At 65.2% G+C, this 230,686-nt stretch carries 196 protein-coding genes and 4 tRNA genes (1 of these 200 only partly in view); 98 read left to right on the forward strand and 102 right to left on the reverse strand.

What is annotated here, in order from left to right; genetic code table 11:
- Window positions 1-34, reverse strand: the start of a protein-coding gene (gene ccmB, locus AAGT95_RS00505; protein WP_342595173.1) for a heme exporter protein CcmB. It extends 689 nt beyond the left edge of the window; only the first 34 of its 723 coding nucleotides appear in the window; its start codon is at window positions 32-34; its stop codon lies off the left edge, out of view.
- On the reverse strand, window positions 31-666 hold the full coding sequence (gene ccmA, locus AAGT95_RS00510) for a cytochrome c biogenesis heme-transporting ATPase CcmA (RefSeq protein WP_425356040.1): 636 nt from the start codon (window positions 664-666) through the stop codon (window positions 31-33). The genes ccmB and ccmA overlap by 4 nt, the downstream gene beginning before the upstream one ends.
- A gap of 187 nt (window positions 667-853) precedes the next feature.
- Here ccmA and AAGT95_RS00515 point away from each other — a divergent pair, with 187 nt between their 5' ends.
- Together AAGT95_RS00515 and AAGT95_RS00520 are read left to right on the forward strand one after the other, a co-directional pair.
- A complete protein-coding gene (locus AAGT95_RS00515; protein WP_110598881.1) occupies window positions 854-1,327 on the forward strand; it encodes a LexA family protein in 474 nt (157 codons plus the stop codon).
- On the forward strand, window positions 1,327-1,938 hold the full coding sequence (locus tag AAGT95_RS00520; protein WP_110598883.1) for an IMPACT family protein: 612 nt from the start codon (window positions 1,327-1,329) through the stop codon (window positions 1,936-1,938). Before AAGT95_RS00515 ends, AAGT95_RS00520 begins: the two co-directional genes overlap by 1 nt.
- A gap of 39 nt (window positions 1,939-1,977) precedes the next feature.
- On the opposite strand, the gene AAGT95_RS00525 is transcribed toward AAGT95_RS00520, so the two are convergent.
- A complete protein-coding gene (locus AAGT95_RS00525; RefSeq protein WP_342595174.1) occupies window positions 1,978-2,664 on the reverse strand; it encodes a GntR family transcriptional regulator in 687 nt (228 codons plus the stop codon).
- Window positions 2,665-2,863: 199 nt separating this feature from the next.
- On the opposite strand from AAGT95_RS00525, the gene AAGT95_RS00530 reads away from it, so the two are divergent.
- The 7 genes from AAGT95_RS00530 (at window position 2,864) to AAGT95_RS00560 (ending at window position 10,038) form a co-directional block, all read left to right on the forward strand.
- Window positions 2,864-4,495 (forward strand): gamma-glutamyltransferase family protein, encoded by a 1,632-nt coding sequence (locus tag AAGT95_RS00530; RefSeq protein ID WP_342595175.1) that lies wholly within the window; start codon window positions 2,864-2,866, stop codon window positions 4,493-4,495.
- 3 nt (window positions 4,496-4,498) lie between these two features.
- Window positions 4,499-5,080, forward strand: a complete 582-nt coding sequence (locus tag AAGT95_RS00535; RefSeq protein WP_110708103.1) for a chromate transporter — start codon at window positions 4,499-4,501, stop codon at window positions 5,078-5,080.
- Window positions 5,077-5,607 carry a chromate transporter gene (locus AAGT95_RS00540; protein WP_110598891.1) on the forward strand — a complete coding sequence of 177 codons (531 nt, stop codon included), beginning with the start codon at window positions 5,077-5,079 and terminating at the stop codon, window positions 5,605-5,607. The genes AAGT95_RS00535 and AAGT95_RS00540 overlap by 4 nt, the downstream gene beginning before the upstream one ends.
- A 120-nt stretch (window positions 5,608-5,727) precedes the next feature.
- The gene (locus tag AAGT95_RS00545) at window positions 5,728-6,741 is read left to right on the forward strand and encodes a Bug family tripartite tricarboxylate transporter substrate binding protein (protein ID WP_110708102.1); all 1,014 of its coding nucleotides are present in this window, start codon (window positions 5,728-5,730) and stop codon (window positions 6,739-6,741) included.
- Window positions 6,738-7,271: a tripartite tricarboxylate transporter TctB family protein gene (locus AAGT95_RS00550; protein WP_342595176.1), complete on the forward strand. Its 534-nt coding sequence runs from the start codon at window positions 6,738-6,740 to the stop codon at window positions 7,269-7,271. The genes AAGT95_RS00545 and AAGT95_RS00550 overlap by 4 nt, the downstream gene beginning before the upstream one ends.
- Before the next feature lie 82 nt (window positions 7,272-7,353).
- Window positions 7,354-8,859, forward strand: a complete 1,506-nt coding sequence (locus AAGT95_RS00555; RefSeq protein WP_232822211.1) for a tripartite tricarboxylate transporter permease — start codon at window positions 7,354-7,356, stop codon at window positions 8,857-8,859.
- 168 nt (window positions 8,860-9,027) lie between these two features.
- Window positions 9,028-10,038, forward strand: a complete 1,011-nt coding sequence (locus tag AAGT95_RS00560; protein WP_342596568.1) for a tRNA-dihydrouridine synthase family protein — start codon at window positions 9,028-9,030, stop codon at window positions 10,036-10,038.
- Window positions 10,039-10,111: 73 nt separating this feature from the next.
- On the opposite strand, the gene AAGT95_RS00565 is transcribed toward AAGT95_RS00560, so the two are convergent.
- From AAGT95_RS00565 to AAGT95_RS00610, 10 genes are all read right to left on the reverse strand, one after another.
- Window positions 10,112-10,188, reverse strand: a tRNA-Arg gene (locus AAGT95_RS00565).
- A gap of 45 nt (window positions 10,189-10,233) precedes the next feature.
- A tRNA-Arg gene (locus AAGT95_RS00570) sits at window positions 10,234-10,310 on the reverse strand.
- 54 nt (window positions 10,311-10,364) lie between these two features.
- Window positions 10,365-10,457 (reverse strand) — tRNA-Ser (locus tag AAGT95_RS00575).
- A 217-nt stretch (window positions 10,458-10,674) separates the two neighbouring features.
- Entirely contained in the window at window positions 10,675-10,872 is a 198-nt protein-coding gene (gene csrA / locus AAGT95_RS00580) for a carbon storage regulator CsrA (RefSeq protein ID WP_075570877.1), read from the reverse strand.
- 229 nt (window positions 10,873-11,101) lie between these two features.
- Window positions 11,102-12,346: an aspartate kinase gene (locus AAGT95_RS00585; protein WP_110598897.1), complete on the reverse strand. Its 1,245-nt coding sequence runs from the start codon at window positions 12,344-12,346 to the stop codon at window positions 11,102-11,104.
- Window positions 12,347-12,405: 59 nt separating this feature from the next.
- Window positions 12,406-15,009 carry an alanine--tRNA ligase gene (alaS, locus tag AAGT95_RS00590; RefSeq protein ID WP_342595177.1) on the reverse strand — a complete coding sequence of 868 codons (2,604 nt, stop codon included), beginning with the start codon at window positions 15,007-15,009 and terminating at the stop codon, window positions 12,406-12,408.
- 376 nt (window positions 15,010-15,385) lie between these two features.
- Window positions 15,386-15,811 (reverse strand): regulatory protein RecX, encoded by a 426-nt coding sequence (locus AAGT95_RS00595; RefSeq protein WP_425356063.1) that lies wholly within the window; start codon window positions 15,809-15,811, stop codon window positions 15,386-15,388.
- A 127-nt stretch (window positions 15,812-15,938) separates the two neighbouring features.
- A complete protein-coding gene (gene recA / locus AAGT95_RS00600) occupies window positions 15,939-17,003 on the reverse strand; it encodes a recombinase RecA (RefSeq protein ID WP_110708098.1) in 1,065 nt (354 codons plus the stop codon).
- A gap of 169 nt (window positions 17,004-17,172) precedes the next feature.
- The gene (locus AAGT95_RS00605; protein WP_342595179.1) at window positions 17,173-17,712 is read right to left on the reverse strand and encodes a CinA family protein; all 540 of its coding nucleotides are present in this window, start codon (window positions 17,710-17,712) and stop codon (window positions 17,173-17,175) included.
- Between the two features lie 204 nt (window positions 17,713-17,916).
- Entirely contained in the window at window positions 17,917-18,102 is a 186-nt protein-coding gene (locus AAGT95_RS00610; RefSeq protein ID WP_110598906.1) for a hypothetical protein, read from the reverse strand.
- Between the two features lie 322 nt (window positions 18,103-18,424).
- Between AAGT95_RS00610 and mutS the strand changes: the two genes are divergently transcribed.
- Both mutS and fdxA read left to right on the forward strand, forming a co-directional pair.
- Window positions 18,425-21,007: a DNA mismatch repair protein MutS gene (mutS, locus tag AAGT95_RS00615; protein WP_342595180.1), complete on the forward strand. Its 2,583-nt coding sequence runs from the start codon at window positions 18,425-18,427 to the stop codon at window positions 21,005-21,007.
- A gap of 240 nt (window positions 21,008-21,247) precedes the next feature.
- Complete coding sequence (gene fdxA / locus AAGT95_RS00620; RefSeq protein WP_110598910.1) at window positions 21,248-21,571, forward strand: ferredoxin FdxA; 324 nt, start codon at window positions 21,248-21,250, stop codon at window positions 21,569-21,571.
- Window positions 21,572-21,665: 94 nt separating this feature from the next.
- On the opposite strand, the gene eno is transcribed toward fdxA, so the two are convergent.
- The 4 genes from eno to AAGT95_RS00640 form a co-directional block, all read right to left on the reverse strand.
- Window positions 21,666-22,958, reverse strand: a complete 1,293-nt coding sequence (gene eno / locus AAGT95_RS00625) for a phosphopyruvate hydratase (RefSeq protein ID WP_342595181.1) — start codon at window positions 22,956-22,958, stop codon at window positions 21,666-21,668.
- A 206-nt stretch (window positions 22,959-23,164) separates the two neighbouring features.
- The gene (locus AAGT95_RS00630; RefSeq protein WP_110598914.1) at window positions 23,165-24,823 is read right to left on the reverse strand and encodes a CTP synthase; all 1,659 of its coding nucleotides are present in this window, start codon (window positions 24,821-24,823) and stop codon (window positions 23,165-23,167) included.
- A 141-nt stretch (window positions 24,824-24,964) separates the two neighbouring features.
- Window positions 24,965-25,687, reverse strand: a complete 723-nt coding sequence (locus AAGT95_RS00635; RefSeq protein WP_342595182.1) for a gamma-glutamylcyclotransferase — start codon at window positions 25,685-25,687, stop codon at window positions 24,965-24,967.
- Between the two features lie 123 nt (window positions 25,688-25,810).
- A complete protein-coding gene (locus AAGT95_RS00640; RefSeq protein ID WP_342595183.1) occupies window positions 25,811-27,121 on the reverse strand; it encodes a solute carrier family 23 protein in 1,311 nt (436 codons plus the stop codon).
- Between the two features lie 265 nt (window positions 27,122-27,386).
- On the opposite strand from AAGT95_RS00640, the gene AAGT95_RS00645 reads away from it, so the two are divergent.
- On the forward strand, window positions 27,387-28,580 hold the full coding sequence (locus AAGT95_RS00645) for an NAD(P)/FAD-dependent oxidoreductase (RefSeq protein WP_342595184.1): 1,194 nt from the start codon (window positions 27,387-27,389) through the stop codon (window positions 28,578-28,580).
- Window positions 28,581-28,614: 34 nt separating this feature from the next.
- Here the strand turns inward: AAGT95_RS00645 and AAGT95_RS00650 are convergent, their stop codons facing one another.
- The 10 genes from AAGT95_RS00650 to pilM all read right to left on the reverse strand — a co-directional run bounded on the left by AAGT95_RS00650 (window position 28,615) and on the right by pilM (window position 42,311).
- Window positions 28,615-28,854 (reverse strand): hypothetical protein, encoded by a 240-nt coding sequence (locus AAGT95_RS00650; RefSeq protein ID WP_110598922.1) that lies wholly within the window; start codon window positions 28,852-28,854, stop codon window positions 28,615-28,617.
- A 234-nt stretch (window positions 28,855-29,088) separates the two neighbouring features.
- Entirely contained in the window at window positions 29,089-30,519 is a 1,431-nt protein-coding gene (locus AAGT95_RS00655) for an FAD-dependent oxidoreductase (protein ID WP_110598924.1), read from the reverse strand.
- 96 nt (window positions 30,520-30,615) lie between these two features.
- Window positions 30,616-35,067 (reverse strand): glutamate synthase large subunit, encoded by a 4,452-nt coding sequence (gene gltB, locus AAGT95_RS00660; protein WP_342595185.1) that lies wholly within the window; start codon window positions 35,065-35,067, stop codon window positions 30,616-30,618.
- Between the two features lie 641 nt (window positions 35,068-35,708).
- Window positions 35,709-36,821, reverse strand: a complete 1,113-nt coding sequence (aroB, locus tag AAGT95_RS00665) for a 3-dehydroquinate synthase (RefSeq protein ID WP_342595186.1) — start codon at window positions 36,819-36,821, stop codon at window positions 35,709-35,711.
- Between the two features lie 5 nt (window positions 36,822-36,826).
- Complete coding sequence (gene aroK, locus AAGT95_RS00670; protein WP_110598929.1) at window positions 36,827-37,387, reverse strand: shikimate kinase AroK; 561 nt, start codon at window positions 37,385-37,387, stop codon at window positions 36,827-36,829.
- Window positions 37,387-39,453, reverse strand: coding sequence for a type IV pilus secretin PilQ (gene pilQ, locus AAGT95_RS00675; protein WP_342595187.1), 2,067 nt, complete (start codon window positions 39,451-39,453; stop codon window positions 37,387-37,389). Before pilQ ends, aroK begins: the two co-directional genes overlap by 1 nt.
- An 11-nt stretch (window positions 39,454-39,464) precedes the next feature.
- Entirely contained in the window at window positions 39,465-40,010 is a 546-nt protein-coding gene (locus AAGT95_RS00680) for a pilus assembly protein PilP (RefSeq protein WP_342595188.1), read from the reverse strand.
- 2 nt (window positions 40,011-40,012) lie between these two features.
- The gene (locus AAGT95_RS00685) at window positions 40,013-40,684 is read right to left on the reverse strand and encodes a type 4a pilus biogenesis protein PilO (RefSeq protein WP_342595189.1); all 672 of its coding nucleotides are present in this window, start codon (window positions 40,682-40,684) and stop codon (window positions 40,013-40,015) included.
- A gap of 11 nt (window positions 40,685-40,695) precedes the next feature.
- Window positions 40,696-41,265, reverse strand: coding sequence for a PilN domain-containing protein (locus tag AAGT95_RS00690; protein ID WP_110598935.1), 570 nt, complete (start codon window positions 41,263-41,265; stop codon window positions 40,696-40,698).
- Window positions 41,262-42,311, reverse strand: a complete 1,050-nt coding sequence (gene pilM, locus AAGT95_RS00695; protein ID WP_110598937.1) for a type IV pilus assembly protein PilM — start codon at window positions 42,309-42,311, stop codon at window positions 41,262-41,264. The genes AAGT95_RS00690 and pilM overlap by 4 nt, the downstream gene beginning before the upstream one ends.
- Window positions 42,312-42,547: 236 nt before the next feature.
- Here pilM and AAGT95_RS00700 point away from each other — a divergent pair, with 236 nt between their 5' ends.
- Window positions 42,548-45,070 carry a penicillin-binding protein 1A gene (locus AAGT95_RS00700; RefSeq protein WP_110598939.1) on the forward strand — a complete coding sequence of 841 codons (2,523 nt, stop codon included), beginning with the start codon at window positions 42,548-42,550 and terminating at the stop codon, window positions 45,068-45,070.
- A gap of 91 nt (window positions 45,071-45,161) precedes the next feature.
- Window positions 45,162-45,944 (forward strand): DUF481 domain-containing protein, encoded by a 783-nt coding sequence (locus AAGT95_RS00705; protein WP_342595190.1) that lies wholly within the window; start codon window positions 45,162-45,164, stop codon window positions 45,942-45,944.
- 200 nt (window positions 45,945-46,144) lie between these two features.
- Here the strand turns inward: AAGT95_RS00705 and AAGT95_RS00710 are convergent, their stop codons facing one another.
- Together AAGT95_RS00710 and rpmE are read right to left on the reverse strand one after the other, a co-directional pair.
- Window positions 46,145-47,413 (reverse strand): malic enzyme-like NAD(P)-binding protein, encoded by a 1,269-nt coding sequence (locus tag AAGT95_RS00710; RefSeq protein ID WP_342595191.1) that lies wholly within the window; start codon window positions 47,411-47,413, stop codon window positions 46,145-46,147.
- Window positions 47,414-47,747: 334 nt separating this feature from the next.
- Window positions 47,748-47,963, reverse strand: coding sequence for a 50S ribosomal protein L31 (gene rpmE, locus AAGT95_RS00715; protein ID WP_110603446.1), 216 nt, complete (start codon window positions 47,961-47,963; stop codon window positions 47,748-47,750).
- A gap of 246 nt (window positions 47,964-48,209) precedes the next feature.
- Here rpmE and AAGT95_RS00720 point away from each other — a divergent pair, with 246 nt between their 5' ends.
- The 15 genes from AAGT95_RS00720 to ppk1 all read left to right on the forward strand — a co-directional run bounded on the left by AAGT95_RS00720 (window position 48,210) and on the right by ppk1 (window position 64,549).
- The gene (locus AAGT95_RS00720; protein WP_425356041.1) at window positions 48,210-50,420 is read left to right on the forward strand and encodes a primosomal protein N'; all 2,211 of its coding nucleotides are present in this window, start codon (window positions 48,210-48,212) and stop codon (window positions 50,418-50,420) included.
- A 370-nt stretch (window positions 50,421-50,790) separates the two neighbouring features.
- Window positions 50,791-52,476: an arginine--tRNA ligase gene (gene argS / locus AAGT95_RS00725; RefSeq protein WP_342595193.1), complete on the forward strand. Its 1,686-nt coding sequence runs from the start codon at window positions 50,791-50,793 to the stop codon at window positions 52,474-52,476.
- Window positions 52,477-52,479: 3 nt separating this feature from the next.
- Window positions 52,480-53,178: an SPOR domain-containing protein gene (locus AAGT95_RS00730; protein ID WP_342595194.1), complete on the forward strand. Its 699-nt coding sequence runs from the start codon at window positions 52,480-52,482 to the stop codon at window positions 53,176-53,178.
- A gap of 310 nt (window positions 53,179-53,488) precedes the next feature.
- Window positions 53,489-54,007, forward strand: coding sequence for an ATP-dependent protease subunit HslV (gene hslV, locus AAGT95_RS00735; protein ID WP_110602302.1), 519 nt, complete (start codon window positions 53,489-53,491; stop codon window positions 54,005-54,007).
- A gap of 14 nt (window positions 54,008-54,021) precedes the next feature.
- A complete protein-coding gene (hslU, locus tag AAGT95_RS00740; RefSeq protein ID WP_342595195.1) occupies window positions 54,022-55,398 on the forward strand; it encodes an ATP-dependent protease ATPase subunit HslU in 1,377 nt (458 codons plus the stop codon).
- A gap of 143 nt (window positions 55,399-55,541) precedes the next feature.
- On the forward strand, window positions 55,542-55,925 hold the full coding sequence (locus AAGT95_RS00745; protein WP_342595196.1) for a DUF971 domain-containing protein: 384 nt from the start codon (window positions 55,542-55,544) through the stop codon (window positions 55,923-55,925).
- 245 nt (window positions 55,926-56,170) lie between these two features.
- Window positions 56,171-56,917 (forward strand): bifunctional demethylmenaquinone methyltransferase/2-methoxy-6-polyprenyl-1,4-benzoquinol methylase UbiE, encoded by a 747-nt coding sequence (gene ubiE / locus AAGT95_RS00750; RefSeq protein ID WP_342595197.1) that lies wholly within the window; start codon window positions 56,171-56,173, stop codon window positions 56,915-56,917.
- Between the two features lie 11 nt (window positions 56,918-56,928).
- Window positions 56,929-57,552 carry a ubiquinone biosynthesis accessory factor UbiJ gene (locus AAGT95_RS00755; protein WP_110602298.1) on the forward strand — a complete coding sequence of 208 codons (624 nt, stop codon included), beginning with the start codon at window positions 56,929-56,931 and terminating at the stop codon, window positions 57,550-57,552.
- On the forward strand, window positions 57,549-59,171 hold the full coding sequence (ubiB, locus tag AAGT95_RS00760; protein WP_342595198.1) for a ubiquinone biosynthesis regulatory protein kinase UbiB: 1,623 nt from the start codon (window positions 57,549-57,551) through the stop codon (window positions 59,169-59,171). Before AAGT95_RS00755 ends, ubiB begins: the two co-directional genes overlap by 4 nt.
- A gap of 110 nt (window positions 59,172-59,281) precedes the next feature.
- On the forward strand, window positions 59,282-59,614 hold the full coding sequence (locus AAGT95_RS00765) for a phosphoribosyl-ATP diphosphatase (RefSeq protein ID WP_342595199.1): 333 nt from the start codon (window positions 59,282-59,284) through the stop codon (window positions 59,612-59,614).
- 48 nt (window positions 59,615-59,662) lie between these two features.
- Window positions 59,663-59,944: a Sec-independent protein translocase subunit TatA gene (tatA, locus tag AAGT95_RS00770; protein ID WP_110602294.1), complete on the forward strand. Its 282-nt coding sequence runs from the start codon at window positions 59,663-59,665 to the stop codon at window positions 59,942-59,944.
- 5 nt (window positions 59,945-59,949) lie between these two features.
- The gene (tatB, locus tag AAGT95_RS00775) at window positions 59,950-60,357 is read left to right on the forward strand and encodes a Sec-independent protein translocase protein TatB (protein WP_342595200.1); all 408 of its coding nucleotides are present in this window, start codon (window positions 59,950-59,952) and stop codon (window positions 60,355-60,357) included.
- Window positions 60,354-61,121, forward strand: a complete 768-nt coding sequence (gene tatC / locus AAGT95_RS00780; protein ID WP_110602290.1) for a twin-arginine translocase subunit TatC — start codon at window positions 60,354-60,356, stop codon at window positions 61,119-61,121. Before tatB ends, tatC begins: the two co-directional genes overlap by 4 nt.
- Before the next feature lie 173 nt (window positions 61,122-61,294).
- Entirely contained in the window at window positions 61,295-62,302 is a 1,008-nt protein-coding gene (hemB, locus tag AAGT95_RS00785; protein ID WP_110602289.1) for a porphobilinogen synthase, read from the forward strand.
- A 39-nt stretch (window positions 62,303-62,341) separates the two neighbouring features.
- Window positions 62,342-64,549 carry a polyphosphate kinase 1 gene (gene ppk1, locus AAGT95_RS00790; protein WP_342595201.1) on the forward strand — a complete coding sequence of 736 codons (2,208 nt, stop codon included), beginning with the start codon at window positions 62,342-62,344 and terminating at the stop codon, window positions 64,547-64,549.
- Between the two features lie 184 nt (window positions 64,550-64,733).
- On the opposite strand, the gene AAGT95_RS00795 is transcribed toward ppk1, so the two are convergent.
- The gene (locus AAGT95_RS00795; RefSeq protein ID WP_342595202.1) at window positions 64,734-66,920 is read right to left on the reverse strand and encodes a PhoX family protein; all 2,187 of its coding nucleotides are present in this window, start codon (window positions 66,918-66,920) and stop codon (window positions 64,734-64,736) included.
- Between the two features lie 285 nt (window positions 66,921-67,205).
- On the opposite strand from AAGT95_RS00795, the gene AAGT95_RS00800 reads away from it, so the two are divergent.
- The 13 genes from AAGT95_RS00800 (at window position 67,206) to AAGT95_RS00860 (ending at window position 80,306) form a co-directional block, all read left to right on the forward strand.
- Window positions 67,206-68,912: a hypothetical protein gene (locus tag AAGT95_RS00800; protein ID WP_342595203.1), complete on the forward strand. Its 1,707-nt coding sequence runs from the start codon at window positions 67,206-67,208 to the stop codon at window positions 68,910-68,912.
- The gene (locus tag AAGT95_RS00805; RefSeq protein WP_342595204.1) at window positions 68,909-69,421 is read left to right on the forward strand and encodes a hypothetical protein; all 513 of its coding nucleotides are present in this window, start codon (window positions 68,909-68,911) and stop codon (window positions 69,419-69,421) included. Before AAGT95_RS00800 ends, AAGT95_RS00805 begins: the two co-directional genes overlap by 4 nt.
- The gene (gspD, locus tag AAGT95_RS00810) at window positions 69,418-71,673 is read left to right on the forward strand and encodes a type II secretion system secretin GspD (protein ID WP_342595205.1); all 2,256 of its coding nucleotides are present in this window, start codon (window positions 69,418-69,420) and stop codon (window positions 71,671-71,673) included. Before AAGT95_RS00805 ends, gspD begins: the two co-directional genes overlap by 4 nt.
- Window positions 71,670-73,181, forward strand: coding sequence for a GspE/PulE family protein (locus tag AAGT95_RS00815; RefSeq protein WP_342595206.1), 1,512 nt, complete (start codon window positions 71,670-71,672; stop codon window positions 73,179-73,181). The genes gspD and AAGT95_RS00815 overlap by 4 nt, the downstream gene beginning before the upstream one ends.
- A gap of 234 nt (window positions 73,182-73,415) precedes the next feature.
- Entirely contained in the window at window positions 73,416-74,621 is a 1,206-nt protein-coding gene (gspF, locus tag AAGT95_RS00820) for a type II secretion system inner membrane protein GspF (protein WP_342595207.1), read from the forward strand.
- Window positions 74,622-74,739: 118 nt separating this feature from the next.
- A complete protein-coding gene (gene gspG / locus AAGT95_RS00825; protein ID WP_342595208.1) occupies window positions 74,740-75,180 on the forward strand; it encodes a type II secretion system major pseudopilin GspG in 441 nt (146 codons plus the stop codon).
- Window positions 75,177-75,653 carry a GspH/FimT family pseudopilin gene (locus tag AAGT95_RS00830; protein ID WP_342595209.1) on the forward strand — a complete coding sequence of 159 codons (477 nt, stop codon included), beginning with the start codon at window positions 75,177-75,179 and terminating at the stop codon, window positions 75,651-75,653. Before gspG ends, AAGT95_RS00830 begins: the two co-directional genes overlap by 4 nt.
- The gene (locus AAGT95_RS00835; RefSeq protein WP_342595210.1) at window positions 75,650-76,024 is read left to right on the forward strand and encodes a type II secretion system protein; all 375 of its coding nucleotides are present in this window, start codon (window positions 75,650-75,652) and stop codon (window positions 76,022-76,024) included. Before AAGT95_RS00830 ends, AAGT95_RS00835 begins: the two co-directional genes overlap by 4 nt.
- A complete protein-coding gene (locus tag AAGT95_RS00840) occupies window positions 76,021-76,629 on the forward strand; it encodes a prepilin-type N-terminal cleavage/methylation domain-containing protein (protein WP_342595211.1) in 609 nt (202 codons plus the stop codon). Before AAGT95_RS00835 ends, AAGT95_RS00840 begins: the two co-directional genes overlap by 4 nt.
- Window positions 76,626-77,717, forward strand: a complete 1,092-nt coding sequence (gene gspK, locus AAGT95_RS00845) for a type II secretion system minor pseudopilin GspK (protein ID WP_342595212.1) — start codon at window positions 76,626-76,628, stop codon at window positions 77,715-77,717. The genes AAGT95_RS00840 and gspK overlap by 4 nt, the downstream gene beginning before the upstream one ends.
- Window positions 77,717-79,039, forward strand: a complete 1,323-nt coding sequence (locus tag AAGT95_RS00850) for a type II secretion system protein GspL (RefSeq protein WP_342595213.1) — start codon at window positions 77,717-77,719, stop codon at window positions 79,037-79,039. Before gspK ends, AAGT95_RS00850 begins: the two co-directional genes overlap by 1 nt.
- Entirely contained in the window at window positions 79,036-79,578 is a 543-nt protein-coding gene (locus AAGT95_RS00855; protein ID WP_342595214.1) for a hypothetical protein, read from the forward strand. Before AAGT95_RS00850 ends, AAGT95_RS00855 begins: the two co-directional genes overlap by 4 nt.
- Window positions 79,578-80,306 (forward strand): hypothetical protein, encoded by a 729-nt coding sequence (locus AAGT95_RS00860; protein WP_342595215.1) that lies wholly within the window; start codon window positions 79,578-79,580, stop codon window positions 80,304-80,306. The genes AAGT95_RS00855 and AAGT95_RS00860 overlap by 1 nt, the downstream gene beginning before the upstream one ends.
- 37 nt (window positions 80,307-80,343) lie before the next feature.
- On the opposite strand, the gene AAGT95_RS00865 is transcribed toward AAGT95_RS00860, so the two are convergent.
- Window positions 80,344-81,408, reverse strand: a complete 1,065-nt coding sequence (locus AAGT95_RS00865) for a 3-deoxy-7-phosphoheptulonate synthase (protein WP_425356042.1) — start codon at window positions 81,406-81,408, stop codon at window positions 80,344-80,346.
- Between the two features lie 398 nt (window positions 81,409-81,806).
- Between AAGT95_RS00865 and AAGT95_RS00870 the strand changes: the two genes are divergently transcribed.
- Together AAGT95_RS00870 and AAGT95_RS00875 are read left to right on the forward strand one after the other, a co-directional pair.
- Window positions 81,807-82,361 (forward strand): sigma-70 family RNA polymerase sigma factor, encoded by a 555-nt coding sequence (locus tag AAGT95_RS00870; protein WP_342595217.1) that lies wholly within the window; start codon window positions 81,807-81,809, stop codon window positions 82,359-82,361.
- Entirely contained in the window at window positions 82,340-83,047 is a 708-nt protein-coding gene (locus AAGT95_RS00875; protein ID WP_342595218.1) for an anti-sigma factor, read from the forward strand. Before AAGT95_RS00870 ends, AAGT95_RS00875 begins: the two co-directional genes overlap by 22 nt.
- A 47-nt stretch (window positions 83,048-83,094) precedes the next feature.
- On the opposite strand, the gene folM is transcribed toward AAGT95_RS00875, so the two are convergent.
- From folM to AAGT95_RS00900, 5 genes are all read right to left on the reverse strand, one after another.
- Entirely contained in the window at window positions 83,095-83,787 is a 693-nt protein-coding gene (gene folM / locus AAGT95_RS00880; protein WP_342595219.1) for a dihydromonapterin reductase, read from the reverse strand.
- The gene (locus tag AAGT95_RS00885; RefSeq protein ID WP_342595220.1) at window positions 83,784-84,590 is read right to left on the reverse strand and encodes an FAD-binding oxidoreductase; all 807 of its coding nucleotides are present in this window, start codon (window positions 84,588-84,590) and stop codon (window positions 83,784-83,786) included. Before AAGT95_RS00885 ends, folM begins: the two co-directional genes overlap by 4 nt.
- A 20-nt stretch (window positions 84,591-84,610) precedes the next feature.
- The gene (ubiD, locus tag AAGT95_RS00890) at window positions 84,611-86,128 is read right to left on the reverse strand and encodes a 4-hydroxy-3-polyprenylbenzoate decarboxylase (protein WP_342595221.1); all 1,518 of its coding nucleotides are present in this window, start codon (window positions 86,126-86,128) and stop codon (window positions 84,611-84,613) included.
- Window positions 86,129-86,350: 222 nt separating this feature from the next.
- Entirely contained in the window at window positions 86,351-87,610 is a 1,260-nt protein-coding gene (gene rho / locus AAGT95_RS00895) for a transcription termination factor Rho (RefSeq protein WP_110602257.1), read from the reverse strand.
- Window positions 87,611-88,191: 581 nt separating this feature from the next.
- Window positions 88,192-88,524, reverse strand: coding sequence for a thioredoxin domain-containing protein (locus tag AAGT95_RS00900; protein ID WP_110602256.1), 333 nt, complete (start codon window positions 88,522-88,524; stop codon window positions 88,192-88,194).
- Window positions 88,525-88,715: 191 nt separating this feature from the next.
- Here AAGT95_RS00900 and AAGT95_RS00905 point away from each other — a divergent pair, with 191 nt between their 5' ends.
- Window positions 88,716-90,224 carry a Ppx/GppA phosphatase family protein gene (locus tag AAGT95_RS00905; RefSeq protein WP_110602254.1) on the forward strand — a complete coding sequence of 503 codons (1,509 nt, stop codon included), beginning with the start codon at window positions 88,716-88,718 and terminating at the stop codon, window positions 90,222-90,224.
- A 13-nt stretch (window positions 90,225-90,237) separates the two neighbouring features.
- Here the strand turns inward: AAGT95_RS00905 and tilS are convergent, their stop codons facing one another.
- From tilS to rpsB, 18 genes are all read right to left on the reverse strand, one after another.
- Window positions 90,238-91,551: a tRNA lysidine(34) synthetase TilS gene (gene tilS / locus AAGT95_RS00910; RefSeq protein WP_342595222.1), complete on the reverse strand. Its 1,314-nt coding sequence runs from the start codon at window positions 91,549-91,551 to the stop codon at window positions 90,238-90,240.
- Between the two features lie 245 nt (window positions 91,552-91,796).
- Complete coding sequence (accA, locus tag AAGT95_RS00915) at window positions 91,797-92,753, reverse strand: acetyl-CoA carboxylase carboxyl transferase subunit alpha (protein WP_342595223.1); 957 nt, start codon at window positions 92,751-92,753, stop codon at window positions 91,797-91,799.
- Between the two features lie 123 nt (window positions 92,754-92,876).
- Window positions 92,877-96,386: a DNA polymerase III subunit alpha gene (gene dnaE / locus AAGT95_RS00920; RefSeq protein WP_342595224.1), complete on the reverse strand. Its 3,510-nt coding sequence runs from the start codon at window positions 96,384-96,386 to the stop codon at window positions 92,877-92,879.
- A gap of 162 nt (window positions 96,387-96,548) precedes the next feature.
- The gene (gene rnhB / locus AAGT95_RS00925; RefSeq protein ID WP_425356043.1) at window positions 96,549-97,172 is read right to left on the reverse strand and encodes a ribonuclease HII; all 624 of its coding nucleotides are present in this window, start codon (window positions 97,170-97,172) and stop codon (window positions 96,549-96,551) included.
- 8 nt (window positions 97,173-97,180) lie between these two features.
- A complete protein-coding gene (gene lpxB / locus AAGT95_RS00930; protein WP_342595226.1) occupies window positions 97,181-98,350 on the reverse strand; it encodes a lipid-A-disaccharide synthase in 1,170 nt (389 codons plus the stop codon).
- 10 nt (window positions 98,351-98,360) lie between these two features.
- A complete protein-coding gene (lpxA, locus tag AAGT95_RS00935) occupies window positions 98,361-99,128 on the reverse strand; it encodes an acyl-ACP--UDP-N-acetylglucosamine O-acyltransferase (RefSeq protein ID WP_110710400.1) in 768 nt (255 codons plus the stop codon).
- On the reverse strand, window positions 99,125-99,568 hold the full coding sequence (gene fabZ / locus AAGT95_RS00940) for a 3-hydroxyacyl-ACP dehydratase FabZ (protein ID WP_110602242.1): 444 nt from the start codon (window positions 99,566-99,568) through the stop codon (window positions 99,125-99,127). The genes lpxA and fabZ overlap by 4 nt, the downstream gene beginning before the upstream one ends.
- Before the next feature lie 149 nt (window positions 99,569-99,717).
- Window positions 99,718-100,758: a UDP-3-O-(3-hydroxymyristoyl)glucosamine N-acyltransferase gene (gene lpxD, locus AAGT95_RS00945; RefSeq protein WP_342595227.1), complete on the reverse strand. Its 1,041-nt coding sequence runs from the start codon at window positions 100,756-100,758 to the stop codon at window positions 99,718-99,720.
- Between the two features lie 22 nt (window positions 100,759-100,780).
- Complete coding sequence (locus AAGT95_RS00950) at window positions 100,781-101,284, reverse strand: OmpH family outer membrane protein (RefSeq protein WP_110602239.1); 504 nt, start codon at window positions 101,282-101,284, stop codon at window positions 100,781-100,783.
- 97 nt (window positions 101,285-101,381) lie between these two features.
- Complete coding sequence (bamA, locus tag AAGT95_RS00955) at window positions 101,382-103,721, reverse strand: outer membrane protein assembly factor BamA (RefSeq protein WP_240612434.1); 2,340 nt, start codon at window positions 103,719-103,721, stop codon at window positions 101,382-101,384.
- 157 nt (window positions 103,722-103,878) lie between these two features.
- Window positions 103,879-105,234, reverse strand: coding sequence for a sigma E protease regulator RseP (rseP, locus tag AAGT95_RS00960; protein ID WP_342596569.1), 1,356 nt, complete (start codon window positions 105,232-105,234; stop codon window positions 103,879-103,881).
- Entirely contained in the window at window positions 105,234-106,454 is a 1,221-nt protein-coding gene (gene ispC / locus AAGT95_RS00965; RefSeq protein ID WP_342595228.1) for a 1-deoxy-D-xylulose-5-phosphate reductoisomerase, read from the reverse strand. The genes rseP and ispC overlap by 1 nt, the downstream gene beginning before the upstream one ends.
- Window positions 106,455-106,461: 7 nt before the next feature.
- The gene (locus AAGT95_RS00970) at window positions 106,462-107,262 is read right to left on the reverse strand and encodes a phosphatidate cytidylyltransferase (RefSeq protein WP_342595229.1); all 801 of its coding nucleotides are present in this window, start codon (window positions 107,260-107,262) and stop codon (window positions 106,462-106,464) included.
- On the reverse strand, window positions 107,255-108,016 hold the full coding sequence (gene uppS / locus AAGT95_RS00975; RefSeq protein ID WP_110602232.1) for a polyprenyl diphosphate synthase: 762 nt from the start codon (window positions 108,014-108,016) through the stop codon (window positions 107,255-107,257). The genes AAGT95_RS00970 and uppS overlap by 8 nt, the downstream gene beginning before the upstream one ends.
- Before the next feature lie 63 nt (window positions 108,017-108,079).
- The gene (gene frr / locus AAGT95_RS00980; RefSeq protein ID WP_110602229.1) at window positions 108,080-108,637 is read right to left on the reverse strand and encodes a ribosome recycling factor; all 558 of its coding nucleotides are present in this window, start codon (window positions 108,635-108,637) and stop codon (window positions 108,080-108,082) included.
- A gap of 10 nt (window positions 108,638-108,647) precedes the next feature.
- Window positions 108,648-109,403: a UMP kinase gene (gene pyrH, locus AAGT95_RS00985; RefSeq protein WP_110602227.1), complete on the reverse strand. Its 756-nt coding sequence runs from the start codon at window positions 109,401-109,403 to the stop codon at window positions 108,648-108,650.
- Window positions 109,404-109,557: 154 nt separating this feature from the next.
- Window positions 109,558-110,427 (reverse strand): translation elongation factor Ts, encoded by an 870-nt coding sequence (gene tsf, locus AAGT95_RS00990; protein WP_110602226.1) that lies wholly within the window; start codon window positions 110,425-110,427, stop codon window positions 109,558-109,560.
- Window positions 110,428-110,595: 168 nt separating this feature from the next.
- Window positions 110,596-111,327, reverse strand: a complete 732-nt coding sequence (rpsB, locus tag AAGT95_RS00995; RefSeq protein WP_110602225.1) for a 30S ribosomal protein S2 — start codon at window positions 111,325-111,327, stop codon at window positions 110,596-110,598.
- 521 nt (window positions 111,328-111,848) lie between these two features.
- Between rpsB and map the strand changes: the two genes are divergently transcribed.
- Both map and AAGT95_RS01005 read left to right on the forward strand, forming a co-directional pair.
- Window positions 111,849-112,640, forward strand: a complete 792-nt coding sequence (map, locus tag AAGT95_RS01000) for a type I methionyl aminopeptidase (RefSeq protein WP_110602224.1) — start codon at window positions 111,849-111,851, stop codon at window positions 112,638-112,640.
- A 42-nt stretch (window positions 112,641-112,682) separates the two neighbouring features.
- Window positions 112,683-115,358 (forward strand): [protein-PII] uridylyltransferase, encoded by a 2,676-nt coding sequence (locus AAGT95_RS01005; protein ID WP_342595230.1) that lies wholly within the window; start codon window positions 112,683-112,685, stop codon window positions 115,356-115,358.
- 27 nt (window positions 115,359-115,385) lie between these two features.
- Here AAGT95_RS01005 and copM read toward each other — a convergent pair whose 3' ends face one another.
- Window positions 115,386-115,784, reverse strand: a complete 399-nt coding sequence (copM, locus tag AAGT95_RS01010) for a CopM family metallochaperone (RefSeq protein ID WP_342595231.1) — start codon at window positions 115,782-115,784, stop codon at window positions 115,386-115,388.
- 214 nt (window positions 115,785-115,998) lie between these two features.
- Between copM and AAGT95_RS01015 the strand changes: the two genes are divergently transcribed.
- The 5 genes from AAGT95_RS01015 (at window position 115,999) to AAGT95_RS01035 (ending at window position 120,025) form a co-directional block, all read left to right on the forward strand.
- Window positions 115,999-116,358, forward strand: coding sequence for an ArsC family reductase (locus AAGT95_RS01015; protein ID WP_110602219.1), 360 nt, complete (start codon window positions 115,999-116,001; stop codon window positions 116,356-116,358).
- A gap of 67 nt (window positions 116,359-116,425) precedes the next feature.
- Window positions 116,426-117,451: a 2,3,4,5-tetrahydropyridine-2,6-dicarboxylate N-succinyltransferase gene (dapD, locus tag AAGT95_RS01020; protein ID WP_342595232.1), complete on the forward strand. Its 1,026-nt coding sequence runs from the start codon at window positions 116,426-116,428 to the stop codon at window positions 117,449-117,451.
- A 31-nt stretch (window positions 117,452-117,482) separates the two neighbouring features.
- Window positions 117,483-118,664, forward strand: a complete 1,182-nt coding sequence (dapE, locus tag AAGT95_RS01025) for a succinyl-diaminopimelate desuccinylase (RefSeq protein WP_342595233.1) — start codon at window positions 117,483-117,485, stop codon at window positions 118,662-118,664.
- Entirely contained in the window at window positions 118,648-119,040 is a 393-nt protein-coding gene (locus AAGT95_RS01030; RefSeq protein WP_110602215.1) for a hypothetical protein, read from the forward strand. The genes dapE and AAGT95_RS01030 overlap by 17 nt, the downstream gene beginning before the upstream one ends.
- Window positions 119,041-119,089: 49 nt before the next feature.
- Complete coding sequence (locus AAGT95_RS01035) at window positions 119,090-120,025, forward strand: cation diffusion facilitator family transporter (RefSeq protein WP_110602214.1); 936 nt, start codon at window positions 119,090-119,092, stop codon at window positions 120,023-120,025.
- A gap of 63 nt (window positions 120,026-120,088) precedes the next feature.
- Here the strand turns inward: AAGT95_RS01035 and AAGT95_RS01040 are convergent, their stop codons facing one another.
- The gene (locus tag AAGT95_RS01040) at window positions 120,089-120,571 is read right to left on the reverse strand and encodes a cold-shock protein (protein ID WP_110602212.1); all 483 of its coding nucleotides are present in this window, start codon (window positions 120,569-120,571) and stop codon (window positions 120,089-120,091) included.
- A 119-nt stretch (window positions 120,572-120,690) separates the two neighbouring features.
- Between AAGT95_RS01040 and AAGT95_RS01045 the strand changes: the two genes are divergently transcribed.
- Window positions 120,691-120,969 carry a SlyX family protein gene (locus AAGT95_RS01045; protein WP_342595234.1) on the forward strand — a complete coding sequence of 93 codons (279 nt, stop codon included), beginning with the start codon at window positions 120,691-120,693 and terminating at the stop codon, window positions 120,967-120,969.
- A 196-nt stretch (window positions 120,970-121,165) separates the two neighbouring features.
- On the opposite strand, the gene trxB is transcribed toward AAGT95_RS01045, so the two are convergent.
- From trxB to AAGT95_RS01060, 3 genes are all read right to left on the reverse strand, one after another.
- The gene (gene trxB / locus AAGT95_RS01050) at window positions 121,166-122,116 is read right to left on the reverse strand and encodes a thioredoxin-disulfide reductase (RefSeq protein ID WP_110602209.1); all 951 of its coding nucleotides are present in this window, start codon (window positions 122,114-122,116) and stop codon (window positions 121,166-121,168) included.
- A gap of 162 nt (window positions 122,117-122,278) precedes the next feature.
- Entirely contained in the window at window positions 122,279-122,881 is a 603-nt protein-coding gene (locus tag AAGT95_RS01055) for a peroxiredoxin (RefSeq protein ID WP_110602207.1), read from the reverse strand.
- Between the two features lie 149 nt (window positions 122,882-123,030).
- On the reverse strand, window positions 123,031-123,237 hold the full coding sequence (locus AAGT95_RS01060; protein ID WP_110602206.1) for a CPXCG motif-containing cysteine-rich protein: 207 nt from the start codon (window positions 123,235-123,237) through the stop codon (window positions 123,031-123,033).
- A 392-nt stretch (window positions 123,238-123,629) separates the two neighbouring features.
- On the opposite strand from AAGT95_RS01060, the gene acnA reads away from it, so the two are divergent.
- Window positions 123,630-126,392: an aconitate hydratase AcnA gene (gene acnA, locus AAGT95_RS01065; protein ID WP_342595235.1), complete on the forward strand. Its 2,763-nt coding sequence runs from the start codon at window positions 123,630-123,632 to the stop codon at window positions 126,390-126,392.
- Between the two features lie 497 nt (window positions 126,393-126,889).
- Here acnA and AAGT95_RS01070 read toward each other — a convergent pair whose 3' ends face one another.
- The 4 genes from AAGT95_RS01070 to ald form a co-directional block, all read right to left on the reverse strand.
- Complete coding sequence (locus AAGT95_RS01070) at window positions 126,890-128,572, reverse strand: NAD-dependent malic enzyme (protein WP_342595236.1); 1,683 nt, start codon at window positions 128,570-128,572, stop codon at window positions 126,890-126,892.
- Window positions 128,573-128,850: 278 nt separating this feature from the next.
- Entirely contained in the window at window positions 128,851-130,065 is a 1,215-nt protein-coding gene (locus AAGT95_RS01075) for a YeeE/YedE family protein (protein WP_342595237.1), read from the reverse strand.
- A 392-nt stretch (window positions 130,066-130,457) separates the two neighbouring features.
- The gene (locus AAGT95_RS01080) at window positions 130,458-131,471 is read right to left on the reverse strand and encodes a tryptophan--tRNA ligase (protein WP_342595238.1); all 1,014 of its coding nucleotides are present in this window, start codon (window positions 131,469-131,471) and stop codon (window positions 130,458-130,460) included.
- Window positions 131,472-131,810: 339 nt separating this feature from the next.
- Window positions 131,811-132,929, reverse strand: a complete 1,119-nt coding sequence (gene ald, locus AAGT95_RS01085; protein WP_342595239.1) for an alanine dehydrogenase — start codon at window positions 132,927-132,929, stop codon at window positions 131,811-131,813.
- A gap of 404 nt (window positions 132,930-133,333) precedes the next feature.
- On the opposite strand from ald, the gene AAGT95_RS01090 reads away from it, so the two are divergent.
- The 3 genes from AAGT95_RS01090 to AAGT95_RS01100 are packed head-to-tail and all read left to right on the forward strand — an operon-like array spanning window position 133,334 to window position 136,570.
- Window positions 133,334-134,725: an amidase gene (locus AAGT95_RS01090; protein ID WP_342595240.1), complete on the forward strand. Its 1,392-nt coding sequence runs from the start codon at window positions 133,334-133,336 to the stop codon at window positions 134,723-134,725.
- A 53-nt stretch (window positions 134,726-134,778) separates the two neighbouring features.
- The gene (locus AAGT95_RS01095) at window positions 134,779-135,060 is read left to right on the forward strand and encodes a hypothetical protein (RefSeq protein WP_342595241.1); all 282 of its coding nucleotides are present in this window, start codon (window positions 134,779-134,781) and stop codon (window positions 135,058-135,060) included.
- Window positions 135,053-136,570 carry a sodium:solute symporter family protein gene (locus tag AAGT95_RS01100; RefSeq protein ID WP_342595242.1) on the forward strand — a complete coding sequence of 506 codons (1,518 nt, stop codon included), beginning with the start codon at window positions 135,053-135,055 and terminating at the stop codon, window positions 136,568-136,570. Before AAGT95_RS01095 ends, AAGT95_RS01100 begins: the two co-directional genes overlap by 8 nt.
- Window positions 136,571-136,642: 72 nt before the next feature.
- Here AAGT95_RS01100 and AAGT95_RS01105 read toward each other — a convergent pair whose 3' ends face one another.
- The 7 genes from AAGT95_RS01105 to radC all read right to left on the reverse strand — a co-directional run bounded on the left by AAGT95_RS01105 (window position 136,643) and on the right by radC (window position 141,238).
- Complete coding sequence (locus AAGT95_RS01105) at window positions 136,643-137,083, reverse strand: thioesterase family protein (protein WP_342595243.1); 441 nt, start codon at window positions 137,081-137,083, stop codon at window positions 136,643-136,645.
- 50 nt (window positions 137,084-137,133) lie between these two features.
- Window positions 137,134-137,463 (reverse strand): putative signal transducing protein, encoded by a 330-nt coding sequence (locus AAGT95_RS01110; protein ID WP_110602192.1) that lies wholly within the window; start codon window positions 137,461-137,463, stop codon window positions 137,134-137,136.
- A 27-nt stretch (window positions 137,464-137,490) separates the two neighbouring features.
- Window positions 137,491-138,681, reverse strand: coding sequence for a class I SAM-dependent rRNA methyltransferase (locus AAGT95_RS01115; protein ID WP_110708042.1), 1,191 nt, complete (start codon window positions 138,679-138,681; stop codon window positions 137,491-137,493).
- A gap of 230 nt (window positions 138,682-138,911) precedes the next feature.
- Entirely contained in the window at window positions 138,912-139,727 is an 816-nt protein-coding gene (gene mutM, locus AAGT95_RS01120) for a bifunctional DNA-formamidopyrimidine glycosylase/DNA-(apurinic or apyrimidinic site) lyase (RefSeq protein ID WP_342595244.1), read from the reverse strand.
- A 124-nt stretch (window positions 139,728-139,851) separates the two neighbouring features.
- Complete coding sequence (gene rpmG / locus AAGT95_RS01125; protein ID WP_035472447.1) at window positions 139,852-140,007, reverse strand: 50S ribosomal protein L33; 156 nt, start codon at window positions 140,005-140,007, stop codon at window positions 139,852-139,854.
- An 11-nt stretch (window positions 140,008-140,018) separates the two neighbouring features.
- Window positions 140,019-140,255 carry a 50S ribosomal protein L28 gene (gene rpmB, locus AAGT95_RS01130; RefSeq protein ID WP_110602189.1) on the reverse strand — a complete coding sequence of 79 codons (237 nt, stop codon included), beginning with the start codon at window positions 140,253-140,255 and terminating at the stop codon, window positions 140,019-140,021.
- A 308-nt stretch (window positions 140,256-140,563) separates the two neighbouring features.
- Window positions 140,564-141,238, reverse strand: coding sequence for a RadC family protein (radC, locus tag AAGT95_RS01135; protein ID WP_110602187.1), 675 nt, complete (start codon window positions 141,236-141,238; stop codon window positions 140,564-140,566).
- A 279-nt stretch (window positions 141,239-141,517) separates the two neighbouring features.
- Between radC and AAGT95_RS01140 the strand changes: the two genes are divergently transcribed.
- From AAGT95_RS01140 to slmA, 15 genes are all read left to right on the forward strand, one after another.
- Entirely contained in the window at window positions 141,518-142,222 is a 705-nt protein-coding gene (locus AAGT95_RS01140; protein WP_110602185.1) for a GntR family transcriptional regulator, read from the forward strand.
- Window positions 142,223-142,251: 29 nt separating this feature from the next.
- Window positions 142,252-143,463, forward strand: a complete 1,212-nt coding sequence (gene manD, locus AAGT95_RS01145) for a D-mannonate dehydratase ManD (protein ID WP_342595245.1) — start codon at window positions 142,252-142,254, stop codon at window positions 143,461-143,463.
- Window positions 143,464-143,520: 57 nt separating this feature from the next.
- Window positions 143,521-144,543, forward strand: a complete 1,023-nt coding sequence (locus tag AAGT95_RS01150) for a Zn-dependent oxidoreductase (protein ID WP_342595246.1) — start codon at window positions 143,521-143,523, stop codon at window positions 144,541-144,543.
- Between the two features lie 100 nt (window positions 144,544-144,643).
- Window positions 144,644-145,627, forward strand: a complete 984-nt coding sequence (locus tag AAGT95_RS01155; RefSeq protein WP_342595247.1) for a TRAP transporter substrate-binding protein — start codon at window positions 144,644-144,646, stop codon at window positions 145,625-145,627.
- 79 nt (window positions 145,628-145,706) lie between these two features.
- Complete coding sequence (locus AAGT95_RS01160) at window positions 145,707-146,282, forward strand: TRAP transporter small permease (protein ID WP_342595248.1); 576 nt, start codon at window positions 145,707-145,709, stop codon at window positions 146,280-146,282.
- Window positions 146,282-147,562, forward strand: a complete 1,281-nt coding sequence (locus tag AAGT95_RS01165) for a TRAP transporter large permease (protein ID WP_342595249.1) — start codon at window positions 146,282-146,284, stop codon at window positions 147,560-147,562. The genes AAGT95_RS01160 and AAGT95_RS01165 overlap by 1 nt, the downstream gene beginning before the upstream one ends.
- Before the next feature lie 4 nt (window positions 147,563-147,566).
- The gene (locus AAGT95_RS01170; protein WP_342595250.1) at window positions 147,567-149,054 is read left to right on the forward strand and encodes a mannitol dehydrogenase family protein; all 1,488 of its coding nucleotides are present in this window, start codon (window positions 147,567-147,569) and stop codon (window positions 149,052-149,054) included.
- Between the two features lie 2 nt (window positions 149,055-149,056).
- Window positions 149,057-150,229, forward strand: coding sequence for a mannonate dehydratase (gene uxuA / locus AAGT95_RS01175; RefSeq protein WP_342595251.1), 1,173 nt, complete (start codon window positions 149,057-149,059; stop codon window positions 150,227-150,229).
- Between the two features lie 97 nt (window positions 150,230-150,326).
- Entirely contained in the window at window positions 150,327-150,722 is a 396-nt protein-coding gene (locus AAGT95_RS01180) for a hypothetical protein (protein ID WP_342595252.1), read from the forward strand.
- A gap of 105 nt (window positions 150,723-150,827) precedes the next feature.
- A complete protein-coding gene (coaBC, locus tag AAGT95_RS01185; protein WP_342595253.1) occupies window positions 150,828-152,087 on the forward strand; it encodes a bifunctional phosphopantothenoylcysteine decarboxylase/phosphopantothenate--cysteine ligase CoaBC in 1,260 nt (419 codons plus the stop codon).
- A gap of 83 nt (window positions 152,088-152,170) precedes the next feature.
- Window positions 152,171-152,647, forward strand: coding sequence for a dUTP diphosphatase (gene dut, locus AAGT95_RS01190; protein ID WP_342595254.1), 477 nt, complete (start codon window positions 152,171-152,173; stop codon window positions 152,645-152,647).
- A 45-nt stretch (window positions 152,648-152,692) separates the two neighbouring features.
- The gene (locus AAGT95_RS01195; RefSeq protein ID WP_342595255.1) at window positions 152,693-153,244 is read left to right on the forward strand and encodes a YaeQ family protein; all 552 of its coding nucleotides are present in this window, start codon (window positions 152,693-152,695) and stop codon (window positions 153,242-153,244) included.
- A 43-nt stretch (window positions 153,245-153,287) separates the two neighbouring features.
- Complete coding sequence (locus AAGT95_RS01200) at window positions 153,288-154,706, forward strand: phosphomannomutase/phosphoglucomutase (RefSeq protein WP_342595256.1); 1,419 nt, start codon at window positions 153,288-153,290, stop codon at window positions 154,704-154,706.
- 92 nt (window positions 154,707-154,798) lie between these two features.
- Window positions 154,799-155,701, forward strand: coding sequence for an acetylglutamate kinase (gene argB, locus AAGT95_RS01205; RefSeq protein ID WP_110602158.1), 903 nt, complete (start codon window positions 154,799-154,801; stop codon window positions 155,699-155,701).
- Between the two features lie 123 nt (window positions 155,702-155,824).
- Window positions 155,825-156,445: a nucleoid occlusion factor SlmA gene (gene slmA / locus AAGT95_RS01210; protein ID WP_110602156.1), complete on the forward strand. Its 621-nt coding sequence runs from the start codon at window positions 155,825-155,827 to the stop codon at window positions 156,443-156,445.
- 129 nt (window positions 156,446-156,574) lie between these two features.
- On the opposite strand, the gene rpoH is transcribed toward slmA, so the two are convergent.
- The 4 genes from rpoH to ftsY form a co-directional block, all read right to left on the reverse strand.
- Entirely contained in the window at window positions 156,575-157,441 is an 867-nt protein-coding gene (gene rpoH / locus AAGT95_RS01215) for an RNA polymerase sigma factor RpoH (protein ID WP_110602154.1), read from the reverse strand.
- Between the two features lie 259 nt (window positions 157,442-157,700).
- Window positions 157,701-158,681, reverse strand: a complete 981-nt coding sequence (gene ftsX / locus AAGT95_RS01220) for a permease-like cell division protein FtsX (RefSeq protein WP_342595257.1) — start codon at window positions 158,679-158,681, stop codon at window positions 157,701-157,703.
- Window positions 158,678-159,346, reverse strand: coding sequence for a cell division ATP-binding protein FtsE (ftsE, locus tag AAGT95_RS01225; protein WP_110602150.1), 669 nt, complete (start codon window positions 159,344-159,346; stop codon window positions 158,678-158,680). The genes ftsX and ftsE overlap by 4 nt, the downstream gene beginning before the upstream one ends.
- The gene (gene ftsY, locus AAGT95_RS01230) at window positions 159,343-160,821 is read right to left on the reverse strand and encodes a signal recognition particle-docking protein FtsY (RefSeq protein WP_342595258.1); all 1,479 of its coding nucleotides are present in this window, start codon (window positions 160,819-160,821) and stop codon (window positions 159,343-159,345) included. The genes ftsE and ftsY overlap by 4 nt, the downstream gene beginning before the upstream one ends.
- A gap of 128 nt (window positions 160,822-160,949) precedes the next feature.
- Here ftsY and rsmD point away from each other — a divergent pair, with 128 nt between their 5' ends.
- Window positions 160,950-161,582, forward strand: coding sequence for a 16S rRNA (guanine(966)-N(2))-methyltransferase RsmD (rsmD, locus tag AAGT95_RS01235; RefSeq protein WP_342595259.1), 633 nt, complete (start codon window positions 160,950-160,952; stop codon window positions 161,580-161,582).
- A 110-nt stretch (window positions 161,583-161,692) separates the two neighbouring features.
- Window positions 161,693-161,896 (forward strand): cell division protein ZapB, encoded by a 204-nt coding sequence (locus AAGT95_RS01240; RefSeq protein WP_110602144.1) that lies wholly within the window; start codon window positions 161,693-161,695, stop codon window positions 161,894-161,896.
- Window positions 161,897-162,026: 130 nt separating this feature from the next.
- Here the strand turns inward: AAGT95_RS01240 and AAGT95_RS01245 are convergent, their stop codons facing one another.
- The 7 genes from AAGT95_RS01245 to prfB form a co-directional block, all read right to left on the reverse strand.
- On the reverse strand, window positions 162,027-162,521 hold the full coding sequence (locus tag AAGT95_RS01245) for a GNAT family N-acetyltransferase (protein ID WP_110602142.1): 495 nt from the start codon (window positions 162,519-162,521) through the stop codon (window positions 162,027-162,029).
- Window positions 162,522-162,576: 55 nt separating this feature from the next.
- On the reverse strand, window positions 162,577-163,443 hold the full coding sequence (locus AAGT95_RS01250; protein WP_342595260.1) for a hypothetical protein: 867 nt from the start codon (window positions 163,441-163,443) through the stop codon (window positions 162,577-162,579).
- Entirely contained in the window at window positions 163,440-163,751 is a 312-nt protein-coding gene (locus AAGT95_RS01255; protein ID WP_110602138.1) for a BolA family protein, read from the reverse strand. The genes AAGT95_RS01250 and AAGT95_RS01255 overlap by 4 nt, the downstream gene beginning before the upstream one ends.
- A 71-nt stretch (window positions 163,752-163,822) precedes the next feature.
- The gene (locus AAGT95_RS01260) at window positions 163,823-165,211 is read right to left on the reverse strand and encodes an MFS transporter (protein ID WP_110602136.1); all 1,389 of its coding nucleotides are present in this window, start codon (window positions 165,209-165,211) and stop codon (window positions 163,823-163,825) included.
- 46 nt (window positions 165,212-165,257) lie between these two features.
- Window positions 165,258-165,644: a hypothetical protein gene (locus AAGT95_RS01265; RefSeq protein ID WP_110707785.1), complete on the reverse strand. Its 387-nt coding sequence runs from the start codon at window positions 165,642-165,644 to the stop codon at window positions 165,258-165,260.
- Between the two features lie 208 nt (window positions 165,645-165,852).
- Complete coding sequence (lysS, locus tag AAGT95_RS01270) at window positions 165,853-167,382, reverse strand: lysine--tRNA ligase (RefSeq protein ID WP_342595261.1); 1,530 nt, start codon at window positions 167,380-167,382, stop codon at window positions 165,853-165,855.
- 159 nt (window positions 167,383-167,541) lie between these two features.
- Window positions 167,542-168,640, reverse strand: a protein-coding gene (gene prfB / locus AAGT95_RS01275) for a peptide chain release factor 2 (RefSeq protein WP_110707787.1) whose coding sequence is annotated in 2 segments (ribosomal slippage) — window positions 167,542-168,564 and window positions 168,566-168,640 — 1,098 coding nt in all. Because the reading frame shifts where the segments join, the coding sequence is not laid out codon by codon here.
- 209 nt (window positions 168,641-168,849) lie between these two features.
- Here prfB and AAGT95_RS01280 point away from each other — a divergent pair.
- From AAGT95_RS01280 to AAGT95_RS01350, 15 genes are all read left to right on the forward strand, one after another.
- Window positions 168,850-170,430 (forward strand): peptide ABC transporter substrate-binding protein, encoded by a 1,581-nt coding sequence (locus tag AAGT95_RS01280; protein ID WP_342595262.1) that lies wholly within the window; start codon window positions 168,850-168,852, stop codon window positions 170,428-170,430.
- 253 nt (window positions 170,431-170,683) lie between these two features.
- A complete protein-coding gene (locus tag AAGT95_RS01285; protein WP_342595263.1) occupies window positions 170,684-172,282 on the forward strand; it encodes a peptide ABC transporter substrate-binding protein in 1,599 nt (532 codons plus the stop codon).
- 53 nt (window positions 172,283-172,335) lie between these two features.
- Window positions 172,336-173,319, forward strand: coding sequence for a C40 family peptidase (locus AAGT95_RS01290; protein ID WP_342595264.1), 984 nt, complete (start codon window positions 172,336-172,338; stop codon window positions 173,317-173,319).
- Between the two features lie 90 nt (window positions 173,320-173,409).
- Complete coding sequence (locus AAGT95_RS01295) at window positions 173,410-175,035, forward strand: peptide ABC transporter substrate-binding protein (RefSeq protein WP_342595265.1); 1,626 nt, start codon at window positions 173,410-173,412, stop codon at window positions 175,033-175,035.
- Between the two features lie 80 nt (window positions 175,036-175,115).
- Window positions 175,116-176,726 (forward strand): peptide ABC transporter substrate-binding protein, encoded by a 1,611-nt coding sequence (locus tag AAGT95_RS01300; protein WP_342595266.1) that lies wholly within the window; start codon window positions 175,116-175,118, stop codon window positions 176,724-176,726.
- A 71-nt stretch (window positions 176,727-176,797) separates the two neighbouring features.
- Entirely contained in the window at window positions 176,798-177,724 is a 927-nt protein-coding gene (oppB, locus tag AAGT95_RS01305; protein ID WP_110597840.1) for an oligopeptide ABC transporter permease OppB, read from the forward strand.
- Between the two features lie 76 nt (window positions 177,725-177,800).
- On the forward strand, window positions 177,801-178,760 hold the full coding sequence (locus tag AAGT95_RS01310; protein ID WP_110597841.1) for an ABC transporter permease: 960 nt from the start codon (window positions 177,801-177,803) through the stop codon (window positions 178,758-178,760).
- Window positions 178,761-178,770: 10 nt separating this feature from the next.
- Complete coding sequence (locus AAGT95_RS01315; RefSeq protein WP_342595267.1) at window positions 178,771-180,375, forward strand: ABC transporter ATP-binding protein; 1,605 nt, start codon at window positions 178,771-178,773, stop codon at window positions 180,373-180,375.
- 61 nt (window positions 180,376-180,436) lie between these two features.
- Window positions 180,437-182,332: an oligoendopeptidase F gene (pepF, locus tag AAGT95_RS01320; protein ID WP_342595268.1), complete on the forward strand. Its 1,896-nt coding sequence runs from the start codon at window positions 180,437-180,439 to the stop codon at window positions 182,330-182,332.
- Between the two features lie 749 nt (window positions 182,333-183,081).
- A complete protein-coding gene (locus AAGT95_RS01325; RefSeq protein WP_342595269.1) occupies window positions 183,082-183,849 on the forward strand; it encodes an energy transducer TonB in 768 nt (255 codons plus the stop codon).
- Between the two features lie 41 nt (window positions 183,850-183,890).
- On the forward strand, window positions 183,891-184,607 hold the full coding sequence (locus AAGT95_RS01330; RefSeq protein ID WP_342595270.1) for a MotA/TolQ/ExbB proton channel family protein: 717 nt from the start codon (window positions 183,891-183,893) through the stop codon (window positions 184,605-184,607).
- A 51-nt stretch (window positions 184,608-184,658) separates the two neighbouring features.
- On the forward strand, window positions 184,659-185,060 hold the full coding sequence (locus AAGT95_RS01335; RefSeq protein WP_110597845.1) for an ExbD/TolR family protein: 402 nt from the start codon (window positions 184,659-184,661) through the stop codon (window positions 185,058-185,060).
- A gap of 130 nt (window positions 185,061-185,190) precedes the next feature.
- The gene (locus tag AAGT95_RS01340) at window positions 185,191-185,409 is read left to right on the forward strand and encodes a hypothetical protein (RefSeq protein WP_342595271.1); all 219 of its coding nucleotides are present in this window, start codon (window positions 185,191-185,193) and stop codon (window positions 185,407-185,409) included.
- Window positions 185,393-188,053, forward strand: coding sequence for a TonB-dependent receptor (locus AAGT95_RS01345; RefSeq protein ID WP_342595272.1), 2,661 nt, complete (start codon window positions 185,393-185,395; stop codon window positions 188,051-188,053). Before AAGT95_RS01340 ends, AAGT95_RS01345 begins: the two co-directional genes overlap by 17 nt.
- Window positions 188,054-188,130: 77 nt before the next feature.
- Window positions 188,131-190,266: a M13 family metallopeptidase gene (locus AAGT95_RS01350; RefSeq protein ID WP_110597846.1), complete on the forward strand. Its 2,136-nt coding sequence runs from the start codon at window positions 188,131-188,133 to the stop codon at window positions 190,264-190,266.
- 95 nt (window positions 190,267-190,361) lie between these two features.
- On the opposite strand, the gene AAGT95_RS01355 is transcribed toward AAGT95_RS01350, so the two are convergent.
- The gene (locus AAGT95_RS01355; RefSeq protein WP_342595273.1) at window positions 190,362-193,826 is read right to left on the reverse strand and encodes a hypothetical protein; all 3,465 of its coding nucleotides are present in this window, start codon (window positions 193,824-193,826) and stop codon (window positions 190,362-190,364) included.
- Window positions 193,827-194,119: 293 nt separating this feature from the next.
- Window positions 194,120-195,427, reverse strand: a complete 1,308-nt coding sequence (locus tag AAGT95_RS01360) for an OmpP1/FadL family transporter (protein WP_342595274.1) — start codon at window positions 195,425-195,427, stop codon at window positions 194,120-194,122.
- A gap of 315 nt (window positions 195,428-195,742) precedes the next feature.
- Between AAGT95_RS01360 and AAGT95_RS01365 the strand changes: the two genes are divergently transcribed.
- The 3 genes from AAGT95_RS01365 (at window position 195,743) to AAGT95_RS01375 (ending at window position 199,253) form a co-directional block, all read left to right on the forward strand.
- A complete protein-coding gene (locus tag AAGT95_RS01365; RefSeq protein ID WP_110597849.1) occupies window positions 195,743-196,186 on the forward strand; it encodes a MerR family transcriptional regulator in 444 nt (147 codons plus the stop codon).
- Window positions 196,183-198,708, forward strand: coding sequence for a heavy metal translocating P-type ATPase (locus AAGT95_RS01370; protein WP_342595275.1), 2,526 nt, complete (start codon window positions 196,183-196,185; stop codon window positions 198,706-198,708). The genes AAGT95_RS01365 and AAGT95_RS01370 overlap by 4 nt, the downstream gene beginning before the upstream one ends.
- 110 nt (window positions 198,709-198,818) lie before the next feature.
- The gene (locus tag AAGT95_RS01375; protein ID WP_342595276.1) at window positions 198,819-199,253 is read left to right on the forward strand and encodes a VOC family protein; all 435 of its coding nucleotides are present in this window, start codon (window positions 198,819-198,821) and stop codon (window positions 199,251-199,253) included.
- Between the two features lie 39 nt (window positions 199,254-199,292).
- Here the strand turns inward: AAGT95_RS01375 and AAGT95_RS01380 are convergent, their stop codons facing one another.
- The 12 genes from AAGT95_RS01380 to ffh all read right to left on the reverse strand — a co-directional run bounded on the left by AAGT95_RS01380 (window position 199,293) and on the right by ffh (window position 211,287).
- Entirely contained in the window at window positions 199,293-199,904 is a 612-nt protein-coding gene (locus AAGT95_RS01380; protein ID WP_110597851.1) for a YitT family protein, read from the reverse strand.
- 383 nt (window positions 199,905-200,287) lie between these two features.
- A complete protein-coding gene (locus AAGT95_RS01385) occupies window positions 200,288-202,108 on the reverse strand; it encodes a single-stranded-DNA-specific exonuclease RecJ (RefSeq protein WP_342595277.1) in 1,821 nt (606 codons plus the stop codon).
- 7 nt (window positions 202,109-202,115) lie between these two features.
- Window positions 202,116-202,736, reverse strand: coding sequence for a glutathione S-transferase (locus tag AAGT95_RS01390; RefSeq protein WP_342595278.1), 621 nt, complete (start codon window positions 202,734-202,736; stop codon window positions 202,116-202,118).
- Between the two features lie 51 nt (window positions 202,737-202,787).
- A complete protein-coding gene (gene thrC, locus AAGT95_RS01395) occupies window positions 202,788-204,176 on the reverse strand; it encodes a threonine synthase (RefSeq protein WP_342595279.1) in 1,389 nt (462 codons plus the stop codon).
- Between the two features lie 86 nt (window positions 204,177-204,262).
- Complete coding sequence (locus tag AAGT95_RS01400; RefSeq protein ID WP_110597855.1) at window positions 204,263-205,579, reverse strand: homoserine dehydrogenase; 1,317 nt, start codon at window positions 205,577-205,579, stop codon at window positions 204,263-204,265.
- Between the two features lie 177 nt (window positions 205,580-205,756).
- Window positions 205,757-206,503 carry a DsbC family protein gene (locus AAGT95_RS01405; RefSeq protein WP_342595280.1) on the reverse strand — a complete coding sequence of 249 codons (747 nt, stop codon included), beginning with the start codon at window positions 206,501-206,503 and terminating at the stop codon, window positions 205,757-205,759.
- Window positions 206,504-206,505: 2 nt separating this feature from the next.
- Window positions 206,506-207,393: a site-specific tyrosine recombinase XerD gene (gene xerD / locus AAGT95_RS01410; protein WP_342595281.1), complete on the reverse strand. Its 888-nt coding sequence runs from the start codon at window positions 207,391-207,393 to the stop codon at window positions 206,506-206,508.
- A 130-nt stretch (window positions 207,394-207,523) separates the two neighbouring features.
- Entirely contained in the window at window positions 207,524-207,880 is a 357-nt protein-coding gene (gene rplS, locus AAGT95_RS01415) for a 50S ribosomal protein L19 (RefSeq protein WP_110597858.1), read from the reverse strand.
- 132 nt (window positions 207,881-208,012) lie between these two features.
- Window positions 208,013-208,792, reverse strand: a complete 780-nt coding sequence (trmD, locus tag AAGT95_RS01420; RefSeq protein WP_342595282.1) for a tRNA (guanosine(37)-N1)-methyltransferase TrmD — start codon at window positions 208,790-208,792, stop codon at window positions 208,013-208,015.
- A gap of 80 nt (window positions 208,793-208,872) precedes the next feature.
- The gene (gene rimM, locus AAGT95_RS01425; RefSeq protein WP_342595283.1) at window positions 208,873-209,403 is read right to left on the reverse strand and encodes a ribosome maturation factor RimM; all 531 of its coding nucleotides are present in this window, start codon (window positions 209,401-209,403) and stop codon (window positions 208,873-208,875) included.
- An 81-nt stretch (window positions 209,404-209,484) separates the two neighbouring features.
- Window positions 209,485-209,736, reverse strand: a complete 252-nt coding sequence (gene rpsP / locus AAGT95_RS01430) for a 30S ribosomal protein S16 (RefSeq protein ID WP_110597861.1) — start codon at window positions 209,734-209,736, stop codon at window positions 209,485-209,487.
- A gap of 135 nt (window positions 209,737-209,871) precedes the next feature.
- Window positions 209,872-211,287, reverse strand: coding sequence for a signal recognition particle protein (ffh, locus tag AAGT95_RS01435; RefSeq protein ID WP_110597862.1), 1,416 nt, complete (start codon window positions 211,285-211,287; stop codon window positions 209,872-209,874).
- Window positions 211,288-211,604: 317 nt separating this feature from the next.
- Here ffh and AAGT95_RS01440 point away from each other — a divergent pair, with 317 nt between their 5' ends.
- Entirely contained in the window at window positions 211,605-212,408 is an 804-nt protein-coding gene (locus tag AAGT95_RS01440) for a cytochrome C assembly family protein (RefSeq protein ID WP_342595284.1), read from the forward strand.
- A 104-nt stretch (window positions 212,409-212,512) separates the two neighbouring features.
- Window positions 212,513-213,796 (forward strand): HlyC/CorC family transporter, encoded by a 1,284-nt coding sequence (locus AAGT95_RS01445; RefSeq protein WP_110597864.1) that lies wholly within the window; start codon window positions 212,513-212,515, stop codon window positions 213,794-213,796.
- Between the two features lie 186 nt (window positions 213,797-213,982).
- Here AAGT95_RS01445 and AAGT95_RS01450 read toward each other — a convergent pair whose 3' ends face one another.
- Together AAGT95_RS01450 and AAGT95_RS01455 are read right to left on the reverse strand one after the other, a co-directional pair.
- Entirely contained in the window at window positions 213,983-215,884 is a 1,902-nt protein-coding gene (locus AAGT95_RS01450; RefSeq protein ID WP_232822182.1) for an MFS transporter, read from the reverse strand.
- Entirely contained in the window at window positions 215,881-216,495 is a 615-nt protein-coding gene (locus AAGT95_RS01455) for a TetR/AcrR family transcriptional regulator (RefSeq protein WP_110597865.1), read from the reverse strand. Before AAGT95_RS01455 ends, AAGT95_RS01450 begins: the two co-directional genes overlap by 4 nt.
- Window positions 216,496-216,781: 286 nt before the next feature.
- Here AAGT95_RS01455 and AAGT95_RS01460 point away from each other — a divergent pair, with 286 nt between their 5' ends.
- Together AAGT95_RS01460 and AAGT95_RS01465 are read left to right on the forward strand one after the other, a co-directional pair.
- Window positions 216,782-217,456 carry an SOS response-associated peptidase gene (locus tag AAGT95_RS01460; protein WP_110597866.1) on the forward strand — a complete coding sequence of 225 codons (675 nt, stop codon included), beginning with the start codon at window positions 216,782-216,784 and terminating at the stop codon, window positions 217,454-217,456.
- A gap of 83 nt (window positions 217,457-217,539) precedes the next feature.
- Window positions 217,540-220,449, forward strand: a complete 2,910-nt coding sequence (locus AAGT95_RS01465; RefSeq protein WP_342595285.1) for an insulinase family protein — start codon at window positions 217,540-217,542, stop codon at window positions 220,447-220,449.
- 147 nt (window positions 220,450-220,596) lie between these two features.
- Here the strand turns inward: AAGT95_RS01465 and AAGT95_RS01470 are convergent, their stop codons facing one another.
- The 5 genes from AAGT95_RS01470 to minC form a co-directional block, all read right to left on the reverse strand.
- Window positions 220,597-223,908, reverse strand: a complete 3,312-nt coding sequence (locus AAGT95_RS01470) for an autotransporter outer membrane beta-barrel domain-containing protein (protein WP_342595286.1) — start codon at window positions 223,906-223,908, stop codon at window positions 220,597-220,599.
- A 116-nt stretch (window positions 223,909-224,024) separates the two neighbouring features.
- Window positions 224,025-225,518, reverse strand: a complete 1,494-nt coding sequence (gene sbcB, locus AAGT95_RS01475) for an exodeoxyribonuclease I (protein WP_342595287.1) — start codon at window positions 225,516-225,518, stop codon at window positions 224,025-224,027.
- Between the two features lie 90 nt (window positions 225,519-225,608).
- Window positions 225,609-225,878, reverse strand: coding sequence for a cell division topological specificity factor MinE (minE, locus tag AAGT95_RS01480; protein ID WP_110597869.1), 270 nt, complete (start codon window positions 225,876-225,878; stop codon window positions 225,609-225,611).
- On the reverse strand, window positions 225,875-226,696 hold the full coding sequence (gene minD, locus AAGT95_RS01485) for a septum site-determining protein MinD (RefSeq protein ID WP_110597870.1): 822 nt from the start codon (window positions 226,694-226,696) through the stop codon (window positions 225,875-225,877). Before minD ends, minE begins: the two co-directional genes overlap by 4 nt.
- A gap of 46 nt (window positions 226,697-226,742) precedes the next feature.
- Window positions 226,743-227,483 carry a septum site-determining protein MinC gene (gene minC, locus AAGT95_RS01490; protein ID WP_110597871.1) on the reverse strand — a complete coding sequence of 247 codons (741 nt, stop codon included), beginning with the start codon at window positions 227,481-227,483 and terminating at the stop codon, window positions 226,743-226,745.
- 245 nt (window positions 227,484-227,728) lie between these two features.
- On the opposite strand from minC, the gene AAGT95_RS01495 reads away from it, so the two are divergent.
- Both AAGT95_RS01495 and AAGT95_RS01500 read left to right on the forward strand, forming a co-directional pair.
- Window positions 227,729-230,488, forward strand: coding sequence for a DUF349 domain-containing protein (locus AAGT95_RS01495; protein WP_342595288.1), 2,760 nt, complete (start codon window positions 227,729-227,731; stop codon window positions 230,486-230,488).
- A gap of 28 nt (window positions 230,489-230,516) precedes the next feature.
- A tRNA-Met gene (locus tag AAGT95_RS01500) sits at window positions 230,517-230,593 on the forward strand.
- The last annotated feature ends 93 nt before the right edge of the window (window positions 230,594-230,686 follow it).

Consider the following 230,686-nt stretch of genomic DNA (forward strand, 5'->3'; position numbering starts at 1 on the left):
GCCCGGTCGTCGAACCGCCCGAATTCGCGCTCATGCGGGCTCTCCCAACAGCAGCGAGTCTACACGACCGTTAGCGTGAAAAGTATGGTGTGTGGTCATGACGACCGCGCCTCCCGCGTCACCGTGCGCGACCAGCCGCTGCTCCAGCCAGGCGACGCCCTCGCGATCGATGGCAGTGAAGGGTTCGTCGAGGATCCACAGCGGGCGAGGAACCAGCTCGAGCCGCGCCAGGGCGATGCGCCGCTGCTGACCGGCGGAGAGCTGTCGTGCCGGGATATCCTCGAAGCCCGCCAGCCCCACGGCCTCGAGAGCCCGTTCGAGATCGGAAACCGGCGCCCTGACGCCGGCCATGGCAGCGGCCCAGGCGAGGCTCTCCTGGGCGGTGAGCGCCGCCGAGACGCCCGGGGCGTGGCCGACATAGAGAAGCTGCGAAAGAAAGGCCTCGCGGGATCTGGCCAGCGGCTCGCCATGCCACTCGATGCGCCCTTCGGTCGGCGGCAACTGCCCGGTCAGCAGCTTGAGCAGCGTCGTCTTGCCGCTGCCATTGGCCCCCTCGATACGCAGGATATCGCCGTCCTCGACCCGCAGGTCGAGCGCTCGAAACAGCCAGCGGTCATCCCGCTCGCAGGCGAGCCGACTGGCCCGCAGTGACACCTTCACCGCCATGCGACCTCGCGATCCGGACAGGTTTCGCCGCTGGCGCCGGCCACGGCAGGCGCCACTCTACACCGAAGGCCCAAGAGCTCGCCACACTCGGCCAGGAACGTCGTTGCCCGGTGACATCCCGGGCGGTTATCGGCTTGCCGCCGTCGCTTGCCTTGCTATGATGGCGATACCACCTCGGGAGAAGACGATGACAAACGCCGCACCGAGCTATCTCCAGCGCCAGCCGAACCTGCCGCTGATCGACGGCAACTGGGAACCCATCGACGCGACCGATCTGGTCGAGATACCGCTGCTGGGCCAGGTCGCGGCCGGGCTGCCGATGGAAGCCTGCCTCGACAACGCCACCGTCCACGTTCCGGCCAAGCTGGTCCGTCGCAACACCTATGCGCTGCGCGTACGTGGCGACTCGATGATCGACAGCAACATCTTCGATGGCGATGTCATCATCATCGAGCGTTACGAGTCGGCGGAAAACGGCGAGACCGCCGTGGTGCTGATCAACAATCAGGAAGTGACCCTGAAGAAGCTGTTCATCGAGAAGTCCGGGGTCCGTCTGCAGCCGGCCAACGACAACATGCCGCCGATCTACCTCAAGAACGAGGACGTGCAGGTGCTGGGGCTGGTCATGGGCGTGATGCGCAATCCCCCTCAGGCGGCCTGATGCGCTACCCCATTCCCGACCTTTCCCCCGGGGCTTGGCACGTCGAAGCCCTCGAGATCGAAAAGAGCCGGTTCATCTGCCGGCTCTGCCACACCCCGGACAACGCCACCTTCGAGGCCCTGCTGGCCGAGACCCGCCTCGCCTATCCGGATGCCAGCCACCACTGCTCCGCCTTCATCGCCGGCGCCCCCGGCGAACAGGTCGCGATCGGCTTCTCCGACGACGGCGAGCCGGGCGGCACCGCCGGACGCCCCATGTTCCAGGCGCTGGAGGGGAGCGGGCTGGGCCAGGTCGGCGCAGTGGTGACGCGCTACTTCGGCGGCACCAAGCTGGGCACAGGCGGCCTGGTCCGCGCCTATACCCAGGCCGTGCTCAAGGCACTCGACACGCTGCCCAGGCGCGCCTTCACCGAACGCCGCGCGGTGGCGATCCAGGTCGATTTCAGCAACGAGGCGGAAGCCCGCCGCTGGCTGGCCGAGCACGACATCCCCGTCACCGACGCGGACTACGATAGCCAGGGAGCGCGCCTCAGCCTGGCATGGCCGGCCGACGACAGCCTCTCGCTGACGCGACTGGAGCAGCGCCTCAAGGGCGCGCTCGTGCGCCTCTGATCCCGGCGCGAAAGGCCCTGGCCCGATGATCCCCGACCGCTAGTCACCCTCTTCCGGGCTGTTTCGATCCTCCCGGCAGGCCCCCCGTGCCACCTCGTGGGAAAGCCGGATATGTTCCTCGAGCAGTGCCCGAGCCGCGGGAATATCGCGAGCCATGGCCAGCTCCACCAGTTGGCCGTGCTGGAGGTTGAGCGTATCCCGGATCGTATCGTTGGCCGGCGCCATCCGGCGATAGCGGTCGAACTGGTCGTGCAACTGCTCGATGAAGCGCAGCAGCCACGCCGAACCGCAGGGTTCGAGCAGGTGGCGATGGAACTGGAGATGCATCTGCTCCCAGTGTTCCAGCTGTCCCGGCGTCTCGTCGGCTCGCTTGAGGCGGTGGAACGCCGCCAGCAGGCCGGCTTCCCATTCGTCGCCGCCCGCCTGGAGCGCCTGAGCCAGCGCAAGCCCCTCCAGACGTCGCCGCAGATCGGCGATGTCGTCGAGTTCGGCACGCTTGAGCGCGGGAACCCGAAAGCCACGCTGATTCTCCTGCTCCAGCAGTCCGTAGGCGGCCAGACGATTCAACGTCTCACGCAGCGGGCTCAGACCGACGCCGTAGCGCTGCCTGAGCACGGTGATCGCCAGCTTCTGGCCCGCGGTAAAACGACCGTCGATCAGATCGCGCTTCAGCGCTGCATACAGTTGGCTCGCCGTCATGTTGGTGGTGGCGGCTTCAGCTCCCATAAAGACGACCCTTCCGATTCATTGGCAAAGATTCACTATCGCATCGACCGCGTGCCTCTCGCCAATCAGGGGCTTGACCTGCGCAACGATACGACGCCATAGTAAAAAATCGATTTTTCACATCATAACCGATTCACGTCCGTTAACCGAAAGACCTTCGGCAACCAACGAACCGCCTTACAATAATTCGAGTATCGCCATGTCTCTTGCCTTCGACCATAACAATCCCTTCCCCTCTCGCCGCAGCGCCACCTATGCCAAGGGCGGCATGGTGGCCGCCTCTCAGCCGCAGGCGAGTCAGGCTGGGCGGGACATCCTCGCCCAGGGCGGCAATGCGATAGACGCCGCCATCGCGACGGCAGCCATGTTGACCGTGGTCGAGCCCAGCGGCAACGGCATCGGCGGCGACGCCTTTGCCCTGGTGTGGCTGGCCGAGGGCCGCAACGGTGGCGGCAAGCTCCATGGCCTCAATGCCAGTGGCCACGCGCCGAAGGGATTGACGCCCGACGCGGTCAAGGCAGCGGGTCATGACGAGATGCCCCTGCACGGCTGGACCCCGGTCACCGTCCCCGGCACCCCCGCCGCCTGGGCCGAACTCTCGCGCCGATACGGCAAACTGGATTTCGCCACCCTGCTGGCGCCGGCCATCCGCATCGCCCGGGAGGGCTTTCCCGTCTCCCCGGTCATCAGCCAACTCTGGCAGCGTGCCGAGATCGAGTTTCGCGCCAAGGCGGACGATCCCGCCATCGCCTCCTGGCTGGAGGCGTTCACACCCAATGGGCACGCCCCCCGTCCGGGCGAACTCCATCGTAACGAGGCCCAGGCGAGAACCCTGGAAGCGCTGGCGGAGAGTCGCTGCGAGAGCTTCTACCGCGGCGAGCTGGCGCAGCAGATCGATGCCTTCTCCCGGGCTACCGGTGGCTATCTACGCGCCGACGATCTGGCCGACTATGCGCCGGAGTGGGTCGACCCGATCTCGGTCAACTACCGTGGCATCGACGTCTGGGAGATTCCCCCCAACGGCCAGGGCATGGTCGCGCTGATGGCGCTGCGGATGATGGAAGGGTTCGACGTCACGGTGCGCGACGATCCACGGCTGCTGCACCGCCAGCTGGAAGCGATGAAGCTGGCCTATACCGACGGCCATCACCACATCACCCAGGCCGAGCACATGCGCACCAGCGTCGAGGCGCTGTTGAGTGACGAGTATGCCGCCACCCGCCGCGCCCTGATTGGCGAGCGCGCGATCGATCCGCAGCCCGGGCAGCCACAAGCTGGCGGCACCGTTTACCTGGCCACTGCCGACAGTGACGGCAACATGGTCTCCTATATCCAGAGCAACTATCACGGTTTCGGTTCCGGCGTGGTGGTGCCGGATACCGGCATCTCGCTCCAGAATCGCGGCCACGGCTTCAGCCTGGACGCCGATCACGTCAACGTGCTGGCTCCCGGCAAACGCACCTTCCACACCATCATTCCCGGCTTCTTGACTCAAGGGGAGACCGCACTCGGCCCGTTTGGCGTCATGGGCGGCTTCATGCAGCCCCAGGGCCACATGCAGGTCGTGATGAACCTGGTCGACTTCGGTCTCAACCCGCAGGCGGCGCTGGATGCACCGCGCTGGCAGTGGATGGGCGGGCGCAGGATCGGTATCGAGCCCGGCTACCCGATGCATCTGGTCCGCGAGATGTCCCTGCGCGGCCACCAGATGACGGTGGCCGTGGACAGCACCGCCTACGGTCGTGGCCAGATCATCCTGCGCGACCCGAACAGCGGCGTGTACTGCGGCGGCACCGAGCCCCGCACCGACTCCAGCATCGCGGTGCTCTGATCGATGGCCAAGCGTTCCTTCACCACCCAGCGCCACCTGTTCATGGCCTTCTTGCGTATCGGGCTGCTCGGCTTCGGCGGCGGCCCGTCGATGATTCCCCTCGTCCGCGCCGAAGCGGTGACCCGCTATCGATGGATGAACGACGAGGAGTTCGGTGACGTGCTGGCCATCGGCAATACCCTGCCCGGCCCGATCGCGACCAAGATGGCCGGCACCATCGGCTATCGGGTCGGCGGTGTGCTGGGCTGCATCAACGCTGTCGTCGCCGTCATCGTGCCGTGCATCGTGGCGATGGTGGTGCTCCTGGGGCTGTTCACCCGCTATCGCGACCAGCGCTGGATCCAGGGCATGAGCGAGGGCGTCGTCCCGGTGGTGATGGTGATGATGGCCCAACTGACCTGGGACTTCTTCCAGAAATCCCGCGTCGTGCTCGGCTGGATCGCGACCCTGATCATGGGCGTGGTCGCCGGCGGCCTGATCTATGGACTCGGCATCCACCCGGGACTGGTGATCGGCGCGATCCTCATCGCCGCCCTGCTACGACCGGAGCGGCGGCACAAACGCAGCGGGGAGGCCAAGCCATGATCTACTGGGACCTGTTCGTGGCGTTTTTCATCCCTAATATCGTCGGCTACGGCGGCGGCCCGGCGATCATCCCCCTGGTGGAGAACGAAGTGGTCGGCCGCTACGGCTGGATGAGTTCCCAGCAGTTCGCCGAGACGCTGGCGCTGGGCAACACCCTGCCCAGCCCGATCGCGACCAAGATGGCCGGCTACATCGGCTATGACGTGGCCGGGATCGGCGGCGGCCTGGTGGCGACCTTCGCCACCGTCGCCCCTTCGCTGATCCTGATGCTGGTCGCGCTGGGGACGCTGTATCGCTACCGGGATTCGATCAAGGTCAAGTCGATGAGCCAGTGGGTGAGACCGGTGATCATGGTACTGATGGGCTATCTCACCTGGTCGTTCCTCGACGAAGGTGTCCATGATGCCGGCTGGATCCACACGGGCATCATCGCCGCGATCGCCGTCGTCATGCTGTGGCGACTCAAGCTCCATCCGGTATGGGCCGTGGTCGTCGGACTGGTTTACGGCGGCCTGTTGCTCGGATAGACGAGCGCTGAACCGAAGCGCATCCACAAGGCAAGATCCTGAAGAAAGGCAGCGAAAGAGACAACGACTCAGCAAGAATCGATACGACGTCAAACCAACAGACCAAAACAAGGACAACCCATGTTCCACGACGTACTCCTCCCGGCCCCCCGCAAGCGTCTGGGGCGGCTGCTCGCCTCCGGGGCAGCCATCGCCTCCCTGGCCGTCGGGCTCGGCGCCGGCGGCCTGACCGTCAGCCAATCGGCCCAGGCTGACGACTACCCCGACCATGCCATCGAATTCATCGTCCCCTGGTCGCCGGGCGGCGGCAGCGATGCCCTGATGCGCATCATCTCCAACGCGGCGCCGGAGTTCGTCGGCCAGCCGATGCCGGTGATCAACATGCCCGGCGTCAGTGGCACGATCGGACTCAAGGAGCTCGCCCAGAAAGACCCCGACGGTTACACCGTGGGCCAGATTCACGAGGGCTTGATGGCCGCCAACGCCACCGGCCTGACGACGCTCAACTGGGACGATTTCCAGCCGATCGCCTCGCTGGCCTCGTCGCCGCAATATCTCGTGGTCAATGCCGACAGCGACTGGAAGACCTTCGACGAGTTCGCCGAGTACGCCAAGGCGCACCCCGGCGAAATCCGCATCGGCGCCACCCTCGGTGGCATCCCCCACGTTCACGCGGCAATGATCGAGGACGCCATCGGCGCCCAATTCCGCTATGTCGGCTTCGAGGGGACCGGTGCCCGCATCCGGTCGCTGGTGGGTGGCCATATCGACGCATCGATCGGCGACATCTCGTCGAGCCTGGAGTTCGTCAAGAACGGCGACCTGCGATTCCTCGCCGTCGGTAGTAAAACGCGACTCGAACAGACTCCCGACGTTCCCACCTTCCGCGAACTCGGCTACGACAATCTCGACATGAGCATCAATCGCGGCATCGTCGCACCCAAGGGAATCGACCCTGCCAGGGTCGAGACGCTGGCCAAAGACTTCGAGGCGATGTCCGAGGATCCCGCTTTCGTCGACCGGGTCAACAAGGCCGGTGCCGAGGTCGAGTTCATGGGACCGCAGGCGTACGCCGACTACCTCGCCGACGTCGACGGCACGATCAAGCGCCTTTCAGGCAAGTTGGCACGATGAGCGAGACCACCGACATGGCCTCCCGCCCCGGGCGGGAGGCCAGCAGCGAACGTGGCAAGGCGCTCGCCAACCTCATCTTCAATGCCGCACTGGCGGCACTTTTCGTCGGCCTGTTCGTGCAGGCCGGCGACCTGCCGTCGTCGATGTGGGAACCGCTGGGTGCCGGGTCCTTTCCCCGGCTGATCCTCGGCGCCCTGGTGATCTTCAATCTGGCGATCGTGGTCCAGTCGGCGCTGGCACTGCGCCAGGCAGACCCGGCGACCCGCGTGGGAGCCGGCCGCTGGTTCGTCCAACGGCGGCTGGCCTTCGCCACCCTGGCGGCCTTCTGTGTCTACGCGCTACTCATGCCATGGATCGGCTTCGCACTGGCGTCGCTGCTGTTCCTGTTGGCAGTCCAGGTGATCCTGGGCGCGCGTCGCGGGCGCCGACTGCTGATCGCCTGCCTCGTCGCGGCGGTCTTCGGTCTCGGCCTCTATGCGCTGTTCAGCCATGTGTTTCTGATCTCCTTGCCCGCGGGCCGCCTGTGGTAGCGGAAGGCGGTAACCCGAAGCTTCATCCCCGACAGACCGATAGCCCCATACCGACAACAACCAGGGGCCAAGAGGGTTCTTCATGCCGATGACCGATGCGCTGCTCAGCAGCGTCGAACAACTGTTTTCGCTGGCGACGCTTGCCAGCATGATGATTGGCGTCATGGCAGGTGTCGTGGCGGCCGCCATTCCTGGCTTCACGATCACCATGGCGATCGTGCTGACACTACCGGTCACCTTCACCATGCCGCCGCTGCAGGGCGTCGCCACGATGCTCGCCGTCTATGTCGGCGGCGGCTCGGGCGGGCTGATCAGCGCGGCGCTGCTGGGGATCCCCGGCACGCCCTCCGCCGTGGCGACGACGTTCGACGCCTACCCGATGGCGCGCAAGGGCGAGCCCGGCCGGGCGCTGGCGCTGGGGATCTGGGCGTCGTTCTTCGGCGCACTGGTCAGCGCCGTGGTGCTGATCGTCGCCGCGCCCCCACTGGCGATGATCGCCGTCAAGCTCGGGCCGTGGGAGTACTTCTCGCTGATCCTGTTCGCCGTGACGGTGGTGGCGAGCCTGGTCGGCAAGTCGATCCTCAAGGGGTTGATGATGAGCCTGCTGGGGCTGTTCATCGCCACGGTGGGACAGGACCCGATGATGGGCGTACCGCGTTTCACCTTCGGCGTCGACGTCTTGGCGGCCGGCATCCCGTTTCTGGTGGTGCTGATCGGGATTTTTGCGGTCAGCCAGCTCGCCAGTGAGGTCGAGAACCCGGCGGCGCTTCAGCGTGGGGAGTCGCTGGTCCGCGGCGACATGCACTTTCGACCGTTCACGGTGATGCGCGAAGTTCTGAGTCGACCGGGCAACCTGTTACGTTCGTCGCTGCTGGGCGTGGTCATCGGCGCCGTGCCCGGAGCGGGCGGCAGCATCGCCAACCTGATCGCCTACGACCAGGCCAAACGCGCCTCGAGGACGCCGGAGCGCTTCGGTACCGGCATCGCCGACGGCGTGGTCGCCTCGGAGTCCGGCAATTCCGCCACCGCCGGCGGTGGGCTGATACCGATGATCGCGCTGGGCATCCCCGGCAGCGCCGTCGACGCCGTGCTGATGGCGGCGTTGATGGTGCAGGGCGTCAGCGTCGGCCCACGCCTGATCATGGACAGTGCGGACCTGGTCTACGGCATGTTCCTGGCGATGTTCCTGGCCGCCGGCATGGTACTGGCCTTCTGCCTGATCAGCATGCGCTGGTTCTTGCGGATCACCGAGATTCCCAAGTCGATCATCGTGCCGGTGGTCCTGGTCTGCTGTGCCGTTGGCGCCCTGGCGCTCAACAATCGCATCACCGACCTCTACCTGCTGGTCGGCGTTGGCCTGGTCGGTTATCTGCTGGCGAAGCTCGACTATCCGCTGGCGCCGCTGGTGCTGGGGGTCATCCTGGGGCCTATTGCCGAGACCAATCTACGACGTGCGCTGATGGCCGACGAGAACTGGACACTGTTCTTCACCCGGCCGATCTCGGCGGCCCTGCTGCTGCTCGCCGTGCTGTCGGTGGCGTTCACCGTTCGACGTCTGCTCCAGCAACGGGCGATCGCCCGGACCTGAGCCCGCGCGCGGCGGTTCGCCCCGCCCGCCGGGGCCTCACCGGGGCATGGCATACCGTCACGATTGTGCTAGTTTAGCGCCCGCCAGATCCTTGGAGGCCGCATGGCACGACACCACTTTTCCGTACCCACCGACGCCTCCCCGCGCGGGCGCCTCGGCCTGGCGCCCATGGAGGGCGTCATCGACGGCGATACGCGAGCACTGCTGAGCGAGGATGGCGCCCTGGACTGGTGCGTCACCGAATTCGTGCGTGTCGTCGATGCCAGATTGCCGCCCCGCGTCTTCCTGCGCCACTGCCCCGAGTTGGCGACGGCGGGCAGCGCCGGGCCGATCACCCCCTCCGCCACTCCCGTTACGCTGCAGTTGTTGGGCTCCGATCCCCGGGGCCTGGCGGCCAATGCCGAACAGGCGATCTCCCAGGGCGTCACGCGTCTCGACCTCAACTTCGGCTGCCCGGCCAAGACCGTCAACCGTCATGACGGCGGCGCCTCGCTGTTGAGGACGCCGGAGCGGGTCTACACCGTGGTCGGTGCGGTGGCCGAGGTCAGCCAGCGGCATGGTGTCTCGGTCAACGCCAAGCTGCGGCTCGGCTTCGACGACAAGCAGTTGGCCCTGGCCTGTGCGCAAGCGGCCGAGGCCGGCGGCGCCGAGGAGCTGGTGGTTCACGCCCGTACCCGGCGTGAGGGCTATCGACCACCCGCCCACTGGGAGTGGATCGCCCGGATCCGCGCCGGGGTCAGGGTGCCGGTGGTGGCCAATGGCGATATCTGGTCGCTCGAGGATTACTGGAAGGCGCGCACGCTGTCAGGCTGCCGCGACGTCATGCTGGGGCGTGGTATGCTCGCCGACCCATGGCTGGCGCGGCGCATTCGCCATTGGCTGGAAACCGGCGGTGAACGGCTGTCACCGACGCCATGGTCGGCCCGCAGCGACATGCTGATTCGCTATGCCGACGCCAAACGCGACGCGGGAATGGCCGAGAAGGTCATCGTTTCGCTGCTGAAACAGTGGCTCAACATCATGCGGGGGCGAGATTCCGAGGCCGCGGCGCGTTTCACCGCGCTGCGCCGGGAGACCGCACTGGCGCCCTTTGTGGCCGGATTGAGCGACCTTGGGTCGAGCTCGGACTCGACCAGCTCAGGAACGGCGGCGCATGCTTCTTCGACGCTGGCGGGCTAGCGCGACAAGCCCCTCAACGACAACCCTACAAACGAAAACACCCGCATGCCGAAGCATGCGGGTGTCATCTGTATGGCGCGCCCGGGAGGATTCGAACCTCCGACCCCCTGATTCGTAGTCAGGTACTCTATCCAGCTGAGCTACGGGCGCTTGAATCTTGTGAAGTGACACCGCAGGTGCGCAGTGCTTGATGAATGGCGCGCCCGGGAGGATTCGAACCTCCGACCCCCTGATTCGTAGTCAGGTACTCTATCCAGCTGAGCTACGGGCGCTTGATTCATGCTTCTTTCACACTGTGCCGGTCGTGGTTTTCGCACTTGCGAAAATGGCGGAGAGGGAGGGATTCGAACCCTCGATAGGGCTATAAACCCTATACTCCCTTAGCAGGGGAGCGCCTTCAGCCACTCGGCCACCTCTCCCCGATCAGCACGGCGCGTAGATTACCGATTCCATTTGGCCTTGTCCAGCCGATAGGCCAAAAAAATTCCTAAAAACCTTAGAGGATGAAGAAGTTACCGGAAAGCTGGCGCCACCAGGGCGAGTACGGAAGAACGAAGGAGGGTTTCAGAGATAGCCCGAGCCGATAAAGGGGACGACTTCACCAGCCCAGACGGTACCAAAGCGCCTATCCAGCACTCACGCGCCAGGATCGCCGTCTTCGTCCTCGGATTTCTCACGCTGGATGCGCTGATAGATCTCTTCACGGTGGACGGCCACATCCTTGGGCGCATTCACGCCAATACGCACCTGATTCCCTTTCACTCCCAGAACCGTGACGGTAATGTCGTCGCCGATCATGAGAGTCTCTCCCACGCGACGGGTCAGGATGAGCATTATCTGATCTCCTTCTCAGGGCCTTCTTCCATTCTCGGGTCAAGCTCTCGGGCTCCTGCACGACAGGTGTACCACCCGAGGAGCGATTATGCGCCATACGGCCCCTCAGGCCAATGACGCCATTCCATGAAAACCCGTGGCATCGTTGAAAGAGCGCATGTTCCATTCGCTTCCTTCCAACTCCCCCTTAGCGTAGAACGCTTGGGCCATTCGTGAAGGTGTTATTCGATCATTCGCTTTGAATACTGTCTTTATCGAGGCCAAACGCGGTGTGCAGCGCTCTCACCGCGAGCTCCATCGCCTTCTCGTCGATCACGACGGAAATCTTGATCTCCGACGTCGAAACCATCCGAATGTTGATGTTTTCTTCGGAGAGCACGCGGAACATCTTGGACGCGACGCCAGCATGGGAACGCATGCCGACACCGACCAGCGACACCTTGGCGATGTTCTCGTCGCCTCGCAGGTCGCCTCCGCCCAAGGCCGGAATGACGTCGTTCTGCAGAATCCGCATGGTCTGCTTGTAATCGCCCTTGGCAACGGTGAAGGTGAAGTCGGTGTAGTCACCAGCCGGCGCCACGTTCTGGACGATCATGTCCACTTCGATGTTGGCATCGGCAATCGGCCCCAGAATTCGCGAAGCCACGCCGGGCACGTCGGGCGTATTGAGCAGTGTCAGCTTGGCCTCGTTCGCGGTGAAGGCGATACCGGAGATCAGCGGTTCTTCCATCGATTCGAATTCCTCGTCTGCCACGATGAGCGTGCCCGGGCCTTCCTCGAAACTCGAGAGCACGCGTAACGGTACGTTGTATTTGCCGGCGAACTCCACGGCCCGGATCTGGAGCACCTTGGAACCCAGGCTCGCGAGTTCCAGCATCTCTTCCACCGTGATCCGCTCCAGGCGCTGCGCCTTGGAGCAGACCCTGGGATCCGTGGTGTAGACGCCGTCCACATCGGTATAGATCTGGCACTCGTCGGCGTTCAGTGCCGCAGCCAGCGCCACGCCGGTAGTGTCCGAGCCGCCGCGCCCCAGGGTAGTGATGTTGCCTTCCTCGTCGACACCCTGGAAACCCGCCACGACCACCACCTGACCGTCATCCAGATCCTCCTGGAGTTCATCGGTCTCGATGCGCTGGATACGCGCCTTGGTGTGCGCGCTGTCGGTACGGATGCCCACCTGGGCACCGGTATAGGAGGTGGCCGGCACGCCCAACTGATGCAAGGCCATGGCCAGCAGCGAAATCGTGACCTGCTCCCCGGTCGAGACGAGCATGTCCATCTCGCGCGGGGTCGGATCCTCGTTGATCTGACTGGCCAGGCCGATGAGGCGATTGGTCTCGCCGCTCATCGCCGACACCACCACGACGACGCGGTGGCCGGCGTCGCGATCACGCTTGACCTTCTCGGCCACGGCCTTGATCCGCTCTACCGAGCCGACCGACGTGCCTCCGAATTTCTGTACGTATAGCGCCATGAGTCTGCTCAATGCTCCCTAGCGTTGTCGACCGGCGCTGGCGCCGGTCGTGAATGCATTTAGGCCAGCCGCTCGGCAACCCAGGCCGGCACGCTCTCCAGCGCCGCCGGCAGCCGTGCCGGGTCGCTGCCACCTGCTTGAGCCATATCGGGACGTCCGCCACCCTTGCCCCCGACCTGTGCGGCGACGTGATTGACGAGCTCGCCGGCCTTGACCTTGGCAACCAGATCGTCTGTCACGCCGGCGATCAGGCTGACCTTGCCCTCCTGGGCCGTTGCCAGCACCAGGATACCGGACCCCAGTTTCTGCTTGAGCTGATCGTGCAGCCCCCGCAGTTCCTTGCCCGACACCCCCTCGAGCTGGGTCGCCAGCACCCGGACGCCTTCGACCTGCTGCGCCTGCCCGAGCAGGTCGCTACCCGCCGCGCTGGCCAGCTTGGCCTTGAGGCGCTCGAGTTCCTTTTCCAATCCCCGCTGCCTTTCGAGTACGGCGTCCAGCCGTTCGACGACCTGCTCCGGCTTGACCTTCAGGCGCTCGCTGACGGTACTGAGCTCCCGCTCCTGGGCCTCGAACCACGCCATTGCCGCCTCGCCGGTCACCGCCTCGATACGCCTCACTCCCGCAGCGGTGCCGGACTCGGAAACGATATGGAACGGCCCGATGTCACCACTGCGGGCCACGTGGGTGCCACCGCAAAGCTCGATCGAAAAGTCGTCGGCACCGATCGTCAGTACCCGCACGCTATCGAGATACTTGGCCTCGAACAGGGCACGAGCCCCCTTCGCCTTGGCCTCGTCGAGCGTCATCAGCTCGGTTCGGGTCGGCGCGTTGGCCATGATCTGAGCATTGACGATATGCGCGACCTGCGCCAGTTGCGCCGGCGTGAGCGGCTCGAGATGGCTGAAATCGAAGCGCAGGCGCTCGGCGCTGACCAGCGACCCCTTCTGCTGCACATGGTCGCCGAGCGTCAATCGCAAGGCTTCATGAAGCAGGTGGGTTGCCGAGTGGTTGCGCATGGTCGCCAGCCGCAGCGCGGGATCCACCTGCGGCGAAAGCCTCTCGCCGACGGTCACCCGCCCTTCGAGCATCACGCCCTCATGCAGGTGATGCCCCGCCTGCTTGCGGGTATTGGTGACCTGGAAGCGACCACCGTCGGTTCGGAGATAGCCGGTATCGCCTACCTGGCCGCCGGACTCGGCATAGAAAGGGGTGCGATCCAGCACCACGATACCCTTCTGGCCCGCCTCGAGAGCCTCAAGCGCGTTGCCCGCTTCATCGACGATGGCCGTCACCTTCGACGAATCCTCCAACCGATCGTAGCCGGTGAACTCGGTGCTGCCCTCGAGCTCGAGGGCGGCACCATAATCGCCGCCGAACTGGCTGGCGGCACGGGCCCGCTGGCGCTGCGCTTCCAGCTCGCGCTCGAACCCCGCCTCGTCCAGCGTCACGCCGCGCTCGCGGCAGACGTCGGCGGTCAGATCGAACGGGAAGCCGTAGGTGTCGTAGAGCTTGAAGATCGTTTCGCCGGGAAGTACGTCATCCTCGAGTGCCGAGAGCGCCTCCTCGAGCAAGCCCATGCCATGATCCAGCGTCCGCGCGAACTGCTGCTCCTCCTTCAGCAGCACCCGCTCGATCTGATCGCGGGCCTGACGCAGCTCGGGATAGGCTTCGCCCATCTCGGCGTCGAGCGCTGCCACCAGCTTGTGGAAGAACGGCTCGCTGGCGCCCAGCTTGTGCCCATGGCGTACCGCCCGGCGGATGATGCGACGCAGCACGTAGCCGCGACCTTCGTTGGAGGGCAGCACGCCATCGACGATCAGGAAGGCACAGGAGCGGATATGGTCGGCAATGACCCGCAGCGAGGGCGTCTTGATATCGTCATGGCCGGTCACTTCGGCCGCCGCCAGCAGCAGGTTCCGGAACAGGTCGATCTCGTAGTTGGAGTGGACGCCCTGCATCACCGCCGCCATGCGTTCCAGCCCCATGCCGGTATCGATCGACGGCTTGGGCAGCGGGTTCATCTTGCCGGAAGCGTCGCGGTCGAACTGCATGAAGACGAGATTCCACACCTCGATGTAGCGATCCCCGTCCTCTTCCGGGCTTCCCGGCGGGCCGCCCCACACCTCGGGGCCGTGGTCGTAGAAGATCTCCGAACACGGGCCGCAGGGGCCGGTATCGCCCATCTGCCAGAAGTTGTCTTCATCCAGGCGCGACAGCCGCGCCGGATCGACCCCGATCTCCTCGATCCAGATTCTGGCCGCTTCGTCGTCACTGATATGGACCGTGACCCAGAGCTTGTCCTTGGGCAGCGCCAGGACCTCGGTAATGAAGGTCCAGGCGTAACGGATGGCGTCGGCCTTGAAATAGTCGCCGAAGCTGAAGTTGCCCATCATCTCGAAGAAGGTGTGGTGGCGAGCGGTATAGCCGACGTTGTCGAGGTCGTTGTGCTTGCCACCGGCACGTACGCAGCGCTGGGCCGAGGTGGCACGCACGTAGGGGCGCGGATCCCGTCCCAGGAACACATCCTTGAACGGCACCATGCCGGCATTGGTGAAGAGAAGCGTGGGATCGTTTTCCGGCACCAGAGAGGCGGAAGGGACGATCGTGTGCCCGCGCTCCTCGAAGAAGCTCAGGAAAGCCTGTCTGATATCTGCACTTTTCATAAACAATCCGTGGCGATAGGCGTGCCCACGGCGGCTAGCAGACCACGTGGCGACGCAGAATCCGGCAATGGAGAGACGCCGTGAACGCCTCTCCTGCCATCGCAAAGCGCATTAGTATAACGTGGTCGGCCGATAGTCTGTCGAGTGCGACACCATTGCCGGCTGCCCGACACCCTTGTCACGAGGGACGGGCAGCCGGCGGGTAAGCGAGGGGTCCTGCGAATATCGCGTGCGCCCGGACGCCGCTTCGGGATGCCCCGTCAACGAGGCGTCGGGGCGTCGAACCACCGTCGGGTCACGGCGATGGGCAGGAGGTAGGGAATCGAAGAGGGGATCCCCCGGAGCCGGGGGCTGGCATGGAATTGACGCTGAGGGGTCAGCGGGTGCCTTCTGGCCAGGCGTGTCTGATGGCATGGCGAACCTGTTCGAACTCGAAGCCCCGCCCCGCCAGGAAGCGCTCTCTCTTGGCGCGTTCCCTGGGTGTCGAGCCCGGTGAGTCGAAGCGCTTGGCGAGGGCCTGGCTCGCCAGTTCCTTCCAGTCTGGGGCCTCGCTCTCGAAAGCCAACGCCATCAGCGACTCATCGATCCCCCGCTGTGCCATATCGACTCGAATCCTGACAGGCCCCTGGCCACGCGCGATGCGGGAGCGGACGAAAACCTCGGCGAATCTGGCATCGGATTGAAGCCCCTCCCTCGCCAGGTCGTCCAGCGCCTGTCGAATATCCGCGCTGTCCAGGCCCTTCGCGCTCATTCGCGTCTCCAGCTCGGCACGAGCATATTCGCGCCGAGCCAGGATCCGAATGGCAACGTCTCTGGGAGAGAGCTCCCGGAGGGCTTCGTCACGAGAGACCTCATCACGAGAGGTCTCCTCATGACAGAGGACGCCGTTACGCTCAGCCATCAATCCCCCCGCCTCCATCGATAGCGGCTTACAGCAGCGTATCACCGGCATCATCGCCCTCGGCGACAGCCGCTTCGGGCTCCTTCTCCTTGGTCGCCGGCACCGCGAGCAGCTGGGCCCGGATCTGCGTCTCGATCTCGGTCATCACCTCGGGATGCTCCTCGAGATACTGGGCGGCGTTGGCCTTGCCCTGGCCGATCTTGCTGCCCTTGTAGCTGTACCAGGCCCCCGCCTTGTCGACCAGGTTGCACTGCACGCCAAGATCGATCACCTCACCGGCATGGTAGATACCCTTGCCATACAGGATCTGGAACTCGGACTGGCGGAACGGCGGCGCCACCTTGTTCTTCACCACCTTGACCCGGGTTTCGTTGCCGGTGACCTCGTCGCCCTGCTTGACCGAACCGATGCGGCGAATGTCGAGGCGCACGCTGGAGTAGAACTTCAGCGCGTTGCCCCCGGTCGTGGTCTCGGGGCTGCCGAACATCACGCCGATCTTCATGCGAATCTGGTTGATAAACACCACCATGCAGTTGGCGTTCTTGATGTTGCCGGTGATCTTGCGCAGTGCCTGGGACATCAGGCGCGCCTGGAGGCCGACGTGGGAATCGCCCATCTCCCCTTCGATCTCCGCCCGCGGCGTCAGCGCCGCCACGGAATCGATGATGATGACGTCGACGCCACCGGAGCGTACCAGCATGTCGCAGATCTCGAGAGCCTGCTCGCCGGTATCGGGCTGGGAGACTAGCAGCTCGTCGAGATCGACTCCCAGTTTTTCGGCGTAGCTCGGGTCGAGGGCGTGCTCGGCATCGACGAAGGCGCAGGTCTTGCCGTCCTTCTGGGCCTGGGCGATCACCGACAGCGTCAGGGTCGTCTTGCCCGAGGACTCCGGACCGAAGATCTCGACCACACGACCATAGGGCAACCCGCCCACACCCAGCGCGATATCCAGGCCCAGAGACCCTGTCGACACCACCGGGATCGCGGTACGCGGGGTGTCGCCCAAGCGCATCACGGTGCCTTTGCCGAATTGACGATCGATCTGCGACAGTGCCGCATTGAGTGCCTTGCTGCGGTTTTCGTCCTGTGCCATGAACGTCTCCTATGGATGCACGAAGTGAGGCGGGGCAGCGCCGATCACGGCGCTCGGCTCACGTACTGTATGGTTAGACAGTAGTATGGCGAAAAAAAGCGCTCTCGCCTATCCCCCGCCGAAGATTTTCAATCCTGCCGTCGCGAAGCGTCGGACGTCGACGACTCTGTCATCGCCGAGGCCCGCCGGGCCGACCTTCCGTCACCGACTCGACCAGCCCCGACAGCGCCACGGCAACCGCCGCCTCACGGACCTGCCGACGATCGCCCGGCAGGTGATGACGCTCCACCCGCTGATGGTGCTGGTTGCCCCAGGCGAACCACACCGTACCCACGGGCTTGTCCGGGCTGCCCCCTGCCGGGCCGGCGACGCCGCTGACCGAGACACCGAGATCGGCCCCGCTGTCGCGGCAGGCGCCGATGACCATCTCCCTGACGGTCTGCTCGCTGACAGCGCCATGGGTCTCCAAGGTGGCCTGGGACACTCCCAGCAGGCGCCGCTTGGCCGCGTTGGCATAGGTCACGTAGCCGGTCTCGAAATAGGCGGAGCTGCCGGCGATCGCCGTGATGGCGCTGGCCACGCCGCCGCCGGTACAGGATTCCGCCGTGGTCAGCCGGATGTCCTGGGCCAGACAGGCCTCCCCCAGGCGCCGGGAGAGCGCCTCGCAATCCGATTCGGCATCCTGACGCGGTATCGACGCGTTCGTCATGACAACTTCCTCTCTCAGGGCTCGTCCCGCTCGCCGACCTTCACTCTCCGGATAGCAGCGACCGAGCACCAACGGAAAACCGACCGTCATTCAGTATGCGGAGAATCCTGGGTCGTGCAATGGTTGCGGAAGTGCTGTGAGGATGTCTGGTATCGCGAAGGGTCGAGCACGCCCTGACGGGGCAAGGCGACGGCGGGAGGCGGTTCAGTCCGGTTCGCGGGGATCCCGATCCGGGGGGATCATCGCCGGATGACGCGCCGCCAGTTCGGCGACGGCGATCTCCAGCAGCACGACGGCCAGTTCGCTGAGATTCACGTTGCGCTTGTTGGCTTCGATAGCCAACAGGCGATACGTGGAATCGCTGAGGTGGTTGAGCACCAACCGGGCCATATGTGAGTCCTCGAGTGCCGATTTCACACACTGTAACGAGTTATCGGCGGGCACTCAGGCTGAAATCACTACACCTGATGCATGATCCCCTCTAAGGCGACCGCCGCGTCGCGCGGTGCCGGACCCAGCCACCGCGTGGTAACCTTGCCCTCATCGCAAAGCAGACGGGGCACAAGGACGACTCGATGCTGGTGAAGGTCCATACGAAAGGGATCGACACCGAGAGCCAGTCCGAGGCCGAGCGCATCTGGATCGAGATGCCGAGACGCGGCGCTTTTACCCCATTGATGCCCCACAGAAAAACGGAGTAACCCTGAAACCCATGCAGGACGCGGCCTCCAGCAAGAGCACCCAGCATACGCCAATGATGGCGCAGTATCTCAAGATCAAGCGCGAGCATCCGGATGTACTGCTCTTCTACCGGATGGGCGATTTCTATGAGCTTTTCTACGACGACGCCAAGCGGGCTTCGCAACTGCTCGACATCACGCTGACGGCCCGTGGCCAGTCGGCCGGCAAGCCGATCCCCATGGCGGGTATTCCCTACCATAGCGTCGAGTCCTACCTGGCGCGCCTGGTCAAGTCCGGTCAGTCGGTGGCCATCTGCGAGCAGATCGGCGATCCGAGCACGGCCAAGGGGCCGGTGGAGCGCCGCGTCGTGCGCATCGTCACACCGGGAACGCTGCTCGACGAAGCGCTGCTCGATGCCAGCCGCGACAACCTGCTGGTCGCCCTCCATCGCACCGGCGAACGCTGGGGCATTGCCTGGCTGGAACTTTCCAGCGGCCGCTTCAGCGTGCTCGAGATCGATGGCGAGGCCGACATGCTGGCCGAGATTCATCGCCTGCAGCCCGCCGAACTGCTGATCGCCGAAAGCCTCGACCTCCCGCCGTCGCTGACGGAGCGGCGCGGCCTGAAACGTCAGAACGACTGGCATTTCGACCTGGAAACGGCCAATCGCCTGCTGTGCGACCAGTTCGAGGTCGCGGATCTCAGGGGCTTCGGCTGCACCCACCTCGAAACCGCGCTGGTCGCCGCCGGAGTGCTGGTCGACTACGCCAGGGACACTCAGCGTTCCCGGTTGCCCCACGTCACCGCGCTGAGCGTCGAGAGCCGTGACGAATCGGTGGTGATCGATGCCGCCAGCCGCCGTAATCTCGAGATCGACATCAACCTCGGCGGCAGCGGCGACAACACCCTGGCCAGCGTGCTCGACACGACCGTCACGCCGATGGGGTCGCGTCTGCTCAAGCGCTGGCTCAATCGGCCACTGCGTGACCGGCATCAGATCGGTGCCCGCCAGGCAGCGGTACAACTGCTGCTCGACGCCGACCAGTACCTGCTGATCCGCGAGCCACTCAAGGAGGTTGGCGATGTCGAGCGGATACTGGCCCGCGTGGCACTGCGCAGCGCCCGGCCCCGGGATCTGGCCCGCCTGCGCGACGCGCTCAACGTGCTGCCGACACTGCAGGCCGACCTCGAGCGTATCGAGGGCGAAAGCGCACTGGACGACCTCGCCCGCCATATCCATCCCTATCCCGAACTGGCCGCCACCCTGACCCAGGCACTGATCGACAACCCGCCGGTGGTGATCCGGGATGGCGGGGTCATCCGCGAAGGTTTCGATGCCGAACTCGACGAGTATCGCGGCCTGGCCGAGCATGCCGGCGACTACCTGGTCCAGCTCGAGCTTCGTGAGCGCGAAAGCACCGGCCTGTCCGGCCTCAAGGTCGGCTACAACCGGGTTCACGGCTACTACATCGAGATCCCGCGCGCCCAGGCCCGCGAGGTGCCGGCGGACTACATCCGTCGCCAGACGCTGAAGAACGCCGAGCGCTTCATCATCCCCGAGCTCAAGGAGTTCGAGGACAAGGCGCTGTCGGCCAAGTCGCGTGCGCTGGCGCGGGAGAAGCTGCTCTACGAAAGCCTGATCGATACCCTCAATGCCGAACTCGACGCGCTGCAGGCCACCGGTCGCTCGCTGGGTGCGCTCGACGTGCTCTGCGCCTTTGCCGAACGCGCCCAGAACCTGGATTTCGTGCGGCCGAGGCTCTCGGAGACACCGGGTTTCCATATCCTCGGCGGCCGCCACCCCGTGGTCGAACATGTCAGCCAGCACCCGTTCGTGCCCAACGACCTGATCCTCGATGACGATCGCCGCATGCTGGTCATCACCGGCCCCAACATGGGCGGCAAGTCGACCTACATGCGTCAGGCGGCGCTGATCGCCCTGCTCGCCCATACCGGCAGTTTCGTTCCGGCGGAGAGTGCCGAGATCGGCCCGGTGGACCGGATCTTCACCCGGATCGGCTCCAGCGACGACCTGGCCGGTGGCCGCTCCACGTTCATGGTGGAGATGACCGAGACGGCCAGCATCCTCCACAACGCCACCGCCGAGAGCCTGGTGCTGATGGACGAGATCGGCCGCGGCACCAGTACCTTCGACGGCCTCTCGCTGGCCTGGGCCAGCGCCGAGCATCTCGCCAGCCAGCGTGCCTTCACCCTGTTCGCCACGCATTACTTCGAGATGACCGCACTGGCCGAACAGCAGGAGACCGTCGCCAACGTGCATCTCACCGCCGCGGAGCACCGCGACGGGATCGTCTTCATGCACCGCGTCGAGGAGGGGCCGGCCAGCCAGAGCTACGGCCTCCAGGTCGCCCAGCTCGCCGGCGTGCCCCAGAGCGTGATTGCCCGCGCCCGCGACAAGCTGGCCAGTCTCGAGCAGCCTGCCGCGATGCCGGAGATGTCGGGCATGCACGCCCAACCGACGGGACCGCAGCAGGCGGACCTGTTCGCCGCGACACCGCATCCGGTGCTCGAAGCACTGGAGTCGCTCGACGTCGACTCGCTGACACCGCGGGCGGCGCTGGATCTGCTCTATGCCTGGCGCGATCAACGCTGAGCGACGAGGAAGCTATAACGCCATTCCTCGATGTTCCACGTGGCGGCTTGCCGGAGCTGGCGCCAGCCGCCTAAAATATGGCGCCATTCGCGCAGCACGCGGCGGCACCGTGAAATCGGTGATTTCAACAACGTCTCATATCCGCCAGCACCGTGACCAAGAGCTGTGACATAGAGCTTTGACTTAGGGCTGTGGCAAAACGCGTCGCCTGGCCGGGCCGTCAATCAGGAGAGAACACCCATGACGTTCGTCGTCACCGAGAACTGCATCAAGTGCAAATACACCGACTGCGTCGAAGTCTGCCCGGTGGACTGTTTCTACGAGGGGCCCAATTTCCTCGTCATTCACCCCGACGAGTGCATCGACTGTGCCCTCTGTGAACCGGAATGCCCCGCCGAAGCGATCTTCTCGGAAGACGAGCTGCCCGAGGGCCAGCGGCAGTTCATCGAGCTCAATGCCGAGCTCGCCGAAGTGTGGCCCAACATCGCCGAGCAGAAGGATCCGCCGGAAGACGCCAAGGAGTGGGATGGCAAGCCCAACAAGATCGAGCTGCTCGAACGCTGATCTGCTATTACGCAAATCGGACACTCGCTGCCGAAGAACGCAAGAAGGCCGCTCGATGAGCGGCCTTCTTGCGTTTCAATCGATCAGGCAGACATTACTGCCCTTTTATCGCCTTCAGCCCCGGGTAGGCGGCCTTGTCACCCAGTTCCTGCTCGATCACCAGCAGGCGGTTGTACTTGGCGACACGATCGGAGCGGCACAGCGAGCCGGTCTTGATCTGGCCGGCGGCGGTGCCCACGGCGAGATCGGCGATGGTGGTGTCTTCGGTCTCGCCGCTGCGATGTGAGATCACCGCGGTAAAGCCGGCATCCTGGGCCATCTTGATCGCGTCCAGCGTCTCGGAGAGCGAGCCGATCTGGTTGAACTTGATCAGGATCGAGTTGCCGATCTTCTCGTCGATACCCCGCTTCAATATCCGGGTGTTGGTGACGAAAAGGTCGTCACCGACCAACTGGATCTTGTCGCCCAGCTTGTCGGTCAGCGCTTTCCAGCCATCCCAGTCCGACTCGTCCATGCCATCCTCGATGGAGACGATCGGATACTGATTGCAGAGATCGGCCAGGTAGTCGGTGAATCCCGCGGCGTCGTACTGCTTGCCCTCGCCGGCGAGGTCGTAGCTGCCATCCTTGAAGAATTCGCTGGAGGCGCAGTCGAGTGCCAGGGTGACATCCTTGCCAAGGTGGTAACCGGCATCGTCGACCGCTTGCTTGATCACCGCCAGGGCCTCGGCGTTGGAGGAGAGGTTCGGCGCGAAACCGCCCTCGTCGCCCACCGAGGTGGAGAGCCCCTTGGCGGAGAGTACCTTCTTCAGTGCATGGAAGATCTCCGCACCCATGCGCAGCGCCTCGCGGAAGTTGGGCGCGCCCACCGGCTGGACCATGAACTCCTGAATGTCGACGTTGTTGTCGGCATGCTCGCCACCGTTGAGGATATTCATCATCGGTACCGGCATGGTGTAGTGATCCGGCTGGCCGTAGAGTTCGGCGATGTGGGCGTAGAGCGGCACGCCCTTGGCGATCGCCGCCGCCTTGGCCGCGGCCAGCGACACCGCGAGAATCGCGTTGGCCCCCAGGCTGGCCTTGTTGTCGGTACTGTCCAGCGCCAGCATGGCGTCGTCGAGGGCCCGCTGGTCGCTGGCATCCATGCCCATCAAGCGCTCGCGGATCTTGCCATTGACCGCGTCGACGGCCTTCAGCACGCCCTTGCCCAGATAGCGCGACTTGTCGCCGTCGCGCAGCTCCAGCGCTTCACGAGAACCGGTGGAAGCGCCGCTGGGCGCACAGGCGCTGCCAGTGATGCCGCCACTCAGCGTGACTTGCGCCTGCACGGTGGGGTTGCCGCGGGAATCGAGCACTTCGAGGGCGCGGATATCAACGATCTCAGCCATGTTACGTCGTCCTGTCGGTTGAAAGCTCTTTCGGTTGATCACTCGGTACGTCGAGCGTGAAGCGCCCGGTTCCCGGCGAGAGGGCCCGGGCGCGGTGATTCCATCATGTTAGCAGTTCCGGAGCTTAGCCAGCGCAGGCATCCCAGGTCCAGTCTCTCCAACGACAGCGGGGGATGAATCGCTTCATCCCCCGCCGGGTCACGCGGTCATTCCTGATGGGCCATGCCGTGCTGGCGCTGGCGCTGGGCCTTGTGCTCCAGCGCCGCATTGACGAAACCGGTGAACAGCGGATGGCCGTCGCGCGGGGTCGAGGTGAACTCGGGGTGGAACTGGCAAGCCACGAACCAGGGATGGTCAGGCAGCTCGATCATCTCGACCAGCGCCTGATCACCGCTCTTGCCGGAGACGACCAGCCCCGCCGCCTCGAGCTGCTCGACGAACTGCTCGTTGACCTCGAAGCGGTGGCGGTGGCGTTCGGTGATCGTGTCCAGGCCGTAAACCTCGTGCGCCCTGGAGCCCGGCTTGAGTCGGCACTCCTGGCCGCCGAGGCGCATGGTGCCGCCCAGATCGGAGGCCTCGTCGCGCAGCTCGATCTGCCCTTCGGGGTTGATCCACTCGGTGATCAGGCCGACCACCGGGTGCTGGGTCTCGCGAGTGAATTCGGTGGAGTTGGCATCGGCCCAACCCGCCACGTGACGGGCGAACTCGATCACCGCCACCTGCATGCCGAGGCAGATACCGAGATAGGGGATATCGTTCTCGCGCGCGAAACGGGCGGTCTGGATCTTGCCCTCGACGCCCCGTTCACCGAAGCCGCCCGGCACCAGAATCGCATCTTTCCCGGCCAGGCGCTCGGTACCGTGGCGCTCGATCAGCTCGGAGTCGATGTACTCGACATTGACCTTCACCCGGGTCTGGATGCCGGCGTGGATCAGCGCCTCGTTGAGCGACTTGTAGGCGTCGAGCAGCTCCATGTACTTGCCGACCATGGCGATGTTGATCGTCTTGAGCGGGTTGAGCTTGGCATCGAGGACGTGGATCCATTCGGCCAGGTCCGCCTGCGGGGCGTCGAGACGGAACTTGTCGCAGACGATATCGTCGAGACCCTGCTCGTGCAGCATCAGCGGGATGCGATAGATGGTGTCGGCATCCTGCAGCGGGATGACGGCGCGCTCCTCGACATTGGTGAACAGCGCGATCTTGCGCCGCTCGCTCTCCTCCAGCTCGACCTCGCTGCGGCAGATCAGGATATCGGGCTGGATACCGATCGAGCGCAGCTCCTTGACGCTGTGCTGGGTCGGCTTGGTCTTGGTCTCGCCGGCGGTCTTGATGTAGGGCACCAGGGTCAGGTGCATGAACAGGGCACGATTGGCGCCGACTTCGCTACGCAGCTGGCGAATCGACTCCAGGAACGGCAGCGACTCGATATCGCCCACGGTGCCGCCGATCTCCACCAGCGCCACATCGTAGCCTTCCCCCCCCTTGACCACGCGGTGCTTGATCTCGTCGGTGATATGCGGGATCACCTGCACGGTACCGCCGAGATAATCGCCCCGACGCTCCTTGCGCAGCACGTGCTCGTAGACCCGACCGGTGGTGAAGTTGTTGCTCTGGGTCATCTTGGTACGGATGAAGCGCTCGTAGTGCCCCAGATCGAGATCGGTTTCCGCGCCATCCTCGGTGACGAACACCTCGCCATGCTGAAACGGACTCATGGTGCCCGGATCGACGTTGATGTACGGGTCCAGCTTGAGGATGGTGACCTTGAGGCCGCGGGCCTCGAGAATCGCAGCCAGCGAAGCGGACGCAATGCCCTTGCCCAGTGAGGACACAACGCCGCCGGTCACGAAGATATATCGTGTCATGGAAAACCTGTCGAATCGTGGTCGTAAAGCTCGTGAGAAAAGACCCGGGGGAGAAAGTCGGGCCAGGATGGGACGTCAGATTACCAGACTCGTGCGAAAGGCTCAATTTTGGATCGCGCCCTCGTCACGCCCCGGGCGGCATCAGCCGGCGACGGCGCGCTGCAGCGACTCCAGCCGCCGGTCCCGAATGCCGAGCGCATGCAGATCGCCGACCGTGTTGTCGAGGTACTCGCGGCAGGACCCCAGCACGCCGCGGCCGGTACGCAGCAGGTGCACCACCGTCTCGTCGGGCTGCCGACCGATGTAGCGCTCGTGATGCGGGTTGATCACGAAGGCGACTCCCCATATCGGGCCGACGTCCGTCTTCAGCTTGATCCAGCGAGGCCGATAGGCGCCGGTCAGCATCTCGCGCCGCCATACCAGCGTCAGTTCGCGCTCGAGGTGATCACCGGGGACACGCAGCGCCACGCCATGGCAGGAACCACCAGGCGCCAGCGCCAGCATCAGTCCGGGGGTCTCGGGAGTGCCGCGGCCGTGATCGAGCTTGAGGCAGAAGTCGCGATGGTAACCGTAGAGCCGACAGGTGTGACGCTCGGCGACCTCGACACACGGATTCCAGATCAGCGAGCCATAGGCGAAGAGATACACCCCATCCCGCAACTGGACGCCAGGGGGCGCGGTGGCCAGAACGTGCTGGATCGAGCTGCGCAGCTCCTGATGGCTCTTCAACGCCACCTCCGGGTAGACATGCTCGAAGTGGCGGCGAATCAGGTCCTGCTCCAGCACCTCGCGCGTCATCGCGATCGACTGCGCCATGGGAGCCTGTTCGTCGGCATGGATATCGAGGGACTGCGACTCGCTCATTGGGGACTCTATCTCGGACGCGATCGACAAGGGTTGGGGGTGGTCCGGGTCGCGCTACGGCTTGGACCCATGTGCCACCCAAGACTAACGTTCAACGGGCCCGAAACGAAGCCCGGATCGGCATCAACCGGCAACGCCCTGCCTGCGCCCGGCGCCACGACGCAGCACGAGATGCAGAAGAATCGCACCGAAGGTGGCCGTCCCGATGCCGTCGAGGGTGAAGCCGCCGAAGTCGATGGAGAAATTGCCGGCGCCCAGCACCAGGGTCACCGCCGCCACGATCAGGTTGACGTTATCGCCCAGATCGACACCGTTCTGGATCCAGATACGGGCGCCGGCCACCGCAATCAGCCCGAACACCACGATCGAGGTGCCGGCCAGCACCGGGCCGGGAATGGTCTGGATCAATGCCCCGAAGCGTGGCGAGAAGCCGAGCAGGATGGCGAAACCGGCGGCGGCGGCGAAGATCAGGGTCGAGTAGACCCGGGTCACCGCCATCACCCCGATATTCTCGGCATAGGTGGTCACGCCGGTGCCGCCGGATGCCCCGGAGACCATCGTCGCCAGGCCGTCGCCGACGAAAGCCCGACCGATATAGGGGTCGAGATCACGTCCGGTCATCGCTCCTACCGCCTTGATGTGGCCGAGGTTCTCCGCCACCAGGATGATCGCGACCGGCGCGATCAGCACGATCGCATGGGGGCTGAACGACGGCGCCGTGAACGCGGGCATCCCCAACCAATCGGCCGCACCGATCGCCGAGAAATCGATCGGCGCTCCCCAGCCCAGACCGTTGGTGACCAGCGCATAGATGGCGTAGGCCGCCACCAGACCCACCAGAATCAGCAACCGCTGGAGCATGCCTCGTGTCAGCACCGCGGCCAGGCCGACACAGAGGATGGTCACCAGCGCCATCGCCGCGTCGAAACTGGATCCCTTCACGCTGGAGACCGCCACCGGCGCCAGATTGAGGCCGATGGTCATCACGATCGCCCCCGTTACCACCGGCGGCAGCAGATACTCGATCCAGCGCGTGCCCAGCGCCATGACCACCACGCCGATGAGGGTGTAGATCGCGCCACAGGCGATGATGCCCCCCAGCGCCAGAGCGATGGAGGGGTTGCCGCCGCTGCCGGCGTAACCGGTGGCGGCGATCACCACGCCGATGAAGGCAAAGCTGGAACCCAGGTAGCTGGGAACCCGCCCGCCGACGATCACGAAGAACAGCAGCGTGCCGATGCCCGACATCAGGATCGCCAGGTTGGGGTCGAAACCCATCAGCAGCGGTGCCAGCACCGTGGAGCCGAACATCGCCACGGCGTGCTGGATGCCCATCAGCAGCGTCTGCGCCGGCGGCAACGCCTCGTCGGGGGCGACCAGACCTTGGTGACGAGCGGCATCGACGCGCCGCCAGCGGGGAAACCAGGATGACATCGAGTTTGTTCTCCAGAGCAGTACCGGACGGCGCCGGCGGCATTCGAGCACAGGGAAGCGGTGGTAGTCAGCGTGACCGACGAGCGACGGCCCGAGGCGCATTCTAACGGCAGCGCCGATCGGATGCTTCCCGCCATCGCACCTTGGCATGGAGCGTCGCGGGTGAACTACGCTGAACGCATCGCCCGCACGGTCGGGCCAAGCCCCCCAGCGACGCCATCGGGAGCGGTGGCGTCCCAACTTCAAGACATGCCAGGGAGTGGATATGCAACGTTACGACTATCTGATCGTCGGCGCCGGCATGGTTGCCGCCAACGCCGTGGAAGGCATTCGCGAGCGTGATGCCGAGGGCACCATCGGTATCCTCGGCGCCGAGCCCAACGGGCCGGTCACCCGCCCTGCGCTCTCGAAGAAACTGTGGACCGACCCCGATTTCGGTTATGACAAGATCTGGATGCAGCCGGAACAGCACGCCGGCACGACGCTTCATACCGATACCCGAGTGACGGCCATCGACCGCCAGCAGCGGACGGTGACAACAGCCAGCGGCGATACCTTCGGCTACGGCCGGCTGTTGCTGGCCACCGGTGGCGCTCCCGTGACGATCGATCTGCCGCCAAGCGAGCGCGTGCGCTATTTCCGCACCGTCGAGGACTACGACTGCCTGCGGCGGCTGGCCGATCAGGGCCTGCACGTCGCCGTTGTCGGCGGCAGCTATATCGGTACGGAACTTGCCGCGGCGCTGGTCCAGAACGGCTGTCGGGTCACCTTGATCCACCCCGAGGACGTGCTGGGCGGCGCGATGTTCCCGCCCGGCGTCGCCGATCGCTTGCACCGGGCCTACCTAGACGCAGGCGTCACTCTCCTGGGCGGACGCAAGGTCACCGGCGGGCGCGAAGAGGATGGCAGCGTCACCCTTGCGCTGGACGACGGCGCCAGCCTGGAGGCGGACGCGGCCATCTTCGGACTGGGCGTCGAGCCCTGCGTGGCGCTGGCCGAGGAGGCAGGCCTCGAGACCGACGGCGGGATTCTCGTCGACGCCCGCCTGACCACCACGGACGAGGCCATCTTCGCCGCCGGCGACGTCGCGACCTATCCGGATCGGATCCTCGGCCGCTGGCATGCCGAACACGTCGACAACGCCAATCAGATGGGCCAGACCGTCGGGCGCATCATGGCGGGTAGCGATGAGACCTACGATCACACGCCCTACTTCTACTCCAACGTCTTCGACTTCGCCTGGAAAGCGGTGGGTCGCATGGACAGCTCGCTGGACATCGTCGAGGACGCCGATCCCGACTCCGGCCGGGGGGTCTATTACTACCTGGAGGACGGCAAGGTGGCCGGCGTACTGCTGCTCAATCTGGACGCCGATCGACTCGACGAGGCGCGAGAGGTCCTCGCGGACTCCTCGCCGCAGCGCGTCGAGACGCTGGTCGGCCGTATCGCCATGGACTGATACGGGCCGGCGCGGCGGTCAGCGGAGCGGCGCCTCAGCCGCGCGTCGGCAAGCGGGAAGTCAGGATGTTGGAGCGGCGCTCGATCTCTTCGAGCATGCCGACACACTCGTCCGACATCCCGCTGTCGTTGAGCTTGGCCAGCGAAAACAGCGCGTTCAACTGGCCGCTCACCAGAATGGCCTGGTCGCCGCCGTCCTGATCCAGCACGTGATCTTCCAGCACGCGCAGGTGGGTATTCGCCTGGTCGAGGATATTACGTTCGAGCCTGATCATGGTTTGGCCTTCCAAAGTCTGCGATTCATGTTGGGCGCGCCACTGTAAAGGCTGGCTCCCCTTTATACCACCGCCGGGAACGAGCGCTTTTCTCGCTCGAGTCGTCGAGGCGCATGATTGGCGCCGGCCCGGGCTATCAACGACAGACGCCAACGCTGGCGTCAAGGCCAGCGCTGGCGTCCTTCGCGACTCATGATGAACCGGTGCCCGAGCGCGCTAAGCGCCCGGCCGGTGTCACACCTTGAGGTAGTCGAGAATCCCCTCCGCCGCCTGGCGCCCTTCGTAGACCGCCGTCACCACCAGGTCGGAGCCCCGCACCATATCGCCACCGGCGAACACACGCTCGTTGCTGGTCTGATAGGCGAAGCGCTCCATCTGCGCCGGGATTTCCGGCGCCAGCACCCGGCCACGCTCGTCGATCTCGATCTGATGCGTCTCGAACCACTCGATCTCGCTGGGCTGGAAGCCGAACGCGATGACCACCGCGTCGCAGGCCAGGATCTCCTCGGAGCCCGGGACCACTTCCGCGCTGCGTCGCCCCTTGTCGTCCGGCTCGCCCATGCGGGTACGCACCAGCTTGACGCCCTCGACCTTGCCCTCGCCGACGATCGCCACCGGCTGGCGGTTGAACAGGAACTCGACCCCCTCCTCGCGGGCGTTGGCCACCTCGCGCTTGGAGCCCGGCATGTTCTCCTCGTCCCGGCGATAGGCACAGGTCACGCTGGCCGCGCCCTGACGAATCGAGGTGCGGTTGCAATCCATCGCGGTATCGCCACCGCCAAGCACGACGACCCGCCTGCCCTGCATCGAGACGTAGTCGGCCGGATTCTTCTCGAAACCCATGTGGTGATTGGCATTGGCGATCAGGAAGTCGAGCGCCTTGTAGACGCCATCCATCTCCTCGCCCGGGAAGCCGCCGACCATGTACTTGTAGGTGCCCATGCCGAGGAAGACCGCGTCGAACTCGGCGTCGAGCTGCTCGAAGGTGATGTCCCGGCCGATCTCGGTATTGAGCCGGAACTCGACGCCCATCTCCTCGAACACCGCGCGACGGCGCTCCATCACGTGCTTCTCGAGCTTGAACTCGGGGATGCCGAAGGTCAGCAGCCCGCCGATCTCCGGATAGCGGTCGAACACCACCGGTTTCACGCCGTTGCGGACCAGGACATCGGCACAGCCCAGGCCCGCCGGACCGGCCCCGACGATCGCCACGCGCTTGTCGGTCATGACCACGTTGGACATGTCCGGACGCCAGCCCATGGCGAACGCGGTGTCGGTGATGTACTTCTCCACCGAACCGATGGTGACGGCACCAAAGCCGTCGTTCAGCGTGCAGTCGCCCTCGCACAGCCGATCCTGCGGACAGACCCGACCGCACACCTCCGGCAGCGAGTTGGTGCGGTGGGACATCTCCGCCGCTTCCAGGATATTGCCCTCGCTGACCAGCTTGAGCCAGTTGGGAATGTAGTTGTGAACCGGGCACTTCCACTCGCAGTACGGGTTGCCGCAGTGCAGGCAGCGGTGCGCCTGGCTGGCCGCCTCGCTGGGCTTGTACGGCTCGTAGATCTCGGCGAACTCCTTCGCCCGGCTGCGTGCATCCTTCTTCTGCGGATCGCGCCGCCCCACATCGATAAATTGAAAGTCGTTGCTCAAACGATTTGCCATGTTCCCTCTCCTCACTGGGCCGACGACGCTCTCGGATTCCGGCGGATGCCCGTGCCCCGGGGCTGAATCCCGGGGCACTGGGGCCGTCGCCGCCTCTTACTCAGGCTGCCGCCTGGATTGGGCCAGCAAACCGTTGAGACTTGCGGCCTTGGGCTTCACCAGCCAGAAATGGCGGATGAAGTCGGAGAAATCCTCGAGAATCGCGTGCCCCCGTGGCGAGTCGGTCTCTTCCACGTATTCGGTAATCACTTCGCGCAGGTGGCGACGGTAGGCTTCCATCGATTCGGTGTTGATCCGATGGATCTCCACCAGCTCATGGTTGTAGCGATCGACGAAACCGCGATCCTCGTCGAGCACGTAGGCGAAACCGCCGGTCATGCCCGCCCCGAAGTTGATCCCGGTCTTGCCGAGTACGCAGACCAGACCGCCGGTCATGTATTCGCAGCAGTGGTCGCCGGCACCCTCGATCACGGCGTGGGTGCCGGAGTTGCGCACACCGAAGCGCTCGCCGGCCATGCCGGCGGCGAACAGCTTGCCGTCGGTGGCGCCGTAGAGGCAGGTATTGCCGATGATCGCCGTCTCGTGGCTCTTGAAGCGGCTGGCCCTGGGCGGCACGATCACCACCTTGCCGCCATTCATGCCCTTGCCGACGTAGTCGTTGGCATCGCCTTCCAGATACAGGTTCAGCCCGCGCGCGTTCCACACTCCGAAACTCTGCCCGGCGACACCGGTGAAGCGCGCCGTGATCGGGGCGTCTTCCAGCCCCGCTTCGCCGTAGCGCTTGGCGATCTCGCCGGAGACCCGTGCCGCCACCGACCGATCGCAGTTGGTGATCTTGAACGTGAACTCGCCTCCGGACTTCGATTCGATCGCCGGCAGCAGCGCCTCGAACACCTCCTGATTCTTGGCGCCGGGATCATGCGGCACGTTGCGGCTGACCTGACAGAACTGCGGCGCCTCCTTGGGCACGAAGTCATTGGCCAGCAGCGGGCTCAGATCCAGCTTGCGCTGCGCCGCCGTTTCGCCCTCCAGCATCTCGAGCAGGTCGGTGCGCCCGATCAGGTCGGTCAACTGGCGCACACCCAGCAGCGCCATCAGTTCCCGCACTTCCTCGGCGATGAAGCGGAAGTAGTGCTTGACCATGTCGACGGTGCCGCGGAAATGCTCGTCGCGCAGCTCCTGATGCTGGGTGGCGACGCCGGTGGCGCAGTTGTTGAGGTGGCAGATCTTCAGGTACTTGCAGCCCAGCGCCACCATCGGCGCGGTGCCGAAGCCGAAACTCTCCGCCCCCAGGATCGCCGCCTTGACCACGTCGAGACCGGTCTTGAGGCCACCGTCGGTCTGCAGCCGGATCTTGTCGCGCAGGCCATTGATGCGCAGCGCCTGGTGCACCTCGGGCAGCCCCAGCTCCCACGGGCTGCCAGCGTGGCGGATCGAGGTGATCGGGCTCGCCGCGGTGCCGCCGTCGTAGCCGGAGACCGTGATCAGATCGGCATAGGCCTTGGCCACCCCGGTGGCGATGGTACCGATGCCCGGCTCGGAGACCAGCTTGACCGAGACCTGCGCACTCGGGTTGACCTGCTTGAGGTCGAAGATCAACTGGGCCAGATCCTCGATCGAGTAGATGTCGTGATGCGGCGGCGGCGAGATCAGCGTCACGCCGGGCACGGCGTAGCGCAGCCGCGCGATCATCTCGTTGACCTTGCCGCCCGGCAACTGGCCACCCTCGCCCGGCTTGGCGCCCTGGGCCACCTTGATCTGCAGCACCTCGGCGTTGACCAGGTAGGCCGGGGTAACGCCGAAGCGCCCGGAGGCGATCTGCTTGATCTTCGACGAGCGGATGGTGCCGTAGCGGGCCGGATCCTCGCCACCTTCACCCGAGTTGGAGCGCCCGCCGGTCTCGTTCATCGCCTGGGCCAGCGCTTCGTGAGCCTCCGGCGACAGCGCCCCCAGTGACATGCCGGCGCTGTCGAAGCGCAGCAGCAGACTCTCGACGGGCTCGATCTCCTCCAACGGCAACGGCTCGGGGGCCGGCTTAAGCTTCAGCAGGTCGCGGATCGTGGCCACCGGACGCTCGTTGACCAGCCGTGCGAACGCTTTCCACTTGGCGTAGTCGCCCTGCTGGACCGCCTGCTGCAGCATCATCACCACGTCGGGATTGTAGGCGTGGTACTCGTGGCCATGGACGAACTTGACCAGCCCGCCCTGGCGGATGCCCTTGCGCGGAATCCAGGCATCGCGTGCGGCCAGCTCCTGCTGCATCTGCAGCTCGCTGAAGCCGGTCCCCTCGATCCGCGACATCATGCCGTCGAAGCACGTCTGCATCACCTCCGACCCCAGACCGACGGCTTCGAACAGCTGCGAGCCCCGGTAGGAGGAGATCTGCGAGATACCCATCTTCGACAGAATCTTGTAAAGCCCCTTCTGCATGCCCTTGCGGTAGTTCTCGCGGGCGTCCGCCGGATTGCCGACCAGCTCGCCGGTGCGGTGCATGTCCGCCATCACCTGATAAGCCAGGTACGGATAGACCGCGGTGGCGCCGACGCCGAAGAACACCGCCATCTGATGGGCGTCACGGGCATAGCCGGTCTCGACCACGATGTTGACACGAGGACGCAGCGCCAGCTTGGCGAGATGATGATGGACCGCGCCGGTGGCCAGCAGCGCCTGGATCGGCTGCTTGCCCTTCTCCAGCTCGGCATCCGACAGCACCAGGATCACCTTGCCATCGCGGGTCGCCTGCTCCGCCTGCTGGCAGAGCGCCATCAGCGCCTGGCGCAGCGAGGTGGTCTCCGGATCGTAGTGCAACGGCAGCCGCACCGAGGCGAACGCCGGATCCTCCTGGGTCACCAGCGCGGTGAACTTGCGCGGTGACAGCACCGGGGTGGTCAGGATCAGCCGGTGGGCATGCTCGGGAGTGGCCTCGAACACGTTCAGCTCGGCCCCGCAGCAGGTCTCCAACGACATCACGATCGCTTCCCGCAGCGGATCGATGGGCGGATTGGTGACCTGGGCGAACTTCTGGCGGAAGAAATCGGTGAGCAGTCGGTTCTGCCGCGACAGCACCGCCATCGGCGTGTCGTCGCCCATCGAGCCCACGGCTTCCTGGCCACTTTCGGCCAGCGGCCGCAGCAGCTGATCGCGCTCCTCGAACGTCACCGAGAACATCTTCTGATAGACGTTGAGCTCTTCGGTCTCGAACGGCTGGAAACGCGCCAGCTCGGTCAGGGCCGACTCGAGATAGTGGGCGTGCTCCTTGAGCCAGCGCCGATAGGGATAGGCGGACTTGAGTCGCTGATCGATGTCGTCGGTATGCAGCACCTCGCCGGTCTCGGTATCGACGGCGAGAATCTGGCCCGGCCCGACGCGACCCTTGGCCACCACCGATTCAGGGGAGTAGTTCCACACCCCGATCTCGGAGGAGAGGGTGATATAGCCGTTGTCGGTGATCACCCAGCGTGCCGGACGCAGGCCGTTGCGGTCGAGCATGCAGACGGCGTGGCGGCCGTCGGTCATCACGATGCCGGCGGGGCCGTCCCACGCTTCCATGTGCATGGAGTTGTATTCATAGAAGGCGCGCAGGTCGCCATCCATGGTTTCGACGTTCTGCCAAGCCGGCGGCACCATCATGCGCACCGCGTTGTAGAGATCCATGCCGCCGGTCAGCAGCACCTCGAGCATGTTGTCCATGCTCGACGAGTCGGAGCCGGTGGTGTTGACGATCTCGTCGAGGCCGTCGATGTCCGGCAGCAGTTCGCTGACGAAGTTGGCCTTGCGCGCGTTGGCCCAGCCGCGGTTGGCCTCGATGGTGTTGATCTCGCCGTTGTGCGCCATGAAGCGGAACGGCTGCGCCAGCGGCCAGCGCGGCGCCGTATTGGTCGAGAAGCGCTGGTGAAAGACACAGACCGCGGTCTCGAGACGCTCGTCACCCAGGTCCTGGTAAAAGGTGGGAAGATCCGCGGGCATCATCAGGCCCTTGTAGGAGACCACCTTGGACGACAGCGAGCAGACGTAGAACTCCTCTTCCTGGCGCAGCTTCTGCTCGGCCAGGCGCCGCGCCATGAACAGTTCGACGTTGAACGCCGCGTCGGACTGGGAGACCTCCCCCTCGACGAAGACCTGACGAATGCGCGGCAGGCACTCGAGCGCCATCGGCCCGCACACGCTCGGATCGGTAGGCACGTCACGCCACCCCTTGACGCTCAGGCCCCGCTCGGCGAGTTCGCCTTCCAGCGTCTCGCGGGCACTTTGCTCGCGAGCATCGTCATCGGGGAAGAACACCATGCCGACCGCGAAGCGCTCGCCCAGGGTGACGCCCAGTTGATCCTCGGCCAGCGCGCGCATGAAGCTCATCGGCATTTTCAGCAGCAGGCCGCAGCCATCGCCGGTCTTGCCATCCGCCGCGATGCCGCCACGGTGGGTCATGCAGGTCAGTGACTCGATCGCCGTCTTGAGCAGATCGTGACTGGCCTGCCCCTCCATATGAGCAATCAGGCCGAAACCGCAGTTGTCGCGGAATTCGCCAGGCTGGTGAAGACCTCTCATCATGGGCGTGCCTCACAAAGCTGTTCGGAATACAGGGTATTGTATTCGGTCCGGTACAAAGAGATAATTAACGGTTTTCTTATTTTTCCGACTGGATCGCCAGCGGTGCCATAGCCCGATTTTCGTCTCGAGCCGCCGACAGTCCAGAGGCCGACGGGGCGCAAAAAGGCCGGACAGAATAGCCAGTCAGCCTCTTCAGCGCAATTCGAGCACCGGGCTTTCTCGCTGCAAATACATTTAAAATCGAAGACTTAGCGAAAGAACCAACCAAAATACACTGCTAGCACAAAGGCTTAGACTTCGACATAGACCAAAGTCTAATGCCTTGCGCGTAATGGCCCGGATCGTCGTGAGACCCAGGCGCGACACCCATACCGATACGGCATGGAGCATACCAATTATATCGACAACGTTCGGAAAGAACAGCTGTCGACACCTTGATTGTGGCCAGGCGAGTTCCACGACTAGTCACCCTGCAAGACCATGGCGAGGCTCTACCGGAGCAGCGTCAATTTTCGAAGCGGTTTCTGCGAACGGCACGGGCCGGCGACCGGCGCCGCCGGGATAGCGCCGCCGGGATAGCGCGGCGGGGAAGGAGGATAGGATGGAACCGGTGAAGAGAGAGATGTCGGCGCCGTAGCGCATCAGGCTCGCGGAAAGCGTTCCAGCAGTCGCTGGAGCAGCTCGGCCTCGGTATCGTCCCGGATCACGGCGCGCCCCAGCGCCTCGAGCAGAATCAGCCGCAACCGGCTGTCGAGGTTCTTCTTGTCGAGGCGCATGCGAGAGAGAAAATCCCCGGCCTGCATGTTGGCCGGAGCCGTGACCGGGAGATCCGCCGCGATCAGAATCGCCGCGACGCGCTCGACATCGGCCTCGCTCAGCCAGCCGCGGTCGGCGGATAGTCGGGCCGCCATCATCATGCCGGCGCCCACCGCTTCACCGTGCAGCCAGTTGCCGTAGCCCTGGTGCGCTTCGATGGCGTGACCGAAGGTATGCCCCAGGTTGAGCAGCGCCCGCACGCCCTGCTCGGTCTCGTCCTCGGCGACGACTTCCGCCTTGATCTCGCAACTGCGACGAATGGCGTGGCGGATGGCGGCCTCGTCGAGCGCCCGGAGTGCGGCCAGGTTCTCCTCCAGCCACTCGAGGAAGGAGAGGTCCCAGATCAGGCCGTACTTGATCACCTCCGCCAACCCTGCGGACAGCTCCCGGGCCGGCAGCGTTCGCAAGGTGTCGGTGTCGACGATCACCGCCCGAGGCTGCCAGAACGCGCCGATCATGTTCTTGCCACGCGGGTGATTGACCCCCGTCTTGCCGCCCACGGAGGAGTCGACCTGAGCCAGCAGCGTGGTGGGAATCTGGATGAACGCGACACCGCGCTGATAGCTGGCGGCTGCATACCCCGCCATGTCGCCGATGACGCCGCCACCCAACGCGATCAGCGTGCAGCGGCGATTGAAGCCGGCAGCCAGCAGGGCGTCCCAGATCCGCTCGACCGATGCCAGCGTCTTGGTCGCCTCACCATCGGGCAAAATGACTTCCCGGATCTCGAGATCGGCACCGGCCAGCGTCTGCTTGAGCGCCGCCAGGTAATGCGGGGCGATCACCTCGTTGGTCACGATCATCACCTGGCGGCCCGCCAGATAAGGCAGCAGATGCTCCCGACTCGCCAGAACGCCCGCGCCGACATGAATCGGATAACTGCGCTCGCCCAGGGAAACGCTCAGCGATTCCACCGAAAGCGAAGAGACTGACGACATGGGGATTACCTTTGGTGAGAGAGTGGCGACGAGTCACCGAGCGGCTCGGCGAGACGGGAGACACGGCGCAGGATATCACCGACCACGCTTCTGGGACCGCGGCGATCCGTCCGCACGATCACATCCGCCGTGGCCCGATAGAGCGGGTCGCGGATCGCGAACAGATCCCTCAGCACCTGCTCCGGGTTGGCATTCTGCAGCAGCGGCCGGTTGCGATCCCGCGAGGTGCGTCGAATCTGCTGCTCGACGGTGGTGGCCAGGTAGATCACCGTACCCCGCTCCCGCAGCAGCTGCCGATTGACTTCACGCATGATCGCACCGCCACCCGTCGCCATCACGACTTCGCTGCGCTGGGTGAGTTCGTCGAGCATGGCCGTCTCTCGATCACGAAACCCCTGCTCGCCCTCGACGTCGAAAATCCATGGGATGTTCGCCCCGCATCGACCCTCTATCTGATGGTCGCTATCCAGGAATTCGCGCTGCAATTCGGCCGCCAGAAGGCGGCCGATTGTGCTTTTGCCGGCCCCCATGGGACCGATGAGAAAAAGATTGGGAAGCGACCGCATCAGCGAATGGCCAGTCCGTCCTCGATGATCTTGGGCGTGATGAATACCAGCAATTCTACCTTCTCGTTGCTTTCCTGGGTATAGCGGAAGAGATTGCCCAGTACGGGAATGTCGCCCAGGAACGGGGTCTTGAACAGCGTACGCAGCTGCTCGGAGGTCAGAATCCCGCCAAGCACCACGGTCTCGCCGTTGTCGACCAGTACCTGGGTCTGTATCTCGTTGGTATCGATCGCCGGCGCGCCATCGAATCGCGTATCGGAAATATCGTCGTTGTTGATGCGCAGATCCATGATGATGCGATCGTCGGGCGTGATCTGCGGCGTCACCTCGAGCGACAGCACCGCCTCCTTGAATTCGGTGGTCGTCGCGCCGCTGGAGGAGGCCTCCTGATACGGCACCTCCTGCCCCTGCTTGATCACCGCGGTGCGCTGGTTGGCGGTAATCACCTTGGGCTGGGAGATGGTCTGGCTCTTGCCCTCGCTCTCCAGGGCACGCAACTCGAGGTCGATCAACACATCTCCGGAGAGATAGCCGAAACTGAAGGCGCTGGCCGGATTGGTCGCATTGCCCAGATCGACCGCCAATCCGCCGCCATAAGGAGCGGGGTCATCCGAGGTCGTCGGCACCGTCGAAGGATTGCCGTCGGCCGCCCCGCTCAGATCGAAGCGACGGCCCCTTGGCGAGGAAAGCCCCCAGTTGACGCCCAGCTCGTGGGTCGCACTATCCCTCGCGATCACGATGCGAGCCTCGATCTGCACCTGGCGCACCGGGACATCGAGGTGGTCGATGGTCCGTCGGATCGCGTCCAGCTGATCGCGCGTATCCTGCAGGATCAGCGTATTGGTGCGCGGATCGACGGTGACCCGGCCACGCTCCGACATCATCCCTACCCCCTCCCCGCCGCGCAGCAGCGCGGCGAGGGAGTCGGCCTTGGCATAGCGAATCTGCACGAACTCCGTGCTCAGCGGCGCCAGTTGCTCGGACTGCTCGCGGGTTTCCAGCGTCTGACGCTGCAGGCTCGCCAGCTCGCCGGTGGGCGCCACCATCATCACGTTGCCTTCGCGCCGGGCCGACAGGCCGTGGTTGCGCAGCACGAGGTCGAGCGCCTGATCCCAAGGCACGTCGGTGAGATTGAGGGTCACGTTCCCCTGCACACCGTCGCTGGCCACGACGTTGAGCCCGGACTCCTCGGCAATGATCGACAGCACGTCACGAACCGGGATGTCCTGAAAATTTAGCGTGATGCGGTGCCCGGTGTAACTGGGTCGATCCTCCGGCTCGGGACGCGCGATCGTTCCCATGGCCGCCAGATCGATCGTCAGGCGACGCCCGTTCTGCGTCACCAGCGGCTCCACGGCACTGGATGCGGAGATGTCGAAGGTCACCCCGCCCGCGCTGCGCCGCGGCACGATACGCTGGACGCGGGTGCCGAAGTCCGCGACATCGAGCGTCTGATACTGTTCATCGGGCAGGGTGACACCCGGCAACGTGACCGAAACCTGCCGCCCCTGGCCGGTGACTTCGGCGGCGACCCCGGCACGATCGAGTTCCAGTTGCAGCTGCCCCTCGCCCCCCGTGCCGCGACGAAAATCGATCGCGGTGACGCGGGGCTCCGCCGACACCCTCTCCGGGGCGTCGACACTTTCGGCGGACGAGGCCGCTGTTGGTGATACGCCGGAGTCGACACCCAGGTGAACGACGACCCGGTCCGACATTCGCTCGATCCGGTAGCCGGTCGTCGACTCCAGCTCGAATACCAGGCGCGTGCGCGCCCCGGCCTCCAGCACCCTGACACCGCTGACTCCTGCGCTGTCGATGGCGAAGCTCGGCTGGGACAGACCGCTCCGGGTCTGCAGCAGATCCAGCGCCAGCCGGGGCGGAGAGTCCGTGCGATAACCGCGAACCTCCGGAACGCCACCGACGAAGTCGAGGCCCACGTCCAGGCGGCCCGAGCCCTGGTCGGTGAATGTCATCGCGGTCAGGGTGGAGGCCGCCGAGGCGGGGAGCGCCACCGCCCACAGAATCAGCGTCGCGATCAAATCGGCGAAATGCCGTCGAAGAGTCATGGATTCCCCTGCTATGGTTGCCGCCGGCTGGCACCGTCGGATTCTTGTGGTGCCATTGCCAGACGCTGGCGGCGTTCGGTCCAGCCCCCCTGGGGGTCCCGCACGGTCTCGACCAGCGCCAGTGCACGCGACTCGACATCAACGACCCTGCCGTAATCCCGGCCCAGATAGTCGCCCTCGAACAGTCGATGGACCCGGCCATCCGGCGCCGCGACCAGGCCCGACGGGGTGTTGCCCACCGTCAAGGTACCGACCAGGGTCAGGCTATCGAGCTCGAAGGCCTCCAGAGGCTGGCGCGGTCGATCGGCATCGGGTAGCGGCGCCCTGTCCACCGGTTCGACCGGCTCGTCGTGCTCGGCCACGAAAGGGCTGCGACGCTGGCTCTGGTCATAGTCGGCGGTGGCGTATTGCGGCATCTGCGGCAGCGCGGCGATCTGCCCCTCGGGCTTGTGTCGCAGGGCGTCCAGCTGCGTCTCCAGCGCTCCCAGGTCGGCACCCTGACATCCGGCGAGCAGGCCACTGGCGATGAGCATCCCGACCAGCAAGAGGCGATTCACGCTCACGATTTCCCCCTCCCCGGCTTGGCATCGACGCCGGGTCCGGCGTCCTCTCGATACCGGTAGGTCTTGGCCAGCATCGACAGCCGGAGACGATCCTCCACCGGCGTCAGTATGAAATCGTGCAGCGTGACGATACGCGGCATGGCGGCGACCCGAGCCAGAAACGAGGCAATCTGATGGAAGTCTCCGCGCACCTGGATGTCGAAGGGCTGCTCGATGTAGAACTCCCGCTCCACTGCCGGGCGCAACTTGAGGCTATCGATATCGAGCTGCTGCTCGCGCGCCGCGTCACTGATGGCGTCCAGCAGCGCCGGCACCTCCGCATCGCTGGGCAGCATTTCGAGCACCCGCTGCATCCGGGCCTGCAGCTCGCTCATCTGGCGTTTCATCGCCGGGAGATTGACGGCCTGGTAGGAGAGCGTCTCGAAGCGCTGCAGCGCCTGCTGCTCCTGCACCATCAACCGCTGATGCACTTCCCGGGGCGATGAGGCCAGCAACCACTGCGCCCCCCAGAACGACGCCAACAGGAGCGCCGCGGCGATCATCACCTGCAGGCCGGCGGGCCAGTTGCCGGCCTCCTTGATATCCAGTTCGCGCCACTGCAGTTCACGCAACTGGCGCCACTGTTCGCCCGCCGTCGCGCGCAGCCTCGTCACGCTCCGGAGGCGCATCGTCGGACGCCTCACGACCCGGCCCCCGTCACGCTGCCATCGACCGGGTGCTGATCGACACTCATGTGAAAACGCTTGGCCGCCGCGGGCCCTTCTGCCGACTGCACGTCCGAGAGCAGCGGGGTGGCGAACGCCGGACTGTGATCCAGCGCTCGCATCTGGTCGGATACCTGACGATTGGAAGCCGCGACGCCGCTGAGTTCGAGCCGGCTCTCCTTGCGCTCCAGCTCGGTGTAATAGACGCCATCGACCAGCGTGGCCGTCAGTTGATCGAGGACACGAATGGTCAGCGGTCGGCTCGACTGGAGCTCGCCGATCACTTCGATCTGCTTCAGCATGCGCTCCCGCAGCTCGCGGAAATCGCGCATCGCCTGGATATCGCGGGTGAGGGCCTCGGTATCGCGCTGAATCAGCGCGACCCGGGCCTGCCCCGCGCGAACCAGCGACTTTTCATGCAGGGAGAGGCCCCAGCCGAGCAGCAGGCCCACCAGCAGCATCAGCAGCAAGCCCTGCTTGAACCGACGAGTCCGGTGGACGCGACGCTGCTCCCGCCAAGGCAGGAGATTGATCTCGATCCTCATGACAGGGCTCGCATGGCGAGGCCGCAGGCAGTGAGCATCGCCGGCGCGTCCGCGGCCAGGGCGCCCACGTCCAGCCGCGAATGGACCCGCATCTGGTGAAAGGGATTGGCGAGCGTCGCCTCGAGGCCGCTCTGGGCACGCAGCCGCTCGGCGAACCCCGGCAGCGCGCTGGATCCGCCGGCGAGAACGAGGCGTCGAACCTGCTGCTGGCCCGCAGCGGTGTAGTAGAGCTGCAACGAGCGGCCGACGTGCTGGATCAGGGTGTCGATGAACGGCAACAGCACCTGCTGGCGATAGTCGTCGGGCAACCCACCTCGCTTCTTGGCCCGGCCGGCTTCGTCGAAACTCATCCCGTAGCGCTTGCTGATGGCATCGGTGAGCTGCCGCCCGCCACAGAGATTGTCCCGGCTGTAGACGATCCGGCCGCCCTTGAGGACGTGGAAGGCACAGAGATTGGCGCCGATGTCGACCAGCGCCGTGCTGTCATCCTCTTCCTCCGCCTCCCGCAGGGCACGGCAGACCCGCTCCAGCGCGAAGCCCTCCACATCCACGGCCACCGCCTCAAGCCCCACCGCTTCCATGGTCGAGGTGAGCGTCTCGATATCCTGCAGACGGCAGGCCACCAGCAGGATCTCCTGCTGATCGGGATAGCGGGCATGGCGATGCATGCGCTGGAAGTCGAAGGCAACTTCGTTGAGCGGGAACGGAATGTACTTTTCGGACTCCATCTGGATCCGGGCTTCGATCTCCTCGTCGCTGAGCGAGACCGGCAGCGACAGCACCCGAGTGATGGCAGCCGAGTTGGGCACCGCCACCACGGCGCGGCGAGACCGCGGTTGCGCATGCTCGACCGCCCGGCGCAGCGTATCAACGACCTCGCTCTTGTCGCGGATTCGTCTCTCGACGACAGCCCCCTCGCGCAGGGGACGAACCGCGTAGCTGTCGATTCTCAGGCCGCCGGCGTGACGCTCCAGCTCCAGCAGCTTGACGGTAGCGGAGGTAATGTCCACCCCGACCAATCCATGGGAGGATCTTTTCAAGCGCAACACTGTCTCACCTCGCCGGAACTCGAAAATCCTAATCGAAGTTAACGGCGGCCCGACGGGCAACTTGAGACATTTCGTTACACTTATTTCTCGTTGCTTGCAGGAAGCGGCGGGTACGAAACTGGCCCCGGCTCTATCGCATCCATATAATGCCCCGGTACTGAATCATGTCCGAAGCTAGGGATAGCGGGCACGCTCGCGGCCGGACCGCCACCAGTCAAGGATCACCTCTTTCTATGAAGCTTTTTACCCGCTTACTGACGACCGCCTTCTGGCTGCTGCTGTCGCTATGCGCCGGAGTCGTGCTGGCAGTCGTCGGCGCAGGGCTCTATTTCGCGCCTGGCCTGCCGGATGTGCGCCAGCTCCAGAACTACGAGCTTCAGACACCGCTGCGAATCTACACCGAGGACGACAAGCTGATCGGCGAATATGGCGAGGAGCGCCGGATGCCGATCAGCTACGATCAGATCCCGAAACCGCTGATCGATGCGCTACTGGCGGCCGAGGATGCCAACTTCTACAACCACCCCGGCGTCGATCCGAAAGGTCTGCTGCGCGCGGCGGTGGAATTGGCCTCTTCCGGGGGCATCCAGTCCGGTGGCAGCACCATCACCATGCAGGTGGCGCGCAACTACCTGCTGACCCTGGATCAGACCTTCACCCGCAAGATCCGCGAGATCCTGCTGGCGCTGCAGATGGAGCAGATCCTGAGCAAGCCGGAGATTCTCGAGCTCTATGTCAACAAGATCTATCTGGGCCACCGCTCCTACGGCGTCGCCGCCGCTGCCAATACCTACTACGGCAAGCCGCTGGCCGATCTGACGCTACCGCAGTACGCCATGATCGCGGGCCTCCCCAAGGCCCCCTCCAGCTTCAATCCGCTGGCCAACCCCGAGCGCGCCCTGATCCGACGCAACTGGATCCTCTACCGCATGCGTGAGCTCGGCTCGATCGACCAGGCCAGCTACGAACAGGCCGTCAAGGCGCCGATCACGGCCAGCCGCCATGTTGCGCAGTCGGAGGTCGACGCTCCCTATGTCGCTGAAATGGCACGCGCCTATGCGGTCGAGCGGTTCGGTGACAAGGCCTACACCGACAACATCCGCATCACGACCACGCTCGACAGTCGTCTGCAGACCGAGGCCCGCAATGCGCTGGTACAGGGCCTGATCGACTACGACACCCGCCACGGCTGGCGTGGACCGGAGGAGAAGGATGTGCCTCCGAGCCTGGTCGAAGCGCAGGATCGCACCGAGCGGCAGGGCCTGGAAGAGGAGCTCTCGGAGTCCCCGGAGGTCATCCAGACCGCCCGCCAGGCAGCCCAGAGCAGCGAGGCCAACATCGAAGGGGTCGATGGCGACGTCAGCAACTGGCTCAAGGTGCTGGAACGCACGCCGGCCTACGGCCCGCTCCAGCCGGCCATCGTGACCGAGACCGACGGCAAGCAGATGCGCGTGCTCAATGCCGACGGCAAGGTCATCACGCTGGACTGGGACGGCCTCAAGTGGGCCCGCGTCTACCACAGCGCCAAATGGCGGGGCGACGTGCCCGCCAATGCCGAGGCGATCGCCCAGCGCGGCGACCTGGTCCGCATTCTGAAGAGCGGCGACAGCTGGCGGCTGTCGCAGCGTCCCGGTGCCGAGGGCGCGATCGTGGTGCTCGACCCGCAGACCGGTGCCATCGAGGCGCTGCAGGGCGGCTTCAGCTTTGCCGCCAGCAAGTTCAACCGCGCGATTCAGGCGCAGCGCCAGGTCGGCTCCAACTTCAAGCCCTTCGTCTATCTGGCGGCGCTGGAGGAAGGCGGCATGACCGCGGCGACGATCATCAACGATGCCCCGGTGGTGATGTCCCAGTACAGCGGTGACGACTGGCGCCCCGAGAACGCCGAGCGCCAGTTCCAGGGGCCGACGCGCCTGAGGGTCGGGCTTTACACCTCGCGTAACCTGGTGACCATTCGCGTACTGCAGTCGCTGGGGCTCGACAACGCGTTGAACTTCCTCGAGCGCTTCGGCTTCTCCCGGGACCGCCTGCCGCACGGGTTGTCGCTGGCACTGGGCAGTGCCTCGCTGACGCCGCTGGAGATCGCCAACGCCTACGCGGTACTGGCCAACGGCGGCTTCCAGGTCTCGCCCTGGTACATCCAACAGGTCACCCAAGGCAGCCAGAACACCGTGGTCGAAAAGGCCAACCCGCTGGTGGCCTGCCGCGACTGCGCGCCCGATGCAACCCAGACCGAAGTCGACGGCGAACCACGCCGCATCGCCCCCAGAGTGGTCGACCCGGATGCGCTCTACATCCTGCGCAGCATCCTGCGGGACGTCATCGAGCGTGGCACCGGGCGCGGCGCGCTGTCGCTCGACCGTGCCGACATCGTCGGCAAGACCGGCACCACCAACGATCAGCGTGACGCCTGGTTCTCCGGTTTCAACAACTCACTCGTCACGACGGTATGGGTCGGCAAGGACGACAACACCACGACCGCGGAATATGGTGCACAAGCCGCCCTGCCGATCTGGAAGGCGTTCATGGGACCGGCCCTGAAAGGGACCCCCGAGGTCATTCCGAAGGCGCCCGATGATATCGTCCAGGTACGCATCGATCCGAAAACCGGCAAGCGGCTGCATGACGATCAGTCCGGCGGCATCAGCGAGATCTTCCGCAAGGACAATCTGCCCGAGTACCAACCTCGCGGGATCCGCCCTGAACTGGAAGATGAGAGCGGTTCGCAAGGCACTGGCACTTTCGAAGCCATCTTCTGATACATTGGTCGGGGCCTCGAGCCCCGACCCATTCGTTCCACACTCGCTCTTCACCGCAACAGGACGTCGCAGCGAAGCTGAGAGAGATGTCATGCCCCTGCCTAGTTGCCGCTGGTGGCTGCTGGTCTCCTGCCTGATGGCATCCCCATCATATGCGGACCTTTTCTACGCGCCGCCGGCACCGGACGAAAATGCGCCCAACTTCAGTGGCAGCGCGGAACTCGGCTACACCAAGCTGACCGGCAACACCAACACCCAGACCCTGCTCGCCAAGGGACGCCTGACCTGGCTGACCGGTCGCTATACCCACACTTTTCGCGCCGAGACCCGCAGCGTCCAGGACAACGACAACACCACGTCGGAGCGATACCTGGTTGGCGCCCGCGAGCGCTACGAGCTGGCGGACGACAACTACCTGTTCGGCTTTGCACGCTGGGAGCGTGACCGATTCAGCGGCTACGACTCGCAGTTCACGACCATTGCCGGTTACGGGCGCCAGATCCTGGTCGGTCCGACGCACACCCTCTCGGCCGAGGTCGGGCCGGGCTATCGCCATGACGTCTATGCCGACGACAACGACGATGACGATGACGACGCTTACGAAGGCGGCAGCAGCGACGATCTGGCGCTGGCCTACGCGGCGCTGGACTATACCTACAACTTCAGTGACGACATCTCCTTCGATCAGGAGCTGTCGGCGGAAGCGACTCACATCAGTGTCACTACCCGTTCACTCTCGTCGATCACGTCGCAATTGAACTCTCACCTCGCGCTGCGCGTCTCCTACGATGCCAGGAGCAACACTCATCCGCCGCCGGGCGCCGAAGCACGCACCGACACCACGACCTCGGTCTCGATTCTCTATGGCTGGTGACGGCAGCCACGAGCCACGAGCCACGAGCCACGAGCCACGAGCCACGAGCCACGAGCCACGAGCCACGAGCCACGAGCCACGAGCCACGAGCCACGAGCCACGAGCGGCAATGATCCCGTGAGGTCGTGCGCATCGCCAAAAAACGCAGAAGCCGCCCGGCTGGGGCGGCTTCTGCGTCGAACAGGGTTCGATCGGCCAGTTCAGCCGTAGATCTCCTTGACGCTCTTCAGCGGATAGTGAGCGGGATACGGCTTCTTCGCGACGCCGGACTCCACCGCGGCCTGGGCCACCGCCGCCGGAATCTTCTCCAGCAGACGCGAATCCACCGGCGTGGGGATGATGTAGCCACGACCGAACTCCAGCGACTCGAGTTCGTAGGCATCCAGCACCTCTTTCGTCACCGGCTCGCGTGCTAGATCCTTCAGCGCGTGAACGGCGGCAATCTTCATCCTTTCGTTGATGGCCGTGGCCCGGACATCCAGCGCGCCGCGGAAGATGAACGGGAACCCCAGTACGTTGTTGACCTGATTGGGGTAGTCGGAGCGCCCCGTGCCGATGATCACGTCGCTGCGGGTTGCGCGGGCGACATCGGGATGGATTTCGGGATCCGGATTGGAACAGGCAAACACGATCGGGTCGGCCGCCATCCTCTCGAGCTGCTCGGGCTTGAACAGATTCGGTCCGGAGAGCCCGACGAAGACATCGGCACCCTCGATCGCCTCATCCAGCGTGCGCAGCGGCGTTTCGGTAGCGAACTGGGCCTTGTACTGGTTGAGATCGCTGCGACCGCTGTGAATGACGCCATTGCGATCCAGCATGAAGATGTTCTCGGCCCTGGCGCCACACTCGATCAGCAGCTTCATGCAGGCGATGGCGGCGGATCCCGCCCCCAGGCAGACGATACGCGCGGTCGCCAGTGTCTTGCCGGCGATCTCCAGGGCGTTGAGCAGGCCCGCGGCGGTCACGATCGCGGTGCCGTGCTGGTCGTCGTGAAACACCGGGATGTCGCAGCGCTGCTTGAGCGCCGCCTCGATCTCGAAACACTCCGGCGCCTTGATATCCTCGAGATTGATCCCACCCCAGGTGTTGGCGATGTTGGCAACCGTATCGATGAAGGCCTGGGCGGAATCGGCTTCGACCTCGATATCCACCGAGTTGATGCCGGCGAAGCGCTTGAACAGGACTCCCTTGCCCTCCATGACCGGCTTGCTCGCCAGGGGACCGAGATTCCCCAGGCCCAGGATAGCGCTGCCGTCGGAGACGACGGCCACCAGATTGCCCTTGCCGGTGTAGAGATAGGCATTTTCCGGATCCAGGGCGATCTCCCTGCACGGTTCCGCGACACCGGGGCTGTAGGCCAGCGACAGATGCTTGGCGGTTTCGGTCGGCTTGGTCAGTTCGACCGACAGCTTGCCCGGAATCGGCTTGGCATGATAATCGAGCGCCGCCTGTCTTTTATCGTCACTCATGAGAGAGATTTCCCGATGGAGGGTGAGGTATTTCGGCATCGTCGTGCCATGGAGTCGCGCCAGATTATAGAAAAAAGGCAACCCATACAACTTTCACCCTTTTCCCTTCTTTCGCGAATTTTAAGTGCCTGTTTGAATCACTTCGATGCATTTGGCGACACTTATACCTGGACACCCAGCCATAAAACATCCCTTATCCATCGCCTCGGACGCTGACGCCCGGCCTGAAGGGCCCGCCCTCTTTGCGGCAACGGTATCCGGCGATCGGGCATGAAAAAGCCCGCCATGAAGGCGGGCTTCTCGACAACCGTTCGGTTCTCGGCGTGACGCGATCTCAACCGCGACGAACCGCAGCTCCGAAGCGCTTGTTGAAACGCTCGACGCGGCCACCGGTGGTCGCCTGCTTCTGCTTGCCGGTGTAGAACGGGTGACACTGCGAGCAGACGTCGACGTGGAAGTCTTCGCTGGCCGTGGTGCCGATCGAATGGGTCGCGCCACAGGAACAAGTCGCCGTGACTGTCTTGTATTCGGGATGAATAGACTGTTTCATCGTGAAGCCTCGCTTTGCGGTGTACCGCCACCTGATCTGTTGCCAGGCACCGTACACGGATAGGGAATCGCGGTTCACTCCCGCGCGACCGGCCCGCCTAGAATCCCGTAACCCGCATCGTCTGGCGATGGCGATATCACGGATAAGAGACGCACCCTACGTCGGAAGGCGGCGCATTTTAGCAGAATTGTTCACGGAGGCCAATTGGCAGATTCCAGTACCGCCCCCGGGAGCGCGGCAACGCCCGTGCCTCGGATTCTTCGTATCGCCGTTCCCACGCCGCTGAGGCGACTGTTCGACTATCGCCCCGCGGGCCAGCCCCCTGCCGGCGGTTGGTGCCCCGGCCTGCGGGTCAAGATTCCGTTCGGGCGACGTTATCTGGTCGGGATCGTGATGGAGTGCGCGATGGAGAGCGAACTGCCGGCCAGCCAACTGAAACCGATCACGGAACGGCTCGACGACGAGCCGCTACCGGCTGACTGGCTATGGCTCTGCCAATTCACCGCCCGCTACTATCAACACTCGCTGGGCGATACGCTGCATCACGCCCTGCCCGGGCCTCTGCGCCAGGGACGACCGCTCGAGGCACGCAGCCGCGAGCGGTGGCAGCTGAACGCTCCCGAGGCCGCCGCCCTCGATGCCTTGAGCCGCGCACCACGCCAACGCGAACTGGTCCGGCTGCTGGCCCAGCATCGCCACGGCATGGTCACCTCCGCCATCACCGCGCAGGGGTATGCGCGCCCGCTGCTGCTGGGGCTGCTCGACAAGTCGCTGGTCACTTGCACCAGTGAACCGCTGACCGCCAGCGAAGGCTGGTCGGGTGCGCTGCTCGCCGAGCCGGCTCTGCCGCTCAACCGGGAACAGGCCGCCGCGCTCGCGGCACTCCACGAAGGACTGGACCGCTTTCACCCCTGCCTTCTCCATGGCGTCACGGGAAGCGGCAAGACAGAGGTCTACCTGCAACTGATCGAGGCGGTGCTGGGCCAGGGCCGTCAGGCGCTGGTGCTGGTGCCCGAGATCGGCCTGACACCGCAGACCCTGTCGCGCTTTCGCAAGCGCTTTCGCGCACCGGTCGTGGCGCTGCACTCGGGCCTCACCGATCTGGAGCGCCTCGATGCGTGGGAGGCCGCCCGCAGCGGGCGCGCGCCGATCGTCATCGGTACCCGCTCAGCCATCTTCACGCCCCTGGCGCGACCCGGCGTGATCATCGTCGACGAGGAGCACGACGGCTCGTTCAAGCAGCAGGATGGCTTGCGCTACCACGCCCGCGACCTGGCGATGGCCCGTGCCCACCGCGATGGCGTACCGATCCTGCTGGGTAGTGCCACCCCGTCGCTGGAGAGCCTGGCCCAGGCGCGCAGCGGACGCTATCGACATCTTCGTCTGACCCAGCGGCCCAGCCGCCACGCCCCGGCCAAGCTCGAACTGGTCGACCTGCGGGGGCGACAGCGCCAGGGCGGGCTGATCCCGCCGGCGATCGACGCCATCCGTCAGGCACTGAAAGCCGAGGGGCAGGTGCTGGTCTTCATCAACCGACGCGGCTTCTCGCCGTCGCTGGCGTGTCATCAGTGCGGCTGGATTGCCGAGTGCCGCCACTGCGACTCACGGATGACGCTCCATCGTCAGCCGCCGCGCCTGGTCTGCCATCACTGCGAACACCAGCAGCCGCAGCCGGACGCCTGCCCGAGTTGCGGCAGTGCCGACCTGCGACCGCTCGGCGCCGGTACCGAGCGCAGCGAGGAGACACTCGCCACTCTGTTCCCCGACACCCCGGTCTATCGCATCGACCGTGACAGCACACGGCGCAAGGAAGCCTTCGACCAGCTGCTGACCGAGATTCGACGCGGCGAACCGAGCCTGCTGGTGGGAACCCAGATGCTGGCCAAGGGGCACCATCTTCCTCACGTGACGCTGGTGGTGGTGGTCAATGCCGACGCCGGTCTCTACGCCAGCGATTTTCGCGCGCTCGAGCAGAGCGCCCAGTTGCTGGTCCAGGTGGCCGGTCGTGCCGGTCGCGCCGACCGGGCCGGTCGCGTTCTGGTCCAGACGCTGCATCCCGACGACCCCAACCTGCGGCTGCTGGCGGACAGCGGCTACGATGCGCTGGCCTACCAGCTGCTCGAGGAGCGGCGCCTCGCCGGCCTGCCCCCCTACCGTTACCTGGCGCTGGCGCGTTTCGAGGCCTCTCGCGAGGAGGATGCCCGCCAGGCCGCGGAGGCTGCCGGCGACGCCGTCCGCCAGTGGCTCGCCGAACGCCAGTCGCCGGTGCACTGCCTGGGCCCCGTTCCCGCCCCGATGGAACGCCGCCAGAACCGCTATCATGTTCAACTGATGCTCTCCGCGGAAAAGCGCAGCGCGCTGCACGAGGCGAGTGCCTGGCTGGTCGGCTGGATGGAGAGCGCCGCCTCGCGCCGTGTCCGCTGGTCGCTGGATATCGACCCGATGACGTTGAGTTGATATCACGAGCCGCGAGCCGCGAGCCGCGAGCCGCGAGCCGCGGGAGTCAGGATCTTGCCCTCGAGCGAAAAATGCAGCATCGCTGGCATTTTTCGCTCGAAGCTCGAAGCTCGAAGCTCGAAGCTCGAAGCTCGAAGCTCGAAGCTCGAAGCTCGAAGCTCGAAGCTCGAAGCTCGAAACTCGAAACTCGAAACTCGAAACTCGAAACTCGAAGCTGAGCATCAGGGTTTAAAGCCTTGCGCCAATCACCGATAATGGCCGCCTTTTACCAGCGTCGTGGCGGCAGGGTCACGACGTCCAGATTCGCGGCATCCCGCGCCGGGTCGAGCCCCTGGCCACAGGCCCTGGCCCCACGACGATGAAGTAGCCCATGAAAGAGACGATTACCCAACTGCTCGACACCGCCGTCGCCACGCTCCAGGGCGCAGGCGAGCTGCCGGCCGACCTGAGCCCCGCCATCAAGGTCGATCCGACCCGCGACAAGGCCCACGGCGACTACGCCACCAACCTGGCGCTGGTGCTGGCCAAGCCGGCCGGCTGCAAGCCGCGCGACCTGGCCGACAAGCTGATCGCGGCGCTGCCGGAGAACGACGCGATTCGCCGCACCGAGATCGCCGGGCCAGGCTTCATCAACTTCTTCGCCGCCACCGACGCCATCGCCGGCATCGTCAGCCAGATTCTCGACGCCGGCGACACCTTCGGCCGCAGCCTGATCGGTGCCGGCGAGAAGGTCCAGGTCGAATTCGTCTCCGCCAACCCCACCGGGCCGCTGCACGTCGGCCATGGTCGTGGCGCCGCCATCGGCGACTGTCTCTGCCGGTTGCTGGAAGCGACCGGTTTCGACGTCACCCGCGAGTTCTACTACAACGACGCCGGCGCCCAGATCAACAACCTGATGCGCTCGGTTCAGGCTCGCGCCCAGGGACTCGGTCCCGATGACGAGGGCTGGCCCGAGGATGGCTATCGCGGCGACTACATCGCCGATGTCGCCCAGGCCTACCTGAGCGGTGAAACCGTGACTGCCGATGACCGCGAGGTCACCGCCAAGGCCGACCCGGACGACGGCGATGCCATTCGCGCCTTCGCCGTGGCCTACCTCCGCCGCGAGCAGGACCTGGATCTCAAGGCATTCGGCGTCGAGTTCGACGTCTATTTCCTGGAGTCCTCGCTCTACGCCGAGGGCCGCGTCGAGGAGACCGTCAATGCGCTGGTTGCCGGCGGCCACACCTACGAGGCGGATGGCGCCCTGTGGCTGCGCACCACCGACTTCGGTGACGACAAGGACCGGGTGATGCGCAAGTCCGACGGCGACTACACCTACTTCGTGCCCGACGTCGCTTACCACTACAACAAGTGGCAGCGCGGCTTCACCACCGTGATCGACGAACAGGGAGCCGACCACCACTCCACCGTCACCCGGGTTCGCGCCGGGCTGCAGGCGCTGGAAGTCGGCATTCCCCAGGGCTGGCCGGACTACGTGCTGCACCAGATGGTGCTGGTGACCCGTTCCGGGGTCGAGGTCAAGCTCTCCAAGCGTGCCGGCAGCTATGTCACGCTGCGCGATCTGATCGATGAAGTCGGCCGCGACGCCACCCGCTATTTTCTCGCCGCCCGCCGCGCCGACTCCCAGCTCACCTTCGACATCGATCTGGCGCGCTCGCAGACCAACGACAATCCGGTCTACTACATCCAGTACGCCCATGCCCGCGTCTGCAGCGTACTGCGCAAGGCCGAGAATGATGGCCTCGCCTTTGACCATGGCGTCGCGATGGCCAACCTGGAGCGCCTCGACGCCCCCCAGGAGAAAGCCCTGATGAATCGGCTGGCACGCTATCCGGATAGCGTCGAGCGTGCTGCCCGTGGCCGCGAGCCGCATCAGATCGCGCAGTATCTGACCGAGCTCGCCAGCGATTTCCACACCTGCTACAACGCCCAGAAAGTCATGGTCGACGATGCCGAGCTGCGCAATGCGCGGCTGGCGCTGGGTCTGGCGACACGCCAGGTCATTGGCAATGGATTGGCGCTGCTCGGCGTCAGCGCCCCGGAGGAGATGTAAAACATGGCACGCCGCCCCGCTCAGAGCAGCCGCTCGTCCTCGTCTCGCCCTTCCCCCAAGGGCGCGACCACCAAATCCCGCCCGCGCGCCTCGAACAGTGGCGGCGGTCTCGGCGGCATCCCGGGCTGGCTGTGGGCGATTGCCGGCCTGATCGCCGGCTTTGCTCTCTCGCAGTACCTGGATCGCTCCTCGCCGGAACCGGTGGCAGCCGTCGTGCCCAGGCCGACATCCAACCAGACGTCGGCCCCCACCGATCAAGGGAGCGGCGGCAGTGGCACAGGCGGCCAGAGCAGCACCCCTCAACAGCCAGCCACGCCGACGTTCGAGTTCTACACGCTGCTGCCGGAGACGGAAGTCATCGCGCCCAACAGCGACAGCGCGGAACCCGCACCGTCGCCCCAGGCCGCGCAGGAGGCCGCCGCCGACAATGCGGCCAACACCACCAAGCAGCCGACACCCAGCGGTGGCCGCTACGTGCTGCAGGCGGCGTCCTTCCGCGACATCAACGATGCCGAGCGCCTCGCCAACCGGCTCAAGGATTTCGGCCTGCTGGCCAAGATCACCGACGTTCGAGCCAATGGCGATCAGCTCTGGCACCGGGTCCAGGTCGGTCCCTACGAGGATAAGCGCGAGCTCTCCCGGGCCCAGGATCTGATGGTGACCCAGGGCATCGAGCCGCTGTTGCTGCGCCTGCAGAACTAGGCGCGACGCCCCGTACCACCGCTGCTGCATCCAGACGACCGACATCTCTTGTCGGTCGTTTTTCATGCTGGATTCCACGAGCGCCGCGCCCTCGTTCGGCGCGATACGCCTGGGCCGGCCGCCGCTGGCGCACGTCGTTGGCAATCCGTTGCTTGATTTCCCCCTTCTCCGCCCACACCTCTCGATGCATGCCGCATCGCGTTCTTCGTTTCTCGTTCGAGACGGGCATCGTCAACCGGGAACGCGATCGCACACGTTTTTTTCGGCGCCGCCTCTGCTATCCGGCGGCGCGTCATCAGGAGTCAACTGCATGACCACAATCGTATCCGTGCGCCGTGGCGATCAGGTCGCCCTGGCCGGTGATGGCCAGGTGTCACTGGGCAACACGGTGATGAAAGGCAACGCCAGCAAGGTTCGTCGCCTCTATCGCGGCCAGGTGCTGGCCGGTTTCGCCGGCGGCACCGCCGACGCCTTCACCCTGTTCGAGCGCTTCGAGGCCCAGTTGGAGAAGTACCAGGGCCATCTGACCAAGGCGGCCGTCGAGCTGGCCAAGGAGTGGCGCACCGACCGCGCGCTGCGTCGTCTCGAGGCGATGCTCGCCGTCGCCGACAAGACGGCATCGCTGATCATCACCGGCAACGGCGACGTGGTCGAACCCGAGCGCGGTATCATCGCCATCGGCTCCGGTGGCCACTTCGCCCAGGCCTCGGCCCGCGCGCTGCTCGAGAACACCGAGCTCGGCGCCCGCGAGATCACCGAGAAATCGCTCAACATCGCCGCCGACATCTGCGTCTTCACCAATCATCAGATCACGCTCGAAGAGCTGTAACGAGGCCGAACCCCATGTCCGAGAACCCGTCCCAAGAGCGCGCCAGCGCGCAGCCTGCGTTGACCCAGTCGGCGATGACACCGCGCGAGATCGTCCATTCGCTGGACCAGTACATCATCGGCCAGCACGACGCCAAGCGCGCCGTCGCCATCGCCCTGCGCAATCGCTGGCGCCGCATGCGCCTCGATGAACACATGCGTGGCGAGATCGTGCCCAAGAACATCCTGATGATCGGACCCACCGGTGTGGGCAAGACCGAGATCGCCCGCCGCCTGGCGAAACTCGCCGGCGCGCCCTTCCTCAAGGTCGAGGCGACCAAGTTCACCGAGGTCGGCTACGTCGGCCGCGATGTCGAGTCGATCATTCGCGACCTGATGGAGATGGCGATCAAGATGGTCCGCGAGCAGGCCAAGGTGGAAGTGCGCCACAAGGCCCAGGACGCCGCCGAGGATCGCATCCTCGATGCCCTGCTGCCGCGCCCGCGGGGCAGCGAATACGACGCCGGCCGCGACGACTCCTCCACGCGTCAGGTCTTCCGCAAGAAATTGCGTGAAGGCCAGCTCGATGACAAGGAGATCGACATCGAGGTGACGCCGGCCAGCCAGGGCGTGGATATCATGACCCCGCCGGGCATGGAGGAGATGACCAACCAGCTCCAGAGCCTGTTCGCCAACATGGGCAAGCAGAAGACCGAGACCCGCCGCGTGCCGGTTAAGGATGCCTGGAAACTACTGCAGGACGAGGAAGCCGCCAAGCTGGTCAACGAGGAGGAGATCAAGCAGCGTGCGCTGGAAGCCGTCGAGCAGAACGGCATCGTGTTCATCGACGAGATCGACAAGGTCGCCAAGCGCGGCGAGTCCGGCAGCGGCGGCGATGTCTCCCGCGAGGGCGTGCAGCGAGACCTGCTGCCGCTGATCGAAGGCTCCACCGTCTCCACCAAGCACGGCATGGTGCGTACCGACCACATCCTGTTCATCGCCTCCGGTGCCTTCCACCTCTCCAAGCCCTCGGACCTGATTCCGGAACTGCAGGGTCGCCTGCCGATCCGGGTCGAGCTGACGGCGCTGACCCCGGACGACTTCAAGCGGATCCTGACCGAACCCTCGGCGGCACTGACCAAGCAGTATCGGGCACTGCTCGACACCGAGGGCCTGGATGTCCAGTTCACCGAGGATGGCATTTCGCGCATCGCCGAGATCGCCTGGCAGGTCAACGACGGCACCGAGAACATCGGCGCCCGTCGCCTGCACACGGTGATGGAGCGGCTGCTCGAGGAAGCCTCGTTCCAGGGCGGCGATTTCGCCAGTCCTCTCGTCGTCGATGCCGACTATGTCAACGACAAGCTGGGCGAACTGGCGGTGGACGAAGACCTGTCGCGGTATATCCTTTAAGTCACGAGCCGCGAGCCAACGATGATCGCCACTTGCTGCCAACGCAAGTGGCGCTCGAAGCTCGAAGCTCGAAGCTCGAAGCTCGAAGCTCGAAGCTCGAAGCTCGAAGCTCGAAGCTCGAAGCTCGAAGTCAGGAGTCTGCCATGCCCGCCCCCATCCCCAATCGCGTCCATTACCACAAGCGTGACCGGGAGCTCGAACTGGGTTATCCCGATGGCGAGAGCCATCGCCTGCCGATCGAGCTGCTACGGGTCTACTCGCCATCGGCGGAAGTCCAGGGCCATCATCCCAGCGAAGCCGTGTTGCAGACCGGCAAGCGCCACGTCGGCCTGCTGGATATCTCCCAGGCCGGTCGCTACGCCCTCAAGCTGCATTTCGACGATGGCCACGATACCGGGCTCTACACCTGGGAGTATCTCCACGAGATGGCGACCCACCAGCAGGCGTGGTGGGAGAACTACCTGAGCCGGCTCGAGCGTGCCGGTGCCTCCCGGGACCCCGGCGTGATCCAGATTCATCAGGTCTGAACCCGGCCGGATACCGGACGAGGGCCGTCGGCACGCCCGCTCCCAACACCTGCCAGCCGCGATGCGCGCAGACAAGTTTACGACCAGACGCTACAATGCGGACTCGGTCGATTCACATCGACTGGCCTCGGCTCGAGCACGTCGGTCACACGGCTCGAGCCGCTCGGCAGCACATCGCCCAGACAGCGATGCCGCCGCCCCAACGGCGTCAGTTTCGCCGCCCGCGTCATCTCGGAGAAAAGCACATGGACAAGCGCACGACCGACTTCGGCTATGAAAAGGTAGCGGTCGACGAGAAGGCCGCCCGCGTGGCCGACGTCTTTCACTCGGTGGCCGCGCGCTACGATGTCATGAACGACCTGATGTCATTCGGCATTCATCGCCTCTGGAAACAGCTGACACTCGAGCGCAGCGGCGTTCGCCAGGGCCATAGCGTGCTCGACATCGCCGGTGGCACCGGTGACCTGACCCGCCAGTTCGCGAAACGCGTCGGCCCAAGCGGTCGCGTCATCCTGGCCGATATCAACGAATCCATGCTGCGCGTCGGGCGTGACAAGCTGATCGACCACGGCATTGGCGACAACGTCAAATACGTTCAGGCCAATGCCGAGAGCCTGCCGTTTCCGGACAACAGCTTTCACTGCATCACCATCGCCTTCGGCCTGCGCAACGTCACCGACAAGGACGCGGCGCTGCGCTCGATGACCCGCGTGCTCAAGCCCGGTGGACGCCTGCTGGTGCTGGAGTTCTCCAAACCCGTCAACGGCCTGCTGTCGAAAGCCTACGACCAGTACTCTTTCCGTCTGCTCCCGCAGATGGGGCGTCTGGTCGCCAATGACGCCGACAGCTACCGCTATCTGGCGGAGTCGATCCGCATGCATCCGGACCAGGAGACGCTCAAGGGCATGATGCAGGCCGCCGGGCTCGAACGGGTCGAGTACACCAACATGACCGGCGGCATCGTCGCGCTGCACCGCGGCATCAAGCTCTGAGGGCCGGCGAGATGGTGGAGACTTTCGCCCTGGTCGCCCTGGAGCGCTCGTTGAACACGCTATTGCGGCGCGACCCGGCGTCCCCAGCCAGGCTGGCCGACCTGGCCGGACACACCCTGCGGTTGACGTTCGCCGAGGCGCGGCTGGGGCTGCGCGTGGGCTTCCATGTCGATGGCATCACGCTGGGGCGAGTGCACGACTGGCATGACGAGGACGACCTGGAAATCACCGTGGACCGGCAAGTGGTGACCCGGTTGATGGCGGGCGACTCGCCGGAGCGCCTGCTGTTCAGCGGCCAGCTCCCGGCGATCGGCCAGACCGGGTTGCTGTCGCCGATACAGACCCTGTTCATGGACCTCGATATCGACTGGGAAGGCGCCCTGTCAGGGCTCATGGGCAACGGTACCGCCCATGGCGTCGCCAATGGCATCCGCCACCTCGATCGTCAGGCGCGCTACCTGGTCACCGAATGGCGCCAGGACCTCCGCGACTATCTTTTCGAGGAACGACGCTGGCTGGCAGGTCGCGACCAGCTCGCCGTCGCGCGCGATCACCTCACCGAACTCCAGCAAGCCGTCGACCGTGTCGGGGCCAGAGTGGCCAGGTTGCAACGCCGTCGGGAGTCGCATTCATGAGTCTGCGGTTATTTCGTATCGCCTGGACCGTCTCCCGTTATCGCCTCGACAGCCTGGTTCCCCAGGACAGACTCCCGCCGGTTCTGCGCTGGCTGTGGCGGTTTGCCCCGGTCCGGCTGATTCCGATCGGCGATCACTCGCGCGGCAAGCGGCTGCGGCTGGCGCTGGAGTCGCTGGGGCCGATCTTCGTCAAGTTCGGCCAGATGCTGTCGACCCGCCGCGATCTGCTGCCACCGGATATCGCCGACGAGTTGAAACGCCTACAGGATCAGGTTCCGCCCTTCCCTGGGGAGACCGCCCGCGCCATGGTCGAGGTCGAGCTCGGCAAGACCGTCGAGGAGGCTTTCGCCGCGTTCGAGACCGAACCGATGGCCTCGGCCTCCATCGCCCAGGTCCACGCGGCCGAACTGCATAGCGGCGAGCAGGTCGTGGTCAAGATCATCCGCCCCGGCATCGATCGCATCATGCGCGAGGATATCGGGCTGCTTTACACCTTCGCGCGGCTGATGCGGCGGATTCCCGAGGCGCGCCGGCTGAGGCCGGTGGAGGTGGTTCAAGATTACGAAGCGACCCTGTTCGACGAGCTCGACCTCAACAAGGAGGCCGCCAACACCTCCCAGCTCAAGCGCAACTTCCAGGGGTCGCCGCTGCTCTACGTCCCGGCCATCCACTGGTCGCTGACTCATCGCCAGGTCATGGTCCAGGAGCGCATCACCGGCATCCCGGTCGCGGATATCGAGGCCCTGCGCGCGCAGGGCACCGACCTCAAGAAACTGGCCGAGCGCGGCGTCGAGATCTTCTTCACCCAGGTGTTCCGCGACAACTTCTTCCACGCCGACATGCACCCCGGCAACATCTTCGTGTCGCGGGAAAACCCCACCGAACCGCGCTACATCGCCATCGACTGCGGCATCGTCGGCAGCCTGACCCGCGAGGATCAGGACTACCTGGCACGCAATCTGCTCGCCTTCTTCCGCCAGGACTATTATGAGGTCGCGGTCCTGCACATCGAATCCGGCTGGGTCGGAGAAGGCACCCGGGCCAACGAATTCGCGTCGGCGATCCGCGCGGTGTGCGAGCCGATCCTGGAGAAACCGCTCAAGGACATCTCCTTCGGCCAGGTGCTGCTGGGCCTGTTCCAGACCGCGCGGCGATTCAACATGGAGGTCCAGCCACAGCTGGTGCTGCTGCAGAAGACCCTGCTCAACATCGAGGGCCTGGGCCGCCAGCTCTACCCCGACCTGGACCTGTGGAGCACCGCCAAGCCCTATCTCGAGCGCTGGATGCGCGAGCGCGCCGGCCCCAAGGGGTTCTGGAAGACGCTTCAGAAGCACGCGCCGGAACTGGCGCACCAGATTCCCGAGCTGCCGGTGCTCGCCCACCAGGCGCTCTCCGATCGCGAGCAGCAGCGCCGGCTCTATCGCCAGCAGACGGAGGCGCTGTCGGGGCTGGAAGCGCGTTTCCAGCGGGCGGCGCCGCGTGCCAGGCGTCTCCGCCTGGGGGCCATCCTGCTGGCGGTGGCCCTGGCCTGGCAGCCGATGCTGGGCTGGGCGGAACAGCAACCCTGGCCGGTCCTGGTGGCGGCCGGACTGGGGGTGTTGCTGCTGATCTGGCGCTGAGCGCAGGATAATGACTCGAAGCTCGAAGCTCGAAGCTCGAAGCTCGAAGCTCGAAGCTCGAAGCTCGAAGCTCGAAGCCAATGTAGCCCTATACGCAGGAATGTCATTTCATGAGTGATACTCTCGAACAATTGGCAACGGTTCTGGAAGCTCGCCGCCATGCGGATCCGGATAGCTCTTACGTCGCCCAGCTCCATCACCGTGGCCTCAACAAGATTCTGGAGAAGGTCGGCGAGGAAGCCACCGAAACGCTTCTTGCCGCCAAGGATGTCCAGGTAGATGATGCACGGAGTCGCCAGGAGCTGGTCGGCGAAGTGGCGGACCTGTGGTTCCACAGCCTTGTCATGCTGTCGCATCTCGATATCGATCATCGGGAAGTGCTATCGGAACTGGCCAGGCGCTTCGGCGTTTCCGGACTGGACGAGAAGGCCTCTCGCCGATGAAACTCATGAATCATCATCGCGTCAACGCGCATCAGTAAGGAGAAAGTTATGCTGGGTGGGATCAGTATCTGGCAGTTGTTGATCGTCCTCGGGATCATCATCCTGATCTTCGGCACCAAGAAGTTGCGCAATGTCGGTAGCGATCTCGGCGGCGCCGTCAAGGGCTTCAAGAAAGCCGTCGGTGAAGACGAGGAGGAGAAGAAAGGGAGCAATACGCAGCACAGCATCGATCACTCCCAGGATTCGACTCATACGTCCCAGGACAGCACATTCGACAGTCGCACGGACGAGACCCACAAGACGTCCGACGACAAGGTCGAGCGCAAGTAACCGGCATGTTCGATATCGGTTTCTTCGAGCTGCTGCTGATCGGCATCGTCGGGCTGCTGGTGCTAGGGCCCGAGCGACTGCCCAGGGCTGCCCGCACGGCAGGGCTCTGGGTCGGGCGGATCAAGCGCAGCGTCTCGACCATGCAGCGGGAAATCACCTCGCAGCTAGAGGCCGAGGAACTGCGCCAGAAGCTGGCCGAGCAGCAGAAAAAACTGGACGAGAACGTCAATCAGGCGCGCCGGAGTGTCGAGAAACATTTCGAAAGCGGCGAGAAGCGGGACACCCAGGCCCCATCCGCTTCGTCCGCCGACGAGCTACATCGCGTCGAAAGGTCAGCACCCGCCGCATCGGATGATGCCTCGTCCGCCCCTCACGACGCCTCACCCGCGGACAAGGATTCGGCTTCCCGATGAGCGATGCCTCTTCTCCACCGCCAGACGAAAAGCAGTCACAAGCCCCGCTGATCGAGCACCTGATAGAGCTGCGCTCGCGCCTGCTGAAGGCCGTGATCGTCGTTGTACTGGTATTCGTCGGCCTTTACGCTTTCTCCAATGATATCTACCGCTTCGTGGCCGATCCGCTGGTGGCGCTGCTGCCCGCCGGCTCGAGGATGATCGCGACGGAGGTCACGTCACCGTTTCTGGCCCCGTTCAAGCTGACCATGGTGGTCGCCATCTTCGCGGCGATCCCGTTCATCCTCTATCAGGCCTGGGCCTTCATCGCGCCGGGGCTCTACAAGCACGAGAAGGCGCTGGCATTTCCGCTGCTCGCCTCCAGTATCCTGCTATTTTACTGCGGTGCCGCCTTCGCCTATTACGTGGTGTTCCCGCTGTTGTTCAGCTTTTTCGTCCACACCGGACCGCAGGACGTCACGGTGATGACGGACATCAACGCCTACCTCAATTTCGTGTTGAAGATGTTCTTCGCCTTCGGCGTGGCCTTCGAGATCCCCATCGCCACGTTCCTGGTCATCTGGACCGGGATCGCCGACGTGAGGAGCTTGAGCAAGAAACGTCCCTACGTGATCCTGATCTGCTTCATCATCGGCATGTTGTTGACGCCGCCGGACATCATCTCGCAAAGCCTGTTGGCCGTTCCCATGTGGCTGCTGTTCGAGGTCGGAATCCTCTTCGGCCGCCTCGTCCAGCGGCGGCGCGCGGAAGAGCCCACTGACTGATTCGTCCGGTGGCCACCATTGCGACAATGCCCCATCCCGGCTGTCGACTCGGTTGTTATACTGGGGGCGCCAAGCCCCCGATGTCATCGTTTTGTCATTCGTCACTGATAGCTTGATCGTCGGTGACGCGAAGGGGCCGTGAGGCCCCTTCGCCGCCTATCGTGGAGAGATTCATGCGTTATTCCCTGTCGCGTCAGTATCCGGCCACCCGCCTGCGTCGTCTTCGCAAGAGCGACTTTTCCCGCCGCCTGGCCAGAGAATCGACATTGACCACCGACGACCTGATTCTCCCGGTCTTCGTGCTCGATGGCGAAAATCGCCGCGAGCCGGTCTCCTCCATGCCGGGCGTCGAGCGCCTTTCCATCGACGAGTTGCTGCGCGAAACCGAGGAGCTGGTCGAACTCGGCATCCCCGCGATCGACCTGTTCCCCTTCACACCGCCGGAGAAGAAGACCGTCGACGGTGCCGAAGCCTGGAACCCGGACGGCGTGATCCAGCGCGCCATCCGGGCGCTGCGTGAACGCTTTCCCGACCTCGGCATCATCACCGACGTGGCGCTCGATCCGTACACCACCCACGGCCAGGATGGGGTACCGGACGAGAACGGCTACCTGCTCAACGATCGCACCATCGAGGCGCTGATCAAGCAGGCGCTGTCGCATGCCGAGGCCGGCGCCGACGTGATCTCACCGTCCGACATGATGGATGGCCGTATCGGCGAGATTCGCGCCACCTTCGAGCGCGAGGGGCTCCACGAGACCCAGATCATGGCCTACTCGGCCAAGTACGCCTCGAAGTACTACGGTCCGTTCCGCGACGCCATCGGCTCCAGCGGCAATCTGGGCCGCGCGGACAAGTTCAGCTACCAGATGGACCCGGCCAACACCGACGAGGCGCTCCACGAGACCGCCCTGGACATCCAGGAGGGGGCCGACATGGTGATGGTCAAGCCCGGCATGCCCTATCTGGACGTCATCCAGCGAGTGAAGGAGTCGTTCGGCGTCCCCACCTTCGCCTACCAGGTCAGCGGCGAGTACGCCATGCACATGGCCGCCTTCGAGAAGGGCTGGCTCGACGCCGACAGCGTGATCCTGGAGTCGCTGACCTGCTTCAAGCGCGCCGGTGCCGACGGCATTCTGACCTACTTCGCCAAACGCGCCGCGCAACTGCTCAACCCTTGAGGGCCGCGGGCGTGTCGGCCCCGGTACCGGAGACTTGTGATGACGGATTCTGGCACGACGGACACGCCCAACAGCTCGGTCGATCTACCCTTGCCGGCCACCGGTGAAGAGACGCCTCCGCCCTTGCGCGTCAATCGCACGCGCAAGGGGATCCATGCCAAGGAGGCGCCCTCCTCGCAGGCGGATCTCGACGACGCCGCGCTCTACTTCAACCGCGAGCTGTCGCACCTGCAGTTCAACATCCGTGTGCTCGAGCAGTCCCTGGACCCTTCGCATCCGCTTCTCGACCGGTTGATGTTCCTGCTCATCGTCTCCTCCAATCTCGACGAGTTCTTCGAGATCCGGGTCGCCGGCCTCAAGCACCAGCTGGCTTCGTTTCATGAAGAGACCGGTGCCGATGGGATGACGCCGGCCCGCGTGCTGAGCGAGGTCTCGCGCATCGGCCACGAGCAGGTGGAACGTCAGTACCGTATTCTCAACGACGTCCTCGTGCCGGCCCTGGAGGAGCAGAAGATCCGCTTCCGGCGACGCGCCCAGTGGACGCCCGAGCAGGCGGCCTGGGTCGCCGACTACTTCGAGGAGGAGATCGCCCCGGTGATCAGCCCGATCGGGCTGGACCCCTCGCACCCCTTCCCGCGGCTGGTCAACAAGAGTCTCAACTTCATCGTCGAACTCGAGGGCACCGATGCCTTCGGCCGCGAGGGCGGCATGGCGATCCTGCCGGCGCCACGCTCGCTGCCACGCTTGATCCGGTTGCCGGAAGCGCTTTGCGAAACGGGTTTCACCGATTACGTGTTCCTGTCGTCGATGATCCACGCCCACGCCCACGAGGTGTTTCCCGGCATGGAGGTGGAGGGCTGCTATCAGTTCCGCCTGACCCGCAACGCCGACCTCTCGGTCGATCCGGAAGAGGTCTCGGACCTGGCCTCCGCCCTGCGGGGTGAACTGCTGGCCAGACGCTACGGCAGCGGCGTCCGCCTCGAGGTGGCCGACAACTGCCCCGACAGCCTGATCGATTTCCTGCTCAAGCAGTTCGAGCTTGGCGAGGAGGATCTCTATCGGGTCAATGGCCCGGTCAACCTGACCCGCATGATGGCGGTCCTCGGCGACGTCCAGCGTCCCGATCTGCGCTATCGGCCGTTCACCCCCGGCCTGCCCAAGCCATTGCGCGGTGAGGTGAACCTGTTCTCCGCCATTCGCCAGGGCGACATCCTGCTGCACCATCCGTTCCAGTCGTTCACGCCGGTGGAGGATCTGCTGCGTCAGGCAGCACGCGATCCCGATGTCATGGCGATCAAGCAGACGCTCTATCGCACCGGCGCCGACTCCGCGATCGTCGGCGCCCTGGTGGAGGCGGCCCGCGGCGGCAAGGAAGTGACCGTGGTGATCGAATTGCGGGCGCGCTTCGACGAGGCCGACAACCTGGCGCTGGCCTCCCGACTGCAGGAAGCGGGCGCCATCGTCATCTACGGGGTGATGGCCTACAAGACCCACGCCAAGATGATGCATATCGTCCGGCGCGAAAAGGGCGAGCTGCGCCACTACGCTCACCTCGGCACGGGCAACTATCACGCCAAGACCGCCAAGCTCTATACCGATTACAGCCTGATGACCGCCAACGACGAGCTGTGCGACGACGTCCACAAGGTATTCCAGCAGCTCTCCGGCATGGGCAAGCCCCGCAAGATCAACACCCTGCTGCATGCCCCCTTCACGCTTCACAAGACGCTGATCGAGATGATCGATCGCGAGGCCAGGCTGGCCGAGAACGGCAAGAAGGCCAGGATCGTCATCAAGTGCAATGCGATCACCGAGCCCAAGTTGATCCGCGCGCTCTACCGCGCCTCCCAGGCCGGCGTGACCTGCGACCTGATCATCCGCGGCATGTGCTGTCTGCGCCCCGGCATCCCGGGCATTTCGGACAACATCCGGGTGCGCTCGATCATCGGCCGATTCCTCGAACATACCCGCGTCTATTACTTCCACAATGACGGTAAGCATGAAGTCTGGTGCTCCAGCGCCGATGCCATGGAGCGCAACATGTTCCACCGCGTCGAGACCTGCTTCCCGCTACTGGACAAGAAGGTCGCTCAGCAGGTGCGCAAGGATATCGACACCTACCTGCTGGACAATTGCCAGAGCTGGGAGCTCGACACCGAGGGGCAGTATCATCTCCGCCTTCCCGGAGACGCCGAGCCGATCAGCGCGCAGGAGACCCTGCTCTACGCCTACGCCAGCCAGGCCTGAGCTCGAAGCTCGACGCTCGACGCCCGAAGCTCGAAGCTCGACGCTCGACGCCCGAAGCTCGAAGCTCGAAGCTCGAAGCTCGAAGCTCGAAGGAAGCCTAAACCAAACCGCCTCCGTCGTAAGCGACGGAGGCGGTTTTCTCTTTCAGCTTCTAGCCGCGTAGCGGCGCTCTTCCCGCTTTCGGTTACACCCCGACCTCCCCGCCATCACGCTTGCGGATTACCACGGTGGAGGCCCGCGGGCGGATCTCGCCCGAGGGGGCAACCGTCGCATCCTGCACGTTGGCACCAGGATCGGCCGGCCAGTTGCCCGGGTGCTGGATGTTGATGAACAGCGAGGTCTTGTCCGGCGTGGCGAAGATACCGGTCACCTCACAGCCGTTGGGGCCGACGGCGAAGCGCTTGAGCTGGGCCTGGTCGGCGGCATCGATCACCGCCTTGTCCCCCGGGCCGCGGCTGACGCTGGCCGGCACCACCGCCAGCACCTGGTCGTTGGTGTAGTCGGTGACCTTGTCGTAGCCGTTGTCGGTCTCGATCCACAGGATGCCGCGGCCGTCGCCGCGGTCGTCGTACCACAGGCCGTCGGGGCTGGCGAACTGGTTGAGTTCGGTGAGCCCAGAGTAGTTGTCGGCATCGCTCTCGGCGGCGCCGAAGACGAAGACCTCCCACTCGAAGCGGGTGCCCGCGGGGGACGGCTCAAGCCAGCGGATGACCTGGCCACCCTCGTTGTCCGGACGCGGGTTGGGGCCGTTGACCGGAGCGGTGGCATAGCCCACGCCCAGCTCGTCGACGTCGCTGCCGCCATTGGTGTAGGTGGCGGCGGTGCCCTCGGCGGTACGTTTGGAGTTGTTGGTCAAGGTCATGTAGACCTCACCCGACGAGGGATCGACGGTGCCCCACTCGGGGCGGTCCATCGGCGTCGCCCCCATGAAGTCGGCGGCGTCACAGGTGTTGATGAGCACACCGGCGAGGTCACGCTCGTTGGCAAGATTGAGCGCCTGCCACAGCGGGCGGCCGTCACGGGTGGTGGCATCCGGCGTCAGCGGCAGCCAATCGCCGCTGCCATCGGCGTTGAAACGCGCCACGTAGAGGGTGCCCTCGTCAAGGTACTTGGCGCCGATCGCCAGACGGTCGTAGTCCTGACCGGGGCGGTTGGCGTCCTGAGGGTCCCACTTGGCCTTGGAGACGAACTTGTAGATGTACTCGTTGCGCGAGTCGTGGCCGGTGTAGAACACCACCGGCTCGCCTTCGATCACCTTGCCCGGCCAGCACCCTTCGTGGCGGAAGCGGCCGATATGAGTGCGCTTGAGCGCGGCGGTCTCGGTGCTCACGCTGGCGGTGTTGCCATAGGGGTCGATCTCCACCACATAGCCGAAGGTGCGCGGTTCGTTACGGTAGTCGCCGGAGGCAGAAGCCGCGCTCGGCGTGGCGTCGAAGCGCGCGAACTCGCCGTTGCTGCCTCCCTGGGCGGTCTCCCAGCCGTAGCGGCTGCGGCCCGTGGGCACCCCCAGACGATCGTCATCGGGGTAACGATCGCTGGCCTTGGTGAAGACATTGGGCCAGTTCTCCTCGCAGGTGAGGTAGGTGCCCCAGGGGGTGAAGCCGTTGGCGCAGTTGTTGTTGGTGCCGCGGGTGCGCGTCCCGTTGGTGGAGTAGGCGGTCACCACGTAGTCGCTACCGCGCACCGGGCCGGCGAGTTCGATCGGCGTGGCCGAGGTGAGGCGGCGGTTGTAGCGCGATCCGCGCTCTTCGCGCCACTGGCCATCGCTGCCGAGCGCCAGCTTGACCAGGGTCACGCCGTGGGCGTTGATCTCGGTGCGCGCCTCGTCGGCCGGACGTGCGCCCTCTTTGGCGTTGGTCGGGCCGCCCTGCGGCGCCCACAGCGCGCTCTGGTCGATGTACTCGTTGTTGAGCGCCATGATGAACTCGCGCGAGGCGCTCTCTTCGCTCAGCGCGAAGTTGTGCATGCCGTCGTGGTTCATGCCCACGCTGGCCGCCTGGTACTCGGGCGTGACGCGGCGGTCCGCGGACCAGGCGCCGACACTGTTGTCGAGCGGGGTGCCCCAGGGGATCAGCACCTGGGCGACATAGCCTTCCGGCACCACAACCGCATCGGTGCGCGAGCCGCGAATCGAAGCGAATGCCAGCGCCAGCGGGGTGACTTCCGGCGAGCCGCCGCCGACGCCGCCGTTATCGTTGCTGTCGCCGCTGCTGCAGCCGGCCAAACCGAAGCCGCCAAGCAGGCCCATGGCGGCAAGCCCGGCGCCACCCTGCATGATGCCGCGACGCGAGATGCGGCGCGACAGTACCGACGAGAACGGCTCGTTGACGCTCTGGTTGAGAACGCGATGATCCTCGATTTCCTTGCTCATGGGGTGTCCCCTCTCTTTGGCGTAATTCACTAATGACGGTCTGCTAATCCACGGCACCCGGACCGGCGATGCGCGCCGCCGGCCACTTGGCGATCCAGCGCGTGCGGCCACCGGAATGCGTTACCCGGAGGCAACTTAGAGCAGCAAAGTGACAACACCATGACGACCTGACGGCAGCGCCACAGCGGTCGCGCCGTCATAAAACCGTCATCCCCCAGTCATTAGGATGCCGAGTCCGGCGGCGGCGAAGACCGTACGCCGCGTTGGATCATTCGCGGGAGCCTCATGACTGACCCCCTTTCCACCGCCCCCCAGGCCGCCACCGGCCGGGGCTGCGACCCCACTCGCCGCCGCCTGGTCGGCACCCTGCTGGGCGCCGGACTAGGCGCTGGCCTGAGTGCCGGAATGAGCGGCTGCGCCGCGCCGCTGACAGCCAGCGCGCGCGCACCGACCCCAGGGCGCCAGGTCGAGATCTTCTATCTGGCCGATACCCTGGAGTGCCTCGGCCCCACGCGGATCGTCGCCCCCGCCACCTATCTCGGCCCGGCCGAGCTGCTCGGCGCCGCCCCCTGGGCCACGGCGGCCGGCGTGACCACGCTGGCGGGCAGCGCTGCCGCCGAGTGGGCCGCACTCTATACGCCGCGCAGCGCCGCCCGGCGCCACACCGCAGGCTATGGCGGTCTGGCCGCGCAGCTCGACCGGCTGCGCCGGGAACTCGGTACCGAACGCACCCTGACACTGGAGAACGGCCAGTGCTGGAGTGGCAGCGGCCTGGGCCATCTCGCCAACGGTAGTGCCGGCGTCGCCGCCAGCCGCCTGCTGGCCAGCGACGCCCGGGTCAGCAGCGACGAGCGCACGCTGTGGCCACAGCGTGCCTCAGCGCTCTACCGCGACTACGCACGCCCGGTGCTGGGCAATCTGGCCGCGCCACCCGCCGGCGTCAGCGTGGCGACCCGCTTCGAACGCGATGGCGTCCAGGTGGCGGTGGTCGGCGCCAGCGACCCCAACGCCCTGGACGAGACCCGCTCCCTCGATCAGTGGTACCAGACCCTGGCCGAGAGCGTGGCCAAGGCCGCCGCGGAGGCCGAGCTGGTGGTTCTGCTGGCCGATACCGGCAGCGCCACCGCGCGCTGGCTGGCGGCGCGGCTGCCACAGGTCGATCTGGTGCTGGCCGCCCGTGGCCAGGATTTCTGGCCCCGTCTGATCGCAGTCGACAATGCCCACGGCGCCCCGGTACCGCTGTGTCTCCCCGGCAGCCACGCCAGCGGCTTCTTTCATCTCAGCTGCCGCAGCACACGCGACGGCTGGCAGATCCACGCCGAGTTCCAGCGCAACGACATCGCCGCGGACGCTGCGGCCGCCGATCACCAGGCGCGCTTCGATGCCCTGCGCGCACCCTACGCCGGCTGGCTCGACCGCCCGCTGGGCAGCGCCCCCGACTGGCTGTGGCGCCGCGACAGCGTCGGTGGCACCTGGGATGGCCTGATCGCCGCCGCCCTCACCGGGGATAGCGACACCACCCGCGCGCTGCTGCCGGGGCTGCGCCATGACACCCTGCTGGCCCCTGGCGAGACGATCACCCGCGACCACCTGTGGCGCCTGAGCGGCGGCCATCCGGCCCGGGTCGTCGAGCTGGCACCGCACGCCGAAGCGCTGGCGCGCCTGCTCGAGCGCGCGCTGGACAACAGCCTGGGTACGCCGCTGATCCTCAATGACAGCCGCGACCTGCCGCGTCTCTCGGCGACCCACTGGACGCTCGACTACGGTGCCGCCACCGGCGCGCGCGCCCATCTCGACGCGCTGCCCGAAGGGCTCACCTGGCGCAGCTTCAGCGCCCGCCCCCGGGCCGGCGGCGAACCGCTGTGGCAGCGCCTGGAGCGCTATCTCGGCGACCACGGCGGCACGCCGCCGGCCCCCACCCCGCCGAGCCTCGAGGCGCGCTACGTCGACGGGCATCCCGGTTGGCATCCGCAGGCGCGTCTGAGCACATGACCCTCCCGGCCTGGCTGAGCGCCCCGGCACAGTGGCTGGCGCTGTGTCTACTGGCGTGGCTGGCGGCCCAGGCGCTGACCGGCACGGCGCGGCTGCTGGCGCCGGCCGCCCCCGTCTTGGCGCCGACGACGGTCACCCTCGACCCCGCCGCGCTGCCGCCGGTACCCACAGCCTGGCAGCAGCAGGCCGCCGAGGCGGACCGGCGCATTCCGCTCACCGACCTGCCCTACCACGTGGTCGGCCGGGCACTGAGCGAAAGTGACGCGAACTCGCTGGTGGTGCTGGCGACGCCCGACGGCCAGCGCGCGCTGATGCCGGGCGACCGCATCGCCGCCAACATCACCCTGGCACGCATCGACGACGAGGGTGTGGTGCTGTCCCGCGCCGGGCGGCTGGAGCGGCTGCCCTGGCCCGAACCGACCGCCGCGCCGAGCGGGGGCATCTCGCCCGCCGCTCCGACCACCGCCGCCACCGCTTCTTCATCCACGCTTTCGGAGTCATCCCCATGAGCTCCCTGCCATCTCGATCGGCGCTCACGCTGCTGCTGGCCCTGCTACCAGCGCTGCTGCTGGCGACCCCGGCCCTGGCCCAGTCACAGCCCCAGACGCCCACGGGCAAAACGGCCGGTGCCGCCACGGATGCCACCCCGCGCTATGACGTCGACTTCCAGCAGACCAGCCTGCGCGAATTCATCGACAGCGTGGGGCGGATCACCGGCCATGAGTTCCTCGTCGACCCGCGGGTCCAGGGCACCATCTCATTGACCAGCCAGCGGCAGTTGAGCGCCGACGAGCTCTACCGCCTGTTCCAGAGCGAGCTGCAGATCAACGGCTACGCCACGGTGCCGCTCGCCGACGGCCAGGTGCGCATCGTGCCGGCCCAGGCCTCGCGCACTCAACCGCTCCCGCTGGGCGACGCCGCCCAGGGTGCCAGCGTCGCCACCGGCGTGATCGCCACACGCAACCTGGACGCCGCCACCCTGGCCAACGTGCTGCAGCCGCTGGTCGACAGCCAGGTGGGCACGGTCACGCCATGGCCGGAGAGCCATCTGGTGGTGGTCACCGACTGGCGTGACAATCTCCAGCGACTGACCCAACTGGCCCAGCGTCTCGACCGCCAGCGCGATCTCCAGGCCGCGGTACTACCGCTGGCGCACGCCTCCGCCGATGAGCTCGCCGGCACCCTGGACTCGCTGATGCAACGCGAGGGCGGCGGCCAGGTGAAGGTGGTGGCCAACCCGCGTGCCAACGCCCTGGTGGCCTACGGCGACCCCGCCGGGATGGCCCGGGTGCGCCAGCTCGTCGCCTCGCTGGACGCGCCCCAGGCCCAGGCCCAGCAGCGCAACACCCGGGTGATCTATCTCGACAACGTCAGCGCCGAGTCGGTGGTCGCGGTCCTCGGCGGGCTGACCGGCGACCGCCCCCAGAGCGCGGGGGGTACCGACGCCAGAAACCAGGTGCAGCAGCTGCTGCAGCGCGCCAGCGGTGGTGATAGCGCACTGCAGGGCGGCCGCCTCGGCGCCATGGGTGACACCGGCGGCAGCGGGCTGCCCGCGCTGCCGGATGCCACCAGCCGCAACGCCGCCGTCGCCGGTACCCTCGGCGCCGGCGACGACGCGGTCGGCTTCGCCGTCCACCCCTCGACCAACGCCCTGGTACTGATCGGCCCGCCGGCGCGGCTCGACGCCTACGCCAGCATCATCAAGCAGCTCGATATCCGCCGCGCCCAGGTGGCGGTGGAGGCGATCATCGCCGAGATCACCGAGTCCCGCGCCAAGCGCCTCGGCGTGCAGTGGCTGTTCGGCGATCTCTCCGGCAGCGGCACCGTGCCGGTGGGCGGTTTCAACTACGCCGCCGACGGCCAGCCGGGGATCAATGCCATCGCCGGCGCCGCCGCGCGCAACGACACCAGTCAGCTGGCGCGGCTGCTCGGCAGCATCACCGGGGCCAGCGCCGGGGTCGGCCGGATCAGCGACAGCGGGGTGAGCTTCGCCGCCCTGCTCGGTGCGCTGCAGAGCGACAGCGAGACCAACCTGCTGTCGACCCCCTCGCTGACCACCCTCGACAACGCCCAGGCCTATATCCTGGTGGGCCAGGAGGTCCCTTTCGTCACCGGCTCCACCACCTTCAACGAGAACCCCTACCAGATCATCCAGCGCGAGGATATCGGGGTCAGCCTGCGCATCCGCCCCTCGATCAGCTCCGACAACACCATCCGCATGGACATCGTCCAGGAGGTATCGTCGATCGACCCCAACGTCCAGGCCTCCGACGTGGTCACCAACAAGCGCGAGATCGAGACCTCGGTGATCACCCGCGACGGCGGCATCGTGGTGCTCGGCGGGCTGATCAGCAACGCCGGTAACTCGAGTTCGGCGCGGGTGCCGCTGCTGGGCGATATTCCGCTGCTCGGCAAGCTGTTCCAGTACAACCGCGACGATCGCGAAAAGCGCAACCTGATGGTGTTCATCCGCGCCCGGGTGCTGCGTGATGCCGCCCACATGGACAGTGCCACGGCTGAAAAGTACCGCTACATGCGCGCCCAGCAGCTGCTCGCCGGATTCGACGATGACCAGGCGCTGGCGCCCTGGACGGCGGCGAACACGGCCGTCGGCGGCATGTCTTCGGCTGCCGCGGGAATGGAGGGTGCGGGAATGGAAGGTGCGAGAATGAGTGGCGCGGCGCCGAGCGCGCCGGGGCAGCCGCGCTGGAGCGCACTGTTCCCCGATCAGCGCAGCCGCCTGGGGAGCCTGGCGCCATGACCGCGACACCGAGCCTCTCCGCCAACGACGATAGCGTCGCACCGCTGCCCTATCGGCTGGCCAAGCGTGCCGGGGTGGCGCTGGCCCCGGGCGCCCACGGCTACCGCCTGCTGTGCCGTGACACCACCTCGCCGCTGCAGCTCGAGGTGCTGCAGGATATTCAGCGCCGCCTGGGCCGCGCCGAGGGCTGCGAGTGGCTCGACGGCGACACCTTCGAGGCCCGTCTGGCCGCGCTGCACGATGGTGAGCGCGCCGACAACGCAGCGCTGCTGGAGGGCCTGGCCGAGCACGTCGACCTCGACAGCCTGATGCAGGAGCTGCCACGCGCCGAGGATCTGCTCGAGAGCGAGAACGAGGCGCCGGTGATCCGGCTGATCAACGGCGTCTTCTCCGAAGCCCTGCGCCTGGCCGCCTCGGACATCCACGTCGAGCCGTTCGAGCGCGAGCTGGTGATCCGGCTGCGGGTGGATGGCGCCATGCGCGAGGCGCTGCGTCCGCCACGGGTGCTGGCGCCGGTGCTGATTTCGCGGATCAAGGTGATGGCGCGGCTCGACATCGCCGAGAAGCGCCAGCCCCAGGATGGCCGCATCACCGTGCGCGCCGCCGGCCGCGACGTCGATATCCGCGTCTCTACCCTGCCCGGCATCCACGGCGAGCGGGTGGTGATGCGTCTGCTCGACAAGCACGCCGCGCTGCTCGACCTCGACCGCCTGGGCATGCCGCCGGCCGTGCTCGAGCGCTACCGCCGGGTACTCGAGCAGCCCAACGGCATCCTGCTCAACACCGGGCCCACCGGCTCGGGCAAGACCACCACCCTCTACGCCAGCCTCAATGCGCTCAACGACCGCAGCCGCAACATTCTCACCGTCGAGGACCCGGTGGAGTACGCCATCCCCGGTATCGGCCAGACCCCGGTCAACCCCCATGCCGGGCTGACCTTCGCCCGCGGTCTGCGCGCCATCCTGCGCCAGGACCCGGATGTGATCATGATCGGCGAGATCCGCGATCTGGAGACCGCCGCCACCGCGGTGCAGTCGAGCCTCACCGGCCACCTGGTGCTCTCGACCCTGCACACCAACAGTGCGCTGGGAGCGATCGCGCGCCTGCGCGACATGGGCATCGAGCCGTTTCTGCTGGCGACCAGCCTCAAGGGAGTGATGGCGCAGCGCCTGGTGCGTCGGCTGTGCCCGGCGTGCTGCGAGTGGCGCCCGCGCCGGGCCGATGACGTCCAGTGGCTGCCCGGCATCGAGACGCTGTCGCGCCTGGCCGAACCCCAGGGCTGCGACCACTGCGACCACAGCGGCTACCGCGGCCGTCTGGGGCTTTACGAGTTCATCCCCATCGACGCCCGGCTGGCCGGCCTGATCCATGAGCGCGCCCCCGAGGCGGCGCTGGCCGAGTACGCCTTCGGCCAGGCCGGCGCCCAGAGTCTGGCGCAGGCGGCGCTGGCGCGGCTGGCGGCGGGCGAGACCGCCCTCGACGAGGTGCTGCGTGCGATCCACCGCTGAGCTTGCCCCCTGCGCTGACCTCAAACTGCCATCGTCCGTGGGTCAGACTACGGCGCCACACGTTCATCCCCTCTTTCTTGAGGCCATGTCTGAAAAGTCCGACGAGCGAAGCCCAGACAAGGCAAAAATCGGCGAGAGAGCGGAGTTTACTGGGGTGTAAATGAGCATCTCGAGACGATTTTTAACGCCGTATGGGCGAGCGCAGTCCTTTTCAGACATGGCCGGGGAGAGTCGATGCCCACCTATCGCTATGTGGCCCTGAGCCCCGACGGCCGCCGCCAGCGCGACGTGCTGCAGGCCGAGAGCGAGCGCCAGGCGCGCCAACTGCTGCACGAGCGTGGCCTGTTCCCGCGCCGGCTGGCGCTGGTGCGCGATGCCGGCGCCCCGGGGCGACCGGGCCGCGGGCGCCTCGATCCCACCAGCCTGGCGCTGCTCACGCGCCAGTTGGCGACCCTGGTGGAGGCGGGCATTCCGCTCAGCGACGCCCTCGACGCCCTCACCCGCCAGGCCGAGCGCCAGCGCGAACGCGCGCTGCTGCTGGCGGTGGGCAACCGGGTGCGCGAGGGCCACTCGCTGGCCGACAGCCTGCGCCCCCACTCGAGCTTCGACCTGCTCTACCGCTCGCTGGTCGCCGCCGGCGAGCGTGCCGGGCGCCTGGCGCTGGTGCTCGAACGCCTGGCCGACCATCTGGAACGGGTCCAGGCGCAGCGTCAGAAGGCGCGCACCGCGCTGGTCTATCCGCTGGTGCTGGCGGGGGTGTCGCTGGCGGTGGTGAGCGGGCTGATGACCTGGGTGGTGCCACGCCTGGCGCAGCAGTTCGAGCGCTCCGACATGGCGCTGCCGTGGCTGACCCGGCTGATGATCGGTCTCTCCCAACTGACGCTGAGTCTGGGGCCGTGGCTGCTCGCCCTCCTGCTGCTGGGCCTGCCGCTGGCGCTACGCGTGCTGCGCCGTCCGGCGCCGCGGGCACGGCTCGATGCCCTGCTGCTGCGCCTGCCACGCCTGGGCGAACTGATCCGGCTGCTCGACACCGGGCGCCTGACCCGCACCCTGGCGATCCTCACCCGCAGCGGCATCGCCCTGCTGGAGGCGCTGCGGGTGAGCCGCGACACCCTGGGCAACCATGGCATGCGCGAGGCGGTGGCGCTGATCGAACAGCGGGTCGAGAGCGGGGTCAGCCTGCACCGGGCAATGCAGGAGTCGGGACGCTTCTCACCCTCGCTGCTGCACATGGTCGCCAGTGGCGAGGCCAGCGGCACCCTGGACAGCATGCTCGAGCGCATCGCCGATGCCCAGGAGAGCACCTTCAACCGCCGTGTCGACATGGCCCTGGCGCTGTTCGAGCCGCTGATGATCCTGGTCATGGGCGCGGTGGTGCTGACCGTGGTGCTCGCCATCCTGCTGCCGATCATGCAGCTCAACGGCAGCGTGGCGCTGTGACGCCCAGCGCCACGCTGCCGACGCTATCGCGCGCTACCGGCTCCCGACGCCATCAGCGCCCATCCGCCATTAGTCCATCGGCAATCATTAGCCCGCATGCCATAAGAGAGGAAACGCCATGACACGCCCTCCCCGCCCCGGCCACCAGTCCGGTTTCACCCTGCTCGAGATCATGGTGGTGATCTTCATCATCGGTCTGCTGGTGGCGATCGTCGCCCCCAATGTGCTGAGCAATCAGGACGATGCCATGCAGCAGAAGGCGCGCGCCGATCTCTCGACCCTCGAGCAGGCGCTCGACATGTACCGTCTCGACAACTACCGCTACCCCACCACCCAACAGGGGCTGGCGGCGCTGATCACTCCGCCCCAGGTCGCACCGCTGGCCGAGAACTACCGCGAAGACGGCTATATCCGGCGCCTGCCCGAGGACCCCTGGGGCCACCCCTATCACTACGCCAGCCCCGGCCAGCATGGCCGGGTCGACCTCTACAGCCTGGGCGCCGACAACCAGCCCGGCGGCGAGGGCATCGATGCCGATATCGGCAACTGGATGCTGTGAGGTCTCGTGGCACCCGGGGCTTCTCGCTGATCGAACTGCTGGTGGTGATCGTGATCATCGCCCTGGGCTCGAGCCTCGCCGTGGCCTGGCTGGCGGGTACGCACCCCGGCGAGCGGCTCGACCGCGAGGCCCGCGAACTGGCCGGCGCCTTCCGCCTGGCCGCGGATGTGGCCCGGGCGCGCCAGCGAGTGGTCGGCTGGCAGCCGCTGGCCGAGGGCTACCGCTTCGTCAGCTGGCAGCCCGGCCACGGCTGGCAACCCTTCGGCGAACGCCTGGGGCTCGACCCCCAGCGCTGGGACCCGCCGCTGCAGCCCAGCCGTCAGCCGCCGGCCGCCGACACCACCACGCCCTGGCTGGTGTGGCTGCCCGACGGCGAGGTGGTGGGCGCGCATATCCGCCTGGCGGGCGCTGGCGCCAGCCGTACCCTGGCGGTGGATGCGCTCGGGGTCAGCGTGACAGGCAGTGGGCGATGAGTGTCAGGCACGCCCAGCGCGGCTTCACTCTGCTCGAGGTGGTGGTGGCGCTGTTCATCCTGGCGCTGATCGCGGTGATCGTCGCCCAGGGCGTGCAGCAGCGCGTGCGCATCGCCGAGAGTGCGGCGCGTCGTGCGCCGCTGCTGCTGTGCGCGCGGGAGTTCGAGAGCCGCGCGGCGCTGGACCACTACTGGCCGCGCCTGGGCACCCAGCAGGGCGAGCTGAGCCAGGCGGGACAAACCTGCTGGTGGCGCCTGACGGTGAGCGCCACGCCGATCCAGCGCCTGCGTCAGGGGCGCCTGGCGCTCTACGACGACCCGGCCCGTGCGCACCCGGTACTCACCTTCACCCTTTATCTGGCACCGCCATGAGACCGCCAACCGAGTCGGCGCCGCGCCAGCGCGGCTTCACCCTGCTCGAGGTGATGATCGCCATCGCCCTGACCGCGCTGGTCGGCATCGGCGTGGCGGCACTGGTCAACCAGCTGGTGACGGTCCGCGAGCGCTTCGCCGAGCCGCCGCCGCTGGCAACGGAGATCGACTTCAGCCGTCTGCTCACGCGGCGCCTGGAGGCGCTGGTAGAGCGCCCGGTGCACGAACGCGGTCTGGTGCTGTTCAACCTGCCACTGGCCTATCGCGCCGACCTGTCACGGCTGGAGTGGGTCTCGCTGGGCGCGGCAGCGCTGCCGGTGGGCGACTTCTACACCCGCCTGCGTCGCCAGCGCCTGCAGTGGGATCGCGACGGCGCCACCCTGACGCTCGACTCCAGCGGGCTGCTCGACGCCGCCGGTGAGCCCGAGTGGCAGCGGGTGGCGGCACTCGACGACGTCACTGCGCTGACGCTGGAATTCTTCGCCGCCGGGCGCTGGCTCGCCGCCCCGCCGCCGAACGGGATCGCCCAGGGCGTGCGCGTGCAGTGGCAGCGCCATGGCCGGCCGGTGATCGCCACCGCGATACTGCCGGAGCTGCTGCCATGACCCCGCCGTCGAGCGGCCGCCGCGGCTCCCCGGGTTCACCGCGCCAAACCGGGGCCGCGCTGCTGATGGTGCTGCTGGCGCTGGCGCTGGTGAGCGTCACGCTGAGCGCACTGACGCTGCAGGGGCGGCGCGAGCTGACCCGTCTCGAGCTGCTGCAGCAGGAGACCCAGGCCGAGTTCTACGCCCGCGGCGCGGAGATCATCGCCCGCCGCGCGCTCACCGACGCTGCGGTGCGTCACGCCGATCTGTGGTGGCAGACCCTGGCCGGGCGCCCGCTGCGCTACCCCACCGACGCCGGCGAGCTGCACCTGGTGGTGCACGACCTGCGCACCTGCTTCAACCTCAACGCCCTCGGCGGCAGCCAGGCCGCGCTGGCCCAGCAGCAGCTGCGCTACTGGGTGGCCAACTACGCCGGCGAGCGCCTCACCGACATGAACCCGGGCGAGTTCGTCGCCCGTCTCGCCGACTGGATCGATGCCGACAGCCTCTCCCGCGTCGGCGGCATGGATGGCGCCGACTATGCGCGCCTCGATCCGCCCCGGACGAGCGCCGACACCTGGCTCCGCGATCCCAGCGAGATCAACTGGCTGGCGCCTCTGGACAGCCGTCGCATCGGCCGCTTCGGCGAGCTCTGCACCCTGCCCGACGACGGCCCCTGGCGGCTCGATCTCAATGCCCTCGGGCCCGGCGACCTGCCGCTGCTGGATGCGCTGTTCGAGGGCCAGGTCGATCGCGGCGCCCTGGCCACGCTGCTGCGCGACCGCCCGCCGGGGGGCTACACCAGTCTCGACGCGGTGCGCCAGGTGCTCGGCGGCGATGCGCCCTGGCTCGACCGCTACGGCGGCCGCCTGCGGCTGACCCCGGACTATGTGGCGCTGGATATCCGCATCCGCCTGGCGGGTCAGCACTACGACTTCCAGCGCCTGCTGCTGGCCGAGGGCACCAGCGCCTTCTACCCGCTGCAGCCGGCCGCGCGGGTGCGGGTGCTGAGCCGCCGCAGCGGCTACCCCAGCGACCGGCTCACCGCCACATCCCCGGACGCCGCCGATCCGGCGGCGGATAATCTCTTCACCCAGGAGCAGCCCTGATGCGCCGACCCGGACGCCCGGCGCGCGCCGCCGCCCGCCTGCTCGTCGCCCCACGCGAGCGCCTCGCCCCCGGCGACGACACCCTGGCCGGTATCGACTGGTGCCTCGAAGGCGCCACCCCACAGACGCTGAGCGCCGCCAGCCCCCCCGAAGCGTGGCAGGCGCTGACGCGGCTGGCCGCCAGCCACCCGGTCACCCTGCTGCTGCCGGCGGACGCGGTCAGCCACTTCCATCTCGCCGCCCCGCGCGGGCTCAAGCGCCGCGAGTGGCCGCTGCTGCTGGAGACGGTAACCAGCGATGCGGTGGATCAGCTCCATCTGCATCCGCTGCAGCGCGGCCGCGGCCACCTGGAACTGATCGCCTTGCCGCGGGCCGAGCTCGCCGCCTGGCGCGCCTGGGCGCAGCGCCTCGGTCTGGCCCCGGCGGGTTGGAGCTGCGCCTTCCTGGCACTGCCGCAGCCGGCGGCGCCGGATCAGATCACCACACTCGACGACGGCAGCCACCGGTTGTGTCTGGGGCTGGCCGCACCCGCAGCGCCGGGTGCGCCGGAGACTCGCCAGTGGCTGGCTTGGCCGCGCGACTGGCCGCTGCCGCCGTCCTGGCGCGAGCGCGACTGCCAGGTGGTCGATGGCGCCATCGATACCGATGCCGATACCCATGGCGACACCGGCCAGCCGCGACCGTGCGACGACCACCGAGGCGATGGCGAAAGAGACGACGACAGGAACGCTGGCGGCGAAGCGGCCGCCGAGCAGGCCCGGCGCCGCAGCCTCACCTGGCTGGCGGCGAGCCCCCCCGCCGCGCTGCCGTTCGCCGATGACAGCGGCGCGCGCCGGCCAGGGATCAACTGGCAGCCGCAGCGACGTACACGCTGGCTGGCGGGAGCCATCGCGCTGCTGGCGCTGCTCGACGCCTCGCTGTGGCTAGCCACGACCTGGCGCGCAGAGGCCGCTGCCGGGCAGCAACAGGCGGCAGCGCTGGCAGCGCGCTTCGCCGGCCCACCGCCGGTGGACGCCCAGGCGGCGCTGGCCACTCGTGCTGACGCCATCGACGCCCTGGCCCGGCGCAATCGCCAGCTCAGCGAGGCCCTGGCAACGGCTACGGCACAGCTCGCCGCCACGCCCTGGCAGCTATCACGGCTGGCGGTCACCGGCACCCGGGCGAGCCTGACCTGGCGCTACCCCGAGCCGCCGGCGCCGGTGGTGGTGAACCGGGCCCGCCAGGCTCTCGCCACGCTGGGCGAGGCGCAGTGGCAGCCAGGGCCGGGCGAGCTGAGCCTGAACCTCTCCCTCGCCGCCGTCACCCCGGAGCCCGCGTCATGAGCCGATTCTCCTTGCGCCTGCCCGCTCGCCTGGCGCCGCTGTGGATGGCGCGCTCGGGGCGGGAGAAAGGACTCCTGGTGCTGGCACTGGTCGGCGTGCTGGCCTACGCCGGCCACGCCGCGCTGACGCATCTGCCCGCAGATGACGAGCCGTTCACCGCGGCGAGGTCGGCGCCGAGCCTGCTGCGGCTGCCGCCGATCGCGCCGGTGAGCGTCGAGCAATGGCGCAGCGCCGCGGTGGAACAGGGACTGGCGCTGACCCACATCGAGGTGACGGCGCACGGCGTCACGACCCGCGGCGAGGCGGCCTCCCCCGCGGCGTTCAGCGAGTTCGCGCGCTGGGCGGCGCAGCACGGCTGGTGGGCGGTGGGGTGGCAGCTCGAACGCCGCGAGGGGCAGAGCCTGGCGCTGGCAGCGCACTGGCGCAGTCAGCTCGAAAGGCCGGCATCTGAGCCAGAGTCAGGAGCGGAGTCGGCATCAGCGCCGGGGGCGGGATCGAAGCCGCTGGATACCCGCGCCAGCGCAACGGAGAGCCCCTGATGCGACGCAGGTTCGTTGTGCTGGGCAGGCTCGGCGCGGGGCTGACGGTGGCCCTCGTCTTCGTCTCGACGTTGGTTCTGACATGGCCGCTGACGACCTTCGGCCCGCAGGCGGCGGTGGCCCGGGACGTCACCCTGGCCGCCCCCTCGGGGACGCTGGCGACGGGCCGCGTGGCGCGCATCGCCTGGCGCGCCGCTGGCTGGCCGCTGGCGCTGGGGCCCCTCGACTGGAAACTGGCCTGGCCCGGGCAACTCGCGCTCACCCTGGGTGAAGGCAGTGGCGCCTGGCACGCCCGCGGCGTCTGGCGCGGCCTCGACACCCACTGGACGCTCACCGGTGGCGATCTCGATGCGCTCGATCTCTCGCGCCTGCCGCTGGCGCTGGCGGCGCGCTGGGAGGGGCAGTTGGATGTCACCCTGCGCGGCACCCGCTGTCTCGCCAGTCACGGCGCGCTGACGGCATCGGATGTCATGTTGCTCACCCCGACCCGGGTCGCGCTGGGCCATGCCCGGCTGCAGCTAGAGTGCGGTGACGGTGCGCCCCGGCTGCGGCTGAACCTGGAACAGGGTCAGGATCTGGCACTCTCGCTGACGCTGACGCCTGGCGCCAACGGCGGCCAGGGCGAGCTACGCGGCCGCATCGCCGACAGCCATCCGCTGGCCGAGTGGCGTCGACGCCTGGACCCCGACGCCCGCGGCGAGCGTATCGAGCAGCGCTTCCGCTGGTAGCGGTTTCTGGATAACGCCTGCGTGACCCGCAGGCTCGTCAGCCGCGCAGGCGCTCGGCGGCGCGGATGAGCTGCTGCTCAGTGGTCTCCCAGCCCAGGCAGGCATCGGTGATCGAGACACCGTAGCGCAGTGCGGCCGGGTTGAGCGGCTGCTTGCCCTCGAAGAGGTGGCTTTCGAGCATCACCCCCATCAGCGCACGCTCACCGGCCAGACGCTGGTCGACCACGCTGTGCAGCACCTCGGTCTGGCGGCGGTGATCCTTGCGCGAATTGGCGTGGCTGCAGTCGACCATCAGCCGCGGCGTCAGCCCGGCCTGCTCCAGCGCACGGCGGCTGGCGGCGATACTGGCGGCATCGTGATTGGGGCCGGCCTGGCCGCCGCGCAGCACCAGATGGGTGAAGGGGTTGCCGGGGGTCTCGATCATCGCCGGCGTGCCCTCGGCGGTGACCCCGAAGTGGCGATGCGCATGCGCCGCCGACTGCATCGCCGCCACCGCCACGTCGACATTGCCCTGGGTGCCGTTCTTGAAGCCGACACAGGCGTCGAGCCCGCTGGCCAGCTCGCGGTGGATCTGCGACTCGGTGGTGCGCGCGCCGATCGCGACCCAGCTCAGCAGATCATCGAAATAGGCCGCGGCCATCGGTTGCAACAGCTCGGTGGCCACCGGCAGGCCCAGCGCGGCGACATCGCGCATCAGCCGCCGGGCGCTGGCCAGGCCCGCCGCCATATCGTCGCTGCCATCCAGGTGCGGGTCGTAGGCCAGCCCTTTCCAACCCACCGTGGTGCGCGGCTTCTCGACGTAGACGCGCATCACCAGCAGCAGGCGATCGGCCACGCTGGCCTGCAGCGCGGCCAGACGCTCGGCGTACTCCAGCGCGGCGTCGGGGTCGTGGATCGAGCACGGGCCGACCACCACCAGCAGGCGCTCGTCGCGGCCGTCGAGCACCGCGCGGATGGCCTCGCGCTGACCCGCGACGCGGGCAGCCAGCATGGGTTCCAGCGGGATCGCTGCGCGCAGCTCGGCGGCGCTGGGCAGGGTCAGTTCACGCCGCCGCGGGGCGCTCTCGGCGGCGGGCTTCAGGGCAGATGTCACGGCGTTCATCATCATCTCATTCCAGGGTTGGGGCCTGAAACGCGAGAACCCCCGGCGGGCTGCTCCGGGGGTTCTCGATACGCGGAAGGCAGCCCTGGTGGGGCGTGCCTCGCGGGTTCAGGTCATGTCGACCGACCGACGGGCACGCCAGTCCTAAACCAGTAGCCATAACCGAAACCCGCATACGCAACGCCACCGCCGAAGAGATCGGCAGCAGCGGCAGCGTGGATGGCGGGGTTGGAAGTCATGGGCTCTCTCGCGTAGATCGTGCCTCTATCCTAACGTGGCGACACGGTTTGACAAGTCTTTTGATGCCAAACCGCGAACGGTTTCGCTTCAGGCTTTACTTGTTCGGACTCGTTGACGAGACTGCCAATCAAGAAAAAGAAAGAATACAAAGGACTTTCATGGCCTACCCGCCCCATGACGTGCTGATCGACAATCTCCAGGCTTGCGCCCGCGGCGATGGTCCTGCATTCGAAAAGCTCTACCGCACGACCAGCCCGCATCTATATGCGCAGTTGCTGCGTATCGTCAGGCAGGAAGCAGCAGCTCAGGACTGTCTGCAACTCGTCTACCTCCGCGTATGGCAGGTGGCCGGCCAGTACGATGCCGACCGCGCCAGGCCGATGACCTGGCTGTCGACGCTGACGCGCAACATCGGTATCGACTGGCTCAGGCGCCAGCGGCCGCAGGAGGCCGACGGCGACGCCATCATCGAGACGCTGCCGGGCGAATCGGATCTCGAGAGCGAGAGCGACATCCATCAGCAGGCGGAGTCGCTGCAACACTGCTTGACCGAATTGACGATGCAGCAGCGTCAGGCGCTCGAGCTGGCATTTTTCGAGGGTCTGACCCACCACGACCTGGCATCCCATCTGGGCACGCCGCTGGGCACCGTCAAGAGTTGGGTCCGAAGAGGCCTGGAGAGGTTGAAAGCATGCATGACACGTTTCGCCTGACCGATCCCGAGGAGCGCGAGATGGCTGCCGGGGAATATGTCCTGGGCACCCTGACGGGCGCCCAGCGGGCCGAATTCGAGGCCCTGCTGGCGGTCAGCGCGGATCTCCAGCACAGCGTCGAAGCCTGGCGGGAACGGCTGCAGCTCCTCAACCAGCAGTTGGAGCCCGTCGCACCGCCCAAAAGGGTCTGGCCGGATATCGCGGCGCGCCTGGGACTGAGGACGGGGCCGTTGCAACGGCTGGGTTTCTGGCGCGCGTTCAGCGGCATCGCTACCGCAGCGGCACTGATCCTGGCGATCGTGGCACTGGTACCGCGGGAACCGGCCATGATGCCGGGCGAGTATGTCTTCGTGATCAACCAGCCCAACGGTCAGACGGCCTGGATCCTGAACGCCACGCTCGACGGCAAGATGATGGTGCAGGCGATATCGCCGGAGCCGATGCCGGAAGACAAGGGCGGTGAGCTATGGATGATGGAGAACGGGACGCCAGTATCGTTGGGCATGCTGCCGAACCATGGCGAAGCCACCATGCAATTGCCTGCCAAGATGCTGGGGCTGATGAAAACCGCCGATTTCGCGGTGAGCATGGAACCCAGGGAGGGTGCGCCAGGCGGCAAACCGACCGGCCCGGTGATCGACGCGGGCAAACTGGTACAGATTCGCAGCGATACCGTCTCGCTGTAGCGCGAGGCGGTGATCCCGGTCGCTCGATCCCACCGGGGCGGCCGGCTTCAGACCAGGCTACGGCCACCGTCGACCGGCACCACCGCCCCGGTGACGAAGTCGTTGTCGAGCAGATAACGTAGCGTCTGGTAGATGACGCCCGGGCCCGGCACTCGCCATTCGCCCTCGTCGCGGTCTCCCTCGCCGTCGCCCAGCATCACGAGCCCAGGTGCGATGGCGTTGACCTGAATTCGCGGCGCGAACTGTACCGCAAGCGACCGGGTCAGGCTCTCGAGCCCCGCCTTGGTCGCCGCGTAGGCGGCCTGTCCCGCTGCGCCGCGTCGCACCACGCTATCGGTGATATGCACGATATCGCGCTGCGGCTCCTGGCAGGCTTCCAGCAGGCTCCTGGCATGCAGATTGATCAGGTACGGGGCCTGCATGTGAACCCGGAACAGGCGCTCGAAGGTGGCTCCCGCTGCCTCGGGCTCGGGATCCGACAGCCACTCGCCGGCATTGTGGATGATGGCGCGCAGACTCGGGGTGCTGTCCCGGAGACGGGCAATGAAATCGAGAATCCCGGCTTCGCTGCCAAAATCCGCCACAAGTGTCACCGCGCCCCGCTCGCGTAACCCCGACAGTGACTCCCGCTCTCGCCGATAGGTGACGATCACCGGATGGCCGTCGTCGAGCAGCCGCTCGGCGCAGTGACGCCCCAGGCGTTGCGTTCCGCCGGTGATCAGGATCGGGGACTGGCTCACGGGCGCTCCTTCTCCTCGCCGGGGCTGAGCGGCGCCGTCTCGGGGTCGGCTTCCGGCAGCGGCAGAAAGGGCACGCGGGGGGCGTAGCTGAAGACGTCGGAGTGGACCTGCTCTGCCACCAGCCCCAGCGGCGCCAGGGTGTCGACGCAGGCGTACACCATGCCGGGGGAGCCGGCCAGATAGATCTCGACGCCGTCGAGGGTCTGGATCTCGGCGGCCAGCACCTGATCGACGCGCCCGGTGTGCCAGCGAATGCCGGGCAGGCTCTCGAGCGTGGCTTCCGGTGTCTCGACCACGGCGTGGAGGGTCAGGCTCGAATGCTTCAGTGCCCACTCCCGGGCCAGGGTCTCGGCGTAGAGATCGCGACGCTCGCGCACCGCCCACCAGATCGATATCTCCCGATCGGGTTTTTCGGTCAACGCCGCCTCGACGATGGCCTTGATCTGGGCGAAACCGGTGCCCGCCGCAATCAGCAGCAGGGGTTCCGACCGCCCGGCGGGGAGCGTGCACTCGCCGCTTGGCAACCGCACCGACAGCCGGTTGCGGTGGGTCAAAAGCTCCCGCAGACGTGCCGAGTGGGTGCGCTCGGGCCAGTGCTGAATATGCAACTCCAGCCGCCCGTCGCCGTTCTCGGCACAGGCGATCGAAAAAGGCACCCACGTATCAGGTTGCAGTTCCAGCTCGAGATACTGCCCGGGGGCATGCGCGATCGCCTCGGCACGTCCTTCCAGTATCACCCGGAACACATCGGGCGTCAGATCCTCGACGGACTCCACTTGGCAGGTCAAAGTTCTGACCGTCATGTTCACCTCGTTGCTTGCCGTCATGCCGCCCCGTCTTCGTTCGACTTTCCCACTCGTGCCGGCAGTACCGGCACATCGATACCGTAGCTTTCCCAGCGCTCGTCGACCCGCGATTTAATCGCCGGGTCCATGACGATGGGCTCGCCCCACTCGCGACTCGTCTCGCCAGGCCACTTGTTGGTCGCGTCCAATCCCATCTTGGACCCCAGACCGGCCGTCGGCGAGGCGAAATCGAGATAGTCGATCGGGGTGTTCTCCACCATCACCGTGTCCCGCGCTGGGTCCATGCGCGTGGTGATGGCCCAGATCACGTCCTCCCAGTTACGCGCGTCGACATCGTCGTCCAGCACGATCACGAACTTGGTGTACATGAACTGGCGCAGGAAACTCCAGACGCCCATCATCACGCGCTTGGCGTGGCCGGGATACTGCTTCTTCATGGTCACTACCGCCATGCGGTAGGAACACCCCTCCGGCGGCAGGTAAAAGTCGACGATCTCGGGAAACTGCTTGCACAGAATCGGCACGAACACTTCGTTGAGCGCCAGGCCAAGCACGGCGGGTTCGTCCGGCGGCCGGCCGGTATAGGTCGAATGGTAGATCGGATCCCGCCGATGGGTAATGCGCTCGACGGTGAAGACCGGGAACTGCTCGACCTCGTTGTAGTAGCCGGTGTGATCACCAAACGGCCCCTCCGGCGCCATGTCGTCGGGATAGATGTAGCCCTCGAGCACGATCTCGCTGGAGGCCGGGACTTCCAGATCGGCGTGGCCGCACTTGACCAGCTCGGTGCGGGATCCCCGCAGCAGACCGGCGAAGGCGTACTCGGAGAGGGTATCGGGTACCGGGGTCACGGCGCCGAGGATAGTCGCCGGGTCGGCACCCAGCGCCACCGCCACCGGGAACGGCTCGCCGGGATGGGCCTGCTGCCATTCGCGGAAATCGAGCGCCCCGCCGCGGTGGGAGAGCCAGCGCATGATCAACCGGTTCTTGCCGAGCTTCTGCTGACGGTAGATACCCAGATTCTGCCTCGCCTTGTGCGGCCCCTTGGTCACCACCAGCGCCCAGGTCACCAGTGGTGCGACGTCACCGGGCCAGCAGTGCTGAATCGGCAGGCGGTCGAGGTCGACATCCTCGCCTTCGAGCACCACCTGCTGACACGGCGCGGAGCGCAATGTCTTGGGTCCCATGCTCATGACCTGCTTGAAGATCGGCAGCTTCTCCCAGGCGTCCTTCAGCCCCCTGGGCGGATCGGGCTCCTTCAGGAACGCCAGCAGCTTACCCACCTCCCGCAGCGCCTCGACACTCTCCTGCCCCATGCCGAAGGCGACCCGCTGGGGGGTGCCGAACAGATTCCCCAGCACCGGCATGTCACTGCCCTTGACGTTCTCGAACAGTAGCGCGGGCCCGCCGGCGCGCAGGGTACGGTCGCAGATCTCGGTGATCTCCAGATAGGGATCCACCTCCACCGTGACACGCTTGAGTTCACCGCGTGACTCCAGCGCCGCGATGAAATCCCGTAAATCGTGATATTTCATACCGTTGCCCGCATCCCGCTATCCAAGAACGCAAAGAGGGCAGCATAACATGCTGCCCTCTATTTTCTGCTTTGTCCCAAAGATCTCATGAAACGTTGAGAGCCGGGTGAGCGAACGACGATGAGACAGGGCGGAAAATCGCGAGAGCGCGGAGTTTACGAGAGTAAATGAGCAGCTTGAGCGATTTTCCAACACAGTATCATCGAGTGCAGCCAGCCAGAATCAACGTCTTTTCATGGCTTCGAAGAATTCAAGATTGGTCTTGGTATCCTTGAGACGATCGATCAGGAATTCGGTGGCCGCCACATCATCCATCGGGTTGAGCAGCTTGCGCAGAATCCACATCCGCTGCATCTCTTCTTCGGACGCGATCAGATCTTCGCGACGTGTGCCCGAGCGGCGGATATTGAAGGCCGGATAGACGCGACGCTCCGCCAGCTTCCGGTCCAGATGGGCTTCCATGTTGCCGGTGCCCTTGAACTCCTCGAAGATCACTTCATCCATCTTCGAACCGGTATCGACCAGCGCCGTGGCGAGGATGGTCAGACTGCCGCCCTCTTCGATGTTACGCGCGGCACCGAAGAAGCGCTTGGGCTTCTCGAGCGCATGGGCATCGACGCCACCGGTCAACACCTTGCCGGAGGAGGGCACGACGGTGTTGTAGGCACGTGCCAGACGGGTGATGGAGTCGAGCAGGATGACCACGTCCTTCTTGTGCTCGACCAGCCGCTTGGCTTTCTCGATCACCATCTCGGCGACCTGGACGTGACGCGCCGGCGGTTCGTCGAAGGTCGAGGCCACGACTTCGCCACGCACCGTGCGTGACATCTCGGTCACCTCTTCCGGCCGCTCGTCGATCAGCAACACGATCATGTGACATTCGGGGTTGTTGCGGGTGATCGAGGTGGCGATGTTCTGCAGCATCAAGGTCTTACCGGCCTTGGGCGGCGATACGATCAGGCCACGCTGGCCCTTGCCGATCGGCGCCGTGAGATCGATCACGCGGGCGGTGATGTCCTCGGTGGAGCCGTTGCCGATCTCCATCACCATCCGTTCCTGCGGGAACAGCGGCGTCAGGTTCTCGAACAGAATCTTGTGCTTGGCGTTTTCCGGCTTGTCGAAATTGATCTCGTTGACTTTCAACAGCGCGAAATAGCGCTCGCCCTCTTTCGGCGGCCGGATCTTGCCGGAGATCGAGTCGCCCTTGCGTAGATTGAAGCGGCGAATCTGGGATGGAGAGACATAAATGTCGTCGGGGCCGGCCAGATAGGAGGAGTCGGCGCTACGCAGGAAACCGAATCCGTCCTGCAGAATCTCCAGGACGCCATCGCCGTAGATGTCTTCACCGCTCTTGGCGTGCTTCTTCAGGATGGCGAAGATGATGTCCTGCTTGCGTGAGCGCGCCAGATTGTCGATGCCCATCTCGCGGGCGATATCCAGCAGTTCAGGAACGGATTTTTGCTTGAGTTCGGTTAGATTCATGAGTTCGGTCAGAGAGGGCTCGTGTCGCAGGCAATGACTTTTGCCGAGATAGAAAAGAAGGACAAGAGGCGGTCAGTTCAAATGCCGCGCGGCGCGTTCAGTCGTCCCAGAAGCTAGGCGCTTCGCATGGTCTGTTGGACCTGCCATCAACCAGGTCGGGATGCCGACTTGGCGTGTGACGTAAGGTGCCGGGAGAGCGATTCGATTCGCCTGCAATCTCGCGGAAAGAGTCATCCGAAAGAGTGGTCGCTATCCAAAGATCGGCGTTGGCCGAAAATCGGTACTGGGATTGACTGACGACTTGGGGGACCGCGACGCGGTCAAGAAGCATTCGGAACAGGCGAACGTCCAGATGGTAGACAAGCTATCTTCCGAAAGCAAGTCACGAATATGGAGGTCGTGGGTCATAAGATCAAGTGCCGCTGTCCAGGCCAGCCAAGGAAATCGGCGTGCGATGACCAGATCCGTTAAAAAAACGGCGCAACCGGACCGGGCAGGCCTCCCCAGCGCGGGTATCGACGCGTACATCGAGCTGACTTCCAACGCGGTATCGCCAGGCACGCGCAGTCGTCGTAGCCAGCCTAATGGCGCGTACACTCCTCGCCCACCTGCAGCAGCTGCGATTCCGACAAGGCTCCGACCCGCGTCAGTCGAGGCTCCCCGTCGACGAACAGAATCAGCGTGGGCGTCCCCTTGACCCCGTACCGTTCGGCCAGTGTCGGCTCGCGGTCCACATCCACCACGCCCACCGGTAAATCGCGGATCGACTCGTGAGAGACCGAGGAGAGCCGCGACAACAGCGTTTCGCAGGGCTGACACCAGTCGGCAACGAAGATCGCCAGCCAAGGCGACTCCCGCGCTTCGCGCTGCTGCTCGAAAGTCTCGCTATTGAGATGACGCCGCGCTGACTGCATGAGCCTCCGTCCCGCTCGTGAAAGTGACCTCGCCTGGCAGCATGCCTGCCGCCCCGGCGATTGACAAGGCCACGCCCCCACCGCAATCTTGAGCCACCCGACGCAGGGCGCTGGATGCCAGTAACGACATGGCGTCACCGCTGCCCTGCGGACACCCACGTCTTTACGCCAGCCTTCGAGGACGCCACGCCATGAGCGGGAAGTCGACCGCCACAGACGCGACGCGCCGTCTGGCCGCCATCGATCTCGGTTCCAACAGTTTTCACCTGCTGGTGGCCAACTATCAGGACAGCCAGCTGCAGGTCGTCGCCAAGATGGGCGAGAAGGTCCAGCTCGCAGCCGGACTGGACGATCAGGAGAACTTCACCGACGCCGCCATGGATCGAGCGCTGGCGTGTCTGGAACGCTTCGCCCCCTTCGTTGCCGGCGTCGCCGCCGCCGACCTGCGTATCGTCGGCACCAATGCGCTCCGCTCGGCCCGCAACGCGCGCGCCCTGATCGATCGTGCCGAGGCCCTGATCGGCCATCCGATCGAGATCATCGGCGGTCGTGAAGAGGCCCGCCTGATCTACCTGGGGGCCGCCCACGCGCTGGCCGAAGTCCACGGCCGACGCCTGATCGTCGATATCGGCGGCGGCTCCACCGAGTTCATCATCGGCGAGGATTTCGAACCGCAGGCGCTGGAGAGCCTCCACATGGGCTGTGTCGCCTACACCGGCGCGTTCTTCGCCAGTGGGGAGCTCAGCGAGAAGCGTTTCCGACGCGCCGAGATGGCCGCGCTGTCCGAGCTGGCCAACATCCAGCGCCAGTACTGCCGGCTGGGATGGCAGGACCCGATCGGTTCCAGCGGCACGATCAAGGCGGTGGCGGCCGTGCTCGGAGCACGAGGCGACGGGGACGCCACGCTGATCGAACGCGACGCACTGATGAAGCTGCGGAAGCGACTGATCGGCTTCGGTCAACTGGACAAGGTCGCCATGGAAGGTCTGAAGGAGGACCGGGCGCGGGTGTTCCCGGCGGGTGTCGCCATCCTCTGCGCGGTGTTCGAGGCCTTCGACCTCCAGCGGATGCGCTACTCCGATGGCGCGCTGCGGGAAGGCGTGCTGTTCGACCTGATCGGCCGCAGCACTCCGGAGGATTCCCGCCGTCACAGCGTGGAATTGCTGATGCGGCGCTACAGCGTCGAGGCCTCCCATGCCGACCACGTGATGGAAACCGCCATGGTCGCATTCGACCAGGTTAGCGAAGCATGGGCCCTCGGTGAGGAGCAGCGGCTGTTCCTGATCTGGGCGGCCCAGCTGCACGAGATCGGCCTGGCGATCTCCCATAGCCAGTTCCATCGCCATGGGGCCTATCTCATCGAATACTCCGACCTGACCGGTTTCTCGCGTCCCGAGCAGCAGGCGCTGGCCTTTCTGGTCCGGGCGCATCGACGCAAGTTCGCCCACAAGGAACTGGAGGCGCTGCCCAGCGCCATACAGCCCGCCTACTGCCGGCTGGCCCGCCTGCTGCGGCTGGCGGTCATGCTCAATCATCCGCGTCCGGAACAGGCGCCGGTGGATTTCCAGCTGGCCTGCAAAGGTGACGATCTGCACCTCTCGCTACCGGAGATCAGTTTCCAGGCGCTACTGCTCAACGACCTCGAACAGGAGGCGGAATACCAGAAGGCCGCCGGGCTGACGCTGACTTACGACGTCTGAACGCAGCGCCACTTCAGCCGTCGTCTCCCGGCTGCGCTTCCACCGCTGCCGGAGTCGGCAGCGCCGTCTGCCGCCATCCTTCGGCAGTCAGCGCGCCCAGCACGGCCACGAGCTCCTCGCCTTGCCACACCAGTGGCAGCCGATCGCGCTGCCAGGGCGGTATGCCGACCTCCTGCAACAGCCGCTTGATGTCCCGCCTGCCCCGGCCGGCCAGGCGCATGGTCTCGCCGCCTCGGCGCAGGCCGACTCGCAGCGCCGGCCTGGCCGGGTCGTGCGGCCAGGGTCCGAGCGACCATGAGTGCACACCCCAGGGCGTCTCGAGCGGCGCCCTGCCATCCCACGGCCGCTGCCAGTCGGGATCGATCGCCACCGGTGGCGCCATCAGAAACAGATGATCGCGCCAGATGCGTGCCTCGCCCCCCGCCCAGGCGATGGCCGGCAACCGGTCCCCCCTCGCCGCGTGCAACTGGCGTTCGAGTTCCGTGAGACGTGTGGTCGGTGGAGTGGGGAGCCCTTGCCATTGAAGTGCATGGCGCACCAGCAGGCGCAGGCGGGCCGGGGTCAGGGTTCGCAGTGTCGTCAGCGGCAGGCGCTCCGGGTCGCCACCGGCCGCCGCGAGATCGATCGCCGCCAGCTCTCCCAGCAGTTCGTCGGCCTCCTGCAGATGCGCGGCGCTGCGCCCGACGACCTCGGCCAGCCTCGGCCAGCGCGACCGCAGCGGCGGCATGGCGTGAGCGCGCAGATAGTTGCGATCGAACCCCATCTCGGCGTTGGTGGGGTCATCGCACCAGACGATCTCCCGGCGTCGGGCCTCAACCACGAGGTCGGCACGAGACAGGGCCAACCAGGGGCGCTCGATCCGGATTCCCCGCCATTCGCGGGTTGGCGGCATGCCCGCCAGACCTCGCACGCCACTGCCCCGCAGCGCCGCCAACAGCAATGTCTCGGCCTGATCGTCAGCGTGGTGCGCCAGCCACAGCCGGTCGCCGGCAGCGAGCGTTTCGGCGAACGCCCGGTAACGGGCTTCCCGGGCGGCGGCCTCTACGCCCCGCCCCGACGGTTCCACCTCGACACGGGCCACACTCAGTGGCACCGTCAGCGCCCGGCACAGCGCACGGCAGTGGGTCTCGAAACCGTCCGCCGCCGCCTGCAGGCCATGGTTGACATGAATCGCCCGCAGCTCGATGCCGCGCCGGCGCGCCAGTGGCGCCACGACGTGCAACAGCAGCGAGGAGTCGAGACCGCCGGAGAGCGCCACCCATACGCTACTGCCCGGCACATGATCCGCCAGGGTGCTATCGAGAATCGCTTCGAGGGAGGATCGCACGGCGGCCTCCTGCGTGCCGGGGTGAGGGTGCCTGGCGTATGGCGGGGAATTCTCGCCGGGACTGGAGGTCCAGGAGGATAGGCGCCCAGCAAAGTCCGAACAGGGCGGAAGATGGAAACCGGCAAGGCAGCGGATTGACGTGGGTGTCAATGAGCCTGCCTTGCCGGTCGACTCGTTACGCTCGCCCTCCGGGCCAGTCCTCGGCGCGCCGACTCAATGCCGGGTGGGCGAGCACGGGAGCGCCATCAAGCGGCAGGAGCACCGTAGGACATCAGTCGTCCATAGCGCCGTTCGAGCAACGTCTCGGTATCCATCGCCTGCAGCCGATCCAGACTGCCCGTCAGCGCTTCCTTCAACTTGTCGGCGGTCTTGCGCGGATTGCGGTGGGCGCCACCCAGCGGCTCGTCGATCAGGGTATCCACGAAGCCCAGTTCCTTCAGCCGCTCGGCGGTGATCCCCATCGCCTGGGCCGCTTCGGAGGCCTTCTCGGCGCTCTTCCACAGGATCGAGGCACAGCCTTCCGGCGAGATCACCGAATAGGTGGAGTACTGCAGCATCTGCAGCTCGTCGCAGACCCCGATGGCCAGCGCCCCGCCGGAACCGCCCTCGCCGATGACGGTGGAAATGATCGGCGTCTTCAATCGCGACATCACCGCCAGGTTGTAGGCGATCGCTTCCGACTGGCCGCGCTCCTCGGCATCGATCCCGGGATAGGCGCCGGGCGTGTCGATGAAGGTCAGTACCGGCATCTTGAAGCGCTCGGCCATCTCCATCAGACGGCACGCCTTGCGGTAGCCTTCGGGGCGCGGCATGCCGAAGTTGCGTCGCACCTTCTCCTTCACGTCGCGGCCTTTCTGGTGACCGATGATCATCACCGGCCTGTCGTCGAGACGCGCCACGCCACCCACCAGCGCCGCGTCGTCGGCGAAATGGCGATCGCCGTGCAGCTCGTCGAAGTCGGTGAAGATGCTGGCGAGATAGTCGAGCGTGTAGGGCCGCTGCGGATGCCGCGACAGCTGCGTCACCTGCCAGGCGGTCAGGTCGCGGAAGATCTGCTCGGTGAGCTTGCGGCTCTTCTCTTCGAGCTTGCCGATCTCGTCACTCAGGCTGATGCGGCTATCGTTACCGACCAGGCGCAGCTCTTCGATCTTGGCCTGAAGTTCGGCAATCGGTTGTTCAAAGTCTAGGTAATTGGGATTCATAGAGCTTCTACTGTGTGATCCTGGCAAGCTTCGATTTCTGAAATACCGGCGACTGGCGTGCCGCGAAACGGATGATTATCGCACCTTCACGGATGTTGGCAAACAACCGCCCCCGGTGCGCAGTCAGCCGCCACGGTAGCGTAACGCGACGTTTTCATAGCCCTCGACCTCGCGAAGTGCCGTCATCAACTCGTCGCTGGGTGACACCTTCCACGAGGCAGCGAGCTCGAAACAGCCGCTGGCCTTGGCGTTGCGATAGCGCACCCGCACCGGCAGACCGGAGTCGCTCAGCCACGGCGAAAGGCTGTCGTGCAGGGTGCGGGAGAAACGCCCGTTGAGTCGACCGCCGTCGACAGACAGCTCCACCGCCTCGCCGAAGCGAGCGCGGGCGTCGGCCATCAGGGTGACGTCCTTGCTGCGCAGACGCAAACCGCCGGAGTAGTCATCGCTCGAGACTTCGCCCTCGATGATCAGCACCTGGTCGGCGGTCAGCTTTCCGCGCACCTGGTCGAACAGCTCGCCGAACAGCGACGCCTCGATCCGGCCCGTTCGATCATCGAGAGTGACGAACGCCATGGTGTCACCACGCTTGGACTTCATGGTCCGCATCGCGACGACCAGCCCGGCGACCCGTTGGGGCTCCCGCGACGGCTTGAGATCGACGATCCGAGTCGCCACGAAGCGCTTGAGCTCGTGCTCGTACTCGTCGATCGGGTGGCCGGTGAGATAGAGCCCGAGCGTATCCTTCTCGCCGGCCAGGCGCTCCTTGTCGCTCCAGTCCCGGGCGTGTCGGTAGTCGGCATAGATGTCCTGGTTCTCGTCGGCGTCGACGAACGCCTCGCCGAACATGTCCATCATCCCCAGGTTCTGGTTGGCCTGGTTCTGCGACGCGGCCTTGATGGCGGCATCCAGGGAGGCCGCCATCACCGCTCGCGACGGCCCCAGCGTATCCAGCGCGCCGGAGCGGATCAGCGCCTCGAGGGTGCGCTTGTTCATGCGCTTGCCGTCGATGCGGCGACAGAAATCGAACAGGTCGGAGAATCCGCCATCGGCTTCCCGCGCCTCGACGATGGCGCCGATCGGCCCTTCGCCGACGCCGCGAATGGCACCGAGCCCGTAGACGACCTGGCCCTCTTCGTCGACGGTGAACTTGTAGGCGCCGACGTTGACGTTGGGTGGCGTCACCGTGAGCCCGATATGGCGGCACTCCTCGATCAAGGGCACGACCTTGTCGAGGTTGTCCATCTCCGTCGAGAGCACCGCCGCCATGAACGGCGCGGGGTAATGCGCCTTCAGCCACGCCGTCTGGTAGGAAACGAGGCCGTAGGCGGCCGAGTGCGACTTGTTGAAGCCGTAGCCGGCGAACTTCTCCACCAGGTCGAACAGGTTGCCGGCCAGATCCTTGTCGATGCCGTTGTTGGCGCACCCCTCCATGAAGCCGGCGCGCTGCTTGGCCATCTCCTCGGGCTTCTTCTTGCCCATGGCACGACGCAGCATGTCGGCCTGGCCCAGGGTGTAGCCGGCCAGGACCTGGGCGATCTGCATCACCTGCTCCTGGTAGAGGATGATGCCGTAGGTCGGCTCCAGTACCGGTTTGAGCAGTTCATGCTGGTAGTCGGGGTGGGGATAGGCCAGCTCGGCGCGGCCATGCTTACGGTTGATGAAGTCATCGACCATGCCGGATTGCAGCGGCCCCGGACGGAACAGTGCGACGAGGGCGATCATGTCCTCCAGCGAGTCCGGCTGCAGCCGCTTGATCAGCTCCTTCATGCCCCGCGATTCGAGCTGGAACACCGCCGTGGTCTCGGCCTTCTTGAGCATGTCGAAGGTCGGCTTGTCGTCGAGCGGGATGGTGCTGATGTCGAGCGGACCGACCCCATCACGCGCGCGCACCACGTCGACCATCTCCAGCGCCCAGTCGATGATGGTGAGCGTGCGCAGGCCGAGGAAGTCGAACTTGACCAGCCCGGCGTCCTCGACGTCGTTCTTGTCGAACTGGACCACCAGCCCCGAACCGTTCTCCTCGCACAGCAGCGGCGAGAAGTCGGTGAGCTTGGTCGGGGCGATGACGACGCCCCCGGCGTGCTTGCCGGTCCCCCGGGTGATGCCCTCGAGCTTGAGCGCCATCTCCCAGATTTCGGCGGCCTCCTCGTCGTACTCGAGGTACTCCTTGAGCTGCGGCTCCTGCTCGATCGCCTTGGCCAGGGTCATGCCGACCTCGAACGGGATCAGCTTGGAGAGCTTGTCGCCCATCGAGTAGGGCTTGCCCTGGGCACGCGCCACGTCGCGGACCACCGCCTTGGCGGCCATGGTCCCGAAGGTGACGATCTGCGAGACCGCATTGCGGCCGTAGCGATCGGCCACGTAATCGATGACCCGGTCGCGCTTCTCCATGCAGAAGTCGACATCGAAGTCGGGCATCGAGACACGTTCCGGGTTGAGGAAGCGTTCGAACAGCAGGTCGTATTCCAGCGGGTCGAGATCGGTGATCTTGAGCACGTAGGCGACCAGCGAGCCGGCCCCCGAACCGCGCCCCGGACCGACGGGGATGTCGTTGTCCTTGGCCCACTGGATGAAGTCCATCACGATCAGGAAGTAACCGGGGAACCCCATCTTGAGGATGATATCGAGCTCGAAATCGAGGCGCTTGCGGTATTCCGGCTCATGCTCCGCCAGCGAGCGACCGGGGTAGATCGGCGTCTCCCCGCCGAACAGCTGGTTCAGGCGATCGGTCAGGCCGTCATGGGAGATTTTGCGGAAGAATTGATCCTGGGTCAGCCCCTCGGGAATCGGATACTCGGGCAGGAATATCTCGCCCAGACGCACGCTGGCGCTGCAGCGGGCGGCGATCATCACGCTGTTCTCGAGCGCCTCGGGGATATCGGCGAAGAGTTCGGCCATCTCCTCGGGCGTTTTCAGGTACTGCTCTTCGCTGTAGCGCTTCTCGCGGCGGGGATCCTCCAGCGCCTTGCCCTCCCCGATCGAGACCCGGGTCTCGTGCGCCCAGTAGTCGTCGCGCTCGAGAAAACGCACGTCGTTGGTCGCCACCACCGGCACGCCGCTCTCGCTGGCCAGCCGCACGGAGTGATGCACGCACTCCTCGTCGTACTGGCGGCCGGTACGCTGGAGCTCGAGATAGAAGCGGCCGGGAAAATACCGCTGCCACTCCTCCAGCAGTTGACGCGCGGTGGTGACCTGCTCGGCGATCAGGAAACGCCCGATCTCCCCTTCCCGGGCGCCGGACAGCGCGATCAGCCCCTCGTTCTGCTCGAAGACCCAGGCCTTGTCGAGAATCGCCATGTTCTGGCGCTGGCCGTCGGTCCAGGCCCGCGAGATCAGCTCGGTCAGATTGCGATAGCCGGTGTCGTCCATCGCCAGCAGCGTCAGGCGATAGGGGTGGCTTTCGTCGTGAGCGTTGTGCAGCCACAGGTCGGCGCCGATGATCGGCTTCAGGCCGGCCCCCTGGGCCGCCTTGTAGACCTTCACCAGACCGAACAGATTGGTGTCGTCGGTCACGGCCACGGCCGGCATGCCGGCCTCGGCGGTGGCCTTGATCAGCGGTTTGAGCCGGACCAGGCCATCGACCAGAGAGTATTCGCTATGGACACGAAGGTGAACGAAAGGTGTTGTCATGACGAACTCGAGTCAGGCGGCGAGTGAATTCGGATATCGGGCATGCGATCCCGCCATGCGGCCGAAGACGCCATGACGCATCGACGCGGCCGGCACATCGGCAGGACCAGCATGCCCAAAGGCGGTACGGGCCACAATGGCCCTATCGATCAAGGCGAGCGCTCACACGCCGGCGAGCCGCTCTCTGACGGGCGCGAAGGAGCTGCGATGCTCCGTCAGCGGGCCCAGTCGGGCCAGCGCCGCGAGATGTTCCGGCGTCGGATACCCCTTGTGACGGCAGAATCCATACTCCGGATGACGCGCGTCCAGGGCCAGCATCTGCGCATCCCGGGCCACCTTGGCCAGAATCGAGGCCGCGCTGATGGCAGGATGCCGGAGATCGCCCTTGACCACGGCCTGTCCCGGGCAGGCATGACCGGGCAGCCGATTGCCATCGACCAGCAGATACTCGGCCGGTGTCGGCAGCGCATCGATCGCCCGTCGCATCGCCAGATGCGTGGCGTGATAGATGTTGAGCGAGTCGATCTCCCGCGGCGAGGCCTCGGCTATCGAAAACGCCAGCGCGCATTCGCGAATCCGGAGATCGAGCGCTTCGCGACGCGCGGCACTCAAGCATTTGGAGTCGGTCAGCCCGTCGATCGGACGCCCGGGATCGATGATGACGGCGGCGGCCACGACCGAGCCGACCAACGGCCCTCGCCCCACCTCGTCGACACCGGCGATCAGGTGCCCGTCGTACTCGATGATGATCTCAGGCCAGAGGGATGGCAAAGATTTCGATGACACGGTTTCTCTCATTCCCCCTTCCGTGGCTCGGCGTCCAGCGCTCCGCGCTCGGCAAGTGACGTGATGGCGGCGGCGGCTCGCTCGCTGGCACCGCGCTGCAGCCCAGCGTGCATCGCCGCGAAGCGCTGCTCGAGCGCCGACCGCAGCCGGGCGTCCTCGAACCAGGGCAGCAGCGTCTCGACCAGCGACTCGGGGGTCACCGCCTCCTGGATCAGCTCAGGCACCAGGGTCTCCTGCGCGATCAGGTTGGGCAGCGAGATCCAGCGCGTCTTGACCAGCCGCTGGGCCAGCCAGTAGGTCGCCGGTGCCATGCGGTAGGCGACCACCATGGCCCGATGGCACAGCATCGTCTCCAGTGCCGCCGTGCCGGACGTCAACAGCACCGCATCGGCAGCCGTCATCACCTCCCGCGAGCGGCCCTCGACGATCACCGTGCCGGCGGCCAGGTCGGGAAACTTCGCCAACAGGGCCTCGAGTTCCTGCTGTCGTTCCCGGGAGGCCGCGGGGATGGCTACCTGCAACATCCCCAGGCGCTGGCGCAGCATCGATGCCGCGCGCAGAAACAGCTCACCCTGGAAGCGGATCTCGTTGCCGCGCGACCCCGGCAGCAGAGCCAGGGTCGCCATGTCTTCAGCCAATCCGAGCCCCCTTCGCGCCGCGCCGCGATCGTTGACCAGCGGCAGCTCGTCGGCCAGCGGATGGCCGACATAGGCGACCGGCACACGGTGCTCGGCGTAGAAGTCGGCCTCGAACGGCAGAAAGGTGAGCATGCCGTCGACCGCCTTGGCAATCGTCTTGACGCGCCCCTGGCGCCAGGCCCAGACAGAGGGACTGACGTAGTGCGCGGTCCGGATACCGGCGTCGTGCAGTTGCCGCTCGAGGCCGATATTGAAGTCCGGGGCGTCGATGCCGACCATGATGTCGGGGCGCCAGGCCAGGGCGTCACGCTTGAGATGACGACGCACCTTGATCAGGCCGGGGAGATGCTTGAGCACCTCGACCAGGCCCATCACCGACAGGGTCCCCAGCGGGTAGAGCGACTCGAGCCCCTGCGCCTGCATTCGCGGGCCACCGATGCCGCGGAACTCGACTCGGGGATGGCGACGCCTGAGCGCCTGCATCAGGCCGGCGCCGAGAATGTCGCCCGACAGCTCCCCGGCCACGAGATAGACGCGCATCCGCCCGCTCCTAGCGGATGATACCGCGCTGGGAAACCTTGAGAGAGTCGATGAAGCGCCGCGTCTCGTCGAGCGAGAAGCGGCTCTCGATCTCGCCAATGGCCTGCTCGAGTGTCAGCCCCTTGCGGTAGACCAGGCGGTACGCTTCACCCAGTGCCTTGATCGCCTCGACCGAGAAACCGCGGCGTTTGAGGCCGATGGAGTTGAGCCCGTGAGGCGCGGCCGGATTGCCATTGACCATGATGAAGGCCGGAATGTCCTTGGTGATCGCGGAGCATCCGCCGACCATCGCATGCTCGCCCATGTGGGCGAACTGATGGATGGCCGACAGGCCGCCGATGATGGCGAAATCACCCAGGGTCACATGGCCGGCCAGGGTCGCCTGGTTGGCGAGGATGCAGTCGTTGCCGATCAGGCAGTCGTGCCCCACGTGAGAGTAGGCCATGAACAGATTGCGGTCGCCGATGGTGGTGACACCGCGATCCTGGATGGTGCCTCGGTGAATCGTCACGCTCTCGCGCACGACGTTGTCGTCACCCATCTCGAGCCGCGTCGGCTCACCGGCGTACTTCTTGTCCTGACAGTCCTCCCCGACCGAAGCGAACTGGAAGATCCGATTGCGCTTGCCGATTCGGGTCGGCCCCTTGAGCACGACGTGCGGCCCAATGACGCTACCGGCATCGATCTCGACGTCGGGTCCGATCACGCTGAAGGGGCCGACGTCGACGTCGTCAGCCAGTCGGGCGGAGGGATCGACGATGGCGGAGGGATGAATCAAGCGATTTTCCTCTCGGCGCAGATGATTTCCGCCTCGCAGGCCAGTTCGTCACCAACCGTGGCCCGGCAGGCGAACTTCCAGATGCCTCGCTTGCCCTTGATGACATTGGCCTCGAGCCGCAGTTGATCGCCCGGCATCACCGGGCGCTTGAAGCGGACATTATCGCTGCCGACGAGATAGTAGACGTAGCCGTCGGCCGGCATTTTGTTGACCGTCTTGAAACCGAGAATACCACAGGCCTGGGCCATCGCTTCGATGATCAGCACACCGGGCATGATCGGATGATGGGGGAAATGACCATTGAAGAAAGGTTCGTTGATGCTGACGTTCTTGTACGCCACGATCGACTCGCCAATCGTGATCTCCATCACGCGATCTACCAGTAAAAATGGATAACGATGCGGTAGATACTCGCGGATCTGGTTGATGTCCATGATCATCAATACAACCTCTGAAATAACGAAATGCCCGCCATGAAGGCAGGCACGGGGCGGCAAAACGGCGTTCACCCGTGTGGGCGGGCATTATACAGGCGCAAAGGGTGTCCGCCAGTCTTTCGGCGCGCGACGGGGCTTGGGCCACAAGCCCTTCAGCTATCGCGGATATCCCGCTCGAGACGCGTCAGCCGCTTGGCGATTTCGTCGAGTTGCTTGAAGCGTACGGCGTTCTTCCGCCACTGACTGTTCGACATCGAGCCGGTACCGGAAGAGTAGACCCCCGGTTCGAGGATCGAATTGGTGACCAGGCTCATGCCGGTCACCTGAACCCCGTCGGCCAGTGTCAGATGGCCGGAGAGCCCGACCCCGCCGCCGAGCAGACAGTGGCGACCGACCTTGGTGGAGCCCGCGATGCCTACACATCCCGCCAGGGCGCTGTGATCGCCGATCTGCACGTTATGGGCGATCTGGACCTGAGAGTCGATCTTGACCCCGTTGCCGATCAGGGTGTCTCCCAGCGCGCCACGATCGATGCTCGAACAGCTCCCCACCTCGACATCTTCGCCCAGCACGACGCCACCCAGCTGCGCGATCTTCTCCCACTGCTTGCCATCGTGAGCGAAGCCGAAGCCATCCCCGCCGATGACACAGCCGCTGTGGAGAATGGCGCGGTCGCCGACGATCACGCCGTGATACAGCGTGACGTTGGCATGCAGTCGAGAGCCGCGACCCACCGTGGTGTCGGCGCCGATGAAGCACCCTGCGCCGATCACGCAGTCATCGGCGATATCGGCACCGTCCTCGATGACGCAGTGGGCACCGATCTCGACGCGCTCGCCAAGCCGGGCACCCGGCGCGACCACGGCCGTGGCGTGCACGCCACGGAGAGCCTGGTTGACCAGCGGATCGAACAACCGCGACAGCTTGGCGTATCCCAGGTAGGGATTGTCCAGCTCCAGCCGGGGGCACGGGCAGCTTTCGCCATGGGCGGGATGCACCAGAACGGCACCGGCCCGGGTCGCGGCCAGATACTTCAGGTACGCCCGGTTGGCCAGGAACGCCAGATCCGTCGGACCGGCATCGGCCAGCGTCGACAGACCGTCGACACGCAGATCCGCGTCGCCGACCAGGCGTGCATCCAGACGCTCGGCGAGTTCGCCGAGCGTGTAAGAGCGGGAAGTCTCTCTCTTCATGAGCGGGCGCCGGATTGAATCATCAGTTGAGCGAATTGAAGATCTTCGTCACTTCGGAGGTGATATCGAGACTGTCGCCCGAGTAGACCACCGCGTCACGATCGACCACCATATCCAGGTCATGCTCGTCGACGACCCGCTGAATCGCCTGGTCCAGCTTGGGCTTGGCCCCTTTCAGGTACTGCTGCTCGGCCTGCTGCTGCGCCTGCGAGATCTGTCCACGCAGCTGCTGGAACTGCCCGCCTTTCTGGCGCAGTTGCTGGGTCACCGAGTTGCGCTCGGACTCCGACATCACGTCGCCATCCTTCTGCAGGCGCTGCTGCAGTTGCTGCAGCTCCTGGCTCAATGATTCCGCTTGCTGCTGCTGGGCGCTGATGCGGTTCTTCAACTGGTTCATCGAGGCCTGGGCGGAATTGGAAGACATCAACGCTTCGCGCCAATCGAGAACGCCCACCTCCGTCGCCATCGCCGGAACGGAAACCATCGTCAACAAACCTAGCCCCAGAACTCCTGCTATCTTGCGCATGCGGCATCTCCTTGAAACGAGCCTGACTTACTGCCTGTGAACATCTGAATTCGAGTTCGCGGCGCCACCCGGACGCCGCGAACTCACCGCGCTTGAACTAGAAAGTCTGGCCAAGCGAGAACTGGAAGACCTGTGGATCGTCTCCCTCCTTCTCGTTCAGCGGCTTGGCGACACTGAAGGTCAACGGCCCCACTGGCGTCAGCCAGGACAGTCCCAGACCCACGCTGTAGCGCAGATCGTCGAGGTGGACCCCGCTGTTGCAGTTGGAGGGGCCATCACCTGCCACCACCGGGTAGCAATCGGTCAGGAAGGTATTGCCGCCGTCGAGGAAGATGCTGGTCTGCAGCGACCGGCGGTCCTCGACCCAGGGGAACGGATAGATCAGCTCCGCGGAGCCCTCGACCAGTACGTTGCCGCCTAGGGTATCGTCATCGCCATCGTTGCGCGCGGTGGTCTTCGGCCCCAGCGTGTTGCCGGTATAGCCACGCACCGAACCCAGGCCGCCCGAGTAGAAGTTCTCGTAGAACGGGTAGGGATCGTTGGAGCCCAGCGTATCGGCGTAGCCCAGGTTGCTGCTGAACTTGACGGACCAGTCGGGGTTGAGCTCGAACAGTTTCTGGCCGCGGTAGCGCAGCTTGTAGTACTCCGCGTCCGACCCGGGCAGCGCGGTCTCCAGCGAGACGCGCTGGTAGCTGCCGGCGGTCGGCATGATCCCGCGGTTCAGATTGTTGCGAGTCCAGCTGGCGGTCAGCTTGTAGTTGAAGAAGTCCTCGCCCTGGTCGTCGGTGTAGCGCACGATTTCGGAGGGCGTGTCATCGTAGGTATCGATCGACAGGTTCTCGAGCCCGACGCCGAAGTTCAGCCGCGACAGATCATTGATCGGATACCCGAAATTGATGTTGCCGCCGTAGGAGTCGGTCGAGTAGGTCGAGATATCGGAGTCTTCGTAGTCGGTTTCGCGATAGAAGACGTTGTAACCACGCGAGATACCGTCGAGGGTCCAGTACGGGTCGGTGAAGCCGAAGTTGATGTTGGTGAACGTGTCGCTTCGCTGCGCACCGATGTTGACCCGGTTACCGGTGCCGAGGAAGTTGCTCTGCGACAGCGCCGCCCCATAGATCACGCCAGCGCTCTGCGAGAAACCGACACTCGCCGAGATCGAGCCCGACGGCTGCTCCTGGACGTTGTAAGTGACGTCCAACTGATCCGGCTCACCGGCCACCGGACGGGTATCCACGTCCACCTGCTTGAAGAAACCGAGCCGCTCGAGCCGCTGACGCGACTGCGAGATCTGGTCGGTGGAGGCCGGCGCGCCCTCCATCTGCACCATTTCGCGGCGCAGCACCTCATCCTGGGTGGTGGTGTTGCCCTCGAAATTGATCCGGCGTACGTAGGCCCGACGTCCGGGATCGACGCGGAAGGTCAGATCCACCGTATCGCCCGCCTCGTTGACGGTAGGCACGGCCTGAATATTGGCGAAGGCGAAGCCTTCGGCACCGAGCTTCTGACGCAGGGCTTCCGAGGATTCGGTCACCTTGCTCTGAGAGTAGTACTCGCCAGGCTTGGCGGTCACCAGTGACCGGGCGGCGGACTCGTCGATCTTCAGGTCGCCGGCGAAGTTGATCTTGTCGAGCTTGTAGCGCTTGCCTTCGTCGACATTGATGGTGACGAAGATGCGGGACTTGTCCGGGCTGATCGACACCTGGGTCGAGGTGATGGCGAAGTTGACGTAGCCGCGATCGAGGTACCAGGAGCGCAGCGTCTCCAGGTCACCGGACAGCGCTTCGCGAGAATACTCGTCGTCGGAGAACCAGCCGAAGAACCAGCCTGGCTTGTCCTCGAGCTGGAACAGATCACGCAGCGTGTCGTCGTCGAACGCCTCGTTGCCGACGACGTTGATCTGGCGAATCTTGGCGACTTCGCCTTCATTGATATTGATGTTGACCCGAACCCGGTTGCGCTCGAGCTGCTCGACGGATGTCTTGATGTTCGAGCTATACCGACCCTGGGACTGATAGAGTCGTTCCAGCTCACGCTGCATCTCCTCCAGGGTCGAGCGCTGCAGGACCTGGCCTTCGGCCAGCCCGGCGTCGGTCAGCCCCTTGCGCAGGTCGTCGTCGGATATCTGCGAGTTGCCGTCGATGTTGATCTCGGCGATGGACGGCCGCTCGACCACGTTGACGATCAGTACGTCACCGTCGCGGGAGAGCCGAATGTCGTCGAACAGCCCGGTGTCGAACAGCTGCTGGGCGGCTTGGCCCAGTTGCTGGTCGTCGACCGTCTGATCGGCGCTGACGGGGAATGCGTTGAAAACGGACGCAGCCGAGACGCGTTGCAGCCCCTCTACACGAATATCCGAAATCTCAAAAGGTGCCGCCAGCGCAACGGGAGAGCTGGCCAGCAGAAATCCTGCCAATCCGATGATCTTGAGTTTCATGCAATCAATCGCTTCTGTGGGGTCCGCCCGCGTATCGAACAGGCACCTTATACATTTCTCCCTACGACTGACAAGCTCGTCGCTCACCACTCATGGGGTCTTCCCGGGCACCGGTGTTCCCGGCGCCGTCAGGCCGCCCGGCAACGGCGTCCCGTCGTCAAAGCCGCATCAAATCGAAGTAGAGCGCCATCACCATCAAACACCCCACCAACGCCACGCCAACCCGCAAGCCCAAGGCCTGGGCCGTTTCCGAGACCGGCTTCCCCCTGACGAGCTCGATCAGGTAGTAGACCAGATGACCGCCATCGAGCACCGGGATCGGCAGCAGGTTCAGCACGCCCAGGCTGATCGACAGATAGGCCAGGAAGCCGATGAACGTCTCGACGCCGCTGCGCGCCGAATCACCGGCGATGCGCGCGATGGTGATCGGTCCGGAGAGGTTCGAGGGCGAAATCCAGCCGACGATCATCTTGCGAATCGAGTCCGCCGTCAGCCAGGTCATCTCGCCGGTCTTGTTCAGCGCCTGACCCACCGCCGCCAACGGCCCATAGCGAATCTCGCGCCGGTAGGATTCGGGCCACTCGACCGCCTGCGACGCGGCGCCCACGTAACCGATCTCCTCGCCATCCTCGGTCTGCCTCGCCTCCGGCGTCAGCGTGACGCCACGGGTCATGCCGTCCCGCTCGACCTCCAGTGACAGCTTGGCGCCGGGATGGCTGCGCACCGCATCGACGAACGCGACCCAGTCGCCAACCGGCTCACCATCGACACTGACGATGCGATCCCCGGCCTGCAATCCGGAACGACCCGCCGGGCTCTCTTCGAGCACCCGCCCCAGCACCGCTGGCACCTCGGGGCGCCATGGCGTGATACCGAGCGACGACATCGGCTGCGGCGGGTCCTGGCGCACCAGCCACTGCTGAACGGGCACGGCGTGAGTTCGGGTCGCACCGCCCGAAGGATCCCGGGTCGTGATCTCCAGTTCGCCGCTGGCGCCGATCGCCGCGATCAGCTGCAGATTGACCTCATTCCAGGACGGCGTCTCGCGCCCGTCGACACTGACGATCTCCTGTCCACTGTGCAACCCGCCCTGGGCAGCCAGGGAATCCGGCTTCACCTCGCCGATCACCGGGGCCACGGTGGTGGCACCGTAGACGAACAGCGCCCAGTAAGCGACCACAGCCAACAGGAAATTGGCGATCGGCCCCGCCGCCACGATCGCGATTCTCGCCCAGACGCTCTTGCGATTGAAAGCCTGGGCCTGCTCTGCCAGCGCCACCGGGCCTTCGCGCTCGTCGAGCATCTTGACGTAACCACCGAGCGGAATGGCGGCAATGGCGTATTCCGTCCCGTGGCGATCGAAGCGCGACCATAGCGGCTTGCCGAATCCCACCGAGAAGCGCAAGACCTTCACGCCACAGCGTCGGGCCACCCAGAAGTGCCCGAACTCGTGGAACGTGATCAGCAGGCCGAGTACGACGATGACCGCCAGTACGTTCTGGATCGTGTCCATCACGCCCGCCCCCTGTGGAAAGACCGTTGATGCAGCAGGTGCTCGGCCGACCGCCGCGCCCGTGCATCCTCGCACAATATCACGTCGAGCGAATCCGCCGCTCGCCTCTCGGTCGCCTCGAGCGTGGCCTCCACCAGCTTGGCGATGCCGGGGAAGGAGAGCTCCCCGTCGAGGAACGCCTGCACCGCCACTTCATTGGCGGCGTTGAGGGTCGCCGGCACCGTGCCACCGGCTTCCATTGCCTCCCGGGCCAGCCGCAGACAGGGGAAGCGAACCTCATCCGGGGCCTCGAAGTCGAGACGGGATATCGCGAACAGATCCAGCGGCTCGACACCGGCCTCGAGCCTCGAGGGCCAGGCCAGACCGTAGGCGATCGGCGTACGCATGTCGGGATTGCCCATCTGCGCCAGCACCGAGCCATCGGCATACCCGACCATCGAATGCACGATGCTCTGAGGATGAACCACCACCTCGACCTGCGCGGGCGCCGTATCGAACAGCCAGCACGCCTCGATCAACTCGAGGCCCTTGTTCATCATGGTGGCGCTGTCGACGGATATCTTGCGCCCCATCGACCAGTTGGGATGCGCACACGCCTGGGCGGGCGTGACGTCTTCCAGCGCCTCGAGCGACCAGGTTCGAAACGGTCCTCCCGAGGCAGTCAGCCACAGCCGCGATACGCCGTCACGACTCAGCTCGCGATGGCGACCGCCACGCTGCATAGGAAGACACTGATAGATGGCATTATGTTCCGAGTCGATGGGTAAAAGCGTGGCGTCATGACGCGAGACGGCGTCCATGAACAATCCGCCGGACATCACCAACGCTTCCTTGTTGGCCAGCAGCACGCGTTTGCCCGCCTCTACTGCCGCCAGTGTCGGCATCAACCCAGCCGCCCCCATGATCGCCGCCATCACCACGTCCACTTCGGCCGCTCGCGACACTTCCACCAGGGCCGCCTCTCCGTGGGAGACGTCGATCTGCGTCAACCGGGCTTCCCGCAGTCGGGAGCGCAGCCATTCGGCATCCTGCGACGTGCCGATCACCGCCCTCTGCGGCTCGAACCGCAAGCAGATCTCGAGCAGCGCCTCGCGGGAACGCTGGGCGGTCACCGCGTGAAGCTGATAGCGATCGGCGTGTCGAGCGATCACGTCCAGCGTGCTGCGACCGATGGAACCGGTCGCGCCCAGCAGTGTGACCTTGCAGGAAGAGGAAGACATCGATGTGCTATCCCAGCCAGGGGCGGATCAAAGCGAAGAGAGGAACGGCAGCCGTCAAGCTGTCGATACGATCGAGGATGCCACCGTGGCCCGGCAGCAGGTGACTGGAGTCCTTCAAGCCACGAAAACGCTTGAGCATGCTCTCGAGCAGGTCTCCGACGACGGAGATGAAAGCGACCACCAGCGCGACGATCAGCAGGGCCAGCGCCTGGCCGAGGTCAAGCGCCAGCCACACCGTGTAGACGAGCACCAGCAGCGCGACCGCGACCCAGCCGCCATAGACGCCCTCCCACGATTTGCCCGGACTGACGCTCGGCGCCAGCTTGCGACGGCCGTAACGGCGCCCGGCAAAGTAGGCCCCGATATCCGCCACCCAGACCAGCAGCAACACGAACAGCAACCACTCGCTACCCTGCTGCCGAAGTTGGTAAAGCCCGACCCAGCAAGGCAGCAGCACCCACACGCCCATGCACAGGCGCACCACCGGAGGCTGCCACTGCCCGGTGGCGCCGGGATAGCGAGAGACCCACCAGGCGTTGGCCAACCAGCCGAGCGCGCCAGCCCATAGCGGCCAACGCGCCTCGGTCCACCCCGACCACCATGCGATCACCAGCAGCAAACCGAGGCCGAGAGTGTAGAGCAGTCGCGGCTTGACCTCGTCGAATCCGGCCAGGCGCGCCCACTCCCAGGCCCCGAGCAGCAGCACGAACGCGGTGAAGGCGGCGAAGCCGGCCCCGGAGAGGCCGAACAGGCCGCCGAGAGCCAGTGGCGCCAGTACCAGCGCCGTCAGTATCCGTTGTTTAAGCACCCTGAACCTCGACCTGCTGCTGGCTCATGCCGAAACGGCGCTGGCGCTGCTGGAACGCCTCGAGCGCGGCATCGAAGGCGGCCCCATCGAAATCGGGCCAGAGTTCCGGGGCAAACACGAACTCCGCGTAGGCAAGCTGCCACAGCAGGAAGTTGGAGATCCGCTGTTCTCCACTGGTGCGGATGCACAGATCGATGGGCGACTCCTGGCTCAGGCACACCTCGCGGTCCAACGCCGCTTCATCCACGGCCTCGGGAGTGATGAGCCCATCGGCGACCTTGCGCGCCAGCCGCTGCGCGGCGGAGGCGATGTCCCAGCGCCCACCATAGTTGGCAGCCACGACGAGATGCATCCCGGAATTGTCGCGGGTCAACGCCTCGGCACGACTCATGTGCTTCTGCAGGGACGACGAGAAGCGGCGGCGATCGCCGATGATGCTCAGGCGGATACCGTTCTCATGAAGCCTCTTCACCTCGCGCTTGAGCACCAGCATGAAAAGTTCCATCAGCGCACCGACCTCCGCCGAAGGACGACGCCAGTTCTCGCTCGAGAAGGCGAATAGTGTCAGGGTCTCGATGTGCTGCTCCGCCGCCCGTCGAATGACGGCGCGCAACGACTCCACGCCAGCGCGATGTCCCTGTGCGCTGGAGAGCCCTCTGGCGCGCGCCCAGCGATTGTTGCCATCCATGATGATCGCCACATGGCGGGGCATCGACGGCATCGCTTGGACGTCACGCGACTGCGTGTCTGTCATGATAGCTCGCAAGACAGGTGGGTGGCGGCGCCCGCATGCCGAAGCCATCGAGCGCCCGAACCCTCATACCTGCATCAGGTCATGTTCCTTGGTTTCCAGCAGCCGATCGATCTCGCTGACGTGCTTGTCGGTCAACTTCTGGATTTCCTCTTCTCCGCGACGCTCGTCATCCTCGGTGATCTCCTTGTCCTTGAGCAACGTCTTGAGATCGCCGTTGGCGTCGCGGCGAATACTGCGGATCGCAACCTTGGCGTTTTCGGCCTCGGCACGCGCCTGCTTGATATAGTTGCGCCGCGTCTCCTCGGTCAGCGGCGGCATCGGCACGCGGATCACGTTGCCGGCGGTGGCCGGATTGAGCCCGAGATCGGCGGTCATGATCGCCTTCTCGACTTTCGGCACCATCGGGCGTTCCCACGGCGTCACGGCCAGCGTCCGAGCATCCTCGATCGTGATGTTGGCGACCTGGTTGATCGGCATCTGACTGCCGTAGTACTCCACCATCACCGCATCCAGTATGCTCGGGTGCGCCCGGCCGGTGCGGATCTTGTGGAAATTGCTCTGAAGCGCATCCAGGCTCTTTTGCATGCGTGCGCCAGCGTCTTTCTTGATATCGTCGATCATGTCCTAAACCTCAATCAATCAGCGTGCCTTCTCGCCCACCGACCACCAGATTCAACAGCGCCCCGGGCTTGGTCATGTCGAAGACGCGAACCGGCATGTCATGGTCCCGTACCAGGCAGATAGCGGTCAAATCCATCACCCCGAGCTTCTGGTCCAGCACATCATCGTAACTCAAACGCTCGTACTTGACGGCTTCCGGATGCTTGACCGGATCCTTGTCGTAGACACCATCGACCTTGGTGGCCTTGACCACGACGTTGGCGTCGATCTCGATGCCCCGCAGACAGGCGGCCGAGTCGGTCGTGAAGAAGGGATTGCCCGTACCGGCAGAGAAGATGACCACGTCGCCAGAAGTGAGGTAACGGATCGCGGTGCGCCGATCGTAGTGTTCGACGACCCCGCTCATGGGGATTGCCGACATCACTCGCGAGCGGATATTGGAACGTTCCAGCGCATCGCGCATCGCCAGGGCGTTCATCACCGTGGCCAGCATCCCCATGTGGTCACCGGTGACCCGCTCCATGCCCGCTGCGTGCAGCGCTGCACCCCGGAACAGGTTACCGCCGCCGATGACGATGCCGACCTGGACACCGATCCCCACCAGCTGGCCGATTTCCAGCGCCATGCGATCGAGCACCTTGGGGTCGATACCGAAATCCTGCTCCCCCGTCAGCGCCTCCCCCGAGAGCTTCAACAATATGCGCTTGTACTTCGACTTGTCGCTACGCTCATTGGGCTTGCTGGGTCGATCGATGACTTCAGGCATGACGCTCTCTCCTGGTTTGACGAGTCGGATTCGGCAGGTGGCAGACGATCTTCTCATCCACCGGATACGCGATGGCGTGCGCTTTCGCGCACGCCATCAGAGGGATCGGCCACAGGCATGAGCCCCGAGCACGGTCCCAGGCACTATCGGAAACTCAGCTACGGCGAGCCTGTTCCATCACTTCCTTGGCGAAATCGACCTCTTCCTTCTCGATGCCCTCACCAACCTCGAAGCGCGTGAAGCCAACCACTTCGCCGCCTGCCGTCTTGGCGTACTCGGCAACGGTCTGGTTCGGATCCTTGACGAAAGGCTGTTCGGTCAGGCTGTTCTCCGCCAGGTACTTCTTGAGGCGACCCTGGACCATCTTCTCGGCGATCTGCTCTGGCTTGCCGGCCATGTCCGGCTGGGCCAGGATGATCGCCTTCTCGCTGTCGAGCTGGGCCTGCGGCATATCTTCCGGACGCGCGACGACCGGGTTGATCGCGGCCACGTGCATGGAGACATCCTTGGCCACTTCCGGGTTGCCGCCCTTGAGCACGCTCAATACACCGATACGATCGCCATGGACGTAGGCACCCACGACGCCGCCTTCCGGTGCATCGACGACGACCGCGCGACGCACGGAGATGTTCTCGCCGATCTTCTGCACCAGCTGGTTGCGCGCATCTTCCAACTCGCCGTCCATGATGGCCGCGACGTCTTCGGACTTGGTCTCGAATACCTTGGCCAGCACCTTGGCGGCGAAGCTCTTGAAGTTGTCGTCACGGGAGACGAAGTCGGTCTCCGAGTTGACTTCCAGCATCGCGGCGTAGCTGCCGTCTTCGGCGACGCGGGTCAGGATCGCGCCTTCGGCGGCCGTCCGGCCCGCTTTCTTGGCGGCCTTCAGACCGGAGTTCTTGCGCAGATCCTCGATCGCGCGATCGATGTCACCGTCGGCTTCGGTCAGTGCCTTCTTGCATTCCATCATGCCGAGACCGGTACGCTCACGCAGTTCCTTGACTAGAGAAGCGCTGATAGCTGCCATGTTCTACCCCTGAGAATCGCTGTTTCGTCTGACGAACGACGCCACGAGAGCGTCGCTCCGGGTGTAAAAAGGGGGCTATGGAGCCCCCTTGTGTCTGCGCCGATACCGGCGAACCGACTGCCGCCCTGCGGGAGCATGCTCAGCGCAGACTCGATGCCGTTTTCTCGATTACTGAGCGGCTTCGCTGGTCTCGCTCACCTCGACGAACTCGTCGGGACGACCTTCCTTCGCCTTGCCGCAGGCGTCGGCGATCGCCTGCACATAGATCTGGATGGCGCGAATGGAGTCGTCGTTGCCCGGGATGACGTAATCGACGCCGTCCGGGTTGGAGTTGGTGTCGACGACACCGATCACCGGAATGCCGAGCTTGTTGGCTTCGTTGATCGCGATGCGCTCATGATCGACGTCGATCACGAACAGTGCGTCGGGCAGACCGCCCATCTCCTTGATACCGCCGATGGAGCGCTCGAGCTTGTCCTGCTCACGAGTCGCCATCAGCACTTCTTTCTTGGTCAGCTTCTCGAACGTACCATCTTCGCGCATGGTCTCGAGCTCGCGCAGACGCTTGATCGACTGGCGGATGGTCTTGTAGTTGGTCAGCATGCCGCCCAGCCAGCGATGGTTGACGAACGGCTGACCAACGCGATTGGCTTCTTCCTTGATGATCTTGCTGGCGGAACGCTTGGTGCCGACGAACAGGATCTTGTTGTTGGAAGAGGCCATCTTCTCGACGATGCTCGTCGCTTCCAGCAGTGCCGGCAGCGTATGCTCGAGGTTGATGATGTGGATCTTGTTACGTGCACCGAAGATGTACTGCCCCATCTTCGGGTTCCAGTAACGGGTCTGGTGACCGAAGTGTGCGCCTGCCTTGAGCAGATCGCGCATGTTGACTTGTGCCATGATGACTCCTGAAGAATCGGGTTAGGCCTCCACACACCCCATGGATCCGACCGCTCGGCTAGACCGTCGCGGCACCCGGGACCATGTGTCGGTGCGTGTGTGTTTTTGATGACGCGACCTTCGTTCGAAGGTCGTCGCCGCTACTGACTCGACCACCCTGGCGACAGCGTAGAGATGCCTGCCGGAAGCCAGATCGGCCATCTTTGCCGGAACCGGTAGACGGGCAATTGCAGTCGAGCGCGCGGATTTATACCATAGAACGCAGGCAAGATGAAGTCGCCGGTCGTCTAAGGAAGCGCTGAATGAATCGGCGAGCGGGATGGACCACTGGGCGAACGGAGCACGGAAACCGGAGCCTGCGGGGTATAGTGGGGATTCCGATCGGACCGGCACCGCCAACGCAGTGATTCGCCCGCGCCACCCTTTATGCAGTGTTTCCCTGAAGCCCGGCAACACCGGGGACAGCCGACCGCTGCCCGAGACACGCCATCGCCCCTATCGACCCCCCATTGCGAGAGCGCATGAACATTCCACGCAAGACGCCCGACGAGATCGAAAAAATGCGCGAAGCCGGCCGCCAGGCCGCTGCAGTATTCGAGATGATCATCCCGCACGTGCAGGTCGGCGTTTCCACCGGCGAGCTCGACCGCCTGTGTCATGATTTCATCGTCAAGGAGCTGGGTTCCACCCCAGCCCCCCTGGACTATCACGGCTTCCCCAAGTCGATCTGCACCTCGATCAATCATGTCGTCTGCCACGGCATCCCCGACTTCGACAAGAAGCTCAAGAGTGGCGACATCATGAACATCGACATCACCGTGAAGACCGCCGACGGTTACCACGGCGACAGCAGCATGATGTTCGTGCTCGGCGACACCATCCAGGGGGAGCGCCTGAGCCGGGTCACCCAGGAGAGCCTGTATAAAGGTATCGCCGAAGTGAAACCGGGCGCCAGGCTGTCGACCATCGCCCGGGTGATCCAGAACCATGCCGAAAAGGCTGGCTACTCCGTGGTCCGGGATTTCTGCGGTCACGGTATCGGCGCAGGCTTCCACGAGGAGCCGCAGGTCCTGCATTATGACGGCTACGCACCGGAAGCCGATGCCGAACTCGCCGAAGGCATGTGCCTGACCATCGAGCCGATGCTCAACGCCGGCGGCTACCGTACCAAGGTGTTGAAGGACGGCTGGACGGCAGTGACCAAGGACAAGAGCCTGTCGGCACAGTGGGAACACACCCTGCTGGTCACCGCTTCCGGCGTAGAGGTCCTGACGGCCCGCTCCGATGAAGACTTCGGCTTCCTGACGGACTGATCGTCGCCTGCCTGCCGCCCCACCTCCGGAGACGCCCGTCGCATGCTGCTGCATCACTACCGTTTTCAACCCGACGAAACACTATTCGATGCAGCGGCCTTCCGTGAGGCGCTGGCGTGCGACTCCCAACCCGTCGCGCTGTTCAAGCTGGCGCTGAAGACGATCCGCGAGCGCCTCGACGAGCGTTTTCGCGCTGGCGCCGATGTTCGCGACCTGGTGTACGGCCGTGCCTGGTGCCTGGACCGGTTGCTCGAGATCGCCTGGGAACGGTTCGAGTGGCCGGACGACAACGTCGCCCTGCTGGCCGTTGGCGGTTACGGCCGCGGAGAGCTGCACCCTTATTCCGACATCGACCTGCTGCTGCTGCTCGGCACGGACGACGACACGCCCTATCGCGAGTCACTGACCGGCTTCATTACCCTGCTGTGGGATATCGGCCTTGAGGTCGGGCAGAGCGTGCGCTCGCTCAATGACTGCGAGCGGGAAGCCCAAAGCGACATCACGGTCATCACCAACCTGCTGGAGACCCGTACCCTGGCGGGCCCGGAGACGCTGCGCAGCGCCATGCGGGAGCGCCTTTCCACCCACCACATGTGGTCGTCGGCAGCGTTCTTCGAGGGCAAGTGGCAGGAGCAGATCGCCCGCCACTACAAGCACAACAACTCCGAGTACCACCTCGAGCCCAACCTCAAGAGCGCGCCGGGCGGCCTGCGCGACATCCAGATGATCGGCTGGGTGGCGAAGCGCCACTTCGGTCCGCTGCGTTACGAGGATGTCGTCGCGCAAGGCTTCATGAACGATGCCGAGTTGCGGATCCTGAGCCAGGGCCAGGCGTTCCTGTGGCAGGTGCGCTACGCCCTGCACATGATCGCCGGACGCGCCGAGGATCGCATGCTGTTCGACCACCAGCGCGCCCTGGCCAAGCTGTTCGGCTACACCGACACCCCACAGCGACTGGCCGTCGAGCAGTTCATGAAGGCCTACTACCGCCACGTCACCGCCCTGGCCGGACTGAACGACATGCTGTTGCAGCATTTCGACGAAGTGATCCTCCACGCCGGCGAGGCGCTCGAGGTCAAGCCGATCAATGCGCGCTTCGAAAGCCGGGGCGGCTATATCCAGCTTCGCCACCCCAACGTCTTCCTGCGGCGCCCCGGCGCGCTGCTGGAACTGTTTCTGCTGATGGCCCAGCATCCGGAGATCGAGGGCGTCCGGGCCGATACCATCCGTCAGATTCGCGACCATCGTCACTTGATCGACGACGCTTTCCGCGACGATCTGCGCCACCAGAGCCTGTTCATGGAACTGCTGCGCAGCGGCGGCGACGTCCCCACCCAGTTGACGCGCATGAATCGATACGGGGTACTGGGCAAGTACCTGCCCGAATTCGGCGAGGCCGTCGGCCTGATGCAGCACGACCTTTTCCACATCTATACCGTCGACGCGCATACCCTGCGCCTGCTCAGTTTCCTGCAGCGTTTTCGCGAGGAGCGGGACACCGACGAATATACCGTCGCCATCGATGTGATCCAGAAGCTGCCCAAACTTGAACTGCTGTGGATTGCCGGGCTCTATCACGACATCGGCAAGGGGCGCGGTGGCGATCACTCGGAACTCGGCGCCATCGATGCCGCCGAGTTCTGCCGCCGCCATGCCTTGTCGAGCTGGGACACGCAACTGGTGGCCTGGCTGGTGGAGCACCACCTGCTGATGTCGAAGACGGCACAGAAACGCGACATCTCCGATCCGGACGTGATCCACGCCTTCGCCCGAACCGTGCGCGACGAGACTCATCTCGACTATCTCTACGTACTCACCGTCGCCGATATCAGCGCCACCAACCCGACGTTATGGAACGGCTGGCGCGCCTCGCTGATGCGCCAGCTCTACACCGAGACCCGCCGAGTGCTGCGTCGAGGGCTCGACAACACCGTCGATCGACAGGGCTGGGTCAGCGAGACCCGAGAGGAGGCGCTGGGGCTACTGCGGACCGTCGGCGCCGACGTGACCCGCGTCACGGAACTCTGGCAGACCTTCGGCGAGGACTACTTCCTGCAGTACACGCCCAGCGAGATCGTCTGGCAGACCCAGGGCATTCTCGCCCACCACGACGATCACCTGCCTCTGGTCCTGGTCAGCGCCCCCAGCGAGGACATGACCGAGGGTGGCACCAAGCTGTTCATTCATACGCGCTCGGCCGACGACCTGTTCGCCGCGACGGCGGCCGCCATCGAACAGCTAGGCCTGTCGATCCACGACGCCCGAATCGCCACCTCGAGCGACGACTGGACGCTCAACACCTTCATCCTGCTCGATGACGATGACGACGCCATCCGCGACCCTGCGCGGCTGGAGACGATCCGCCGGCACCTGGTCGAGGAGCTCGACGACCCCGACGACTATCCGCAGATCGTCAGCCGCCATACGCCCCGGCAACTGAAACACTTCCGGGTGCCGGTCGAGGTGATCATCGAGCAGGACCCCGCCAACGCACGCACTTCGCTGGAGCTGATCGCCCCCGACCGCCCGGGGCTGCTGGCTCGGGTCGGCCGCATCTTCATGGAGCAGAACATCGCGCTGTCGACGGCCAAGATCGCCACCCTCGGCGAGCGGGTCGAGGATGTGTTCTTCATCACCGACAAGCACGGCCGGCCGCTGACCGACCCCGAGGCCCAGGCACGACTGCGCGCGCGTCTTTACGAAGTCCTGGACGTTTAGCGCCCGACTCGCCGGAACCAGACCGCCTCAATCGACCGGTGCGGGATTGGCTTTCAGCCATGCCCGCATCTGTTCGATCTCCGCCTGCTGGGCCTCGATGATCTTCTGGGCCAGCGCTCGCATCTCCGGATCCTTGCCATAGGCGAGCTCGACCTTGGCCATCGCGACGGCCCCCCTGTGATGGGCCAGCATGCCGGTGGCAAAATCGATATCCGGGTCGCCGCTGTTCGCCAGCTCCATGTTGTGCTGCATGCGGGTCGCCGCCTCACGGTAGGCATCGCTGGCCTCGCTGGATTGGGCGGACGATTCAGGACGGACCCGATGATCGCCATGGCCATCGCTCTGCGGCTGAGCCAGACCACTGGCGGCGAAAGCCAGCAAGCCGGCAGCTACGATACCGATCGACCAGCACTTCGAAGTCATCATTCGCTGTTTCTCCCCGGGAAAAACCTGACGCTAGCACCCTGGCGTTACCCATAGGTCAAGCGCGATCCGGGATGCTCGATTGCCGCTCCATCGGCACCGGTCGGCCCAGGCCTCGAACGACACGAGAGTGACGCCCCAGCGGCGCGGTTTGAGCCGCCGTCCGTGGGCGCCTATAATCTGCCGCTTCTCCGGCAGCGCCCGACAGGCCAGCGACATGACCATCACCGTTTACGGCATCAAGACCTGCGACACTTGCCGCAAGGCCCGCCGCCGGCTCGACGAGCTGGGCATCTCGTATCGTTACCACGACCTCCGCGAGGATGGGCTCGGGCCGCAGCGACTGGATACCTTTCTGGCCAATGCCGACTGGCAGACGCTGTTGAACACCCGCAGTACCAGTTGGCGGCAACTCGATGCCGCGGACCGGGAGCCGCTGGACGCCGAGCGGGCTCGCGAGCTGATGCTGGCCAATCCGACATTGATCAAGCGTCCGCTACTGCAGCGCACCGACCCTGCAGGCCAAGACACCCTGATTGTCGGTTTCGACCCTGCCCGCTACGCGACACTGGCCTAGCGGGCGAGTTCGCACCGACTCCACGATCTTCCACGACACCTTCACCGAACACGATAAGGAACCTGCGATGTTGAGCTTCGCGCTAGGAATCGGTACCCAGAACAGCCAGGGCGACTGGCTCGAAGTCTACTATCCGGCGCCGCTGCATCAGCCCGCCGCCGACCTCGTCGCCGCCGCGCGCCAGGCCCTGGGTGCCGATGCCAGCGAGGAAGTCGTCAGTTTCCTGCCGGAGCACGCAACCGGCCTCGCAGAAGCGCTGCGGGCCGCCGGCGCCGCCGATCAGGCCGACCTCGCCGAGACGTTCGTCGATGCCAAGCGCCCCCTGGTCGCGGTGTTCCTGGACGAAGACCATGCGCCGACCAGCGTGCCGGAGGTCTATCTCAAGCTGCATCTGCTCTCCCACCGACTGATCAAGCCCCACGGCACCCAGCTCGACGGCATGTTCGGCCTGCTCAGGAATATCGCCTGGACCAATGAGGGCGCCATCGACGTCGAGGAACTTCCCGCGCGTCGCCTCAAGGCCCGCCTGGCCGGACGCCCGCTCTCGGTGGACTGCGTCGACAAGTTCCCCAAGATGACCGACTACGTCGTGCCCAAGGGGATCCGGATCGGCGATACCGCCCGCGTACGCCTCGGCGCCCATCTGGGCGAAGGCACCACGGTCATGCACGAGGGTTTCTGCAACTTCAACGCCGGCACCGAAGGCCCCGGCATGGTCGAGGGACGTATCTCGGCCGGCGTCTTCGTCGGCAAGGGCTCCGACCTGGGTGCCGGCTGCTCCACCATGGGTACGCTCTCCGGCGGCGGCAACGTGGTGATCAGAATCGGCGAGAACTGCCTGATCGGCGCCAATGCCGGCCTGGGCATCCCGCTGGGCGACCGCTGCACCGTCGAAGCCGGCCTCTACGTCACCGCGGGCTCCAAGGTCACCGTCCTGGACGACCAGGGCGAAGCCGTCCAGACCGTGGCCGCGCGGGAACTCGCCGGCCAGGACGATCTGCTGTTCATTCGTCACTCGGTGACCGGGCGCCTGGAGTGCCGCACCAACAAGAGCGCCGTCGCCCTCAATGAATCGCTGCACGCTCACAATTGATCCGGCCCGACCGGCTGCCCTGGAGAACCGCATGCCCCAAGCGTCAATGACGACCGCGCCCTCCGACACGCTGACGCTGGCACTGGAGCTGCTCAAGCGACCGTCGGTGACGCCGGACGATCACGGCTGCCAGGCGCTGATGATCGAGCGCCTGGAACGCATCGGCTTCCAGATCGAACGGATGTCGATCGGTGGCATCGACAACTTCTGGGCCACCCGGGGCCAGCACGGCCCGATGCTCGCCTTTGCCGGCCATACCGACGTGGTGCCCAGCGGACCGGAGAGCGAGTGGCAGTACCCGCCATTCGAGCCGCGCATCGATGAGGCCGGTTTTCTCTGCGGACGCGGGGCCGCCGACATGAAAGGCAGCTTGGCGTCGATGGTGACGGCCGTCGAGCGCTTCGTCGCCGCCCATCCGGACCACCACGGCAGAATCGCGTTCCTGATCACCGCCGACGAGGAAGGCCCGGCGGTGCACGGCACCCGGGCCGTGGTGGAGCGACTGCGCGAGCGTCACGAGCCGCTGGACTACTGCATCGTCGGCGAGCCCTCCTCCACCAGCCATCTGGGCGACGTGATCAAGAACGGCCGCCGCGGATCGCTGGGCGGTGTGCTGCGGGTGCGCGGCATTCAGGGCCACGTGGCCTATCCACAACTGGCCCGCAACCCGATTCACCAGGCGCTGCCCGTGCTTTCCGAACTGGTCGACGAGCCCTGGGATGCCGGCAACGACTTCTTCCCGGCGACCAGCTTCCAGATCTCCAACCTGCATGCAGGAACCGGTGCCACCAATGTCGTTCCCGGCGAACTGGAGGTGACCTTCAACTTTCGCTACTCCAGCGAGGTCACGCAGCTCCAGTTGCGCGAACGGGTCGAGCGGAAACTGGCCGCCCACGGGCTCGATTATCAGCTCGACTGGACCCTCAACGGCGAACCTTTCCTGACCGCGGAGGGGGAGCTCCTCGAGGCGGCGCGGCGTGCCTGCGAGGCGGTCACCGGCCATCGGCCGGCGCTTTCCACCTCCGGCGGCACGTCGGACGGGCGCTTCATTGCTACACTGGGCACGCAGGTGATCGAGCTGGGCCCTGTCAATGCCACCATCCACCAGGTCAACGAACGCATCCGTGCCGACGACCTCGATACCCTGAGCCGCATCTACGAGACGACACTCGAGCGGCTGTTCGCCAGAGGAACCCATGGAGCGTTTTCCTGATATCGAAATCTATCTGGCCGTCGCCGACGTCGAGGCCATCACCCGATGGCTGCGCCAAACCCTCGGTGACGATGACCTGACCCTGGACCGGGCCGGCAAGGGGATCTGGCGCGGCAGGACCGCTGGCGCCGAGCGAGGTATCGGCATCATGCTGGTCGAACGCGCCGCCGATGGTTACGCCAGCCTGTGGTTCGACTGCGACGCCACGCCCTGGCCCCGCGACACCGACTGCGCCCGCGACGCCGCTCGCGAGCTGGGCTGCGAGGCCCGCTGTTCGCTGGGTGGCTGGCAACCCGGTGACGATCCCGACCGATTCTGGCAGGTAACGCCGGACGGTCACGAGCACACCATAGAGTGGCCCGACTCGGGCCGCTGACCACGCCGTCACCGCCGGAACGCGGCCGGTCCGACAGGGAGTCACCTACATGGCGGAATCCAAGCCAGTCATCTATGCCGCCATGGGCGGCAATCTGCTCATTGCGGTCACCAAGTTCGTCGCGGCCGCGATCACCGGCAGCTCCGCCATGCTCTCCGAGGGCATCCACTCGGTCGTGGACACCGGCAACCAGATTCTGCTGCTGTTGGGCATGAAGCGGGCCAAGCGACCGCCGAGCCCTCAGTTTCCGTTCGGTCACGGCAAGGAGATCTACTTCTGGAGCTTCGTGGTCGCGCTGCTGATCTTCGCGATCGGCTCCGGGGTCTCGCTCTACGAAGGTGTGATCCATGTCCTGCACCCCGAACCGATCGAGTCGCCGCTGGTCAACTACATCGTGCTCGGCCTGGGTATCCTGTTCGAGGGCGCCTCATGGGCGTTCGCGCTCAACGAGTTTCGCAAGACCAAGGGCAAGTGGGGCTACGTCGAAGCGGTACAGCGCGGCAAGGATCCTTCCATGTTCGTGGTGATCTTCGAGGACTCCGCAGCGCTGCTCGGCCTGATGGTGGCGCTCGCCGGGGTTGCCCTGTCGCAGTGGACCGGCATCCTGCTGTTCGATGGCATCGCTTCGATCATCATCGGACTGCTGCTCGGCGGCACGGCCATCTGGCTGGCCATGGAGACCAAGAGCCTGCTGATCGGGGAAAGCGCCAACCAGCACGTGGTCGAGAGCATTCGCCAGCTGGCGGGAGATGCCGATGGCGTCGAAGGCGTCAACGAAGTCCTGACCATGCATATGGGGCCCAACTTCATCCTGGTCAATCTCAGCGTTCGCTTTGCTCGCGGCGCCACGGCGGAGCGCATCGAGCGTGCCATCGCCAAGCTCGACCGGGAGATCAAGCAGGCCCACGATGGCGTCAAGCGGGTATTCGTCGAGGCCGAGGCGCGCGCGGGAGTCGACGAGACGCCATCGGCCTCCGGGGCGTGAGCAGGAAACGAAAAACCCCCGAAGGCGAGCCTCCGGGGGTTTCGGGCACTCCAGCCGCGGCTGTCAGGTGATGACGGTCACGTCGTCTGCCTGCAGTCCGCGGTCATTCTCGATCACGTGGTAACGCACCTTCTGCCCTTCGGCGAGCGTCCGGTGGCCCTTGCCCCGAATCGCCCGAAAGTGCACGAACACGTCCTCACCGTCGGCCCGCGTGATGAAGCCATAGCCCTTGTTGACATTGAACCATTTGACTTCACCCAGCTCGCGATCGTCGTTCTCCACGTCCGCCAGCATGGCAGCCGTGACCGCGCGCGGGGTCGCTGGCGCCAGCAGCGCCATGGCCAGCGTGCCCAGCCAAAGCACGATGAAGACGGCGATCACCGTCGCCCCATACATCGCCGAGACACCTTCCACGTTCAAGAACCAGGTCAGGTCGGTGGCCAGCATGCTGCTGATCAGCGTGATCAAAAGACCGATCAGCAATGGCGAGGGTATCGAGAGGAGTAGACTGATCAGCGTACAACGCAAAATTACCTTGCTATTCATGGATTCTCATATCTCTGGACGTCGGAACAAGGAAAACGTACCGCGCCTTCTCAACAACGCGGAAACGGTCTTCATACCCAATATCGTTAATCGACTTTCACTAACTAAAGGTGCCGTGAATGGAAGATGACACACAGCGTCGGCAGTCTAGCACGGTCGAGACGCCCTCGCGTACGACCTCGGAAGCTCGCCTCGATGCGCTCGAGAGCCGCTTGACGTTTCAGGAAGATTGGCTGGAAACCCTCGACCGCCTGGTGAGACAGCAGGCGACCGAGCTCGAGCGGCTCGGCCGCGTCAACGCCCTGATGCGCGAGCGACTCAGCGAACAGCGCCAGGCCATCGACGAGCTGGGCGGCGAGATGCCAGGCCCCGAGGACGAGCTGCCGCCGCACTATTGAGCCAAGCTAAGCCGCGAGCCGCGAGCCGCGAGCCGCGAGCCGCGAGCCGCGAAAATCAGGATGCTGCAGCCCTGAACGCAACATGCCAGCGACGATATCGTCGCTGGCATGTTGCGTTCAGAGCTCTTGCCCTTTCTTGCCGCTTATCTCTTCCAGGCGCGCAGCGACGCTCGTCCCGCTTCGGGCGACGCCCGACTTAGAGCTCGTCCAGAAACCGCTCCGCATCCAGCGCCGCCATGCAGCCGCTGCCGGCGGAGGTAATGGCCTGACGATAGACATGGTCCATGACGTCGCCGGCCGCGAACACGCCAGGCACACTGGTCGCCGTGGCATTGCCCTCCAGACCGGACTGGACACGGATATAACCGTTGGCCATATCGAGCTGGCCCTCGAAAATTCCGGTGTTGGGGGTATGGCCGATGGCGATGAAGACACCCATGGCATCGAGCTGCTTGGTCTCGCCTGTCAACGTGGATCGGAGTTGCGCCCCGGTGACCCCGCTGCCGTCGCCCAGCACCTCGTCGAGGGTATGATTCCACTCGATAGCCATGTTGCCGTTCTCGACCTTCTCGAACAGGCGATCCTGCAGAATCTTCTCGCCGCGAAGGCTGTCGCGCCGGTGCACCAGCGTCACCTTCGAGGCGATATTGGAGAGATACAGCGCCTCTTCCATTGCCGTATTGCCGCCACCGACCACGACGACGTGCTGGTTGCGGTAGAAGAAGCCGTCGCAGGTCGCGCAGGCCGACACGCCCTGCCCCATGAACTGCTGCTCGGAAGGGAGACCCAGATAGCGGGCGCTGGCGCCGGTGGCGATGATCAGCGCGTCGCAGGTATAGGTGCCATTGTCGCCCTTGAGGGTGAACGGCTTCTCGCGCAGCTCGACCTCGTTGATGTGGTCGAACAGCACTTCGGTCTGAAAGCGCTCGGCATGCTTGCGCATGCGTTCCATCAACTCCGGCCCCTGCACCCCTTCATCGTCGCCGGGCCAGTTGTCCACGTCGGTGGTCGTCGTCAACTGGCCACCGGCCTGCATGCCGGTGATCAGCAACGGCCTGAGGTTCGCCCGCGCGGCATAGACCGCGGCCGTGTAGCCTGCCGGCCCGGAGCCCAGAATAATCAGACGTTCGTGACGCGCGTCGCTCATGACTACCTCGATTCAGATCAACGATTCGGTTGGCGTGTACTGCTATTCGACACCCTGTGGCATGTCCCGAACCCGAGCCATGCCACAGGACACCGCGATAGGCGGGCATGATACCAGAAACGACAAAGGCGGCCCGACGGGCCGCCTCTGAAATCATGCCGCTTACAGGTTGCCGGCGTAGGTGCCCAGGTACTTGGCCACGCCTTCGGCAGTGTCCTTCATACCTTCCTGGCCCTCTTCCCAGCCCGCCGGGCAGACTTCGCCGTGGGTCTGGTGGTACTTGAGTGCCTTGACCATGCGCAGCATCTCGTCGACGTTGCGGCCCAGCGGCAGGTTGTTGACCGTCTGGTGCTGGACGACGCCGTCTTCATCGATCAGGAAGGAAGCGCGCAGGGCGACACCGGCTTCCGGATGCTCGATGCCGTAGGCCTGGCAGATCTCGTGCTTGACGTCGGCCACGACCGGGAAGCCGACTTCACCGATGCCGCCCGCGTCCGGCGAGGTCTTGCGCCAGGCGTGGTGCGTGTACTGGGAATCGATGGAAGCACCGATCACCTCGACGCCGAGTTCCTTGAACTTCGCCAGACGATTGTCATGGGCGATGATTTCGGACGGGCAGACGAAGGTGAAGTCCAGCGGCCAGAAGAACAGCACGCGCAGCTTGCCGTTGCTGTCGGACAGCCGGAAGTCGTCCTTGATGGAACCGTCCGGCATCACGGCGGCAGTTTCGAAATCCGGGGCTTGGCGTCCTACGAGTACGCTCATTGGCATCTCCTGTGTTGAGTCGTTATGTGATGGCAAATTGTGAAGTGGCTAGACTAAAGATTAACCACTGATGAGCCAATTTGATTGGCGCAATGAATCATATAGCAATTGACTATCAAATCTTGCGGCGCTCGCTATCGAGCCGAGACCTACACCACGTCGTCGTCGCTGGCCAGCGTTACCCCTTCCAGCTCTCCGGAGAGCGTTGTCTCCACCACGACATGGATCGGCTGGCAGCAGATGGCGCAATCCTCCCAGGTGTCGTAACCGCCTGCGCTCAGATCCAGCAACAAGGAAAAGGGGGCATCGCAGTACGGACAGTGAACGGGCCAATCGACGAGCGAATCCTGTGGCATGGGTCATCTCCAGCCTTACGCTTGACCTGCAGAGTGTCTCTCCACCAACTACGCTGAAGTTGGTGACGATCGGATGCGCTTTCAAGGCCGCACCGGACGATAGTCGTGAAGCATCCAATTGAAAATGCATGTTATCGTGCCCATGATAATTGTCGACAACCTGTTCGTCCGGCAGTCGCGGGGTCGATGCCGACGACTATCGGGTCTCTCGCGAGACCAGTTTCAGTGCGGCAGCGAGGCCCAGGCAAATTCAGACACAAGAGCGGTGTAAAGACACCCCATCGAAAGGCGGTCGACAGCCGGGAACGCTGTCGGATCGTAGCTAAGGAACCTGACAGGCTGGCTGGCGCCGATCATCGAGGCCAGCCGCCGCCATGAGGAGGATAACCCTGATGTCTACCGACCCGAGTCACACGCTAGCGACGCTCGACGTCAACGGCACGACGTTTCACTACTACAGTCTGCCCAAGGCGGCCGAAACGCTCGGCAACATCGACAAGTTGCCGATGACGCTCAAGGTCCTGCTGGAAAACCAGCTGCGCTACGCCGACGATGCCACCGTGGCCGAAGAGGATATCCAGGCGCTGGCCGACTGGCTCAAGGAGGGCAAATCGACCCGTGAAATCGGCTATCGCCCGGCGCGGGTCCTGATGCAGGACTTCACCGGCGTCCCCGGCGTGGTCGATCTGGCCGCCATGCGCGATGCCGTCAAGAAGCTTGGCGCCAAGGCAGAGCGGATCAATCCGCTGTCGCCGGTGGATCTGGTCATCGACCACTCCGTCATGGTCGACCATTTCGGCGATGCGTCCGCGTTCAAGGACAATGTCGCCATGGAGATGGAACGCAACCTGGAGCGCTACGAGTTCCTGCGCTGGGGTCAGAAGGCGTTCGACAATTTCCGTGTCGTGCCGCCGGGTACCGGTATCTGCCACCAGGTCAACCTGGAGTATCTCGGCAAGACGGTATGGACCAAGGAGGTCGACGGCAAGACCTACGCCTTCCCCGATACGCTGGTCGGCACCGACTCCCACACCACCATGATCAACGGCCTGGGCATTCTCGGCTGGGGCGTCGGCGGCATCGAAGCCGAAGCTGCCATGCTCGGCCAGCCGGTATCGATGCTGATCCCCGAGGTGGTCGGCTTCAAGCTGACCGGCAAGCTCAAGGAAGGCATCACCGCCACCGACCTGGTGTTGACCGTCACCCAGATGCTGCGCAAGAAAGGCGTGGTGGGCAAGTTCGTCGAATTCTACGGCGACGGCCTCGACGACCTGCCGCTGGCGGATCGCGCCACCATCGCCAACATGGCACCGGAATACGGCGCCACCTGCGGCTTCTTCCCGGTCGACGACGAGACGCTCAACTACCTGCGCCTGACCGGTCGCGACGAAGATCAGATCGCGCTGGTCAAGGCCTACAGCCAAGCCCAGGGACTCTGGCGCGAGCCGGGAGCGGAGCCGACGTTCACCGACTCGCTGGCACTGGACATGGATGAAGTCGAAGCCTCGCTGGCCGGCCCCAAGCGACCTCAGGACCGGGTCGCGCTCGCCGACATGAAGTCGACCTTCGAATCCCTGATGGCCGGCGAGCAGCCGGATGCCTCCCACGAAGAGAAGGCCAAGTGGACCGGTGAAGGCGGCGATACTGCCATCGGTGCGCCGCCCGCCGACGGCGAGGCCTACACCAGCGGCGCGGATTACCGTACCGGCGACAGCCAGGAGGTGACCTACGAGGACGAGACCTTCTCGCTCAACCACGGCGCCGTGGTGATCGCCGCGATCACCTCCTGTACCAACACCTCCAACCCCAGCGTGATGATGGCCGCCGGCCTGCTGGCGCGGAAAGCCAAGGCAAAAGGGCTGACCACCAAGCCATGGGTCAAGACCTCGCTGGCCCCCGGCTCCAAGGTGGTCACAGACTATCTGGCCGCGGGCGGCGTGCAGGACGACCTCGACGCGCTCGGCTTCAACCTGGTGGGCTACGGCTGCACGACCTGTATCGGCAACTCCGGGCCGCTGCCCGAGCCGATCGAGAAAGCGGTCAACGACGGCGATCTCACCGTCGCCTCGGTGCTCTCCGGCAACCGCAACTTCGAAGGCCGCGTGCACCCGCTGGTCAAGACCAACTGGCTCGCCTCACCGCCCCTGGTCGTCGCCTACGCCCTGGCCGGCAACGTGCGCAAGGACCTGTCGAAGGAGCCCCTGGGCAAGGATCAGGACGGCAACGACATCTACCTCAAGGACATCTGGCCCTCCCAGGCCGAGATCGCCGAGGCGGTGGAGAAGGTCAAGACCGAAATGTACCGCAAGGAGTACGCCGAGGTGTTCGACGGCGACGAGGCCTGGCAGTCGATCGAGTTCCCGGAGAGCGAGGTCTACGCCTGGTCCAAGGACTCCACCTACATCCAGCACCCGCCGTTCTTCGAGGGGATGGACAAGGAGCCGAAGCCGGTCGAAGACGTCAAGAATGCCCGCGTGCTGGCCAAGCTGGGCGACTCCGTCACCACCGACCACATCTCGCCGGCCGGCTCGATCAAGCCGGACAGCCCCGCCGGCAAGTATCTGCAGGAGCACGGCGTCGCGGTGAAGGACTTCAACTCCTACGGTTCGCGTCGCGGCAACCACGAGGTGATGATGCGCGGCACCTTCGCCAACGTGCGTATCCGCAACGAGATGCTGGAGAACGTCGAGGGCGGCTACACCCGGCACGTGCCCAGCGGCGAGCAGATGTCGATCTACGACGCGGCGATGAAATATGCCGAGGACGACACCCCGCTGGTGGTGATCGCCGGCAAGGAGTACGGCACCGGCTCCTCCCGTGACTGGGCGGCCAAGGGCACGCGTCTGCTCGGCGTGCGCGCGGTCATCACCGAATCCTACGAGCGTATCCACCGCTCCAACCTGATCGGCATGGGCGTGCTGCCGCTGCAGTTCCCCGAGGGTGAAAGTCGCGAGACGCTGGGGCTCACCGGCGACGAGACCATCTCCATCGAAGGGCTGGCGGATCTGACCCCGGGCGCCAGCGTCAAGGTGACCATCGAAAGCGACAAGGGCGAGAAGAAGATCGATGCCCTGTGCCGTATCGACACCGCCAACGAACTGGAGTACTACCGCCACGGCGGCATCCTCCACTACGTCCTGCGCAGCATGCTGTAAGCGCGCAACGCGTCGTTTGAATGGCGTTGCACGCCATCAGCGAAGCCCCACCGATCGGTGGGGCTTTTTCGTGGATCCTGTGCCAAACGGACGAGGCGACTCATTTCATCTCCTCGTATTTACCACTGACCGGGCACCAACCTCCCTTCTGCTCATGGTCGTGAGGGGCAAGCCCCTCACACTCCCCTTCTTGACGCAGCGCAATAGCGAAGCCCTGAACGCAGTCACGCTGAATTCGGGTCGGCGCAAAAGGGCATCCTGCCCAACGCGCCTCTTGCGACATCCATGTCTCAAGACCCGATTCATCGCTCCCGCGTTCAGCGCTATTGCGGAGGCGTCGAAGGCTGCCACCTCTCGAGCGTGGAGAGAAATATCCATCAACGAACAAGCCCCGCTCTCGGGCGGGGCTTGTTCGTAGCTCGTAGCTCGTAGCTCGTAGCTCGTAGCTCGTAGCTCGTCGCTCGTCGCTCGTCGCTCGTCGCTCGTCGCTCACGACATCAGATCGAACGCCGACGATACTGCCGATAGCGCGGATACCAGAAGTGGCCATGGATCGCATCCCACAGCACTTCGTCGCTGGAGGAGAGCGCGACACCATCCTGCTGGGCCTGCTTGCCGACGGCGAAGGCGATCAACTGGCTGATCTCGCGAATGTCGCCCAGCGCGGGCAGCAGCGCCCCCTCGCCGGTCTTGACGATCGGCGCGCTGTCGGCGAGCGCATTGGAGGCCGCCATCAGCATGTTGTCGGTGACACGCGTCGCATTGGCGGCGATCACGCCAAGGCCGATGCCCGGGAAGATATAGGAGTTGTTGCACTGGGCGATGGGGATCGTGCGACCGTCGATCTCCACCGGCGGGAACGGACTCCCCGTCGCCACCATCGCCTGTCCGTTGGTCCACTCCAGCACGTCCTGCGGAACCGCCTCGACCTTGGACGTGGGGTTGGAGAGCGGCATGACCAGCGGATTCTCGCAGTTGGCGTTGAGCGTCTTGATCACCTCCTCGGTGAACAGGCCGCGCTGGCCGGAGACGCCGATCAGGATGGTCGGCTTGGCGTTGCGGACCACGTCGAGCAGCAGGCGGGTATCACTGTCGAAGCGCAACTCGGCGGGATCGTGGGCGAGCCGCTGCTGGAAGCCGTGCAGCCCCTCCATGTCGGTGGTCAGCAGGCCATCCTTGTCGACCATGAAGATGCGTTTTCTGGCATCGGCTTCCGACAAGCCTTCGCGCGTCATCGCAATCACGATCTGCTCGGCGATGCCGCAGCCGGCGGACCCGGCGCCGGCGAAGGTGATCGTCTGCTCGCTGAGCTTGGCATTCTTGGCCTTGCACGAGGCCAGCAACGTCGCCACGCAGACCGAGGCGGTGCCCTGGATATCGTCGTTGAAACAGCAGAGCTCGTCCCGATAACGCTCCAGCAGCGGCATCGCGTTGGTCAGCGCGAAATCCTCGAACTGCAGCAACACGTTGGGCCAGCGAGCCTTCAGCGACTCCATGAACAGGGTGATGAACTCGGCATACTCGTCCGGCGACACGCGCTTGTGGCGCCAGCCCATGTACATCGGATCGTCGAGCAGCTTCTGGTTGTTGGTGCCGACATCCAGTGTGATCGGCAGCGTGTAGGCCGGGCTGATGCCGCCACAGGCGGTGTAGAGCGAAAGCTTGCCGATCGGGATGCCCATGCCGCCGATACCCTGGTCGCCGAGGCCGAGGATGCGTTCACCGTCGGTGACCACGATCACCCGCACCTTGTCCTTGGTCGCGCTGCGCAGGATGTCATCCATCCGATGGCGGTCGGGGTAGGAGATGAACAGGCCACGATGGTTGCGGTAGATATTGGAAAACTCTTCGCACGCCTCGCCCACCGTCGGGGTGTAGATGATCGGCAGCATCTCCTCGAGATGCTCCTCCAGCAGGCGGAAGAACAACGTCTCGTTGTCGTCCTGGATCGCCCGCAGATAGATATGCTTGTCGAGGTTGTTCTGGCACAGGGTGTACTGGTGATAAGCCCGTTCGAGCTGCTCTTCGATGCTCTCGACGTTCTGCGGCAGCAGGCCCACCAGGTTGAACTCGACCCGCTCGTCACGGGTAAAGGCGCTGCCCTTGTTGAGCAGCGGCGTTTCCAGCAGCGACGGTCCGGCGTAGGGGATGTAAAGCGGGCGCTTGGCGTGATCGGACATGAATCGACTCTCGCGGTAACCAACGAATGAAACGCGCCTGTCGGACGGGCGATCTCACCGGTCGTTGGTGCAGGCCCGATGGCGCATTGTCGTTATCGACCGTGCGGCTGCCACGCAACCGGACGGACGCCCCGAGCGAGCCGAAGCCGGCCGGGGGCCGACCAGTATGCCATCTGCCGCCGCCAATGGCATGTCCGCCATGGAAACCCTTACCAAAGACGTAACGGCGCACGAAAAGCCCCGCCGTAGCGGGGCTCGTCTGGTCGCTACCCGGTCGCTCAGCAGCTCGCCGCGACCGGCTTGGCCGGGCCGGGGAAGAACAGCGGGCGCAGCCGCACCCCCAGCATGTTGCCGGCGAACGCGGCCACCAGCCACAGCCAGCCGTGCAGGCTGCCGGACGCGATACCGCTGAAATAGGCGCCGATGTTGCAACCGAACGCCAGCCGCGCGCCATAGCCCAGCAGCAGCCCGCCAATCACGGCGGCCGCCACCGAGCGCAGCGGAATCCGCAGGCTCGGGGCGAAGCGCCCGGCCAGCGACGCCGCTAGGCCCGCCCCCAGGATGATGCCGATGTTCATCACCGTGGTGATATCGCTGAAGACGCTGCTGTCGAGAGAAGCGGCACGACCGGGGTTCTGCCAATAGCCCCAGGCGGTGACGTCGCCGCCGACAGCCTGGAACGCCTTGGCGCCCCATAGCGCGAAGGCCGAGGTAATGCCCCAGGGCCGGCCGGCCAATGACAGCGTCAGGAAGTTGAGCAGCGCCAGGCCGATCGCCCCGGCCAGGATCGGCCACGGTCCGGTCAGCCAGCGGCCCGGTCCCGGCGAGACCGATGAGGTCTGCTCCAGTTGGCCGTGACGGCGCCTCTCCATGACCACCGTCAAGGCGGCGATGCCCGCAAACAGCACCAGACTGGCAGCGATCCCGCCCCCCGTACCGAACAGATCGATCATCGAGGTGGGCTGGAACGCCGGCAGGCTCTGCCACCAGGCAAAGTGCGCCGTGCCGATCACCGAGCCGACGATGAAGAAGAGCAGCGTAATGACCATGCGGGCGTTGCCGCCACCTACGGTGAACAGCGTCCCGGATGCGCAGCCGCCGCCCAGTTGCATGCCGATGCCGAACAGGAAGGCGCCGACGATGACGGAGATACCGATGGGCGAGACGAACCCCTCGACCGGATGGCCGAACAGCGTTCCCGCTCCCAGTGCCGGGAAGAACAGCACCACCGCCAGCGCCAGCATCACCATCTGAGCGCGCAGCCCACGACCGCGGCGCTCGGTGATGAACACCCGCCACGCCGAAGTGAAGCCAAAGGAGGCGTGGTAGAGCACGACGCCCAGACCGCCGCCGACCAGCATCAGCCAGCCCTGATTGCCACCGAAGGCGAGGCCGACGGCCAGCGCCCCGAGAGCAAGCAGCAGCGCGGCGATCCACGCCTTGGGCGAGAGCCGGCCGATGCCGGGCGGCGTCGTTTTCGTCAAAGTCGTCATAAAACAACCCTTTGCTTAGACTAAAATCGAATGGGCGATACTTTAGTCTTTTACTCAGGAATTCGAAAACGACGAAATGGTCTTTGAATAGACGCTTTTGTTATAGATGAATCGGCGAAAGCTTCGGGCTTCGGGCTTCGGGCTTCGGGCTGCGAGCTGCGAGCTGCGAGCTGCGAGCTGCGAGCTGCGAGCTGCGAGCTGCGAGCTGCGAGCTGCGAGCTGCGAGCTGCGAAATCAGGATAGGGTTCCGCTAACGACAATCGCCAGTGACACATGTCACTGGCGATTGTCCTGGCTGGCTTCTCGAGCGCTCAGCGCCGACCCCGGCTCGTGGCTGCCTTGACGCGCCCCGAAGCCGACGCAGTCGTGGCTCGAGGCTCGTGGCTCGAAGCCTACCGGAACCGTCCTAGCCCTACCGCCACCCGCAGCCGTTCCATCAGGACATTGGCTTCGGCGCGGGCACGCTCGGCGCCACGCTGCAGGACCTGTTCGATATGGCCGGGGTCGTTGATCAGCGCCTCATAGCGCTCGCGCGGTTCTCGCAGCTGCGCGTCGAGGTACTCGAACACCTCGTTCTTGGCCTTGCCCCAGCCGATTCCCTCGGCGTAGCGGCGACGCATGTCGGCGCTCTCCTCCGCCGTGGCGAAGGCGCTGTAGATCTGGAACAGGGTGCAGGTTTCCGGGTCCTTGGGTTCGCCGGGCTCCAGCGAGTTGGTCTTGATCTTGCGCACCAGCTTCTGGAGCTTCTTGGCCGAGACGAACAGCGGGATGGTGTTGTCGTAGCTCTTCGACATCTTGCGCCCGTCGAGCCCGCGCAGCACCTCGACCTTCTCGTCGACGATCGCCTCGGGCAGGGTGAAGTAGTCACCCTTGTAGATATGGTTGAAGCGCCCCGCCATGTCGCGGGCCATCTCGATATGCTGGATCTGGTCACGCCCCACCGGCACCTTGTGGGCGTTGAACATCAGGATATCGGCGGCCATCAGCACCGGATAGCCGAACAGTCCCATGGTGACGCCGCGATCCGGATCGGGGACGCCGCCCTCTTCGTTCTCCGCCACCGCCGCCTTGTAGGCGTGGGAGCGGTTCATCAGACCCTTGGCGCAGACGCAGGAGAGCAGCCAGGCGAGTTCCGGGATCTCGTGGATGTCGGACTGGCGATAGAAGATCGCGTTGTCGGTATCCAGCCCCAGCGCCAGCCAGGTGGCGGCGATCTCGAGCCGCGACTGCTGCACCCGCTGCGGGTCCTGCGCCTTGATCAGCGCATGCAGGTCGGCAAGGAAATAGTAGGACTGGACATCGGGATTCTGGCTCTCGGCGATGGCCGGCTTGATCGCGCCGACATAGTTGCCCAGATGCGGCGTACCCGTGGTGGTGATGCCGGTAAGAACGCGTCGCTTGCTCATGAACTCTTCGAATCGCTAGGGGAAAGTGGCAGTGCGGGCAGTTTACCCTGCCACCTCCCCCAGAGCGAACACCCGCGGGAACCTCTACAGACCAATGCCGGCTGGCTGCCAGCGATGATACGACGGGGAGCGACGCAGCCCCCTTCCCGCGCCCCCGAGCCGCCGGTAGCGAGAGAAGCGCCCCGCTCGGTGGCATCGGGATAGCCGCCGATGCCAGCGCCACGGGCACCGCACGCCGCGCTCTCACGCCGCGCGCCATCACATGGCGCAGGGTTTGTGCAGCGCTTCCCCTGTTCATCGGTCTCGCCTGTCGACCCCCGCCCTTGAGGGGGCTCGACCTCAGCCCTTCAGAATCTGCTCGGTTGAAACCACTTCCAGCCCGAACGCTTCGCCGACGGCGGTGTAGGTCACCTGACCGGCATGGACGTTGAGGCCGGCGCGGAAATGCGCATCATCGGCCAGTGCCCGCTTCCAGCCCTTGTCGGCCAGCGCGATCACGAACGGCAGCGTGGCGTTGGTCAACGCCTGGGTCGAGGTGCGCGCCACCGCTCCGGGCATGTTGGCGACGCAGTAGTGCACGATCCCGTCGACCACGTAACTGGGCTCGGCATGGGTCGTCGGCTTGCTGGTCTCGAAGCAGCCGCCCTGATCGATCGCCACGTCCACCAGTACGCTCCCCGGCTTCATCTCGCCGAGCATCGCTCGGGTGATCAGCTTGGGGGCGGCAGCGCCGGGGACCAGCACGGCGCCAATGATCATGTCGGACTCGCGCACCGCGACCTCCAGCGTCTCGGTGGTCGAATAGACCGTGCGAATCCGGCCCTGGTAACGATGGTCGAGCACTTCCAGCCGGGGCAGCGACTTGTCGAGGATGGTCACCTCGGCACCCAGCCCCAGCGCCATGCGCGCGGCGTTCTCGCCGACCACGCCGCCGCCGATCACGGTGACCTTGGCCGGCGCCACGCCGGGCACGCCCGGCAGCAGTATGCCGGCACCGCCCTGGGCCTTCTCCAGGCTGTGGGCCCCAGCCTGGACGGCCATGCGACCGGCGACGCGGCTCATCGGCGCCAACAGCGGCAAGCCACCCAGGCCGTCGGTGACGGTCTCGTAGGCGATGCAGGTGGCGCCGCTGTCGATCAGGCCACGGGTGAGCGTCTCCTCCGCGGCCAGGTGCAGGTAAGTGAACAGCGTCTGCTCCGGGCGCAGCCGGGCAACCTCTTCCGCCTGCGGCTCCTTGACCTTGAGGATCAGTTCCGCGCTCGCCCACAGCGCATCGACGTCGGCCACGATGTCGGCGCCGGCCTCACGATAGGCGTCGTCCGGATAGCCGGATCCAATCCCCGCCTCCGCCTGTACCCCGACCTGGTGGCCTCGCGCCACCAGTTCTCGCACGCCGCCCGGGGTCAGGGCGACGCGATATTCATGGTTCTTGATTTCCTTGGGGACGCCGATATGCATGGTCGTTGCCTCGATCTCTGGTTGTCATTGAAGGATCGCAGAAATTACAGCACAACAGCGATAAGGACGGGATAGCACACCAAAAAAGACGCAAATTCACTGAAATAGAGATTTTGGTAAAAAATATTCTCGAAAATACCGTCATAAAAAGCGGATCGAACCAATTAGCACTGACACCTCCTGCCGTCGTCGCGCCGACGCGAGTTCACGCCGCGTCACCCCCGAGCCGGCCGATCTGCGGATCGGCTTCATGGCGCACCGGTTGCGCCGAGTCGCCACCAGGCCTGGCCCGACGGGCACCGCATCATTACACCGCGCTGACCATTTGGCGGTGGCGATAGTCCGCCAATACGCGGCATGCTAGGAACCGATACCCACGACAACACCAACGGGATCCTCTCACCATGAACCTCCTCGATGCATCCGCGACGACGCTGCTGGCCGGTTTTCGCGACGGTCGCTTTTCGCCCGCCGACTACGTCGCCGAGCTCATTCCCCACATTCGGGCCTGGGAGCCTCACATCAACGCGCTCTATGCCTACGACGAGACGACGCTGACGACCGAGGCCGCCGAAGCCGCCCGGCGCTGGCGTACCGGTGCGCCTCTAGGCCCCCTCGACGGTATCCCGGTCACGATCAAGGAGTTGATCGCCACCCGCGGCGTGCCGATTCCGCAGGGAACCGTGGTCACCGAACTGACCCCGGCCCACGACGATGCCCCGCCATCGGCACGGCTGAGGGAGGATCGAGCCCTGATCTTCGCCAAGACGACCTGCCCCGATTTCGGCATGATGTCCTCCGGCGTCTCGACCTTCCACGGCCTGACCCGCAACCCCTGGAAGCTCGACGCCAATCCCGGCGGCTCCAGTTCCGGCGCCGGCGCGGCCGCCGCCGCCGGCCTCGGACCGCTGCATGTCGGCACCGACATTGGTGGCTCGGTGCGCCTGCCGGCCGCGTGGTGCGGTCTGGTCGGATTCAAGCCCACGCTGGGACGCATTCCCATCGACCCTTGCTATACCGGGCGCTGCGCCGGACCGATGACCCGCACGGTCGAGGACGCCGCGCTGATGATGCAAACGCTCTCCCGCACCGATCGCCGCGATCCGACCCGCCTGCCCCCATCCCGGATCGACTGGATGGAGCTCTCGCTCGAGCTGTCGGGCCTCCGGCTTGGCGTGATGCTCGACGCCGGCTGCGGCCTGACCGCCGATCCCCAGCTCCTGGCGGCCGTGGAAGCCGCCGCGGCGGGATTCGAGCGCGCCGGGGCCACGCTGGTGCCGATGGCACCGGTGATGACCCGCGAGATGCTCGGCGGCCTCGACAACTTCTGGCGGGCGCGGCAGTGGAAGTCGCTGGCGGCCTTGAGCGCGTCGCAACGCGCCCGGATCTTTCCCATGATTACCCAATGGGCGGCGCGCGGCGCCGAGTTGAGCGCGGTGGATGTCGTCCACGGCTTCGAGCAGACCTTTGCCCTGCGCCGCGCCACCGAGGCCGCGTTCGACGATGTCGACGCCATACTCTCCCCGACGACGCCGGTCTACAGCTTCCCCGCCGAGTACGGCCACCCCTCCAACGACCCGGAACATCCGTTCGAGCACCTGGGCTTCACGCTGCCCTGGAACATGGGCGAGCAGCCGGCACTGTCCATCAACGGCGGTTTCGGTCGCGACGGCCTGCCGCTCGGCATTCAACTGATCGCGCCACGTTTCGAGGATCACCGGGTGCTGCAGCTCGCCCGTCTCTTCGAACGGTGGCGTGGACCGATTCGTAACTGGCCGACACCGCCACGAAGCTGAACCGGGGGCCCGTGCACGGTATCCTCGCCACCACAAGATGCTGGAGTCGTCTCATGAACCACCGCTTGATCCGCCCTGCCACGAGGAGGGGAAAGGCGCTGCTGGCCCTCTTCCTGCTGGTCATCCTGGCCGGGTTGTGGCCGGCCGTGCTGCTGGCCAACCACGCCGTGCTGATACTGGGTCTGCCGGCGCTGGCGGCCTGGTCCTGCCTGATCATCCTCGCATCGACCGGCGTGATGCTGCTGGCCAACCGGCTGCTGCCCCTGCCGACCTCGATCACTCAGGCAGACCCCACCACAGTCGCACCAGGATCGGGAGAACACGTCGATGAGTGAACCGATTCCGCTGCTGATGACGCTGACCTACGTGGCCGTGGCGCTGTGGCTTGGGATTCGTGCCCGCGGCAGCCATCGCATGGACAGTCTCGAGCAGTGGGGCGTCGCCGGACGCAGCATGGGGCCCGTGGTGATGTACCTGCTGATGGGTGCCGGCAGCATCAGCGCCTACACCTTCATGGGCGCGCCGGGCTGGGCCTGGAGCAAGGGCGTGCCGGTATTCTACGTCGTCATCTACCTGAGCTATCTGGCCCTGATCGCCTGGTACTGCGGCCCCCGGGTGTGGGCGTTCGGCGCCAGACTCGGCCACGTCACCCAGGCCCAGGCAGTGGCGGATCGCTTCGAGAGTCCGCTGCTCGGCGCGCTGACGTCACTGGTGATGTCGATCGGTGCCATGGCCTATGCCGTCCTCCAGACCATTGGCGCGGCCTACATCCTGGAAGTGATGAGCGGCGGCCTGCTGCCCTTCACGCTCAATATCTGGCTGGTGCTGGGTACCATCGCGATCTATCTGTTCATCAGCGGCCAGCGCGCCATCGGCGTGACCAACGCGTTTCAGGGCGGCCTGATGCTGATCGTGGCCTGGACGATCGGGCTCTGGGCGGCCCATCGACTGACCGGCGACTGGTGGTTCGGCGGGGTCTTCGAACGCCTGCGCGAATCCCATGTCGACTTCCTGACGCTGCCGGGCGGCCTCGGCGACATGAGTTTCGCCTTCTGGACCTCGTCGATCATCGTCTCGATGTTCTCGTTTCAGCAGCCGGTCTGGCTGCAGTGGATGAGCGCCGACTCGGCCCAGAGTATCCGCCGCAGCGCCAGTTGGCTGCCGACCTACTACTTCGTCATCCTGCCGATGGTGGTGGTCGGTTTCATCGGCATCTTCAGCCTGCCCGACCTGGAGCGCGCCGACACCGTCGCCCTGCAGCTGGCATTCCAGCAGATGCCGCCGGTACTGGTCGGTCTGCTCGGCGCCGGCACGCTGGCCGCCGCGATGTCCTCCAGCGAGCCCTACATCCACGGCACCGCGCTGACCTGGACCCGGGACGTGATCCGCCCGCTGTTCAAGCTTTCGGAGCGACGCACCGGCCAGCTCGCGCGCTACCTGATCTTTCCAATCATGCTGCTGATCGTCGGCCCGGTGGCCATGCTCAATCCCGGCAACCTGATCATGATCCTGCTGGTCGGGCTCGGCTTCGCCGCCCAGATGCTGCCGGCCTTCATCGGCCTGTTCGTGTGGCCGCGGGCCACCCGAGCCGGGGTGCTGTGCGGGCTGTCGGCCGGGTTCATCGTGACCGTCCTGTTCACGGTGGTGTGGCCCAATCCGCTCGGCGTCCACGCCGGCGCCTGGGGCTTGATCGTCAATCTGCCGCTGTTCGTCGCCGTCTCCCGGGTCACGCGTCCGGCCAGCGACGCGACACTTGCGCGCTTCATGGCGATCGTCGCCCCGAGACGATCGCCATCCCGCTCAACCGGCGAGCGCGAGACAACGCCCTCGTCCGCCATCACCTGAGCCGAAGCGCCACCGGCCCCGCGCGTCGGGACGAGCGGGGCCGGTGGCGTTCCGATTCAGCGAATTGGGGATTCAGCGATCCGCGGTGACGCAGGCGCCGCCGTAGACCTCGGCGAAACACGGCGGCATGCGTTTCGGCCGGCAACTCTCCATATCGATGCAGACGAAGCGGGTATGTGCACGCAGCAACGTGCGGGACGTTTCGACGTGGCGCAGCTGGAAGCGCCGCTCCAGCGACAGGCGGCCGTCGCAGCTGACGATCCAGGTCGAGAGCTGCAAGCGGTCGCCCTCGAAGGCCGGTGCCAGATAGTCCAGTTCATGACGGTGAACGACCATGCCGCGATTGAGCGCGCGATAGTCCTCCAGCGTCAGCCCCAGCGCGCGCGAATGCGCCCAGCTGGCACGCTCGACCCAGCGCAGATACTCGGCGTTGTTGACGTGGCCGTAGTGATCGATGCTCGAGCGCTCGACATCGATATCGATCACGAAAGGCGTGGGCAGGTCCCAGTCCATACAAACCTCCTGGGTTGAATCAGATGGCGCCGCACCGGCAGCGATGGGGCTCAGCTGCGATCCGGGCGATCGCGACCGCACTGCCAGCAACGGTCGAACACACCCTCGAGGCGTTCCCCGCAGCCCTGGCAGCACCACTCGGGCAAGGCCGTGGCGGGGCCCTCGAGAGCCTCTCGAACCAGCTCGATCGCCTGCGCCTCGGCCGCGGCGGCCACCCAGACCTCGGCCTCGCACTGATCGGGTGGCAGTTCGCCCGCCCCGCCGGCCAGGGTCATGTTGCGCAACGCGGCCGCAACGCCGCCGCTCTCGATCACGTTACGAACATGACTGACCAACAAGACATTGGCGTGACGAAAGACCCGAACCTGTTCGACGCTCACGTCACCGCCATCGGATCGTCGCGCTCATCAGTTCCGGAAGACCCGCACGCCGAGCGCTTTCAGGTAAGCGGTCTCGGGAATCGACGGATGCACCGGGTGATCTCCGGCCTGGCCACCACGATAGATGATCTGACCGTGACGATCCTGGTGGCGGACCGCGCCCCGCACGCACTCGACCAGGCGCTCCTCGAACAGGTGCATGGAGCAGGAGGCCGACATCAGCAGGCCATCGCGACCCAGCAGCCGCATCGCTTCGCGATTGAGGCGCGCGTAGGCGCGCTCGCCATTGGCGAGATCCTTGCGTTTCTTGATGAATGCCGGCGGATCGAGCACCACCACATCGAACTTCTCGCCCTCGGCGCGCAGCGCCGTCATCGCTTCGAAGACGTCACCGTGGCCGACAGAGACCTGCTCGTGGAGCCCGTTGAGGGCGGCGTTCTCGGCCACCCGGTCGAGCGCCGTCTGCGACGCATCGACACACAAGACCTCGCTGGCGCCGTGCGCCGCCGCCTGGACGCCCCAGCCGCCGACGTAGCTGAACAGATCGAGCACCCGCTTGCCGGCGACCAGACCGTTGAGCCAGGCGCGGTTGGCGCGATGGTCGTAGAACCAGCCGGTCTTCTGGCCGTCCAGCACCGGCGCCACGAAACGGACACCGTTCTCCTCCAGCAGCACCTCGTCCGGCAGCTCTCCGTGAACCACCGCCACTTCGGACTCGAGCTGCTCCAGGCGACGGCCACTGGAGTCGTTCTTGAACACGATCGCTCTCGGCGAAAGCACCTTGTCGAGCGCCGCGATCACCTCGTCACGCACCGTCTCCATGCCGAGGGTGTTGAGCTGGACCACGAGCACGTCGTCGAACCGATCGACGATCAGCCCTGGCAGCAGGTCGCCCTCGCCGTGGATCAGACGATAGAACGGCTTGGCGAACAGCCGGTCGCGCAGCGCCAGCGCCTGATTGAAGCGGTGCACCAGCAGCGAGCGATCGAGCCGAACGTCGGCATCGCGGGAGACGACGCGGGCGCAGATCAGCGAGTTCGGATTGACATAGGCGACGCCCAAAGCCTTGCCGTTGGCGGCCTCGATAGTCACCTGCGCCCCCGGCTCCAGGCCCTTGAGCGGTGTGGCCTGGATATCGATCTCGTTGGAATAGAGCCACAGATGGCCCGCCTTGAGACGACGATCGGCATTCTTCTTGAGACGCAGGGTCTGGGTCACGATTGACTCCATTGGCGGGGCTCCATCGGGAAGGACAACAGCAAAAGAGATAAAAAAGCGTTTCGGGCAGTGCGATATCGAACGGAGATCCTGGCGCATTCTAACAACACCCGCGAATTCCCCAACCCTCGAACGCACATAGCGGCCAGCCACCGCGCCCGAGTTGGAAAACCAGCGAGCGGCAAGGTTCCCGCCTCGCCGGTCAAGGTGCAGACGGAGACGGCGAGCGGTCAGGTCTGGCAGATCGCACAGTACACCGTGGCACGCTGCCCCAGCACGACATGGCGCAGCTCCAGGCCGCAATGGCGGCAGGGTTGTCCCCCGCGCCCGTAGACGTTGAGGCGCTGCGCGAAGTAACCCGGTTCGCCGCTACCGCTGACGAAATCCCGCAGCGTCGTGCCACCCTGGGTGATCGCCGCCGCCAGCACCGTCTTGATCGCGTCGACGAGGCGCTCGAAACGTTCGAGCGAGACGCGCCCGGCGGCTCGGCGCGGGTCGATACCGGCCATGAACAGCGCCTCGGTGGCGTAGATATTGCCCACGCCCACGACCACCGCGTTGTCCATGATGAAGGTCTTCACCGCGGCTCGGCGTCCTCGGGAAAGCCGGTAGAGTCGCTGGCCATCGAACGCCGGCGACAGCGGTTCCGGCCCCAGCTTCGACAGCCGGGTATCCGATTCGACGTCTCCCGCCAGCCAGTCGACGAAGCCGAAGCGGCGGGGATCGTGATAGCGCAGGATATTGCCACCCTCGACCACCACGTCGACATGGTCGTGCTTCTTGGGCTGGTCGCCGACGCGGGCGATGCGCAGGCTTCCCGACATGCCGAGATGCCACAGCAGGGTGCGCTCCGCCAGCGGCAGCAGCAGATACTTGGCGCGCCGGGAAAGCTCGCCGAACCGGGCGCCGATCAATGTCGACTCCAGATCGCCAGGAATCGGCACGCGCAGGCTACGTTGGCGCACGATGACCTCGACGATCTCCCGTCCCTCGACGTGGGGAGCGATGCCGCGGCGGGTGGTTTCGACTTCGGGGAGCTCGGGCATGCGTCTGTTCTCGCGACTCTTTCATCACAAACGGATTCACCACAAACGAGAAAACCCGGTCGAGGACCGGGTTTTCCGTACTGTCATTCCTGCGCCGGCACTTCAGCACCAGCGGAAAGCTAGATCACTTGATCTTGGCTTCCTTGTAGATGACGTGCTTGCGAACGACCGGATCGTACTTCTTGAATTCCAGCTTGTCCGGGGTGTTACGCTTGTTCTTGGCCGTGGTGTAGAAGTGGCCGGTACCGGCACTGGACACCAACTTGATCTTGTCACGCATGTCTCGACTCCTTAAAGGCTGGCGCCACGCTTGCGAATGTCGCTGAGCACCGCATCGATGCCCTTCTTGTCGATGATGCGCATGCCCTTGGAGGACAGACGCAGCTTGACGAAACGCTTCTCGGATTCGACCCAGAAACGATGCGTGTGCAGGTTCGGGACGAAACGACGACGTGTCTTGCGCTGTGAGTGCGAGACGTTGTTACCAGTCACCGGACGCTTACCGGTAACCTGACAAACTTGGGACATGGAAGCCTCCGACCACTGGCGGGTTGGGTTGTTCGGTTTATCTCGGACATTCGGTGTCGAGATCGCTTTTCGCGACTCTTCCTGCCATCTCCGAAACGCTCGAAATGGCGGGCCGTCACCGTATGCCCCGATTCAAAGGGCGTACTTTATACCAGAGCCCCCTGCTCTTCGCAACAATCGGCGCCCTTCAAGCACCGCGTCGACTGTTGCCGATACACCGCAGGAGCGGCGACCACCCGAGAACATGGCGCGGCATGTTACCCGAATCCGCCCCGTCTTCCCATCCGAATCTTGAAATTGAGGCTTTCCTACAGCCATCCCCGTTCCGCGAAGGAGATCACCTCGCCATCGCCGATCACGAAGTGGTCCAGCACCCGGATATCGAACAGTGCCAGCGCCTCGCGCAGTCGCTCGGTGATCCGCCGGTCGGCGTCGCTGGGTTCGGCCACGCCGGAGGGGTGATTGTGGGCGAAGATCACCGCACCGGCATTGTGCGCCAGCGTTCGCCGGGCGACCTCTCGCGGGTAGACGGCGGCGCTGTCGAGCGTGCCTTCGGAGAGGATCTCGAAGCGGATCACCCGATGCTGGGTGTCCAGAAACAGCGCCGCGAATGCCTCATGGTCAAGATGACGCAGCTGCGCGCTCAGGAAAGTCCGCACCAGCGTCGGCGAGGTCAGTGCCGCCTCCCGCTCGAGCAGGCTGCCCAGGTGACGACGGGACAGCTCGAGCGTGGCCTGGAGCTGCACGAACTTCGCTTCGCCCAGGCCATGCTCGGCGCAGAACCGCTGGCGATCCGCTTCCAGCAACTGGCGCAGCCCACCAAAACTGCTCAGCAGATCCCGTGCCAGGTCCACCGCCGAGCGCCCCTTGACCCCCACGCGCAGAAATATCGCCAGCAACTCGGCGTCGGACAGTGCCGCCGCCCCCAGCATCAACAGTTTCTCCCGCGGCCGCTCCCCCTCCGGCCAATCGCGTATGCCCATCGCCGCGTTGTCTCCTGCGTTCGCGAAGCCGTGTTCCTTTCATAGCGCCCCGGCGCCAGCTCGTCGCTCGTCGCCCGTCGCCTATCGCTCGCAGCTCGCAGCTCGCAGCTCGTAGCTCGTAGCTCGTAGCTCGTAGCTGATTAAAAGAGACATCGGCAGAACCGGCGGGAACTGTGACGGTGACCACGTTTTCCTGCGCCCAAAGTCGAATCGTCAACGCGCCGAAATAACTACCATACTAGTCAGACAAGACAGTCAGCCGTGAACACTGGAGCGCCCTTGACCACGACGACCCTGCAGACACTCTGGAACGCCTCGGACGCCGGACACGTGCGCCAGCGGCTCTACGACGTGCTGCGCCACGCCATCATCCGGCTGGTACTGGCACCGGGCCAGGCACTCTCCGAGAAGGAGATCGCCGATGCTTTCGAGGTCAGCCGCCAGCCGGTTCGCGAAGCGTTCATCCGCCTCTCCGAAGCGGGGCTGGTCGAGGTCCGCCCCCAGCGCGGCACCTTCGTGGTCAAGATTTCGCCACAAGCCGTCTACAGCGCGCGTTTCGTGCGCGAGGCCATCGAGGTGGCGGTGGCCAAGTCGGCCGCCGAACAGGGACTCTCCCGACGCGGGATGGACGATCTGCTGGAACTGGTCGAACGCCAGCGCCGGACCATCGACAGCGGCGATTACGAACGTTTCTACGTGCTCGACGAAGCCTTCCACCAGACCCTCTCCCGGGAAGCGGGGCATGAATCGGCCTGGCGCTTCACCGAGGAGGTCAAGGCGCATTTCGACCGCGTCCGATACATCAGCGTGCCCGACGGTACACCGCTGGAGACGCTGGTCGACCAGCACGCCAGCATCGTCGCGGCGATCGACGCTCGCGACCCGGAAGCCGCCGAGCGAGCCGTGCAGGCGCACCTGAGAGAGCTTCTGACCTCGCTGCCGCGCCTGATCGACCGCTTCCCCGACCTGTTCGCCACCCACTGAAGCTGCCGCCTTCCCCAGCCGGAGATTCCATGAAAATCATCGATGCCCGCGTCATCGTCACCAGTCCGGGACGCAATTTCGTCACGCTCAAGTTGATCACCGAATCCGGCACCTACGGTATCGGCGACGCCACCCTCAACGGCCGCGAAATGGCGGTTGCGGCCTATCTCGAAGAGCACGTCGTGCCGGCGCTGATCGGTCGCGATGCCAGCCGCATCGAGGACACCTGGCAATACCTCTATCGCGGCGCCTACTGGCGTCGCGGCCCGGTGACCATGAGCGCGATCGGTGCCGTCGACATGGCGCTGTGGGATATCAAGGCCAAGGCCGCCGGCATGCCGCTCTACCAGTTGCTGGGCGGCAAGAGCCGCGAGCGGGTGATGACCTACGCCCACTGCACCGGCAAGGACATCGACAACTGCCTGGAGGAGGTCGCCCGTCATGTCGAGCTGGGCTACAGAGCCGTCCGTGTGCAGGCCGGCGTCCCCGGCATCAAGACGATCTACGGCGTCGCCAAGCGCGAGGGCGAGCGCTACGAGCCGGCCGATTCCGAACTCCCTGCCGAGCACGTCTGGAGTACCAAGAAGTATCTCAACCACGTGCCGCAGCTGTTCGCCGCGGTGCGCGAGCGCTTCGGCCACGAGCTGCACCTGCTGCATGACGTCCACCACCGGCTGACACCCATCGAGGCCGCGCGCCTGGGCAAGGCGGTCGAGCCTTACCACCTGTTCTGGCTCGAGGACTGCGTGCCCGCCGAAAACCAGGAGAGCCTGCGCCTGATCCGCGAACACACCACCACGCCCCTGGCGATCGGCGAGGTGTTCAATTCGATCCACGACTGCCGCGAGATGATCCAGAACCAGTGGATCGACTACATCCGCACGCCGCTGACCCACGGCGGCGGGATCACCCAGTTGCGTCGGATCGCCGACCTGGCCTCGCTCTATCACGTGCGCACCGGCTTCCATGGCCCCACCGATCTGTCGCCGGTGTGTCTCGGCGCCGCGATCCACTTCGATACCTGGGTGCCCAACTTCGGCATTCAGGAGCACATGCCCCACGACCCGCTGACCGACAGCGTCTTCCCCCACGACTATCGCTTCGAGGATGGCCACTTCCTGGTCGGCGAAACGCCGGGGCATGGCGTCGATATCGACGAGGAAGCCGCGGCTCGCTATCCGTTCAAGCGTGCCAGCCTGCCGGTCAACCGGCTCGAGGACGGCACTCTGTGGCACTGGTGAACCGGACACCTGTGAGCCCGGGTCAGGGCAATCGCGATACAGTCAGGAGCGTCATCGATGCAAGCCTTTGAAGTCAGTGCCCCACATGCCTTCGCCATCGGCGATCGGCCCGCGCCGAGTACGGCCCCGGGCGAAGTGATCGTCGACGTCGCCTACGCCGGCATCTGCGGCTCGGACATGCACATCATCCACGGCGACAACGCCTTCGTGCAGTTCCCGCGGATCACCGGCCACGAGTTCGCCGGCGTCATCCGCGCCGTGGGCGATGGTGTCGACCCCGCCCGTGTCGGCGACCGTGTCTGTATCGACCCGGTCGTCAACTGTGGCCGGTGCTATCCCTGCCGGATCGGCCGACCCAACGTCTGCAGCGCCATGCAGGTGATCGGCGTTCACAGAAATGGCGGCTTTGCCGAACGGGTCAGCGTGCCGGCGGCCAACGCCCACCGTATTCCCGACGATCTCGATCTCGATGCCGCCGCCCTGGTCGAGCCCTATTCGATCGCCGCCAATGTGCTCGCCCGCATGGATCCCCAGCCTGGTGATCGCCTGCTGGTGATCGGCGCCGGGGTCATCGGACTGACCGTGCTGCAGATGGCCCGCGCCCTCGGCATCGAGGAGGTGATCGTCACCGATATCCTCGACGAACGCCTCGCCACGGCCCGCGAACTGGGTGCCAGTCACACCATCAACGGACGCCGCGAAGATCTCGAACGGGCCGTGCTGGCCGCCACCGAGGGCGAGGGGATCCCGCTGATCGCCGATGCCGCCTGCATACCGGCCATGCTGCCCGCCATGCTGCGCATGGCCTGTCCCGCCGGGCGCATCGGCCTGCTGGGCTTCAGTCCGACGCCCAGCGAGCTGATTCAGCTGGAGGTGATCAAGAAGGAGCTGACACTGGTCGGCTCCCGCCTGAACAACCGCAAATTCCCGGAGGTGATCGAGCATATCGCCACGGGTCGTCTCGATCCCCGGGCGCTGATCAGCCATCGCGTCCCCCTGACCGAGATGCCCGGCGCCATCGATCTGCTCGAGAACCATCCGGAACAGGCGCGCAAGGTGCTGGTGAAAATCTCGCCTTGAACGTCCGCTCGAGTCCGCCACCCATGCCGGAACAGACCCGGAACAGCGCTGGCCCGGACGACAACACCGACGCGTATCGACGCGACAGGAGACTCACGCCATGTTGACAACGACAACCCTCAAGCATCTGCTGGCCGGCGCGGCCCTCGGGGCCACGCTACTGGGCAGCCAAGCGGCGATGGCTGCGGATTACACGCTGAAGTTCGGCCATCTGGCCAACGAGCAGAACATCTGGAACAAGGCCGCGCTGAAGTTCAAGGAGCTGGTGGAAGCCAACTCCGACGGCCGGATCGAGGTCCAGGTGTTTCCCAACGAGCAGCTCGGCAGCGAAATGGATGTGATCAACAGCATCCAGCTCGGCACCGCCGACATGACCATCACCGGCGAGAGTCTGCAGAACTGGGCGCCCAAGGCGGCGATGATGGCCGTGCCCTACCTGTTCCGTGACGCCGACCAGATGCGCAAGGCCGTGGAGGGCGACGTCGGCCAGCAGATCGAGGCGCAGATCACCGAGCGCACCGGCCTAGTGCCGCTGGCCTGGTTCGAGCGCGGCCCCCGCGAACTCACTTCCAATCGTCCGATCAAGACCCCGGACGACCTCGACGGCCTGCGCATTCGCGTACCCAACGTGCCGCTGTTCGTCGACACCTGGGAAGCGCTGGGCGCCCGCCCGACCCCGATGGCGTTCAGCGAAGTCTTCACCTCGCTGCAGCAGAACACCATCGAGGCCCAGGAGAACCCGCTCAGCCTGATCGAAAGCGCAAGCTTCAACGAGGTGCAGAAGTACGTCGACATGACCGACCACGTGCGTAGCTGGATCTATGTAGTGATCGGCAAGCAGAAGCTCGAGTCGATGCCGGACGATCTGCAGACCGTGGTGAAAGATGCCGCCAGCGAGATGCAGTCCTACGAGGAGACGCTGTTCGTCGAGGATCAGAAGCGTCTCGAACAGGCGCTCAAGGACAAGGGCATGACGTTCGTCGAAGTGGATCAGGCGGCCTTCGCCAAGAAAGCCGAGCCTGCCGTGCTCGACGCCCTGAACGGCGAACAGAAGGCGCTCTACAAGGCCATCCAGGCGCTGTAATCCCCTGCGGGTTACGAGCCCATGTACTCGGGGGCAGCGCGCTCGCCGCCCCCGCTTCTCATCTCGTCGGGAGACCGCCATGTCGCAACCACAGACGGAGATTCACCAGGAGATTCAGGAAAACCTCGAGACACTGACCCGCGTGCCGCGACTGGGTGGCCCCATCGGCCGCCTGGCCAGCGCCCTCGACCGCGTTCTGCTGACACTGGCCGTCATCGCGCTAGTGGGCCTGTCGCTGACCGTGCTGCTGCAGGTCGCCTCGCGTCTGTTCCTGCCCATCACACTCTCCTGGACCGAAGAACTGACCCGCTACCTTTTCATCTACATGGTGGCGATGGGTGCCGGCGTGGTGCAGCACCGTCATCGCCACGTCAACGTAGAGCTGTTCCACGGCTGGCTCGGTTTCCGTGGTCGGGCTGCCTACCTGGCGCTGGTCTCGGCAATCACGTTCGCCTTCACGCTGATGGTGCTGCCCAACGCCTGGCAGTTCGCCCAGATCGGTGCGTTTCAGACCTCGCCGACGCTGCGCATCCCCATGCTCTACATCTTTTTCTCATCGGTGGTGCTGTTCGCCACGCTGCTGCTCTACAGCCTGATCGGTCTCGCCGAGGGCATCATCGCCATGGTTCGTGGTGAACGCCAGGAGGCGCCCTGATGGAAATCGCCGTTCTCTTCACCACCTTTTTGATCCTGCTGCTGATCGGTCTGCCAATCGCCTTCTGTCTCGGCGTGTCGTCACTCGCCTACCTGATGCTTGGCGGCATCTCGTTGACCATCGTGCCGCAGCGCATGTTTTCCGGCATCGACTCCTTCGTGCTGCTCTGCATTCCCGGCTTCGTGATGGCCGGCAACCTGATGAACGTGGGCAATATCACCCAGCATATCGTGCGCTTCTCCAACGCCCTGGTCGGCCACATTCGCGGCGGCCTGGGCCTGGCCAACGTCGGCGGTTCGATGATCTTCAGCGGCATCTCCGGTACCGCCGTGGCGGATGCCGCCAGCATCGGTTCGGTAATGATTCCAGGCATGTCCAAAGCCGGCTACGACAAGCCGTTCGCCGCCGCCATCACGGCCGCTTCATCCACCATCGGTCCGATCATTCCGCCCAGCGTGCCGATGATCATCGTCGGTTCGCTCTCCGGCATCTCCGTCGGCCGCATGTTCCTCGCCGGGGCGCTGCCCGGCCTGCTGCTGGGCGTGGCGATGATGATCACCGCCTACTGGCTGGCGGTGCGGCGCGGCTACCCCAAGGAGAAACGCGCCACCTTCAGGGAGTTGATCAAGGAGGGCCGCAGCGCGTTCTGGGCGCTGCTGATGACCTTCATCATTCTCTACGGCATCATCGGCGGCCTGTTCACCCCGACCGAAGCGTCGATCGTCGCCAGTCTCTACGCACTGCTGGTGGGCACTTTCGTCTACAAGGGCATCAACTGGCGCAACCTGGGCGGGATCCTGTCCGACACTGTCATCACCTCGGCCTCGCTGATGCTGCTCGTCGGCCTGGCCAACCTGTTCGGCTGGATCCTGACCAGCCAGCAGATCCCGCAGATGCTCGCCGATGCGATTCTCGGCATCAGCAGCAACCCGATCGTGGTCATCCTGATCCTCAACCTGATCCTGCTGTTCGTCGGCGCCTTCATGGAGACCATCGCCGCGCTGATCATCCTGTTCCCGGCCCTGCTTGGCGTGGCGACGGGGGTCGGCATGGACCCGATCCACTTCGGCGTGATGGCGGTACTCAACCTGATGATCGGCCTGACCACGCCACCGGTGGGCGTCTGCCTGTTCGTGGTCTCGAGCATCGGCAAGCTGCCCATGCTGCGGGTGGCGAAAGCCATCGTGCCGTTCCTGATCTGCAACCTGATCGTGCTGATGCTGGTATCGTTCGTGCCGGCGCTATCACTGTGGCTGCCCAACCTGCTGATGGGGAAATAGCCTCATGACCGCAGCCGACATCAACATCGAGTGCGAACCGAGCCGACGCCCCCCGAGCGGGATCGGCATCGTCCACCTGGGCCTGGGGGCCTTTCACCGCGCCCATCAGGCGGTCTACCTGCAACGACACCTCGACCGAACCGGTGCGGATGACTGGGGCATCTGCAGCGCCAATATCCGCGCCAATCGCACCCTGGTCGATCAACTGCGCGACGGCGACTGCCGCTATCACGTGGCCGAATTCAGCGACAGCGAGCATGTCACGCTGCGGGAAGTCACCGCCCTCCGTGAAGCGCTCTACGCGGGCCCGGACGGCCCGGACCGGGAGGCGCTGCTGGCGCGGATGAGCGATCCGGCCGTGCACATCGTCACCCTCACGGTGACCGAAAAGGGCTACTTCCTCAGCCCGGCCAGCGGCGAGTTGCTGACCGACGCGCCAGCGATCGCCCACGACATCGCCCATCCCGAATCGCCGGATACCGCACCGGGCATGCTGTTGGAGGCACTGGCGCGACGTCGCTCGGCAGGCGTCCCACCGTTCACGGTGCTCTGTTGCGACAACATGCCCCATAACGGCCGGCGCACGCGGCGTGCGGTGGTCTCGCTAGCCCGGCATCGTGATGGCGAACTGGCAGAATGGATCGACGCCAGTGTCGCCTTCCCCTCGAGCATGGTCGACCGCATCGTGCCGGCCATGACCGACGCGGACCGGACGCGCCTGGCCGGACTGGGTATCGACGACCCTGCCGCCGTGGTGTGCGAGACCTTCAGCCAGTGGGTGGTCGAGGATGACTTCCCGCTGGGCCGACCGGACTGGGAAGCCGATGGCGTCGAGATGGTCGCCGACGTCGCGCCGTTCGAAACCATGAAGCTGCGGCTGCTCAACGGCGCCCACTCGCTGCTCGCCTATCTTGGCGCGCTGGCCGGCATCGAGACGGTCGATGCCGCCGTTGCGCGCCCGGCGTTTCGCGGGTTGCTCCGGCACTACTGGCAGCAGGAAGCGATCCCGACACTCTCACTGCCGGCGGAGAGTGATGTCGCGGCCTACACCGACAGCCTGCTGGCCCGCTTCGCCAACGATAGCCTGCGCCATCGGCTGCAGCAGATCGCCATGGACGGCTCGCAGAAGCTACCCCAGCGCTGGCTGGCCGGCGGTGTCGAACGAATGACTGCCGGCGACGAGATCAGTGCGACCGCGCTGGGCGTGGCCGGCTGGATTCGCTATACCGCGGGCACCGATCTCAACGGCCAGCCGCATCCGGTGGACGACCCCATGGCAGAGACGTTCGCGACGCTCCACCGTCGTCACGGCGACGACCCCGCCGCGCTGACCGACGCCTTTCTCGCCCTCGATGCCGTGTTTCCCGTGGCGATGCGCGACGACCGGCTGTTCAGCCGGCAGATCCTCGCGGCACTGGCGCGACTGGAAAACGACGGCGTGGAGTCCGCCATTGCCGCCTTGACCCTCAACGCTTCTGATCGGGACGCTTGATCATGGAACATACCTGGCGCTGGTTCGGCCCGGCCGACCCCATCACCCTCGGCGAGATTCGCCAAGCCGGTGCGACCGGCATCGTCACCGCACTGCATGACATTCCCAATGGCGAGGTGTGGCCGGTGGACGCGATCGCCGCGCGTAAGCGAACGATCGAAGCCGCCGGTCTGACCTGGTCGGTGGTGGAGAGCGTGCCGGTTCATGAAGCGATCAAGCAGGGGCTGCCGGAGGCCGAGCGCTATATCGAGAGTTATCGCCGGACGCTGGCCAATCTCGGCCAGTGCGGTATCGATGTGGTCTGCTACAACTTCATGCCGATCCTCGACTGGACCCGCACCGACCTCGCCTGGCCGTTGCCGCACGGCGGAACCGCGCTGCGTTTCGACCAGACGGCCTTCGCGGCCTTCGATCTGTTTCTGCTCGAGCGCGAGGGTGCACACGCGGATTACGGCGACGCCGAGCGGGAAGCGGCCAGAGCCTACCTCGACACGCTCGATGCCGCGGCACGAACGCGCCTGATCGATACCGTCATCGCCGGGCTGCCCGGCACCGAGGAGCACTACACCCTCGAAGACTTTCGCCACGCCCTTGCCGCCTACCGTGGCATCGATGCCGAACGCTTGCGCGCCAATCTGGCAGCGTTTCTACGCGCCATCGTGCCCGCGGCAGAGCAAGCCGGGGTGCGCCTGGCGATTCATCCGGACGATCCGCCCCGGGAACTGCTGGGACTGCCGCGCGTCGTCTCCACCGCCGAGGACGCCCAGTTCGTGCTCGACAGCGCGCCCAGCTCCGCCAACGGCCTGACCTTCTGCACCGGCTCCTACGGCGTTCGCGAGGAGAACGATCTCGTCGCCATGGCAGAACGCTTCGCGCCTCACATCCACTTCGTGCATCTGCGCGCTACCCGGCGCGAAGCCGACCCGCTCAGTTTCCACGAGGCCGAGCATCTGGACGGCGATGTCGACATGGTCGGGGTGATCGTCGAGCTGGTTCGCGAACAGCGTCGCCGCCAGCGTGACGGCGGTCCACGTCTGCCCATGCGCCCCGATCACGGCCACCACCTGCTCGACGATCTCAAGCGCGACACCCGTCCCGGCTACCCGCTGATCGGCCGGCTCAAGGGGCTGGCCGAACTGCGCGGGGTGGAACTTGCGATAGCGCGGCTCTTTTGATGGTCCGGTGCATCTCCATCGCGCCTTTCCACGTAAGCTCCTCAGTACGGCGGACTCGTACGACCACCATTCACGCAACAGCGCGGGGTTCATGACCATGCCGATCAAGACATCACCGGCCCCTCCCACGGCTCGAATATTGCCAACCCTCTGGCTGGCGACCACGCTGGCGGCGCTCGCCTTCGCGGCCACGGCAACCGCCGCCGAGGGCGAGCGACTCAGCGGCGACGAGATCCAGCAGCAGGTCTGGGGGCATCGCGTCCAGGGCGCTATGGCGAGCGGCCAGCAGTACGACGAAGTCTATCGCCAGGACGGCAAGATCGAGGGCGATGGATACACCGGCCAAGCCACGATCGTCGACGATCGCATGTGCTTCGACTACGGCGATGGTCAACCGACCTGCTACGGCGTCCGCCAGGACGGTGACGAGGGCATCGAGTGGCTTGACGGCGACGAGGTCGTCGGTGAAGGCGAGCTCAGCAACGCCGAGTGATCGCCACGGGCGGCCGCTGCAACGGCGGTCGCCACTTCCAGTGCACCATTACGCAACCCGCGACCGCAGTGGTATGGTAACGACCGAACCATCAGGACAGATCCCATGTCGCTACCGATTGGTCCGGGATTGGCCGGAACCCGCATCCTGCTCGGCATCAGCGCCGGCATCGCCGCCTACAAGAGCGCCCATCTCGCCCGCTTGTTGAAGAAGACGGGGGCCGAAGTCCGCGTGGTCATGACCGAAGGCGCGCAGGCTTTCATCACCCCGCTGACGCTGCAGGCGCTGACCGGCGAGCCGGTGCGGACATCGCTGCTGGATCCGGAAGCCGAAGCCGGCATGGGCCACATCGAGCTGGCGAAATGGGCGGATATCATCCTGATCGCCCCCGCCACCGCCGACCTGATGGCACGCTTGGCCCACGGTCACGCCGACGACCTGCTGACCACCCTCTGCCTCGCCACCGAAGCCCGCTGCCTGATGGCGCCGGCCATGAACCAGGCGATGTGGCGTCATCCGGCCACCCTGGCCAATGCCGACCGGCTGCAGCAGCTGGGCTGGGCGCTGCTGGGCCCCGACGCCGGCGACCAGGCCTGTGGCGACGTCGGCCTCGGCCGCATGCTCGAGCCGGAGACCATTCTCGCCCGGCTGCTGGGCGAACTCGAACCGGGCCAGGAAGCGGCGTCACGGGTGATGCCCGTGCACCGGGATCTGGACGGCAAGCGCGTGGTCATCACCGCTGGACCCACCCGCGAAGCCCTGGACCCGGTGCGTTATCTCTCCAACCACAGCTCCGGCAAGATGGGCTACGCCCTGGCCGCGGCCTGCGTCGAGCGTGGCGCCAGCGTCACGCTGGTCAGCGGCCCGGTGACGCTCTCGACGCCGCCCGGTGTCGAACGGATCGAGGTGACCTCGGCTGTCGAGATGCTGACCGCGGTCGAATCCTGCATGCCGTGCGATCTGTTCATCGGCTGTGCCGCGGTGGCCGACTACCGCGCCGCCGCCGTCAGCGAACACAAGTTGAAGAAGACGGGAGACGCCGGCGGGCTGACCCTCGAGCTGGTGCGCAATCCGGATATCGTCGCCACGATCGCGGCGCGGGCGGACCGACCGTTCACGGTCGGCTTTGCCGCCGAGACCCAGTCGTTGGAGACACACGCCGGCAGCAAGCTCGAACGCAAGCGCCTGGATCTGATCGTCGCCAACGATGTCTCCCTCGAGGGGGTCGGCTTCGGCGGCGACGACAATGCCGCCACGCTGCTGTGGCGGGAGCGGGAGGGGACCCGGCACCACGCGTTGCCGCGTCAGCCCAAGACGGCACTGGCCAACGCCATCGTCGATCACATCGCCGATCGCCTGCGCTAACGCATCCGGTCCGCCTCCCAGCGGTGGTAAGCTGAGCGGCTTGCTCGTCATCTCACTTCATGCACCCTCAGGAACGACGCTTCATGTCACACAGCACTGCGCCCGCCAGACCCAAGCTCTCGGTCAAGATTCTCGATGGGCGGGTACACGACTACCCGCTGCCCCACTACGCCACCACAGGCAGCGCCGGCATGGACCTGCGCGCGTTGCTCGACGACGCGTTGACGCTGGCGCCCGGCGACACGGCCCTGGTCCGCACCGGCCTGGCCATCCACATCGGTGACCCGGGCCTGGCCGGCGTCATCCTGCCGCGTTCCGGCCTCGGCCACAAGCACGGTATCGTGCTCGGCAATCTGGTCGGGCTGATCGATTCGGACTACCAGGGCGAGTTGATGATCTCGGTCTGGAATCGCGGTCAGGAGACGTTCGTGCTCGAGCCCGGCGAGCGGCTGGCGCAGTACGTGCTGGTGCCGGTGGTCCAGGCCGAGCTCGACATCGTCGAGGAGTTCGTCGCCACCGAGCGCGCCGGCGGCGGGTTCGGTCACTCCGGCCGGCAGTGAATCGTCTTCCGCCTCCCATAGCCGTTCTCTGCAAGGACATGTCACGTGGCGCTAAGCGCAACCATCTATAAAGCGAAACTCAACGTCAGCGATCTGGATCGCCACTACTATGGCGATCATGCGCTGACCGTGGCCTGCCACCCGTCCGAGACGGCGACGCGACTGATGGTGCGCCTGCTGGCATTCATCGACAATGCGCACGCCATCGGCGCCGACAACGATCTCGCCATGACGCGCGGCCTGAGCAGCGAGGACGAGCCGGATCTCTGGCTCAAGGCACCGGATGGGCGAATCCTGTTGTGGATAGAGCTGGGCGAGCCGTCGCTGAAGCGCATCAAGCAGGGCCTTTCCCGGGCGGAACGGGTAGTGATCTATCCCTACGCCCCGCGCAGTGCGGCACAGTGGTGGAAGAAGCTCGAAAGCGATGTTCTGGCCCTGCCCCGGGTGACGGTCTGGAGCCCGCCGCCGGAACCGCTGGCGGCGCTGACCGCACTCGTCGACCGCAACCTGAGCCTCGACGCCACCCGGATGGAAGGCGAATGGCTGATGACCGACGGCCAGGTTTCGGTGGCGCTGGAGTTCGAGCGCTGGGCATGAATCTCGCGTCGAAGCCGTTCGCGAAACAAAGGAAGATTGAAACATGACGACGAATGAGCAGCCCGGCGCCGACGTGCCGGCCTCGATTTTCAGGGCCTACGACATTCGCGGTATCGTCGACGAGACGTTGACCGAGGAGACCGTGGAATGGATCGGTCGCGCGGTGGGTAGCGAAGCGGCGGCGAGGGGGCAGCAGACGGTGATCGTCGCCCGTGATGGCCGCCACTCCGGCCCTCGCCTCCAGGCGGCGCTGATCCGCGGCCTGCGCGCCGCCGGCAGGGACGTGATCGATATCGGCCGCGTGCCGACCCCGGTCCTCTACTTCGCCACCGCGACGCTGGACGAGAGCCGTAGCGGCGTGATGGTGACCGGCAGCCATAATCCGCCTGACTACAACGGCTTCAAGATCGTGCTCGACGGCGTCGCCATCTCCGGCGAGGCGATCACGGGCCTGCTCGCGCGCATCCGCAGCGGCGAGTTGAGCGAGGGCGAAGGCTCGCTGGAGCAGCGCGATATCGGCGAGAGTTATCTTCAGCGCATTCTGGGTGACGTCTCCCTCGACCCGTCCGGGATCGGACGTCCGCTCAAGGTGGTAGTGGATTGCGGCAACGGCGTCGCCGGCGAACTGGGGCCCAGGCTGATCGAGGCGCTGGGGGCGGAGACCATTCCCCTGTTTGCCGAGATCGACGGCGACTTTCCCAACCATCACCCCGACCCCGGCAAGCCGGAGAACCTTGTCGACCTGATCGCCAAGGTTCGGGAGACCGGTGCCGACGTGGGACTGGCTTTCGACGGCGATGGCGATCGCCTGGGCGTGGTGACGCCGGCCGGCGAGATGATCTACCCGGACCGGCTGATGATGGCATTCGCCACCGACCTGCTAAAGCGAGATCCTGGCGCGCGTATCGTCTTCGACGTCAAGTGCACCGGCAATCTGGCCCAGATCATCGAGCGGGCCGGGGGCGAGCCCGAGATGTGGCGCACCGGCCACTCGCTGATCAAGGCACGCATGAAGGAGACCGGCGCGCAGCTGGGCGGCGAGATGAGCGGCCATATCTTCTTCGCCGAACGCTGGTACGGCTTCGACGACGGACTCTATGCCGCCGCCCGGCTGCTGGAAATTCTGTCGCGCCAGACGGTGGATGCCGACCGCTACTTCAGCGCGTTTCCCCAGGACGTCAGCACTCCGGAGCTGAATGCCCCGGTGACCGACGAGGAGAAGTTCGCGATCGTCGAGCGACTGGCCGAGAATGGCGACTTCGGTCAGGATGGCATCAAGACGACGCTGGACGGCATTCGCGTCGACTACCCCGATGGCTGGGGGCTCTGCCGGGCCTCCAACACCACGCCGATGCTGGTCCTGCGATTCGAAGGCAAGGACCAAGCGGCACTGGCGCGTATCCAGCAGCGGTTCGGCGCCGCAGTGCTCGCGGTGGCGCCGCACGTCGAACTGCCGTTCTGAGATCACGGCGCACGAGACATACGCAACAACAGGGAACGCGCCGCCGGTGCCGGTAGGCTCACGGTGCACAGACAGTGGAGAGATAACGCCTCATGAACGAGAGCCCGCGCGACCCGCGCCAGGTGGTCGAGATCCTGTCGGAGGCGCTGCCCTACATCCAGCGCTATTCGGGCAAGACGGTGGTGGTCAAGTATGGCGGCAACGCCATGACCGAGGACAAGCTGATCGACTCCTTCGCCCGCGACATGGTGTTGATGAAGGAGGTCGGCATCAACCCGGTGGTGGTGCACGGCGGCGGCCCGCAGATCGGCCAGTTGCTGGCACGGCTCAACATCGAATCGCGCTTCGTCAACGGCATGCGCGTGACCGATGCCGAAACCATGGACGTGGTCGAGATGGTGCTGGGCGGACTGGTCAACAAGAACATCGTGACCCAGATCAATCAGTGTGGCGGCAAGGCGATCGGCCTGACCGGCAAGGACAACGCCCAGATCCGGGCGCGCCAGCTCAAGGTCGAACAGTACAATCCGGCACTGGCCGAACCCGAGATCATCGATATCGGCCATGTCGGCGAGGTCGAGCACATCTCCACCGACCTGATCGAGATGCTCTCGAAGGCCGACTACATCCCGGTGATCGCGCCGATCGGGGTCGATCGCGAAGGCCATAGCTACAACATCAACGCCGATCTGGTCGCCGGCAAGGTGGCGGAGGCGCTCAAAGCCGAAAAGCTGATGCTGCTGACCAACGTCGCGGGGCTGCAGGATGCCCAGGGCAACGTCATGACCGGCCTCTCGACCGAACAGGTCGACGCCTTGATTGCCGACGGGACGATCTACGGCGGCATGCTGCCGAAGATCCGCTGCGCGCTGGATGCCGTCAAGGGCGGTGTCGACAGCGCTGTCATCGTCGATGGCCGCGTTGTCCATTCGACCCTGCTGGAGATCTTCACCGATGCCGGGGTCGGCACCCAGATCACCGATCATCGGGACTGAACCCGACAAGAGCCTCTTTTCATACATCGCGGGCGTGGAGGGCCCGCCCGGGTGCCAGACAGTCGACGCGCACCCGGGACGCTCCAGGAAGGAGCCTCGACGAGACAACCGATAAGAATCGCCATGACGCAGGCAACCCCCCAACTCTCCCGCCGTGAGCAGATCCTCCAGGCACTGGCACTGATGCTCGAGGAGGACAGCGGCAAGCGTATCACCACCGCCGCCCTGGCCCGCCAGGTCGGCGTCAGCGAGGCGGCGCTGTACCGCCACTTCCCGAGCAAGGCGCGCATGTTCGAGGGACTGATCGAGTTCATCGAAGCCAGCCTGTTCGAGCGCATCCGGCGCATCCTCGACGACGAGCCGTCGGCCCTCGCCCGCTGCGAGACGATCGTCCAGCTCGTGCTCGCCTTCGCCGAGAAGAACCCGGGCCTCAGCCGGCTGATGGACGGCGATGTCCTGACGGGCGAGACCGCCCGACTGCGCACCCGCATGTCGCAACTGTTCGAGCGGCTCGAGACCCAGTTGAAGCAGATCCTGCGCGAGGCGGAACTGCGCGAGGGGCTGCGCCCGCAACTGCCGGTCTCCGCCGCCGCCAACCTGCTTTCGGCCTTCGTCGAGGGTCGGATCAGCCAGTACGTGCGCAGCGATTTCCGCCACCGCCCCACCGTCCATTGGGAGGACCAGTGGCGTCTTCTGGGCGGCGGGCTGCTGACCACAACGACCCACCAGACGACGTCCGTCTAGGGCGAGTCCGGGGTGCCCAAACGCAAAAAGCCCGGCGATTGCCGGGCTTTTTGCGTCTCTGCCTGAAGCGATGTACCACTCAGGCCTGTCTAGGGCTCGCCGCCCACATTCATCAGCCGCAGGGGTGGCTTACGCCGCGATGGTGTCGCCGAGCTGCTGCTTGATCTTCTTCATCGCATTCTTCTCGAGCTGACGGATGCGCTCGGCGGAAACGCCGTAGACATCGGCCAGGTCGTGCAGCGTGGACTTGTGCTCCGAGAGCCAGCGCCGCTGCAGGATGTCGCGGGAGCGGTCGTCCAGCTCGCTCAGCGCTTCCCGCAGGCGACGCGTGTAATCGGCCTCCCAGTCGTCCGCTTCGAGCTGAGCCGCCGGGTCGAAGCTATGATCCTCGAGATACTGGGCCGGCGCCTGGTAGCTCTGCTCGTCGTCGTCGCCCGGCGAGGCGTCGAAGCCGGCGTCATAGGAAGCCAGCCGACCCTCCATCTCGCGCACCACCTTGGGCTTGACGTCGAGATCCTTGGCGATGGCATCGACTTCGTCGTTGTTCAACCAGGCCAGGCGCTTCTTGGCGCTGCGCAGGTTGAAGAACAGCTTGCGCTGGGCCTTGGTGGTGGCGATCTTGACGATACGCCAGTTGCGCAGCACGTATTCGTGGATCTCCGCCTTGATCCAGTGCACGGCGAACGACACCAGACGAACGCCCTGATACGGATCGAACCGCTTGACCGCCTTCATCAGGCCGACGTTGCCTTCCTGAATCAGGTCCGCCTGGGGCAGACCGTAGCCTGAGTAGCTGCGGGCGATGTGAACGACGAAGCGAAGATGAGACATGATCAGACGGCGGGCCGACTCGAGATCGTCCTCCTCGTGCAGCCGCACGGCAAGGTCGTGCTCCTCGTCCGCCGTCAGTACGGGAATGCCATTGACGGCCTGAATGTAGCCGTTGAGATCGTGCCCCGGGGAGAGATTCCCGATGGATTGAAGACTGGTGCTCATGTGCGTTGTCTCCATGGTTGACGACGTGTCAATGGGGAGAGCCAATCGGCTCGATCCACCGGAAAACACGCCGCAACAGGTTGTTCTGCCTGTTTGCGAGGATACCTGATGAGACCCTCAATCTAGACAAAAGTTCAAGATGTTCGCCAGCCTCGATGACTCGAAAACCCAGCGTCGCCTGGTGGTGACCCTGCATCCTGGGTGACCTTCTTACCGTATTTCGCCCACCTTGACCAGTTTTCGGGCCTCTGCTTCCAACCTAGCGCGGCTTGATGTCCGCCAGATGACGCCCGACGGCCAGCCACGCGCCCAGCCAGCCCAATAGTGTACTAAAAAGCAGCAGAAAAGCCGAATGAGTGGTGCCCAGGGAGGGCAGTGCGAACTGGGCACCGTAGCTCTCCGCCAGCGCCGCGACGGGTGACGCCAGCCAGTTGCCCCCGACGACCAGCATGACCAACGCCAGGACCCCGCCACCCAGGCCGTACCAGGCGCCGCTATAGAGGAACGGGCGTCGCACGAACGCGTGGGTGGCGCCGATCAGGGTCACTACCTCGATCTCCTGACGCCGACTCTCCACCGCCAGCCTGACCGTGTTGCCGACCACCAGCAGGACACCCAGGCCGAACAGCAGCGCCAGTGCCAGCGCGACACGTTGGCCGACCGCCGCCAATTGCTGAAGCCGATCCAGCCACGCCAGGTCGAGGCGAACCTCGTCGACGCCGTCGAGCGTCTGCAGACGCTGGCTCAGCGACTGCACGGCGGCGGGATCGGTATCGTCGGGAGTCACCACGACGCTTGCCGGCAGCGGATTGGTGTCGAGCTGGGAGAGCGCATCCTCGACCCCCAGCGTCTGCTGGAACTCCGCCAGCCCCTCGGCCGCCGTCACCAGGCGAGTCCCCGCAACGCCGCTCTGCTCGCCGACTTCGGCCGCCAGGCTCATGGCCCGGGATTCATCGACGTCGGCGTCGAAATAGACCGTCAACGTGGCACTCTCGTCCAGCTCGGCATCGACCAGGCGCGCACTGTCCAGCGCCAGCCATAACCCCGCTGGCAGGATCAACGCAATGGCGATCGCGAGCATGGTCAGCAACGTCGATATCGGGCGCCTGACCAGACGCAGGGCACTGTCGCTCATCATGGCCCGGTGATGCCGCAGCCAGGCCCGGCCGCCGCCGGACGACCGGCGCGTGGGCTTCTGGGCACCGCGCCGGGAGGGGCCGGTGGATTGGCGCTCGCTCATGCCGCCTCCCCATCGCCGACGAGACGGCCATCCCGCAACTTCAGCACTCGGTGGCGCAACCGGGCGATGAGGGCGAGATCGTGGCTCGCCACCAGCACCGTCGTACCGATGCGATTGAAATCCTCGAACAGCCGCATGATGTCGGCGGAGAGCTGGGGGTCGAGGTTGCCGGTGGGCTCGTCGGCCAGCAGCAACGCCGGCTTGTTGACCACCGCGCGCGCAATACCCACGCGCTGCTGCTCGCCGGTGGAGAGCTCGATCGGCAGCGCTCGCTCACGATGCAGCAGCCCGACCTTGTCCAGCGCGGCCCGCACGCGCCTGCCGGCATCGATGGGCTCGACGCCCTGAATGGTCAACGGCAGCGCGACATTGGCGAAGATATCGCGATCGAACAGCAGTTGATGATCCTGGAAGACGACGCCGATCTGGCGCCGGTAGTAGGGAACCTGACTGATATGCAACCGATCCAGATCGTGGCCGGCGACCAGCACCCGGCCACGCGAGGGGCGCTCGAGGCGCATGATCAGCCGCAGCAGCGAGCTCTTGCCGGCACCGGAGTGGCCGGTGAGGAAAAGCATCTCGCCGCGCTCGACCCGGAAATTGATATCGGCCAGCGCCTCGAAACGACCACCGTAGCGCTTGCCGACGTGCTCGAACGCGATCATGAGTCGGCGTCGCCGTCCCGTCCGAACAGCGCCTTGACGAACGTCTGGGCGTCGAACGGGCGCAGATCCTCCAGCGACTCGCCGACGCCGATGAAACGAATCGGCGTTCCCATCTTCTTGGCCAGGGCAAAGATGATGCCGCCCTTGGCGGTGCCGTCGAGCTTGGTCAGGGTGATGCCGGTCACCGGAATCGCCTCGTCGAACGTCGTCGCCTGGGAGATCGCGTTCTGTCCCGTTCCCGCGTCGAGCACCAGCATCACTTCATGGGGAGCGCTGGCGTCGAGCTTGGCCATGACCCGCTGCACCTTCTTGAGCTCTTCCATCAGATGGCTCTTGTTGTGCAGGCGACCGGCGGTATCGGCAATCAACACATCGACCTTGCGCGCGCGCGCAGCGGCGACCGCATCGTAGATGACCGAGGCACTGTCGGCGCCGGTATGCTGGGCGATCACCGGTACCCGGTTACGCTCGCCCCAGACCTTGAGCTGCTCCACCGCTGCGGCGCGGAAGGTATCGCCGGCGGCCAGCATCACGCTGCGCCCCTCGTTCTGGAAACGCTGGGTCAGCTTGCCGATGGTCGTGGTCTTGCCGACGCCGTTGACGCCGACCATCAGGATCACGAACGGACCCTCGCCTTTGGCCGGCAGTTGCAGCGGCTGGGAAACCGGTTCGAGCAAGGCCGCCAGCTCCTCCTGAAGCGCGCGATACAAGGCGTCGGCGTCGGCCAGCTCCTTGCGCGATACCCGACCGGTCAAACGCTCGATGATCTCGCTGGTGGCCTCGATGCCCACGTCCGCCAGCAACAGTTGGGTCTCGAGGTCCTCCATCAGCTCATCGTCGATCTGCTTCTTGCCCAGCAGCAGGTCGGCAATGCCGTCGGTCAGGTTGGCACGCGTACGCCCGAGGCCGGCACGCACACGCGAGAGCCAGCCGCCCTTGGGCTTCTCCTTCGGTGCCGGCGGACTCGGCTCTACCGCGGTCTCCATGGAGGGCGCTGGGGTCACGTCGGTTGCCAGATCGGCCTCGCGGGTACCATCCGCGGGGTACTCCTGCAGGGCCGATCGCGGCGACTCAGGGTCCAGCGGCTGAGCCAGCGACTCCTCGGCGGCCGTTGTCTCGACCGGCGAGGGTTGATAGTCCACCGGCACCGGTCGATCGGGAGATTCGGTCTCGACGGCCGACGCCGTGGCAGGGACTGCGGTTGCCACCGTCGGCGAGTCCGCTGACTCCTGCGAGGGGGAGGCCTCGGCGTTCCCGGAATCGGTCTCCCCGGCAGCAGACGAGCCCTCTTGTCCGGCCGGCGGCTGCGGTTCACCGGCACCGGTGGAACGTTCGCCTTCGACGTCTCCTTCCCGGTCTTCGACCACGCCAGTTTCCGGGTTCTCTTGTTCTGACGCCGCCTCGGCCCGTTCCGACTCGCGCCGGCGCGCCTCTTCTTCCTGCTGCTTTTTACGACTCTTGAATAGTCCGAACATGGATGGCTTCACTGCTGAAAAGCCGTGCTCGCGCCACTTACCAGCGTCGATCGTCACGGCTTCGGAGAATATCGTTATCGAGGGCTCATCCTATCACCGCGAGTGTTGCGGGGGTACAATTGCGCGCCATGAATCGACGCCGCCCACGCCGGGCTTCCGACAGCGCTCGCTCGCGCCAGACCTCTCAAGCCACCTCTCGCGGTGGCCGTGGCCAGTTGCGCCTGATAGGCGGCGAGTTTCGTCGCCGCAAGCTGCCGATACCGGACAGCCCCGGCCTGCGCCCGACACCGGACCGGGTGCGCGAAACCCTGTTCAACTGGCTGGCTTTCGATATTGCCGGACGGCAGGTGCTGGATCTCTATGCGGGCACCGGCGCACTCGGCCTGGAAGCGTTGTCGCGAGGGGCGGCCCGGGCCACGTTCGTCGAATCCACCGTCCCGGTGGCCAAGGTGCTGGAAGCGAATGTCGCCACGCTGGGCGCCGCCGGAGACGTCGTCGGCATCCCCGTCGAACGGTTCCTGGCGACGACGCCCAGCAGGTTCGATCTCGTCTTTCTCGATCCCCCTTTCCGCCAGGGGCTGGCCGCGAAAGCCTGCCTCGACCTCGAGCTGGGCGGTTGGCTGGCGTCCGATGCGGTCATCTATGTCGAGACGGAACACGAGCTCGTCTGGTCCCCGCCGGCATCTTGGCAACTTCATCGCGAAATCGTGGCGGGAGACAGTCATGGGCGACTTTTCAGACGTCAACCCGACGCCGGCTGACGTCGCCACTTCGAGACGCTTGTCGTCGGCCTCGGCGCCACGTAGGCTGCGGCCATCGAACCAGCGGCCATACCTCGGGAACGAGTCACGAACTTTCAAGGAGAGTAGAGATGAACGGTGAAATCTTCGCCAAACTGGAACAGAAGATTCAGGATGCCGTCGACAGCATCGAGATGCTGAAGATGGAGAATGAAGAGCTCAAGGCGGAGAACGCGCGCTTCCAGCAGGAGCGTGAGGAGTGGGAACAGCGCCTCGGAGGGCTGCTGGACAAGCTGCAATCGCTTGACAGCGCCTCCACCAGCGACAACGGCTGAGACGGCGACACGGGGCGACCTGCTCAGGCCGTCCCGTGCGGCAGCCAGCCCACCACGGCCTCGCTTTTCACTCCTCCGGGTCCCTGCCAAGTCATCCTCGCGTTCGGCCGGGCGTCCTCGGTCGATCGCGTCAGACCAGGTCCCGCGACATCAGCAGCGCATCTTCTCCACGTCCATCGTCACGACGGTAGTAACCGCGACGCTGGCCGTCGATCCTGAAGCCGGCACGCTCGTACAGTCGCCGCGCCGCCAGGTTCGATTCCCGCAGCTCCAGCAGCAGGCGCTCGGCCCCCTGGGCACGGGCGCATCGCATGACCCACCCCAGCATCTTCCATGCCAGACCTTGGCGTCGCGCATCGGGCAGCACGCAGATCGACTGTAGCTCGGCGTCAAAAGGCAGATAGGCCAGGATGGCGACGGCCCACAGTGTGCTGTCTTCGGCCGATCGAATGCCCCAGACCGCGTAGCCGTCGTCCCTCAACGCCGCCTCCAGCAGCGCTTCCGACCAGGCGTCATCGTTGGCTCGGCGCTCGAACGCCATCAACACCGGCAAGTCGTCGGCGTCGAGCCGGACCGGAATGGCCCCGCCAGTGAAGGCCTCGGGGTGAAAAGCGTCGATGGACATGGGCATGACTCGAGGAGGATCGTTCAAGCGCTCCGGCACCGGCAGGCGGGAGCTGCTATTCGGGAGAGTCCAGGCCCTGGCGCCAGGCGCTTCCCGCCGCCTGCAGCTGGGACCAGCACTCGCGCTTGGCATTGGCCGAGCTCAGCAGGTCGTCGGGGTGCGGCAGGCGGTGGCAGGCCCAATCGCCCTCGTCCCCCGAATCGCTCAGCAGCGACGACCAGACCTCATCGCCGACGGCGATGGCGCCGTCGATTCTCATACCGTGGCGACGCGCCTGCCCAGCGCAGAAGACCAGGATACCTTCACGCGCCTCATCGGCGGGATCGGTGGCCTGCAGGTCCATCAACGGCCAGGTCAGACGCGACAGCGGCGCCCCACCGGCGGGCATGCCGGCGCTCTGCAGCATCTGTCCCAGCAGCGCCTGGCCCGCGGCGGAGATCGGCCGCTCGCCGGGAAGCAGCAGCCACCAGCGCTCACCGATGACCGAGAGCGACAAGGTGAACCGAAGCGGCTCGGCGGCGGGCGCAGCATCCTCGGCAACGTCCACAGGGGCCTGCCCGGTCCCGGAGACCGTTGGCGCCGAAGAAACCGCCGCGTCGGAATCGGCGGTGCGGTCGGGAGAAGACGGCGGCGACTCGGCCCGGGGCGCGTCTTCCCCGAGCAGGGCCCTGGCGCGCGACAGCGGTGCCGCGGTCTGTTGCGTCGGCGACGCATCGGCGGCGGGCCGATCGCGCTCGACCGGTCGTGCCGGCGTTTCCAGCAACGCCTGCAGCCGCTGCCCCGGCGCCGGTTTTTCCGGTTCGGCCGCGGCTTCCCATTCAACCTGCTCGGTCGGCTTGGCGTTGACGAAGCGATACCGCGAGGCCCAGGTGGAGATCCCCATGGCCTCGAGGTACTGCAGCCGCTGCGGATCGCCGATCACTGGCCGCCCCCGCCGCGACAGTGGGGCGAATCCGGACGTACGCCGCCACGGGTCGACCACTGTTGCGGCGTGTAGAGATGCAGTGCCAGCGCATGGACGGGGCCGGCGAGTTCATCAGCGAGCAGGCTGTAGATCAACTGGTGGCGCTTGACCGGCATCAGCCCGGCGAATCGCTCCGAGACCAGCGTCACCTTGAAGTGAGTTTCGGAATCCGGTGGCACATGATGCATGTGGCTCTCGTTCTCGACCGTCATCTCGACCGGCTCGAGCGTCGCGAGTTTCTCTTCGATACGTGCCTGAACACTCATGACAGTTCCTCCTGAACCAACCGGACCATTGTAACGCCTTGCTCGGGGATTGGGTGAGCCTCGAGCAGGGCTCAGCGCCGAAGTCCCTTGGCGGCCATCGGCGTACGATAGAGACTCAAAGCCAGTGCGATCGCCACCGATGCACACCCCACCCAGAGCGACAGCGTGAGCGAACCGAACGAGAGACCGAGGATCAGCCCGACCAAGGCCGTGCCCAGCGACTGCCCGAAGGTGCGCACCGAGGCCAGCACGCCAGAGGCGTTGGCGCTGAGATCGACCGACACGCTGCCGATCATCTCGCGATTGTTGGGCGCCTGGAACAGGCCGTAACCCACCCCGCAGAGCGCGGTGCGCCAGATCACGTCGAGGTAGCTCGAGTCGGCGCCAAGGCCAGTCAATGCCAGCATGCCGAGCAGGAACAAGCCCAGGCCGGTCGAGCTGATCAGCGCCGGGTTGCCCTTGTCCGCCAGGCGCCCTGCCAGCGGCCCGATGATCATGATCACCAGCGGCCAGGGCGTGAACAGCACTGCCGACATGATCGGCGAGACGCCCATGACGGTCTGGTAGAGAAATGGCAGCCCCACGAACGCCACGCCCTGGGCCAGGAATGCGAACATCGACACCACCGCCGCGAACGAGAAGCGCGGCTCGACGAACAGTGCCAACGGCACCAGCGGCTTGGCGACATGGCGCTGGCGATAGACGAATCCCACCAGGCAGATCACGCTGACAGCCAGCGTCGCCAGGGCCAGCACGCCCCCCTTCCCGTGGCCGAACTGATCCAGCGCGAAGACGCTGCCACTGAGCATGACGATCGACATCAGCGCGCCCCAGATATCGATCCGCCCCGGAATCGCCTTCTCCCGCGGCAAGGCGCGAACCCCCAGCGTCAGCGCCAGCAGACCGATCGGCACGTTGATCGCGAACAGCCACGGCCAGCTCGCCAGGTGCAGGATCAGCCCCCCCAGCGACGGCCCTGCAGCAATGCCGAAAGCCACCGTCAGCGCGCTCAGTCCGATCGCCGAGCCCAGCAGACGGGTAGGAAAAATGATGCGGTAGAGCGATGGCCCGATGCTCAACATCGCAGCGGCGCCGATCGCCTGCAGCCCCCGCATCACCAGCAGGAATTCGAACGAACGGGACAGCGCACAGCCCAGGGACGCCACGGTGAAGACCGCCAGCCCGCCAATATAGAGCCGGTGACGACCGATGCGTCGGCTCACCGCGGCGAAGGTCAGCAGAAGCGCCGCCGTCACCAGCTGATAGACGTTGGCGATCCAGATCGATTCGGCGCCGCTGATCGCCAGCTCCTTGGCCAGCGTGGGAAGGGCAATGTTGACGATACCGTTGTCCAGCACCGCCATCTGGGTGCCAGTGATCATCGCCAGCAGCGCCAGCTTGCGTTCACGTCCGGGAAGACCGTCGTCCCCCGGCCGCTCCTCGAACAGCCGCTTCAGCATGGGCTGCAGAAGCGCGGAGCATCGCCCTCGAGTAACATCCGCAACCTCACTCCTCGTCGGTCTCCATCAGCAGTTCGTCGTCGACTTCGGAGGTCTCCAGCTCGGCCTCGTCGTCGAGGTCCACCGCCAGATAACTGTGTTCCAGGGTGAGAAAGGTCTCGAACAGCGCCCAGTCCAGGCTCTCCGGCCACTGGCGCTCATCTTCCTCCCACGCTCGCAGCTCGGTCTCGAGGATGTCGTAGTAGCGCTCTCCGACATAGGCCTGCAGGGCTTCCGGCGTATCCATCTCGGGGATGAGATAGACGGTATTCTCGCCAGCGATGTCTTCGAGCGTCAGGTCGTCTTCACCGACCATCGGCTCCAACGAGTTGACCCAGTCGACGAACGCCTGGGTCGGCTTGACGCTCAGCGCGGAACGGTTGAGCAGCTTCATCGGTGTCACCTCTATCTTGGGAGCCGCACGGGGTCGGCAGAATTCGAACCGCAGCCATTATGGGCGCTCGCTGCGCCCCTGACCAATAACTCTTGCCCGGCTGCGCCGCGAGCCGCGAGCCGCGAGCCGCGAGCCGCGACTGCAAGTCTCACCCGAAACGCACGGCTCGCAAGCTCGTAGCTCGTAGCTCGTAGCTCGTAGCTCCGTATTATTCCGGGCGCATCGCCGGGAACAGCAGCACATCACGGATCGAGGGGCTGTCGGTCAGCAGCATCACCAGCCGGTCGATGCCGATGCCCTCGCCGGCGGTGGGCGGCATGCCGTACTCCAGCGCACGCACGTAGTCGGCGTCGTAGTACATCGCCTCGAGGTCGCCGGCGTCCTTTTCGGCGGCCTGGGCGGCGAAGCGCTCGGCCTGATCCTCGGCGTCGTTGAGCTCGGAGAAGCCGTTGGCGATCTCCCGCCCGCCGACGAAGAACTCGAACCGGTCGGTGACATGGGGATTGGTATCGTTGCGTCGCGCCAGCGGGCTCACCTCGGCCGGATACTCGGTGATGAAGGTGGGCTGATCGAGCTCGGCTTCGGCGACCTCCTCGAAGATCTCGGTCTGCAGCTTGCCCAGCCCCCAGCTCGGTTTGGTCGCGATACCCAGACGCTCGCAGGTCGCCCTGGCGGCCTCGAGGGTATCGATATCCGCTTCGCCCAGCCCGTCCCCATGCTCCAGAATCGACTGACGCAGGGTCAGGCGGCGGAACGGCTCTCCCAGATCGTAGTCGGTGCCCTGGTAGGTGACGGTGGTCGTGCCCAGCACCTGCTCGGCCGCATCGCGGATCATCGCCTCGGTCAAGTCGAGCAGATCACGATAGTCGGCATAGGCCCAGTAGAACTCGAGCATGGTGAATTCGGGGTTGTGCCGCGTCGACAGGCCTTCGTTGCGGAAGTTGCGATTGATCTCGAACACCCGCTCGAAGCCGCCGACGACCAGCCGCTTGAGATAGAGCTCCGGTGCGATGCGCAGATACATGTCGATATCCAGCGCATTGTGGTGCGTGGTGAACGGTCGCGCCGTGGCGCCGCCAGGGATCGGCTGCAGCATCGGCGTCTCGACCTCCATGAAGCCCCGCTCCACCATGAACCGACGGATCGCGGCGATGACGCCGGAGCGCACCTCGAATACCCGACGCGACTGCGGGTTCATGATCAGGTCGACGTAGCGCTGGCGATAGCGCGCTTCCAGATCGGTCAGGCCGTGAAACTTGTCCGGCAGCGGACGCAGACTCTTGGTCAGCAGCTTCGCCTCGACCAGCATCACGTAGAGATCGCCCTTGCCGGACTTGTGCACCGGGCCGCGGCCGGCAACGATATCGCCGATATCCCAGCTCTGGATGTCTTCCAGCAACTCGGCGGGGAGCCCCTTCTTGTCGACGTAGAACTGGATCTGGCCGGAAGCGTCCTGGATCACCACGAACGGCCCGCGCTTGCGCATGATGCGGCCGGCAACGGCAGCCTGGCGGTCGAGCGCCTCGAGCTCGGGTTTCTCCTTGTCGCCCAGCTCCGCCTGCAGGTCCGCCGCCAGACTGTCGCGTCGGAAATCGTTGGGGAAAGCGCTGCCGCCCTGCTCCGCCGCACGTTCGCGGCGGGCCGCCAGCTTGCCACGGCGCTCCGCGATCAGCCGATTTTCTTCCTGGGCTTCATGCTGTGCATCGGAAGGAGATTGCGGGTTGTCCTGGTTCGCCATGTCGTCGCCTGTCGAAAATTGAAATAAAGCCGCGAGCCGCGAGCCGCGAGCCGCGAGCCGCGAGCCGCGAGCCGCGAATGCAAGTCTCAGCCAAAACATAACGCCCGTAGCCCGTAGCCCGTAGCCCGTAGCCCGTAGCCCGTAGCCCGTAGCCCGTAGCTAGAGACCTTGCTTCAAACTCGCTTCGATGAACTGGTCCAGATCGCCATCGAGCACCTTGTCGCAGTTGCTGCTCTGCACGCCGGTGCGCAGGTCCTTGATCCGCTGGTCATCCAGGACGTAGGAGCGAATCTGGCTGCCCCAGCCGATGTCGGCCTTGCTCTCCTCGGCCTGCTGCTTGGCGGCGTTGCGCTTCTGCATCTCGTGCTCCCACAGCTTTGCCTTCAACTGCTTCATGGCAAAGTCGCGGTTGGCGTGCTGGCTGCGCTGGCTCTGGCAGGCCACCACGATACCCGTCGGCTCGTGGGTGATTCGCACCGCCGAATCGGTGGTGTTGACGTGCTGGCCGCCGGCGCCGGAGGAGCGATAGGTGTCGGTGCGCAGATCGGCCGGGTTGATCTCGACCTCGAAACTGTCGTCCACCTCCGGAGAGAGGAACACCGACGCGAAAGAGGTGTGCCGCCGGCCGCCGGAGTCGAACGGACTCTTGCGAACCAGCCGATGGACACCGGTCTCGGTCCTGAGCCAGCCGAACGCGTACTCGCCCTGGACGTGGATGGTGGCGGACTTGATGCCCGCGACCTCGCCGGCGGAGACCTCGGTCAACTCGGCCTTGAAGCCGTGGTGCTCGGCCCAGCGCAGGTACATGCGCAGCAGCATGTTGGCCCAGTCCTGCGCCTCGGTGCCGCCGGAGCCGGCCTGGATGTCGAGATAGGCGTTGTTCTCGTCCATCTCGCCGGAAAACATGCGCCGGAACTCCAGCTTGTCGAGCTGTCCCTCGAGATAGGACAGTTCCTTGCGCACCTCGTCGATGGTGGCGTCGTCCTCCTCCATCACCGCCAGCTCGAGCAGCTCGCGGTTGTCGGCCAGACCGCTATCGAGGGTGTCGATGGTCTCGACCACGGCTTCCAGCGACGCCCGCTCCTTGCCCAGTTTCTGGGCGTAGTCGGGATCGTTCCAGACGTCCGGGTTTTCCAGCTCTCGGGAGACTTCTTCTAGCCGGTCTTTCTTCTCGGCATAGTCAAAGATACCCCCTCAGGACGTCTGTCCGTTCGGACAGGTCCTTGATGAGGTTATTGATCGGATTGATCTCTTGCATGGGGCTCCTGCCAACGTCGCCACCGACGCGTCGAACCTTCCCGGAAGACGGGGGTGGTCGACTCGTCGAAAAAAGGACGCCTATTGTAGCCAAACCCCGGCATAGCGTCATCCCGCCGTCGACCGTCTCACGCTGTGCGAATCGAGACGATGCGCTAAGGTGGAAAGAATAAAAACCTGATCATCCATTACCGTTCGAGGGATCCCACTTTGATATCACCGACTCGCCTGGCAGCCGCCATCGGTTTCGCAGCCACCCTGAGCGCCCTGCCCATCCAGGCAGCCACACTGCACATGGGCATCTCCGGCGATCCCGCGTCGCTGAGCCCGGCCAAGATCACCGGTGGCGTGTGGGAAGAGGATGTGCTGCGGGACATCTTCGAGGGCCCGATCGCCATCGATGCCGACGGCCGGATCATCCCCGGCGCCGCCGAAAGCTGGGAGATCTCCGACGATGGCAAGACCTACACCTTTCATCTGCGCGACGGCCTCGAATGGTCCGACGGCGAGCCGCTGACCGCCGACGACTTCGTCTACGCCTACCGCCACCAGGTCGATCCCAAGACCGCTTCCAACTACGCCCACCGCCTCTATCCGGTGGTCAATGCCCAGGCGATCAACGCCGGCAGCAAGCCGCTCGATTCGCTGGGGGTCGAATCCCTGGACGACGGCAAGACGCTCAAGATCACCCTCAACGCCCCCACCGTCTATTTCCTCAAGACACTGGTGCTGCCGTTCGCCTACCCGATCCCCAAGCATGTGGTGGATGAGTTCGGCGACGACTGGAGCGACCCCTCCCACATCGCGGTCAACGGCGCCTTCAAGCCGGTGAAGTGGGTCTCCAACACCGAGCTGGAGACGGTCAAGAACGATCACTTCCATGATGCCGACAACGTCAGCCTGGATGGCGTCGACTACTACCCGCTGGAGGACAAGAACGCCGGCATCCAGCGCTTTCGTGCCGGAGAGCTGGATATCCTGCGTGACTATCCGGCGGCGCAGTATCCGCGCCTCTCCGAAAACCTGCCCGATGCCACCCATCTGTTCCCCTCGCTGGGCACCTACTATTACGTGTTCAACCTGCGCGACGGCTCGCCGGTGGCGGACAAGCGCGTCCGCGAGGCGCTGAGCCTGGTGATTCGCCGCGACGTCATCGCCAAGCAACTGCTGAAAGGCGGCGTCGAGCCAGCCACCTCGCTGGTACCGCCGGGAACCAGCGACTACGAGGCCCAGTCCCAGCCCGGGCTCGATGACGACATGGACAGCCGCCTGGCCAAGGCCAAATCGCTGATGGAAGAGGCCGGCTACGGCCCGGACAAGCCCCTCGAGCTGACCCTGCGGTTCAACAGTGGCGACGAACACCGTCAGATCGCCGTCGCCGTCGCCGCGATGTGGAAGCCGCTGGGGGTCGACGTCGAACTCAGAAACACCGAAGCCAACGTCCACTACGCCGATCTGATGGAGGGCGATTTCCAGGTTGCCCGCGCCGCCTGGATCTCCAGCTACGACGACGCCCAGAACTTCCTCCAGCTGCTGTCGGCGGAGACCAACAACTACGGCGCTTACCAGAACGACGACTACAACCAACTGGTCAGCCAGTCGGACGCCGAGCAGGACCCGGGCAAGCGGGCGCAGCTGATGCAGCAGGCCGAGGCACTGGCGCTGGCCGACTATCCGCTGACGCCGATCTATACCTACAGCTCGCGCAATCTGGTCACTCCCGAAATCGAGGGATGGAACGACAACGCGCTGGACATGCACGCCTCGCGCTGGATCGAGCTGCCGGAGTGACTAGACCAACGTCTAGCTGTGACCGAAATCACAACGGAGGCGGCGTCACTGCCGCCCTCGCGCACCTATATGCATGAGATGAAACGGACTATCGAGCATTTGAATTAGACGGATCATGAGGTTCGCGCGAAGGTGTCGCATCGATCCCCGGGATGGCCATTGGCCGATTCACTGATGGCACGCTCGCGGCGATCGCCCTACAGCGAGCCTTTCACAACGGATCTTCACAACAACAAGTCGGAGCTTTTCAAAGATGTCGAAGCTGCAACTCCCCCGCACCCTGTTTCCCCTGAGTGCCCTGGCGCTGGCCACCTCGCTGATGGCCTCGCCGGCGCTGGCCGAGACCCTCAGTATCGGTGTCCAGGGCGAGCTCGCCTCTTTCGATACTTCCCAGGTCTCCGGCGGCGTGTGGGAATCCCAGGTGCTGATGGACGTCTATGAGGGCCTTATCAAGCAGTCTCCCGATGGTGAATTGCTGCCGGGCATGGCAACGAAGTGGGAGGTGTCCGACGACGGCAAGACCTACACCTTCCATATGCGGGAAGATGCGAAGTGGTCCGACGGCGAGCCGGTCACCGCCGAGGACTTCGTGTTCGGCTGGCAGCACCTGCTGGCGCCGGAGAACGCTTCCAAGTACGCCTACATGCTCTATCCGATCGTCAACGCGAAGGCGATCAACACCGGCGACAAGGCCGCCGACACGCTGGGGGCGGAATCTCTCGACGACGGCAGGACGCTCAAGGTCACCCTCAACCATCCCACGCCCTACTTTCCACAGTTGCTGACCCACTACACTGCCTACCCGGTGCCCAAGCACCTGGTCGACGAGTACGGCAAGAACTGGGTCAAGCTGGACCATATCGCCACCAACGGCGCATTCAAGCCGGTGGACTGGATCTCGCAGTCGAAGATCAGCGTCGAGAAGAGCTCGACCTACTACGATGCCGACGATGTCTCCCTGGATGGCGTCAACTACTTCACCGTCGAAGACCGCAACGCTGGCATCTCGCGCTTTCGCGCCGGCGAGCTTGACGTGCTGCGCGATTACCCCTCCAGCCGTTACCAGTGGCTGACCGAGAACCTCCCCGACGCCACCCACATGAGCCCGATGCTGGGTTCCTACTACTACGTGCTCAACCAGCGCGACGGGCACCCGACGAACGACAAGCGGGTACGCGAGGCGCTCAATCTGGCGATTCGTCGCAACGTGCTCTCCGAGCAGATCATGGCTGGCAGCTTCAAGGCCTCCACCGCCATGGTCCCGCCCGGTACCAGCCACTACGAAGCCCAGCATATGGATCTGGGCAGCGACGATATGAACGCGCGCATGGCCAAGGCCAAGGAGCTGCTGCAGGAAGCGGGCTATGGCCCCGACCATCCGCTGAATCTGCGCCTGCGCTACAACACCAGCGACGAGCACAAGAAGATCGCCATCGCCGTGGCCGCGATGTGGAAGCCGCTGGGCGTCAACGTCCAGATGATCAACTCCGAAGCCACCGTCCACTACCAGACCATTCAGCAGGGAGATTTCGACGTCGCCCGGGCCGGCTGGATCGCCGACTACAACGACGCCGAGAACTTCCTCACCCTGCTGCACACCGGGGTCGGCAACAACTACGGCGCCTACTCCAACCCGGAATATGACAAGCTGATGGATCAGGCTGCCCAGACCCAGGATCTGGATGCCCGCGAGAAGCTGCTCGAGAAGGCGGAGAACGTGGCGCTGGACGACTACGCATTCATCCCCATGCTGACCTATGTCACCCGCAACCTGGTGAATCCGAAGCTCGAGGGCTGGGAGGACAACGTCGAGGACGATCATCCGTCCCGCTGGGTTCACTTCACCGAGTAACGGCTTGAGCTGTCTTGCGGGGGCGCCGACATGAGTCATCCAGGAGCATCGACATGACTTGTGTCGCCGTCGCCGTGGCGGGATTGTGGACCTCCCCCGAAGCGCCCCGGGCCATCGACGTCCCGGCGCTGGGCAACCCGGCACAGCTCGAACGCTGGCTCTCCCGACTGGACGACGAGACCCGTCTGGCGCTGTGCAAGGAGAAGCGGCTCGCCACTCAGGTACTGCTGGACACGCCGGTCGAGATACTCGAGCGCCATCGTGATGGCCACGACAACGACTGGTGTCGCGTGGTGATCCCGAGCCAGCGGTCCTCGTTGGACGAGCGCGGCTACCCCGGCTGGATACCGGCGGCGCAGCTCGTCGAGGCTGAGGGCTGTCCGGCCGATGCCGAGTCGGTGGTGGTGATGGCTCCCATCGCCTGGCTGCAGGGTCTATCCCAGGGACGCTCGCTGAAACTGAGTTTTCTGACTCGGCTGAAACTGGCCGACCCGGTGACGGAAGTCGCTGACCGGAGAGCGTCTCGCGTCTGGGTGGAGACATCGCTGGGACGCGGCTGGCTGCCGCGCGACAGTGTCCAGTTGCCGGGCGAGAGCCTGCCGTCGACTGCCGCGACGCTGGAAACGCTGGGGCGGCGCTTCGACGGTCTGCGCTATCTCTGGGCCGGCAACTCGAGCTTCGGCTACGACTGCTCGGGGCTCGTTCACAGCCTGTTCGCCGCCATCGGCATTCGTCTGCCTCGGGACGCCCACGACCAGGTCGAGACAGGGCTTCCGGTGGCGCCGGACGAGCGCCAGGCGGGCGATCTGCTGTTCTTCGAGAAGCCCAACGACACGGGCCGGCTGGTAGCCGATCACGTGGCGCTCTATCTCGGCGATGACCGCATGCTGCACGCGCCGACCAACAATGCCCGAATCGAATGTCGCCGACTTTCGGGCAGTCGCTACGAAACGCAGCTCTGCGCCGTGCGTCGCTATCTCGACCCGGGCGATCCGGGAACGGCGATTCCAGCGGGAACTATTCCAGCAGGAACCTGAAGACTTAAGATCGAGACGGGGTCGCCAGAACCGGCGAATACGCCAGCAGCCCCGGCCATAACAAACGCTCAACAACGGATGGACTCGATCATGCGTAAACAGCCCCACCAAAGCGCGCGCCGACGATTCGTTCGGCTCGGCCTCCCCTTGCTGATGGCCGCGAGCCTGATCGCGTCGGGGGGCGTCGCCACCGCCCAGGCCGCGACGCTGAGTATCGGCATCCAGGGTGAGCCGGCGTCACTGGATACCGCCCGGATCGGGGGTACCACCTGGGAGAACGACGTCCTCGGCGATCTGTTCGAGGGCCTGGTCACCCTGGACCCCGCCGGCGAGTACATTCCCGGCGCCGCCAGCGGCTGGGACGTCAGCGACGACGGTACCGTCTACACCTTCGAGCTGCGCGACGACGCCAACTGGTCGGACGGTGAGCCCGTGGTCGCCAGGGACTTCGTACTCGCCTTCCAGCGTCTGTTCGATCCGGCCAACGGCGCCGTCTACGCCAGCCTGTTCTACCCGATTCGCGGCGCCGAAGCGCATACCAAGAGCGAGCAGGACGCCCCCGAACTCGGCGTCGAATCGGTCGATGCCAAGACCTTGAAGATCACCCTGAACCAGCCGACGCCCTACTTTCCGACACTGCTGGCGCATATCGCCGCGTCGCCGGTGCCTTCGCACCTGATCGAGCGCTTCGGTAACGACTGGACCCAGATGGATCACATCGCGACCAACGGCGCCTTCACCCCGACAAGCTGGACCTCCCACGATCACATCGCGGCGCGCAAGAACCCCGAATTCCACGACGCCGACGACGTCGTACTCGATGGGGTCGACTACTATCCGGTCGAGGATCGCAGCGCCGGTCTGCAACGCTTCCGCGCCGGCGGTCTCGACATCGTTCGTGATTTCTCGCCGGACCGCTACCAGTGGCTGCAGGAGAACCTCCCCGACGCCGTTCACCTCGCACCGCAGCTGGCCAATTACTACTTCGCGCTCAACCAGCGCGATGGCCATCCGACGGCCGACAAGCGCGTGCGCGAAGCGCTCAATCTGGCAATCCGCCGCGACGTGATCGCCGACAAGATCATGGGCGGTGTCGTCTCCCCGGCCAGCGGTTTCGTCCCCGGCGGCGTCAGCCACTACGACGCCCAGACCATGCCCGGCCTGGCTCGGCCGATGGATGAGCGGATTGCCGAGGCCAGGAGCCTGCTCGAAGACGCCGGCTACGGCCCGGGCCATCCGCTGAAATTGACGCTGCGCTACTCCACCACCGAGGCCAACAAGCGCATCGCCGTGGCGCTGGCCGCGATGTGGCAGCCGCTCGGGGTCGAGACGCAACTGATCAATGCCGAGGGCGCGGTCCACTACGCCGAGCTCGCCAACGGCAACTTCGATGTCGGTCGTGGCAGTTGGGTCGCGGATTTCGACGACGCCAGCAACTTCCTCGGCATCCTGCAGAGCGACTCGCCCAAGAACTACGGCGGCTATCGCAGCCCGGCGTTCGACGAGCTGATGGCCAAAGCCAGCCGCGAGACCGACGAAGACGCTCGCCAGCAGCTGCTGCAGCAGGCGGAGCGGCAGGCGCTTTCCGACTATGCGGTGGCACCGATCTACGTCGACGTCTCGCGCAACCTGGTCAACCCCAAGCTGGATGGCTGGGAAGACAACGCGCTCAACCGGCACCTGTCGCGCTGGCTTTCGCTGCCGCAGGGGAACTGAGACCCATACCCGAGGGCGTTGGCGAAGAGGCACTCATGACAACAACAAGAGAGACCGCTGGAGCGAGGGCGGAATCAGGCATGACGAAAACAACAGTCAGAAAACTGCTCGTCATCGCGAGCTGCGCGATGTTCACACTGATGCCGCCGATGGCAGTGGCCGATATCGAGGGAGGCAAGCAGGTCCTGCGCCGCGCCAATGGGGCCGAACCCTCGTCGTTGGACCCGCAGCTGATGACCGGGACCTGGGAGTCAGCCATCATCTCGGATCTGTTCGAGGGATTGCTCACGCGAGATGCGGATGGCGGCTCGATCCCGGGCGTCGCCGAGTCCTGGGACATCTCCGACGACGGGCTGCACTACACCTTCCATTTGCGTGGCGATGCAAAATGGTCGGACGGAACGCCGCTGACCGCCGACGACTTCGTCTATGCCTGGCGTCGAATCCTCAGCCCGGAACTCGCCGCCCCCTACGCCTACATGCTCTATCCGATCCTCAACGCCCGTGCCTATAACCAGGGCGAACAACCAGCCGATGCGCTGGGCGTCGAGGCCAGCGATGACCATACGCTGAGCGTCACGCTGGCCCGCCCCACGGGCTATTTCCTGGAGATGCTGAGCCACGCATCGACCTACCCGGTGCCACGCACCGCCATCGAGCAGTACGGCAGCGACTGGACCAAGCCCGGTCACATGATCTCCAACGGCGCTTTCGAACTGACCGAGTGGGTCTCCCACGACCACATCGCCGCAGTGAAGAACCCCGACTTCCACGATGCCGCCAATGTCGCGCTCGACGAGGTCCGGTTTCTGCCCATCGACGATGGTCGCGCCGCCCTCAATCGCTTTCGTGCCGGCGAGGTCGACATGACCAGCAGTGTGCCGACCGATCGCATCGAGTGGGCACGCGAGAATCTGCCTGACGCGCTGCATGAAACCCCAACGCTGGCGACGTTCTATTTTGCGTTCAACCAGCGCCCGGGCAGCGTGCTCGATGATCCCCGTATTCGCGAGGCGCTCAACCTTGCCGTTCGTCGTGACATCATCACGACGCAAATCACCAAGCTCAATCAGCCCCTCGCCTATAGCCTGGTGCCCACCGCGATCAGCCATTATGACGGTCCCGAGTTCGACTTTGCCCGGGAACCGATGGCTAAGCGGCTCGCCCAAGCGAAAGCGCTCATGCAGGACGCCGGCTACGGCCCCGATCACCCCCTGCATCTGACGATCGACTACATCACCAATCAGGACACCAAGCGTATCCCGGTTGCCATGGCCGCGATGTGGAAGCCGCTCGGGGTCGAGGTCACGCTCACCAACAGCGACGCCGCCGTCTACTACTCGAAATTGCGCCAGGGCGACTTCCAGATCGGCATGGCGCCGTGGAACGCCGACTATAACGACGCCAGCAACTTTCTGGATCTGTTCCGCACCGGCGTGCCCAACAATCACTCCGGCTATAGCAACGCCGCCTACGACGCCATGATGGAGCGCGCCTCGAACGAGTTGGATCCGGACGAGCGCGCGCGGCTCATGGCCGACGCGGAGGGCATTCTGCTGGACGACTACGCCATGTTGCCGCTCTATTTCTACATTCGACCGGCACTGGTCTCGCCCTCGCTCTCCGGCTGGAAGGAGAGCCCGATGGACGATCATCTGAGCCGCTGGATGCACTTCGAAGATCCCGAATGACCCCTCTGAATGACGATGCCGACGAGTGAATTACGCATGACCGCAGCCAAGCCGAGAAGAGACCGCAATACATGCTGATCTACACCCTCAAGCGCCTGCTGCAGGCGATTCCCACGCTGCTGATCGTGATCACGATCTCGTTCTTCCTGATGCGTGTGGCGCCCGGCGGCCCATTCGACGGCGAGCGCCAGCTGCCGCCGGAGATCGAAGCCAACCTGATGGCCGCCTACCATCTCGACGAGCCGCTGCCGATGCAGTATCTGCGCTACATGGGCAATCTGCTCCAGGGCGATTTCGGGCCGTCGTTCAAGTACAAGGACTTCTCGGTCACCGAGCTGATCATGCAGGGTTTTCCGGTCAGCCTGGAGATCGGCGGGCTGGCGATACTGCTGGCGCTGATGATCGGGCTGCCGCTGGGGATCGCGGCGGCGATCAAGCGCAACTCCACCGTGGACTACCTGGTCATGGGCACGGCGCTGACCGGTATCGCCGTCCCCAACTTCGTGATCGCGCCGATCTTCGCCCTGGTGTTCGGCGTGCTGCTGGGCTGGCTGCCGGCCGGGGGCTGGAACGGTGGCGCCCTGCCCAACCTGGTCCTGCCGGTGGTGGCGCTGTCGATCCAGCAGATCGCCTATATCGCCCGGATGATGCGCGCCAGCATGATCGAGGTGCTGGGCAGCCACTTCATTCGCACCGCGCGGGCCAAGGGTCTCAACGAGGGCGAAGTGATCTGGCGCCACGCGCTTCGCCCAGCCCTGCTACCGGTGATGTCCTACCTCGGCCCGGCCATCGCCGGGATCATCACCGGGTCGGTGGTGATCGAACAGATCTTCGGCATCCCGGGGATCGGCCGCTACTTCGTCCAGGGCGCGCTCAACCGCGACTACACCCTGGTGATGGGCACCGTGGTCTTCTACGGCGTGCTGATCGTGCTGATGAACCTGATCGTCGACCTGCTCTACTCCGCGCTCGATCCCCAAATTCGCTACGACGACTGACTCATGAACAGTGACCGCCTCATGACCAACGACCGAGCCTCAACTCCATTCATTCGTGCCACCGGGGAGGCCGCCAATGACGTCTGATTCCAAGCCCTACAGCGGCGAACGGCGGGATGGCGCCCCGCTACCCGCCGGCGGCCCCAACCCGCCCCGCGCTCCGGAACCGGAGGCCGCTGCGGCCCCCGTGGGCGAAAGCCTGGCCAAGGATGCCTGGCGGCGCCTCACCCAGAACCGTGCCGCCATGGCCAGTCTGGGCCTGCTGATCGCCATCGTGCTGGTCTGCGTCGCCGGCCCCTGGTTCCTGCCCTGGGGCCTGGCCGAGGTCGACTGGAACGCCTTCGGTACCGGCCCGACGCTGGAAGGTGCCCACTATCTGGGCACCGACGCCAACGGCCGCGACCTGCTCACCCGCGTGCTCTATGGCGGCCGCGTCTCGCTCTCGGTGGCGCTGGTCGCCTCCTTCGTCAGCCTGGTGATCGGGGTGCTCTACGGCGCCATCTCCGGCTATCTGGGCGGCCGCGTCGACAACGTCATGATGCGCTTCGTCGACATCATGTACTCGCTGCCGTTCATGTTCCTGGTGATCCTGTTGATGGTGGTGTTCGGCCGCAACATCTTCCTGATCTACGCTGCCATTGGCGCGGTGGAGTGGCTCGACATGGCCCGTATCGTGCGCGGCCAGACCCTGGCGCTGAAGCGTCGCGAGTTCATCGAGGCCGCCCACGCACTCGGTGTGCGGGATACCAAGATCGTCACCCGCCATCTGATTCCCAACGCCATTGGCCCGGTGATCATCTACGTCACCCTCACCGTGCCCAAGGTGATCCTGCTGGAGAGCTTCCTGTCGTTCCTGGGGCTCGGGGTGCAGGAGCCGCTGACCAGTTGGGGCGTGCTGATCTCCGAGGGGGTGGACATGATGGAGAGTGCCCCCTGGATGCTGCTGGTGCCGTCGTTCTTCCTCGCCGCCACGCTGTTCTGTCTCAACTTCCTGGGCGATGGGTTGCGTGATGCCCTCGACCCGCGCACACGCTGAGGATGACTCGATGACGCAATCACTACTGGAAATCGACAAGCTCAGCGTGACGTTTCAGCTGCCCACCGGCCCCGTGACGGCGGTCAAGGAGGTCAGCTTCGCCATTGCCGAGGGTGAGACGATGGCACTCGTCGGCGAGTCCGGTTCCGGCAAGTCGGTCACCTCCACCGCCGCCATGCGCCTGCTGCCGGAGCTCGCCGAGACCACCGGCGCAATCCGCTTCGACGGCGAGAACCTGCTGGAGGTCACGCCCAAGCGCATGCGCCGCGTGCGCGGCAACGACATCTCGATGATCTTCCAGGAGCCGATGACCTCGCTCAATCCGCTGCACCGGATCGGCAAGCAGATCGGTGAAGTGCTGATCCGCCACAAGCAGCTCAAGGGCCAGGCCAATCGGCAGCGCGTCCTGGAACTCTTGAGTCAGGTCGGCATCCCCGAACCGGAACGCCGGATCGATAGCTACCCCTACGAGCTCTCGGGCGGCCAGCGCCAGCGCGTGATGATCGCCATGGCGCTGGCCTGCGAACCCAGACTGCTGATCGCCGACGAGCCGACCACGGCACTCGACGTCACCGTGCAGGCGCAGATCCTCGATCTGCTCAAGTCGCTGCAGGCCGAATACGGCATGGCAATCCTGTTCATCACCCACGATCTGAGCATCGTTCGCCACTTCGCCGATCACGTCGCGGTGATGCGGTATGGCGAAGTGGTCGAAACCGGCCCCACGCTGGAGGTCTTCGACAATCCTCGGCACGACTATACCCGCATGCTGCTCGACGCGATTCCGCGCGGGCGCAAGGAGCCTGCCCCGGCAGACGCACCGGTGCTGATGAGCGGACGGGACATCAAGGTTCGTTTCGCGCTGAAGAAGCGCCTGTTCGGCAAGAGCGAATACTTCGAGGCGGTACGCGGGATCGATCTCTCCATCCGCCGTGGCGAGACCCTGGGTATCGTCGGCGAATCGGGCTCGGGCAAATCGACGCTAGGCCGCGCCTTGCTGCGACTGCTGAAGTCCGAAGGCGACATCCGCTTCGAGGAGGCCGACATCTCCGGGCTCGACAAGTCCGGCATGCGTCCGCTGCGCTCGCGCCTGCAGGTGGTGTTCCAGGACCCCTTCGGTTCGCTCTCCCCGCGCATGACCGTGGGCGACATCATCAGTGAAGGTCTCAAGGTTCATCATCCCGAGTTGAATCGCCGTCAACGCGAGGCCGAGGTCATCGCCGCGCTGGAAGAGGTCGCCCTCGATCCGGCCATGCGCAACCGCTACCCGCATGAGTTCTCCGGCGGCCAGCGCCAGCGCATCGCCATCGCCCGCGCGCTGATCCTCAAGCCCGAGCTGCTGCTGCTCGACGAGCCGACCTCGGCGCTCGACCGCTCGGTCCAGGTCCGGGTCATCGACCTGCTGCGAGACCTGCAGAAGAAGCACGGCCTGACCTACCTGTTCATCAGCCACGACCTCTCGGTGGTTCGCGCACTCTCCGATGACGTGATGGTGATGAAGGAAGGGCGCGTCGTCGAACACGGCTCGGTGGAATCGATCTTCTCGAATCCTCGAGAACCCTATACCCAGGCGCTGCTGAAAGCGGCGTTTCTGGAGAACGAAGTCGCGGCCTGAAGTTACCACCCAGCGCGCGAAGAAAGGCGATCGACAACAACAACCGACTCGAGAGGGCATCGTGGCTTCCAGCGGATTCATCCCCAACAAGACCGTCGCGTCATTGATCCTCGGCACACTCCTGACCAGCGCATCGGTCATGGCTTCCACAGCCGCGTTGGCGCAGTCACTGCCGCCGTCCGCCGAAAATGGGGAGTGGGATCTCTCCGATCTCTACGCCTCGCTCGACGACTGGCAGCAGGCACTGAAGGAGGTGGATAGTCGTATCCAGACCCTCGGTGACTATCAGGCGACACTGACCGACAGCCCCGAGGCGCTGGCCAAGGCACTGGATGCCATTCGCTCGGTGGAGAAATCCGCCAACCGCGTCCAGACCTATGCGTCCCTCCAGGCCGACGAGGATCTACGTGACGGTCCGGCGCAGGAGCGTCAGGCACAAGCCGAGCAACTGATGGCGCGGTTCGATTCGGCCATCGGCTACCTGCGTCCGACGCTGATCGCAATGGACCGAAGCGCTCTCTCGAGCTGGCTCTCCAATCCGCAGCTTCGGGATCACCGCCGCTTTCTGGAAAACGTGATTCGTGAAGCGCCACACACGCTCTCCGAGCAGACCGAGACCGCCCTGGCCGCCCTCGGCCCGGTGATGAGCCATGAGACGCCCTATTCGTTGCTGGCGAATTCCGATATCGAGTGGCCCACCCTCGAGATCGACGGCAAGCGTGTACGCCTCGACGCGGCGGGTTATGGCCAGTGGCGGGAATCCCAGGATCGCGATGTGCGCCGGCGGGTGTTCGAGGCCTACTGGCCAGCGTGGCAGCAGTACACCGCCACATTCGGCTCACTGCTCAACGCCCAGGTCCAGCAGCATGTCACCGAGGCGACACTGCGCCACTACGACAGCGCGATGGCCGCCGCGGTGTCTCGCGATGACATTCCGCCGGCGGTCTACCAGCAACTGATCGACTCGACCAACGCCCACCTGGACACGCTCCACCGCTACCTCAGACTGCGCCAGCGCATTCTCGGCGTTGATCAGTTGCACTACTACGATATCTACCCGCCACTGGCCGAACTCGACAAAACATTCGATCTCGATGACGCACGCGAATTGACCCGGGAAGCGACGACGCCGCTCGGCCCGCATTACGCCGAGCTGATCGGACAGGCCACCAGCGCCGCCTGGACCAGCGCCTATCCGAGTCAAGGCAAACGCTCCGGCGCCTACATGAACGGCTCGGCCTATGACGTTCATCCCTACGTGCTGATGAACTTCAATGGCAGTTACGGCGATGTATCGACCTACGCTCACGAGTGGGGCCATGGCGTACATAGCATGCTGACTAAGGAGAATCAGCCGTACGCAACGTCGGACTACTCGATCTTCACCGCCGAGGTCGCGTCCACGACTAACGAACAGCTACTGGTCGATCGCATGATCCGGCAGGCCAAGACCCCGGAGGAGAAGCTCTTCTACATCGGACAGGCGCTCGAAGCCATTCGCGGAACCTACTTCCGTCAGGCCCAGTTTGCCGAGTTCGAGTTGGCCATTCACCAGGCAGCCGAGAACGGCGAACAGCTATCCGGCGATCGCCTGACGAAAATGTACGGCGAGATTCTGCGCAAGTACTACGGCGTCGACCAGGGCATTACCGATATCGACGAGACGAACTACGCCGAGTGGGCTTACATCCCGCATTTCTACTACGACTTCTACGTCTACCAATACGCCACCTCTATCACGGCGGCACAGGTGTTTGCCCAAGGCCTCGAGGAAAATCCCCAGGCGTGGCGAGACAGATATCTCAACGTGCTCTCCCAGGGCGGCGCGCAAAGCGGTTATCAGTTATTGAAGAACGCGGGCGTGGACCTTGCAACGCCGGCGCCCTACGACAAACTCGATGACACGATGAACAAGCTAATCGATGAAGCCGAAGCCGCTCTCGACAAGGTCGGCTGACAAGCGGGTAGAAGACGCTCGGATTGAGAGATCCAGCCAGGATAATGACACCGCCGCTACGCATCAACGCCCTCACATCGAGGGCGTTTTTTTGCTTACGTTCATCGAAGCCGGCAACCGTATCTACTTTAGATACCGGGCATAATGACCATGATCGGCATGCGTTTTTTCTATCACATCATTCATGAAACGCATGTTTTTTTGCAGTGCGAATCGCCAGAATTCGCACTTATCGAGTGCAAGAAAACACACGCAATCGGCCGGCAATAGCCCTGTTGGTTGAAAGCCTGAAAAACCTCTTCGACATCACTCGCCGCAGCATAACAGGTGTTAAGGAATCTACGACGCCGCCCCGCGGCTCTTCAACCAAGATGACTACTCTCCTTTGAGGTTTCCAACGTCATTTCGCCAATAAAACAATCGTTTACTTGAGCCAAAACTGAAACCGCCGGTTTTGTATAAAATCTTCAATGCCACCGCCACCGCCCAGCGGCAATATTGCTTTCCACCCCGGCCATATTCGCACCGATTGGCACATATATTGCTGCAACTTCCAACAAGGGATTGTGGCTCCTGTCGCGGAGTCACCAACAAGCAGTCACTAGAACAATCGAGACAATATGACCGCGATTGACAACGCGCTTCCCGCTGGGGAAGTGACGCCGAAACACAGACACTCGATATCTCGGCCTGAAGTCCTGGTCCTGATAGCGATCTCGGTGCTTATCCATGGATTGATCTGGTGGTCATTGAATCGCCAACCCCTGGTTGCCGCTGAAGTGTTGCCGAATCAGGCATCCCAGGCATCGGAGGTGACCGTCTCATTGACCAGCGCGCCGCCACCCGAGCCGCCACCGCCGCCGCCGCCCGTTCAGGAGACGCCGCCCGTTCAGGAGACGCCGCCCGTTCAGGAGACGCCGGTCGTGGATGACGTTGCCGTCACGCCCGCTGAAGAGGAAGTGGCACCGGAGCCTGAGCCTGAGCCGGAACCGGAACCGGAACCGGAACCGGAACCTCAGCCTGAGCCACAACCCGAGCCCGAACCGCAGCCTCAGCCCGAACCGCAGCCCGAGCCCGAGCCCGAGCCGCAACCAGAGCCCGAGCCGGAGCCTCGGCCCGCGCCCGAGCCACAACCGAAACCCGCGCCCAAGCCAGCGCCCCAGAAGCCTGCATCGCCACCGAGCCAGCCTTCTCCGCCGACTGAAAGCGCAAGCGCAGCGTCCAGCAACGAGGTCACACCTGCCGTATCCGGCATGCAGAGCCTGGGCAACCCGCCGCCACGCTATCCGTCACTCGCACTGCGCCGCGGCTACGAGGGCAACGTGCAATTGAAGATCCTGGTCATGCCCGATGGCACGGCGGGTCAGGTACAGGTCATTCAATCCAGTGGTCATCGGGAACTGGACGAAGCCGCCGTCGAGACGGTTCGCGGCTGGACGTTCAAGCCAGCCAAACGGGGCGATACACCGATCAAGGGCTGGGCGCTGCAGACCATCGCGTTTCAGTTGCCCAATTGACGAACAACAACGATGCAACACTTTCAGCAAGGAAAAACACCATGATGGAATCCAATGACATCACCGCCATGATCGTACCCGGCGTGCTCTGGACGCTGATCGTCTTCTCTATCGCGACCTGGGCGATTCTGCTGATAAAGGGCCTGCAGTTCGCTCGTAATCGGGTCGAAAACAAGCGTTTCCAGAAAGCTTTCTGGGAGGCCAAGAGCATGGAGGAGGGCGAGTCGATCAGCGAAAAACGTCCGGGCACCATGGCATCGATCGCCCGCGCGGGTTTCGACGTGATCACCGGGCGCGACATCTCTCCCCGTAACCAGGACCTGGCTCAGAAGATCAACCGATCCGATCGCCTGGAGCGCACATTGAGACAGCAGATCCAGCGCGAACGCCGCTCTCTGGAAGGCGGTCTGGCGATCCTTGCCAGTATCGGCAGTACCTCACCGTTCATCGGTCTGTTCGGTACGGTGTGGGGCATCATGGAAGCCCTGATCACCATCGGCGAAACCGGCGAGGCAGGTCTGGACACCGTGGCCGGCCCCATCGGCCATGCGCTGATCGCGACGGGGGTCGGTATCGCCGCCGCGGTGCCGGCAGTGCTGGTCTACAACTACTTCACGCGCCGGCTGAAACTCAACGTATCGCTAATGGATGATTTCGCTCACGACTTCTACAGCCTGGCCCAGCAGCACGCCTTTCAAAGCCACGCGCCCAGGCCTGTCGCACCCGAAATACCGTCGCCTTCCCCAGCAATGGGGTGATCTCGAGTCACCGGTATCAGCCTCAATCCGCTCATGAAAAGGTAATGTGAAATGGCTTTTTCCAGTCACGACGACGATGAAGTTCTCAGCGAGATGAATGTCACCCCACTGGTCGATGTGATGCTCGTTCTACTGGTGGTTTTCATCGTCACCGCGCCGCTCATGACCAATGCCGTACACGTCAACCTGCCCAAGACAGGGGCGGTCGCGCCCCCCGAGACCAAGGAGCCAATGGTCGTGAGCGTCGATGCCGATGGCGCTTATTTCATTGGCAAAAAGGAGTACAGCTTCGAAGACCTGGAGCAGGCGCTCGTCCAGGCCCATGACGAGAATCCCGATCAGGCCGTACAGCTGCAGGCGGATGAAGGGGTGGAGTACGGCACCGTTGCCAAGGCCATGGCGGCGCTGGAGCGCTCTGGCATCCAGAAGGTGGCCGTTCTGACCCAGCAGTGATCTCAAGAGATTGCCTGGGATACACCACCTCGCAACGCGCGGGACGCCTGCCTGGCGTGATTCGTTTCACTGAAAAGGGAGAATGGACACTCAACGACAACGATAGCGTAGAGCACTCGAATAACAGCGATTGAACATCGAATACCAACAACTGCTATTCAAGGAACACCCTGATAATGACAACGCCAAAAATTTGGGATGCCAAGCATCCCAGGGAATCTCTTTGCTCAAAATCCGGCTGGCGGCTCTCGATGATGCGCCCGGCCGTGTGGCAAAGGTCGTCACTACTGGTGTCGACCTGCCTGATCCTTGCGGCGGCGGCACCACTGGCCATGGCACAGAGCAGTGACGATGACTATGTCGCCCCGCCGGCCGGTGCAGCCGACGAGATTGCCGAGCCGGCAGCGCCCGCCGAAGCGGCACCCGCTGCGGCTGCGGCCCCTGCCGCAGCCGTCGCGGCGCCCGCAGCGGCACCGACTCAGGATCTCGGCCGGATGGAAGTGACCGGTTCGGCAATTGCCCGGACCGATGCCGAAACGGCGGTCCCGGTGACGATCATCGAGGCTGAAGAGATGCGGCAGCAGGGCATTACTTCAACCGCACAGCTGCTTTCGCAAATTTCGGCCAACGACACGAGCTACGGGCCTGGGTTTGGTACCGGCACGGCCATTACCGGCGGAGCCAGCTTCGCCAACCTGCGCGGTATCGGCACAGACAAGACACTGGTGCTGCTGAACGGTCGCCGACTGGCCAACAACTCGCTGGATGGCAGTGCCGTCGATCTCAACTCGATTCCCTTCGGTGCCGTCGAGCGCGTCGAGGTCCTGCGTGATGGCGCGTCGGCCATCTACGGTACCGATGCCATTGGCGGGGTCATCAACTTCATCACCAAGAAAAATCTCACGGGTGGCAACGTCGAACTCGGCTACGACGCGCCCACCCATAGTGGAGGTGGCGATAGCGGCGACATCAGCGCGACCTGGGGTAACGGCGATCTCGAGAAAGACGGTTTCAACATCATGGGATCGATGCGCTATCGCAAGCAGGATGACGTCGACTACACCGACCGTGGCAGTATCCGCCAGATCTATGATCCTGCGCGCGGTATCAACGGCACTTCCTCTTTCGCTTATCCTGGCAACTATTATCAGGGCGGCGTGGCGGGCAACCCGCTCGCCGGAGAGGGGTGTGACGGAGAAGGATTGGTCGATACCGGCGGCGCCACCTGTACCTATGACTACGGTCGGTACGGGCAAATCCAGCAGAAGACGGAGAACACGTCGCTTTACACGCGAGCCGCTGCCAAGCTGGCGGAGAACCACACGGCCTCCCTCTCCTACCTGTGGTCACGAAATAAAAACACCTCGCTGAGCGCGCCATCCCCGACTTCCGGTGGTCCGGTCATTCAGCCCGGGACGCCCTTCTATCCGAACGATCCCGCGCTCGATCCGACCCAACCGATCGACGTACGGTGGCGTGGCATTCCCGCTGGCCCCCGCGTGACCGACAACACCATCGACGCCCAGCGTCTGGTACTGGATTTCACCGGCGATTTCTCCGGGTTCAACTACGATAGCGCCGTTTCCTGGAACCGCAGTGATACGGACCTGAACTATCGCAGCGGCTATCTCGACGACAATGACCTGCAAGACGCTTTCAATAATGGACTGATCGATCCGTTCTCCACCGACCCGCTGACTGCCGCCGGCCGACAGGCCCTGGCGGATGCCGAGGCCAGTGGACTGGTATGGACCGCCCAGAACGATGTCTACGCCTGGGACGGTAAACTCAGTCGTGAGATCGGCGACTGGTTTGGCGCCGGCTCCTCGGCCATCGCCGTCGGCGCCGACTACCGTCACGAGCGCCTGAAGCTCGAGACCGACCCCGATATCGCCTCGCGCGCGACCAGCGGCGGTCTTTCTCCGGATGCCTCCGTCAACGAAAGCCGCGATGTCAAAGGCATCTACAGCGAGTTGAACGTACCGATCATCGAAGGGCTGGAGATCACGGCGGCCGTGCGCTATGACGACTACAGCGATGTCGGCGATACCACCAACCCGAAGATCTCCTTCCGCTGGCAACCCTTCCAGCAACTGCTGGTTCGCGGTGCCTATAGCGAAGGCTTTCGCGCGCCGTCGCTCTATGAGCTCTACGATCCTGCCGCGCAGACGTTCTCCCCAGGCGGCCTCAACGATCCGCGACTCTGCCCCGGTGGCTCACCCGCCAACGGCGGCGTCGCCAGCCGCGACTGTAACACCCAGTTCCTCGAAGAACAGGGCGGCAATGAGGACCTGAAACCGGAAGAGGCCAAGAACTGGACACTCGGCTTCGTCTACCAGCCGTTCCAGAGCTTCTCTGCAGGGCTGGATTTCTGGTGGGTCGAGATCGAAAACGAGATCGATCTGCCAACCTCGGATTACGTCATCGCCAACGAGCCTGGCACCATCAGGCGTAAAGACGATGGATCAATCGACTACATTCCGGTTCGCTATCAGAACCTTGGCACCACCAAGACCAATGGTGTCGACGTGTCGGCGAACTACCGACTGCCGACAAGCTACGGTTTCTTCAGCGTGGGTTACACCGGCACCTACGTCGATCGCTATGACTTCCAGGAGACGCCAGATGGCGATTACGTCAGCCGCGTCGGACACTACCGCGCCGGCTACGGCACGATCTTTCGCTGGAAGCACAAGCTTTCCGTCAACTGGAACAAGGGCCACTGGGGCGCCGGTGTCATCAACCACTACATGACGGGTTACGACGACTACGACACCTCCACTAACCGTGAAGTCGGTTCCTACACGACTTGGGACGCCCTGGGTTCTTACGCTTTCAGCGCCGGCCCGACAGTTACCGTTGGCGTGCGTAACCTGTTCGATCGCGACCCGCCCTTCTCCAACCAGCCGGAAGTCGGCCAGCTCGGCTACGATGCCCGCTATGCCGACGCCCTGGGTCGCACCGTCTACGCCCGTTTCAATTACGCTTTCTGACGGGCAACGCGTTCCTTAACGATCGATTGCCGCTGCCTCATGCAGCGGCTTTTTTTCACCCGAACTACCGAGACATCATGACTGATAGACACTTCCTGCCACCGTCGGCGATCCGCTGCGCCACCATGCTCCTGCTGATCGCCGGTACCTCCGGTTCGAGCGTCTTCGCCGCTGGCAATCCGGGCGAATCAACAGCCTCGACAGCGCCGAGCACATCTGCCCCTTCCCACGCGTCGGCATCGGCCACCACCTCTGCCGCGCTAGGAAGCTGGGGCGTCGACCTGAGCGCCCGCGACACCAGCGTCGCCCCTGGCGACGACTTCTACCACTACGTCAACGGCGGCTGGCTGGCACGCACCCCAATTCCGGCCGACCGCAGCAACTACGGCGCCTTTACCGTGCTGGCCGACCGGGCCGAGCGGCAAGTGCATGACATTCTCCGCCAGCTCGACGGTGCCAATACGCCGCCGAACTCACCCCAGCAGCGCCTCGGTGATCTCTATCACGCCTGGATGGACGAGGGCGCCATCGAGGCCAAGGGCATCTCGCCGCTGATGCCGGACCTGACGCGTTTGGCGGGAGTCGAGAGCAAGGCGGATCTGGCTCGGTTCAGCGCCGACCGTCGTCTCGGCGTGCCGGCCATCGTGACGCCGGACGTCGATATCGACGCGAAGGCGCCGGATCGCTACGCCGCCTATCTCTCGCAGATCCCGCTGATCCTGCCCACCCGGGACTACTACCTCGGCGACGATCCGCGCTTCGACGCGATTCGCCAGGCCTATCTCGGCTACATCGGCAGGCTGCTCACACTGGCGAGGCAGCCCCATCCCCGACAGAGCGCACAGCGCATTCTCGAACTGGAAACCGCCATGGCGGAGATCGAGTGGGCGCCGGCGAAACAGCGGGATCGCGACCTGACCTACAATCCGCTGCCGTTGGATCGGCTCGAAGACTATGCCCCCGGTTTTCCCTGGCAGGCATGGCTCTCGGCCAGCGGTCTTGCCGGTCAGCCCCAGGTCGTGCTCGCGGAGAATACCGCCATTCGCGGCCTGGCACGGCTCTACGACGAAACGCCGCTGTCGACGCTCAAGACCTATGCGACGTTTAGACTGCTGGATGCCAACAGCCCGTATCTCTCCAGTGACTTCAGCCAGGCGCATTTCGATTTCCACGGCCAGCGTCTCTCCGGCCAGCCGGCGCAGCGCGAACGCTGGAAGCGCGGCGTATCGCTGATCAACGATTTCCTGGGCCAGGCTGCCGGCAAGCTCTACGTGATGCTGCACTTCCCGCCCCAGGCCAAGCGCGAAATGGAGACACTGGTCGCCAATCTCGAAGACGCCTATCGCGATCGTCTGCAACACCAGGCGAGCTGGATGACCGATCGGACCCGTCAGCGGGCGCTGGAGAAGCTCGACGCCTTCACCGCCAAGATCGCCTATCCCGATCACTGGGAAACCTACGCCGGGATGACCATTCGTGCCGACGATCTCTACGGCGACATCGGTGCGGCACGCCAGTGGCACTGGCAGGACGATCTGGCCAAGCTCGGCGGTCCGGTGGACCGGAACGAGTGGTTCATGAACCCACAGACCGTCAACGCTTACTACGCTCCGTCACGCAACGAAATCGTGTTCCCCGCGGCAATCCTGCAACCACCCTTCTTCGATCCCAACGCCGACCCGGCGGTGAACTACGGCGGCATCGGGGCGGTGATCGGTCATGAGATGAGCCACGGTTTCGACGACCAGGGCCGCAAGTCGGACGGCACCGGCATGCTGACCGACTGGTGGACGCCCACCGACGCCGAGCATTTCGACCAACTGGCCGAGCGTCTCGGGCAGCAGTATGCGCAGTACCAACCGATACCGGGTTATTCACTCAATCCGCAGTTGACGATAGGGGAGAACATCGGCGACCTCGGAGGCGTGAACATCGCCCTGAGCGCCTATCACCGCTCGCTCGATGGCGAACCCGCGCCGATCATCGACGGCTTCACCGGCGACCAGCGCTTCTTCCTGGCCTGGGGCCAGGTCTGGCGGCGCCTGATGCGCGAGGAGGAGATGATCAATCGGGTCCAGAGCGATCCCCACTCGCCGTCGCAGTTCCGGGTCAACGGCATCGTGCGCAACATGGATGCGTGGTACGACGCCTTCGGTGTCGTGCCCGGCGACGACCTCTACCTGCCGCCCGAAAAGCGGGTGATGATCTGGTAGGTTTCTCTGGAAGATTCCCACGCGCCTGAACGACGACCCCCGGCCTCATGGCCGGGGGTCGAATCCGTCAGCGGACGCCGAATAGCCGTACGATCTCAGGCGCGCCGCTCGACGCCGATCGTCTCGAGCCAGGCGTTGAGATCCTTGGTGCTGATCTTTTCGTCGCTGCCATCGCTCTTCTTGAAGGTATCCAGCACTTCGAACAGCCCCTGATCCTCCAACAGCAGTGCCGCCGCTTCCTGTTCGCTTTCGTCGCGATCCTCGTCATCGGCGAACTTCTTGAGATCATCGCGGCTGACGATATCGTCCTTGCCATTCCAGTCGTCCCAACTGTCGATCGCCACGGTCAGCGCCTCCTCGTTGTCACGATAGAAATCGACGTCGTAGTCCCCCACGACCGAGGCCCGACGGTAATCATCCAGCCCGACTTCGCCGATGGTCGCGAGCCAGTCGTCGAGGTCCCGGGTACTGATCTTGCTATCCTTGCCGCCACCTTTCTGGAAAGTGTCCAGGGTGTCGAACAGCCCCTCGTTGTCGAGCAGCAGGTTCGCTGCATCATGCTCGGCATCGCTCCGATCGTCATCGTCGACGATCTTCTCGAGATCATCGCGGCTGACGATGTCATCCTTGCCGTTCCAGTCGTTCCAGCGCTCGGCAATGGTCTGGAACTCGGCCGCGTGGTCCTGCAGGAACTGCGAGCCATAGCCGCTGGCCGCCGCCGTCTGTCGATACTCCTCCACGCTATCCTCGCCAAGTTCCTCCAGCCAGGTGTCGAGATCGTTGGTGCTGATCTTGGCGTCGCCGTCGCCCCCGTGCTTGAGGGAATCCAGCCCATCGTAGAAACCGTTCTCGTCCAGCAGGAACTGGGCAGCGTCGCGTTCGCCCTGGCTCCTGCTCTTGTCGGCGATGAAACCCTTCAGATCGTCGCGGCTGACGATGGCATCCTTGCCATTCCAGTCGTCCCAGACGCTGGCGATGGTGTCGATCTCCGTCTTGTGCGCATCGAAGAACTCTCGGCCATAGAGCGTCATCATCGCCTCCATGCGCGAATTTCTGCGAAGTTCGTCGGTGCCCAACCCCTCGTCGCCAGCATCCATGTCCGTGCTGCTCCAGGGGCGCCAATCGTCGGTCTTGCTGATATGGTCCTTGCCGGTCTGGCGCGTGGTGCTACCGGTCAGATGTTTCTCCCAAAGATTCTCGGTGCCGGGGTCACCGTCCTTGTGCAGATGGGGTGCCAGCCGGGAGAGCGAGCTGCCGCGTTCGCCCTCGGTATCCTGAAAGTGCTGCCACTCCTTCGACTGGTAGTCGAAGATCGATTGGTCGTCAGGCGTGTCTCGACCGCCGTACATGTAGGACTCGTAGCGGGCAAACTCGAGCTTGTCGCCCCAATCGTCCTCGGTGACACCGTATTCGGAAAGATCCTTGAAGAAGTCTCCTTGGGAGTCGGTCAGCTTCTGCATTTTCTGGTGATTGATCGCTTCGGCGATCAGCGTCCCGGCGATACCGAAGATGGTGCCGACGACACCCAGAACGGGGCCAGCCACGCGCGCGCCCATGAAGATCCCGCTCATCACGCGGGTGCCGATACCCCCGAGATTGGCGGCAAGATTGCTGCCGCTGGGCGCAAACATCGACACCGTGTTGGCGAGCGCCATGCCGGTGGTCGAGGAACCCAGCCCGATCTGAATGCCGGCGCCGGCTCTCTCCAGCGCCGTATCGGCATCCTTGAGCTTCTTGACGCCGGTGACGAGATCCATGACGCCACCGGTGATGTCCAGCCCCGCTCCCCCCATGAAGCGCAGATACGAGCGTCCGACCCTCTTGGCGATATCGGTGCCAGAGGTCCGGGTACCGGTGTCGATCATCTGGTTGCCCAGGTTTTCCGCCAGCTTGTCGAAGTTTCTTCGCCCGTTCTCATCGAGATCGTCGAGTGGAATGCCCTGATTGCCCAGACTCCGAGACCCGTTGTCCACGCGCAGGCTGATGTTTTCGGCGAAGAGATCGGCTTTGACATCGGCACCGGATTTCCAGATATCCGGGAAGTTGTCACCCAGCAGCCCGAGCCAGGCGGTCGCATTGGCGCGCGGCACGCCGCCTTCGATGCCGGGCACATCGCGCTTCCCGCCCAGCGTCTCGATGAGGTTCGAACCGAACTTGGCAAAGTCGTTGCCGAAACTGAGCGCGCCCACCAGATCGCGAACGGCCCCTACCCGCTCATCGGTGGTCATCTCGTCCCAACCGCCGTTGGATATCTGCATGCCACCGCTGATCAGGCTCATCATCCCGCTCATGGCACCCAGCGTACCGCTGGAACTGGCCGAATCGAGAACCTTCTTGAAGGTCCCCTTTTCCGCCTCCGGCAGCGCGGTCAGGTTGTCGTTGACGATCTTCTGGAACAGCTTGTTCTTTTCCGCCTGACTGATACCCGGCCGGTTGGTGACCTCAGTCGCCAGGCGCAGGGATTCGGCGAGTTTCTTGTGCTCGCCCGCCGACAGGTTGGATAGGGAGGACTTGAACGATTCCAGATCGCGATTCAGGGTCTGATAGGCGTTATAGGACTTGTCGGTCTTGTCCAGATGCTGAAGCGCGCTGTTGATGCCGCCCTGGACGATATCGATGGTGTCACGCAGCCCCGTGCTGACATTTTCGGCATCTACCGAGTCGGGGTTCTCCATATAGCCATCGAGCTGATGGGTCATCATGTTCTGGTCGAAGGTCTGCTTCCGGTCCTTGTAGCGATCCGGTTCCAGCGCCTGCAGGGCTTCGAAGTAGTTGTCGACTTCAGCCTGAATCCCGTCCGAAAGCGCCTCGTCGTCCGTCGCTTCCGCCTTCTCCTTCATCGCAATGACGTAATCCTCGAAATCGAGGTTGGCCTTGCCGTCGGCGTCGAACAGCGCTTCGTTGACCTTGTCGCTGATCGCCTCATGCTTGTCGTCGGGGACGCTCTCGATAGCCCCCTGCAGCGAATCGTCGTAGCGCTTGCTGATACCCTCCTTCTGCATCAGCTCGGAGATCTGCTTGGCGAGTTCGTCCTCGTCGATGAGCGCCTTGGCGTCGTCACCGGTGAGATGCGTCGGCTCCGTTTGTGTCTGCCGATAGGTCGAACCGCCGGACTCGATCAGCTCGACGTAGCCGTAGAGATCGTAGCCATGATCGGTGGCCCCCTGAGCATCGATCAGATCGACCAGCTTCGCTTCGTCCGACTCTTCGCCAAGCTTGCCGCTCTTGACGTCATCGCGGATCCCCTGGATGAAATCCTCGGCAGCTTTCTGCCCTACCGTCTTGTGATTGCCGTCATCGTCCGTGTCATCGACTTCGGCCTCCATCAGGCCGTCGTCGGTGAAATCCGGAATATCGTACTTGTCGCGTATCTGCCCGGCGCTCAGTGAGGTATCGGAGACCTGCTCCGGCTTCTCCGCATCGCTCTCTGTCGTCTCGCCGTTGCTCTTGCCCGAGGCGACGGCCCTGACCAGCGTCGACAGCCACTGCGGAGAGCCGGCCGGTGCGCCAGTGGTATCCGGTGTCTCGATTTCGCGATCTGAGTTAACGGCGGGGGCCATCGATAGTCTCCTGAGCGGGAAGGGAAGTCTGAATCGGCCGACTGGACGCCATTCAGTATCTCGCCTCCCCGTCGTCCAGACAGGGCGAATGGGTGACTAATTTTTTTATTGTGTAACGATTCGGAAACGACTGACGACAGTTGTGCATCTCCATTATCGATCCGGACTCGAGCGGCCGATTGCCGGCGTCGATTCGCCGCCAGCCGGGCACGAACCGCCATTACGCGAAGACCCCGGCCTTGGCCGGGGTCGCAGTGTGGTCGAGCGCGAGTGTCGACGGATGAACCTGGGCCCTAGAAGCGATAGGTCGCCTGCACGCCGAACAGGTTGAGCGAATTGTCATATTCGGCCTGATAGGAGGTACCGTTCTCGTCCTGCAGATCGACGTCGGCGCGATCTTCCCAGATGTAGCTGTAGGCGGCATCGATGGTCAGGTCGGGGATCGGCGTCCAGCCGGCGCCGATCGAGACCAGGGTCCGGTCCGCCGTGGGTACACGTGGGCTGCGATGGGCATCCTTGACCGGTGACTGGTCGTAGGCGATACCACCGCGCAGGGTCCAGGCCGGATTGACCTTGTAGGAGAGGCCGGCGGCATACTGCCAGGTGTCGCGATAGTCCTGCTGCTCGTTGATATCCAGCCCCAGGTCGTTGTCGACCACCAATTGATCGAAGCGGCTCCAGCGGATATAGGTCGCCCCGGCCATCACCGTCCAGCGGTCGTCGAGCTGGTGGGTCACCGAGAAGTCGATGGTCTCGGGCAGGGTGATATCGAGCGAGGCGTCGCCGTCGGCGTTGAGGAAGACCGGGCCGCCAGCACCGACCCCGCCGAAGACGTTGGAGGCATCGACGTCGCCGGTGAGATGGTATTCGACCTTGGAGCGGTAGGTGAGACCCAGGGTGGTGGACTCCACCGGGCGGTAGATCATACCGATATTGTAGCCCCAGGCGTCGTCGTTACCCTTGACGTTGACGGTACCGTCACCGCCGGCGGTCGGGTTGAGCGGATTGGGCGTCTTGCTCTCCAGCTCGCCCTTGATGTGGTTGTAGGTCACGCCGACCCCGATCGCGAACTTGTCGTTGAAGCGATACGACAGCGTGGGCTGGGCGGTGATGATCTCCAGATCGCTGTAGTTGCCGAAGTAGCGTCCCTTGAAGTCGTCGCTGTAGTCGGTAACCAGGCCGAACGGCGCATAGACGCCGAGACCGAAGCTCCAGCGATCGTTGATCGGCTGCACGTAGTAGCCGAACGGTACCGCCTTGTGCGGGATCATGTCACCGTCGGTGCTGCCCCCGGTGCCGACCACGGCGACACCAGCCGGCGTGAGCGCCGGCTGGGTACCGCTGTCGTTGCTGATATCCGAGCTGGCATCGATGTAGTGGGTACCCACGGTGACCTGGGCGCGGTCGAGGAACGACATGCCAGCCGGGTTGCCGAAGACGATGGAGCCGTCCTGCACGTTGGAGGTGCGTCCGGCCCAGGAGGTCCCCTGGCCGCTGACGCTCTGCTCCTGAAGCTGGAAGGCACCGGCCATGGCCTGACTGGAGGCGGCGGCGCTCACCAAGGCGATGGCCAGCGATAGACGACGATAGCGAATGATCATGATTGATTCCCCTGGACCCAGGAAGCCGCCGCGGCGTCTTGCTCGCCTGTCATGCGGTCGGTGATTCCGTTGTTCTCCAAGCCAATTCCCGGCATGGGAAAGGCTCGACTTGTCGCTTTCCGTTGTGACGGAATGGCGGTTTAGCGTCAATTAGCAAACGGTCGTTTTAATCGAGTTTTGGGGATTTCTTTGGTCGTAAGACCAACGGCTATAGCCGATCGGCAGTGACGACGAACGCCCGCTGCCATGTCTTGACCTCTGGGTAACACCCAGGTTTTAGACTCATGTTGAAGACAGGTCCCGCGAGGATATCCCATGAAAGTCACCGAACTGGCCCGGGCCGCGGGCGTCACTCCCGAGACGGTACGCCACTACGCGCGCCAGTCTCTGCTGAACCCGCGCCGCGACCCTGACAATGGTTACCAGCTGTTCGATCAGCGCGATCTCGAGCGGCTGCGTTTCATCCAGCGGGCGCGGACCCTGGGCTTCAACCTCAAGGAGATCGCCGACATTCTGGAACAGGCGGACCAGGGTGATTCGCCCTGTCCGCTGGTGCGCGACCTGCTGGCCGCCCGCCTGCCCCAGATCCACGCCCGGATTCAGGAACTTCAGGCCCTGGCGAATCGCATGGAGCGGGCCATGGAGGAGTGGTCGAACCTGCCGGACGGCACCCCCGATGGCCACAGCATCTGCCGCCTGATCGAACAGTCGTCCGAGGGCGGCGGCGAGTGCCCCGCCACCGCAAGGAGAGATCCATGAACCGCTACCCCTATCGCATCGAGGCCATGCACTGCCAGGGATGCGTCGGCCGGATGCGTAGCGCCATCCAGGCCGAGGACGAAGATGCCGACATCAGTGGCGAACCCGGCAACAAGCGCCTCGAGGTGGCCAGCAAGCTGCCGCGGGAGCGAATCGCTCGAATACTGGCCGAGGCCGGTTACCCACCGGACGAGGAGATCCCAGGAGAAACCGTTGCCCCGACCTCGTCCGAGGCGGCCGGCGAAACGGAGTCGACGTCGAAGGTCGGGCGACAGCAACGCCTGTCGATCAGTGGAATGACCTGCGCCGGCTGCGTCAACGCCGTTCAGAAAGCGCTGTCCAGGACGCCCGGCGTGCAGCATGCCCAGGTCAACTTCGCCAGCGAGACGGCCCAGGTCAGCGGCCAGGCCACCACCGCCGACCTGATCGCCGCGGTCGAGCAGGTCGGCTACGGCGCCTCGCCGATCGAGGATCTCCGCCAGGCTGCCACCAGGCGCCAGCAGAATGCGGACCGTCAGGCACGTCGCCATGCCATCGAATCCGCCGCCAGCCTGGCGCTGGGCGTGCCGATGATGCTGGCGATGTTCGTCCATACCCCGCAACTCGTCGGCGGCGAGCGCTGGATCTGGCTAGCGCTGGGGCTTGCCACCCTCGGCGTCCTGGCGACGGCCGGGCGGCGCTTCTTCGACGGGGCGTGGAAGGCGTTTCGCCATCATCAGGCCAACATGGATACCTTGATCGCCCTGGGCAGCGCGGCGGCCTGGCTCTACTCGATGGCCGTGATCCTGGTCCCCGATGCCATCCCCGAAGGATCGCGTCATCTCTATTTCGAGGCCTCGCTGATGATCATTGGTCTGATCGGCGTCGGGCAGACGCTGGAGCTGCGTGCGCGAGGGCGCACCAGCCAGGCGCTCTCCCGCCTGCTCGATCTGCAGTGCAGGACGGCCCGGGTGATTCGGGGTGGCGAGGAGCTCGACGTCGAGATCGATCGAGTCCAGGTCGACGATCGAATCCGGGTACGCCCCGGCGAGCGCCTCCCGGTCGATGGCAAGGTCGAGGATGGCGAAAGCTTCATCGACGAATCGATGCTCACCGGCGAGCCGGCGCCGGTTCGCAAGGCCCCGGGAGACCCGGTCAGCGCCGGCACCGTCAACGGCAAGGGCGGCCTGATCTATCGCACGACCCATGTCGGTGAAGAGACCCGGCTGGGCCGCATCGTCGACCAGGTCTCCCGCGCCCAGGAGTCGCGGCCGCCGATCGGCGCGCTGGCGGACAAGGTCTCGGCGATCTTCGTGCCCTGCGTGATGATCATCGCCGTGATCTCGGCGATGATCTGGCTCAATGTCGGTCCACCACCGCAACTCGTGCACATGCTGGTGGCGGCGACCACCGTGCTGATCATTGCCTGCCCTTGCGCGCTGGGCCTGGCGACGCCGATCTCGACCATGATCGGGATCGGCAAGGCCGCCGAGTATGGTGTGCTGATTCGCGACGGCGAGGCGCTGCAGACCGCCAGCCATCTGACCACGCTGGTCGTCGACAAGACCGGGACACTGACCGTCGGCAAGCCGGGCGTTACCGACAGTCGCTACTGGCAGGACGAATCCCGCAGCAAGGCCGTGGTAGCCGCCCTGGAGCGCGGTTCGGAGCATCCGCTGGCCGATGCCCTGATGACCCATGTCGGCGCTGCCACGGCTGGCCCGGCACTTCACGACTTCCGGAGCCTGACCGGCCGCGGCGTCGTCGCCACGCTGGACGATGGTAGCCAGGCCTTGCTGGGCAACGCAGCGCTGATGAGGAACCACGACATCGACCTCGCCGCCGCCGTAGCCGAGCTCGAGACGTGGCAGGCCGAGGCGACCAGCGTGGTCTATCTCGCCGTTGGCGGCCAGCTGGCGGCGCTGTTCGCGGTTCGCGACGCGCTGCGTCCGGACAGCCACCCGGCGATCGCCCGGCTGCAGAAGGAGGGGCTGAAAGTGGTGATGCTCAGCGGTGACAATCGAGCGGCTGCAGAAGCCATCGGCCGCGAAGCGGGGATCGATGACGTGCGCGCCGAACTGATGCCCGAGGACAAGCAGCGGGTGATCGCCGAGCTGCAGCAGGCCGGCGAGCGTGTCGGCATGGTCGGGGACGGTGTCAACGATGCCCCGGCGCTGGCCCAGGCCGACGTGGGCTTCGCCATCGGCCAGGGCACCGATATCGCCATCGAGAGCGCCGGCATCACGCTGATGCGGAACTCGCTGCATGGCGTCGGTGACGCCATCGCCATCAGCCGCGCGACCCTCTCCAACATCAAGCAGAACCTGTGGGGCGCGTTCGGCTACAACGCGTTGGGTATCCCGATTGCCGCCGGTATACTCTACCCGCTCACCGGACTGCTGCTGTCGCCGATGATCGCGGCGCTGGCAATGTCGCTGTCGTCGGTGACGGTGGTCAGCAACGCCAACCGACTGCGGCGATTGCGACCCGGTGGTGCTCAACGCCACCCAATCGAGATCGACGCCAAGGAAGCGACGGCATGACACTTCTGCTCAACACCCTGGGCATTGCGGTGATTCTGTTCATCGTCTGGTGGTTCTGGCTGCGCGGCTGATCGCAGCCAGCCAAGGGCGAAACCGGCAAGGAGGGAGCGATGACCTCACCCCACCACGCGCCGCCGCTGGGCGGCGTCATCGAGAGCGTTCTCTACACGGCCGACATGCAGCGGGCCCGACACTTCTTCACCCAAGTGCTCGGGCTCGAATCTCATCTCGAGGACGAGCGCTTCACCGCCTACCCCACCGGCAACACCATGCTGCTGGTGTTCCAGCAGGGCCAGACCGGCGAGACGGTCCGCCTGCCGGATGACATGGGAACCATCCCGCCCCACGACGGCGAGGGTCGCCAACACCTGGCGCTGGCGATTCCCGCCGAAAGTCTCGACGACTGGGAAGTGCATCTGGCCGCGCACGGCATCGAGATCGAAGGCCGGACGCGCTGGCCGAAAGGGAGCGTGAGTCTCTATTTTCGCGATCCGGACGACCACCTGCTCGAACTGGTCACGCCGGGATTGTGGCCCAACTATTGAACGCCATCGCCGATCGAAGCCGCTTCCTCGGCTGGCCCTTCAACTCTGACTGACCCCGGTGTAGAGCCCCGGGCGGTGGTTGATGGTGAGAATCGCGCCCAGCACCACGGTGCCGACGATCGAGTAGAGCACATTGGTGACCGGCAGCACGAAGAACGCAGCCAGCATGATCAGGCCGTCCAGACCCATCTGGACCTTTCCCGCCGGCCAGCCGTAGCGATCCTGCAGATAGACCGCGAGGATGTTGAAGCCGCCGAGGCTCCCACGATGGCGAAACAGGAACAGCACGCCCAGGCCGATCAGGCTCCCCCCCGCCAGCGCCGCGAACAGCGGCTCGACCGCACCGATCTCCATCCAGCCCGGCAGCATCCAGGAGATCCAGGACAGCAGCGCCACCGCACCGAAGGTCTTCAACGTGAAATGGTGGCCGATGCGTCGCCAGGCCAGCCAGTAGAACGGCAGATTGACGACGAAGAAGACCGGTCCGAAGCTCCATCCGGTGACGTAGGTCACCAGCAGCGCGATCCCCGCGGTACTGCCGATCAGGATATGGGCATGATGATACAGCGCCAGGCCGAGGGCAGCGCAGGACGCCCCCAGCAGAATGGCCAGCACGTCCTCGTGGGGACGGTGGCGATAGACCCGTTCCATGCGGAACCCCTTGTTGTCGTTGTACCGCCGGATAGGCAGTCGAATTCAGCGTCGGCGCTTGTGGCGCCTCCGAGATTATAAGGCAAGTCTACAAAGCGGACGGCAAGAAGTCAGCGGGCACCCCTTGCCCCCGATGCGCCGGGGGAATGCTGGACAGCCCGGCGAGCGTAGGAACCGGGGTGGCGTTCCGCCACAAGGCATGGGGAGCACAAGCTCGAAGCGAAGCGTAGAGAACGTCCGAGAGGCGGCCCGGTAGCGGCGAGAAACCGCGGGGTGCGAGTCCACCGGAGCCTATGGGATATCGGTGAGGATTCCGAGCGGACCGGCGCCCCGGCACCGCACGACGCAATGATTCACCGCGGGCGCCGAGTTCGCGCAGCCGTCTAGTCAGTATCTTCCCGAAGGCGCTCGGCGTGCTCGACCATTAGCTGCAAAGACTCCCGCCCCTTCCAGCGGTTGCGAGAGAGCTTGAAGGCGCAGCGCACGCTGTCGCCCAGCGAGATCGGCGCGGCCTCGCCGGGGTTGAGCGCGCGGAACCAGATCGCCCGGCAGACGACCGCGTCGCAGGAGAGCTCGAGCATCAGATGATTGCCCTCGGCACCCACCGCGCGCAGCTGCTCGACGACAAATTCACCCTCGAACAGCGGCGCGTCGAACTCACGCCCATATGGCGCCAGCGCTTCGAGCTCGCCCAACGTCGGAAGGCCCAATTGCGAGGCTGCCAACGGACCATCGGTCCAGACCACCGGGAACAACTCCCGCTCGCCGAGCTGTTCCCGTACCGCCTGCAGGAACGCGCGCTGGAACGTCTCCTTCTCGGCCAGAGGTACGCCCACGCCGGCAGCCCCCCGGTGCCCGCCGAAACGCGGCAGACTCGACGGCGAGAGCTCATGAGCACGCTGCAGCGCATCGCGCAGATGCAGGGCGTCGATCGAGCGTCCCGAGCCGGTAAGCATGTCCGGCGCGGTCGCCGGTGTCAGCACCAGCGTCGGCCGGCCGTAGGAGTGCACCAGCCGCGAGGCGACAATGCCCTGCACGCCGGCGTGCCCTTCCGGCAGATGGATCACCAGCGCCGGCCAGTTCTCCTCCAGCTGCGGCCTGGCCAGGGCGCGAGCGCTCTCGACCATCTCCGCCTCGAGCGCCTTGCGTGCCTGGTTGTCATCGTCGAGGACCTGCAGATGCTGACGTGCCACGCCGTCCTCCTCCGCCAGCATGAAGTGCAGCGCGGCGTAGGGATCGTCCAGGCGCGAACGGGCATTGATGCGCGGCCCCATCTGGAACGCCAGGGTCTCGGCGTCGAACGGCACGCTGTCGGCACCGAGGCGCTCGGCCATCACCCGCCAGCAGGCGGACTCCATCCGATTGATCAGCCGCAATCCGTAGGTCACCACGGCGCGATTGGCGGCACTCGCCCCCAGCGAGACACAATCGGCCACCGTGCCCAGGGCGACGTAGGAGAGCCACGGCGAGAGCTTCGGCGTCGATGCCGACAGCACGCCCTGCTCGACCAGCACCGAGCGGGTCAGCGACATCATCAGCCAGGCGACCATGCAGCCGGCAATGGTCTTGTCGGGATAGCCGCAATCGGGGCGCGTGGGGTTGATGGTGGCATAGGCAGAGGCCGGAGGCCCCTCCACCGGCAGCGCGTGGTGATCGGTCACCACCACGTCGATACCGGCCTCGCGCAGCCGGGCGATTCGCGGCTCGTCCGAGGAGCCGCAGTCGGCGGTGATCACCAGGCTGGGGCGCGGTTTCAGCGCCAGGGTGCGCTCGACCAGCGGCAGACTGATGCCGTAGCCGTCGTTGATTCGATGGCCGATCAGGCTGTGCAGCCTTGTCGCCGGCACACCGAACAGCTCGGTCATCGAACGCAGCATCACCACGTGCGACGTGATGCCGTCGACATCGTAGTCGGTCAGAATGCCGATGTGCTCGCCCTCGCTCACCGCCCGGGCGATGCGCTCGGCGCCACGCCGAGCGTCGCAGAGCTGCTCGGGATGGTTGAGGTAGCGCAGTGCCGGCGCGGTCAGCGCCTCCAGCGGGCCGTCGTGGCCGTGCAGGCGCCCGGCCAGAATCCGCGCCTGAAGCTCGGAGAGCCCGGCGGCCAACCCGCGCCGATAGACCTCTTCGTCACGGGGGCGCGGCTGAATGCGGCGACGGGAATGGTCGCGAATCGGCTCCGGCGAAGTCGAGAGGAGAGACATCGGGAACTCAGGTGAGTGCGATCATGACATGCTGGCGATAGGCTGGACGCGCCTGCAGCCGCGTGTACCAGGCGGCCAGATGCGGCAGGTCGGGACGCTCGATGGCCATTTCGAACCAGGCGTAGGCGAAGCAGCCCAGCGGGATATCCCCCATCCCCCACGCCGCCCCCGATAGAAAGGGCTGTTCGGCCAAGGTTCGATCTGCCATGGCGAGTAGCGCACCGCAGCCGGCGAGCCCTTTTTCGACCGCCTTGGCGTCACGCTGCTCGGCCGGCAGGCGCACCGTATTCCAGAACAGGTCCCGGAAGGGGGATGCCAGCGACGATGTCGTCCAGTCCATCCACTTGTCGGCGTCGGCACGCGCTGCGGGATCGTCGTCATACAGGGAGTCGCGGCCATACTTGGCGCATAGATAGCGCACGATCGCGTTCGATTCCCAAAGCACGAAGTCGCCGTCCTGCAGGCACGGGATCAGACCGTTGGGATTCATGGCCCGGTAGGCGGGTTCGTCGACCATGCCATAGGCACCGCCCGCATCGATTCGTTCGAAGGGCAGCTCCAGCTCGGCGGCACACCACAGCACCTTCTTGACGTTGGTGGAGTTCGCCCGTCCCCAGATCTTCAACATGACTTGTTCTCCCTGCCGTCCCGTACGGCGTTTCGCGCCGTGCGCTTCGGCTCAGCGCCGGTTGTCGGCGACGAACGCCTGCACGGCTTTCAGCTCGGCAGGCAGTACGCTGTAGCGCTCTTCGCGCTCAAGCAGGTCATCCATGTGCGGTGGCAGCGGCACGCCGGAGAATCCCGCCTTGACCACGGCCTCGGCGAACTTGGCCGGATGCGCGGTCGCCAGCGTGATCATCGGCGTCACGGCATCGGCACGTGCACGCTCCGCCGCCCGGTAACCGGTGGCGGTATGCGGATCGAGCAGCTCCTTGGTGCGATGGTGCGCGTCGCGAATCGCCTCGAGGATGGTGTCGTCGTCGACGCTGAAGCTCGAGAACTTCTCGCGCAGCCTGGCCAGTGGCGCGTCAGCCAGCACGGCCGGCTCCTGCTGGAAGCGTTCGAGCAGGTCGCGGACGGCGTCGCCGTCGCGGTCATAGGCATCGAACAGCAGCCGTTCGAAATTCGACGACACCACGATATCCATGGAGGGCGCCAGCGTCGCCGCCAGTTCACGCTTGGAGAAGTCGTTGTCGGCGAGCGTACGGTGGAGAATGTCGTTGGCGTTGGTGGCGATGATGAACTGCTTCACCGGCAGGCCCATCCGACTCGCCATGTAGCCGGCGAAGAGGTTGCCGAAGTTGGCCGAGGGCACGCAGAAGCTGACCTCGCGATGCGGTGCCCCGAGCGCCACGCCGGCAGCCACGTAGTAGACGATCTGGGCCATGATCCGCGCCCAGTTGATCGAGTTGACCGCCACCAGCCGCTCGCCGTCGAGGAAGGCCTGGTCGGCGAAGCTCGCCTTGACCATCGCCTGGGCGTCGTCGAAGTTGCCCTCGATGGCGATGTTGAAGACGTTGTCCGCGAGTACCGTGGTCATCTGGCGTCGCTGCACCTCGGAGACCCGGTTGTGCGGATGCAGGATGAAGATATCGAGATGGTCGCAGTGACGACAGCCCTCGATCGCCGCCGAGCCGGTATCGCCGGAGGTGGCGCCCATGATCACCGCACGCTCGCCACGCTTGGCCAGGAAGTGATCGAGGATGCGCCCTAAAAGTTGCAGCGCGACATCCTTGAACGCCAGGGTCGGGCCGTGGAACAGCTCGAGCAGGAAGTGGTTGGCGTCGAGCTGATTGAGCGGCACCACCGCCTCGTGGCTGAACGTCGAGTAGGCATCGTGGACCAGACCGCGGAAGGTCTCGTCGTCGATCTCGCCGCCGACGAACGGCTTCATTACCCGGAAGGCGATCTCGGCATAGGAGAGCCCGGCCATGGAGGCGAGCTCTTCATGGGACAGTTGCGGCACCGTTTCCGGTACATAGAGCCCGCCGTCCACCGCCATGCCGGTCAGCACCACTTCCTCGAAATTCAGCGCCGGCGCCTGGCCGCGCGTACTGATATAACGCATGTTTCACTCCGTGAGTGGCGAGCTTCGAGCTGCGAGTCTCGAGCTGATATTGACCGAGGCCCGCGGCTCGTAGCTTGTGGCTGCGATTATTCCTGCTCGTCCAGCGACTCGACGCGGATCCGCGTCACCGGTCCGGCGATGTCGGCCAGCGATTCCAACTGACGGATCGCCTCGTTCATGTGCTTCTCGCGGGTCCGGTGGGTCAGCAGGATGATCGGCACCAGTTCGCCTTCGGTGGCTTCCTTCTGGATGATCGCCTCGATCGAGATACCCTGCTCGGCGAGGATCGTCGCCACCCGAGCCAGCACGCCGGGGCGATCCACCGCCAGCAACCTCAGATAGTACGCCGTGACAATCTCTTCCATCGGCAGGATCGGCAGCGCGTTGGCCTCGTCGTTGACGCCGCTGAAGGCAAGGTAGGGCACCCGGTAGCTGTGGGCAGTGGCGATGTTGCGGGCCACGTCGAGCAGATCGGCAACGACCGCCGAGGCGGTGGGCTCGGCACCGGCGCCGGCGCCGTAGTAGAGCGTCGGCCCTACGGCGTCACCCATCACCGCAATGGCGTTCTTGACCCCGTGCACATTGGCCAGCAGCCGCTCCTTGGGAATCAACGTCGGATGCACGCGCAGCTCGACGCCGTTGTCGCCACGCCGGGTGATGCCCAGATGCTTGATGGTGTAGCCGAGGTTATCGGCCTGCTCGACGTCTTCGGCAGTGATCCGCGCGATGCCCTCGGTGTAGGCGCGATCGAACTGCAGCGGCACACCGTAGGCGATGGAGGCGAGAATCGTCAGCTTGTGGGCGGCGTCGATACCTTCGACGTCGAAGGTCGGGTCGGCCTCGGCATAGCCCAGTGCCTGGGCTTCGGCGAGGACGTCCTCGAACGCCCGCCCTTCGTCGCGCATATGGGTCAGGATGTAGTTGCCGGTACCGTTGATGATGCCGGCAAGCCACTGGATACGGTTGGCGCCGAGACCTTCGCGCAGCGACTTGATCACCGGAATGCCGCCGGCCACGGCCGCTTCGAAAGCGACGATGACCCCCTTCTTGTGGGCCGCGTGAAAGATCTCGTTGCCGTGGACGGCGATCAGCGCCTTGTTGGCGGTGACCACGTGCTTGCCGTGCTCGATCGCCGTCATCACCAGCTCTCGGGCGACGTCGTAGCCGCCGATGAGTTCGACCAGCACATCGATATCGGGATTGCGCGCGACCTCGAAGATGTCACGCGTCACCTTGACCCCGGAAGTGTCGCAGTCGGGATTGTCATGACGTGCACCCACCTGCTCGATGACGATGGGACGCCCCGCGCGCCGGGCGATCTCGTCGGCGTTGCGCGTCAGAACGTCGAAGGTGCCACCGCCCACGGTGCCCAGCCCGCAGATACCCACTCTCACCGGATCCAAGATGTCGCTCTCCCCTGCTCGATTGTACTGGTCGCCTCACCCCACGGAGCGGTGACCGCGGTCGCGGCACCTGTCCTTTGTCGAACGGATTTCATCCACAAAGCGCCCTGAAGGGCGGTCACGGTAGAAAGCCCAGCCCCCCTTGTCAAGCCGACTCGAGGGGATTCACGCCAGGCGTCAGCTGTCGCCGTCGGCATTCACGTCGAGCATCGCCGCCAGACGCTTCGCCGGCAGATAGCCGGGTACCATTTTGCCATCGGGGAAGATGATCGCGGGCGTTCCCTGAATGCCGGACTCGACGCCGAGCCGATACTGGGCCGCAATCGGAGCGTCGCAGTTCTTCGACGCGTCCACCTCGTCACCGCGGAACGCAGCGCTCATCGCCTCGGAGCGGTTGTCGGCACACCATACCCGGGCGAGCTGCCGGGCGGCATCCGAACTGGGACCCATGCGCGGGAAGGCCAGGTAGTCCACCTCGATCCCCATGTCGTTGAGCTGGGACAGCTCGGCATGCAGCTTGTGACAGTAGGGGCAGGTGGGGTCGGTGAACACGGTGAGCCTGGCCTTCACCTCGCCGGCCGGCTTGTAGACCACCCGCTGGTCCTCGGGAACGGCGTCGACCAGGGCCTTGCGGCGCTGGTTGGCGGCCTGTTCGGTCAGATTGACCATGCCGTCGTCGGCGTTTTCATAGAGGTCGCCGACGATCAGGTACCGCCCGTCGGCATCCGAATAGAGCGTGTTACCGCCGCGCAGACGTACCTCGTAGAGCCCCGGCACCGGTGAGTCATCGATGGCCTCGATCGGCAGCGGCTGACCACTGTGGGCATTCAGCTTGTCGGCGAGGTCGGCGGGGGGCTCGGCGAACGCACTCGGCGCCAGAGCCACGCCCACCAGGGCAAGTGCGGGCAGTAAACGACTTCTCATGTTCAACCTCTCGGGTGGTGTTGGGCGTGCAGCGCTTCCAGGCGCGCCTGGGCCACGTGGGTATAGATCTGCGTGGTCGACAGGTCGCTGTGACCCAGCAGCAACTGTACGACACGTAAATTGGCCCCATGATTCAATAAATGAGTCGCGAAGGCGTGGCGAAGGGTGTGGGGCGACAGCGGCTTGTCGATGGCCGCCAGCTGGGCGTAGTGCTTGAGCCGGTACCAGAAGGTCTGGCGGGTCATGAAACCGTCGTGTCGGCCGGGGAACAGCGGCGGCTGACGGATATCCCGCATCAGCTCGTTGCGGCCCTGACGCAGATAGCGGTCGACCCAGGCCAGGGCCTCCTCCCCCAGCGGCACGAGACGCTCCTTGTCGCCCTTGCCACGCACCATCACGACTCCCTGGCGCAGGTTGATCGCGTTGACGGTCAGCCCCACCAGTTCCGATACCCGCAACCCGCAGGCGTAGAGCACTTCCAGCATGGCGCGATCCCGCAACCCCAGCGCAGTCTCCACATCCGGCGCCAGCAGCAGGCGATCGACATCGTGCTCCTCGAGTGTCGATGGCAGCCCCGGCTGCACTCGGGGGGCCTGAATCTCCGCCAGCGGGTCGTGACTCATCAGCCCTTCCGCCAGCGCCCAGCGATAGAAGCGCCGCAGACAGGAGAGCTGGCGGGCGATGGAACGCGCATGGTAGCGCTCACGACAGACATCGACGAACGCCACCAGCGTACTCTCGCCGGGCGCCAGCAGCCGTTCGTCCTGCGCTTCGAGATAACCGATCCAGGCCGTCAGATCGCGGCGGTAGGCGCTCAGCGTATGCTCGCTGACACCGCGTTCCAGCCACAGCGCATCGAGGAAGGCATCGCGTCGGTCGTGGTCGTTCATGCGGCTCCGTGATGGCAGGGGCTATGTGGCCAAAAGCACCATCATAACGCGGAAACCCCGCGAGCCGAACGACTCGCGGGGTTTCCTGCGGACCAGCCGGATGCGCCTCCACTCGAAGGCGCGGGCCGGATCAGCCCAGCTTTTCCTTGATGCGGGCAGACTTGCCGCTGCGCTCGCGGAGGTAGTAAAGCTTGGCCTGGCGCACGTCGCCGCGACGCTTGACTTCGATACCGGCCACCAGCGGGCTGTAGGTCTGGAAGGTACGCTCGACGCCGACACCGTGGGAGATCTTGCGCACGGTGAAGGCGGAGTTCAGGCCGCGGTTACGCTTGCCGATGACGACGCCTTCGAAAGCCTGGAGGCGCTCGCGGCTGCCTTCCACGACCTTGACCTGGACGACAATGGTATCGCCGGGCGCGAACGCCGGGATTTCCTTGCTCATCTGCTCGTTCTCGAGCGCCTGGATCACCTTGCTCTTGCTACTCATGTCTTGCTCCTCGTTGAAGAAACGCCCCTGGGGCGTTTCGTGATCCCGGCGCCCGTCCGACGAACGGTCGGGGCGGAATCGGACTCGTGGATGACACATGTCGACGGTCACTCTGTGCGAGAACCTACCGTCTCATGCACCGCCGTCGCGGGAAGAGATGCTTCCCGCGGCGTGTTCGTCGATGAATTCGTCGAGCAGCTTGCGCTGTTCGCGATCCAACGTTCGGCTCTCCAGCATATCCGGGCGCCTGAGCCAGGTGCGCCCGAGGGATTGCTTCAGTCGCCAGCGACGAATCAGCTCGTGATTGCCGCTGAGCAGGACGTCCGGGACACGATGGCCGTCGATCACCTCGGGCCGCGTGTAGTGCGGGCAGTCCAGCAGGCCATCGGCGAACGAATCCTCGCTGGCCGAATCGCTGTGGCCCAGCACCCCGGGCACTTCGCGCGCCAGCGCATCGATCATCACCATGGCCGGCAGCTCGCCGCCGCTGAGCACATAGTCGCCGATCGACCACTCTTCATCGATATCGGCCTCGACCACGCGCTCGTCGATACCTTCGTAACGACCCGCCACCACGATCAGCCCGTCACGGGTTGCCAGCTCCCGCGCCCCTGCCTGATCCAGCCTGCGTCCCTGGGGAGACAGATAGATCACGCTGGGCCGATGGCCGGCGGACTCGGCACCGGCCCGCGCCTCGGCCAATGCCCCGCGCAGGGTGTCGACCTTCATCAGCATGCCGGGGCCGCCGCCATAGGGACGGTCGTCCACCGTACGGTGCCGGTCGGTGGCGTAGTCACGGGGATTCCAGAACGCCAGTTCCAGCAGCCCCCGTTCAACGGCGCGTCCGGTGACACCGTGCCGGGTGATCGCCTCGAACATCTCCGGGAACAGGGATACGACACCAATCCACACGGTACGCTTCTCCTACCCGTTGCCGAACGCTTGGCTCTCACCGACCTGGACAGCGGCACCGGGTGCCAGCACTGTCGTCGTCAGAAGGCGGGGTCCCAATCGACGATCATGGAGCGATCGGCCAGATCGACCTGAACGATGACGTCGTCAGGCAGGAACGGCAGCAGCCGCTCGCGATCATCGAGGCTCTCCTCGGAGGGCCTGACCACCAGCACATCGTTGGCACCGGTCTCGAACAAGTGGTCGACACGTCCCAGCTTGACGCCGTCGCGGGTCACCACCTCGAGCCCTTCCAACTGATGCCAGTAATATTCGCCGCTATCCAGTTCGGGTAGCGCCGTCTTTTCCACCGCCACATCGGCACCGGCCCACTGCTCGGCCAGCTCCCGCGTGTCGATGCCTTCCAGTCGCACCACCAGACCCTTGCCCTGCGGCCGCGCCTCGAGCAGACGTCGCGACTGCTGCTGCCCCCGCATCGACAGTATCCACACCGGATAATCGAAGATGCCCTGGGCCGGACTGGTGTACGAGTAGACCTTGAGCCACCCTTTCACGCCGTGCGGGCTGGTCAATCGACCCAGCACCACCTGTTGCGTCTCGTCACCCTGCATAGGTTATGTCCTGCTCGGAATCTTTCGGCAAGGTTTCACCCGACAGTGTCTTGCGAGCCGCCTGCGGCATGACGATCGATCTCAGGCCTGGGCCTTGCGAGCTTCTTTGACCAGCTCGGCGACGCGATCGGAGACCTGCGCACCCTGGGACTGCCAGTGGGTGACACGGTCCAGATCGACACGCAGGCGCTCTTCCTGGCCGCGGGCGACCGGATTGAAGAAGCCGACGCGCTCGATGAAGCGTCCATCGCGGGAAACGCGAGAGTCGCTGACGGTCAGGTGATAGAAGGGACGCTTCTTGGCGCCACCACGTGCCAGACGAATGGTTACCATTGCGTTGATAATCCTTCGGTTAAGTTAATCGTTACGCCACGAAATCGAGTCTTCTCGGACACTCGCCCGAGACGAAGACGCAGCATTCTACGGAAAACACCGTGTATTGGAAACCTTTTGTTGCGGGTGGGCGAGTCAGCGCCGGGGGAAACCGCCGCCGCCCATGCCCCCCATCCCGCCGGGGCCTCCGGGACCGCCAGGTCCTCCGCCCCCCATCATGCCGGACATGCCGCGCATCATCTTCTGCATGCCGCCCTTCTGGCCGGCTTTCTTCATCATCTTCTGCATCTGCTTGTGCTGCTTGAGCAGACGATTGAGATCGGGCACCTGCAGCCCCGCCCCCATGGCGATACGCCGCTTGCGCGAACCGTTGATGATCTCGGGCTTGCGGCGCTCCTGGGGCGTCATCGAGTTGATCAGCGACTCGAGCTTGCCGAACTCCTGCTCGGCGCCCTTGTTCTGGGCCATCTCCGCCATCTGCCCCATGCCCGGCAGCTTGGACATCAGCCCACCCATGCCGCCCATCTTCTTGAGCTGCTGAAGCTGGTCGCGGAAGTCCTCGAGATCGAATCCCTGCCCCTTCTTGACCTTCTTGGCCAGCCGCTCGGCCTTGCCCTTGTCGACGTTGCGCTCGGCCTCCTCGATCAGCGACAGCACGTCGCCCATGCCGAGAATCCGCGAGGCCACGCGATCGGGATGGAACGGCTCGAGAGCATCGACCTTCTCGCCCATCCCCATGAACTTGATCGGCTTGCCGGTGATATGACGCACCGACAGCGCCGCACCGCCGCGCGCATCGCCGTCGGCCTTGGTCAGGATGACCCCGGTCAGCGGTAGCGCGTCATGGAACGCCTTGGCAGTGTTGGCGGCATCCTGGCCGGTCATGGCGTCGACGACGAACAGTGTCTCCTGGGGCTGGATCGCCTGATTCAGGGCCTGGATCTCCGCCATCATCGCCTCGTCCACCGCCAGCCGGCCGGCGGTGTCGACGATCACCACGTCGTGGAACTGGATCTTGGCGTGCTTGATCGCCGCCTCGGCGATCGCCACCGGCTGCTGGGCGCTGGTCGACGGGAAGAAATCGACCTCCACTTCCCTGGCCAGCGTCTCGAGCTGATCGATGGCCGCCGGCCGGTAGACGTCGGCGGAGACCACCAGCACTTTCTTGTTCTCGCGCTCGCGCAGGTACTTGGCCAGCTTGGCGACGGAAGTGGTCTTGCCCGCCCCCTGCAGGCCGGCCATCAGCACGACGGCGGGGGTGCCCTTGAGCGTCAGCGCCTCGTTGGCCTGGCCCATGATCGACTCCAGCTCCTGCTGGACGATCTTGACGAACTGCTGGCCCGGCGAGAGGCTCTTGGAGACCTCCTGCCCGACCGCGCGTTCGCGCACCCGATCGACGAAGTCCTTGACCACCGGCAGGGCGACATCGGCTTCGAGCAGCGCCCGACGGACTTCGCGCAGCGTGTCCTTGATGTTGTCTTCGGTCAGACGCGCCTGGCCGGTAATCGACTTGAGCGTCTGCGACAGGCGATTGGAGAGACTTTCGAACATGAAACGCTCCGGGCAGCGATGCCTGGCATCACCGAGGCTCGAACTCGAGCTCGCGACGCCACTGGAAAGGAATGTGGCCAGCATTATACGCATGGATGCGGCCAGGCTCCATGCAGTGCGGCGCCACGAGTCGATGGCTGGGCGAGTTGGCGGTGATTGGGTATAGTGGCGGCGAAACGCGATGGCCTATCATTCAGGATCCGTTGCCGCTTGTACGGCCGCGCTGAAGCGGCAACAGCTCCCGGCGCATCCGCATCTCGCACTCTTTTCATCGTCACGGCGGCTGCTCGAAGACCGCCCACGAGGCCAAAACACCGATGCCGGCGCTTCCTTTCGCCCTTGTCGCTATTGTCTGTTATCTCGCCGCCGGGCTATGGCAGAGCCTGAGCCTTGCCCGACGGGTCGCCGAACGCCCGAGCTGGGTACGCAGCGCCGGGTTGATCGCGCTGGGCTGCCACACCTTCATCATCGCCCTGGCCATCATCGGCCCGCACGGCCTGCATCTGGGACTGACCCAGAGTGCCGCGCTGGTGGGCTGGCTGGTCGTGGCGCTGCTGCTGGCCGCCAGCCTGTTCAAGCCCGTACTCAACGCCGGCGTCTGCGTTTTCCCGCTGGCCGCCATCACCATCGTCGGCGTGGTCGGCATGCCCAGCCGAATGATCGAGTCCGGGGTCTCTCCCGGCCTCTATTTCCATATCCTCAGCTCGATCGCCGCGTTCTCCTTCCTGGCCATTGCCGCGGTCCAGGCCGCGCTGCTCGGTTTCCAGCACCACGCCCTGAAGCGCCGCCAGACCAGCGGCATCGTCCAGGTACTACCGCCGCTGACCCGCATGGAGCAACTGCTGTTCGAGCTGATCTGGTGCGGCATGCTGCTGCTGACGGTCGCCATCGTCAGCGGATTCGTGTTCGTCGACAATCTGTTCGCCCAGCACCTGGCCCACAAGACCATCCTGTCGCTGCTGGCGTGGCTGATATTCGCCGGCCTGCTGGCGGGGCATCATCTTCTCGGCTGGCGTGGACCCAAGGCGGTGCGCTGGACGCTGGCCGGTGCCGCGATGCTGGTATTGGCGTTCTTCGGCACCAAGTTCGTGCTCGAATACATCTTCCATTACAACGCCTGAGCACTTGCCCGGCCGGAAACTCCGTCGCGCGGTCATCGGCCGCGTTGACAGGCTCCGGCTAACGCCCTACAACAACCTGACAACTCCATGAGGAATTCTCCGCCTTGAGCGACGACATACCCCTGGGCCTCATGCTGGGCCTGCTGTTTGTTCTGGTCTGCCTGTCAGCATTCTTCTCCAGTTCGGAAACCGGCATGATGTCGATCAATCGCTATCGATTGAATCATCAGGCCAACGCCGGTTCTCGCTCCGCCAGCCGCGTCGTCGAGCTGCTCAAGCGCCCCGACCGCCTGCTGGGCGTGATCCTCATCGGCAACAATTTGGTCAACAACCTCGCCGCCTCCATTGCCACCATCGTCGCCATCCATTTCTTCGGCGACGTCTCCGGGCCGGCCATCGCCACGCTGGTGCTGACCATCGTCGTGCTGATCTTCGGCGAGGTCACGCCCAAGACCTACGCCGCCGTCAAACCGGACCGCATCGCGCTGCCCGCCTCGTTGATCCTGGCGCCGCTGCTGCGGCTGCTCTACCCGGTGGTGTGGCTGGTCAACGCCATCTCCAACGGCCTGCTGCGGCTCATCGGCGTCCGCCACCTGGACGCCGGCGCCGACAACCTGACCCGCGACGAACTGCGCAGCGTGGTGCACGAAGCCGGCTCGCTCATTCCCAGCCGCCACCAGGCGATGCTGCTGTCGATCCTCGATCTCGAGAACGTCACCGTCAACGACATCATGGTGCCCCGTCACGAAATCGTCGGCCTCGACCTGGACGACGATCTGGAAACCCTGCTCGCCCAGATCCGCCAGAGCCAGCACACCCGGCTGCCGATCTTCAAGGGCGACATCAACAACATCATCGGCATTCTGCATCTGCGTAACGCCTCGCGCTTTCTCTCCAAGCCGGATCTCAACAAGGCCGCCATCGTCCAGGAAGCCCGGGAACCGTACTTCATTCCGGAGTCGACGCCCCTGCACACGCAACTGCTCAATTTCCAGCAGCAGAAGCGCCGCATCGGCGTCGTGGTGGACGAGTATGGTGATGTCGAGGGGCTGGCCACGCTGGAGGACATCCTGGAGGAGATCGTCGGCGAGTTCACCACCGACGTCGCCGGCACCTACAAGGACATTCACCCGCAGACGGATGGCGGCTATATCATCGAGGGCACGGCCAACATCCGCGAGGTCAACAAGGCGCTCGGCTGGCAGCTGCCGACGGATGGCCCCAAGACCCTCAACGGGCTGATTCTGGAGGAACTGGAGTCCTTCCCCGATGCCCAGGCCTGCCTGCAGATCGGCGCGACCCGCCTGGAAATCCTCGAGATCGGGGACAACCTGATCACCTCGGTGCGCTGCTGGCAACAGGGCGTGCGGCGCCGCAGCGGCGAATGAGCCGACAAGGGCGCGGACAGGATGCTGACCGCGATCGGCGCGGGCTAGGGTTGGTACGGAAAATCGGCGAGCGAAGGCCAGACCGGGACGCGTAGCCAAGGCAAAAATCGACAAAGACGGACCGGCCTGGCGCTCCAGCCGATTTCGACGCCTTATTGCCGAGCACAGCCAGGTTTCGTACAGAGCCTAGATCGGACCACCCAGCTTCCGGGACAAGCTCTGATCGGCCGCCCGCTTGAGACCTCGAACCCGCCGTTCCAGGGTTCGCCTCGGCGAGTAGCCGGCGGGAATCGGCTCGCCGAAGACCAGCAGCACCCGCGCTCTCAGCCGGCGCGGCCATTTGGTCAGCGCCTTGCCATCCTTGTTGGATGTCCACGACCCCCACAGCCCCGACAGCGCCGCCGGCACCACCGGCACCGGATCCCGCGCCAGCACCAGGTCCAGGCCCCGCCGGAAAGCGTGCACATCGCCGTCCGGCGTCAACCGCCCTTCGGGGAAGATCATCACCACCTCGCCATTGCGCAACGCGCGACTGACTTCTTCCAGCGCGCGACGAACGCCGCCAGGATCGCGGCGGTCGGAGTCGACCGGAATGGCACCCGCGATCCGGAAGAACCAGTGAACCCAGGGGTTTTCGTAGATCGGCCGATCCATCATGAATCGCAGCGGACGGGGGCAGGCGCCACCGAGCACCAGCGCATCCATGAAGCTGACATGGTTGCAGACCACCAGCGCCGGCCCGGTGGCGGGTACATGCTGTCGGCCACGGCACCGGAGCCGGTACAGCATTTGAACCAGGGCAAAAATCAGCAGTCTCAGCGCGGGCCGGGGGTTTCGCATCAGCAGCGCCACGCCCACCAGCAGGGCCGACCAGCCCAGGCAGGCGAATAGCGTGAAGAGCGACAGCTCCATCACGCTCAGCACCACGATCCCGAACACGGCGGAGAGAATCATGAACAGCGCGTTGAGAATGTTGTTGGCGGCGATCATGCGGGCCCGACGCTCCTCGCGGCTGGCCAGCTGCATCAGGGTATAGAGCGGCACGCTATAGAGGCCGCCGCCGAGCCCCACCAGCGCCAGCAGCGTGCTCATGCGCCAGAAGTCAGTCATCGCCAGTAGCTCGACCAGGGTCAGGCGTTCCGCGGCGAAACTCGACTGCGCAGCCAGCTCGAGCCCGGAGACACCGATGACCAGCGCGCCGATGGGCACCAAACCGAGTTCCAGCCGCCCCGCCGACAACCGCGAACAGAGCAGCGCCCCCAGGCCCACGCCAATCGCGAAGGCGCCGAGCAGGAAGCTGACGGCACCTTCGCTGCCGTGCACCACGTCTTTCACCCATGCAGGCAACTGGGTCAGGTAACAGGCGCCCAGAAACCAGAAGAAGCTGATACCGATCAGTGCCGGACGAACCTTCTTCTCGGCAAGACCGTCACGCAGCACTCCCCAGGTACCGGAGAGCGGGCGCCATGGCACGCGCCCGGTCACGCTCGGAGGCGCCGCCGGGATTCTCAGGCTGACGACGACACCGATCACGGCAATCACCACCAGGCTGGTCGCAATGGCCGCCCTTCCCAGCGCGCCTTCCAGCGAAGCCAGTACGCCGGCCGCCAGAGTCCCCAGCAGAATCGACACGAAAGTGCCCAGGTTGACCCAGGCATTGCCCTTGACCAGCTCGGTGGCGGCCAGGTGCTGCGGCAGGATGGCGTACTTGACCGGACCGAACAGCGCCGACTGCGTGCCCATCATGAACAACAGTGCCAGCAGCAGGCCAAACAGCTCGAACCAGACCGCTGCCGCGGCCGCGATCATCGTGGCCAGCTCCAGCAGCTTGAGCCGGCGGACGAGCCTCTGCTTGTCGAGATGATCGGCGAGGGTGCCGCCCCAGGCGGAAAACAGGAAGAATGGCAGGATGAAGAGTCCCGCTGCCAGGTTGTTCAGCAATCCCGTGTCCCAGCCGTAGCGGGGTACGGCGACGAAGGTCAGCAGCAGCAGCAGGACATTCTTGAAAAGGTTGTCGTTGAAGGCACCCAGGGCCTGGGTCCAGAAGAACGGCGCAAAGCGGCGCTGGGCCAGCAACCCCGAATTCACGAGTCTTCCGACAGGTAGCGCAGGCCATTCAGCGTCATCGACAACAGCTGGTCGAGCAGTTCGCCCACTTCCATCGGCTGCCCCTGCCAGTAACCGAGGCGGTCGTTGAGCCCCAACTGGACCAGGCCATGCACGCTGCCCCAGAGCGTTCTTGCCATGCGCCGGGCAGCGGCATCGTCGAGTGCCGGCTGATGAGCCTTGAGTGCGCTCTCGACGCGCAGGAACAGCGCATCGATGATATGACTCTGGCGCTCGTCGAGCTCCCCCTCGTCCGCCAACGGATACTCGAACAGCATCTGCCAGCGATGAGGCTCATGCTGGGCAAACTGCCAGTAGGCCGTCGCCAGGGCCTTGAGCTGCGGCTCCGGGTCGGCGTCTTCCAGCCAGGATACCGCCGCCCCCATCCTGTCGAGCGTCTCGATGTTGACGTACTGCAGCAGGTTGCTGAAGCTGCCGTAGAGCTTGAGCAGCGTGCTCGGTGCGCAACCCACATCGCGAGCCAGTGAGCGCAGCGACAGCGTGTGCACGGGATTTTCTCGCAGCCAGGCATCGCAGGCCGCCATGACCTGTGCATGGAGCGCCTCGGGGGCGTGCTGTCGCGGTCGAGCCATGAAATTCCTCGCTCGGAATGATGTCGAATCGCTGCCGATGATTCGGAAGCCGGAAAATATTGTTGTCGACTTAAAATCGAACAGCGTTTCCCAGCATATCGCCATACCGCGTAAACGCAAGCGCCGAGCGGATTAACGTGACGATTTTGTAAGGGTTTTACGCCACGGACGCCTGGGCGAAAAGATCGCCTTCCTCTCTCCTTCCCGGGTGAATAACGCCTTGGCCCGGCGCCAGCGGTGGCATAGGCTGTTGCCCTCGCCATCCGATCGTTCAAGAGGAGACACCATGGCTGGTCGGCTGCATGTCGACGACTGGACTCGTCATCCGGCAAGTCCCGCTTTTCGCGGTATCGACCCGCCAGTCTTCGGCCCCAACCTGGCGCCGCGCCGCTGGCTGTCGATTCTGCGCCAGGAGGCGGGGACCACCGTGCTGCGCGACGCGTTCTGGGGGCTCACTCCCACATGGCTGAAAGTGCTGGATCAGGCGCCTCACTGCGCCCGTGCCGAATCGCTCGACGAGCGACCGATGTTCCGCGAAGCCCTGGCCGAGCGCCGGTGCCTGCTCCCGGTGACCGGCATTTATGTCTGGCAGAGCGGGCTGCGCGGCAAACAGCCCTTCCTGGTGACCCATGTCGACCGGTCGCCACTGCTGCTGGCCGGCATCTGGAGCCGCCATGCGCCGGACGCCGGCACGGCACGCGACTCCTTCGCCCTGATCACGGTCCCCACCACGGAAGTCATCGCCCCCATGAGCGATCGCCTGCCCATGGTCATCGACCCCCGACAGACCGAGACCTGGCTCTCGCCGGGTACGTCGCCAGCGTCGATCCGCGAGCTCATCGGTCCGGCCGACAAGGAACTGTTGGGCGCGTTTCCGGTATCAAAACAGGTGAACGACCCCGCGCATCAGGAGTGGGCCTGCGGCTATCCCATCGGCCCCATGCGCGTCTGGACCCCATGAACGCTTCGCCGCGGCAGGTATCGATCCATCACTTCAAGACCCCGGTTTGCACTTCCCCCCTGGTCATCAGCGAGAGAGTTCGTATGCAGGAACCCCGTTTCCACTCCACGCGCCATCACTCGGCGTCCACCGGCATCACGTCGCCGCAACGCATCCTGCGGGGCACCTGGCACCTGGCCGGCTGCCTGGCGATGGCACTGGTACTCGGATTGCTGGCAAGTCCCGGTACGGCGACCGCCGCTCCCGATCCCGAACCGGCCGACCATGCCGCGCTCGTTCAGGGCCCTATCATCCAGAGCCCGAATGACCATCGCCAGTATCGCGCCATCACCCTGGACAACGGCCTGCAGGCCTTACTGATCAGCGATCCCGAGGCCGACAAGGCCGCGGCGGCCATGGACGTCTCGGTGGGCAGCAACAGTGACCCGGCCGACATGCCCGGGCTGGCGCACTTCCTCGAACACATGCTGTTCCTGGGCACCGAAGGCTACCCGGATCCGGACGGCTACCAGCGCTTCATCTCCCAGAACGGGGGTTCCCACAACGCCTTCACCGCCGACCAGGACACCAACTTCTACTTCGACGTGGATCCGGGCGCCTTTCCCGAAGCACTCGATCGATTCTCGCAGTTCTTCATCTCCCCGCAGTTCAACCCCGACTATGTCGACCGCGAACGCCACGCGGTGAATTCCGAATACCAAGCCAGGCGCGACGATGACGCCCGCCGCATCAACGAGGCGCTGGGCAAGGCGCTCAACCCCGAGCATCCGCTCAATCACTTCTCGGTCGGCAGTCTGGAGACGCTCAACAGCGACCACAGACCACTGCGCCAGGCGCTGCTCGATTTCTACCAGCGCCATTACGACGCCAATGTCATGCATCTGACCGTGCTCTCCCCCGAGCCGCTGGATGCCATGGAGAAGCAGGTCCGCCAACGTTTCGCCGCGATACCCGATCGCGGCCTGCAAAAGCCGGTGGTCGATCAGCCATTGGCGAGGGCCGGTGACCTGCCGGCGTCGATTCGCATCAAGAGCAACGAGGCGCGTCGCCAGCTGGAATTCCTCTTCCCCATCGACGACCCCACCCTCGAATACGCCGACAAGCCGGACGACTATCTCGCCAACCTGCTCGGACACGAGGGTGAGGGCAGCCTTCTGGCAGCCCTGCGCAAGGCGGGGTGGGCCGACGGCCTGTCCGCCGGTACCCGCGCGGGTGACGGCCGCCACGCGCTGTTCGACGTCTCGATCAGCCTGACCCCGGAGGGCGAACGCCATCTCGACGAGATCCAGGCCAGCCTGTTCGATCAGATCCGGCGCATCCGCGACCACGGCGTCGAGGCATGGCGCTACCGGGAACAGGCCAAGCTGGCAGAGCAGAGTTTCCGCTTCCAGCAGCGCAGCGAGCCGATCGATACCGTCAGAGGCATGGCGATGAGCCTGGCCCACTATCCGCTTCAGGACGTGCAGTACGCGCCCTACCGCATGGACCGATTCGACCCGGAAGCCATCGACGACATCCTCGGGCGCCTGACACCCGACAACCTGCTGCGAGTCTACAGCGGCCCGGACGTGACGGGTGACGAGACCACCCGCTACTTCTCGACGCCCTATACCCTGACGCGACGCGATGACTGGCCCGCAGGCGCTTCCCTCGACGGCCTGGGGCTGCCAGACGCCAACCCGTACATCGCCGAGGATCTGAGCGTTCAGCCGTTCGAGAGCGCCGAGCCCGCCCGCCTGGTCGACTCACCCAGCGTCGAGATCTGGCATCAGGCCGACAGCGACTTCGGTGCACCGCGAGTCGAATGGCGCTTCAGCCTGCAGAATCCGGATGCGTCCCGGGACGCCCGGCACGCGGTGCTGACCCGGCTGCTCGCCGGTTGGCTGAACGACGGCCTCAACGAGCGTTTCTACCCGGCATCACTGGCCGGACAGGAGTTCGCCGCCTACGCCCACGGTCGCGGTATCACGCTGGCCTTCTCCGGCTGGCGCGATCATCAGGACCGCCTGATGAGGACCGTTGTCGAGCAGTTGCGCCAGGGCGAGATCACCGACGCCAGTGTCGAGCGGGTCAAGCAGGGCTTGAAGCGCAACTGGGAAAACGCGCCCCAGGACGCGCTCTACCAGCAACTGCAGCGCACGCTGGGCGAGGCGCTGATGCGCCCGCAGATCAGCACCACGAACATGCTGGCAGCGATCGACGGCATCGATGCCCAGGACGTGCGCGACTACCGCCAGCAGTTCCTCGACAGGCTCTACCTCCAGGCCATGGCGGTGGGCAACCTCGATGCCCCTCTCGCCAAGCGTGAGGGGCTGCTGGTTGCCAATGCGCTGGCGCCCGAACTCCGCGCCAGTGCCATCCCGCCGTTGACAGTGCTCGACGTTCCCGCGAACGCCCCGGTACTGCACCCGTCAACGGCTCGCGGCGACTCGGCGGTGCTGCGCTACCTGCAAGGCCCCGACCTCTCGCTGCAAGACCAGGCCAGCCTGGCCGTGATCGGACAACTGATCGGACCGCCCTTCTTCGCCAAGCTGCGCACCGACGAGCAGCTCGGCTACATCGTCAGCGCCGGTTACGCGCCGTTCATGAACGCGCCGGGCCTGATGATGCTGGTTCAGTCCCCCAGCGTCTCCAGCACGACGATCGACCAGCGGATGGATGCCTTCCTCGCCGCTTTCGATCAGCGCATCGCCGCACTGGGTGACGACGATCTGGCGCCCTATCGCCAGGCCGTGCGTCAGCAACTCCTGCAACGTGACCCGTCGCTCTCGGCACGAGCCGACCGTCTGTGGCAGACGCTGGCCTATCCGCAGGCCGACTTCGACCGGCGCCAGCGACTGGCCGCCACGGTCGACGAGTTGACCGCAGCGGATATCCGCAGCGCCTGGCAGACACTGCGCCGGAGCCCGGTGCTCGATGTCACCGCAGATCCCGGTGACCAGCCCAGCGACGTGGATGCGTTGACCAAAGGTTTCGTCCCGCTGTCGCGCTGAGCGGCGTCTCAGCGAGCGGCACCCGGGCAGGATTCGACCCGCTCGGGAACGCCCATCCACGCGAAACCCCAGCCATCTGGCTGGGGTTTCGTCGTTACGCAGGCTTGGCGCGATCGGCGGTGCGCAGCCAGTGATGGCAGAGTGCGTCTAGAAACGTATCGTCAGATTGGCATCGACGCTCTGATCCCGGGCGTCACTGGCCAGTCTGCCCGTGTAGTCCACCCCCACCGAGGTTGCCGGCGAGAGCGCCATGTCGATCCCGGTGGCGAGCGTGATCGCATCCTCGCCCACCGGTATGCCGTCGACCGCAAAGGTCTCTCCGCCGCGGAAGGCCTGCTCCGCCGTTGGCGTGCGCTGGCCAAAAGCGTGCTGCCACCCTGCCGCCGCCTGCCAGACGGCGCTGGCGCCGCCGATCTCGAATGGTGTCGTCGTGCGCAGCCCGAGGGTCGAGTAGGTCACCTCCGCGTCTCCATCCTCGCCATCCAGGCCCGCCGCGCCGCGCTCCTGATAGCCGTCGCTGTGGAGATCGACATAGGCGAGCCCGGCGTAAGGTTCCAGCCGAGTCCGACCCGCCGTCAGGGCGATACCGACCTCACCGAAGAGCTGTGCGGTGCGCGCCTCGTAGGAAGCCTTGGCCGTCCCGGCGTCCGCGACGTCGATCGCGCGTCGTGTGTCGATATCGTGCCAGGCGTGCGCCGCGCCCAGGCGCAGCCCCACGGGCCCGAAGGAGCGGCCGGCGTAGGCGGCCAGGGTGTAGCTGTCGATCTCGGAGGAGGAGTCGCGCCGGTCGACGTCGTAGTCCGAGCGGCCATAGCCACCGGCCACACCGAGCTGCCACGCCGTCTCTTCGCTGGCGCCGACTACCCTGTCGATACCTACGAAAAGCCCGCGTGTCGAGCGCTCCAGCCCAGTGGCATTGCCATCGCCGTCACTCCTGCCCCAGCCGCCGAACCCTTGCAGCCACATCCCCGGGCGCTGATCGGGCAGTTTACCCAGCGCCGATGCGGCGCCCGTACTGGTGTGGTGAGGTGCCGACCCGGCACGCCGCAAGCGCCCGAACACGGCCTCGCGCACGAACCGGCTCTCCTCGATCAGTCCGGAACGCGTGCTGGCATGAATCTCGCCGGACAGCGCGTCGTAATCTTGGCGAAGGGTCGCGATATCGGTGGTGGCGATAACCGCGTCATAGATACCATTGCCCGCGCCCAGGCTCTCGATCCCGGCCGCGCTCGCCCGCTGATTGTCGGTCGCGGCAAGATCGGCGAAGCGGGTGTCGTTGCGAGCGACGTCGAGCACCACGGCATTGGCCTGGTAATCCAGGTCGAGATCGAAGAACGGCGAGTAGGACTCGGGCGCGTCGTAGGCGCCGGTGACGCCCCCCGCCGCGCTGATCAGGGTATAGCGGGAAGGCGCATAAGCGGCATCCGACAGCGGCGTCACCGCAAGCTCGCCAGCCAGCGACGCCGTGCCGGAAACATGGATTCGATCACCGCGCCCGGCCCCCTCGATCTCCGCCCGATAGGTGGAACCTGCCGTCTGCCGGTAGTCACCGACCACGTTCAATTGGCCGACGGAGTTGCCGGGCGAGATCGTGCCCTTCACCGTCACGCTCCCCAAAGTGCCGTTGCCTCCGAGCAGGCCGTCGGCCGCCACCGCAAGCGGGCCATCCAGGGTACCGTCGAGATCGAGGCGACTGCCGCCGGTGATGTCGATCCCATCCGCGTAGCGCTGCGTGCCGGTGAGCCGCCAGTCACCCTTGACCGAGAGCAGTTCGACATTGACGCCACCGGCAAACACACCTTCCCCGTCGAGCAGGATCGTATCGACGCCATCACCACCGTCGATGCGACCGTCGAACGTCGCCCCACTCTGGACGACCAGGGTGTCGTCGCCGCCCCCCAGATCCAGCGCCAGGCCGTTACCCCCGGCGATCCGCCCCGAGTTGACGACGGTATCGTCATAGTCGCCAACCAGCGAAATACCGTAGCCGTCGATACCCTCGATGGTGCCGCGGTTGATGATCGTGGTCTCGCCGTAGGCACCACCGCTGCTGCCATCGTCGATCAGAATGCCGTTGTCGGCGCCGCGGATCAGCGCACTCTCGCTGGCATTGACGATGGTGCCGCCGCCCATGGCGATCCCTTCGCTCTGATTGGGGGTATCGCCCGGCTTCTGGCCCTTGGCGCCGGTTCCCCGAATCGTGCCGCGGTTGGTGATATGGCCGATAAAGTCGATATCCACGCCGTCGCCATCGCCCAGCTCGGAGTCGCTGTCGATGTCGCCGCTGATCAAGCCCGCGTTGACGACCGTCCCATTGCCGTCGGAGCCGACACCCGAGCCGTTGCGCCCCCGGATCGTCGCGCCCGCCGCGTTGTAGACGGTCACCTCCACATCGGTGGTGATGCCGTGGCGCGCGCCGGATATCGTGCCGCCGGCCAGGTTGTGGATCGTCGCGGCATGGTCTTGCAGATCGACCCCGTCGTTGGAGGCATCGGGCTCGCTGCTGTTGGCGACGATGGTACCGGCGTTGTTGACCGTCGCCCCTGCTCCGGGGCGCAGGGCATCGGCGTCTTCGGCGCGGATTTCGCCGCCGGCGTAGTTGTTGATCGTGACCCTGGCCTGACCGGCTTCGATGTGATCGAAATCGATCGCCTGGCCACCGTCGTCGCCGGTGCCGGAGGAGAGAATCAGGCCGTAGTTGTCGACCGTGACCACCGCGTCGCCTCGCGAGCCGCCATCGCTGTCGATCCGCACGGCGTCGTCGGTGGATTCGATGACCCCGGTACGTTCGTTGCGCAGATGAAACTCGGCAAGATGGGCGACATCGCCGACGTGGATTCCGCGACTGGCGGAGGCGGTCGATAGAATCCGGCCGGCATTATCGATGGTGATTTTGCCGGCGCCTGGGCGAATCGCATCGTTGTCGTCGGCCTCGATCACACCGCTTTCAGCATTGCTGATCGTGACGACAGCCGTCGGTGATTCGATCGAGGCGAAATCCAGGACCTGACCGCCGGCCGAATGCAGCGTGCCGGCGTTATCGACGATGATCTCGCCATCGCTTAAATCAGTATCGACCCTGAAGACGTCGTTACCGGTGTCGATGATCGCGCCGGCGGCGTTGTATAGCGTCAGCGAGCGCTCGCTGTCATCCCCATCGGTGTCGATGCCCCGTTTCCGGCTGAGAATCGAGCCGGCGTTGTCGATGGTCACGCCGGCAGCGGGCGACGCCCCGTGCCACTCGATCGCCGTATCCCTGTCGGTGTCGAGCACGGCCCCGGCCTCGACGTTCACCCTATCCGTGCCGGTCACACTGCGAGGTGTCGCTTCGGTATGACCGCTGGCGATGGTGTAGACGTCGGCCATGCTCGCCCCGGAGACCAGCGCCGAAAGCGTCGCCGCCGACAACGACACCGCCCTCAGCGCCGCGCCGCGACGCCGTCCGATCTCGCTTCCCATGAAGTTCCCCTGATCCAGACTTGTTGGTTGTGATCAAGGGAATGCAGGCTAGGCAGCGAGTGTGACAGGGCGATGACGCGCGACGGCTGCGCGCCGACTGTCAGGCAGGGGAGATCTCAGTAGGCGTCGAAGGCCTGCTCCGGCATGATCGATTCGACGTACATCACCAGCTCCTCCAGCACCTGGCGTTCGCGATCCCCCAGCGGGGTCTGGTTGAGCCGTTCGATCTCGCGGGCGAACTCCTTGAGGGTGAAGGCGCCGCTCTGCGGATCGTTCATGCGCGACCAGCGGAACGCATCCCACTGCGCCTTCTCCTCGCTCTCCAGCGTCTCGGGATAGCTGCGCGCGCGCATGCGGAACAGCATCTCCTCCAGCCGCGGATCCTGGAAGGCGAAGCCGGTCTGCCCCAGCTCATCCGGCGGCGTGGCGTGGACCCGCTCCATCGCCTGGCGGTCATGCGGCGAGAAGAAGCCGCCGGAATAGAGCATCAGATCGGGGTCCTGCGGTGGATCGGCGGGAGGCTCGGCGAAGGCCATCGCCGCCTTGCGGGAGGACTCCGGATTCTGCACCAGCGCCTGCCAGTGGCGCTCGCACAGCGGCCGGTCGAGCCCCAGCCGCTGGGTCACGGTCTCGTCGGCCGTGGCGATCGGCAACAGCACCGGGCTGCGGTTGAGGTGCACCACCTTCAACGGAATCCGCGTGTCGCCTTCGGCCAGCTCGCTGTCGCTGACGAAGATGCGCGCGCGAATCTCCTCGGGCGTCAGCGAGAACAGCGGTGCCGGATCGACCGCGAGGTCATAGACGATGATCCCGTTGGGGTTCGAAGGGTGCGCTGCCAGCGGCACCACCAGCGCGCTACAGCCGCGACTGGCGGGATAGCGCCGCGAGATGTGAAGCATCGGCTTGCGCGCCTCGACATCGAGCAGCCCGGCCACCCGGCGCTTCTGACGCAACGACAGCAGGTAGTCGAAGAACTTGGGGTTCTGCGTCCGCAGCAGCCGCGCCAGGCCGATGGTGGCCCGCACGTCCGCCAAGGCGTCGTGCGCCCCCTCGTGCGCGATGCCGTTGGCGGCGGTCAGATGCTCGAGCTTGAAGCTGGGTGCGCCATCCTCGCGCTTGGGCCACTCGATACCCTCCGGGCGCACGGCATAGAACGCGCGCACCGCGTCGATCAGATCCCAGCGCGAGTTGCCGTTCTGCCACTCCCGGGCATAGGGGTCGAAGAGGTTGCGGTAGAACAGATGACGACTCACCTCGTCGTCGAAACGCAAACTGTTGTAACCCAGCGAGCAGGTGCCGGGCACGCTCATCTCGGCCTGGATACGGGCGGCGAATTCCACTTCGGGAAGACCGCGACGCATGGCGGCCTGGGGGGTGATGCCGGTGATCAGGCAAGCCTGGGGCGTGGGCAGGTCATCGTCGGCCGGGCGCGCGTAGAGCGTCAGCGGCTCGCCGATTTCGTTGAACTCGGCATCGGTGCGAATGGCCGCGAACTGCGAAGCCCGGTGCCGACGAGGATCGGCGCCGAAGGTCTCGTAGTCGTGCCAAAGGAAGGTGGGTTCTGCCTGAGGCTGGGCTTTGCTGTTACGGACCGCTCCGCTGTTGGCCATTCCGCTCTCCGGCTGCGCAAAAGGCCAAGCCTAGCACAGCCGGTGGTGCGACTCATGCACCGCCAACCAGCGGCTGATGCATCGTCGGACCTAGCCTTTGACGGTCTCGCCCTCGTTGGGCAGCGTGACGTTGAGTTCGAGCACCGAGCAGTCGTTGTCGCTGTCGAGACTGATATTGATGGCGTCCTGGTCGACCTTGACGTAGCGCCGGATCACCTCGAGCAGCTCCTGCTCGAGCATCGGCATGTAATCGGGTTGTCCCCGATGCCCACGCTGGTGCGCAACGATGATCTGCAGCCGCTCCTTGGCGACGGATGCGGATTTCTTGCGTTCGCCCTTGAGAAAATCGAGTAGCCTCACCGGCGGCCTCCTCCTCCGAACATGCGTGCGATCAGCCCGCGTTTCTGCACCGACTGGAAACGAAGCGGCACGTCTTCACCCATCAGGCGGGATACGGTGTCAGCGTATGCCTGACCGGCGTCGCTCTTGTCGTCGTGAATGACCGGCACCCCCTGGTTGGAGGCGCGCAGCACCGCTTCCGACTCCGGGATCAGGCCGACCAGGTCGATCGCCAGGATCTCGCGGATGTCTTCCAGGTTGAGCATGTCGCCGTCATCGACCCGGTTGGGGTTGTAGCGCGTGACCAGCAGGTGCTCCTTGATCGGGTCCCGGTTCTGCTCGGCACGACGCGACTTGGAGGAGAGCAGCCCGAGAATGCGATCGGAGTCGCGTACCGAGGAGACTTCCGGGTTGGTCACCACCACTGCTTCGTCGGCAAAGTAGAGCGCCAGCTGGGCGCCCCGCTCGATGCCAGCGGGCGAGTCGCAGATGATGTAGTCGAACTCCTCGGAGAGGTCCATCAACACCTTCTCGACGCCCTCGAGCGTCAGCGCATCCTTGTCTCGCGTCTGGGAGGCGGGAAGAATATGCAGGTTCTCCGAGCGCTTGTCGCGAATCATGGCCTGCTTGAGTCCGGCCTCGCCCTGGATGACGTTGACCAGGTCGTAAACGACACGACGCTCGCAGCCCATGATCAGGTCCAGATTTCTCAGACCGACGTCGAAGTCGATGACCACGGTCTTGTTGCCGCGCAGGGCCAGGCCCGTGGCAATGGCTGCCGCGCTGGTCGTTTTACCGACGCCACCTTTACCGGATGTTACAACGATGATCTTGGCCAAGATGAACTTCCTGTTGCCCGATAACTATTGATCGTTCCCGCGCCAATCAGGTCAGCGCCGAGATCCTTAACTGGTCTTCCTTGAGTTGCACCTGCACCGAGCACCCCAGCATCTTTGGATCGATATCCTCGAGGCGCTTGTAGGTACCCGCCACGGAGAGCAGTTCGGCATGCAGATCATGGCAGAAGATACCGGCTTCGCGATCACCGTGGATACCGGCCAGGGCCCGCCCCCGCAGCGACCCGTAGACATGCACGCTGCCCGCGGCCAGCACCTCGGCGCCGGGATTGACGGCGCCGATCACGACCAGATCGCCTTCCGAGGCGGAGATCTGCTGACCGGAACGCACCGTCCCGCGATGGATGCGCCCTCCCGCCTGCACGGTCGCCTCCGGCGGCGGCACTGGCAGTTCCGCCTCGACCGCGGCTTCCACGGGTCGGGTGTCGACGGCTCGCGGGCGGCTCTCCTGCGGCGGAAACCAGCCCAGCCCCAGCGCCCAGGCCGACTGCTTGATCGGGTCGGAACCACCACGCACCGCTACCGGCAGCAGCTTGTGCGCGCGGCACACGGCGCAGATTCGCTCGAGAGCGAGATGGGGTTCGTCGAGCTGCTCGACGCCCAACACCACTGGAGTATGCTGGAAAAAGGCCGGTGCCTGACTGACCTTGCCGGCCAGTTGCGCGCGAATGCGCTCCGGATCGCCGCTGGCCAGTTCCATGACTGTCATCGGCAACATGCCGCCTTTAAACGTAAAGGCAGTGTCTGCCCGATCCCTGTTGAGACTCATGACCGAACTCCGCAGCGGGGGAAATGGCGTTTACAGGCCCTAAGCTAAGCGAGGGCGAACGCCGCTGCAACCGATCATAAGGCTCCTCAGACCTTTTGTCAGGTGTCGCCACCCACCGACGCCACCGGCGAAACGGGCTTTTACCACCGGCCGTCAGATGGTTAGATAGACAGTTGCCGTCGATTCCGCGAAATTGCGTGATCGACCTCTGCCAGCCCGTCGTTTTTCAGGATGCCACACCGGCCATGCCAGGACTTTTTCAACGCCTGTTCTCTCCCCGTTGGCGACACAAGGATCCCGCCGTCCGAGCCCAAGCCGCGTCGCAGCTGAGCCCGGATGAGCTCGACACACTCCGCCGGCTCGCGCTGGACGAATCGGCCCACGTCCGCCAGGCGGCGCTGGCTCGGGTGCAGGATCTCGACTCGCTGTTCCAGTGGCATGGCCAGTCGCCCAGCGAGGAGTCTTTCCAGCGTCTCGTCGATCTTCTTGGCGGCCGGGTCTCGCCCAGCCCGGACCTCAACACCCGCCTGGCGAAGGTCGAAGCGCTGCAGGATCTCGCGCTGGTCGATGCGCTGATCAGCCATGGCGACAACCTGACCCTGCGCTTGTCCGCCCTGGCCCGTATCGACGACGAGGACCGCCTGATTCACCACGCCTGTGAAAACGGCATCACGGCGGTGCGTCATGCCGCGGCGGAACGCGTCACCTCCCCCGAGGGACTGGCGCTACTGAGCAAGCAGGCTCGTCGAGACAAGCAGGTCGCCCGCCTGGCCCGCGAGCGGCTGGCGAGTCTGCGCGCCGATGCCGAGCAGCAGAGCCGGGAAGAGGCCGAGCGCGAAAAGTTGCTGGAGACGTTGGAAGCCCAAGCCCACCGTCCCTGGGAGCCGATGTTCGAGGCGCGCCTGAAACACTGGATCAAGGGCTGGGAGACGCTGACGGGCAACGCCGACGACACCCAGCGCGCGAGGTTCGATGCCGCCGTGACACGCTGCCGCCAGCGAGTCGCCGAACACGAGCATCAGCACCGCGAGATCGAACGCGTCAAGCGCGAGAAGTCCGAGGCGCAGACGACCCGCGAAGGCATTCTCGACGCCCTCGACCAGGCGTTGAAGATTGCCCTGGAGGCAGAACGCCTGACTCCCGAGGTGCTGCAAGCCTTGCAGGGTAAATGGCATCTGCAGGAGGAGCGCTGGCAGAGCATCTCGGACCACTACGGCGTCAGCGAGGCGTTCCAGCAACGCTATCTGGCCCTCGATCATCGCGCGCAGTCGATCTGGCAGGCCTGGGAGCGACTTCAAGCCGAAGCGCCCGCCCTGCGCGCGGGCCTGAAGGGCGAACAACCGCTATCGCCGATCCTCGACCGGTTGGCGTGGCCTGACGAACTGCCGCCGACCGAACTGGTGCTCGACGCCCAGCGCCAGGTGGCAGCCGACCAGCGCGGCGCGGACGCGGAGAACGCCGCCAAGGATGAAAGCCGCTGGCCGGATGAGGAGGTCGAGGCCCAACTCGAGGCGCTGACGCAGGAGCTCGATCAGGGCCGTTATCGGCCGGCCTCGCAGTTGCATCGCCATATCCGCCAGTATCTGGAAACCAGCGGCCAGAGACTGACGCCAGCTCATGACCAGCGATACAAGCAGCAGACCGCCCGTCTTGCCGAGTTGAGGGACTGGCGGGGATTCGCCGCTGCGCCGAAGCGCGAGGCCCTGCTGGCCGCCATAGAAGCGCTGGCCGAGGCGCGGGAACGCTCCGATGGGGAGCGCCATCGCCACCATCAGCAACTGATTCGGGAATGGCGCCAACTCGGCGACGCCGCCGCGACCCGCGAACTGGCCCAGCGCTTCCGCGCCGCCTCCGATGCCCTCCACGAGCAACTGGCGGACTGGGAAGCCGAGCTCGAATCGCGGGAACAGGATAACCTCGCCGCCCGGGAGGCCCTGTGCGAGCAGCTGGAGGCCTTGCTGGCCAATCCCTCCGCCGATGCCGACCCGGATGGACTGCGCAAGGTCCGCGATGCCGCCCAGGAGCAGTGGGACCATCACTGGCCGGTGCCGCGGCGCCAGGCCGCCTCGACCGGCCGCCGCTACGCGCGCCTGCGCCGCCAGTTGCAGTCGCTGATCGATGAACGCGCCGGCGACGTCGCCGGACACAAGCGCGACCTGGTCGAGCAGGCAAGGCGGCTGGCGGAAGATTCGGCCCCGGCCAGCCAGCGCGCCGAGCAGGCCAAGTCGCTGCAACAGCGCTGGCGGGAGCTTGGCCGCGCCCCCAAGGGCATCGAGCAGACGCTGTGGCGCCAGTTCCGGAGTCATTGCGACGACATTTTCGCGGCCCGCGACGCCGCCCGCGGCGAGCAGCAGTCGCGTCAGCAGCAGCGCTTCGACGATATGCAGGCGCTGATCGATCGCGTGGACGCCTGGCAGCCGAACTCCGCCGGAGAGCGTGATGTACTGGATGCGGCCCTGGCGGAAGCGCAACGGCTGGCACCGCTGCCCCGAAGCCGGCGCAGCGAGGGCATGGAAAAGCGCTGGCAGGGCATCGTCCATGCCCGCGAGATCACGCTGGACCGTCTCGCACTGGTGGAAGAAGCGAAGCAGTGGCCGGACTACCGCCACTGGATGCGTCAATCGCTCCAGGGCGAACTCGACACCCGCCAGCTCGCCGGGGATCTGCGCCAGGCCATCGAGGGCCGGAACGAGCTGCAGTCACCGGCCCAGGCCGAGGAGACCCTGCAACGCTGCCTGGTCCAACTGGCGCTGCTGGCGGGGGACGCCATCCCCGAGGCCCTGGAGCCACTGCGCCTCGAGGTGCAGGTCGCGCGTCTCAACGATGCCCTCGGCCGCCCGCCGACCCCCCCCGAGGAACTCCGGCAGACCCTGCTGCGCCTGATGGCGACGGCGCCGTTGACGATGGAGATCTGGGAGCGCTATGAGCCCGCTTTCGATGGGGTGATGGCGCATCTGGGACAAAATGGTCGCCATCATGATGCAAAGGCCATTGACAGCGTCTAATCCATACGTATAATACGCCACACATTGATGCGGGGTGGAGCAGTCTGGTAGCTCGTCGGGCTCATAACCCGAAGGTCATCGGTTCAAATCCGGTCCCCGCTACCAAATTATTTAACCGGTGCCTTCCCCAGGCGCCGGTTTTTTTTGCCTCGACTTTCGCCCTACCCAGCGCCAGACAACGCCGTCCCCTCTTCGCTC

It is taken from the genome of Salinicola lusitanus (genome assembly GCF_038648475.1).
GTDB lineage: Bacteria > Pseudomonadota > Gammaproteobacteria > Pseudomonadales > Halomonadaceae > Salinicola > Salinicola lusitanus.

Coding starts and splice junctions, on each gene's coding strand:
- ccmA (WP_425356040.1), bottom strand. CDS start 666: ATGGCGGTGAAGGTGTCACTGCGGGCCAGTCGGCTCGCCTGCGAGCGG.
- AAGT95_RS00515 (WP_110598881.1), top strand. CDS start 854: ATGACAAACGCCGCACCGAGCTATCTCCAGCGCCAGCCGAACCTGCCG.
- AAGT95_RS00520 (WP_110598883.1), top strand. CDS start 1,327: ATGCGCTACCCCATTCCCGACCTTTCCCCCGGGGCTTGGCACGTCGAA.
- AAGT95_RS00525 (WP_342595174.1), bottom strand. CDS start 2,664: ATGGGAGCTGAAGCCGCCACCACCAACATGACGGCGAGCCAACTGTAT.
- AAGT95_RS00530 (WP_342595175.1), top strand. CDS start 2,864: ATGTCTCTTGCCTTCGACCATAACAATCCCTTCCCCTCTCGCCGCAGC.
- AAGT95_RS00535 (WP_110708103.1), top strand. CDS start 4,499: ATGGCCAAGCGTTCCTTCACCACCCAGCGCCACCTGTTCATGGCCTTC.
- AAGT95_RS00540 (WP_110598891.1), top strand. CDS start 5,077: ATGATCTACTGGGACCTGTTCGTGGCGTTTTTCATCCCTAATATCGTC.
- AAGT95_RS00545 (WP_110708102.1), top strand. CDS start 5,728: ATGTTCCACGACGTACTCCTCCCGGCCCCCCGCAAGCGTCTGGGGCGG.
- AAGT95_RS00550 (WP_342595176.1), top strand. CDS start 6,738: ATGAGCGAGACCACCGACATGGCCTCCCGCCCCGGGCGGGAGGCCAGC.
- AAGT95_RS00555 (WP_232822211.1), top strand. CDS start 7,354: ATGCCGATGACCGATGCGCTGCTCAGCAGCGTCGAACAACTGTTTTCG.
- AAGT95_RS00560 (WP_342596568.1), top strand. CDS start 9,028: ATGGAGGGCGTCATCGACGGCGATACGCGAGCACTGCTGAGCGAGGAT.
- csrA (WP_075570877.1), bottom strand. CDS start 10,872: ATGCTCATCCTGACCCGTCGCGTGGGAGAGACTCTCATGATCGGCGAC.
- AAGT95_RS00585 (WP_110598897.1), bottom strand. CDS start 12,346: ATGGCGCTATACGTACAGAAATTCGGAGGCACGTCGGTCGGCTCGGTA.
- alaS (WP_342595177.1), bottom strand. CDS start 15,009: ATGAAAAGTGCAGATATCAGACAGGCTTTCCTGAGCTTCTTCGAGGAG.
- recA (WP_110708098.1), bottom strand. CDS start 17,003: ATGGCACAGGACGAAAACCGCAGCAAGGCACTCAATGCGGCACTGTCG.
- AAGT95_RS00605 (WP_342595179.1), bottom strand. CDS start 17,712: ATGACGAACGCGTCGATACCGCGTCAGGATGCCGAATCGGATTGCGAG.
- AAGT95_RS00610 (WP_110598906.1), bottom strand. CDS start 18,102: ATGGCCCGGTTGGTGCTCAACCACCTCAGCGATTCCACGTATCGCCTG.
- mutS (WP_342595180.1), top strand. CDS start 18,425: ATGCAGGACGCGGCCTCCAGCAAGAGCACCCAGCATACGCCAATGATG.
- fdxA (WP_110598910.1), top strand. CDS start 21,248: ATGACGTTCGTCGTCACCGAGAACTGCATCAAGTGCAAATACACCGAC.
- eno (WP_342595181.1), bottom strand. CDS start 22,958: ATGGCTGAGATCGTTGATATCCGCGCCCTCGAAGTGCTCGATTCCCGC.
- AAGT95_RS00630 (WP_110598914.1), bottom strand. CDS start 24,823: ATGACACGATATATCTTCGTGACCGGCGGCGTTGTGTCCTCACTGGGC.
- AAGT95_RS00635 (WP_342595182.1), bottom strand. CDS start 25,687: ATGAGCGAGTCGCAGTCCCTCGATATCCATGCCGACGAACAGGCTCCC.
- AAGT95_RS00640 (WP_342595183.1), bottom strand. CDS start 27,121: ATGTCATCCTGGTTTCCCCGCTGGCGGCGCGTCGATGCCGCTCGTCAC.
- AAGT95_RS00645 (WP_342595184.1), top strand. CDS start 27,387: ATGCAACGTTACGACTATCTGATCGTCGGCGCCGGCATGGTTGCCGCC.
- AAGT95_RS00650 (WP_110598922.1), bottom strand. CDS start 28,854: ATGATCAGGCTCGAACGTAATATCCTCGACCAGGCGAATACCCACCTG.
- AAGT95_RS00655 (WP_110598924.1), bottom strand. CDS start 30,519: ATGGCAAATCGTTTGAGCAACGACTTTCAATTTATCGATGTGGGGCGG.
- gltB (WP_342595185.1), bottom strand. CDS start 35,067: ATGATGAGAGGTCTTCACCAGCCTGGCGAATTCCGCGACAACTGCGGT.
- aroB (WP_342595186.1), bottom strand. CDS start 36,821: ATGTCGTCAGTCTCTTCGCTTTCGGTGGAATCGCTGAGCGTTTCCCTG.
- aroK (WP_110598929.1), bottom strand. CDS start 37,387: ATGCGGTCGCTTCCCAATCTTTTTCTCATCGGTCCCATGGGGGCCGGC.
- pilQ (WP_342595187.1), bottom strand. CDS start 39,453: ATGACTCTTCGACGGCATTTCGCCGATTTGATCGCGACGCTGATTCTG.
- AAGT95_RS00685 (WP_342595189.1), bottom strand. CDS start 40,684: ATGCGCCTCCGGAGCGTGACGAGGCTGCGCGCGACGGCGGGCGAACAG.
- AAGT95_RS00690 (WP_110598935.1), bottom strand. CDS start 41,265: ATGAGGATCGAGATCAATCTCCTGCCTTGGCGGGAGCAGCGTCGCGTC.
- AAGT95_RS00700 (WP_110598939.1), top strand. CDS start 42,548: ATGAAGCTTTTTACCCGCTTACTGACGACCGCCTTCTGGCTGCTGCTG.
- AAGT95_RS00705 (WP_342595190.1), top strand. CDS start 45,162: ATGCCCCTGCCTAGTTGCCGCTGGTGGCTGCTGGTCTCCTGCCTGATG.
- AAGT95_RS00710 (WP_342595191.1), bottom strand. CDS start 47,413: ATGAGTGACGATAAAAGACAGGCGGCGCTCGATTATCATGCCAAGCCG.
- rpmE (WP_110603446.1), bottom strand. CDS start 47,963: ATGAAACAGTCTATTCATCCCGAATACAAGACAGTCACGGCGACTTGT.
- argS (WP_342595193.1), top strand. CDS start 50,791: ATGAAAGAGACGATTACCCAACTGCTCGACACCGCCGTCGCCACGCTC.
- AAGT95_RS00730 (WP_342595194.1), top strand. CDS start 52,480: ATGGCACGCCGCCCCGCTCAGAGCAGCCGCTCGTCCTCGTCTCGCCCT.
- hslV (WP_110602302.1), top strand. CDS start 53,489: ATGACCACAATCGTATCCGTGCGCCGTGGCGATCAGGTCGCCCTGGCC.
- hslU (WP_342595195.1), top strand. CDS start 54,022: ATGTCCGAGAACCCGTCCCAAGAGCGCGCCAGCGCGCAGCCTGCGTTG.
- AAGT95_RS00745 (WP_342595196.1), top strand. CDS start 55,542: ATGCCCGCCCCCATCCCCAATCGCGTCCATTACCACAAGCGTGACCGG.
- ubiE (WP_342595197.1), top strand. CDS start 56,171: ATGGACAAGCGCACGACCGACTTCGGCTATGAAAAGGTAGCGGTCGAC.
- AAGT95_RS00755 (WP_110602298.1), top strand. CDS start 56,929: ATGGTGGAGACTTTCGCCCTGGTCGCCCTGGAGCGCTCGTTGAACACG.
- ubiB (WP_342595198.1), top strand. CDS start 57,549: ATGAGTCTGCGGTTATTTCGTATCGCCTGGACCGTCTCCCGTTATCGC.
- AAGT95_RS00765 (WP_342595199.1), top strand. CDS start 59,282: ATGAGTGATACTCTCGAACAATTGGCAACGGTTCTGGAAGCTCGCCGC.
- tatA (WP_110602294.1), top strand. CDS start 59,663: ATGCTGGGTGGGATCAGTATCTGGCAGTTGTTGATCGTCCTCGGGATC.
- tatB (WP_342595200.1), top strand. CDS start 59,950: ATGTTCGATATCGGTTTCTTCGAGCTGCTGCTGATCGGCATCGTCGGG.
- tatC (WP_110602290.1), top strand. CDS start 60,354: ATGAGCGATGCCTCTTCTCCACCGCCAGACGAAAAGCAGTCACAAGCC.
- hemB (WP_110602289.1), top strand. CDS start 61,295: ATGCGTTATTCCCTGTCGCGTCAGTATCCGGCCACCCGCCTGCGTCGT.
- ppk1 (WP_342595201.1), top strand. CDS start 62,342: ATGACGGATTCTGGCACGACGGACACGCCCAACAGCTCGGTCGATCTA.
- AAGT95_RS00795 (WP_342595202.1), bottom strand. CDS start 66,920: ATGAGCAAGGAAATCGAGGATCATCGCGTTCTCAACCAGAGCGTCAAC.
- AAGT95_RS00800 (WP_342595203.1), top strand. CDS start 67,206: ATGACTGACCCCCTTTCCACCGCCCCCCAGGCCGCCACCGGCCGGGGC.
- AAGT95_RS00805 (WP_342595204.1), top strand. CDS start 68,909: ATGACCCTCCCGGCCTGGCTGAGCGCCCCGGCACAGTGGCTGGCGCTG.
- gspD (WP_342595205.1), top strand. CDS start 69,418: ATGAGCTCCCTGCCATCTCGATCGGCGCTCACGCTGCTGCTGGCCCTG.
- AAGT95_RS00815 (WP_342595206.1), top strand. CDS start 71,670: ATGACCGCGACACCGAGCCTCTCCGCCAACGACGATAGCGTCGCACCG.
- gspF (WP_342595207.1), top strand. CDS start 73,416: ATGCCCACCTATCGCTATGTGGCCCTGAGCCCCGACGGCCGCCGCCAG.
- gspG (WP_342595208.1), top strand. CDS start 74,740: ATGACACGCCCTCCCCGCCCCGGCCACCAGTCCGGTTTCACCCTGCTC.
- AAGT95_RS00835 (WP_342595210.1), top strand. CDS start 75,650: ATGAGTGTCAGGCACGCCCAGCGCGGCTTCACTCTGCTCGAGGTGGTG.
- AAGT95_RS00840 (WP_342595211.1), top strand. CDS start 76,021: ATGAGACCGCCAACCGAGTCGGCGCCGCGCCAGCGCGGCTTCACCCTG.
- gspK (WP_342595212.1), top strand. CDS start 76,626: ATGACCCCGCCGTCGAGCGGCCGCCGCGGCTCCCCGGGTTCACCGCGC.
- AAGT95_RS00850 (WP_342595213.1), top strand. CDS start 77,717: ATGCGCCGACCCGGACGCCCGGCGCGCGCCGCCGCCCGCCTGCTCGTC.
- AAGT95_RS00855 (WP_342595214.1), top strand. CDS start 79,036: ATGAGCCGATTCTCCTTGCGCCTGCCCGCTCGCCTGGCGCCGCTGTGG.
- AAGT95_RS00860 (WP_342595215.1), top strand. CDS start 79,578: ATGCGACGCAGGTTCGTTGTGCTGGGCAGGCTCGGCGCGGGGCTGACG.
- AAGT95_RS00865 (WP_425356042.1), bottom strand. CDS start 81,408: ATGAACGCCGTGACATCTGCCCTGAAGCCCGCCGCCGAGAGCGCCCCG.
- AAGT95_RS00870 (WP_342595217.1), top strand. CDS start 81,807: ATGGCCTACCCGCCCCATGACGTGCTGATCGACAATCTCCAGGCTTGC.
- AAGT95_RS00875 (WP_342595218.1), top strand. CDS start 82,340: ATGCATGACACGTTTCGCCTGACCGATCCCGAGGAGCGCGAGATGGCT.
- AAGT95_RS00885 (WP_342595220.1), bottom strand. CDS start 84,590: ATGACGGTCAGAACTTTGACCTGCCAAGTGGAGTCCGTCGAGGATCTG.
- ubiD (WP_342595221.1), bottom strand. CDS start 86,128: ATGAAATATCACGATTTACGGGATTTCATCGCGGCGCTGGAGTCACGC.
- rho (WP_110602257.1), bottom strand. CDS start 87,610: ATGAATCTAACCGAACTCAAGCAAAAATCCGTTCCTGAACTGCTGGAT.
- AAGT95_RS00900 (WP_110602256.1), bottom strand. CDS start 88,524: ATGCAGTCAGCGCGGCGTCATCTCAATAGCGAGACTTTCGAGCAGCAG.
- AAGT95_RS00905 (WP_110602254.1), top strand. CDS start 88,716: ATGAGCGGGAAGTCGACCGCCACAGACGCGACGCGCCGTCTGGCCGCC.
- accA (WP_342595223.1), bottom strand. CDS start 92,753: ATGAATCCCAATTACCTAGACTTTGAACAACCGATTGCCGAACTTCAG.
- dnaE (WP_342595224.1), bottom strand. CDS start 96,386: ATGACAACACCTTTCGTTCACCTTCGTGTCCATAGCGAATACTCTCTG.
- lpxB (WP_342595226.1), bottom strand. CDS start 98,350: ATGCGCGTCTATCTCGTGGCCGGGGAGCTGTCGGGCGACATTCTCGGC.
- fabZ (WP_110602242.1), bottom strand. CDS start 99,568: ATGATCATGGACATCAACCAGATCCGCGAGTATCTACCGCATCGTTAT.
- lpxD (WP_342595227.1), bottom strand. CDS start 100,758: ATGAAGAGAGAGACTTCCCGCTCTTACACGCTCGGCGAACTCGCCGAG.
- AAGT95_RS00950 (WP_110602239.1), bottom strand. CDS start 101,284: ATGCGCAAGATAGCAGGAGTTCTGGGGCTAGGTTTGTTGACGATGGTT.
- bamA (WP_240612434.1), bottom strand. CDS start 103,721: ATGAAACTCAAGATCATCGGATTGGCAGGATTTCTGCTGGCCAGCTCT.
- rseP (WP_342596569.1), bottom strand. CDS start 105,234: ATGGACACGATCCAGAACGTACTGGCGGTCATCGTCGTACTCGGCCTG.
- ispC (WP_342595228.1), bottom strand. CDS start 106,454: ATGTCTTCCTCTTCCTGCAAGGTCACACTGCTGGGCGCGACCGGTTCC.
- uppS (WP_110602232.1), bottom strand. CDS start 108,016: ATGACAGACACGCAGTCGCGTGACGTCCAAGCGATGCCGTCGATGCCC.
- frr (WP_110602229.1), bottom strand. CDS start 108,637: ATGATCGACGATATCAAGAAAGACGCTGGCGCACGCATGCAAAAGAGC.
- pyrH (WP_110602227.1), bottom strand. CDS start 109,403: ATGCCTGAAGTCATCGATCGACCCAGCAAGCCCAATGAGCGTAGCGAC.
- tsf (WP_110602226.1), bottom strand. CDS start 110,427: ATGGCAGCTATCAGCGCTTCTCTAGTCAAGGAACTGCGTGAGCGTACC.
- rpsB (WP_110602225.1), bottom strand. CDS start 111,327: ATGGCACAAGTCAACATGCGCGATCTGCTCAAGGCAGGCGCACACTTC.
- map (WP_110602224.1), top strand. CDS start 111,849: ATGAACATTCCACGCAAGACGCCCGACGAGATCGAAAAAATGCGCGAA.
- AAGT95_RS01005 (WP_342595230.1), top strand. CDS start 112,683: ATGCTGCTGCATCACTACCGTTTTCAACCCGACGAAACACTATTCGAT.
- copM (WP_342595231.1), bottom strand. CDS start 115,784: ATGATGACTTCGAAGTGCTGGTCGATCGGTATCGTAGCTGCCGGCTTG.
- AAGT95_RS01015 (WP_110602219.1), top strand. CDS start 115,999: ATGACCATCACCGTTTACGGCATCAAGACCTGCGACACTTGCCGCAAG.
- dapD (WP_342595232.1), top strand. CDS start 116,426: ATGTTGAGCTTCGCGCTAGGAATCGGTACCCAGAACAGCCAGGGCGAC.
- dapE (WP_342595233.1), top strand. CDS start 117,483: ATGCCCCAAGCGTCAATGACGACCGCGCCCTCCGACACGCTGACGCTG.
- AAGT95_RS01030 (WP_110602215.1), top strand. CDS start 118,648: ATGGAGCGTTTTCCTGATATCGAAATCTATCTGGCCGTCGCCGACGTC.
- AAGT95_RS01035 (WP_110602214.1), top strand. CDS start 119,090: ATGGCGGAATCCAAGCCAGTCATCTATGCCGCCATGGGCGGCAATCTG.
- AAGT95_RS01040 (WP_110602212.1), bottom strand. CDS start 120,571: ATGAATAGCAAGGTAATTTTGCGTTGTACGCTGATCAGTCTACTCCTC.
- AAGT95_RS01045 (WP_342595234.1), top strand. CDS start 120,691: ATGGAAGATGACACACAGCGTCGGCAGTCTAGCACGGTCGAGACGCCC.
- trxB (WP_110602209.1), bottom strand. CDS start 122,116: ATGAGCGACGCGCGTCACGAACGTCTGATTATTCTGGGCTCCGGGCCG.
- AAGT95_RS01055 (WP_110602207.1), bottom strand. CDS start 122,881: ATGAGCGTACTCGTAGGACGCCAAGCCCCGGATTTCGAAACTGCCGCC.
- AAGT95_RS01060 (WP_110602206.1), bottom strand. CDS start 123,237: ATGCCACAGGATTCGCTCGTCGATTGGCCCGTTCACTGTCCGTACTGC.
- acnA (WP_342595235.1), top strand. CDS start 123,630: ATGTCTACCGACCCGAGTCACACGCTAGCGACGCTCGACGTCAACGGC.
- AAGT95_RS01070 (WP_342595236.1), bottom strand. CDS start 128,572: ATGTCCGATCACGCCAAGCGCCCGCTTTACATCCCCTACGCCGGACCG.
- AAGT95_RS01075 (WP_342595237.1), bottom strand. CDS start 130,065: ATGACGACTTTGACGAAAACGACGCCGCCCGGCATCGGCCGGCTCTCG.
- AAGT95_RS01080 (WP_342595238.1), bottom strand. CDS start 131,471: ATGAGCAAGCGACGCGTTCTTACCGGCATCACCACCACGGGTACGCCG.
- ald (WP_342595239.1), bottom strand. CDS start 132,929: ATGCATATCGGCGTCCCCAAGGAAATCAAGAACCATGAATATCGCGTC.
- AAGT95_RS01090 (WP_342595240.1), top strand. CDS start 133,334: ATGAACCTCCTCGATGCATCCGCGACGACGCTGCTGGCCGGTTTTCGC.
- AAGT95_RS01095 (WP_342595241.1), top strand. CDS start 134,779: ATGAACCACCGCTTGATCCGCCCTGCCACGAGGAGGGGAAAGGCGCTG.
- AAGT95_RS01100 (WP_342595242.1), top strand. CDS start 135,053: ATGAGTGAACCGATTCCGCTGCTGATGACGCTGACCTACGTGGCCGTG.
- AAGT95_RS01105 (WP_342595243.1), bottom strand. CDS start 137,083: ATGGACTGGGACCTGCCCACGCCTTTCGTGATCGATATCGATGTCGAG.
- mutM (WP_342595244.1), bottom strand. CDS start 139,727: ATGCCCGAGCTCCCCGAAGTCGAAACCACCCGCCGCGGCATCGCTCCC.
- rpmG (WP_035472447.1), bottom strand. CDS start 140,007: ATGCGTGACAAGATCAAGTTGGTGTCCAGTGCCGGTACCGGCCACTTC.
- rpmB (WP_110602189.1), bottom strand. CDS start 140,255: ATGTCCCAAGTTTGTCAGGTTACCGGTAAGCGTCCGGTGACTGGTAAC.
- radC (WP_110602187.1), bottom strand. CDS start 141,238: ATGGGCATACGCGATTGGCCGGAGGGGGAGCGGCCGCGGGAGAAACTG.
- manD (WP_342595245.1), top strand. CDS start 142,252: ATGAAAATCATCGATGCCCGCGTCATCGTCACCAGTCCGGGACGCAAT.
- AAGT95_RS01150 (WP_342595246.1), top strand. CDS start 143,521: ATGCAAGCCTTTGAAGTCAGTGCCCCACATGCCTTCGCCATCGGCGAT.
- AAGT95_RS01155 (WP_342595247.1), top strand. CDS start 144,644: ATGTTGACAACGACAACCCTCAAGCATCTGCTGGCCGGCGCGGCCCTC.
- AAGT95_RS01160 (WP_342595248.1), top strand. CDS start 145,707: ATGTCGCAACCACAGACGGAGATTCACCAGGAGATTCAGGAAAACCTC.
- AAGT95_RS01165 (WP_342595249.1), top strand. CDS start 146,282: ATGGAAATCGCCGTTCTCTTCACCACCTTTTTGATCCTGCTGCTGATC.
- AAGT95_RS01170 (WP_342595250.1), top strand. CDS start 147,567: ATGACCGCAGCCGACATCAACATCGAGTGCGAACCGAGCCGACGCCCC.
- uxuA (WP_342595251.1), top strand. CDS start 149,057: ATGGAACATACCTGGCGCTGGTTCGGCCCGGCCGACCCCATCACCCTC.
- AAGT95_RS01180 (WP_342595252.1), top strand. CDS start 150,327: ATGCCGATCAAGACATCACCGGCCCCTCCCACGGCTCGAATATTGCCA.
- coaBC (WP_342595253.1), top strand. CDS start 150,828: ATGTCGCTACCGATTGGTCCGGGATTGGCCGGAACCCGCATCCTGCTC.
- dut (WP_342595254.1), top strand. CDS start 152,171: ATGTCACACAGCACTGCGCCCGCCAGACCCAAGCTCTCGGTCAAGATT.
- AAGT95_RS01200 (WP_342595256.1), top strand. CDS start 153,288: ATGACGACGAATGAGCAGCCCGGCGCCGACGTGCCGGCCTCGATTTTC.
- argB (WP_110602158.1), top strand. CDS start 154,799: ATGAACGAGAGCCCGCGCGACCCGCGCCAGGTGGTCGAGATCCTGTCG.
- slmA (WP_110602156.1), top strand. CDS start 155,825: ATGACGCAGGCAACCCCCCAACTCTCCCGCCGTGAGCAGATCCTCCAG.
- rpoH (WP_110602154.1), bottom strand. CDS start 157,441: ATGAGCACCAGTCTTCAATCCATCGGGAATCTCTCCCCGGGGCACGAT.
- ftsX (WP_342595257.1), bottom strand. CDS start 158,681: ATGAGCGAGCGCCAATCCACCGGCCCCTCCCGGCGCGGTGCCCAGAAG.
- ftsE (WP_110602150.1), bottom strand. CDS start 159,346: ATGATCGCGTTCGAGCACGTCGGCAAGCGCTACGGTGGTCGTTTCGAG.
- ftsY (WP_342595258.1), bottom strand. CDS start 160,821: ATGTTCGGACTATTCAAGAGTCGTAAAAAGCAGCAGGAAGAAGAGGCG.
- rsmD (WP_342595259.1), top strand. CDS start 160,950: ATGAATCGACGCCGCCCACGCCGGGCTTCCGACAGCGCTCGCTCGCGC.
- AAGT95_RS01240 (WP_110602144.1), top strand. CDS start 161,693: ATGAACGGTGAAATCTTCGCCAAACTGGAACAGAAGATTCAGGATGCC.
- AAGT95_RS01245 (WP_110602142.1), bottom strand. CDS start 162,521: ATGTCCATCGACGCTTTTCACCCCGAGGCCTTCACTGGCGGGGCCATT.
- AAGT95_RS01255 (WP_110602138.1), bottom strand. CDS start 163,751: ATGAGTGTTCAGGCACGTATCGAAGAGAAACTCGCGACGCTCGAGCCG.
- AAGT95_RS01260 (WP_110602136.1), bottom strand. CDS start 165,211: ATGCTGAAGCGGCTGTTCGAGGAGCGGCCGGGGGACGACGGTCTTCCC.
- AAGT95_RS01265 (WP_110707785.1), bottom strand. CDS start 165,644: ATGAAGCTGCTCAACCGTTCCGCGCTGAGCGTCAAGCCGACCCAGGCG.
- lysS (WP_342595261.1), bottom strand. CDS start 167,382: ATGGCGAACCAGGACAACCCGCAATCTCCTTCCGATGCACAGCATGAA.
- AAGT95_RS01285 (WP_342595263.1), top strand. CDS start 170,684: ATGTCGAAGCTGCAACTCCCCCGCACCCTGTTTCCCCTGAGTGCCCTG.
- AAGT95_RS01290 (WP_342595264.1), top strand. CDS start 172,336: ATGACTTGTGTCGCCGTCGCCGTGGCGGGATTGTGGACCTCCCCCGAA.
- AAGT95_RS01295 (WP_342595265.1), top strand. CDS start 173,410: ATGCGTAAACAGCCCCACCAAAGCGCGCGCCGACGATTCGTTCGGCTC.
- AAGT95_RS01300 (WP_342595266.1), top strand. CDS start 175,116: ATGACGAAAACAACAGTCAGAAAACTGCTCGTCATCGCGAGCTGCGCG.
- oppB (WP_110597840.1), top strand. CDS start 176,798: ATGCTGATCTACACCCTCAAGCGCCTGCTGCAGGCGATTCCCACGCTG.
- AAGT95_RS01310 (WP_110597841.1), top strand. CDS start 177,801: ATGACGTCTGATTCCAAGCCCTACAGCGGCGAACGGCGGGATGGCGCC.
- AAGT95_RS01315 (WP_342595267.1), top strand. CDS start 178,771: ATGACGCAATCACTACTGGAAATCGACAAGCTCAGCGTGACGTTTCAG.
- AAGT95_RS01330 (WP_342595270.1), top strand. CDS start 183,891: ATGATGGAATCCAATGACATCACCGCCATGATCGTACCCGGCGTGCTC.
- AAGT95_RS01335 (WP_110597845.1), top strand. CDS start 184,659: ATGGCTTTTTCCAGTCACGACGACGATGAAGTTCTCAGCGAGATGAAT.
- AAGT95_RS01345 (WP_342595272.1), top strand. CDS start 185,393: ATGGCACAGAGCAGTGACGATGACTATGTCGCCCCGCCGGCCGGTGCA.
- AAGT95_RS01350 (WP_110597846.1), top strand. CDS start 188,131: ATGACTGATAGACACTTCCTGCCACCGTCGGCGATCCGCTGCGCCACC.
- AAGT95_RS01355 (WP_342595273.1), bottom strand. CDS start 193,826: ATGGCCCCCGCCGTTAACTCAGATCGCGAAATCGAGACACCGGATACC.
- AAGT95_RS01360 (WP_342595274.1), bottom strand. CDS start 195,427: ATGATCATTCGCTATCGTCGTCTATCGCTGGCCATCGCCTTGGTGAGC.
- AAGT95_RS01365 (WP_110597849.1), top strand. CDS start 195,743: ATGAAAGTCACCGAACTGGCCCGGGCCGCGGGCGTCACTCCCGAGACG.
- AAGT95_RS01370 (WP_342595275.1), top strand. CDS start 196,183: ATGAACCGCTACCCCTATCGCATCGAGGCCATGCACTGCCAGGGATGC.
- AAGT95_RS01375 (WP_342595276.1), top strand. CDS start 198,819: ATGACCTCACCCCACCACGCGCCGCCGCTGGGCGGCGTCATCGAGAGC.
- AAGT95_RS01380 (WP_110597851.1), bottom strand. CDS start 199,904: ATGGAACGGGTCTATCGCCACCGTCCCCACGAGGACGTGCTGGCCATT.
- AAGT95_RS01385 (WP_342595277.1), bottom strand. CDS start 202,108: ATGTCTCTCCTCTCGACTTCGCCGGAGCCGATTCGCGACCATTCCCGT.
- AAGT95_RS01390 (WP_342595278.1), bottom strand. CDS start 202,736: ATGTTGAAGATCTGGGGACGGGCGAACTCCACCAACGTCAAGAAGGTG.
- thrC (WP_342595279.1), bottom strand. CDS start 204,176: ATGCGTTATATCAGTACGCGCGGCCAGGCGCCGGCGCTGAATTTCGAG.
- AAGT95_RS01405 (WP_342595280.1), bottom strand. CDS start 206,503: ATGAGAAGTCGTTTACTGCCCGCACTTGCCCTGGTGGGCGTGGCTCTG.
- xerD (WP_342595281.1), bottom strand. CDS start 207,393: ATGAACGACCACGACCGACGCGATGCCTTCCTCGATGCGCTGTGGCTG.
- rplS (WP_110597858.1), bottom strand. CDS start 207,880: ATGAGTAGCAAGAGCAAGGTGATCCAGGCGCTCGAGAACGAGCAGATG.
- rimM (WP_342595283.1), bottom strand. CDS start 209,403: ATGCAGGGTGACGAGACGCAACAGGTGGTGCTGGGTCGATTGACCAGC.
- rpsP (WP_110597861.1), bottom strand. CDS start 209,736: ATGGTAACCATTCGTCTGGCACGTGGTGGCGCCAAGAAGCGTCCCTTC.
- ffh (WP_110597862.1), bottom strand. CDS start 211,287: ATGTTCGAAAGTCTCTCCAATCGCCTGTCGCAGACGCTCAAGTCGATT.
- AAGT95_RS01440 (WP_342595284.1), top strand. CDS start 211,605: ATGCCGGCGCTTCCTTTCGCCCTTGTCGCTATTGTCTGTTATCTCGCC.
- AAGT95_RS01455 (WP_110597865.1), bottom strand. CDS start 216,495: ATGGCTCGACCGCGACAGCACGCCCCCGAGGCGCTCCATGCACAGGTC.
- AAGT95_RS01460 (WP_110597866.1), top strand. CDS start 216,782: ATGGCTGGTCGGCTGCATGTCGACGACTGGACTCGTCATCCGGCAAGT.
- AAGT95_RS01465 (WP_342595285.1), top strand. CDS start 217,540: ATGCAGGAACCCCGTTTCCACTCCACGCGCCATCACTCGGCGTCCACC.
- AAGT95_RS01470 (WP_342595286.1), bottom strand. CDS start 223,908: ATGGGAAGCGAGATCGGACGGCGTCGCGGCGCGGCGCTGAGGGCGGTG.
- sbcB (WP_342595287.1), bottom strand. CDS start 225,518: ATGGCCAACAGCGGAGCGGTCCGTAACAGCAAAGCCCAGCCTCAGGCA.
- minC (WP_110597871.1), bottom strand. CDS start 227,483: ATGAGTCTCAACAGGGATCGGGCAGACACTGCCTTTACGTTTAAAGGC.
- AAGT95_RS01495 (WP_342595288.1), top strand. CDS start 227,729: ATGCCAGGACTTTTTCAACGCCTGTTCTCTCCCCGTTGGCGACACAAG.